Annotated in this window: 195 protein-coding genes, 2 tRNA genes and 1 pseudogene (2 of these 198 cut by a window edge); 89 read left to right on the top strand and 109 right to left on the bottom strand. The window is 34.6% G+C overall.

Annotated elements, in window-relative coordinates:
* Positions 1–306, bottom strand: partial view of an Asp-tRNA(Asn)/Glu-tRNA(Gln) amidotransferase subunit GatB gene (gene gatB / locus O5640_RS08030; RefSeq protein ID WP_269611901.1) — the start only. The gene continues 1,170 nt to the left of window position 1, outside the view; 306 of the gene's 1,476 nt are visible here — the first part of the coding sequence; its start codon is at positions 304–306; its stop codon lies beyond the left edge, outside the window.
* 99 nt (positions 307–405) lie between these two features.
* Between gatB and thiO the strand changes: the two genes are divergently transcribed.
* Positions 406–1,509, top strand: a complete 1,104-nt coding sequence (thiO, locus tag O5640_RS08025) for a glycine oxidase ThiO (protein WP_269611900.1) — start codon at positions 406–408, stop codon at positions 1,507–1,509.
* Between the two features lie 37 nt (positions 1,510–1,546).
* On the opposite strand, the gene ndk is transcribed toward thiO, so the two are convergent.
* Complete coding sequence (ndk, locus tag O5640_RS08020; RefSeq protein WP_269609260.1) at positions 1,547–2,002, bottom strand: nucleoside-diphosphate kinase; 456 nt, start codon at positions 2,000–2,002, stop codon at positions 1,547–1,549.
* 142 nt (positions 2,003–2,144) lie between these two features.
* On the opposite strand from ndk, the gene speA reads away from it, so the two are divergent.
* Positions 2,145–4,088, top strand: a complete 1,944-nt coding sequence (gene speA / locus O5640_RS08015; RefSeq protein WP_269611899.1) for a biosynthetic arginine decarboxylase — start codon at positions 2,145–2,147, stop codon at positions 4,086–4,088.
* Position 4,089: 1 nt separating this feature from the next.
* On the opposite strand, the gene alaS is transcribed toward speA, so the two are convergent.
* Positions 4,090–6,750, bottom strand: coding sequence for an alanine--tRNA ligase (gene alaS, locus O5640_RS08010; protein WP_269611898.1), 2,661 nt, complete (start codon positions 6,748–6,750; stop codon positions 4,090–4,092).
* A 291-nt stretch (positions 6,751–7,041) separates the two neighbouring features.
* On the opposite strand from alaS, the gene O5640_RS08005 reads away from it, so the two are divergent.
* From O5640_RS08005 to O5640_RS07995, 3 genes are read left to right on the top strand one after another with little or no spacing between them, the layout of a single operon-like run.
* Complete coding sequence (locus tag O5640_RS08005) at positions 7,042–8,817, top strand: diflavin flavoprotein (RefSeq protein ID WP_269611896.1); 1,776 nt, start codon at positions 7,042–7,044, stop codon at positions 8,815–8,817.
* A 2-nt stretch (positions 8,818–8,819) separates the two neighbouring features.
* Positions 8,820–10,670, top strand: a complete 1,851-nt coding sequence (locus O5640_RS08000; RefSeq protein WP_269611895.1) for a diflavin flavoprotein — start codon at positions 8,820–8,822, stop codon at positions 10,668–10,670.
* A gap of 50 nt (positions 10,671–10,720) precedes the next feature.
* Entirely contained in the window at positions 10,721–11,245 is a 525-nt protein-coding gene (locus O5640_RS07995; RefSeq protein WP_269611894.1) for an NADPH-dependent FMN reductase, read from the top strand.
* Between the two features lie 8 nt (positions 11,246–11,253).
* Here the strand turns inward: O5640_RS07995 and mrdA are convergent, their stop codons facing one another.
* The 3 genes from mrdA to O5640_RS07980 are packed head-to-tail and all read right to left on the bottom strand — an operon-like array spanning position 11,254 to position 14,108.
* On the bottom strand, positions 11,254–13,083 hold the full coding sequence (gene mrdA / locus O5640_RS07990) for a penicillin-binding protein 2 (RefSeq protein ID WP_269611893.1): 1,830 nt from the start codon (positions 13,081–13,083) through the stop codon (positions 11,254–11,256).
* 19 nt (positions 13,084–13,102) lie between these two features.
* Entirely contained in the window at positions 13,103–13,480 is a 378-nt protein-coding gene (locus O5640_RS07985; protein WP_269611892.1) for a hypothetical protein, read from the bottom strand.
* 16 nt (positions 13,481–13,496) lie between these two features.
* Positions 13,497–14,108, bottom strand: a complete 612-nt coding sequence (locus O5640_RS07980) for a hypothetical protein (protein WP_269611891.1) — start codon at positions 14,106–14,108, stop codon at positions 13,497–13,499.
* Between the two features lie 178 nt (positions 14,109–14,286).
* Between O5640_RS07980 and O5640_RS07975 the strand changes: the two genes are divergently transcribed.
* From O5640_RS07975 to O5640_RS07965, 3 genes are all read left to right on the top strand, one after another.
* A complete protein-coding gene (locus O5640_RS07975; protein WP_269611890.1) occupies positions 14,287–14,604 on the top strand; it encodes a hypothetical protein in 318 nt (105 codons plus the stop codon).
* Between the two features lie 477 nt (positions 14,605–15,081).
* Positions 15,082–15,321 (top strand): hypothetical protein, encoded by a 240-nt coding sequence (locus tag O5640_RS07970; protein ID WP_269611888.1) that lies wholly within the window; start codon positions 15,082–15,084, stop codon positions 15,319–15,321.
* A 345-nt stretch (positions 15,322–15,666) separates the two neighbouring features.
* Complete coding sequence (locus tag O5640_RS07965) at positions 15,667–16,059, top strand: hypothetical protein (RefSeq protein ID WP_269611886.1); 393 nt, start codon at positions 15,667–15,669, stop codon at positions 16,057–16,059.
* Between the two features lie 96 nt (positions 16,060–16,155).
* Here the strand turns inward: O5640_RS07965 and O5640_RS07960 are convergent, their stop codons facing one another.
* The 3 genes from O5640_RS07960 to O5640_RS07950 form a co-directional block, all read right to left on the bottom strand.
* Positions 16,156–16,326 carry a hypothetical protein gene (locus O5640_RS07960; RefSeq protein WP_269611884.1) on the bottom strand — a complete coding sequence of 57 codons (171 nt, stop codon included), beginning with the start codon at positions 16,324–16,326 and terminating at the stop codon, positions 16,156–16,158.
* Positions 16,316–17,095, bottom strand: coding sequence for a potassium channel family protein (locus tag O5640_RS07955; protein WP_269613828.1), 780 nt, complete (start codon positions 17,093–17,095; stop codon positions 16,316–16,318). The genes O5640_RS07960 and O5640_RS07955 overlap by 11 nt, the downstream gene beginning before the upstream one ends.
* A 403-nt stretch (positions 17,096–17,498) precedes the next feature.
* The gene (locus O5640_RS07950) at positions 17,499–18,227 is read right to left on the bottom strand and encodes a hypothetical protein (protein ID WP_269611882.1); all 729 of its coding nucleotides are present in this window, start codon (positions 18,225–18,227) and stop codon (positions 17,499–17,501) included.
* 204 nt (positions 18,228–18,431) lie between these two features.
* On the opposite strand from O5640_RS07950, the gene O5640_RS07945 reads away from it, so the two are divergent.
* The 3 genes from O5640_RS07945 (at position 18,432) to O5640_RS07935 (ending at position 21,328) form a co-directional block, all read left to right on the top strand.
* Positions 18,432–18,572 (top strand): hypothetical protein, encoded by a 141-nt coding sequence (locus O5640_RS07945; RefSeq protein ID WP_269611880.1) that lies wholly within the window; start codon positions 18,432–18,434, stop codon positions 18,570–18,572.
* 169 nt (positions 18,573–18,741) lie between these two features.
* Entirely contained in the window at positions 18,742–18,912 is a 171-nt protein-coding gene (locus O5640_RS07940) for a hypothetical protein (RefSeq protein ID WP_269611878.1), read from the top strand.
* Between the two features lie 298 nt (positions 18,913–19,210).
* Complete coding sequence (locus tag O5640_RS07935; RefSeq protein ID WP_269611876.1) at positions 19,211–21,328, top strand: tetratricopeptide repeat-containing sulfotransferase family protein; 2,118 nt, start codon at positions 19,211–19,213, stop codon at positions 21,326–21,328.
* A gap of 1,480 nt (positions 21,329–22,808) precedes the next feature.
* On the opposite strand, the gene O5640_RS07930 is transcribed toward O5640_RS07935, so the two are convergent.
* Together O5640_RS07930 and O5640_RS07925 are read right to left on the bottom strand one after the other, a co-directional pair.
* A complete protein-coding gene (locus O5640_RS07930; protein WP_269611875.1) occupies positions 22,809–23,171 on the bottom strand; it encodes a hypothetical protein in 363 nt (120 codons plus the stop codon).
* A gap of 737 nt (positions 23,172–23,908) precedes the next feature.
* Complete coding sequence (locus tag O5640_RS07925) at positions 23,909–24,079, bottom strand: hypothetical protein (protein ID WP_269603941.1); 171 nt, start codon at positions 24,077–24,079, stop codon at positions 23,909–23,911.
* Between the two features lie 461 nt (positions 24,080–24,540).
* Between O5640_RS07925 and O5640_RS07920 the strand changes: the two genes are divergently transcribed.
* From O5640_RS07920 to O5640_RS07900, 5 genes are all read left to right on the top strand, one after another.
* The gene (locus tag O5640_RS07920; RefSeq protein WP_269611873.1) at positions 24,541–24,726 is read left to right on the top strand and encodes a hypothetical protein; all 186 of its coding nucleotides are present in this window, start codon (positions 24,541–24,543) and stop codon (positions 24,724–24,726) included.
* Positions 24,727–25,260: 534 nt separating this feature from the next.
* Positions 25,261–25,545, top strand: a complete 285-nt coding sequence (locus O5640_RS07915) for a galactose oxidase (protein WP_269611871.1) — start codon at positions 25,261–25,263, stop codon at positions 25,543–25,545.
* A 28-nt stretch (positions 25,546–25,573) separates the two neighbouring features.
* Entirely contained in the window at positions 25,574–25,819 is a 246-nt protein-coding gene (locus O5640_RS07910; RefSeq protein WP_269611869.1) for a hypothetical protein, read from the top strand.
* Between the two features lie 16 nt (positions 25,820–25,835).
* Positions 25,836–25,979, top strand: a complete 144-nt coding sequence (locus O5640_RS07905) for a hypothetical protein (RefSeq protein ID WP_269611867.1) — start codon at positions 25,836–25,838, stop codon at positions 25,977–25,979.
* Between the two features lie 264 nt (positions 25,980–26,243).
* The gene (locus tag O5640_RS07900) at positions 26,244–26,726 is read left to right on the top strand and encodes a hypothetical protein (RefSeq protein ID WP_269611866.1); all 483 of its coding nucleotides are present in this window, start codon (positions 26,244–26,246) and stop codon (positions 26,724–26,726) included.
* Positions 26,727–27,050: 324 nt separating this feature from the next.
* Here O5640_RS07900 and O5640_RS07895 read toward each other — a convergent pair whose 3' ends face one another.
* Entirely contained in the window at positions 27,051–27,221 is a 171-nt protein-coding gene (locus O5640_RS07895; RefSeq protein ID WP_269611865.1) for a hypothetical protein, read from the bottom strand.
* A complete protein-coding gene (locus O5640_RS07890; protein WP_269603490.1) occupies positions 27,222–27,449 on the bottom strand; it encodes a hypothetical protein in 228 nt (75 codons plus the stop codon).
* Positions 27,450–27,681: 232 nt separating this feature from the next.
* Between O5640_RS07890 and O5640_RS07885 the strand changes: the two genes are divergently transcribed.
* Complete coding sequence (locus O5640_RS07885; RefSeq protein WP_269611864.1) at positions 27,682–27,981, top strand: DUF1651 domain-containing protein; 300 nt, start codon at positions 27,682–27,684, stop codon at positions 27,979–27,981.
* Here O5640_RS07885 and O5640_RS07880 read toward each other — a convergent pair whose 3' ends face one another.
* Entirely contained in the window at positions 27,982–28,167 is a 186-nt protein-coding gene (locus O5640_RS07880; protein ID WP_269609670.1) for a hypothetical protein, read from the bottom strand.
* A 147-nt stretch (positions 28,168–28,314) separates the two neighbouring features.
* Here O5640_RS07880 and O5640_RS07875 point away from each other — a divergent pair.
* Positions 28,315–28,533 (top strand): annotated as a pseudogene (locus tag O5640_RS07875) (pyrimidine/purine nucleoside phosphorylase); the annotation flags it as partial.
* Positions 28,534–29,118: 585 nt separating this feature from the next.
* Positions 29,119–31,287, top strand: coding sequence for a tetratricopeptide repeat protein (locus O5640_RS07870; protein WP_269611862.1), 2,169 nt, complete (start codon positions 29,119–29,121; stop codon positions 31,285–31,287).
* Between the two features lie 324 nt (positions 31,288–31,611).
* Here O5640_RS07870 and O5640_RS07865 read toward each other — a convergent pair whose 3' ends face one another.
* A complete protein-coding gene (locus O5640_RS07865; protein WP_269611860.1) occupies positions 31,612–35,427 on the bottom strand; it encodes a DEAD/DEAH box helicase in 3,816 nt (1,271 codons plus the stop codon).
* Positions 35,428–35,692: 265 nt separating this feature from the next.
* Between O5640_RS07865 and O5640_RS07860 the strand changes: the two genes are divergently transcribed.
* Positions 35,693–38,149, top strand: coding sequence for an N-6 DNA methylase (locus tag O5640_RS07860; RefSeq protein ID WP_269611857.1), 2,457 nt, complete (start codon positions 35,693–35,695; stop codon positions 38,147–38,149).
* Positions 38,150–38,378: 229 nt separating this feature from the next.
* Here O5640_RS07860 and guaA read toward each other — a convergent pair whose 3' ends face one another.
* Together guaA and cbiD are read right to left on the bottom strand one after the other, a co-directional pair.
* Complete coding sequence (gene guaA / locus O5640_RS07855) at positions 38,379–39,965, bottom strand: glutamine-hydrolyzing GMP synthase (RefSeq protein ID WP_269611855.1); 1,587 nt, start codon at positions 39,963–39,965, stop codon at positions 38,379–38,381.
* Between the two features lie 69 nt (positions 39,966–40,034).
* Positions 40,035–41,177, bottom strand: a complete 1,143-nt coding sequence (cbiD, locus tag O5640_RS07850; protein ID WP_269611853.1) for a cobalt-precorrin-5B (C(1))-methyltransferase CbiD — start codon at positions 41,175–41,177, stop codon at positions 40,035–40,037.
* Between the two features lie 79 nt (positions 41,178–41,256).
* On the opposite strand from cbiD, the gene O5640_RS07845 reads away from it, so the two are divergent.
* Positions 41,257–42,411 carry a pyridoxal-phosphate-dependent aminotransferase family protein gene (locus O5640_RS07845; RefSeq protein WP_269611852.1) on the top strand — a complete coding sequence of 385 codons (1,155 nt, stop codon included), beginning with the start codon at positions 41,257–41,259 and terminating at the stop codon, positions 42,409–42,411.
* 23 nt (positions 42,412–42,434) lie between these two features.
* Here the strand turns inward: O5640_RS07845 and O5640_RS07840 are convergent, their stop codons facing one another.
* Entirely contained in the window at positions 42,435–42,623 is a 189-nt protein-coding gene (locus tag O5640_RS07840) for a hypothetical protein (RefSeq protein ID WP_269611850.1), read from the bottom strand.
* A 289-nt stretch (positions 42,624–42,912) separates the two neighbouring features.
* Here O5640_RS07840 and O5640_RS07835 point away from each other — a divergent pair, with 289 nt between their 5' ends.
* Together O5640_RS07835 and O5640_RS07830 are read left to right on the top strand one after the other, a co-directional pair.
* Positions 42,913–43,284, top strand: coding sequence for a DUF6554 family protein (locus O5640_RS07835; protein WP_269611848.1), 372 nt, complete (start codon positions 42,913–42,915; stop codon positions 43,282–43,284).
* A 140-nt stretch (positions 43,285–43,424) separates the two neighbouring features.
* On the top strand, positions 43,425–43,835 hold the full coding sequence (locus O5640_RS07830) for an HNH endonuclease (protein ID WP_269611846.1): 411 nt from the start codon (positions 43,425–43,427) through the stop codon (positions 43,833–43,835).
* A 4-nt stretch (positions 43,836–43,839) separates the two neighbouring features.
* Here O5640_RS07830 and O5640_RS07825 read toward each other — a convergent pair whose 3' ends face one another.
* Positions 43,840–44,064 (bottom strand): hypothetical protein, encoded by a 225-nt coding sequence (locus O5640_RS07825; protein WP_269611844.1) that lies wholly within the window; start codon positions 44,062–44,064, stop codon positions 43,840–43,842.
* 32 nt (positions 44,065–44,096) lie between these two features.
* On the opposite strand from O5640_RS07825, the gene O5640_RS07820 reads away from it, so the two are divergent.
* Positions 44,097–44,993, top strand: a complete 897-nt coding sequence (locus tag O5640_RS07820) for an SDR family oxidoreductase (protein WP_269611842.1) — start codon at positions 44,097–44,099, stop codon at positions 44,991–44,993.
* 187 nt (positions 44,994–45,180) lie between these two features.
* Complete coding sequence (gene pdxA, locus O5640_RS07815; RefSeq protein ID WP_269611840.1) at positions 45,181–46,206, top strand: 4-hydroxythreonine-4-phosphate dehydrogenase PdxA; 1,026 nt, start codon at positions 45,181–45,183, stop codon at positions 46,204–46,206.
* Positions 46,207–46,215: 9 nt separating this feature from the next.
* Here pdxA and accB read toward each other — a convergent pair whose 3' ends face one another.
* Positions 46,216–46,713: an acetyl-CoA carboxylase biotin carboxyl carrier protein gene (accB, locus tag O5640_RS07810; protein ID WP_269611838.1), complete on the bottom strand. Its 498-nt coding sequence runs from the start codon at positions 46,711–46,713 to the stop codon at positions 46,216–46,218.
* Positions 46,710–47,273 (bottom strand): elongation factor P, encoded by a 564-nt coding sequence (gene efp, locus O5640_RS07805; RefSeq protein WP_036906095.1) that lies wholly within the window; start codon positions 47,271–47,273, stop codon positions 46,710–46,712. The genes accB and efp overlap by 4 nt, the downstream gene beginning before the upstream one ends.
* 63 nt (positions 47,274–47,336) lie before the next feature.
* On the opposite strand from efp, the gene O5640_RS07800 reads away from it, so the two are divergent.
* Both O5640_RS07800 and thiL read left to right on the top strand, forming a co-directional pair.
* Positions 47,337–48,413, top strand: coding sequence for a peptidylprolyl isomerase (locus O5640_RS07800; RefSeq protein ID WP_269611836.1), 1,077 nt, complete (start codon positions 47,337–47,339; stop codon positions 48,411–48,413).
* Positions 48,414–48,425: 12 nt separating this feature from the next.
* Entirely contained in the window at positions 48,426–49,409 is a 984-nt protein-coding gene (gene thiL / locus O5640_RS07795) for a thiamine-phosphate kinase (protein WP_269611834.1), read from the top strand.
* 15 nt (positions 49,410–49,424) lie between these two features.
* On the opposite strand, the gene gap is transcribed toward thiL, so the two are convergent.
* A complete protein-coding gene (gap, locus tag O5640_RS07790; protein ID WP_269611832.1) occupies positions 49,425–50,447 on the bottom strand; it encodes a type I glyceraldehyde-3-phosphate dehydrogenase in 1,023 nt (340 codons plus the stop codon).
* A gap of 149 nt (positions 50,448–50,596) precedes the next feature.
* On the opposite strand from gap, the gene murC reads away from it, so the two are divergent.
* Genes murC through O5640_RS07775 form a run of 3 tightly spaced genes read left to right on the top strand, consistent with a single transcriptional unit; the run spans position 50,597 to position 53,345 of the window.
* Positions 50,597–52,081: a UDP-N-acetylmuramate--L-alanine ligase gene (murC, locus tag O5640_RS07785; protein WP_269611831.1), complete on the top strand. Its 1,485-nt coding sequence runs from the start codon at positions 50,597–50,599 to the stop codon at positions 52,079–52,081.
* 3 nt (positions 52,082–52,084) lie between these two features.
* Positions 52,085–52,960 carry a UDP-N-acetylmuramate dehydrogenase gene (murB, locus tag O5640_RS07780; protein ID WP_269611830.1) on the top strand — a complete coding sequence of 292 codons (876 nt, stop codon included), beginning with the start codon at positions 52,085–52,087 and terminating at the stop codon, positions 52,958–52,960.
* A 37-nt stretch (positions 52,961–52,997) separates the two neighbouring features.
* Positions 52,998–53,345 carry a YbaB/EbfC family nucleoid-associated protein gene (locus O5640_RS07775; RefSeq protein WP_269611829.1) on the top strand — a complete coding sequence of 116 codons (348 nt, stop codon included), beginning with the start codon at positions 52,998–53,000 and terminating at the stop codon, positions 53,343–53,345.
* On the opposite strand, the gene rsgA is transcribed toward O5640_RS07775, so the two are convergent.
* From rsgA to msrB, 5 genes are all read right to left on the bottom strand, one after another.
* The gene (rsgA, locus tag O5640_RS07770) at positions 53,314–54,252 is read right to left on the bottom strand and encodes a ribosome small subunit-dependent GTPase A (RefSeq protein ID WP_269611828.1); all 939 of its coding nucleotides are present in this window, start codon (positions 54,250–54,252) and stop codon (positions 53,314–53,316) included. The two genes, O5640_RS07775 and rsgA, sit on opposite strands and share 32 nt — an antisense overlap.
* Entirely contained in the window at positions 54,245–54,487 is a 243-nt protein-coding gene (locus O5640_RS07765; RefSeq protein WP_269611827.1) for a sulfurtransferase TusA family protein, read from the bottom strand. The genes rsgA and O5640_RS07765 overlap by 8 nt, the downstream gene beginning before the upstream one ends.
* Positions 54,487–55,617, bottom strand: a complete 1,131-nt coding sequence (gene dnaJ / locus O5640_RS07760) for a molecular chaperone DnaJ (RefSeq protein ID WP_269611826.1) — start codon at positions 55,615–55,617, stop codon at positions 54,487–54,489. Before dnaJ ends, O5640_RS07765 begins: the two co-directional genes overlap by 1 nt.
* Before the next feature lie 44 nt (positions 55,618–55,661).
* The gene (gene grpE / locus O5640_RS07755; protein ID WP_269611825.1) at positions 55,662–56,441 is read right to left on the bottom strand and encodes a nucleotide exchange factor GrpE; all 780 of its coding nucleotides are present in this window, start codon (positions 56,439–56,441) and stop codon (positions 55,662–55,664) included.
* A 93-nt stretch (positions 56,442–56,534) separates the two neighbouring features.
* Positions 56,535–57,002 carry a peptide-methionine (R)-S-oxide reductase MsrB gene (gene msrB, locus O5640_RS07750; protein ID WP_269611824.1) on the bottom strand — a complete coding sequence of 156 codons (468 nt, stop codon included), beginning with the start codon at positions 57,000–57,002 and terminating at the stop codon, positions 56,535–56,537.
* A gap of 90 nt (positions 57,003–57,092) precedes the next feature.
* On the opposite strand from msrB, the gene dusA reads away from it, so the two are divergent.
* Complete coding sequence (dusA, locus tag O5640_RS07745; protein ID WP_269611823.1) at positions 57,093–58,100, top strand: tRNA dihydrouridine(20/20a) synthase DusA; 1,008 nt, start codon at positions 57,093–57,095, stop codon at positions 58,098–58,100.
* 18 nt (positions 58,101–58,118) lie between these two features.
* On the opposite strand, the gene O5640_RS07740 is transcribed toward dusA, so the two are convergent.
* The 6 genes from O5640_RS07740 to O5640_RS07715 all read right to left on the bottom strand — a co-directional run bounded on the left by O5640_RS07740 (position 58,119) and on the right by O5640_RS07715 (position 64,551).
* Positions 58,119–58,862, bottom strand: coding sequence for an RNA recognition motif domain-containing protein (locus O5640_RS07740; RefSeq protein WP_269613827.1), 744 nt, complete (start codon positions 58,860–58,862; stop codon positions 58,119–58,121).
* Between the two features lie 127 nt (positions 58,863–58,989).
* Positions 58,990–60,381, bottom strand: a complete 1,392-nt coding sequence (gene argH, locus O5640_RS07735; RefSeq protein ID WP_269611822.1) for an argininosuccinate lyase — start codon at positions 60,379–60,381, stop codon at positions 58,990–58,992.
* A 44-nt stretch (positions 60,382–60,425) separates the two neighbouring features.
* On the bottom strand, positions 60,426–61,829 hold the full coding sequence (locus tag O5640_RS07730; protein WP_420063684.1) for a PP2C family protein-serine/threonine phosphatase: 1,404 nt from the start codon (positions 61,827–61,829) through the stop codon (positions 60,426–60,428).
* Between the two features lie 58 nt (positions 61,830–61,887).
* The gene (gene ftsY / locus O5640_RS07725; RefSeq protein WP_269611821.1) at positions 61,888–63,183 is read right to left on the bottom strand and encodes a signal recognition particle-docking protein FtsY; all 1,296 of its coding nucleotides are present in this window, start codon (positions 63,181–63,183) and stop codon (positions 61,888–61,890) included.
* The gene (gene nusB / locus O5640_RS07720; RefSeq protein ID WP_269611820.1) at positions 63,180–63,806 is read right to left on the bottom strand and encodes a transcription antitermination factor NusB; all 627 of its coding nucleotides are present in this window, start codon (positions 63,804–63,806) and stop codon (positions 63,180–63,182) included. Before nusB ends, ftsY begins: the two co-directional genes overlap by 4 nt.
* Positions 63,807–63,825: 19 nt before the next feature.
* Positions 63,826–64,551 carry a DUF502 domain-containing protein gene (locus O5640_RS07715; RefSeq protein ID WP_036906069.1) on the bottom strand — a complete coding sequence of 242 codons (726 nt, stop codon included), beginning with the start codon at positions 64,549–64,551 and terminating at the stop codon, positions 63,826–63,828.
* A 181-nt stretch (positions 64,552–64,732) separates the two neighbouring features.
* On the opposite strand from O5640_RS07715, the gene queG reads away from it, so the two are divergent.
* From queG to O5640_RS07700, 3 genes are all read left to right on the top strand, one after another.
* Complete coding sequence (gene queG, locus O5640_RS07710; RefSeq protein ID WP_269611818.1) at positions 64,733–65,677, top strand: tRNA epoxyqueuosine(34) reductase QueG; 945 nt, start codon at positions 64,733–64,735, stop codon at positions 65,675–65,677.
* Between the two features lies 1 nt (position 65,678).
* The gene (locus tag O5640_RS07705; RefSeq protein ID WP_269611816.1) at positions 65,679–66,548 is read left to right on the top strand and encodes a tetratricopeptide repeat protein; all 870 of its coding nucleotides are present in this window, start codon (positions 65,679–65,681) and stop codon (positions 66,546–66,548) included.
* Between the two features lie 83 nt (positions 66,549–66,631).
* Complete coding sequence (locus O5640_RS07700) at positions 66,632–69,100, top strand: DNA gyrase/topoisomerase IV subunit A (protein WP_420063683.1); 2,469 nt, start codon at positions 66,632–66,634, stop codon at positions 69,098–69,100.
* Here O5640_RS07700 and purF read toward each other — a convergent pair.
* From purF to O5640_RS07665, 7 genes are all read right to left on the bottom strand, one after another.
* Positions 69,097–70,554 (bottom strand): amidophosphoribosyltransferase, encoded by a 1,458-nt coding sequence (gene purF, locus O5640_RS07695; RefSeq protein ID WP_269611812.1) that lies wholly within the window; start codon positions 70,552–70,554, stop codon positions 69,097–69,099. The genes O5640_RS07700 and purF overlap by 4 nt on opposite strands.
* 63 nt (positions 70,555–70,617) lie before the next feature.
* Positions 70,618–73,029 (bottom strand): phosphoribosylformylglycinamidine synthase subunit PurL, encoded by a 2,412-nt coding sequence (gene purL, locus O5640_RS07690; RefSeq protein ID WP_269611810.1) that lies wholly within the window; start codon positions 73,027–73,029, stop codon positions 70,618–70,620.
* 3 nt (positions 73,030–73,032) lie between these two features.
* On the bottom strand, positions 73,033–73,815 hold the full coding sequence (locus O5640_RS07685; protein WP_269611809.1) for a PRC-barrel domain-containing protein: 783 nt from the start codon (positions 73,813–73,815) through the stop codon (positions 73,033–73,035).
* A gap of 2 nt (positions 73,816–73,817) precedes the next feature.
* Positions 73,818–74,978: a DNA polymerase III subunit beta gene (gene dnaN / locus O5640_RS07680; RefSeq protein WP_269611808.1), complete on the bottom strand. Its 1,161-nt coding sequence runs from the start codon at positions 74,976–74,978 to the stop codon at positions 73,818–73,820.
* A gap of 373 nt (positions 74,979–75,351) precedes the next feature.
* Positions 75,352–76,458, bottom strand: coding sequence for a threonine synthase (gene thrC, locus O5640_RS07675; RefSeq protein ID WP_269611806.1), 1,107 nt, complete (start codon positions 76,456–76,458; stop codon positions 75,352–75,354).
* Positions 76,459–76,484: 26 nt separating this feature from the next.
* A complete protein-coding gene (locus O5640_RS07670; protein WP_269611804.1) occupies positions 76,485–77,045 on the bottom strand; it encodes an alpha/beta hydrolase in 561 nt (186 codons plus the stop codon).
* Positions 77,046–78,905 (bottom strand): ABC1 kinase family protein, encoded by a 1,860-nt coding sequence (locus O5640_RS07665; RefSeq protein ID WP_269611803.1) that lies wholly within the window; start codon positions 78,903–78,905, stop codon positions 77,046–77,048.
* Positions 78,906–78,980: 75 nt separating this feature from the next.
* Between O5640_RS07665 and O5640_RS07660 the strand changes: the two genes are divergently transcribed.
* The 3 genes from O5640_RS07660 (at position 78,981) to O5640_RS07650 (ending at position 85,971) form a co-directional block, all read left to right on the top strand.
* Positions 78,981–80,666, top strand: coding sequence for a DNA repair protein RecN (locus O5640_RS07660; protein ID WP_269611802.1), 1,686 nt, complete (start codon positions 78,981–78,983; stop codon positions 80,664–80,666).
* Between the two features lie 44 nt (positions 80,667–80,710).
* Positions 80,711–83,659 carry an excinuclease ABC subunit UvrA gene (uvrA, locus tag O5640_RS07655; protein WP_269611801.1) on the top strand — a complete coding sequence of 983 codons (2,949 nt, stop codon included), beginning with the start codon at positions 80,711–80,713 and terminating at the stop codon, positions 83,657–83,659.
* 194 nt (positions 83,660–83,853) lie between these two features.
* Positions 83,854–85,971 (top strand): HAD family hydrolase, encoded by a 2,118-nt coding sequence (locus O5640_RS07650; RefSeq protein WP_269611800.1) that lies wholly within the window; start codon positions 83,854–83,856, stop codon positions 85,969–85,971.
* A gap of 66 nt (positions 85,972–86,037) precedes the next feature.
* On the opposite strand, the gene O5640_RS07645 is transcribed toward O5640_RS07650, so the two are convergent.
* The 3 genes from O5640_RS07645 to O5640_RS07635 form a co-directional block, all read right to left on the bottom strand.
* Positions 86,038–86,289, bottom strand: coding sequence for a hypothetical protein (locus O5640_RS07645; RefSeq protein WP_269611799.1), 252 nt, complete (start codon positions 86,287–86,289; stop codon positions 86,038–86,040).
* Positions 86,290–86,306: 17 nt separating this feature from the next.
* Positions 86,307–87,332 (bottom strand): phospho-N-acetylmuramoyl-pentapeptide-transferase, encoded by a 1,026-nt coding sequence (mraY, locus tag O5640_RS07640; protein WP_269611798.1) that lies wholly within the window; start codon positions 87,330–87,332, stop codon positions 86,307–86,309.
* A 105-nt stretch (positions 87,333–87,437) separates the two neighbouring features.
* On the bottom strand, positions 87,438–87,713 hold the full coding sequence (locus O5640_RS07635; protein ID WP_269611797.1) for a DUF3134 domain-containing protein: 276 nt from the start codon (positions 87,711–87,713) through the stop codon (positions 87,438–87,440).
* 287 nt (positions 87,714–88,000) lie between these two features.
* On the opposite strand from O5640_RS07635, the gene O5640_RS07630 reads away from it, so the two are divergent.
* On the top strand, positions 88,001–88,201 hold the full coding sequence (locus tag O5640_RS07630; RefSeq protein WP_269611796.1) for a cytochrome B6: 201 nt from the start codon (positions 88,001–88,003) through the stop codon (positions 88,199–88,201).
* Between the two features lie 133 nt (positions 88,202–88,334).
* A complete protein-coding gene (locus O5640_RS07625) occupies positions 88,335–89,537 on the top strand; it encodes an argininosuccinate synthase (protein WP_269611795.1) in 1,203 nt (400 codons plus the stop codon).
* A gap of 33 nt (positions 89,538–89,570) precedes the next feature.
* Here O5640_RS07625 and rpsF read toward each other — a convergent pair whose 3' ends face one another.
* From rpsF to O5640_RS07610, 3 genes are all read right to left on the bottom strand, one after another.
* Positions 89,571–90,002, bottom strand: a complete 432-nt coding sequence (gene rpsF / locus O5640_RS07620; RefSeq protein WP_269611794.1) for a 30S ribosomal protein S6 — start codon at positions 90,000–90,002, stop codon at positions 89,571–89,573.
* A 76-nt stretch (positions 90,003–90,078) separates the two neighbouring features.
* Entirely contained in the window at positions 90,079–90,537 is a 459-nt protein-coding gene (locus tag O5640_RS07615; protein ID WP_269611793.1) for a Tic20 family protein, read from the bottom strand.
* Between the two features lie 19 nt (positions 90,538–90,556).
* Positions 90,557–91,492, bottom strand: a complete 936-nt coding sequence (locus tag O5640_RS07610) for a shikimate dehydrogenase (RefSeq protein WP_269611791.1) — start codon at positions 91,490–91,492, stop codon at positions 90,557–90,559.
* 70 nt (positions 91,493–91,562) lie between these two features.
* Here O5640_RS07610 and dnaK point away from each other — a divergent pair, with 70 nt between their 5' ends.
* On the top strand, positions 91,563–93,455 hold the full coding sequence (gene dnaK / locus O5640_RS07605; RefSeq protein WP_269611790.1) for a molecular chaperone DnaK: 1,893 nt from the start codon (positions 91,563–91,565) through the stop codon (positions 93,453–93,455).
* A gap of 22 nt (positions 93,456–93,477) precedes the next feature.
* On the opposite strand, the gene O5640_RS07600 is transcribed toward dnaK, so the two are convergent.
* Positions 93,478–94,584, bottom strand: coding sequence for an NAD(P)/FAD-dependent oxidoreductase (locus O5640_RS07600; RefSeq protein WP_269611789.1), 1,107 nt, complete (start codon positions 94,582–94,584; stop codon positions 93,478–93,480).
* An 80-nt stretch (positions 94,585–94,664) separates the two neighbouring features.
* On the opposite strand from O5640_RS07600, the gene purU reads away from it, so the two are divergent.
* Positions 94,665–95,519, top strand: coding sequence for a formyltetrahydrofolate deformylase (purU, locus tag O5640_RS07595; RefSeq protein ID WP_269611788.1), 855 nt, complete (start codon positions 94,665–94,667; stop codon positions 95,517–95,519).
* Positions 95,516–96,835: an O-antigen ligase family protein gene (locus O5640_RS07590; RefSeq protein ID WP_269611787.1), complete on the top strand. Its 1,320-nt coding sequence runs from the start codon at positions 95,516–95,518 to the stop codon at positions 96,833–96,835. Before purU ends, O5640_RS07590 begins: the two co-directional genes overlap by 4 nt.
* Here O5640_RS07590 and O5640_RS07585 read toward each other — a convergent pair.
* Both O5640_RS07585 and acnB read right to left on the bottom strand, forming a co-directional pair.
* Positions 96,827–98,185, bottom strand: coding sequence for a ClC family H(+)/Cl(-) exchange transporter (locus O5640_RS07585; protein ID WP_269611786.1), 1,359 nt, complete (start codon positions 98,183–98,185; stop codon positions 96,827–96,829). The genes O5640_RS07590 and O5640_RS07585 overlap by 9 nt on opposite strands.
* 10 nt (positions 98,186–98,195) lie before the next feature.
* A complete protein-coding gene (gene acnB, locus O5640_RS07580) occupies positions 98,196–100,796 on the bottom strand; it encodes a bifunctional aconitate hydratase 2/2-methylisocitrate dehydratase (protein ID WP_269611784.1) in 2,601 nt (866 codons plus the stop codon).
* A gap of 153 nt (positions 100,797–100,949) precedes the next feature.
* Between acnB and O5640_RS07575 the strand changes: the two genes are divergently transcribed.
* Positions 100,950–102,017 carry a 3-deoxy-7-phosphoheptulonate synthase gene (locus O5640_RS07575; RefSeq protein WP_269611782.1) on the top strand — a complete coding sequence of 356 codons (1,068 nt, stop codon included), beginning with the start codon at positions 100,950–100,952 and terminating at the stop codon, positions 102,015–102,017.
* An 18-nt stretch (positions 102,018–102,035) separates the two neighbouring features.
* Here O5640_RS07575 and O5640_RS07570 read toward each other — a convergent pair whose 3' ends face one another.
* The 4 genes from O5640_RS07570 to O5640_RS07555 form a co-directional block, all read right to left on the bottom strand.
* Positions 102,036–102,689: a diacylglycerol/polyprenol kinase family protein gene (locus O5640_RS07570; RefSeq protein ID WP_269611781.1), complete on the bottom strand. Its 654-nt coding sequence runs from the start codon at positions 102,687–102,689 to the stop codon at positions 102,036–102,038.
* 3 nt (positions 102,690–102,692) lie between these two features.
* Positions 102,693–103,715, bottom strand: a complete 1,023-nt coding sequence (locus O5640_RS07565) for an RpoD/SigA family RNA polymerase sigma factor (RefSeq protein ID WP_269611780.1) — start codon at positions 103,713–103,715, stop codon at positions 102,693–102,695.
* Between the two features lie 124 nt (positions 103,716–103,839).
* Complete coding sequence (gene ppk1 / locus O5640_RS07560) at positions 103,840–105,981, bottom strand: polyphosphate kinase 1 (protein ID WP_269611779.1); 2,142 nt, start codon at positions 105,979–105,981, stop codon at positions 103,840–103,842.
* 60 nt (positions 105,982–106,041) lie between these two features.
* Positions 106,042–107,286 carry an MFS transporter gene (locus O5640_RS07555; protein ID WP_269611778.1) on the bottom strand — a complete coding sequence of 415 codons (1,245 nt, stop codon included), beginning with the start codon at positions 107,284–107,286 and terminating at the stop codon, positions 106,042–106,044.
* Between the two features lie 109 nt (positions 107,287–107,395).
* Here O5640_RS07555 and O5640_RS07550 point away from each other — a divergent pair, with 109 nt between their 5' ends.
* On the top strand, positions 107,396–107,827 hold the full coding sequence (locus tag O5640_RS07550) for a GNAT family N-acetyltransferase (RefSeq protein ID WP_269613825.1): 432 nt from the start codon (positions 107,396–107,398) through the stop codon (positions 107,825–107,827).
* Between the two features lie 18 nt (positions 107,828–107,845).
* On the opposite strand, the gene O5640_RS07545 is transcribed toward O5640_RS07550, so the two are convergent.
* From O5640_RS07545 to O5640_RS07515, 7 genes are all read right to left on the bottom strand, one after another.
* Positions 107,846–108,904, bottom strand: coding sequence for an anthranilate phosphoribosyltransferase family protein (locus O5640_RS07545; RefSeq protein WP_269611777.1), 1,059 nt, complete (start codon positions 108,902–108,904; stop codon positions 107,846–107,848).
* Between the two features lie 39 nt (positions 108,905–108,943).
* The gene (locus tag O5640_RS07540) at positions 108,944–111,169 is read right to left on the bottom strand and encodes a molybdopterin oxidoreductase family protein (protein WP_269611776.1); all 2,226 of its coding nucleotides are present in this window, start codon (positions 111,167–111,169) and stop codon (positions 108,944–108,946) included.
* 73 nt (positions 111,170–111,242) lie between these two features.
* On the bottom strand, positions 111,243–112,784 hold the full coding sequence (locus O5640_RS07535; RefSeq protein WP_269611775.1) for a NarK family nitrate/nitrite MFS transporter: 1,542 nt from the start codon (positions 112,782–112,784) through the stop codon (positions 111,243–111,245).
* A gap of 342 nt (positions 112,785–113,126) precedes the next feature.
* The gene (locus O5640_RS07530) at positions 113,127–113,441 is read right to left on the bottom strand and encodes a hypothetical protein (RefSeq protein WP_269611774.1); all 315 of its coding nucleotides are present in this window, start codon (positions 113,439–113,441) and stop codon (positions 113,127–113,129) included.
* Between the two features lie 891 nt (positions 113,442–114,332).
* Positions 114,333–115,379 (bottom strand): GTP 3',8-cyclase MoaA, encoded by a 1,047-nt coding sequence (moaA, locus tag O5640_RS07525; protein ID WP_269611773.1) that lies wholly within the window; start codon positions 115,377–115,379, stop codon positions 114,333–114,335.
* 3 nt (positions 115,380–115,382) lie between these two features.
* A complete protein-coding gene (locus O5640_RS07520) occupies positions 115,383–115,952 on the bottom strand; it encodes a molybdenum cofactor guanylyltransferase (protein ID WP_269613824.1) in 570 nt (189 codons plus the stop codon).
* Positions 115,953–116,121: 169 nt separating this feature from the next.
* Positions 116,122–116,589: a nitrate reductase associated protein gene (locus O5640_RS07515; RefSeq protein WP_269611771.1), complete on the bottom strand. Its 468-nt coding sequence runs from the start codon at positions 116,587–116,589 to the stop codon at positions 116,122–116,124.
* A 120-nt stretch (positions 116,590–116,709) separates the two neighbouring features.
* On the opposite strand from O5640_RS07515, the gene moaC reads away from it, so the two are divergent.
* Positions 116,710–117,195 (top strand): cyclic pyranopterin monophosphate synthase MoaC, encoded by a 486-nt coding sequence (gene moaC, locus O5640_RS07510; protein WP_269611770.1) that lies wholly within the window; start codon positions 116,710–116,712, stop codon positions 117,193–117,195.
* A gap of 7 nt (positions 117,196–117,202) precedes the next feature.
* Positions 117,203–118,480 carry a molybdopterin molybdotransferase MoeA gene (locus tag O5640_RS07505; protein WP_269611768.1) on the top strand — a complete coding sequence of 426 codons (1,278 nt, stop codon included), beginning with the start codon at positions 117,203–117,205 and terminating at the stop codon, positions 118,478–118,480.
* Position 118,481: 1 nt separating this feature from the next.
* Here the strand turns inward: O5640_RS07505 and O5640_RS07500 are convergent, their stop codons facing one another.
* Together O5640_RS07500 and O5640_RS07495 are read right to left on the bottom strand one after the other, a co-directional pair.
* Entirely contained in the window at positions 118,482–118,928 is a 447-nt protein-coding gene (locus tag O5640_RS07500) for a molybdenum cofactor biosynthesis protein MoaE (RefSeq protein ID WP_269611766.1), read from the bottom strand.
* A complete protein-coding gene (locus tag O5640_RS07495; RefSeq protein WP_269611765.1) occupies positions 118,921–119,172 on the bottom strand; it encodes a MoaD/ThiS family protein in 252 nt (83 codons plus the stop codon). The genes O5640_RS07500 and O5640_RS07495 overlap by 8 nt, the downstream gene beginning before the upstream one ends.
* A gap of 38 nt (positions 119,173–119,210) precedes the next feature.
* Between O5640_RS07495 and moaB the strand changes: the two genes are divergently transcribed.
* The gene (gene moaB / locus O5640_RS07490; protein WP_269611764.1) at positions 119,211–119,705 is read left to right on the top strand and encodes a molybdenum cofactor biosynthesis protein B; all 495 of its coding nucleotides are present in this window, start codon (positions 119,211–119,213) and stop codon (positions 119,703–119,705) included.
* Positions 119,706–119,731: 26 nt separating this feature from the next.
* Positions 119,732–120,487 (top strand): sulfite exporter TauE/SafE family protein, encoded by a 756-nt coding sequence (locus O5640_RS07485; RefSeq protein WP_269611763.1) that lies wholly within the window; start codon positions 119,732–119,734, stop codon positions 120,485–120,487.
* A 176-nt stretch (positions 120,488–120,663) separates the two neighbouring features.
* On the opposite strand, the gene O5640_RS07480 is transcribed toward O5640_RS07485, so the two are convergent.
* The 3 genes from O5640_RS07480 to O5640_RS07470 all read right to left on the bottom strand — a co-directional run bounded on the left by O5640_RS07480 (position 120,664) and on the right by O5640_RS07470 (position 124,410).
* Complete coding sequence (locus O5640_RS07480; protein ID WP_269611762.1) at positions 120,664–121,374, bottom strand: capsid protein; 711 nt, start codon at positions 121,372–121,374, stop codon at positions 120,664–120,666.
* A gap of 218 nt (positions 121,375–121,592) precedes the next feature.
* Positions 121,593–122,483, bottom strand: coding sequence for a formate/nitrite transporter family protein (locus O5640_RS07475; protein ID WP_036906156.1), 891 nt, complete (start codon positions 122,481–122,483; stop codon positions 121,593–121,595).
* Between the two features lie 265 nt (positions 122,484–122,748).
* Entirely contained in the window at positions 122,749–124,410 is a 1,662-nt protein-coding gene (locus O5640_RS07470) for a ferredoxin--nitrite reductase (RefSeq protein ID WP_269611760.1), read from the bottom strand.
* Between the two features lie 234 nt (positions 124,411–124,644).
* Between O5640_RS07470 and O5640_RS07465 the strand changes: the two genes are divergently transcribed.
* A complete protein-coding gene (locus tag O5640_RS07465; protein WP_269611759.1) occupies positions 124,645–125,457 on the top strand; it encodes a CbiX/SirB N-terminal domain-containing protein in 813 nt (270 codons plus the stop codon).
* Positions 125,454–126,239, top strand: coding sequence for a uroporphyrinogen-III C-methyltransferase (gene cobA / locus O5640_RS07460; RefSeq protein WP_269611757.1), 786 nt, complete (start codon positions 125,454–125,456; stop codon positions 126,237–126,239). Before O5640_RS07465 ends, cobA begins: the two co-directional genes overlap by 4 nt.
* Before the next feature lie 22 nt (positions 126,240–126,261).
* Here the strand turns inward: cobA and O5640_RS07455 are convergent, their stop codons facing one another.
* The 10 genes from O5640_RS07455 to mazG all read right to left on the bottom strand — a co-directional run bounded on the left by O5640_RS07455 (position 126,262) and on the right by mazG (position 137,529).
* Positions 126,262–127,089 (bottom strand): aminotransferase class IV, encoded by an 828-nt coding sequence (locus tag O5640_RS07455; protein ID WP_269611756.1) that lies wholly within the window; start codon positions 127,087–127,089, stop codon positions 126,262–126,264.
* A complete protein-coding gene (locus tag O5640_RS07450) occupies positions 127,086–128,426 on the bottom strand; it encodes an anthranilate synthase component I family protein (protein ID WP_269611755.1) in 1,341 nt (446 codons plus the stop codon). Before O5640_RS07450 ends, O5640_RS07455 begins: the two co-directional genes overlap by 4 nt.
* A complete protein-coding gene (queC, locus tag O5640_RS07445) occupies positions 128,423–129,103 on the bottom strand; it encodes a 7-cyano-7-deazaguanine synthase QueC (protein WP_269611754.1) in 681 nt (226 codons plus the stop codon). The genes O5640_RS07450 and queC overlap by 4 nt, the downstream gene beginning before the upstream one ends.
* Before the next feature lie 46 nt (positions 129,104–129,149).
* On the bottom strand, positions 129,150–129,791 hold the full coding sequence (locus tag O5640_RS07440; protein ID WP_269611753.1) for a 7-carboxy-7-deazaguanine synthase QueE: 642 nt from the start codon (positions 129,789–129,791) through the stop codon (positions 129,150–129,152).
* Positions 129,792–131,459 (bottom strand): CTP synthase, encoded by a 1,668-nt coding sequence (locus tag O5640_RS07435; RefSeq protein ID WP_269611752.1) that lies wholly within the window; start codon positions 131,457–131,459, stop codon positions 129,792–129,794. It lies immediately after the preceding gene.
* 103 nt (positions 131,460–131,562) lie between these two features.
* Positions 131,563–133,383 carry an aspartate--tRNA ligase gene (gene aspS, locus O5640_RS07430; RefSeq protein WP_269611751.1) on the bottom strand — a complete coding sequence of 607 codons (1,821 nt, stop codon included), beginning with the start codon at positions 133,381–133,383 and terminating at the stop codon, positions 131,563–131,565.
* Positions 133,384–133,457: 74 nt separating this feature from the next.
* On the bottom strand, positions 133,458–134,576 hold the full coding sequence (gcvT, locus tag O5640_RS07425; protein ID WP_269611750.1) for a glycine cleavage system aminomethyltransferase GcvT: 1,119 nt from the start codon (positions 134,574–134,576) through the stop codon (positions 133,458–133,460).
* A gap of 367 nt (positions 134,577–134,943) precedes the next feature.
* Positions 134,944–135,843, bottom strand: a complete 900-nt coding sequence (speB, locus tag O5640_RS07420; protein WP_269611749.1) for an agmatinase — start codon at positions 135,841–135,843, stop codon at positions 134,944–134,946.
* Complete coding sequence (speE, locus tag O5640_RS07415; RefSeq protein WP_269611748.1) at positions 135,840–136,706, bottom strand: polyamine aminopropyltransferase; 867 nt, start codon at positions 136,704–136,706, stop codon at positions 135,840–135,842. Before speE ends, speB begins: the two co-directional genes overlap by 4 nt.
* Positions 136,707–136,716: 10 nt before the next feature.
* The gene (gene mazG, locus O5640_RS07410; RefSeq protein ID WP_269611747.1) at positions 136,717–137,529 is read right to left on the bottom strand and encodes a nucleoside triphosphate pyrophosphohydrolase; all 813 of its coding nucleotides are present in this window, start codon (positions 137,527–137,529) and stop codon (positions 136,717–136,719) included.
* Positions 137,530–137,670: 141 nt separating this feature from the next.
* Here mazG and O5640_RS07405 point away from each other — a divergent pair.
* Both O5640_RS07405 and O5640_RS07400 read left to right on the top strand, forming a co-directional pair.
* Positions 137,671–137,742: transfer RNA gene (locus O5640_RS07405), tRNA-Val, on the top strand.
* 22 nt (positions 137,743–137,764) lie between these two features.
* Complete coding sequence (locus O5640_RS07400; RefSeq protein ID WP_269611746.1) at positions 137,765–138,115, top strand: AIR synthase; 351 nt, start codon at positions 137,765–137,767, stop codon at positions 138,113–138,115.
* Between the two features lie 27 nt (positions 138,116–138,142).
* Here the strand turns inward: O5640_RS07400 and O5640_RS07395 are convergent, their stop codons facing one another.
* On the bottom strand, positions 138,143–138,394 hold the full coding sequence (locus O5640_RS07395; RefSeq protein WP_269611744.1) for a hypothetical protein: 252 nt from the start codon (positions 138,392–138,394) through the stop codon (positions 138,143–138,145).
* Between the two features lie 63 nt (positions 138,395–138,457).
* Here O5640_RS07395 and O5640_RS07390 point away from each other — a divergent pair, with 63 nt between their 5' ends.
* The 3 genes from O5640_RS07390 to O5640_RS07380 all read left to right on the top strand — a co-directional run bounded on the left by O5640_RS07390 (position 138,458) and on the right by O5640_RS07380 (position 142,424).
* On the top strand, positions 138,458–138,913 hold the full coding sequence (locus tag O5640_RS07390) for a protein phosphatase (protein ID WP_269613823.1): 456 nt from the start codon (positions 138,458–138,460) through the stop codon (positions 138,911–138,913).
* A 73-nt stretch (positions 138,914–138,986) separates the two neighbouring features.
* Complete coding sequence (locus O5640_RS07385) at positions 138,987–141,788, top strand: valine--tRNA ligase (RefSeq protein WP_269611743.1); 2,802 nt, start codon at positions 138,987–138,989, stop codon at positions 141,786–141,788.
* A 12-nt stretch (positions 141,789–141,800) separates the two neighbouring features.
* A complete protein-coding gene (locus O5640_RS07380) occupies positions 141,801–142,424 on the top strand; it encodes a TVP38/TMEM64 family protein (protein WP_269611742.1) in 624 nt (207 codons plus the stop codon).
* Here O5640_RS07380 and O5640_RS07375 read toward each other — a convergent pair.
* From O5640_RS07375 to O5640_RS07365, 3 genes are read right to left on the bottom strand one after another with little or no spacing between them, the layout of a single operon-like run.
* Positions 142,421–142,579 (bottom strand): hypothetical protein, encoded by a 159-nt coding sequence (locus tag O5640_RS07375; protein WP_269611741.1) that lies wholly within the window; start codon positions 142,577–142,579, stop codon positions 142,421–142,423. The two genes, O5640_RS07380 and O5640_RS07375, sit on opposite strands and share 4 nt — an antisense overlap.
* A 19-nt stretch (positions 142,580–142,598) precedes the next feature.
* Complete coding sequence (ligA, locus tag O5640_RS07370; RefSeq protein ID WP_269611739.1) at positions 142,599–144,671, bottom strand: NAD-dependent DNA ligase LigA; 2,073 nt, start codon at positions 144,669–144,671, stop codon at positions 142,599–142,601.
* An 18-nt stretch (positions 144,672–144,689) separates the two neighbouring features.
* Positions 144,690–145,112, bottom strand: a complete 423-nt coding sequence (locus tag O5640_RS07365) for a hypothetical protein (RefSeq protein WP_269611738.1) — start codon at positions 145,110–145,112, stop codon at positions 144,690–144,692.
* Between the two features lie 118 nt (positions 145,113–145,230).
* Between O5640_RS07365 and O5640_RS07360 the strand changes: the two genes are divergently transcribed.
* Positions 145,231–145,782: a SprT family zinc-dependent metalloprotease gene (locus O5640_RS07360; RefSeq protein WP_269611736.1), complete on the top strand. Its 552-nt coding sequence runs from the start codon at positions 145,231–145,233 to the stop codon at positions 145,780–145,782.
* An 89-nt stretch (positions 145,783–145,871) separates the two neighbouring features.
* Entirely contained in the window at positions 145,872–146,405 is a 534-nt protein-coding gene (locus tag O5640_RS07355; protein ID WP_269611735.1) for an RNA helicase, read from the top strand.
* A gap of 5 nt (positions 146,406–146,410) precedes the next feature.
* Here O5640_RS07355 and O5640_RS07350 read toward each other — a convergent pair whose 3' ends face one another.
* Genes O5640_RS07350 through O5640_RS07330 form a run of 5 tightly spaced genes read right to left on the bottom strand, consistent with a single transcriptional unit; the run spans position 146,411 to position 151,914 of the window.
* Positions 146,411–146,998: a chorismate lyase gene (locus O5640_RS07350; RefSeq protein ID WP_269611734.1), complete on the bottom strand. Its 588-nt coding sequence runs from the start codon at positions 146,996–146,998 to the stop codon at positions 146,411–146,413.
* Between the two features lie 5 nt (positions 146,999–147,003).
* Complete coding sequence (mnmG, locus tag O5640_RS07345; RefSeq protein WP_269611733.1) at positions 147,004–148,974, bottom strand: tRNA uridine-5-carboxymethylaminomethyl(34) synthesis enzyme MnmG; 1,971 nt, start codon at positions 148,972–148,974, stop codon at positions 147,004–147,006.
* A gap of 33 nt (positions 148,975–149,007) precedes the next feature.
* Positions 149,008–150,426 carry a replicative DNA helicase gene (dnaB, locus tag O5640_RS07340; RefSeq protein WP_269611731.1) on the bottom strand — a complete coding sequence of 473 codons (1,419 nt, stop codon included), beginning with the start codon at positions 150,424–150,426 and terminating at the stop codon, positions 149,008–149,010.
* A gap of 57 nt (positions 150,427–150,483) precedes the next feature.
* Positions 150,484–150,942 carry a 50S ribosomal protein L9 gene (rplI, locus tag O5640_RS07335; RefSeq protein ID WP_038654773.1) on the bottom strand — a complete coding sequence of 153 codons (459 nt, stop codon included), beginning with the start codon at positions 150,940–150,942 and terminating at the stop codon, positions 150,484–150,486.
* A gap of 42 nt (positions 150,943–150,984) precedes the next feature.
* Positions 150,985–151,914 (bottom strand): acyl-CoA desaturase, encoded by a 930-nt coding sequence (locus O5640_RS07330; protein WP_269611730.1) that lies wholly within the window; start codon positions 151,912–151,914, stop codon positions 150,985–150,987.
* A gap of 79 nt (positions 151,915–151,993) precedes the next feature.
* Between O5640_RS07330 and O5640_RS07325 the strand changes: the two genes are divergently transcribed.
* From O5640_RS07325 to O5640_RS07305, 5 genes are all read left to right on the top strand, one after another.
* Entirely contained in the window at positions 151,994–152,728 is a 735-nt protein-coding gene (locus tag O5640_RS07325; RefSeq protein ID WP_269611729.1) for a hypothetical protein, read from the top strand.
* Between the two features lie 36 nt (positions 152,729–152,764).
* Complete coding sequence (locus O5640_RS07320) at positions 152,765–154,030, top strand: aminotransferase class I/II-fold pyridoxal phosphate-dependent enzyme (RefSeq protein ID WP_269611727.1); 1,266 nt, start codon at positions 152,765–152,767, stop codon at positions 154,028–154,030.
* 20 nt (positions 154,031–154,050) lie between these two features.
* Positions 154,051–154,437 (top strand): glycine cleavage system protein GcvH, encoded by a 387-nt coding sequence (gcvH, locus tag O5640_RS07315; protein ID WP_269611726.1) that lies wholly within the window; start codon positions 154,051–154,053, stop codon positions 154,435–154,437.
* A gap of 101 nt (positions 154,438–154,538) precedes the next feature.
* The gene (gene gcvP / locus O5640_RS07310; RefSeq protein ID WP_269611725.1) at positions 154,539–157,445 is read left to right on the top strand and encodes an aminomethyl-transferring glycine dehydrogenase; all 2,907 of its coding nucleotides are present in this window, start codon (positions 154,539–154,541) and stop codon (positions 157,443–157,445) included.
* Between the two features lie 122 nt (positions 157,446–157,567).
* Positions 157,568–157,828, top strand: coding sequence for a hypothetical protein (locus O5640_RS07305; RefSeq protein ID WP_269611724.1), 261 nt, complete (start codon positions 157,568–157,570; stop codon positions 157,826–157,828).
* A gap of 2 nt (positions 157,829–157,830) precedes the next feature.
* On the opposite strand, the gene O5640_RS07300 is transcribed toward O5640_RS07305, so the two are convergent.
* The 7 genes from O5640_RS07300 to rpmI all read right to left on the bottom strand — a co-directional run bounded on the left by O5640_RS07300 (position 157,831) and on the right by rpmI (position 162,623).
* The gene (locus tag O5640_RS07300; RefSeq protein ID WP_269611723.1) at positions 157,831–158,976 is read right to left on the bottom strand and encodes a glycosyltransferase family 4 protein; all 1,146 of its coding nucleotides are present in this window, start codon (positions 158,974–158,976) and stop codon (positions 157,831–157,833) included.
* A 36-nt stretch (positions 158,977–159,012) separates the two neighbouring features.
* Positions 159,013–160,206 (bottom strand): NAD-dependent epimerase/dehydratase family protein, encoded by a 1,194-nt coding sequence (locus O5640_RS07295; protein WP_269611722.1) that lies wholly within the window; start codon positions 160,204–160,206, stop codon positions 159,013–159,015.
* A 61-nt stretch (positions 160,207–160,267) separates the two neighbouring features.
* On the bottom strand, positions 160,268–160,435 hold the full coding sequence (locus O5640_RS07290; RefSeq protein ID WP_269611721.1) for a high light inducible protein: 168 nt from the start codon (positions 160,433–160,435) through the stop codon (positions 160,268–160,270).
* A 49-nt stretch (positions 160,436–160,484) separates the two neighbouring features.
* On the bottom strand, positions 160,485–161,291 hold the full coding sequence (locus O5640_RS07285) for a thiazole synthase (protein ID WP_269611720.1): 807 nt from the start codon (positions 161,289–161,291) through the stop codon (positions 160,485–160,487).
* A 29-nt stretch (positions 161,292–161,320) separates the two neighbouring features.
* Positions 161,321–161,878, bottom strand: coding sequence for a tetratricopeptide repeat protein (locus O5640_RS07280; protein ID WP_269611718.1), 558 nt, complete (start codon positions 161,876–161,878; stop codon positions 161,321–161,323).
* 147 nt (positions 161,879–162,025) lie between these two features.
* A complete protein-coding gene (gene rplT, locus O5640_RS07275) occupies positions 162,026–162,373 on the bottom strand; it encodes a 50S ribosomal protein L20 (protein ID WP_269611716.1) in 348 nt (115 codons plus the stop codon).
* Positions 162,374–162,425: 52 nt separating this feature from the next.
* Positions 162,426–162,623 (bottom strand): 50S ribosomal protein L35, encoded by a 198-nt coding sequence (gene rpmI / locus O5640_RS07270; RefSeq protein ID WP_038654742.1) that lies wholly within the window; start codon positions 162,621–162,623, stop codon positions 162,426–162,428.
* Between the two features lie 200 nt (positions 162,624–162,823).
* On the opposite strand from rpmI, the gene O5640_RS07265 reads away from it, so the two are divergent.
* Together O5640_RS07265 and O5640_RS07260 are read left to right on the top strand one after the other, a co-directional pair.
* Positions 162,824–164,269 (top strand): SpoIID/LytB domain-containing protein, encoded by a 1,446-nt coding sequence (locus O5640_RS07265; protein WP_269611715.1) that lies wholly within the window; start codon positions 162,824–162,826, stop codon positions 164,267–164,269.
* A 45-nt stretch (positions 164,270–164,314) separates the two neighbouring features.
* On the top strand, positions 164,315–165,631 hold the full coding sequence (locus O5640_RS07260) for a glycosyltransferase (RefSeq protein WP_269611714.1): 1,317 nt from the start codon (positions 164,315–164,317) through the stop codon (positions 165,629–165,631).
* Between the two features lie 17 nt (positions 165,632–165,648).
* On the opposite strand, the gene O5640_RS07255 is transcribed toward O5640_RS07260, so the two are convergent.
* From O5640_RS07255 to tig, 4 genes are all read right to left on the bottom strand, one after another.
* The gene (locus tag O5640_RS07255; RefSeq protein ID WP_269611713.1) at positions 165,649–167,358 is read right to left on the bottom strand and encodes a DNA polymerase III subunit gamma/tau; all 1,710 of its coding nucleotides are present in this window, start codon (positions 167,356–167,358) and stop codon (positions 165,649–165,651) included.
* A 144-nt stretch (positions 167,359–167,502) separates the two neighbouring features.
* Positions 167,503–168,858: an ATP-dependent protease ATP-binding subunit ClpX gene (gene clpX / locus O5640_RS07250; RefSeq protein ID WP_269611712.1), complete on the bottom strand. Its 1,356-nt coding sequence runs from the start codon at positions 168,856–168,858 to the stop codon at positions 167,503–167,505.
* A 104-nt stretch (positions 168,859–168,962) separates the two neighbouring features.
* Positions 168,963–169,619, bottom strand: a complete 657-nt coding sequence (clpP, locus tag O5640_RS07245; protein ID WP_269611711.1) for an ATP-dependent Clp endopeptidase proteolytic subunit ClpP — start codon at positions 169,617–169,619, stop codon at positions 168,963–168,965.
* A gap of 43 nt (positions 169,620–169,662) precedes the next feature.
* Positions 169,663–171,081, bottom strand: coding sequence for a trigger factor (gene tig / locus O5640_RS07240; RefSeq protein WP_269611710.1), 1,419 nt, complete (start codon positions 171,079–171,081; stop codon positions 169,663–169,665).
* Between the two features lie 152 nt (positions 171,082–171,233).
* On the opposite strand from tig, the gene O5640_RS07235 reads away from it, so the two are divergent.
* From O5640_RS07235 to O5640_RS07225, 3 genes are all read left to right on the top strand, one after another.
* Positions 171,234–172,268: an aspartate-semialdehyde dehydrogenase gene (locus O5640_RS07235; protein ID WP_269611709.1), complete on the top strand. Its 1,035-nt coding sequence runs from the start codon at positions 171,234–171,236 to the stop codon at positions 172,266–172,268.
* A complete protein-coding gene (gene dapA, locus O5640_RS07230) occupies positions 172,265–173,173 on the top strand; it encodes a 4-hydroxy-tetrahydrodipicolinate synthase (protein ID WP_269611708.1) in 909 nt (302 codons plus the stop codon). Before O5640_RS07235 ends, dapA begins: the two co-directional genes overlap by 4 nt.
* A gap of 72 nt (positions 173,174–173,245) precedes the next feature.
* Positions 173,246–175,195, top strand: a complete 1,950-nt coding sequence (locus O5640_RS07225; protein WP_269611707.1) for a ribonuclease J — start codon at positions 173,246–173,248, stop codon at positions 175,193–175,195.
* 20 nt (positions 175,196–175,215) lie between these two features.
* Here O5640_RS07225 and tilS read toward each other — a convergent pair whose 3' ends face one another.
* A complete protein-coding gene (tilS, locus tag O5640_RS07220; RefSeq protein ID WP_269613822.1) occupies positions 175,216–176,196 on the bottom strand; it encodes a tRNA lysidine(34) synthetase TilS in 981 nt (326 codons plus the stop codon).
* Between the two features lie 130 nt (positions 176,197–176,326).
* Here tilS and O5640_RS07215 point away from each other — a divergent pair, with 130 nt between their 5' ends.
* Together O5640_RS07215 and uvrB are read left to right on the top strand one after the other, a co-directional pair.
* Positions 176,327–177,115, top strand: a complete 789-nt coding sequence (locus tag O5640_RS07215) for a DUF561 domain-containing protein (protein ID WP_269611706.1) — start codon at positions 176,327–176,329, stop codon at positions 177,113–177,115.
* A gap of 81 nt (positions 177,116–177,196) precedes the next feature.
* Positions 177,197–179,233 carry an excinuclease ABC subunit UvrB gene (gene uvrB, locus O5640_RS07210; RefSeq protein WP_269611705.1) on the top strand — a complete coding sequence of 679 codons (2,037 nt, stop codon included), beginning with the start codon at positions 177,197–177,199 and terminating at the stop codon, positions 179,231–179,233.
* 8 nt (positions 179,234–179,241) lie between these two features.
* Here uvrB and O5640_RS07205 read toward each other — a convergent pair whose 3' ends face one another.
* Together O5640_RS07205 and holA are read right to left on the bottom strand one after the other, a co-directional pair.
* Positions 179,242–181,008 carry an aspartate kinase gene (locus O5640_RS07205; RefSeq protein ID WP_269611704.1) on the bottom strand — a complete coding sequence of 589 codons (1,767 nt, stop codon included), beginning with the start codon at positions 181,006–181,008 and terminating at the stop codon, positions 179,242–179,244.
* Positions 181,009–181,035: 27 nt separating this feature from the next.
* Positions 181,036–182,064, bottom strand: coding sequence for a DNA polymerase III subunit delta (holA, locus tag O5640_RS07200; RefSeq protein WP_269611703.1), 1,029 nt, complete (start codon positions 182,062–182,064; stop codon positions 181,036–181,038).
* Between the two features lie 58 nt (positions 182,065–182,122).
* Between holA and O5640_RS07195 the strand changes: the two genes are divergently transcribed.
* Positions 182,123–182,755: a precorrin-8X methylmutase gene (locus O5640_RS07195; protein ID WP_269611702.1), complete on the top strand. Its 633-nt coding sequence runs from the start codon at positions 182,123–182,125 to the stop codon at positions 182,753–182,755.
* A gap of 16 nt (positions 182,756–182,771) precedes the next feature.
* Here the strand turns inward: O5640_RS07195 and mutS are convergent, their stop codons facing one another.
* Complete coding sequence (gene mutS / locus O5640_RS07190) at positions 182,772–185,552, bottom strand: DNA mismatch repair protein MutS (RefSeq protein ID WP_269611701.1); 2,781 nt, start codon at positions 185,550–185,552, stop codon at positions 182,772–182,774.
* Positions 185,553–185,606: 54 nt separating this feature from the next.
* Between mutS and psbZ the strand changes: the two genes are divergently transcribed.
* The 3 genes from psbZ (at position 185,607) to O5640_RS07175 (ending at position 186,646) form a co-directional block, all read left to right on the top strand.
* The gene (psbZ, locus tag O5640_RS07185; RefSeq protein WP_269613821.1) at positions 185,607–185,915 is read left to right on the top strand and encodes a photosystem II reaction center protein PsbZ; all 309 of its coding nucleotides are present in this window, start codon (positions 185,607–185,609) and stop codon (positions 185,913–185,915) included.
* Positions 185,916–186,019: 104 nt separating this feature from the next.
* Positions 186,020–186,496 (top strand): 6,7-dimethyl-8-ribityllumazine synthase, encoded by a 477-nt coding sequence (ribH, locus tag O5640_RS07180; RefSeq protein ID WP_269611700.1) that lies wholly within the window; start codon positions 186,020–186,022, stop codon positions 186,494–186,496.
* 78 nt (positions 186,497–186,574) lie between these two features.
* A tRNA-Gly gene (locus tag O5640_RS07175) sits at positions 186,575–186,646 on the top strand.
* A 249-nt stretch (positions 186,647–186,895) separates the two neighbouring features.
* Here O5640_RS07175 and O5640_RS07170 read toward each other — a convergent pair.
* A complete protein-coding gene (locus tag O5640_RS07170) occupies positions 186,896–187,393 on the bottom strand; it encodes a GNAT family N-acetyltransferase (protein WP_269611699.1) in 498 nt (165 codons plus the stop codon).
* 221 nt (positions 187,394–187,614) lie between these two features.
* On the opposite strand from O5640_RS07170, the gene O5640_RS07165 reads away from it, so the two are divergent.
* Together O5640_RS07165 and O5640_RS07160 are read left to right on the top strand one after the other, a co-directional pair.
* Positions 187,615–188,049 carry a hypothetical protein gene (locus tag O5640_RS07165; RefSeq protein WP_269611698.1) on the top strand — a complete coding sequence of 145 codons (435 nt, stop codon included), beginning with the start codon at positions 187,615–187,617 and terminating at the stop codon, positions 188,047–188,049.
* Positions 188,046–191,720: a glycosyltransferase gene (locus tag O5640_RS07160; RefSeq protein WP_269611697.1), complete on the top strand. Its 3,675-nt coding sequence runs from the start codon at positions 188,046–188,048 to the stop codon at positions 191,718–191,720. The genes O5640_RS07165 and O5640_RS07160 overlap by 4 nt, the downstream gene beginning before the upstream one ends.
* Here the strand turns inward: O5640_RS07160 and O5640_RS07155 are convergent.
* Positions 191,704–192,684 (bottom strand): GDP-mannose 4,6-dehydratase, encoded by a 981-nt coding sequence (locus tag O5640_RS07155; protein ID WP_269611696.1) that lies wholly within the window; start codon positions 192,682–192,684, stop codon positions 191,704–191,706. The two genes, O5640_RS07160 and O5640_RS07155, sit on opposite strands and share 17 nt — an antisense overlap.
* Positions 192,685–193,193: 509 nt before the next feature.
* Here O5640_RS07155 and O5640_RS07150 point away from each other — a divergent pair.
* Positions 193,194–204,884, top strand: coding sequence for a DUF4214 domain-containing protein (locus O5640_RS07150; RefSeq protein ID WP_269611695.1), 11,691 nt, complete (start codon positions 193,194–193,196; stop codon positions 204,882–204,884).
* Positions 204,885–205,008: 124 nt separating this feature from the next.
* Here O5640_RS07150 and O5640_RS07145 read toward each other — a convergent pair whose 3' ends face one another.
* The 4 genes from O5640_RS07145 to O5640_RS07130 form a co-directional block, all read right to left on the bottom strand.
* Positions 205,009–206,061 (bottom strand): HlyD family secretion protein, encoded by a 1,053-nt coding sequence (locus tag O5640_RS07145; protein ID WP_269611694.1) that lies wholly within the window; start codon positions 206,059–206,061, stop codon positions 205,009–205,011.
* Positions 206,058–209,006, bottom strand: a complete 2,949-nt coding sequence (locus O5640_RS07140; protein ID WP_269611692.1) for an ABC transporter transmembrane domain-containing protein — start codon at positions 209,004–209,006, stop codon at positions 206,058–206,060. The genes O5640_RS07145 and O5640_RS07140 overlap by 4 nt, the downstream gene beginning before the upstream one ends.
* A 28-nt stretch (positions 209,007–209,034) precedes the next feature.
* Positions 209,035–209,709, bottom strand: coding sequence for a peptidylprolyl isomerase (locus O5640_RS07135; protein ID WP_269611691.1), 675 nt, complete (start codon positions 209,707–209,709; stop codon positions 209,035–209,037).
* Between the two features lie 81 nt (positions 209,710–209,790).
* A complete protein-coding gene (locus O5640_RS07130) occupies positions 209,791–209,976 on the bottom strand; it encodes a DUF6447 family protein (RefSeq protein ID WP_269611690.1) in 186 nt (61 codons plus the stop codon).
* 146 nt (positions 209,977–210,122) lie between these two features.
* On the opposite strand from O5640_RS07130, the gene O5640_RS07125 reads away from it, so the two are divergent.
* The 10 genes from O5640_RS07125 to O5640_RS07080 all read left to right on the top strand — a co-directional run bounded on the left by O5640_RS07125 (position 210,123) and on the right by O5640_RS07080 (position 222,928).
* Complete coding sequence (locus O5640_RS07125) at positions 210,123–214,373, top strand: DUF4214 domain-containing protein (RefSeq protein ID WP_269611689.1); 4,251 nt, start codon at positions 210,123–210,125, stop codon at positions 214,371–214,373.
* A 135-nt stretch (positions 214,374–214,508) separates the two neighbouring features.
* Positions 214,509–215,315: a glycosyltransferase family 2 protein gene (locus O5640_RS07120; RefSeq protein ID WP_269611688.1), complete on the top strand. Its 807-nt coding sequence runs from the start codon at positions 214,509–214,511 to the stop codon at positions 215,313–215,315.
* Positions 215,308–215,973, top strand: a complete 666-nt coding sequence (locus tag O5640_RS07115) for a hypothetical protein (RefSeq protein ID WP_269611687.1) — start codon at positions 215,308–215,310, stop codon at positions 215,971–215,973. Before O5640_RS07120 ends, O5640_RS07115 begins: the two co-directional genes overlap by 8 nt.
* 16 nt (positions 215,974–215,989) lie before the next feature.
* Positions 215,990–216,589 (top strand): HAD family hydrolase, encoded by a 600-nt coding sequence (locus O5640_RS07110; protein ID WP_269611686.1) that lies wholly within the window; start codon positions 215,990–215,992, stop codon positions 216,587–216,589.
* A 5-nt stretch (positions 216,590–216,594) separates the two neighbouring features.
* Positions 216,595–217,677 carry a sugar phosphate nucleotidyltransferase gene (locus O5640_RS07105; RefSeq protein WP_269611685.1) on the top strand — a complete coding sequence of 361 codons (1,083 nt, stop codon included), beginning with the start codon at positions 216,595–216,597 and terminating at the stop codon, positions 217,675–217,677.
* The gene (locus O5640_RS07100; protein WP_269611684.1) at positions 217,678–218,007 is read left to right on the top strand and encodes a hypothetical protein; all 330 of its coding nucleotides are present in this window, start codon (positions 217,678–217,680) and stop codon (positions 218,005–218,007) included.
* A gap of 2 nt (positions 218,008–218,009) precedes the next feature.
* On the top strand, positions 218,010–218,744 hold the full coding sequence (locus O5640_RS07095) for a glycosyltransferase family 2 protein (protein WP_269611683.1): 735 nt from the start codon (positions 218,010–218,012) through the stop codon (positions 218,742–218,744).
* Positions 218,745–219,743: 999 nt separating this feature from the next.
* Complete coding sequence (locus tag O5640_RS07090; RefSeq protein WP_269611682.1) at positions 219,744–220,655, top strand: hypothetical protein; 912 nt, start codon at positions 219,744–219,746, stop codon at positions 220,653–220,655.
* 197 nt (positions 220,656–220,852) lie between these two features.
* Positions 220,853–222,076, top strand: a complete 1,224-nt coding sequence (locus O5640_RS07085; protein WP_269611681.1) for an inverse autotransporter beta domain-containing protein — start codon at positions 220,853–220,855, stop codon at positions 222,074–222,076.
* A 48-nt stretch (positions 222,077–222,124) separates the two neighbouring features.
* A complete protein-coding gene (locus tag O5640_RS07080) occupies positions 222,125–222,928 on the top strand; it encodes a hypothetical protein (RefSeq protein WP_269611680.1) in 804 nt (267 codons plus the stop codon).
* Between the two features lie 216 nt (positions 222,929–223,144).
* Here the strand turns inward: O5640_RS07080 and O5640_RS07075 are convergent, their stop codons facing one another.
* Together O5640_RS07075 and gmd are read right to left on the bottom strand one after the other, a co-directional pair.
* On the bottom strand, positions 223,145–223,492 hold the full coding sequence (locus O5640_RS07075) for a hypothetical protein (RefSeq protein ID WP_269611679.1): 348 nt from the start codon (positions 223,490–223,492) through the stop codon (positions 223,145–223,147).
* 57 nt (positions 223,493–223,549) lie between these two features.
* On the bottom strand, positions 223,550–224,608 hold the full coding sequence (gene gmd / locus O5640_RS07070; protein WP_269611678.1) for a GDP-mannose 4,6-dehydratase: 1,059 nt from the start codon (positions 224,606–224,608) through the stop codon (positions 223,550–223,552).
* A 260-nt stretch (positions 224,609–224,868) separates the two neighbouring features.
* Here gmd and secA point away from each other — a divergent pair, with 260 nt between their 5' ends.
* The 3 genes from secA to O5640_RS07055 are packed head-to-tail and all read left to right on the top strand — an operon-like array spanning position 224,869 to position 229,835.
* Positions 224,869–227,688 (top strand): preprotein translocase subunit SecA, encoded by a 2,820-nt coding sequence (gene secA, locus O5640_RS07065; protein ID WP_269611677.1) that lies wholly within the window; start codon positions 224,869–224,871, stop codon positions 227,686–227,688.
* Positions 227,689–227,710: 22 nt separating this feature from the next.
* Positions 227,711–229,069 (top strand): ATP-binding cassette domain-containing protein, encoded by a 1,359-nt coding sequence (locus O5640_RS07060; RefSeq protein ID WP_269611676.1) that lies wholly within the window; start codon positions 227,711–227,713, stop codon positions 229,067–229,069.
* Positions 229,056–229,835: an ABC transporter permease gene (locus O5640_RS07055; protein WP_269611675.1), complete on the top strand. Its 780-nt coding sequence runs from the start codon at positions 229,056–229,058 to the stop codon at positions 229,833–229,835. The genes O5640_RS07060 and O5640_RS07055 overlap by 14 nt, the downstream gene beginning before the upstream one ends.
* Positions 229,836–229,858: 23 nt before the next feature.
* Here O5640_RS07055 and epsC read toward each other — a convergent pair whose 3' ends face one another.
* Together epsC and O5640_RS07045 are read right to left on the bottom strand one after the other, a co-directional pair.
* The gene (gene epsC, locus O5640_RS07050; protein ID WP_269611674.1) at positions 229,859–230,614 is read right to left on the bottom strand and encodes a serine O-acetyltransferase EpsC; all 756 of its coding nucleotides are present in this window, start codon (positions 230,612–230,614) and stop codon (positions 229,859–229,861) included.
* A gap of 12 nt (positions 230,615–230,626) precedes the next feature.
* Positions 230,627–230,686, bottom strand: partial view of a GntR family transcriptional regulator gene (locus O5640_RS07045; protein WP_269611673.1) — the final stretch only. Its footprint extends 930 nt past the window's final position; the window shows 60 of its 990 coding nt (coding positions 931–990); its start codon lies beyond the right edge, outside the window; its stop codon occupies positions 230,627–230,629.

The raw sequence follows: 230,686 nt of genomic DNA, 5'->3' as shown, positions 1-230,686 counted from the left end.
TTCATCAAATTGAGAGATTTGATAATTTTTAGGCAAGTCTGGATAAAAATATTGCTTTCTATCAAATTTACTATGAGAGGCAATATTTAGATTTAAAGCCATCGCTGCTTTAACTGCATATTCCAGAACCTTTTTATTTAGAACTGGCAAAGTACCTGGTAATCCACATACCACTGGATCGATATGAGTATTTGGATCGTCACCAAAGTTGGTTGATGCGCTAGTAAATATTTTGCTCTTAGTCCCCAACTGAACATGGGTCTCTAATCCGATTACAACTTCCCAAGAAACATTTGATTCTGACATTAATTTGACCTAGATATAGGAATCTTATGAAAGAAAAGCTCAGTCATGGAAACTAACGTAATCTAAAACATTGAAAATAACATTTTCCAAATTGAAGCAATGGGTGTCTTAAAAGAAAAACCATTGTTAATCCTCGGAGGAGGATTAATGGGTCTTGCAATCGCCCATGAACTTGCTCAAAAAGGCAAACGCGTAGAAATTTTAAGTAGAAGCAGAAGTGAAGCAGCAGGTTTTGTTGCTGCAGGAATGCTAGCCCCCCACGCTGAAGGGCTTCAAGGTAATCTATTAAATCTTGGTCAAAGTAGTCTTCAAAGCCACCCGAGTTGGATAGAAAGCATTGAGACCAATAGCAACATGTCATGTGGTCTGAAAACTTGTGGAATTGTTGTTCCATTTGAAAGACTCAAAGACTGTGAGTCCTACCCAACGTATAAATTTGGTGACAAGCTAAACAGGAATGAGCTCATTCAAGAAGTTCCAGGACTGTCAGAAAAATGGAAATTAGGTTTACTTTTTAGGCAAGACGGTCAAATCGACAATCGAAGACTATTAATGAGAGCACTTGAAAAAGCTTGTGTTGAATTAGGTGTTCACTTTCAAGAAGGAGTTGAAGTTATTGAAATAATGAAAGATTCAAATAAATTTCATGGAGTCAAAATTAAAGACATTAATGGAAATATCAATCATTTAAAAAGCGAAGAGGCAGTTCTCTGCTGTGGAGCCTGGAGTAAACAAATTTTCAAAACACTCCCTATTTTTCCTGTTAAAGGCCAGATGTTATCTATTCAGGGACCTAAACAGATTCTAAAAAGGATTATTTTTGGCCCTGGCATTTACTTAGTTCCAAGAGATGACGGTCTGATAATCGTAGGGGCAACTAGTGAGCGTGAGGCAGGCTTCCAGAAAGGACTTACTCCAAAAGGGCAAAGCGAACTACAAAAAGGAATTCAATCTCTTATTCCTGAGCTTAATCAACTACCTCATATGGAAAGATGGTGGGGTTTTCGTCCATGCACACCTGACGAAGGACCTTTACTTGGAATGTCATCAATTAATGGGCTCTGGCTTGCTACTGGACATCATCGCAATGGTGTTCTATTAGCGGCGATAACTGCAGAATTAATTGGAAAATCAATTTGCTCGACCACTTTAAGTAATGAGGAAAGTAGTTTTTTGTCCCAATTCAGATGGGACAGATTTTAAAAACCACTCAAAAAAGATTGTGGAGTTAAACAATAATTTATTCAACTCTCCATGATTGATCTGATGGTGTCCAATCAACAAGTTCATTTTCCTGGAACCATAGATCGATTTCAAAAGCTGCTGTATCAGAACCATCAGAACCATGAATGACATTACGACCAATGTTCACAGCTAAATCACCTCTAATAGTTCCCGGTTCAGCCTCAAGTGGCTTTGTTGCTCCAATCAATTTTCTTGCACTTGCAATAACACCTTCACCCTCCCAAACCATCGCTACAACAGGCCCACTTGTTATGAAATCAACTAAACCTGAAAAGAAAGGACGATCTTTGTGAACACCGTAGTGTTTTTCAGCAAGTTCTTTGCTTGGGGTTAGTTGCTTTAGACCTACTAATTTGAATCCTTTCGTTTCAAAACGACCAAGAATCTCAGCGATTAAACCTCTTTGCACACCATCTGGTTTGATAGCAACAAAGGTTCTTTCCAAAGTCATTGCGATATTGAATAATATGAAGCCATAGTCTTCCTAAAACCACCCTCTTGGCAAGTAAAACATGACACTTAATAAAACTGTTCTTAGATTTAATTGTATTAATCGTGAATGATCAAAACTTGACAACTTTGTTATCGCATAAATGGCTGTGAAACATACTAATCAATCTCTCTCTTGGACTATCCAAAATAGCTCAGACCTCTATGGGATTGATCGATGGGGCAAGGGTTATTTCACAATTAATGAAAAAGGGAATATTAGTATTTGTCCTAACGGCTCCAAAAATAAATCTCATGATTTGATGGAACTCTTAGATGAACTCGAAAGTCGAAAACTAAAATTCCCTCTGTTAATAAGATTTGACGATATTCTCGAAGACTGCTTAAAAAACTTACATAAAGCTTTTGAAAAAGCAATTAATGACTATCAATATCAAGGAACATACCAAGGTGTATTTCCAATCAAATGTAATCAACAGCGTCACGTAGTTGAAAAATTAATCACCTGTGGTTCTAAATGGAATTTTGGCTTAGAAGCCGGAAGCAAGCCAGAGTTACTAATTGCTTTATCAAGCCTAGAAAATCCTAAAGCCTTACTCATATGTAATGGCTATAAAGATCAACGTTATATTGAAACAGCTATTTTAGCACGTCAGCTTGGACGTCAACCTATAGTAGTTATAGAACAAGCAAGTGATGTTGATCTTATAATCAAATCTAGCAATTTACTCGGAGCATCTCCACTCATAGGAATACGAGCCAAACTATCAAGTCAAAGCAGTGGAAGATGGAGTAGCTCGATTGGTGACAAGTCGAAATTTGGACTTTCAATTCCAGAAATATTGAAAGCAATCAAAAGGCTAAAAGAAGCAAATCTTCTCAATGAATTAAAGCTTTTACATTTTCATCTAGGGAGTCAAATTAACGATATAGGTGTTTTAAAAGATGCCTTACAAGAAGCAGGACAAATTTATGCCGAATTAATTAATCTTGGGGCACCCATGGGATACTTAGATGTCGGAGGTGGTTTAGGAATTGATTACGATGGAAGTCAAACTGCCTCAATAGCATCTACTAACTATTCACTTCAAAACTATGCAAATGATGTAGTAGCAACAATTAAAGAATGTTGTGAATCAAAAAAGATACCAGTACCCACTTTAATTACAGAGAGTGGAAGAGCTATTGCTAGTCACTTTTCAATCTTAATTTTCAATATTTTAGGCAAAAATTCGTTGCCTTCTGACATTCCTAAAGAAGATGAAAAAGAATGTCTCTCTGTCAGAAATTTACGTGAAACATTATTCCATCTAAATTCTCTAGAACTTAAGCAAGAAGAAGATTTAGCTAAACTACAAGAAGCATGGAATGATTCTCTTAAATTTAAAGCAGATGCACTAGCGGCTTTTCGACTCGGTTATATAGATTTAGTTGAACGTGCAAAAGCTGAGCAGTTAACATGGGCCTGTGCAAAAACAATAGTTAATCATTTACCAAAAAATATACTTCTACCGAAAGAGCTAAAGAAATTAAGTGAAAGCTTAGCCGTAACGTATTACGCAAATGTTTCCGTATTTAGATCGGCTCCGGACACTTGGGCCATTGATCAAGTTTTTCCAATTATGCCAATCCATCGGCTTAACAAAGAACCGAACAAACTGGGTCACTTTGCAGATTTAACATGCGATTCAGATGGAAAGCTTGACCAATTTATTGATAATGGAAAAATTAAAAATTTGCTACCTCTTCATGAATTTAATCAAGACGAAAAATATCTAATTGGTCTTTTCTTAGGTGGCGCCTATCAAGAGGTAATGGGAAATCTACATAATTTATTTGGGAGTACTAATGCAGTCCATATAAGATTCTCAGAAAAAGGTAAATATAAAGTTGAGCATGTCATTCGTGGGAATACAAAATCAAATGTTCTTGAATATTTGGAACATGATCCAGAAATTTTATTAGAGCGATTACGAAAATCAAGTGAATTAGCTATTCAAGCCGGGCATCTGAAAATCCATGATGCGCAAAAACTAATAGAGCATGTAGAAGCCAGCCTTCGCCAAAGCACTTACCTACAGAGCTAAATTAAGACAATTGTTGAGTCAAATCCTCATTAGCTTGTTCTAAAGCTAGATCCAACGATTGAGGTTGACTACCACCAGCTTGAGCAAGATTTGGACGACCGCCACCGCCGCCGCCACACATTTTTGCAACCCCACTTATAAATTTGCCTGCATGTAAACCATCTGAGACTAAATCAGAAGAAAATGCAGCAACAAAAACTAATTTATTATCGATCACCTGATTTGGAATGCCTCCAAAAACAACAGCAGAATACTTGCCTAAATGATCTATTAAACTTGAAGCCGCAGATTGCAATCCAGACCCGTCAACTCCATCTAAACGTCTAATTAATATTTTACTCTTACCAACAGATTTTGCATAACTTGCCAAACCCAATGCCTTTGCCAAAGCTAGTTCATTTTTTACTTTGATAAGTTCTTTTGTTTTATCTTTCAATTCCTGTTGAAGAGATGAGACTCTCTCAACAATTTCATATGATTGAACTTTGAATGATTTACTTAACTCCTTAACTACCAAATCACGTTCATTAAAATAATCCAAAACTGATGGACCAGCTATGGCCTCTATTCGTCTGATACCAGAAGCAATACCTGTCTCATTAATAATCTTAAACGAACCTAGTTGTGACGTGCGAGTTACATGGGTTCCTCCACATAACTCCATAGAAACACCTGGAACATCCACAACACGTACCACATCGCCATATTTCTCACCAAACATTGCTAAAGCACCAGCAGCCATAGCCTCCTTAATTGGCATTGTTTTAATTTGAATTGGATGATCTTCAGTAATCCATTGATTAATTCGTATTTCCATATCTTCAAGTTCTTTTATTGTCAAAGGTTTGGGAGTATTAAAATCAAATCTCAATCGATCAGTTGAAACCAACGAGCCTCTTTGACTTACACTTGAGTCAATCGATAACTTTAAAGCTGATTGCAATAGATGTGTAGCCGTGTGATTTGATGTAGTTCGTTGACGAAAAGATGGAGTAACATTCATCTGAACAGATGAGTTAACTTTTAGAACTCCAGTATTAACAATTCCGGAATGAATAAAAATATTCTTCTTTTTTCGAACATTTTCTATAGACACCTCAAGATCTTGAGACGTTATTAAGCCTTTATCTCCGATTTGACCACCCGACTCAGCATAAAAAGGCGTTCTATCAACAATAATCTTGACTAAATCACCCTGAACAGCTTGTTTTACTAATTCATTATTTTTAAAGATGCCTATCACAGTTGAAGTGGTTTCTAATTTTTCATAGCCCTCAAATCTTGTTTCATCAAATAAAGAAATTTCTCTTTCAATTGAACCTTCTTCAGTTAAATCAATACTGACAGAGGCATCTTTTGCACGTTTGCGTTGCTTTGCCATCTCCCTCTCAAAACCATTAATATCAACAGAAATACCTTTTTCGTTCGCGATCTCTTCTGTTAATTCCAAAGGAAAACCATAAGTATCATAAAGCTCAAATGCCTGCGCACCAGAGATAAGATCACATTCATGAGCTGTTATCTCTGCCAAAAGTTTCTCTCCCCGTTCAAGCGTTTCAAGAAAACGAGATTCTTCTATTTTTAACTCATTAAGAATAATTTTCTTTTTCTCAAGTAATTGAGGATAAGCATTTTTCATCAACTCAATAGCAACTTGAGCCAGCTGTGGTAAAAACGGCTGATTAATACCTACCAGTCGACCATGTCGAATCATCCGCCGTATGAGACGACGAAGAATATAGCCTCGACCTAGATTACTAGCACTTACACCATCACAAATTAAATGAGTGACAGCTCTGCAATGATCTCCAATAATTTTTAAGGATGTTTTATTTTTTTTATTTGTAGTTTCATAAGTAATGTGAGCTAATAAAGCCGCTGCCTCAATAAGAGGAAAAATAAGATCCGTTTCGTAATTGTTAGATTTTTTTTGCAAGATTTGAGCCATTCTTTCTAAGCCCATTCCTGTATCAATATGACAATTTGCCAATGGTTCGAGATTGCCCTTTAAGTCGCGATTGTATTGCATAAAAACCAAATTATAAAATTCTATAAATCGACTATCGTCTTCAAGATCTATTCCATCACTCCCTAATTCCGGTTTAAAATCAAAATAAAGTTCCGAACATGGACCACAAGGTCCAGTAGCACCAGATGACCAAAAATTATCAGAAGCACCCATTCTGATGATTCTTTTTGAATCAACCCCTTCAATCTCTTTCCATATTTTCTCTGCTTCTGAGTCTTCTTCAAAAACGCTAATAACTATATTCTGTGGATTTAGTCGAAAAACCTCAGTAGTTAATTCCCAGGCCCATTGAATCGCCTCTTTTTTAAAATAATCACCAAAAGAAAAATTACCTAGCATCTCAAAAAAAGTATGATGCCTCGCAGTTTTCCCTACATTTTCAATATCATTTGTTCTTATACATTTTTGACTGGATGTTGCTCTAGGAGTCGAAGACTCTTTTAATCCTAAGAAGATAGGCTTAAAAGGTAACATCCCCGCAATTGTCAATAAAACTGTTGGATCCTCTGGAATCAAAGAAGAACTTGCAAGTTTCTTATGATTATGTTGGATAAAAAAATTTATAAATGCTTCTCTTATCTCATCTCCTGAAAGATATGGCGGATTCATTGAGGAGGAAGAATTTTTTTGCATACCTAAAAATTATCTCTAAGAAGGTTTTTGAAAACAATCACAAAAACGTCAAATGTGCTCAACTCACCCTAAACAATAACAAAATGGAAACCCGTGAGACTTCGAAAGACAAAATATTCAAAAAAATCATTCGATAAGTTTGCTTTTTGCAAACAAATACTATTTACGGGAAGCAGTATCACACTTACAAACCTCAATATCCTAATATAGTTAGAGTGAACTAGGTATTTTCACTTAGCAACCTGATTTATTGCAGCCTTCAGGCTTCCTCTAATTAATGGCTTTAGGAAAATGATTTTTACTGAATCGACAACTTTAGAAGATCAGAAAAGTGACACTCCTAAACTTTCACTGCAATATGAACAAATTGCTGCAGATACACACACTTTAAGGTCATTGGATTGGGATCGAAGCAGGTTTGATATTGAATTTGGCCTTCGAAATGGTACAACATATAATAGCTTTTTAATAAAAGGCAAAAAAACTGCTCTTATAGATACAAGTCATTTAAAGTTTAAAGATATTTGGTTTGAAAAGCTAAGACAAGAAATCAATCCAACAAAAATTGATTATTTAATAGTCAGTCATACGGAGCCGGATCATTCAGGACTCATAAAATACTTAATTGAATTAAACCCAAGTATTGAAATCGTCGCATCTAAAGTAGCTATAAAATTCCTTGAAGATCAAATTCACCAACCTTTAAGGTCACGAGCAGTCAAAAGTGGAGAAGAACTCAATTTAGAAATTAATTCAATCAGCGGAATCGAGCATAAAATTGAATTTATTAGTGCACCAAATCTACACTGGCCCGATACTATTTTTTCTTTTGATCACGGTACACAAGTTTTATATACTTGTGATGCGTTTGGTTTGCATTATTGCTCAGAAAAATTGTATGACGAAAATCCAAGCTTATTAAATGAAGATTTTCGATTTTATTACGACTGCCTCATGGGTCCTAATGCCCGCAGCGTAGTTCAGGCATTAAAAAAAATTGATGCATTGCCAACTATCAAAACTATTGGTGTTGGACATGGACCAATCCTTAATTTTAATACGCAGTTATGGCTTAATCATTATAGAGAATGGAGTAAGCAAAGAAGTACAGGCGAAAATTACGCTGTGGTTTGCTATCTCAGCCAATATGGTTTTTGTGATCGGCTTAGTCAAGCAATTGCTCATGGCATAGGCAAGGCCAATGCTCCAGTCCAATTAGTTGATCTTATTGCTTCAGACACTCAAGAGTTAAGTGCTTTAATTAGTGACGCAAGTGCAGTAGTTGTACCAACTTGGCCCATCAAATCTGATTCAGAATTACAAAGTAATATTGGAACCCTCCTTGCATCCTTAAAACAAAAACAATGGGTAGCAACTTATGACTCCTATGGCGGAAATGAAGAGCCTATTGACTTTATTACCAACCAATTAAGAAAGCTTGGGCAAAAAGAAGCTTTTAAACCACTTCGAGTTCGTGACGAACCAAACAAAAGTGTTTATCAACAATTTGAAGAAGCTGGTACAGATTTAGGTCAAATTCTTACTAGAAAGAAAAATTTAGCTGCTACTAAAAACCTTGATGGAGACTTAAATAAAGCACTTGGTTGCTTAAGCGGTGGACTCTACATTGTTACAGCGAAAGATAGTGAAGGTCCTGACAGTCGAGACGGTGCGATGGTTGCAAGTTGGGTTAGTCAAGCAAGTTTTGAACCCCCTGGAATAACCGTAGCGGTGGCTAAAGATAGAGCCATTGAATCACTATTACAAGTCAATGATCGTTTTGTTCTCAATATCCTTCAAGAAAATAACTATTTGCACCTCTTCAGACACTTTTTAAAACGTTTTCCACCAGGTGCAAATCGATTTGAAGGAGTTGAATTAATGAATGATCTTGCAGCTGGAGGACCAGTTCTATCTGATGCGTTAGCGTTCCTTTCCTGTAAAGTTATTCAAAGAATGGAGACAACAGATCATTGGATCATTTATTCATCAGTTGAAAAAGGTAATTTATCTAATCCTCAAAGTAAAACAGCAGTTCATCACAGAAGAGTTGGTAGTAATTATTAACAATGAAAGTAGAAAATATTTCTTCGCCAAATTTAAATACTTTCATCAAACAAACCATTCAGATTCCCATTGAGGAGAACTTCATTTGCTTAAGAAGCCTAAATCCAAAAAGAGCAAGATTTGAAGTTGAATATTCTCTTGAAAAAGGTAGTTGCACTAATTCTTTTTTAATTAAGTCTTCTCAAGATGAATATTCTAAATCACAAGATTATATTTTAATTCACCCTCCTGGTTTAACATTTGAAAAAGAATTTTTAGACAAGTTTGAGACATTAATTAGCAGTGATTCGTCTGCAATAAAGTTAGTCATGGGTCATATCAATCCCAATAAAGTAGCTTTTGTGAAAAGAATGAATGTGAAATATAAAAATTTGACGGTTATTTGTTCTAATCCAGGTGCAAAATTATTCAAAGAGATTTGGAATTTACGAAAACCCTCGCAAAACACAAATCCTAAAGAAGCATTGGAGACAGTTGAAGTTCTTCCAAATATACAAGTCATTAAACAATTAGAAACTCTGTCACTCGACAGTAATTTTGAGGTTACGTTCATTCCCGCGCCAACTGCTCGCTGGCCTGGTGGACTAATTGTTTTTGAAAAGCAAACTGGTTTATTGATGAGTGATAAATTGTTTGGTGCGCATGTTTATGAAGAAAAATGGGCTGAATTAAACAGTAGTAGCACTGAAGAAGAGAGAAGACATTACTTCGATTGTCTAATGGCACCAATGTCTACCCAAGTCAATAGTATTATCGAAAAATTTGAAGACTTTGAGATTGATACGATAGTACCCGGACATGGACCTGCAATCAGCGGTAGTTGGAGGAGTTTATTAAACAACTACCAAAGCTGGGGAGAAAGCCAAAAATACAGCAACTTAAGAGTTGCTCTATTATTTGCAAGTGCATATGGAAATACTGCTGCTATTGCTGATGCCATTGCTAGAGGAATTAGTAAAACAGGGGTCAAAGTTAAGATTATTAATTGTGAATTCACCGCATCAGATAGCTTAGTCACTGAAATTCGTAAAGCAGATGGATATTTAATTGGATCGCCAACATTAGGAGGTCATGCACCCACCCCGATTGTTTCAGCACTTGGCTCGCTTTTGGCTGAGGGAGATAGAGGAAAGCCGGCTGGAGTATTTGGAAGTTATGGATGGAGTGGGGAAGCTCTTGATTTACTTGAAAAAAAATTAAAAGATGGAGGCTTTAAATTTGGATTCGAACCTATCAAAATCAAATTTAGTCCTGATCCTTTAATGATTAAAAAACTTGAAGAAACAGGTATCCAATTTGGTAAAAAATTAATTAATGCAAAATTACGTCAACAAAGAAAGGCTAATGTAGGTTTAAATACAAGTAAAAGTGATCCAACAATTAATGCACTAGGAAGAGTCGTAGGGTCACTATGTATATTGACTGCTCAAAAAGGAGATGAAAATAATCTGATTAGCGGAGCTATGGTTGCAAGTTGGGTTAGTCAAGCAAGCTTCTCTCCACCTGGTATTACGATTGCAGTCGCTAAAGAAAGAGCTGTAGAAAACTTACTTCATACAGGAGATAACTTTGCTCTAAACATTTTAGAGCAAAACAATCACCAAAGCCTCCTTAAACAATTTCTCCAATCATTCAAACCTGGAGATAATAGATTTACCGATCTAGAGATTAAATTAAGTCCAAGCAATCAGCCATTATTAAACGAAGCTTTAGCCTGGCTAGAGGGTACAGTTAGTCAACGAATGGAGTGTGGGGATCATTGGCTGATATATGCTGAGATTAAACATGGAAAAGTCATTAAAAAAGATGGAGTAACAGCAGTTCATCATCGAAAAACCGGAGCGAACTACTAGATCCATTTCAAAAACGACATCATCCATTCACACTTCCCTTTTGATTCACAATGTCAAATAAAAAGCTTCTTGTTATAGCTGCTAGTAATGGAGAAAATCTCAAACTAGCCAAAAGATTTCTAGTCGCAGGCAAGGCACTAAATTACTCATCCGAATTGCTTGATTTGACAGAATCAAAAAATGATTTACCTATATTTAATCCACGTCATAATTCAAAAGATAAAGCACCAGAAAATCTTAAGTCGATCAATACTCAAATGGAGAGTCACTCACACTGGGTCATTTGTGCGCCTGAATATAACGGCTCAATTCCTCCAATTCTTACAAATGCAATCGCTTGGCTGTCTGTGCAAGGAACAGACTTTCGTAGTTTATTTAACAATCGGCCAATTGCAATTGCAAGTTTTTCAGGAGGAGGATGTATGGAGTTATTACTTTCGATGCGCATTCAATTAACTCATCTTGGAGCTTTGGTCTTAGGTCGTCAATTAGCGACGAATAAATCAAAAATAGCTGAGGATAAATCAATCAACGCAATTATAAATCAACTACTAAAACTAAATCATTCTCATTGATTCAATATCTAATCTTTACTGCTAGTTAACTCATTATCAGATTTTTGCTCATACCACGTCTGCAACATTTTTTTTGCCATAGGTAGAGCATGCACAGAACCTCCACCAGGAGTATTTTGAGCGAATGCAACAATAACTATTTCTCCCAAATCATATGGTGCAAAGCAAGCAAACCATGCATGATCCCTTCCACCACTACTATCTTCAGCCGTTCCAGTTTTACCAGCGACTGGAGGGAGAATAGAGGTATCTAAATTTATGCCCACACCAGTACCACTAGTTACGACCTTTCGAAGTCCACGACGAATTGTATCAAGTGTAGTATCATTAATATCTACTTTTTGTAGATATTTTTCTGATCGCCAGTTTTTATTAGCATCAACTAAATGAGGAGTAATCAAATAACCACCATTTGCAAACACTGCATATGCTCGTGCTAATTGCAATGGAGTAACTAGAACAACAGATTGACCAATAGATGCACTAGCCATATCCTCTACGATCCATGGTGTTTCTCCAGGTTTCCCCAAGCCTCGACCTTCATCGGCCCATTTCTTAGTCCCTACTAAGCCTTTATTTTCATCAAGAGAAGTTTCTATCCCAGTGTAATTGTCGAAGCCAAGCTTGATTGCCGCATCATATAAAGCATTCGAACCAGACCCAACCCCAACTTGGTAAAAGAAAGTATTACTAGAAACTCTGAATGCATCTTCATATCCAATCCAACCAAAACCTCTTTTATTATATTCTGGGAAGCAATGACTCCCATATGTAATACAAGGAACCGTATTTAATTTTTTAGTAGCAGGAAATTTACCACTTTCCATACCAGCTATAGCAGTTACAGGCTTCCATGTACTACCTGGATCGTATGCATTAAATGCTCTACTTAAAAGAGGAAGGTTCGATGACAAAAAAAGATTGTCATATTGCTTTTTTGTAAAAGGCTGAGAAAAAAAATTAAGGTCAAAAGTGGGTTGACTAGCAATTGCTCTGATTGCACCTGTACGTGGATCAATCGCTACTATTGCTCCACCAATTTTATCGGACAACACTTTTTCTGCAGTGCGTTGTAGTTCTAAATCAAGAGTCAATTTTATATCCTTACCAGCTTTTGGCAGCTTTAACCCAAGGCTTCGTTGAACCGTACCCATTGAATCAATCTCAAGCATTTCACCTCCCCATTGACCTCTCAATTGAGATTCAAACGCAGCTTCTATACCTTTACGTCCAATTCGATCAGATAATTTATAACCTCTTTCTGAAAGCTTAGAAAACTCATTTTGAGTTATCAACTGCGTATAACCTAAAGTATGAGCAGCCAAAGACTTATAAGGATAATGTCTCACTAAACCAATATCTATTTGAGCACCGTATAAGTTATTCTCTTGTTCTTTAAAACGAATAACTTGCTCCTCTGATAAATCAGTTAATAATACTTTTTTATATGGGGTATTGGAGTTACTTCTATTAAATGCCGTATCTAGTTCATCAGTAGAAACATTTAACAAATCAGATAAAGACTGTCTAAGATCAATCCATTCAATATTATTTAGAAGTCTAGGTTGAATAGATAATGAGTAAAAGAGTTTATTATCAGCAAGAACTACACCATTACGATCTAATAATCTTCCTCTTATTGGTGGATTAGCTATTAACTTAATTCTATTTTCTTCTGAGATTTTTTTATAATAGGACCCATTAAGTATTTGTATCCAAAAAAGACGCACACTTGTTACTGAAAAAATTAAACAAATAAACAAAAAGAAAATGAGGGGTTGATTGAATGCACCTACGTGCTTTTTAGAACTGAGATATAATTTCTCTTTTTTCTTCATCTCTAAAAGTCAAAAATATTTATTGATCATCTATCTTTAATGAGTCATCATTGAGAAAACTCCTCAATTGATCTAGTTCACTATCAATTCTATTTAAAGTTAAAACTAAGGAATCTTGATCATTACTTTCATAATCCGGATAATTCTCTTCAACAGTTACGTCAACTGAAACAACTGGATAACCTAAGCCAGGAATCAATTGATCAATCTTGTCCCTCACTGTCTTTGCAGAGGTTTCGCCATCAACTTGGAATTCGGAAAATGGATCTTTTGTCTTGAATACATCCATTATTTTTTGAAATCCACCACTTTTAGCATTATTAATAATGCCCAGACCAAAAGGCAAAGCAGACTCCATTGCAAATAAATGAAAATCCCTTAACTGATCTTTAGCCATAATGGCATGATAAATTCTACTTTAGAATACCTGTTTCTGAGGTTGGAAAGTAAGGAGTACAACTATTATTTGAAATACCTATGGACCAACCAGCAAAGATTGACATCACAATTATTGTTGCGAATGGAAGAAAAGCTTGATGGGTAGTTTCAAGAGTTAACCATTCTCTCCAGCTTCTTACAAAACGTTCTCTAGCAAATCTATTACGCTCTTTTGAAGCTTGATTAATTTTTTTTCTAAACGATTTTTCTACCCAACGCTCAAAGGACTTTTTCTTAGTGACCGCCATTTTTCTCTCTACTTCTAACAGTTGTCCTGCAGTAAGTTGAGGATGAAAAGTACTTATCAAGTCAAGCGTTTTTAAAAACATTTCAACTGCCGCATCCTTAATAACTCGCTCTTCTTCTCTCAGGAAAGTCCAATCAACTTCAGGATAAAAACGAGCTCTGTTGAGATTAATCTGCTCCTCTGTTAATTGACCTGGCTCTCTTAACCATCTATCAGTATTGTTGTCAAAGCGTCGCCAATATAGAAAAGGATTAATGTAAATAACCTTTCCCGAGATAGTGATACTATCCTTCTGAAGCCGTCGGCTTAAATGCAAATCAGTCTGTTGTGCAACTGTCAAAAGTAATCAGCTATTGCACTAAGTTATCTTTTTTTTTTGAAGTAGACCACCCCCCAAGAAGGTTTCTCAACTTAGGCATATCCAAATTTTTATAGAACAAGTATGTTCGTATTAATGAGCTAATGCAAAATAACAATTATTCCGTTATGTTCATTAAGAACATAATCAAACTCAAGAAATGCTAAGAAAGCAAGAAAAAAATGCTCTAACAAGAGGAGTAATCCTTGCTATTGGCTGGGGATGGGGTTTGGATAGATTTTATGAAGGCGACAAAAAAGGCGGAATTCTATCAATTATTGGCTGGGGAATTGTTTTCACTAGTTTTCTATACTTGAAATGCTCAGGTATCGAATACGTTGATGGTGTAAAAGATTATTCCAGCTACAGTCCAAACCCTTTAATAGTTCTTCCGTTAATTGCTGGTTTATACGGGATATATTTAATTCTAAGAAAAGGTTTTAGATTAGCAAAACAGTTTGAGAATGCAGAGGATTAGATGAGTCTTGCAAGCTATCAATCAATTTAGAGTCATAATCTAAGTCATTTTGTTTTTTAATAGTGACAAAAACTCCTCATAAGAGTAAAAATGAATTAACAGAACAACTCCTCACACAATAGTTCTGTTGTAAAAAAGCACCCAACTTCTTTTAAGCAGGGTGTTTTTTAATGACTAATTTCGGTAATTCTCGAATGTGACAGTCAATAAACCAACCTGCTTGTATTTGAGTTTCCTATCAAATGCACATATGTGTATTTGTGAGGAGTTGAGATCCTCTGCAGTGGAAACAAGGAAACACTTGCGCTTGATCTCCAAAAAAACCGCCCTGTTTAGAACTGGGCGGTTTTTTATAATAAGTTTGAATTAGAAAAAATGGCATCCCAAATTAGTAATAAGAACGGTATTTTCTACAATTTATTAGGCAAATTGATCAAAGAATAAATTAGTTTAGATAATTAATTAATTAATTACTCCATGACTGAAGAAAATAAAATGCACAAAAATAAGTGTGGTGGAAAAAACAAAGCGATGCTTGCCTATGGCATGATTCAACTCGGTTCTAGTGTCATTTCTGCTATTGCTCTTGCTGCAATTGCTTTAAGTTTTTGTTCTTTGAAACAAGAATCAAACATATTCAACGAATGTGTTGAAGAGGTGAAAGCATCCGGCCAGAGTTCTTCAAATGCAGTTCGCTTTTGCAACGGTGGTAAGTAATCATCAGTAAACAAAGTAAAAGCATTATTCCAAGAATCATCGATTAACAAAAATGAGGTGTGTAAATCTCACCTCATTTTTATTTTTTAAATTTTCCTCCCAAATACCCTCAAATTCTCTCTGCGATAAACATGTTGTTATGGAAACCTCTCTAATTCTTTTCTCAATTCACGTCAAACCCACTCAATTTCATGATTAAATCTATTTCTTCCTATTGATCAGGATTTTTTGTTTGTAATTTGAATACGATTTAAATCATTTACTTGAGAGCACTCTGTTCATAAAATTAATGTATTGATTTGATATTGATATCAACTCTCGATCAACGATAATCTTTCTTATCCAATGAACCTCAAAAAAATTAAAAATATTTATTTTGGTTTTTTAGCACTTCTAATTTTTTTCTATCCACCAGAAATAAATGCTTTATCTGATGATTGGGTTGCAGTTCCTGAGAGTCAATATGGAGAGCAATTATGGGATAAGAGCAGCGTTGAGAAAAATGAAGATGGATCTATAAGGGTGTTAAGTAAATTTATTCCTAAAACCACTAATGCAATTACTCAAGACATTCTTTATACGATGGATATCAACTGTTCTAAAAAATTATTCAGAGATATTGCAGTAGGAGCGAAAGAGTTTAATGAGTTCGAGAATAAAGATTCAAATTGGAAAGATCCCAATGGAGATAAATTGATTTTGAGTGTGATCGATCAGGTTTGTACTCACATCAATTAGTTCTTAAAATAGATATTAGGTTTTAAACTACTAAATTAATTTAAGACTAATCTTGAAATTCTATTCCAATCAATTTAGAGACTTTATTTGATTCAATTAATTTTCCCAATACTCATTCCACTCAACTTCTAGTTCAGCCTTTGATAATGAGTTATAGAAACCTTTCCACTTCCTTTCTGAATTGATATCAGTTGCACTCAATGAGACCATAAGATCTATTGCTTCTTCTTGACTAAAAGTTTTTCCTTTATTTGATTTAAATTTCATTTTTATTCGAAAAATTTTGATTTTTATCTATTACTCCAATTGATTCACTGAATCCAGAGGCGAGTATTCCAGTAGGTATTGCGATTGCAGCAATACCCAAAAGAGAGGTTATCGATGCAATTGTTTTTCCAACAGCTGTAACTGGTATTGAATCTCCATAACCAACAGCACTGACAGTTGTAATTGACCACCAGAGACATCTTGGAATTGACCCTAACAATACTGGCTGTATAGAAGATTCAGCAAGATACATAAAAGTACTACTGATCAACAACAGTAAAACTGTATAAAAAATCGAAATTTGTAATTCTTGACTCTTTAATCGAAGTGCGTAATTAAAATGATAAATACTTTCCTTAAATTTTTCACTTCTTCCAATCTTTAATATTCTTAAAAGGCGAATAATCCTAAGAATTTTTAATTCAGCACGAACGCCAATAAAAGATGGGACGATTGCAATAACATCAATAATTGCCATTGGTGAGAACATATAACGCAAAACGCCTTTTAAACCTTTTCCATATTTTTTTTCAAGTGGTGCTACCCATAAGCGGCAAAAATATTCAATACAAAACAAACCTCCAATAATCCAATCCAAAAAATCTATTTGATCTCCAAACTTATAATCGATTGAGTTTTCAGTAATAACGACTGCGAAAAAAATCGAAATAAAAATAGTAACTCCACAGATTTGATTGAATAAAGATATTCTCCCACCTGATGAATCATTGATTATCTGCTCATAGATTCTTAAACGTAGTTCATTCATCGCTGCAAAAAGACTGAAAAGGAATGCATATAAGTTAAGCAAATCTTTCCGATTTTTCCTCTAATCTCTTGAGGGCCCCAAATACCAAGAATAGTACTTCAGTATAAAAATGCTCCTAGTGGAGGAAGTCCTACCTAACAGCAGCTACATATTCATAAGTAGTAAGGTACGTCTTATTTCTCTCAATTATCCAAAAGATGTGTGAAGGAAGCAATATGAAAAGCATTACCTACACTTACTTACAGTAAATTTACTCCAACAAAAGATTTCTGTTTATTCTTTATGCGTGAAGCAAAATTAAAAAATCACATATCGAAAGGATTAGATAATTCAAAAGAGATATAGAGAAAACTAGTTTGTGGTAGTTGGAAATTAGTTGAGCATCCAATTAATAAGAATGGGCTTAAACGTCACACATCTCAAGTGATGCTCTGGTTTCATCTACAAAATGAATTTCAAGTTCATTACTAAATATATCCGTTCCATTAGAGGGGATAACTAGGGGCAAACCTCTGTAAGTTAGCAAACAATTTTCCATGTTTAATTCATTCGATGAATAATTTCCATCATGTTGTCCACCCTCTGTCTTAAACTCACCCGCCTCTGTTCTCGACCAGATAATAAACCAATCAAGCTTGTCCAATTTTTCTAGTTTTGTCTCATTCAAGTCATGGTAGTCGTCAGAATCAAAGAACTCTCCTATGGAAGTCTCAACACCCTCACCATCAACTTCTATTCTTCCTTCATCCAAGTGGATTTTATATTCCTCTGCACCGTCCTCTTCGAGAAGAACTTCGCTATTGAAAGTCTTCTGTGCTAGAGCCAACATCTCCTCTTTTCTATCAACAAGAATCTTGCTGATGACCATATCTTCGTCCCAGTGATGCTCATCAACAATGTATCTGAGTGAACCAAATCGTTCAGAAAGCGCCTTGTTTGCTGCATCTTTAGCAATCTTTGCTGCCTTTGCGCTATCTTCATCAAGTTCCTGTTGCAGACGTTTTAAGTCACTCGCGAGTGCATCCATTTTTCTGTAGAACTCGCCATAGTATTTTCCAGCTCTGGTTTTCTCAGTTGAGTAGAAAACCTTAATGAATTGAATATCTCCGTTGTAAGTAATTTCAAATGGCATTAGAACCTCACTATCTCTTATTGAAATGATCACCCCTTTTTCAATGCCTCGCCATAATTAGTCCATTTTGTTAGAGAAAAAATTTCTTATTGCCAAATGAATAGAAAATACTTGTTATGTTCCCCCAGCACTTCTAAGAGTGTCTCATTATCTGGTCAATGGATTAGAAAAATTCTATGTTTCTATTAGAGCTACAGGTGATTAATGAGTATCCAACCATTAGTCCTAACTGCAATGCTTCTCTCTCCAATAGCAATAATGGCAGATGGATATCAACATAAAGGAGATATTCAACCCAACGAACTTGCTAAAAGGAAATTTATAGAGAGGAATATGTCGCTGTAGAAAAATCATCCAAAGGATATTTAAATCGTATTTAGATAAAGTTGAAGTTCCTTGTTCTTCATTAAGTTGGCATTCACCTATACGCGAGTATCATCATCTAGATAATCACATTCATTATTTCAATCACACCCATCGAAGACATTACAAACCACCACGTAAACAAGTATTAGTGTCTAGCTGTTATCGAACCAGTGGAAGAGTTTATAATTCAGGTAATGCAACTACTGGAGGATTCATTGGAGGGGGTCTTGCTACCGCAATCTCCAAAAAAGATGCTTATGCATGGTCAATTCCTTTAGGGACTTTGCTGGGTATAGGAATCGCTAATATTGATTGCTGATCCATAACAATCTTAGATTAAAAGTTATATCAGATTTTTCTCGTTATTTTGATAGCTAATAATATTTATCCTCATCACTTCATACCCAAATTATTCCTTATAATCGGCGACCCCACTTAAATAATTCCTTCGATTCTTGTGAAAAATATATAAAAAGCCTCTATGAGAAGTTTTAAACCTTTTATATTTCAATTTTAGACATTTATTTATAGATGGTATAAATCATACTACATCCTATTTCAGGAGAAATATGTTACACTTTAAATACTTAAAATAAGAATAAATTTCAAAACTTAATATGAAAGGTTTTGGAGAACAGAGAAAATCTAAAAAGATAAAGGGTAAGATCAATACCAACAAATCTTCGAAAGAGCAAATAATTAATCAGGGAATTAATTTTCATCTACAAGGAAATTTTACCGAAGCATTAAAATATTATCAATACCTGTTAAATCAAGGATTTATAGATCACAGAATCCTCTCTAATTATGGAGCCTTACTAAAGGACATTGGCAAATTAAAAGAAGCTGAATTATATACCCGTAAAGCTATTGAACTAAATCCTAATCACGCAAATGCTCATTCTAATCTAGGAAACATTTTAATAGATCTTGGCAAATTAAAAGAAGCTGAATTATATACCCGTAAAGCTATTGAACTAAATCCTAATCACGCAAATGCTCATTCTAATCTAGGAAACATTTTAATAGATCTCGGCAAATTAAAAGAAGCTGAATTATATACTCGTAAAGCTATTGAACTAAATCCTAATAACGCAAATGCTCATTCTAATCTAGGGAGTATTTTAAAAGATCTTGGAAAATTAAAAGATGCTGGATTACATGCAAATAAAGCTATTGAACTGAGTCCAAAACAAGCAAGTTATCATTCTAATCTAGGAATCATTTTAAAAAAACTTGGTAAATTAGAAGAGGCAGAATTATCCACCAGGAAAGCTGTTGAACTAAATCCTAATTTAGCAATAGCGCATAATAATCTAGGAAGCATTTTAAAAGATCTTGGAAAATTAAAAGATGCTATATTACATGCAAATAAAGCGATTAAACTAAATCCCAATTACTCTAATGCCTATTCTACTCTAGGAACAATTTTAATAGATCTCGGTAAAATAAAAGATGCTGAATTATGTATTCGTAAAGCTATTGAACTAAATCCTAATAACGCAAATGCACATTGTAATCTAGGTAACATATTAAAAGATACTGGAAAATTAAAAGATGCTGAATTATATACCCGTAAATCTATTGAACTAAATCCTAATAATGCAAATTCACATTGCAATCTAGGACATATTTTCACAGATCTTGGACGATTAAAAGAAGCTGAATTATCAATTCAAAAAGCACTTGAAATAAATCCTAATCTAACTAGAGCTTACTTTTCACTCTCCTATATTATACCCTCTAATAGTAATAAAAAACTGCTTGATAAACTCTTTAGCGAAACTATTTTAAATAATAAGCTACCGAAAGAAAAAGTTGATATTTATTTCGCAAGGGCAAATTTTTTCCATAAAGAAAAAAATTATCAAGACAGTGCTAAATCTCTAGAAAAAGCTAATCAAACCAAACTTAATATTAAAAAATCTAATTCTGATATTTTAATAAATAAATCTAAATCTCTGCTGATTAAATCAAATGAAAATGAATTTAAGAACATAGAAGACACAAAATGCTTTGAAAGTATTTTTATTGTGGGAATGCCTAGAAGTGGCTCTACACTTTTAGAGTCTATTTTAAGTATGAATACCAATGTATATGATTTGGGAGAGACTAATATCCTAGAAGAATCATTCAAAAAGTGGGTAACAATTAATCAAAAATCAACTCTTTCTGAATTATATTGGGAAAAAATTAAATATTTAACAAGAGAGTACAAGATAACAACCAATAAGAACCTTTATAATTATCAATATGTAGGCCTAATTATTAAACAAATACCTAACGCGAAAATCATTCATTGCTATAGAAATCCTTTAGACAACATTCTTTCAATTTATAGAACTTACTTTGCAAAAGGCAATGAATATTCCTCTTCCTTAATTGATTGCGCAAGAGTTTATTTAGATCAAGAAAAAATAATGCAAGAATATAAAAATAAATTTCGATCAAGTATATATGACTTGAATTATGATTTTTTAGTAAAAAATCCAAATATAGAAATTAAATCATTAATCAATTGGTTAGGTTGGCAATGGAACGATTCGTACCTATCACCTCATCTAAATAAACGATCGGTTGTAACAGCAAGTAGTGTTCAAGTACGCTTCCCAATCAATTCACAATCAATTGATGGATGGAAGAACTACAAGGATATGTTAAAACCAGCTATTAAAATTATTGGCAATACTTATAAATATCGAAACTTAATTTCTGCAGTAGAGAAAGATTCTTAGTGCAACTATTTGGCAAAAGGTTTTTCTTTTTGGTAGATAAACAAATGTTTTCTTGTATGTACTAATAATTAAAGTTAGTTAGAAATGGATTGAAGTTCTAGCACTTATTTTCCATAGTTCAAAGGATTGTTAGTTCTAGATGTAGATTGTTTAGCAAAGATAAACAAGTGCCGACTCAAAGGGGACGACAAAAATCTCGTCAAATTCTTTAAGGGAGAAAAAATAATTGAGGTAAACAATCACTCAACTTCGCGTAAGTAAGTTTTGTTTAATTCTTTATCTTAAAGAATTGGCACATGTGACAGTTAAAGAACTCGAATACTCAGCATTTCTCTTTTCGTGACGTTGATTAAATTAAATTTGTGAGGAGTTGAGATCCTCCGCAGTGGAAACAAGGAAACACTTGCGCCTGATCTACAAAAAGACCTGCTTTAGAGCAGGTTTTTTTGTACCTACTCATCCTCATAGCCAATCTTGTTGGCTGGGTTAGTAATAAAGAGAATCATTAGAAAAACTACGTTTGCAGGCAAAGAAAGTTTTTTTAGCAGCAAAAGAATCATACCCTGTGTCACGTTGAATTTATCTTTTTCCTTGCTCATAATGTTTTTTCCAAAAGAGATACAAATTAGAAAATTGATTAGACGTATCAACAACATCAGTACAGATAGAGACTAATTTCCATCACAGTGAATTTAGTTTTTTAATAATTTCTCCGATCTCAGTTTCCTGCGCATACGTATTAGACCAGCTGCGTAGTAAATATAAAGATCATTATCAGTTTTTGCCATAAGAGCTAATCAGGCATTTCTAACCTTTGAGTATGAATCATAGAAGAATTAGAAATAAATCAGGAGTTCTCGCACTTTCGTTCCAGTCGGTCGCAATTGGTTAGTACTGATAGAAAAGTTCAGTTGAAATATCATTTCTGAACTAAAAGGGAGCGACAAAAATCTAGCCCCCTTTTTCATTCAATATGTTTGTTGAAATCATAAATATTTAATGCGTAAAGAAGTCGTTAATAGATTCTGAGAAAATCAATCTAAAAAAAACATAAGTGCAGAGAAAGCAAACTATATTCGATTTCTTTACAGAGAAGGTGAAACGTGGAACACAACTTTTAATCTATAACTAACTTTGAGTAGTTACATTCACTCCCACTCAATAGTACCTACCATATATGGGGTGCTAAAACGTAGTGATTAACTGGGTTTCTTAAATATAAGTTAAACGGTGAAGTACCTACTTGAGATCCCTTGTCACTCTGTCACTACCAAATAAAACAGATTCCACGATGAAGTATGTCTTTTGATTTATAACTATTTTATAGTAGTCAATGCTATTCGCAGTCAATAGCACTTGCTTAAATTATTGAGTAATGGACAAGGATTTGCCCACTTATTTTACCACGTGGAACTCACGTGGAACCATCAATTAGCAAATTTTTTCATTGGCAAAGGAGCAAAGAATTCTTTGCCTTTCCTTAACTCCGATCGATTTTTACGCCAAAACCCTCAGGTATCTCATCATTAATATCTTTTAAATCCATCCATCTACTCTCTTGATCTACAGTTAAGTTTTTGAACTTTCTGACATAGACATCTCCTGCTAGATCAGGGTCTGCAACTCCAAAGAAATCGCATATTTCTTCTACTCGTGCCCAATGCTCAATTTCATTCGTTGCTCTTTTGAATTCAGTAATCTCAAATTTTCCTTGTTCTGCCTGACTTAATTTGTTTAAAACTGAGGAGGAAACAGAGACAGTTGCACCATCCCATTTCGCACTATCTTCTCCTTCCAACTCAAGATTTCTTTGATTGAGTTCTTTTAACCAAGTTTCATCCATAATCTTCTATTTTTCCTGAATCCACTCAGAAAGTTTATTTGATTCAGGATCTAATGATTGATAGAACTCGTGAAAGGTCGCCACTTTTTATTCTTGGATCCTTTGTTCTTATTCCTATTTTGTAGTTTCTCATCAGTTTGTCTTTTTAGTAGTGACAAAAGGTGCAAATAGGAGTAGAAAATAAATAACAGAACAACTCCTCACACAATAGTTCTGTTGTAAAAAGGCACTCGACTTCGCGTAAGTAGGGTGCTTTTTTAATGGTTGATTGTACAAAATTGGCACATGTGACAGTTGAAGAACTCAAATACTCAGCCTACCTCTTATCAAAAACGTTGATTAAGTTTAATTTGTGAGGAGTTGAGATCCTCCGCAGTGGAAACAAGGAAACACTTGCGCCTGATCTCACAAAGAAACCGCCCTAACAGAACTGGGCGGTTTTTTTGTTCCTTTTCTAGGATGGTTTAATCATATTTCCACTTCCCCAAGTTGTTTTAGGATTACTGCTTTTAAGCACAGCATTAGTTTTGATTTTTGATATCAGATACAACCCATTCGGAAACAGTGAGGACGATATCTAATTAGGAATTTTTTCGGATGCAGACCCTTGGTGGAATTGATTAGAAAAGGAAAAGCAGAACAACTCCTCACACAATCCGTTCTGTACATGAAGAGAGGGACTCAAGGTCGCTGAAGCAGCAGGGTCCCTTTCTTAATACCATTGTTAATTAATTAAATCAGTCTCCTTTATCGTGGATATCTCCTGAATAAGATTGAGTTCCTATCTCTGGTGGTGGATTATTTCCGAAGTCATCAACTAAAGCATCTGCTTCACTTGTAAAAAGTTTGGTGAACCATTGCTTAGTTGCAATAATTGCTGTCCAGATCTTGTCTCTTTTTCTAGTCATAGAGATACCTCGAATTAAGTAAGGGGGCGAGATTTTGGTCGCCCCCTTTGAGTCCATCACTCCAGACCTAAGGAAGTGCGTTGACTCCTTAGACTGTTTTACTAGTACTGAATGGAAATTGCTATGGGTAAGAACACCAAAGTATTTCTACATTTGGGTTCTCTGTATAGATATTTTCTAATAAGGGGAGTAGACATAAATCAAGAGTCATCGAACTCTCGAAGAGATTTAAAAAGGGGAAATGTGCATTGACTCTAAGGAGGCATCTCAAACCTCCTGATGTGAACAGAATCACCTTTCGTGCGGTCTCTGCAATGGTCGGGACAACCCAAACCCCTGATTAGTTTCAGGGGCCTTTCTGTGTGCGGTACTCAGAGTTAATACTTTAGGGTTTTTGTTCTATGGATTTTTTGAATTAGGAGGAGTAGATATAAAGCAAGGAACTATTAGGAGGTCTAACCATGTCATGCGTTAATTCTTTTAAACATGCAATCGAAGACGTAAAGGAAACATTCTCGAAATCTTGTGGAGTTCCTATGCAAGGGAACGATTGGTGCGATCTGGTTTCGAATTATGAAACTGTTTTTGATGAGGTCGATTACGAGAATAAATGCTTGCAGTTTGGTAACTGCTCAATGGACTACTAAAAAACATTGAACTAACAGGAGGTCTAATTATGCAAGTAACACGTAGTTTCAGATCCAATGGGTCAAATAATCTTTCATCGATCTTTTTTTGGTTTTCTGTCCTTTTAATCTCACTGGGAACACTTCCACACCTTGTTCCTTATTACTTTCAGTTGAAATATTGAGATAAAAAGAATGTCTCGATCTTCTCAAACTCATTCTCAGAAAATACAAAGATTATTGGGTGATTGGTTAAACAGGAGTTTTTTCTCATGTTCAACGGATCTTCATTTGTTATTAATGAATTAGGAGTCACAGCACCTTCTGTGGGTCAAAGTTAAATAAAGGATGGAAATTTAGTTCAGCCAGTTGAGTGCTTGACTCAAAGGGAGCGACCAAAATCTCGCTCCCTTCTTTAATGGAAAAAATAGGTGACTTGACCTAATAGACAAATATAGTACGTTTGTATTAGTGTTATCCCCATCACTAAACCGACAAAGGAAGCACGAAGTGAGCATCGTGCTTTTTTTGCCTCTTCTCACAAGGAGAACCAAGATGGGTCGAATTAAAACACCAAAAGTTGTTGGTCCAGTTGAAGCACTGGAGAATCCAGAAGAGTGGTGTTATTTCACTAATCTGGAACTGGTGAAGTCCAGAGGAAGTTCTGTTTGTCTTACGTATGAACACTTCACTTATACGTGCGATAAATCATGCGTCACTCTTTTGACTTGTCGTCTTCACCAACGTCTTATCCCTCAAGGTGAACATCTCACAAAGCGTTGCCTTAACTGGCAAAAGAAGAGGGTATTACAAATTGGATGGTGTCCAGAAGTTGCCTAGCAAACCAAAAATTATTTCCTCAAAACCAATGAATTTAACTACCACCACTGATTCTGTGATGATGTTTTGCATCATCTCTTCAATTGCAATTTTTGATGCCTTCTCAACTCTTCTTTCGATCCTAAAGAAAGGAATATTTGTTGATCAGAAATCGGTACTGATGCAAAAGACCAATAGCGAATTGAGGGCAATGCTGGTTGGTATAGACAAAATTTCCAAACTCAATAAAAAACAATTAGTCGATTTAGTAATAGAAAAAAATAAACATTTTTGATACTAAGAATTTTTCAATGCGTAGAGAACTCGTAAAAAGATTCTTGGAAACTGGTCCATCAAAACAAACCACGACTGTAGAGAAAACAAACTTTCTACGATGTCATTACAGAGAAGGTGGCAAGGGAACACGTCTCCCAAAACCATTGGAACTAGATTAGTCAATTTTTACTTTGGACTCACGTGGAACTACAACTTTTAATCTATAACTAAAATTTAGTGATAATAGGGGTTTTCAAGGATATTATATCACAAAATAATCGTGTGGAAGTTCTGAGGAGGTGATTTTGAGAGAAAAAGTTCTGATCACCTCAGGGGTAAAAAATCTCTTACCTAAATGCACCCAAATCACTTCTAATACTGTCTTAATTGCTGGTCATTAGATCAAAAAAATCCTATGTTTCTATTAGTGGTAAAGGTGACTGATGAGAATCCAACCATTAGTTCTAACTGCAATGCTTTTTTCTCCAATGGCAGCAATGGCAGAGGGATATCATCACCAGAGGGGATATACAACTCAACGAACTTGCTACAAGGAAATCTATAAAGAGGAATATGTTCCTGGAACTAGATCATCAAAAGGTTATGTGAAGTCCTATCTGGATAAAGTCGAAGTCCCTTGCTCTTCATTGAGTTGGAATCCACCAGTTCGCAAATATCGTCATCACCATAATCACGTTCATTATTTCCCTCACACGCATCGCAGGTATTACAGACCAACTCATCAGCAAGTATTAGTTTCTCGGAGTTATCGAACTAGTGGAGGAAGTTGTAGTTCAAGTAATGCAACGACAGGTGGATTGCTTGGAGGTGGTCTTGCTGCTGCAATCTCCAAGAAAGATGCTTATGCATGGTCAATTCCTTTAGGTGCTGTTCTCGGCATGGGCATTGCTAACGCTGATTGCTAATTAGGAATAATTTCTGATGCTTCCCCTTTCTAGATTTGATTAGAAAGGTAAAAATAGAACAACTCCTCACACATAGTTCTGTAAATGAAGAGAGGGACTCAAGGTCGCTGAAGCAGCAGAGTCCCTTTCTTAATGCCATAAAACAGGTGTTTTCTCTCATGTTCCAATCATTCAGGTTGATTAGAACTGGGTTGGAGTTCTAGCACTTTGTTCCCGTAGGTCAGGGAAGTGGTTAGTAAAGGAAATGGATTGTTCACACGGATCCAAAAGTGCTGAACTTAAAGGGGGCAACCAAAATCTTGCCCCCTTCTTTAATGGAAGAAATTAAGGTTTCCAATACTCATCCCATTCATCCTGAAGTTCTGTCTGCGATAAAGAGTTGTAGAAACCTCTCCACTTCTTTTCGGAATTTGCATCAGTTGCACTCAATGACACCATTAGATCTATTGCTTCTTCTTTGGTAAAGGATTTGCCTTGATTTGATTTGAATATCACTTACGAAGCAATCTCTTCCCAAGGATCACGTGAAGATAGTTCCTTGAATGGTATCAATTTAAAATCACCTCTCCTGATACCACTACAGATCAATCCATCAGGATGTTCTCTCTTAAATATTTCAACTGCATCTTCTTTTCGTTCTGATGGAATAGTGACTTTATAAATCACATCACCTGAATCACGAATCTTATAAACAAAAATCCAATCATATTCTTTACTATCCATTTTCAATTAACTACTTACTCCTTATTGTTTTAACTCACTTTGGTCTGATGAACCATTAGACAAGTACTGAACTTAAAGGGGGCGACCAAAATCTCGCCCCCCCTTTTTTAATGCAAATCACTTGACGACTCCAAACAATCTTAATAGTATACCTGTACTAGGACATTCCTCACACAAATAGTCCTAACTCATAAAGCACCTGCGTAATACCAGTGAGCAAGGTGCTTTTTTGATGCCTCGAATTAAAGAGAGAATTATGAATCAAGCAATTAAAGAAACATTGCCAACTCCAACAGGATGGTTAGTGTCACCCACTAGAGAATTTTGTATGTTCTTTATTCGTGATCCCAAATCCGAAATGGCATTTCCGAGAGTGTATACACAAGTCTGGTATTGCCTTGAGGATGGCACTCCAACCAAATTAAAAAATACAAGAAGAATTGATCTCGAATCTGCTATAGAAACTTGGCATGAACTCTTAACTCAAGATTGGGAACTAATGGAACATCAGATAAGTGATGCTGCTGCTTAGTCATCGAATCAGATATCTAAGAATTCCAACTAGGGCGATGGCAATAATTCCATAAGTCCAAACGGAACCACTATTTCTTGAGACACGTTCCATCCAATCTGGAAGACCATTATTTTCAATAATGAATAGATAAAGCAATCCCAAGATCAATACTGGGATAACAAGTGCATAAATGAAATTCAACATCTATAGATTATGATTAGTGATTAGAAAATTAGACTCAGGAATTTCTAAATGGATAACTATCAAAATGTAGATGTTGATAAATTAGCAAATATTTATTTTGAAGGTAAAGTTATTAGTTGAAACATCTTTTAAAAAGATGATTCAAAAAAAACATTAGGAGTGATGTTGGAGGGTGGATATGAATTTAAAACTGCGTCAAGAGAACTCATGCAAATCCATTCTGGAAAACTAAACGTCAAAATTGAAGGTGATCAAGATTGGACATTAATAACAGAGGGTATGGATTTTAATGTCCCCAAAAATTCTTCATTTTGTTTAGAGGTTTTAGAATTAGTCAACTACACATGCTCTTATTTTGATGATTAAAAAAATTAGAGTAAGAAAACATTTGCGAATGATCTTAAAAAAGACCTCCGTTCGAGCAGGTCTTGTTGTACCTTTTTAAATACTGAGTATACAAAAATATGTAGAGAAGTCGTTCATAGATTCTTAGCAACAAATCCTAGATATTCAAACAACAAGTGTAGAGAAAATGAACTATCTACGATTTCTCTGTAGAGAAGGTGACAAGGTGACAAGTGGAAGTCGTGTGGAAGTAGATTTTTGAGTGACTGACTACATTTTACTGCCCTAAACTATTCCCACTCAATAGTTCTTACCCCAAATATTCCTTGTAATCCCTGTTCCTCACTCAGCTATGTTTTCTACAATTCTCGTGTGAAACGCATAGGAGACATATCTACTCTCTAATATTCCCGTTTTAGACATTCATACAGAGATTAAGTAAATCATATTACATCCTGTTTCAATTCGGTGATTTTGTCCCCTTGTCCTATGTTCTCTACATAGAGAAACAGTAAAAACCTAAGCTTCAAAGAAATATATTAAAAAAATATTTAACTTAGCTTAGATAGTTTAAAATTAAATGAATTAAATGAAAGATTTTTTGACTTGGAAGCAAATATAGAAACGGCTCAGTCGGTCTTTAAACATAATAAATATCAAGCAACAATTAGTATTTGCGAGGAAATATTAGCGACTGATAGCAACTCCATAGAAGCTTTAAAGTTATTAGCAAAATCTTATTTAGCAACAGGAAAAATAGAAAATGCCCGTTTATATCTAAATCAAGCCCTGAAAATAAAACCTGACGATTATGAAGTGATCAAAGATCTAGGAAATACATATCAAGCTACAGGTGATATTAATAATGCTAAAAAGTATTATCAAAAAGCCTTAGAAATCAATATTACTTATGCTCCCGCATTAACCAATCTAGGCTACATTACACTTTCTACAGGTAATAAGAAGGAAGCATTATATTTACTCATCAAAGCTACTGAATCTGATCCTCAATTAGCTGCTGCTTGGAGGAATCTTGCTAATGGTTATGTACAATTGGGAAATTCACAAGAAGCTGAAGCACCCTGCCGCAAATCTATAGATCTCAACCCCCATCTCTTTAACTCTCATTTTCTACTTGGAACAATCCTCTTGAGGCAGGAGAAACTTCAAGAGTCAATAGAACCACTACGCAAAACAATTGAACTCAAATCGGATTTTTTCCAGGCTCATTTGAATCTTGGAGTAGTGTTCAAGGAGCTTGGACGACTAAAAGAAGCGGAAATATCAACACGAAAAGCAATAGAACTTAATCCCAGTCTCTCTAACTCTCATTTTCTTCTTGGAGCAATCCTCCTTAGTCAAAAGAAACTTCAAGAAGCAGAATTATCTACTCGCAAATCAATTCAACTCAGTCCTGATTTCGCAGAAGCACATTCTAATCTGGGAATCATATTGAAAGATCTTGGCAGATTAAAAGACGCAGAATTATCTACTCGCAAATCAATTCAACTCAGTCCTGATTTCGCAGAAGCACATTCCAATCTGGGAATCATATTGAAAGATCTTGGCAGATTAAAAGACGCAGAATTATCATATCGCAAATCAATTGAACACAATCCTGATTCCGCTGTTGCTCATCTAAACCTGGGAACCATATTAAGAGATCTTGGCAAATTAAAAGACGCAGAATTTTCTACTCGCAAATCAATTGAACTGAATCCTGACTTCGCAGAGGCGCATTTCAATCTAGGGAACATATGGAAAGATCTTGGCAGATTAAAAGACGCAGAATTATCTACTCGCAAATCACTTGAACTCAATCCTGATTTCGCAGAAGCACATTCCAATCTGGGAAATATATTGAATGATCTTGGTTATTTAGATGAATTGATTCTTATATCAAAAGCAACACTGGATTCAAAATCAATTAATCAAGGATATAAGTTACGCGCTTCATTACGAATCACAATCGCTAATTTACTGCAAAGAGATTATGCAGAGACCTTATTGAACTTGAATAAAAGTAAGGAATTAATAAGTCAAGGTGCCATCAAGACAATAAAAAATGAAAAAAATAGAAAGCATACATCTACCTTCTTTAAATTTATTACTTCTCTCTATCCTCTACTTGAGAAAGAGAATAAACATTCTGATTCAAAAAGAATTCCTCATTTTGGGGAAAGTCATTGTCTTTCATTTGCTCATCAAAGTCTATCTATATCATCAAACATAAAAACGATTCAACCAGTTTTAATAACAGGTGGGAAAGCGTGGCATTTTGCTAATAAAAAAAATAATCAATGGAAAGATTCGCTAACTCAACAGATAAAAAAACATAATTATAGTGATGAAATATTTATTTCTTTTGGAGAAATAGATTGTAGAAAAGATCAAGGTATACTTACTTACTCAATCAAGAAAGATAAAGATATTTCAGAAGTCTGTGAAAAAACCATAAAAGCTTATCTTGATTATATGGAAATTCAACTCGCGCCATATTACTCAAAAAGATATTACTTTGGTGTTCCAGCACCAACAAGAGAAAAAGACTTACTCAATGAAGTAGATAAAAAAAGAATTAAAATCATCAAACTATACAATGAATGTTTAAAGAAGGAAGTTTTATCTAAGGGTTCCTACTTCTTAGATGTTTATGCTTTGACATCAACCATAGATGGTGAAAATAACAACCTTCATATGTGCGATAAAACTCACCTGTCTCCTAAATGCCTATCTATTTTGTTTGAGAATCACCTAGCCGAACCCAATATGTAGATCAAATCAATCGCAAATTAGTTCTCAACTTATCCATCAAGTTACCATAATATATAAGATTATTAGTTTTAATTTATTATATAACTACATTTTATAGCTAATTATTCCCACTCAATAGTTCCTACCATATATAGGGTATAAAAACGCAGTAAGTGACTGGGTTTCTTAAATATAATATAGCACGGGGAACATACGGGGAACGTTTTTCAAAACGAATAGTGAGTGGGAAAACACATTCAAAGACCGAGTTTATTTCTTTAGTAATCTGACAGTAAAATCAAGACGCTCTCCTCATGGGAGGTGAAAATATTTAAAAGTTACTGTTCATGCTGTTTTTCTATTGAGGCGATCTAACCAATTGACCCAATACTTGCTTGCCTCGGTAGGACTAATCATTGATGCAGCATCTGGAACTTCTCCATCAACTGCTGCTTTTGCAATATCTCTTTTGGAGTTGATTCGATCTAATTTAGATCTACACCAACTCCATTTCTCACCATTAGGAAGATTGATATCAGTAATTGGTAAGAATACCTCCACTGACTCAAAGTCAGTCCCATCTCTGTCAAGACGACCAACCGCTTGTTCGAATTCAGTAGAAGTCCAAGGCAATTGAAAGAAAATTGCCCTATTGCAAGTTGACTGCAAACCATCTACACCTGTACCAACACATTTAATAGAAGCAACTAAAACTTCTGTAGAACCATTTATAAATTGGTCAAGTGAATCATTAAATCCTTCCTCTGCCGCTTCTTTGTCATTCCCTGTATAAACACAATAAGAAAATCCGTTATTAGTTAACCAATTTGACAATGGACGAAGTGTATTTTTTATATATGAAATATAGATAATAGTTTTGACTCCTTTTTTTAGGCATTCAGAAAGAGTATTTAGTTTTGGTTTGACTAATAATTGTTCAACATCATGATAAGTTCCATGTTTAGTTGCTTGTATGATTTCTGTAATTGTAGATGTGGCGTCTATTTCTTTAAGGATTATCTTGGTTCTACTCATTGCTCCAGGATTCATCCTTATCCCCTCTCTTACAAAGTGCTGATAAAGATTCATGCACGAATTAAGATCAATCTTCTCATCTACATCATCGATCGTTTTTTGGGTCACAAGTTCTAATAATGATCTTCCCTCATAAAGATTGTTGATAACTGGTGTTGCAGACATCCCTAATACTCTTAATTCCGGGTTTATATTTGATGAGATACATATATATTCATTCAGTAATTTTCTTCTTTGACTTGACTTCTCTTTCGTTCTTCTTTTCGATTGATGAATTTCATCTATAACAATTAGATCAGTTTGATAGTCAACACAATGTTGGAACATCCTCTCCGCATAAAGTTCTTGGAATCTCTCATGATTTAAGAGGTAGACATGAATACCGTCGTTTAAAATCGGAACTGACCAACCTTCTAATTTAACGTGTAAATTCGCATCAGGATAAGCAGAAGAAAATGCTTTTTCCCAAGTTGCTATTGCACCATTTGGACATGAAATAAGAATTCTTTTTGCTCCGCACACCTGGGCAGCAAAAATTGCAGATAAAGTCTTTCCTGTTCCTGTGCCACTTAAATTTAATAGTCTTTTATCTCGTTTAAGACGATAAGCGACTAATCTCTGCATTAATTTTGGATCACGTTGTCTACCTTTCAGGTCAACAAATTTATAAGCACTAGGAACTAATAATTCTTTTGCTCCTTGATATTCTTCTAAAAACTCTTCCTTCACTTCCTGACTGTATGCATCAAGAGGAGGGGAAAGTTTTTTAACTTGCTCAACAGTCACTTTTTCATCCTCAAAACAAGAATCCCAAAGTTTTGCGCTTGCTTTTGCTTTAAGGAATTCAACCTTCTCGGCATCTGAAGAGGTACTTTCAATAACTGCTGTTGCCTTGTCTAATGCATTTAAAGTTTTTTCAGGATCAAGACTAGGAAGATCATCTTTAGACAAGACTTCAATCTGATTTCCATTATTTGACTCCTCAATAATTTGCTTTGATCGCTCTTCTAAGAGTTTTGATTCTTTTTCTTCTATTGAAGATTCCTCCTTTAATTCACTCCCAAACTCAATCAATGATTGAATTTTTGGAACATCATTATCATTTGCCCAATCACCTAAATCCTCTTTACTAACTACTCCTGACTGAATAGCATCAACAAGTACATCAAATGTTCTACTAAACTTTTCATTATCTTTTTGATTTATACCTTGTGATTGAAATAAGACATACATTTCAGCGGGTGAAAGTGATTCAATATGCTCCCCTAGATCTTTAACAAACGCCCTTATATATGAAAGTGTTATTTCTTTTTTAGAATCTCCCTCGGTATAAACTCTACCAAATCTTTTTGCGACCTCATCCCAAGGTAATGAACCTTGCTTTGTTAGGGCATATATTATTGAACCAGGCGTTTTATCTTTATATTCCCCAGTTACTTGAGATTGAATAAATTCATATATTTGAGTATTAGAGGGCATTAAATTTTGTTGAATGCCTAGATAACTCACAGCATCATCCAATAATTTGATAAGTCTGACTTCTGTCCAAAAATATTTTTCTTCGGAATCACTTAGTAATTTACCTTGATATATAAGACCAACTTTTTCTGCAACACGCTTTTGTCCCCCAAACTTAGTAACAACTGCTCTAACTGAAAGAGGGAGATTACTTTGCCTAGGCATCAATGTTGATTTACCTAAAGAGGTAGAATGCCTAAGTAAAAACTCTTTTAAATTATTAAATATCAACCAATATCCATTACCTACCTTTCCTTCTTGATTAGAAATGAATTTATAGTGATAGTCGTACTCTTTAGTTGTAATTTCTACATCATTCTTAAAAAGAAAGTCTTGCCTTCCTTTTAATGTCATTTTTAAAATCTTATCTATCAGAGTTTTATTTTCATTTGTAATTTTTTTATCAGTTTTTATTGGAAGTCGTCCGATTTCTTCAATCCATTCTTGTATTGCTATTTTTTCAAGATAAGATAATTTCTCAGCAAGTTGTTCTTTTATAGAAATAGGATCAAAACCTAAAACTTTTTTTACTGAATTTATATTTTTAGTTATATGATCTTTCTTCCTTTGACTTGTTCTTGCAATTGATGCCAAAGAAATACCTTGAGCGTTCCAATAAAATTGTTTAAATTTACCAATACCAGATATACTTTTAATTAATTGCATATTTCTATTCCATTTTATTAATTCATTGTGAGATTCTGAAATAATATATTCTCTTACAATTGCCTGTTTAATTAATTCAAAAGTTTGAATTTCTTTATTTGAAACTGCATCTATGTAAGATGAAATTTTAGATATAGCGCCAATAGTATTATCAAATGAATCTTTTATATAACCTGACACTTTATATTTTTCAATAACTGTTTTAATTTTATTTTTCGTTTGCGAATAAGAATTCGACAATATTGATTCCGAATTAACAATTAATGATGCTTCTTTCCTAAAACTTGATATTAAATCATTATTTTGATCTTCTGATTCATTTAACGCATTTATATTGTCTTGTTTTTTATCAATATATAATATACTATCCTTTAAATCTTGAGTATTTTTTTTATCTACTTTTGTTGGTTTTTCTTTTGTCTTTAAGATGTCTAATCTATTTGATAATTTATTATCTATATCTCTCTCTTTTGTTAATTTTTTTTCTGGAATAGTTAAAGCACTTATATATGCAAATGCCCTAATCGCATTAATATCATCTCCTGCCGCAACTCTTCCTCTCTTTAATATTTGAGCAAGACTTTCTAATATCTTATGATCTGATGAAATTTTAAATAAAGTTTCAATTAATTCATTTTTAAAACTTTCATCTTTTGATAAGGAATTAACAGTTTGATCTAATAAATTACCTTTAATGAATGATTCGCTATTATAACCTTGCGATTCCCATCCTTGAATAAATCTTTTCCATGCCTCTTTCAGCAAGTTTTCTGATTTAATCTTTTGAGTTTCTTTATTCTTGTTTGATATTGGAATACTTCCTATTTGTTCAATATTCTTTTCTATATTCTTTTTCTTATTTTTTTTCTTTTCACCTTGAGGAGTTGGACTTTCAAATATCCATCGTGTTATCTGTTTTAACCAATTTCTTTTTCCTGCCATCAAATTATCTCCATCTTGCCCTTTGATTGAAGAAAGACGTTGCTATTATTCCATAAAATTTTTAAAGATAGAAATACTTGACGATCTATTAAAAGCATAATAGTACGCTTGTGCTATAACACTCTTCATACAAGCAGCCCTAACTCATAAAGCATCTGCGTATTGCCAGTGAGTAAGGTACTTTTTTGATGTTTTGTTACCTTTTTAACTTTGACAAGCAAGATCAACTTTTTCTCATCAAACTTATAGGAACTTCTGAGTAATAGTGGGCGAATCAACTTTCCAGACAGAGGAAAAACTCACACTCCCACAACTTCAGTCATTTCTCTGGGGAAGTGTGAAAACACTTCCAGGATACGATCCTCTTGAATTTATTGAATATATCTTAGGAATACTTTGTCTCAAACACCTTTCTGATGAATTTAATGAAGAAAGGGAAAGTATCGTCAAATATTACTTAGACAAAGACAAAACACAAAAACAGGCGGAAAAATTTGCACTTCAAAAAGAACAATATACTAAAAGTTTTTTTATTCCTGAATATGCGCGCTGGGACAACCTAAAACATTTAACCTATGACATTGGAGAAAGACTTAATAAGGCAACAGAAGCAATAGAGGAGCAGAATTCCACGCTAAAAGGAGCATTGGTTTCTATTAATTTCAAATTCAAAAAAGGATTAGATGAAAGGTGGTTAAAGAATCTTCTCACTCATTTCTCAAGTTTGCGATTAAACAAATCAAATTTTGAGCAACCAGATTTACTTGGTACTGCCACTGAATATTTAATTGAACAGTTTGCAATCTCTCAAGGCAAAAGGGGGATGGATTTTTGCACAACTATTGAGATCGTTAATTTATTGATTAAATTGTTAAAACCAAAAGCAGACATGACAATTTATGACCCTACTTGTGGGTCAGGTGGAATGTTAATACAAGCAAGAAATTATTTAAAAGCAACGGGACAGAAAACATCGAACCTAAAGTTATCTGGTCAAGAAATCAATCTAAGAACATTAACGGTTTGCAAACTCAATATGCTGTTACATGGTGTTCATCAATTAGACATTAGGAACGGAGATACACTAAAAAATCCTCAACATATCGAAAATGGAAAAATAATGCAATTTGATCGTGTGATAGCAAACCCTCCTTTATCACTAAGAAATTGGGGTCGAGAATATGCTGAAAATGATTATTATGAACGTTACAAATATGGAATTCCATCATCCTCAATGGGTGATTGGGCATTCATTCAACACATGATTGCTTCCCTAAATCAAAAAGGTGTTCTAGGAGTAGTCGTTCCTCATGGCGTTCTTTTTAGAGGAGGAGCAGAAGAAAACATAAGAAAAAGAATTATCTCTGAAGACATTATTGAGGCAGTCATTGGTCTTCCTCCTGGGTTATTACAAGGAAGTGGAATTCCAATAGCACTTCTAATCATCAATAAAAACAAAAGCAATGATCATAAAGGAAAAATTCTTTTCATTGACGCCAGTCATGATTTTAAACAAAGTCGAAGAGGAAAAACTCTTGAAGATGAGAATATATCAAAAATAGTCTCCTGCTTTGAGGCGTTCAAAGAAATGGACTCATACTCAAATGTTATCTCAGTAGAGTTTATAAAAAAGCAAAAATATAATCTTTCAGTTAGAAGATACGCAGATAATTCTCCAGAAACAAAAGCATTAAAAAGATTACTAAAACAGTATTCAGACTACAATAGTTATCCACTTTCAGAATTAGGAATTGAAATCAAAGGAGAAGAAAAAAAAATTAAAGATATAAAAAACTCAATTTATATTCCAATAAAACCAACACAAAATCCTCTGACAGATTACGAGAAATTAGACAAACTCAATAATCCATTACACATAAAATTTGACCCTAAATTAGTTATTAACGAGTACGTCTCTTTATTTCTTAAATCACCACTAGGGAAATTAATGCTTAAAAATATTGCTTTTGGCGTTTCGTTGCAAAAAATAGAGTGGCAATCAAGAATTTCTGAAGAAGGATCACTATCTGCAATGAGGATACCAGTTCCAGAACTTAAAGATCAAAAACAGATTATCAAAGCAAGTAAGCGCTTAGACCAATTAAGAGAGCATGTCGAAGATTTAGAAAATGGTATCGCTCTTAGTCCATTAAGCACTAATACTGTGCTTGAAAAAGTCGAGAATATGTTAGAGGTTATTGGAGAACTTACTGAAGGAGAAAAGATAAATTCTCTTATTCGCAAAGGAGAGTCAGCAACTTTAGAATTTAAAGAAAGTTTAAGTTTAGATGTGAAACAAATTCAAAATAATAAATCCTATAAACCAAAAAAAGAAGACCGGATGGAAGTAGCAGTATTTAAAACAATTGTTGCTTTTTTGAATAGTGAAGGAGGTTGTCTTCTAATAGGAGTTAATGATGAAGGAACTATAAATGGATTACAACAAGAAATTGATATAAACTTTAAAGGCAAAAAAGACAATTTTTTATTGCATTTTAAAAACCAATTAAAATCAAAAATTGGTGAACAATTTTACGATTTTATTCATCATAGAATTATATCCATAGGTAATAAAGATATTTTAGTAGTTAATTGCCTTAAATCAGACATAGAATGTTTTCTAGAAGGTAAAGACTTTTATATACGTACAAATCCAGCAACAGATTTATTACAGGGAGCAAAACTAATTGCATATATCAAAACTCATTTTAAGAAAACATAAGATTAGAATTATCAATTAAAACCTGTTCAATAAAGGCACTTTGTAATTCAAGTAATTATGCAAAATGGTGTTGATCATACGTAGAGAAGTCGTAGATCAATTCTTAGCAACTGAACATTGCAAAAACAATCACCGGTGTAGAGAAAACAAACTATCTACGATTTCTCTGTAGAGAAGGGGACAAGGGGAACATACATTTTAGTCTATAACTACGTTCTAGTAGTCGATACTATTCCCACTCAATAGTTCCTGGAGGCTTGCTTGTTATATCCAAAACAACTCTATTAACTCCCTCGACTTCGTTAACTATACGGTTAGACATTTTCTCTAGAACTTCATACGGTAAACGAGACCAATCGGCAGTCATTCCATCTTCACTTGAAACACATCGAACAACAATTGGCCATGCATAGGTTCTTTGATCTCCCATTACACCAACTGAATAAACAGGCAACAAGACAGCGAAAGCCTGCCAAATCTCGTTATACAAACCTGCCTTTTTCACCTCTTCTCGCACAATTAAATCTGCATCCCTTAAACAATTTAGCTTTTCATGAGTAACCTCTCCTAAAATTCTTATAGCCAATCCTGGACCTGGAAATGGATGTCTTCTAACAATCTCATCTGGTAATCCAAGTGATTTGCCAACTTTTCTAACTTCATCTTTAAATAAACGTCTCAAAGGCTCTACCAATTTAAATTGTAAATCTTTAGGTAAACCTCCTACATTGTGGTGACTTTTTATTTTAACCGCTATTCGATCACCGGTCTTTGGATCAATATTTGTTCCAGAACTTTCTATTACATCTGGATAAAGCGTACCTTGAGCCAAATAATCAAAAGGTCCCAATCGAAGACTTTCCTCTTCAAAAACCCTAATAAATTCTCTACCAATAATTTTACGCTTTTGCTCAGGATCAGTGACTCCTATTAATTTTGAAATAAATCTTTCTCTTGCATTGATATATTCAACATTAATTTTAAACTTTTCATCGAAAAAAGACATTAAAAATTCAGGCTCTCCTTTTCTCATAAATCCTTGATCAATGAACATGCATGTCAACTGAGGTCCTATTGCTTTGTTTAATAAAAATGCAAGAGTTGATGAATCAACACCACCCGATAGAGCCAGTAAAACTTTTTTATCGCCTACTTGTTCTCGTACTTGAGAAACAGCTTCATCTATGAATAAGTTAGTTGTCCAATCGGCCTCACATGCACATATATGAAATACAAAATTTCTTATTAAAACCATTCCCTGAGTGGAATGAACAACTTCGGGATGAAATTGCACCCCATAAAAACTCTTCTCATGCAAGGCAATAGCTGCTTCTGAAGTGTTGGAAGTATGAGCTAATCTGACAAATCCCTTAGGTAATTCCTGAACTGAATCCCCGTGGCTCATCCACATTGTTGATCCACTCATGACATTTGTTAATAACGCTGTTGGATCATCAACTGCTAAAGCAGCCTTTCCATATTCTGCTTTCCCAGTAGCAGGTTTTACTGATCCTCCTAACTGATGAACCATTAATTGCATTCCATAACAAACACCAAGTACAGGAACGCCTAATTTAAAAATCTCTGGATCACAATAAGGAGCACCTTCTTCATAAACAGACCCAGGCCCTCCGCTTAAAATTATCCCTTTAGGCTTAAGAGACCGTAATTGATCTGCAGATGTTGTATAGCTCATAACTAATGAGTAAACCTCTGTCTCTCTAATCCTCCGAGCAATTAATTCTGAGTATTGAGAACCAAAATCGAGAATTACGATTGCTGGATTACGTTTTTCATTTGAAATCATTGAAGCCATATCAACCTAATAAATCCTTGCAAAACATTCTTATCAAATAGAATAATTACCAGCATAGGAATGTGCTTATCACTTAAGAATTAACCCTAAAGAATTTATTTGTTTCACACCATCAAAACCAGCCCAACGAATTTGCCTTTTACGATCAAACAAAACAGATCCTATTTCCATTGATGACGACAAATATCGATTTACATAATTGCGGCTTTTAATTTCAATTTCTTTAGCCATCCTGCCCCAAATCAAAGATACGGCCTCAGGATTGCGCGCCTCAAGTGTTAGTAAAGCATTTTCCACAGAGGTTGATTTGCTTATTAACTGAATCAACTCAAAAGAAATATCTTCTCTTACAGCAAGTGAAGTGAGAATCTCAATCCTTCCATCAGCGAGATGGTGATGGGTATGAAAAATGCCTCCAGAGAGTTTTATCAACTTTCCATGATAACCAAATAACAAAAGTTTTTTCACACTATTTTCTGCAGCAGCAACAAGAAGAGGACCTAACCAATTACCCGTTTTAATAATTTGATGAGCTGGAAGTCCAAATTTCAATGCTAAATCTCTTCCATTTTCACCAATAACAAAAATCAGACATCCATCAAATGTTGATTTAGTACAAATATTCTGCAAAATCTCCTCACAGTTTTTCAACTGATCAGGAGAAGCACTAATTTGAGCCTCAGCCTGTGTCCCAATGAGGGACAATCCATCTACAACTCCAAATGCTTCGTTACTTGTTCTTAAAGCAAGATCTTTTCCTTCAGGTAAAACAATCTCTACTTTGATTGAAGTGCCTTTAGGTAAAAGGGGGTATAGGTTTATACACAACAAATCACGTGCAAACTTAGATATGCATGGCTGGTCGGATGATTCATATTTACCTACTCCATAACCGGCATGGAAATCAAGCCAAGAGGGAAAACCATTTTCAACAATCTTTTCAGATTGACAACTTGATTGACTGAATTGAATATAGGCCCATATTTCTAGTCCTCTTGTTATGTCAAGAGGTAAGCCAGACTGACAGTGACTGACCGCTAAAGATCTCTCACCATTATCAAGTAACGAAGAAGAACAAACAGGTACATTAATTGATTTTTTTTCATTTGGTAAATCAATTATTTCAGTATCTCTGAATTTATTTCCAATAAGAATATTTGTTGCAGACTTTGCAGCTGCAACCACCCAAATTGGAAGAGTAAATTTATTCAAATCATTGGAAGAGCTGACGATAGAGGAAATTCCCTAAATAATTTTTTAAAATAATAATAATCTAGATCTAAATAAGTAAATGCAGGACAAACTCAATCTAATGATTCCTGGACCAACACCGGTACCAGAAAATGTTTTGAGTTGTATGAGTAAACACCCAATCGGTCATAGGAGTGGAGATTTTCAAAAAATTGTTCAAAGAACAACTGAGCAACTGAAATGGCTTCACCAAACAACTTCTGACGTACTAACAATTACTGGAAGTGGAACAGCCGCAATGGAGGCAGGAATAGTTAATACATTAAGCAAAGGTGATCGAGTTATCTGTGGGGATAATGGAAAATTTGGCGAAAGATGGATAAAAGTTGCAAAAGCATATGGGCTAGATGTGCAAGTCGTAAAAGCTGTTTGGGGAGAGCCTCTGGATCCAAATCAATTCAAAAGGATTCTTGAAGAGGATACAAATAAAACAATTAAAGCTGTAATTTTAACTCATTCAGAAACTTCAACTGGAGTGATTAATGATCTTAAAGCAATTAATAATGAAGTAAAAAACCATGAAAAAGCTATAACTATTGCCGATTGTGTAACAAGCCTTGGAGCATGTAATATTCCAATGGATGAATGGGGAATTGATGTAATAGCTTCAGGTTCTCAAAAAGGTTACATGATTCCACCTGGGCTTAGTTTTGTTGCTATGAGCAAAAAAGCATGGGAAGCAAATGAGCAATCAAATTTGCCTAAGTTTTATTTAGATCTAAAACAATATTTAAAAGCAGCTAATAACAATAGTAATCCTTATACACCTGCAATAAATCTATACTTTGCTTTAGAAGCATCACTAACAATGATGCAAAAAGAAGGTTTAAATAATATTTTCAACCGTCACACTCGTCATCAAAAAGCGACACAAGAAGGCATAAAAGCAATGGGTTTAAACTTATTTACAAACGAAAGTTTTGGGAGTCCAGCAATAACAGCTGTTAAGCCTGAGAATGTAGATGCTGAAAATATAAGAAAAACAATAAAGAGTGACTTCGACATACTCCTTGCAGGAGGTCAAGATCATTTAAAAGGAAAAATCTTTAGAATTGGTCATTTAGGATTTGTAAATGATAGAGACATTATTAGTGTCATATCCGCTTTAGAAAGCACACTTTCTAAAATGGGAAAACTAAATACCCCAATTGGCCAGGGTATTGCAAAAACAATTGCAGTATTAAATAAAGAATAATATTTTAGACATCGCTTAACTAATTATCTAGTTTTGATTAAATGAAGCACTTGAGGCCCAACCCCACTGGCCATTCTCTCTTTATCAAGTGCTTTTAAAATAAAAACAGCGCATGATTGTAAATCTCCCTCATCAGCATGAACTGAAGCATTCTTAAAGAAATAACCAGCCTCTTTTAAAAATGCTTGTTTTTTTACCTGTACTGCATTCATTATGAAATTTGTAAGTACAAACAATTTTTGTTAAATCACTATATCAAAAGATAGATAATTTAGTCATATAAAAAAATAAGGGGTTCAAAGTTTAAAATCTAATTAATCGATTTTTAAAAGGCTTTTTTTAATTCAAAGATCATAAAAGATAAGTAATAAAACGGAACACTAATACAAACAGGAGCTAGACAGGAGAGAGAAAAATAGATAATTTAAAATTGAAAATTCTCTGAAAATCATGCCAATTGGGATAAAGCAAAATTTCTTACCAATTTCATTAATTTGTTTAATGTGCGGTTCTACTTTCGGATTAAAAATTAATGCAGCAGTCACAAACGGAGCAGACATATATTGCTTTATGAGGAATGGGGGCAACAGTCATGAACCTAGCTGGGCAGCAGCCTATCAATTTATAAAAAATAAAAAACAAGGATTATTCAAAACTTCTCCAAAACAAGCTGCTTCATTAATTGTTGAAGAAGTAGTTCAAGATCCAATAAAATATGAAGATTGCATCAATTATTTAGGTGATCTATATACAGGTGAGTCAAGCCCCGTAGGATCTAGTGGAAATAAAGAATTAGAAAATGAAATAAATTCATTAACAGAGAGTAAAGAAAAAAGTCCTAAAGGCAAATATATAGATCGTTATGATTATTAATTAAATTTATATAAGTACAAAAGCGTCACGCTATTTCTTTATCAATTAAGAAATAAATATAATAAAATGTCAAAATGCAATTTTCGATACATTGACTTATTAGTCTATCAAGGCAAAATTCAACTAGTTAATTAATACGTATGCACAATAGGGACGCGGTTTTCTTAGAAGATCTCTGCCCAAAGCTACGTGACAGAAGATGGCGCAAGTCATTACATGAATACACTGGTAAAAGCTGCATTTATTGCGGAAAAAATTCAGAATCCATTGACCATATTTTACCTAGAAGTAAAGGTGGATTAACCATCACTGAAAATTGTGTACCTGCCTGTCTTTCATGCAATGGAAGCAAAACAGACAATGATGCTTTTGAATGGTACAGAAAACAACGTTTTTATGACCCAAGACGCTCTATGGCGATACGAGCATGGACAGAAGGAGACATTCGTTTAGCTTTAAGGCTTCTAAAATGGGCTAAGCCTAAACATAGTGAAGCTTTTGAGAGCTCAAAATCTCGATTGAATGAAGATATTTCTTGGCAAGCAGCATAAAGTTCTACCAAACTTGACAAGCTAAAGAAGAGTTATATTTTTCACATGTAGACGCTAAATCAGAAGACTTTTCAGGTACAACAACAATACAAAGAAGAAAGAAAATTGAAGCAAGCAAGGGTTTTATTAAATGCTGCTTTTTCTTTTGAACAGATAATCCTTTATGGTTACATAATTTACTAGCATCATTAATGGAATTCAGACTAGGCTTTAAATAAGAAGCAATCATGACCAAATAATCAACATAATACATTTGTACTAATGATTCAAGATATTGTCAAGCAATTGGATCCTCTACCGCCTAAATCAAAAGTAATCATATTTGGTGGCGGATTTAGTGGTCAGAGAATCGCAAGTGTAGGTAGAACTTTAGGAGCAAAAGTTTTGTGCAGCAGGAGGAAAAAAAAGAGCAGAGGAGCTGATTTCATATTTAATACCGATACGGAAGTCTCTAATGAAATTTTCGAGGGAGCAACCCACGTTTTAAGTTGCATCCCCCCCTTATCAAGTGGAGAGGACCCAGTACTCAATCAACTCAAAACACAATTACTAAATTCAAAAAATTTAAAATGGGTTGGTTACTTGTCCACTACTGGAGTCTATGGAGATACGAAAGGAGATTGGGTAAATGAAAAGTCATCACCAAATCCTCAACAAGAGAGAAGCATTCGCAGATTTTCCTGTGAAAAACAATGGTTAGAAACAAAACTTCCTGTTCAAATACTTAGATTGCCAGGTATTTACGGACCTGGAAGATCTGCATTTGAAAGCCTTCTAACAGGAACAGTCAAAATGGTCGATAAGCCTGGTCAAGTTTTTTCAAGAATTCATGTTGATGATATTGCTGGGGCTGTCTTATTTTTAATTAATCTCTACTCGCAAGGAAAAAATCCATCCATTGTTAACGTATCTGATAACTTACCATCAAATAATCTTGAAGTTATTGCTTTCGCAGCAAAATTAGCTCAAAAACCTTTACCAACGTCAGTACCTTTTGAAATTGCAAAAGAAACGATGAGCCCAATGGCATTATCTTTTTGGCAAGAGAATCGAAAAATTGATAACAAGTTATTATGCAAAACACTTGGTTATTCTCTAATTTATCCTAATTTTAAATATGGCTTAAAGGATTGTTTCTCAAAATTAGACATGAATTAAAAATCTTTATTTTCCAGATTAGATTTATTCACTTTTCTTTTTAAAAACTCGTGTAAGTTTAATGAATAATTAAAGTCTAATGAGATAAATCCAATATCATAAAACAACTTACTAAAAGTTATTATGCCAACCTTTACTGAAAGCCTTTACTAAGCTAAACAACTAAAAATCACTAAACTCATCACATATGGAAGAATTTAAAACAGTAAAAGATAATAAAAATAAAATTATTATTTCATTAGGTGATCCCGCAGGAATTGGGACTGAAATAACATTAAAAGCTCTTGGTTCTAACTACTTAAATAAAAAAATAAAACCTTTACTAGTAGGATGCAAAAATAATATTTATACAACTTATTCAAAGTTAATTAAACATGGGATAAATAATATTCCAAATCCAAATAATCTTGACATTATTGATATCCCTTTAAACAAGAAAGTTATTCCAGGAGAAGTCAATAAATATACTGGATCAGCAAGCTTTAAATGGCTATTTAATGCAACTAATTTACTTTTAGATGGGAAATCTAAAGCGCTAGTTACAGCGCCTATTTCAAAAATTGCTTGGCATAAAGCTGGTCATGAATTTGCAGGACAAACTGAATTATTAGGGAAATTAACTAATAAAAGAACATCTATGCTGTTTACAGCTCTATCACCAAATAATGGATGGAGATTTAATACTTTATTAGCTACAACACATATACCTCTTAATAAAATAAATGATTCTTTAACAAAAGAATTGATTAGATACAAATTAGATACCTTATTAAATTTCTGTCGTAGGTTCAAAGAGGAACCATTATTACAAATAGCTGGTTTAAATCCACATGCTGGTGAGGAAGGGAAAATTGGAATAGAAGAAAAAAACTTAATTATTCCTGTTTTAAATGAATGGAAATTAGATAATCCAAACATTAAAATTATTGGTCCTGTACCTCCAGATACCTGCTGGATTTCATCTATAAATGCATGGAATGGCTCCTCAAGTGCTAATAATGCACCCGATGGAATACTTGCGTTTTATCACGATCAAGGTCTCATACCTGTCAAGCTGATTGCATTTGATGAGGCTATTAACACAACTCTTGGGCTCCCTTTTGTAAGAACATCGCCTGATCATGGCACTGCTCTTGATATTGCAGGTAAATTTAAGGCAAGAGAACAAAGCATGATTGCTGCACTTAATAATGCTTGGCTTCTTTCACAATAAATACAACTTTTAGACAGGTTTTAATCTCATTAACACTTGACCAAACTCTACTGGTGTTCCATTCTCAACAAGAATTTCTATTACTTCACCACTGACCTCTGACTCTAATTCATTCATTAATTTCATTGCCTCAAGAATACAAACGGCTTGGCCCACACTGATTCGCGATCCAATTTCCACGAAAGGGGGCTCTTCTGGCCCTGGGGCGCGATAGAAGGTACCAACCATAGGAGCAGTAACTTCAACCAGGTCAGAGCGTGATCCAGGTACTGAAGGAGGAGGTGTGCTAGGCACAGGAGAAGCCTCAATTTTACGTTGAGGTGGTGGTGAATCAATCTCTGCCGAAGTAATTTTCTTTTGAGAAGTTATTAAATCTGAAGAAGTCCCAAGATTACGTTTAACTTCCAAGCAAAAGTCTTCTCCCTCAAGGCGAAACTCTTGAATATCGCTCTCAGCTAAAGTTGCAAGCAAGCGATGAAGCTCTTCGTGATCAAGATTCATAGTCATTGTGTTTCTCGGCCTAGATAACTGTCATTTCGAGTATCTACTCGAATTTTCTCACCAATTGAAATAAATAATGGGACCATTACTTGGGCTCCTGTTTCCAAGATTGCAGGCTTTGTCCCTCCTGAAGCAGTGTCACCTTTAACGCCAGGATCAGTTTCTTTAATTTCTAAAACAACTGAGTTAGGCAATTCAACTTCAAGAGGTTTTTCATTCCAAGACACTACATTAACCTCCATCCCTTCCTTTAGATATTTCCTACTTTCACCAATTTGTTTAGCTGTTAATCGTGTTTCTTCATAAGAAGTCATATCCATAAATACAAAATCATCTCCATCCATGTATGTATGTTGCAACTTTGATTTCTCCAAAAGAGCTTGTGGAACCATTTCCCCAGCTCTAAAAGTTTTTTCGACAACACTACCGCTAACAACAGCTTTTAATTTAGTCCTGACAAACGCAGAACCCTTACCAGGCTTGACATGTAGAAATTCAATAACACGCCAAACTGCACCGTCTAACTCGATAGTAGTGCCAGTGCGAAAGTCGTTACTTGAAATCATTCACACAAAAGATACCAATCGATCATAAGTCTGTGCCAAAGTCATGCAAAACATAGAAGTAACATGGCAAAAAAGATTTGCATTCTTGCGCTGATAACAATCCTATTTTCTTTGAGCTCTCCATGGATTGACACAGCTGCTGCAAGCCTTCCAAATGGTAATCGACTAAAAGATCCTTATGCAATCTTAAGAAATTCTTTACCGATTGACCAAAAAGAATTACGTGAATTACAAAACAAACTTGAAGATACCAACGATGATCTTCGAGGAAGTAGATGGTCAGCTATCAACAAAGCCACCTCGAGAAGTCAATTTTTAGTAAGTAATAGAAAAAATCAAATTCTTGATTCAATACCAGAAGAAAATAAAGAAAAAGCAGTTAATCTGCTCTCTAATTTAAATGAAGAACTTGATGAATTAAGACAAATAGCAAACGAAAAAAATAAAGTTTCATTCCTTGAAGTCAGACGTCAAAGTTTAAAAACAATTGATGATATAGAGTCTCTTTTAATTACAAATAATTTTCCATATAAAATACCCAGTGAATATGACAATTTACCAAGACTTTTAGGGAGAGCAAATGTAGAAATTAAAACTTCAAAAGGAAATATGGTTGCGATCATTGATGGTTATAATGCTCCTCTAACAGCTGGTGCGTTTATAGATCTTTCTTTGAAAGGTTTTTACGATGGTTTACCAATTAATAGGGCTGAAGAATTTTTTATTCTTCAGACTGGAGATCCTATAGGAGAAGCAATCGGCTACATAGATCCTGATAATAATGAGTTAAGAAAAGTTCCATTAGAAATAAGAACACCGAATTTGGAAGATACACTTTATGGTGAAACTTTTGAAGAAGTTGGCCTTTATACTGAAACCCCAGCACTTCCATTTGCAACTTTAGGAACACTTGGCTGGGCGCACTCAGATTCAGATTTAAATGATGGTTCATCTCAGTTTTTCTTCTTCTTATATGAAGCTGAATTAAATCCAGCTGGACGTAATCTTATTGATGGAAGAAACGCAGCTTTTGGTTATGTAATAGAGGGTTCTGACATATTAAATAAACTTGGAGTCGATGATAAAATTATTTCAATTAAAGTATTAAATGGTTCAGAAAATCTTAAATTAAAAGCTTAAATTTAAAACAAAGTGACAGCTACTATTAAAGATTTAGGTGAAATAGAAGTACTGAATCGTTTAAAAAAATTTATGCGATGTGGACAGATAGATGATGATCTAGCAGAAATAAATTCATTCAATAAAAGCTTATTAATTAATACTGATTTACTTGTAGAAAAAATTCATTTTTCTGAAAAAATATCTAATGCTAAAGATGTTGGCTGGAAATGTATTACCACAAATATTTCTGACCTGATTTGCAGCGGCTCAGAAAATATAATTTCTTTTACTGTGGGTCTTGTTTTACCACCAAACACTCATTGGGAATGGGTAGAAAGCTTATATGAAGGGATGTGTGAAGCGATGCAAGAATTTGGAGGAGAAATAATTGGTGGAGATTGCTCTTCTGGAGAAACAAAAATGATTTCAATTACAGCAATTGGAGAAATGAAACCGCCTAGACTACATAGAGGGAACGCTTTGCCAGGAGATTATATTGTCAGCACCGGATGTCATGGATTAAGTAGATTAGGTTTAGCGCTTTTAACGTCCGAGAAACTACCAAGCGAAGTCAAAATAAGTCATGAGCTTGCCAAGAGAGCCATCAGCGCCCACAAACGACCGTATCCAGCCATGAAGGCACTAAAAGCATTAATAGAGTGTAAACCTGAATCAATAAGTTGGAGAGCAGCAGGAACTGATAGCAGCGATGGACTTATTGAATCAATTAGAGGGATTTGCCAAAGTAGTAATTGCCAAGCAATTTTATCAAAAACTTCTATTCAAAAAGACCCTGACTGGCCAGAAGATTCGATTTGGGATGAGTGGATGCTGTATGGGGGAGAGGACTATGAATTGATCCTCAGTCTTCCTAAAGAGTGGGCAGAAGCTTTGTCAAAAAAATTGAAGTCTTCCCAAATTATTGGGTTTATAAAAGAGGGTAAACCCAATATCTTCTGGGAGAACTTAGAACCAATTAATATTAAAAAATCAAGTCTATTTCAACATTTTTAACTCTAAAACCTGTATTTATTTCCATTTTTTAGCAACAATTTCCGCCAAGTCAACAACTCTTTGGCTATAACCCCACTCATTATCATACCAAGCTAAAACTTTCACCATATTGTCGTCTATACACATTGTTAAAGCTTCATCAACAATGGTTGATTCATTAGTTCCCGCATAATCAGTAGACACGAGAGGCAAATCACCATATTTGATGATTCCTTTCATTTCGCCCTGTGAAGCAGTTTTCAATAATGAATTTACCTCTTCAGCACTAGTTTTCCGACTTGATTCAAAAACTAAATCAACTGCAGAAACATTAGGAGTAGGAACTCGCATCGCAATACCAGTTAGTTTCCCTTTCATTTCTGGATAAACAAGAGCAACAGCTTTTGCCGCTCCAGTTGAAGTAGGAACCAAATTCATTGCGGCTGCTCTTGCACGACGCAAATCACGATGAGCGTTATCTAAGATTCTTTGATCTCCCGTATAACTATGAATCGTGGTCATTAAACCTTTGTTAATCCCTAATTGTTGATCTAAAACTTTTACTATTGGAGCTAAACAATTGGTTGTGCAACTTGCATTGCTGAGGATATCAAAATCTTCATGAGAGTAAGTATCGGCATTAACACCAACAACATAAGTACCTACACCATCTCCCTTACCAGGTGCTGTGAGAATGACCTTCTTAGCTCCAACTTGTAAATGCTTACTTGCACCAACATCAGTATTAAATACACCTGTTGACTCAATAACTAAATCAATTCCCCACTCTTTCCAAGGAAGATTCAATGGATTTCTGTCTGAATAACATTTTATAGTTTTGCCATTGATTTGAAATGTATCGTCTGTATGTGAAATTTCGGCGTCATTGATAGCACCAAGAATAGAGTCATATTTGAGCAAATGGGCACAAGTTTTTGGATCAGAAGTGACGTTAATACCGACCACCTCAATATTTGTATTTGCACCCCTACTGAGCCAACAACGCATAAAATTGCGTCCAATTCTTCCGAATCCATTAATCGCTACACGCAAAGTCATTTCAAAAACGGTAAAACCGCACAAGCTACTGGCCGCTGATCATACAGAACGATGATCATTTTCTGTGCATTTTGAAAAATAATTGAAGCGTTAAGGACATAAAAAGTACAAAAACTCTCTAATTCTTTAAAAAATGTGCCTTTCGATAGATGAAGAGTTATCTTTCACTCGAGACTGAAGCGAAATTGAAGAAGTTACAAGAGTTACCACCTCATATTCACTTTATTGGGATCGGAGGTATTGGTATGTCTGCTCTAGCAATGATTCTCGTAAAAAATGGATATTCTATATCTGGCTCTGACAGAAAAAAAAGCCTGACTTTAAAAGAACTAGCTGGAAATCAAATCCATATTTTTCAAACTCAAGAAGAATCGAATATTGACGAAATTTTGAAAGTTCATGGGAAAAATATATTAGTTGTTACAAGTTCAGCCATACGCCAAGATAATTTAGAATTATCTCAAGCCAAAAAATATAATTTAACAATCAATCATCGTTCAGATATATTAGCTTTTTTAATTGAACAAAAGAGATCAATAATTATCTCAGGATCTCATGGTAAAACAACAACAAGTACTTATATTACAACATTATTTTCTTATGCCAATAGGAATCCAACAGCTATCATTGGCGGAATTGTACCTCTCTACAAAAAAAACTATAATTTTGGTAATAGTGAGTTTTTAATCGCAGAAGCAGATGAATCAGATGGATCATTAGTAAAATTTAATTCAAATATTGGAATAATAACTAATTTAGAACTTGAACATGTTGATCATTATCAAGATCTAGAAGATTTAATAAAAACCATAAAAAAGTTTGCTCAAAAGTGTGAATACTTAATTAGCAATTTTGACTGTGAGAATATTAAACATAGTATAGAAAATACGAAATGGTTTTCAATTAAAAAAATCCATAATGTAGATTTTGCACTTATTCCCAAAAAATCTAATGGATATGAAATTATTGCTGAATATTATGAACAGGAAAAATTTATTGATATCATAAAAATACCTGTTCCCGGAATACATAATTTAAGCAATACAGTGGCAGCAATAGCAGCTTGTAGAGTAGCTGGAATTCTTTTTAAAGATATAAAAAAAGGAATTAACAATTTACAGCTGCCTGGAAGAAGATTTGAATATAAAGGATTATGGAAAAACAGATTAATAGTTGAAGATTATGCTCATCATCCTAGTGAAATTGATGCTGCAATCTCAATTGCATCTACTATCATCAATACAAAACATAATATTTCAAACATATCACCTAAGAGATTAGTTACAATATTTCAACCACATCGATATAGTAGAACTGAAAAATTTCAAAAAGAATTTGCAGAAAGTCTAAGCAAGTCTGATTTAGTATTCATAACTCCAATTTACTCTGCTGGAGAAGATGAAATTGAAGGAATAAATAATAAAACTATTGGATATGAATTAGAAAAATTAAAACCTGACCTAACAATATATACTCCAGAGAATAATCAAAATTTAATAAAGCTAATAAAAAAACATACAATTGAAAAAGACTTGATTTTAATCATGGGCGCAGGAGATATTAATATTATATGTGCAAATCTATTTTTAGAATTAATAAAAAATAAATCGATTAATAATAATTTGGCCGCTTAATAAATGAATTCCATTCGGTTAGAAAAAAATATTTCCTTATCAAATTTCACTACGTGGAGAATAGGGGGTCCTGCAGAATGGATTGCTCAACCAAAAAATATTGAAGAAATTAAATCTTTAATTAATTGGACAAATAAGAAAAAAATTCCCTGCAATATAATTGGTGCTGGATCAAATCTTTTAATCAATGACATAGGAATCAAGGGTTTAAGCCTATGTATGCGTAATTTGAAAGGGATTCAAATTGATAAAAGTCATGGAATTGTTGACGTCCTTAGTGGTGAGATGCTTCCAACTTTGGCCAGAAAAGCAGCTGCAAATGGACTTCATGGACTTGAATGGGCTGTAGGAATACCAGGAACCATAGGTGGAGCAGTAGTTATGAATGCAGGAGCACAAGAAAATTGCATATCTGATTATCTCCAAAGTATTACAACGCTATCTTCTACAGGTGAATACAAAACTATCAAGAGAAAAGATCTCAATTTTGGTTACCGAGACAGTCTTCTTCAAAATGAAAATTTAATTGTCTTATCTGCTCGACTAAAGCTGGTTTCAGGTCATGCAGAAAAAATTCGACAGGTCACAAATGCAAACCTAAACCATAGATTAAGAACTCAACCTTATAAAGCCCAAACCTGCGGAAGTGTTTTTCGTAATCCTGAACCTTTGAAAGCTGCAAAATTAATTGAAGATCTTGGTTTAAAAGGATTTCGTTTTGGTGGAGCGGAAATATCAAAAATACATTCAAATTTTATAATTAATGCAAATAAAGCTTCCTCATATGACGTAAGAGAATTGATTAGATATATCCAAAAAAGAGTTTTTAATTCTTATGGAATCTTGTTAGAAACAGAAGTCAAACAATGTGGCTTTTAAGAATAATCCCTAAGATCAATAACAATAGGAAATTCTCATGGCTGGATTCGGACTACCAAACTTTGGTCAACTCACTGAAGCTTTTAAAAAAGCACAACAAATTCAGCAGAATGCTCAAAAACTTCAAGAAGAGCTGGAAGTTATGGAAATACAAGGAACAAACAATGACAATCGGGCAAAAATATGGATGTCAGGAAATCAAAAGCCTTTACGAGTAGAAATTGACCAATCTCTTCTCTCTGAAAAAAAAGAAATAATCGAAAATGCCATACTAGATGCTATGAAATCTGCTCATGAAGTTTCGACTTCGACTATGAAAGAAAGAATGGAAGATTTAACAGGTGGATTTAAGCTTAACCTCCCTGGTATGGGAGAGGAGAATTAATCATTTCCTCAAGATTTTCACGATAAAAAGTATATCTTTCAAGATCTTTATCAATTACACAACCAGGCTCATCTCTATGCAAACAATTACGAAACTTGCATTGTGACTTAGCTAATTGCAATCGAAACTCTGGGAACAAAGAAGCAAAGTCTGATGGCTCACATACTATTTCTGGACGATTAAACCCAGGAGTATCAGCAAGAAGTGATCCTTTTCCAATCGCAAAAAGTTCGACATGTCTCGTGGTATGTATACCTCTCTTTAATTTTTTTGAAACAGATGCAGTTGGTAATGAAACAGTTGGTATTAAATGATTAATTAAACTTGTCTTTCCTACCCCAGAAGGACCAGCAAGTACAGTTAATTTTGTTTTTCTAAATCGTTCAATTAATAAATCGATGCCCTGAGAATTCTGTGTAGATACTGGTATACAATCATAACCCCAGCTTTTTAATTTATTTACATATAACATCAAATTATCCTTTGTAATTAAATCTATTTTCGTTAGAACTACCAAAGGTTTTATATTTGAACATTCAGCTGTTAACAAAAAACGACTTAATTGTCCAATATCCAATAAAGGCTCATCAACTGAGATACAAATAGAAACTAATGTTACATTAGCCACAGCAGGCCGTATTAAAAAGCTTTTTCGAGGCTCAACTTCAGAAATTACAGCTCGTTTATTTACATAATCAATAGACTCAACACAAACTTTATCACCTACATCTATAAATAAACCTTGATAATCTAACTTGGCTCTTCGTGTGCAAAGAAGTCTAATTTTTTCATAAAATTGATCCAATGAAACATCTTTAAAATCTTTGTAATCAATCTCTACGATAAAAAAATTTGCTTTAAGTGCAACAACAATACCTTTAAATTTATTAGATTTATTTTTATTCACTCGATATTATCAAAGTTACTTTTTTAGAATCTTTAGTAAAAATTTTTACTTTATAACCCTTCTCTTTCAAACCATCAATAACATTAGTTTCTGCTTCACCAATATCTATATCTACTTTTAAAATATCTTTTGATGATAAATTTTCCAAAGCCAAGCAGCATTTGACAAAATTGACTGGGCAAGAAAGACCACATAAATCTAAATAATGATCAATAAAGATATTTTTCTCCACCACTACTTACCAAATAACTTACTAAATAAGCCACTTTTATGATAATGATGTTGAGGTCCACGTGCAGAGTAATGTCCAGCTAACTTTTCTAATAAATTTCTTTCGGAATCTGATAATTTTGTAGGTAATTTAATCTTGACTGAGACTTGATGATTACCTCTCGCAACAGGATTGCCTAGTTTCGGGACTCCTTTATTTTCTAAATTCAAAATAGAGTTAGGTTGAGTTCCTGCTGGAATTTGTAACTTAGTAGGGCCATCTACAGTATCTATTTCAATAGTATCTCCTAATATTGCCTGAAGGTAACTAATATTAACCTCAGATAAAATAGTCAATCCATCTCTCTTAAGATTTGGATGATTTTTAACTTTTAAGAAGACATATAGATCGCCAGAGGGACCTCCCTTTAATCCAGCATTACCCTCTCCTGAAACTCTTAATCGTGTTCCACTATCAACTCCAGCAGGAATATTAATTTTTAGTTTTTTTCTAACTTGTTTAACCCCTTTTCCTCCACAAGTATTACAAGGATCTTTAATCACTTGTCCAGTACCACCACAAGTTGGACATTCAGCGACTTGTGTGAAACTTCCAAAAGGTGTACGAGTAGCTCTTCTTACTTGACCTGCACCACTACATGTAGGACAAGTAACAGGACCAGTGCCTTTCTTAGCCCCAGTACCTCCGCAAACATCACAAGTTTCTAAATGAGGAACCGTGATCTCTTTTTCCTGTCCAAAAATAGCTTTATCAAAATCAATCGTTAGGTCGTAACGCAAATCGTCTCCCTGTTGAGGTCCACGTCTTTGAGGGCGAGAACCTCCAGGTGAACTAGCACCACCAAAGCCATTAAAAAAGGTCTCAAACAAATCTGCAAAGCCGCCCATATCTCCCATATCCGGCATACCAGCAGCCCCACCTATTCCAGCTTCTCCAAATTGGTCGTAACGAGCTCGCTTCTGAGAATCACTTAAAACTTCATATGCTTTACCTATTTCTTTGAACTTATCCTCTGCACCTGCTTCCTTATTCACGTCAGGATGATATTTCCGAGCTTGCTGTCTATAAGCTCTTTTTAAAGTGTCAGCATCAGCATCTCTGTTGACACCCAATAGATCGTAAAAATCAGCCATTAGTTCATTTAAACAAATTCAATTCCGTTTCGATCATCATGTAGTTAATTCTCATCTTTAATTAAGTCATCTGAAGATTGACCTTGTTCTTGATTAGCCGCACTCTGATCAAGAATCTCTTCATTAGCTGCTTTCGGTCCTGGTCCCATGGAAACTTTAACCAAAGCATGTCTTAAAACACGACCATTCAAGTGATAGCCCCTTTGTAATTCTTCAATCACAATATCCTCAGCCTTTTCATCACTAGGCTCTCTCATAACAGCTTCATGCAAAGAAGGATCAAAAGCCTGATCAACAACACGCATTGGAGCAACTCCCAATGTCTTGAGAACTTCAACTAGTTGCTTGTAAAGTCCTTGGTAACTTCGATGTAATGCTTGAGCTTCTTCTCCCTCAGGGTTTAATTGTTGTCTTGCTCTTTCAAAATTATCGACAACAGGAAGTATTTCACTAAGAGTAGTGCATGTAAGTTGAATTTTTAGATCATCTTGGTCACGAGTTTGACGCTTTCGAAAGTTGTCAAAGTCAGCAGCTATTCTCATATATTGGCTATTTAAAGTTTCATGCTCTTTTTCTAATTGCTGTAATCTTGCTTCAGTATCTGGACCTTTAATATTTGAATCAGAACTAGTTGAAGATTGTTCGTTTGCTGTATCTATTGAATCATTCTTCAATTGAGGGGTTGCTTCGGAATTATCAGAAGGCTCAACTTGATTAAGTGATTCATTACTTCTATGAGAACTTACAGGATTTTCATTAGGGTTATCTTTTGATAAACCATCTTGAGATAATTCGTGTTCGGAGGTGGAAACGTCTGAATTCATATAATTCGGTCAGCTATTAGTACATGTTGATAGCAAAGGGTTTTTTGTACAAGCTACGGAAGCCCACACCTATAAATTAGAAAAGAAAATCATTTACGAATCAACTTCAAACGCAAGAGCGACCCCATTATTGCAATACCTTTTACCAGTTGGCCTTGGACCATCATTAAAAACATGCCCTTGATGACCACCACAACGTCGACAATGATATTCGGTTCTAGGGACAATTAATTTGAAGTCTGTTTTTGTCTCTATTGCATCCGGTAAATGATCGAAAAAACTTGGCCAGCCTGTTCCACTGTCAAACTTTGTTTTTGAAGAAAATAAGGCAAGCCCGCATCCTGCACAACGAAAAACTCCTTTCCTTTTTTCATCATTTAAAGGACTTGAAAACGGTCTCTCTGTTCCTTCCTTACGTAAAACGTAAAAAGAGTCTTTGGGTAAACGATTTTCCCATTCTTTATCCGTTAAAGTTTTATAGTTTTCCATGGGTTTAGGGGCAGCAAAGGCGCTTTTTGGTTTGATAGTAAAACCAAAAAGCGTATTCAAGAGTCCAAACATAAAAAATCTACGCTTCAAAGAAATTTCTCAATTCGATAAATCTTAATAAAATTTCCTCCCTAAAAGTTGAAAAAAATTAATTCATAAAAAATGATTTCCAATTCTTTAAAAACAAATGACATAGCTAACTACAGATTAAGTATTGCTCCAATGATGGATTGCACAGATAGACATTTTCGTGTCCTTATGCGTCAAATCACAAAACAATCACTTCTCTACACAGAAATGATTGTGGCCCAAGCACTTCATTACAGCAAAAATAGGAATAAATTATTAGATTTTGATGAAATTGAACATCCGATTTCAATACAACTTGGAGGAGATAATCCATATCTTTTAGCTGAAGCGGCTCAAATGGCAGAGGATTGGGGCTATGACGAAATTAATTTGAATGTTGGATGCCCAAGTCCAAAAGTAAAATCTGGGAATTTTGGAGCTTGTCTAATGGGACAGCCCAAAATAGTGGCTAACTGTATTGAGAAAATGAGAAGATCATGCAATATCCCAATAACAGTGAAGCACAGGCTTGGAATTGATAATCTTGATACTGATGATTACCTTATAAAATTTGTTGATACTTGTTCATTTGCAGGAGCAGATAGATTTGTAGTTCACGCAAGAAAAGCTTGGCTAAATGGATTAAATCCAAAAGAAAACCGAACAATTCCACCTCTTCAATACGAAAGAGTTGAAAAATTAAAAAATAATAGACCTAAATTAATTATTGAACTTAACGGTGGAATTAATACAATAAATGACTGTATTAAAACTCTTAAAGTATTTGATGGGGCAATGGTTGGTAGAGCTGCATACTCACATCCCTTTATTTGGAGAGAAATAGATTCGGTTATTTTCGGAAAACAAGAAGAAAATCTATCCAGATCAAAAATAATAATAAAAATTATTCCTTTTGCTCAAAAACATTTAGAAAATGGAGGGCGTCTTTGGCAAATTTCTAAACACATTATCAATTTGATAGAAAATATACCCAATGCAAAAATATTAAGACAAGAGTTGAGTGAGAAATCTCAAACTCAAAAAGCGGACATTTCAATTTTAAAAAAAATTGCCCAACAACTTAAAGATGCTGGGCAATAACAAAAATCAGCAAAATCTTTAAGATTCTGCGCCACCATAATCAGCAGTAGTGTCGTCTCCCCCTTCAGGCGAAGCACCTCTTCTTCTTCTACTACGACCTTGGTCAAAGCCATTTGCATCTTGAGAAACATTCCCATGACTGCGATCTTCCCAGCCCTTAGCTCCAGAAGGTCTATCTTGAGCTGATTGATCACCTTGGCCGCCACCGCCATAGCCGCCACCTTGGCCGCCACCGCCGTAGCCACCACCGCCGTAGCCACCACCTTGGCCGCCACCGCCGTAGCCACCGCCGCCATAGCCGCCACCTTGGCCGCCACCGCCGTAGCCACCACCGCCGTAGCCACCACCTTGGCCGCCACCGCCGTAGCCACCGCCGCCATAGCCGCCACCTTGGCCGCCACCGCCGTAGCCGCCACCGCCATAGCCGCCACCTTGGCCGCCACCGCCGTAGCCACCACCGCCATAGCCGCCACCTTGGCCGCCACCGCCGTAGCCGCCACCGCCTCTTCTAGGTGCGCTGCCTCTAGGCTCTGCTTTGTTGATTCTTAACGGACGACCCATAAGCTCAGCTCCTTGTAGAGATTCAATTGCTGAAGCTTCAACTGCTTCATCAGCCATCTCAACAAAAGCAAAACCTCTTTTGCGTCCTGTATCTCGTTCTAAAGGTAAAGAACAATTTGCAACCTCCCCAAAGGGAGAAAACAATTCAATGACATCTTCCTGCTCAGCGCGGAAGGGTAAGTTGCCGACAAAAATACTCACTTGAAAATTGGACTGAAAATAAAATGTAACTAATAGGCTACGAATAGCCAAAATTAATAACTCTTAAATGAGTTATCATCCAACACTTTAATACCGAAAGCCCTAAAAAAGATTTAAAACAATTTTTTTACTTAAATAATTTCTCACGCCACAAAACAAGCTGTTCTTGGACTCTCTCAAATCCAGTGCCACCTTCACTCAAACGTGACTCAACCACACTTGCAGGCAAAAGCTTTTCATAAATATCTTTTTCAAAAAATTCATGAAATGTTTTCCATCTTTCCAAAGGAATATCTTTTAATAAAACACCCTCCTCCAAAGAAGTCTTAACGATTCGACCAACTAATTGATAAGCCTCTCGGAATGGTATTTTCTTGGCCACTAAATAATCGGCAACATCAGTAGCATTGGAAAAATCAGATGAAACAGCATGATTGAGTCTTTCTTTTCTAAAAACCAACCCTTCCTCAAACAAGATTGATATGGCAACCAACGAATCCTTCACTGTTTTCACACTGTCAAATATTGCTTCTTTATCTTCTTGAAAATCTTTGTTATATGCCAAAGGTAATCCTTTGATCATAGTTAACATAGCTTGTAAATGTCCAAAAACTCTCCCTGACTTGCCTCGAACTAATTCTGGAACATCAGGATTCTTTTTTTGAGGCATAAGACTACTTCCAGTAGCACATCGATCAGTTAATTGAATAAATCCAAATTCTTCAGATGCCCATAAAATAACTTCTTCAGATAATCTACTTAAATGAGCCATAATTAACGCTGAGGCTCCTAAAAATTCTACGACAAAATCTCTATCACTAACTGCATCTAAACTATTAGAATACATATCTTGAAAGTGCAATTCTGAAGAAGTAATCTTTCTATTTATAGGAATAGAAGTCCCAGCCAAAGCAGCTGCTCCTAGCGGGGATATATTCACTCTCTTTCTTACGTCTTTTAATCTATTTCTATCTCTTTCCGCCATCTCAACATATGCCAATAAATGATGAGATAGAGACAAAGGTTGTGCTCTTTGTAAATGCGTATAACCAGGAATAAGCGTATGAAGATTTTTCTCTGCTAATAAAAAAAGAGATTTTTGAAAACGCTCCAAATCAATATCAATTTCATCAATACGCTTTCTGATCCATAACCTAAGATCTGTTCCAACTTGATCATTACGACTACGACCAGTGTGTAATTTTTTTCCTACTGGACCTATTAACTCTATTAATTTTTTTTCTACAGCAAAATGCACATCTTCATCTGAAATAACAGGCTGAAATAACCCATCAGAGTAATCTTTCCTAATCTGTTGAAGACCATTTTCTAATTTAATTGCCTCTTCCTTGGTAATAATCCCTTGGATTCCGAGCATACGAGCGTGAGCAATTGATCCATCCAAATCTTCCTCTAATAAACAAATATCAAACTCAATTGAAGCATTAAATTTTTCTATAAAAGGATTAAGTCCTTGATCAAATCTATCGCTCCAAGTTTTGCTCAATGCATTTTCCAAATTCTAATACAAATAAAGCAAGAGTCTTATCAATTGTCAGGCGATTACGAAGTTAATTCAGGAACCGTTGATTCTTCATTGACTTTTAATACAACCATTGATGCATCATCTTCAAGATGATGATCACTCACACCAACAAAACCATCTAATCTTTCAAAAAGTTTATTTAATATTTGTTTAGCACCAAGGCCCTCCCTAGCAAATTTATCTAAAAAAGTTATTAAACGATTTTCATCAAAACGTTCGCCTGATATACCAGGTGCCTCAGTAACTCCATCGGTATAGTAAAGAAGAACATCACCAGGCTGAAGAAATATCTCCCCACATCCATATTCAGCGTCAGGTTGAAGACCTATCAATAAACCAGGAGCATCTAATCTATTAATTGATTTTGACTTAGCGCTCCAAAGCAAAGGAGGATTATGTGCTGCATTCGCAAAACGCAATTTTCTTGATTGCGCGTCAAAGTCAGAATAAAACAAAGTTACAAACCGATGTGATTGACTCAAATCTTCAAGAGCTAATTGATTCAAGTCATGCAAAATAGAATCAGGGGGTAATCCTGTTAAAACTTCAGCTCTAAGCATTCCTCGTAACATAGTCATCAACAATCCAGCAGGAACACCTTTACCCATCACATCACCAATCACAAAAGCCCAACGGCCACTTGCTTTTGATGTTTCATTCAAATCTGGGCGAGTAGGCATAAAATCGTAATAATCACCGCCTACTTGTAAAGCTGGCCTACAGCAAGCAGCTAATTCAACTCCTTCAATTACTGGACATTGATCAGGTAATAGTTGAGATTGGATTTCAGCGCCAATACTTATTTGTCTATCAACTTTTTCATGATTACGAATCACCTGAAATATGACATCATTTTCTATAGCTACTCCAGTTAGGTCAGCAACTATTTGAATATGTTTTCGATGAACATTACTTCCAAAAACAATCTCTTTTTTATCAAATACATATAATCGACCTCGCTGTCTCCCTCGAGAAACTATAGATGTAGCAATTACATTAGAAGAATCAAAATGTCTTTGAACCAAACTATCTAACATCGCAATATTCTTTTCCTGCAGACAAAAACCTGTTTTCTTACCTTCCTCTAAAAGAAATAATTGTCTAAAGAGTGCCTGATCTTCATCGATAGGGACAATTTGTAATTGTTCGCGCCAAAGACTTCCATCATCTTGAAACGGAATTAACAATGATCCTTTAACGCCAACTAATTGAGTGACAAGAAGTGGAATAAGTTCAAAAAAACGATTTAAATTAGTAAAGCTTCGCAAAGCAAAGCTTAATGAAAGCAATAAATCTTGATTAACAATCTGCTCTTGAGAAAGACTATTAACCAAATCTCTTAGAGACTTAGAAGCAGCACTTGATAAAGAGTGAAAAGGATGTTGAACTTGTTGTTCTGAAATTGGAGAATTTTGTTTCACAATTCTCCAGCAATAAAGAAGTTACAACCTAGCAACATTTATAAAAAATTTCTAAAGATCATCGATCAGTTAAAAGTGCCTCAATAAATTCAAAGCTATTAAATGGTCTTAAATCCCTAATTTTCTCACCAGCTCCGATAAATCTAACAGGAAGTTTTGCTTCAGACGCAACTGCCATCGCAACACCTCCTCTAGAAGATCCATCAAGTTTTGTAAGTATTACTCCTGTTAATTCTGCTGAATCAGCAAATGCTAGAGCCTGCCTTAATCCATTTTGGCCTTGACTAGAATCAAGCACTAGTAAAGATTCAACGTTTGCATTAGGGGCAAGTTTATCAATAATTTTTCTAATCTTTTTCAATTCCTCCATTAAATTATTTTTGGTTTGTAATCTTCCAGCAGTATCTACCAATAGTAAATCTATATTTTTTGATTTACTTGCACCAATAGCATCAAATACTATCGATGCTGGATCAGCATTTTTAGATTCATTTGCAATAACTTCAACCCCTGTTCTGTCTCCCCATACCTTTACTTGTTGAACCGCTGCAGCTCTAAAAGTATCTGCAGCGGCAATAATTGCCGAAAAACCACTTCTTTTGGCAACACTTGCCAATTTGCCTAAAGTCGTCGTTTTTCCGACACCATTAACACCTACTAACATCCAAATATTTAAGCAACCTTTTTTTGGGGAAAGTAAATCAACACCACTATCTTTTATTGGCTTTTCTAAGACATTAACTAATTGTTCTTTTAAAAAACGCAAACCCTCAGAAGCGTCAACAACTTCCTCGTTTAACTTTGTTCTTAGGGATTCTAAGATTTGATCTGTTGCAGAAACTCCCGCATCTGCTCTAAGTAAAAGAGTTTCTAAATCATCAAGAACTTCCGGAGTAAGTGGATCATCACCTAATTTATCTAATAAATCAGTAACAAAGCCTTTACGGGTTTTTTCTAATCCTTGTTTAAGCCTACTGAGCCAATCAATTTCATCTAATGAAAATTGATCAATTTTTTTACCTTGAGCAGCCAAAACTTCCGCTGACCATGTAAAAGTGTCATCAAAATCTCCTAATTGAAGCTCATCTTCTCCTTGTGAATCTTGACTAGCTTGCAGAGTATTTTCAACTGAAATATTTGATTGACTATCCGAAATTACATTAGCTTTAATATTCAATATCTCTTTTTCTTCAAATTCTTTTTGAAGTAACTGTTTTTCCTCTTTTTGCTTTTGCTTTAATTGCAAATAAGCTTGTTTTGCCCAGTCTAAAGAGTCATCATTAACAGATGAAACATTCTCACTTTTCTTTGTTTGAGAAGAATTCTTTTCATCTTGAGAAAAATCGTCTTTCATTTCAAATTTAGTATTAAAGCTGATTTTTGAAGTTTCCTTAAAACTCCATTAATCATTCTGCGCCCTTGTTCATCGCTATAACGATTCGCCAGATTTACAGCTTCATTACAAGTAACAGCAATAGGAGTATTAAAATCTATCAAATCAACCAAGGCCAATCTCAAAATATCTCTATCAATTCTAGGTAATCGATTTAAACGCCAACCTTCCATAACACTATCAAGATTCTTATCAATCTCATCTTGCTTTTCCATGACTAAATTAACACGCTTAAGAGCGAGCTCACGTAGTTCCTTTTGATCCACTAATGCTAGTAATCTTGGTAATTCAATACTTTCTGATAAGCAATTAAGTATGTTCTCTGAATCAATCAAACAAGTTTTTAAATGATTACGAGATTTTGTTAACAATCCAGCGTCCTCTTGCAATTCACTATCTAATAATTCCTGATTAGCAGTTTCTAACTTTGATGCACATAAATCTAATTGTTCTCGCCAATGTTGAGATAAAGATTCAATAGCTTTACTAAGTAAACTTTGAATATTCACTTTATTAAGATCTTTTTTTTTAATTTGTCCTAAAAGTAAGAGAGCTAATTCTCTAGAAATTGATTTTAATTGCATAACTATAATTAAAAATGCTTCACGAAGATGATGCTCTCAACTGAGAAAATAAACTAGAAAAAGAAGTATTTGTAGAATTACTCCTATCATCAGGATTTACAATTCCGGCTGAAATAATAGTTCTAAAAGCATCTTCAACAGATATATCTAAATCTTTAACAGAGTCTTCGGGCACCAAGGTGTACCAACCAGTTGTAGGGTTTGGTGCGGTAGGTATAAATACACTTAACAAAGGTTGGTTTGGTTCAGTTTGTAGAGATGGTCCGACAATACCAGTCACAAAACCAACGCTAAATAAACCTTCTCTGGGATATTCAACTAAAACAACTCTGCGAAATCTAGTTGAATTATCTCTCAAAAAAGTTTCTAGAAGTTGTTTAAGAGTTTTGTAAACAGATCCCGCAAGTGGTATTCGTGAAAGAGTTCCTTCCCCAAATTCAAGCAGCCATCTCCCTACAAAATTTCTGGCCATGAGACCTATCAACAAAATACCAAGTAATGGGACGGTTAAACCCAAAGCAAGATTGATAAGGTCTTGCAGTAAAGGATTAAGAGTAATGAATGGATTTAATTGTTTTGGTATTGAAGTTAATATTGCCAGAACAAAGCGGCTGACAATTGTAGACAACCAAATAGTGGTAGCTAATGGAATAACCACCAATAGACCAGCTATTAGGTCATTTTTAAGATCCTGCTGAAGCCTTGAGCCAAGAGTAAGATCTTCCTTCGGAGAGGACTGCACCAAATAAAGAGAGTCCGAAAAATATATATGTACACAATCTAACCAAATTTAGTGCATTAATTAAATAATTTAAGCTATTAATAGAAATAAAACATTAAAAGAAAGCATTGGAAGCCCCAAATAAAGTCTCAATTGACTCATGTACCTTTGAATTACAAGTAAAAATTACTCATAAAAACCAGCTGTGAACTTAAAAAAATCTATTGATCTAACAAAAAAAATTAAACAAAAAGCTTTTGAAGAAGGTTTTGATGCAGTTGGAATTGCAAAAGTTCCAGGATCTTTAAGAATCAAGCTTCGAACTGCTTCTTTAGAAAGATGGTTAGAAGCTGGCCATCAAGCAAAAATGGAATGGATGAGCAATTCAAAAAGAAAAAATATAGAGAACATGCTTCAAGGCGTAAAAAGTGTTCTTGCTGTGGGACTTAATTACTATGTAGATACTAAAAGAAAGCCTGGAGATCTATCGATTGCAAGATATGGATGGGGACAAGATTACCATAGGGTTATTGAAAAAAAATTAAAAAAAATTGCTAAATTTTTAGAAACAGAAAGACCGGATTCTAAGTGGAAAATATGTATTGATACAAGCGCATTTCTAGACAAAGTGTGGGCAGAAGAAGCTGGTATTGGCTGGATAGGAAAAAATAGCAATATAATAAATTCTAAAATTGGATCATGGATGTTTTTAGGTCACCTCTTATCTACTGAAGATTTGAATGCTGACGAGCCTTCGAAACCTATATGTGGTGAATGTGAAAAATGTATTGAAGCTTGCCCAACTAAAGCGATAGAAGAACCATTTATTGTAAATGCAAATAAATGTTTGGCATATCATACATTAGAAAATAGAGATCAGAAATTACCTAAAAATATTACTAATAAAATGGGTAATTGGATTGCAGGTTGCGATATTTGCCAAGAGGTATGTCCATGGAATCATAAAAACATACCAAACACAACTGAACCCGATCTTCAACCATCCGAATGGATATTAAATATAACTAAAAAAGAGGCATTATCATGGAGTGATTCAAAATGGAAAGAAAATTTAAATAAGTCGGCATTAAAAAGAATTAAGCCGTGGATGTGGCGTAGAAATATCAGTTCGATATCAAATAATCATTAAAATGAAAAAAAGGATTCCTAACATATACAAATTTATAATTTGTCTAAGTATTTTTGAATGTTTTCTTATAACTAAATCAATAAATGCTTTTTTTCCTAAAATAAACGAACCAAATCAAGAAGAATTAAAATCAACTTCCGTACAAATTGGAAAAACTGCTATACAACTAATTCAATTTGGACAAAATGATGAAGCTATTAAACTTTTAAGATTAGCAATTAAATTAAATCCTAAAGAAGTTGACCTATGGACTAGTCTAGCAGAAGCTCAAATCAGATCAGATAGGAATTATGAAGCATTATCATCTTTAAATCAAGCAATAAAATTAAGACCAAATGAACAAAAAATATATTTGAGCCAAGGCTCAATATATATGAGTCTAAATGATCCAAAAAAAGCTAAAATTTCTATAAAAAAAGGCTTATTAATTAATAAAAATAGTGAAAGAGGATATTTTCAGCTAGGCAACGCTGAAATAATGTTAAATAATTATAAATCAGCACTAAATGCATTTAAAAAATCTTCAGAAATTAATGCTAATTTTTGGCAATCAATTAATAATGAAGGTCTAGTTTTATATGAATTGAATAATTTTAAAGATGCTATATCAAAATTTAGATCTGCTCTTAAAATTAGTAATGATGCAGAACCAATGCTAGCTTTAGCAATAGTACTTTATACCTCAGAAAATAAATCTATTGAATCATTGAACTTAGCCAAAAATGCTTTAAAGTCTAATCCTCAATATGTTTCCAAAGACTATCAAGCACAACAATTATGGGGAAAAAAATTACAAAAATCAGCACAACTTTTATTTAAAAACAAAGAAATGAGAAAAGTAGTAAGAGAAGCTAAAAAAAAGAGTCAATGAATTAATGTTTAACAAAAAACTGGTTTTTAACAAATTAGTTAGTAGCCTAAATAAAGAAATTTAGGCCTCTTACAAAATCAAAGATGGCCAAGGAACGCCTGAAACCAATTTCGTTGCATCAAGAAATGCAACGTTCTTATCTCGAATACGCAATGAGCGTAATCGTTGGAAGAGCATTGCCTGATGCAAGAGATGGCTTGAAACCTGTGCAAAGAAGAATTCTCTTTGCAATGCACGAATTAGGACTTACACCAGATAGACCGTATAGAAAATGTGCCCGTGTTGTAGGAGATGTCCTTGGTAAATATCACCCTCATGGAGATCAAGCTGTTTACGATGCACTTGTAAGACAAGTTCAAATTTTTAGTTCAAGATATCCAATTCTTGATGGCCATGGAAACTTTGGATCAATTGACGATGATCCTCCTGCTGCAATGAGATATACAGAAACTCGATTAGCAGCCATATCTAATGATGCAATTTTAAGTGAAATAGACCAAGAAACTGTTAATTTCTCTCCAAATTTTGATGGATCACAGCAGGAACCAGATGTCTTACCAGCTCAACTACCTTTCCTTATTTTAAACGGAAGTGCCGGTATTGCAGTTGGAATGGCAACAAGCATTCCTCCACATAATTTAAACGAAGTAATAGAAGCATTAATAGCAATAATAAAAAAACCAACTTTAGACGAAGAAAAATTACTAGAACTAATACCTGGACCCGACTTTCCAACAGGAGGAGAGATTCTAATAAGTAATGGAATTAAAGAAACTTATACAAAAGGCAGAGGAAGTATCACTATGAGAGGTATAGCTCATATTGAAGAAATTAATCCAGGAAAAGGGAAACACAAAAGAAGTGGAATTATTATCACTGAACTACCCTATCAATTAAACAAAGCTAGTTGGATTGAAAAATTAGCAGACCTTGTAAATAATGGAAAAGTTTCAGGAATTGCCGATATTAGAGATGAAAGTGATCGAGATGGAATGCGAATTCTAGTCGAAGTTAAAAGAGATTCTGATCCCAAAAAAATTCTAGACTTCTTATACCAAAAAACCTCTTTGCAAAATAATTTTGGTGCGATATTACTTGCATTGGTTAATGGTCAACCAGTACAACTTACATTAAGAAAGTTATTAGATAATTTCTTAGAGTTTAGAGAAAATACTATTTTACTACGAAGCAACTATTTATTAAAAAATATTAAAAATAGACAAGAGATAGTTGAGGCTCTGATTCAAGCTATAAACAATCTTAGAGAAATAATTAACTTAATTGAAAAGTCTAAAGATACAGCAGAAGCAAAAAGTAATTTAATTATTAGATTAAAGATCAACGCAAAACAAGCAGATGGAATTTTAAGTATGCCATTAAAAAAAATTACAGGTCTCGAAAAAGATTCACTAAAAAATGAAATAAGTGATTTGAAAAATAAAAGAACTGAGCTCGAATCAATTATTAACGATAGAGAAAAATTAATGAAAGTAATGGTTAAAGAGCTAAAAGGACTGAAGAAGAAATTTGGTAGTGATAGAAAAACAAAATTAATAGAAGGTGGAGACGCTCTTATTGCTGAAAAAATGGCAAATCAGAGACCAAATAAAGAACTGCAAAGAATAAATGCTTTGAAACAATTATCAAACGATTCTGAGATTATTATTCAAACAAATAATGAAATAAAAATAATCCCTTCAATAACTATAAAAAAATTAAAATTAAAAGAATATAATCTCGATAGAAAAGATATTCTACCTACAAAATTAATATGGCCAATTAAAGATGAACCAAAGATATTAGCTGTTAGTCAAGAAGGAAAGATAGGGCTTCTTAAATGGGAATTCGCGGGCCAAAAACCTGGTCGTCTAGAAAAATTTTTACCAGCAGGTCTAGAAAATGATGAAATAATAAATCTTATTCCATTAACAGAAATAAAAGATATAAGTTTAGGCTTAATAAGTACTGATGGAAAATTTAAAAGAATTTCAATCAATGAAATTAGCGATATTTCTAATAGATCAACAACAATTTTAAAACTCAAAGAAAATATCAAGCTAAAGTCTTGCATTCTTTGTGAAGAAAATAGTTACTTATATATAGTCAGTGATATAGGCAGAATTATTAAAATTAAAGTAACAGAAGACAACTTTCCATTTATGGGTAAATTAGCTCAAGGAACCACTATAATGAGGTTGTTTCCCGGTGAAAATATAATTAATGCTTTGAGTATTCAAAAGAATCAAAATAAAGATTTAATTTTGATAACTAATAAAGGTTCTTTCGTAAAACATGCAACAAAAGAAATAAAAACATCAAAAAAAGGGGAGTTAGGAACAATGGGAATCAATTTGAAAGATAATACAGTAATTAATTGTTTTATAAATAATAAACACGTTTATATTAAAACAGATAAGGAAAGATATGAAAAATTAAAACCTGATTTAATTGAAAATAGTTCATATAAAAAAGTCAAAAAATTAGATATAGATTTAAACAACAATGAGTTTATAAAGTCAACTTTTTCGATAATAATTCCACAAAAAGATTAAGATAAAGACGTTTGTTCAACCCATCTTAAATATTCATCAGTGACTGTTCCCGTCACATATTTTCCAGTAAAACAAGATAAATCCAATGCCTTAATTTTTGAACCTTTAATAATAGCTTTAGTAAGATCATCAACTTCTTGGTAAATCATTTTGTCTATAAGTAAATCATCTTGTATTTCATTTATATTTCTATTATAGGCGATCAATTCCTTCCTACTTGGCATGTTAATTCCATAAACATGTGGGTATCTAATTGGTGGGGCAGCAGATGTAAAAGTAACTTTATTAGCCCCTGCACTTCGTGCCATTTGAACTATTTGCTGAGATGTTGTCCCTCGAACAACTGAATCATCAACTATTAACACATTTTTATTTTTAAATTCAGTACTCATTGCATTTAACTTCTGGCGCACTGAACGTTTTCTTAGAGATTGACCCGGCATTATAAATGTTCTACCAACATAACGATTCTTGAAAAAACCTTCCCTGTATTCAATCCCTAACTGTCTTGCTACTTGCATTGCAGCCGGTCTAGAAGAATCAGGTATTGGCATTACTACATCTACATCGCCAAGAGAAATTTGTTTTTTTATGGTTTCTGCTAATAAATCTCCCATTCTTAATCTTGACTCGTAAACAGAAATACCATTCATTATTGAATCAGGTCTAGCCAAATAGACGTATTCAAATGAACAGGGAAATAATTGAGGATTACTCGAGCATTGTTTAGAAAAAAACTCTCCATCTGAGGTGATAAAGATCGCCTCACCTGGTTCCACATCTCTAACAATTTCATAGTCATTATTTTCAATTACTAGTGATTCACTGGCAATGACCCACTCAGTTTTATTATTTTCTTTAATTCTTTTACCAATAACCAAAGGTCTAATTCCAAAAGGATCCCTGAAAGCTAAAAGACCATGCCCAGCTATCAAAGCGATTGAGGCATAAGATCCCTCTACTCTTGCGTGAAGAGTTTTAACAGCATTAAAAAGATCATCTGGATTAATATCTCGTCCTTTTATTGCACTATTTAATTCTGTTGCCAAAACATTTAATAATATTTCAGTATCACTTGAAGTATTCGTATGCCTTTTATCGACTTTAAAAAGTTCTTTTTCTAACTCTCTTGTATTAGTTAAATTTCCATTATGAACAAGAATAATACCGTAAGGAGCATTTACATAAAAAGGTTGTGCTTCCTCTTCTCTATGAGCGGCTCCTTTAGTTGCATATCGTACGTGTCCCAATCCTGTTTTACCAATCAAAGTTCTCATATCTCTAGTTCTATAAGCTTCTCTAACTTGACCTTTAGATTTATTGATATGAAAAACACTGCCATCCATTGTTGCTATACCCGTAGAATCTTGCCCTCTATGCTGTAATAACAACAAACTATCATAAATTTGTTGATTACATTGATCTGCTGAAACAACACCCACAATTCCACACATAATTATATTCCTTGGTTTAGTATGATAAAAATTTAATTTTAAAATTATAAATCATTAATGATATTATTTAGTTATTTTTTTATAGATGGTATTTTTATATCTATCTTTAATGTCTAAAATATTAACATCTATAATAAGGTTATTAGATTGATGAACTAATAATTTTTGCTTATTATTAACAGTACCTAAATGACATATTGAGAAAACATTAGATTCTTTTAAAGAACTATTTTTATAATATTTTTTGAGTGCCAAGCTTTGATCACTCGAACAACTAACTAAAACTCTTGCACCTCCTTCAGCAAAAAGAAGTCTCTCTAATCTTGATGAACTTGAAGGAAGTAGAATATTTGCTCCATATCCTGAAGAAATACAACACTCAGCTATCGCTACTGCTAAACCACCATCGCCTAAATCATGTGCTGAATTAATAATACCTTTTTTTATTATTTTTCTCAAAAAGGAATGAACTTGTTTTTCTAAAACTAAATCTATTTCTGGTGGTCTCCCAGTTTTCAAGCCATGAATGTACTCTAAAAAAGAAGAAGCAGCTATTGAAATTCTTTTATCCTGATTTTTATTAGTTTCTAAAGGTAATCCAATCATCCATATTTCATCTCCTACTTTACGCCAAGATTTTTTACAGATTTTATTAATATCTTCTATTAATCCGACCATACCAATGACTGGCGTAGGGTTTATTGGTATGACGGTATTATTTGGCAATTTTGTATCATTATATAATGATACATTTCCTCCTGTTACAGGAGTATTTAATACTTTACATGCATTAGTTATACCTTCACATGACATTGATAATTGCCAAAAACCTACAGGTTTATCAGGAGAAGAGAAATTTAAATTATTTGTAATCGCTATAGGTTCAGCTCCCACACAACTTAAGTTTCTAGCTGCTTCTGCAACAGCGGACATACTTCCTCTTTTAGGATCTAAATAAACCCATCTATCGTTGCAATCCACAACTGATGCGATTCCTCTTTCTTGATTTATTGTATTTATAAAGTCATTTTGAGAACGAATTCTAATAACAGCTGCATCAGCTTCGCCAGGCGCAACAACTGTATTAGATTGAACTTGATAATCATATTGTTTATATATCCAATTTTTTGAAGCGATTGAAGGCGTACTTAATAAATCTAGTAAAATATTATTCCAGCTAATAAATAAATTATTTTTTATATTAATAATTCCATCCTTACGACTTTTAGGTAATAAATCTTCTGTCCATTTCCAATGTTCTTGCAAATAATTAGGCGTTGAATTTATTAATAAATGTTCTTCAATAGGGGTATCATCTGCGAGTGCTGATGCAGGTAAATTTGCTACAACTTCTCCTTTATGTATCACTTTAACAACTTTTTTTTTCAAAACTTTTCCCACAACTTCAACGTATAATCCCCATTTCATAAATAATTCTCTTAATTCAATTTCTGAACCAGGTTTGACAACAAACAACATTCTTTCTTGTGATTCAGACAACAAGAACTCATATGCAGTCATTCCTTTTTCTCTAGCTGGAACATGATCAAGATTCAATTCAATTCCTACCTCTCCTTTTGAAGCCATTTCAGAACAACTACAAGTCAAACCAGCCGCTCCCATATCCTGTGCAGCAATTACATGTCCTGTTTTAAATGCCTCTAAACAAGCTTCTATTAATCCTTTTTCAAGAAAAGGATCACCCACCTGTACTGCAGGTCGATCATCTATTGATGTTTTAGAGAGTTCAGAACTGGCAAAACTTGCTCCACCCATACCATCTCTACCAGTTGTATTTCCTACATAAAGAACTGGGAAATCGATGCCACTAGCACCTGAACAAACTATCTCTTTTGTTTCCATTAAACCCAATGCCATTGCATTAACTAAAGGATTACCTGAATAACTATTATCGAATCCAACTTCCCCTCCAATTGTTGGAACCCCTACGCAATTTCCATAGTGAGAGATACCTGCAACAACACCTTCTAACAAACTAATGTTTTTTTTATCATCTAAAGAACCAAACCTTAAAGCGTTTAATAAGGCTATGGGCCTTGCTCCCATAGTAAAAATATCTCTCAAAATCCCACCTACGCCAGTTGCTGCACCTTGAAAAGGCTCTACAGCTGATGGGTGATTATGACTTTCAATTTTAAAAACTAATTTTTGACCTAAACCAATATCAACCACACCTGCATTTTCTCCTGGTCCCACAAGAATTCGGCTGCCTTTTGTAGGAAATTTTTTTAATAAAGGGCGAGAGTTTCGATAACAACAATGTTCAGACCACATTACGCCAAACATTCCTAATTCATTTCTATTAGGAGCCCTATTAAGTCTTCGACAAATTTCTACATAATCAGATTTTTTTAATCCTTCTTGCTGAAGAGAAGATAAAACATCGTATTCAACAACAAATTCTGATGAATTTATAATTTGATTAAAATCATTATTTTCAGAAGAAACTGTCATAAATTAAATCCAGGGATCAAGATCTTTTTCATTGATAGAACTAGTATTTCTCTTGCTTTTATTCATTCTATTAAATTCTTCGGAACTATCTATATCTAGACTATCTATCCAATCATCATGGGAATCATCATTATTCGAAATTTCATAAGAATAATCAACAGTATCATTCTCACTTTCACTTATTTGATGGTCAATCCATCCCTCAAGCCTATCAGAGGCGTTATAGGTTAAATCTTGAAATTGACTTTTCCATTTTCTACTCTTGCTAAGAAATTCTTCTTTTAAACTTGCTTTTTGTATTGGTAAATCTTCAAATGTATCAATATCACAAGAAATAGAACCAGGCTGTTTATCTATGATTTGAGAGATAGATAAACGCCATCTACTAGTTCCTGGAATTAATGGGTTAGTTCGACTAACTAAATAATATTGAATGATTCCTTGATTTTGTTCAAAAACAAAATCAGCTATTAAACCTAATTTTTGACCACTTCGATTAAAAACGTTTGCATTCATTAAAGTAGGCAAACGATCCAAAGTTTGTTGATCAGAAAGTGAACTAGGTCCTTTTACGTAAATTTCTTGTTGATTTATTCCTTTCAATTGATTTAGCCTCCAAACCTCTCTTTGAAGTCTCAAATTAGAAGGCCGACTTACCCATCCTAAGACTCTATGAACAGGTGGATGCATCCATGGACTAATAACTGGACCATGATCAATTCCATTCTCACAACGCACATTGTGTTTTAGTAAATCACTAAATAATAGTTTTGTAGGAAAAGCCAAAATTAATTTCGTATCTGTATTGGCATGACTAAATAAATGAAGTTAACATCACTATTAACAGGTGAAAAAACCGCAGGTGTCGTAGGAGAATTACAACTTAATTTTATAGTATTAGAATCTATAACTTTAAGTCCATCTAATAAATATCTAACATTGAATGCTATTTGAAATGATTCTCCTTTAAAGGAAATAGGTAATGACTCATGACCTGTTCCAATATCCTGTGCGTCAGTACTAATTTTAATTAAATTTGTAGTACCATCAGCCGTTACTTTAATAACATTATTATGTTGATCAGCTAAAACAGCAATTCTTTCTAATGATGCAATAAATTCCTTCCTATCAAACTCTAATTCATTTTCAAATGTATCAGGTAATAATTGAGAGTAATTTGGATAAGATCCTTCTAAAGCCCTAATAGTTATAATTTCGTCAACAGATATAAACACTACTTGTCCTTTATCAATAAAAAAATTAATTGGTTGACTGATATCACAAGTACTCAAAAACTTTTCAACTTCTCTTAAAGACTTAGAGGGTAATGTAATAGAGAATTTATCTATGTTATGGGAAGAATCATTATTATCTAAATTAGCTAAAATATTATTTAAATTTAAAACAGCTAATCTATGTCCATCTGTAGCTGCAGATTCAATCCCATAACCATCAAATGTAAGATTAACCCCTGTAAGTAATTGTTTAGAATCATCAGTACTACTTGCAAATAAAGTTGACTTAATTGCACTAGATAAAAATAATGGATTTAATTTAAGTGAAGTACCGCTCTCTACTAAAGGTAAATCGGGAAAATCATCTGCCAACATACCTCTTACTTGATAGGTTCCACTTTTACTAGTTAATTCAACTTGCTGACTAATATCATCAGAAGTCAAAATTAAAGGTGAATCATTAGATAATTTAGAAACAATTTCACCAAACAATTTAGCAGGTAAAGTTATAGCACCACTAGTTTCTATAGAAGCAGATATTGAGGTTTGTATTCCTAAACTTAAATCAAAACCAGTTAAACGGAGTTTTCCCGTTACCTCATCAGCAGCAAGTAAAACATTAGCTAAGACAGGGTGTGTCGGTCGATTAGACACCGCTCTACTAACCAACTGAAGAGCAGTATTTAATTCAGACTGAGAACAATTTAATTTCATCCCGTTATTTCAAATAAAAATCCATTGATATAAGAATTTCATAGCTATTTCCAAAAAGCAATACCGTTAAAAAAACAAAACTTTTTACTTCTATTCTAATTCTTTATTCTTGATATGAAATTTAATTAGAAGTAGTAGGCTCTGTGGTATTTGTGGTTAATTCAAAAAACATAGTACTCAACAGTTACCTTGGATTTTATGTGTGTGGAAAAGTTTTATTAATAGTGGACAAAAAAAACTTTATCCACCAATAATGGACGTTGTGGAAAAAAAAGAAGTATATTTTGAAGATTTTTCTACTTTTCCACAAAATAAAAGAAGATAAACAATGATAATTAACAGACACTTTCTTTACTGGGTGTTCTTATTGTTATTAAAAGCCCATTATTTTTGTAATGCTATTTATATCAGGATCTATACCCGTGTGAAAAATTGAATCATTATTTTGTATTGCACAATCAGGATCTTTCAAACCATTTCCTGTTAGGACACAAACAATAGTTGAGTTCTTAGGTACATCATTCTTAATTTTCAATAAACCAGCAACAGAAGCAGCACTAGCAGGCTCGCAAAAGATACCTTCTTCTCTTCCAAGAATTTTATAGGCTTCGATTATTTCTGAATCTGTCACGGAAGAAAACTTACCATTGCTTGACTCTCTTGCTGAAAGCGCTTTTTCTTTATTAACAGGATTACCAATTCTTATTGCAGTAGCAATTGTTTCTGGATTGCTGATGCTTTTACCTTCAACTAAAGGCGCAGAGCCACTTGCTTGAAAACCCATCATGCGAGGAAGTTGTTTAGATTTTTTAGCTTGAAAAAATTCTTGGAATCCCATCCAGTAAGCACTTATGTTTCCAGCATTCCCCATAGGAATGCATAACCAATCAGGAGCATTTCCAAGATTTTCTATAATTTCAAAAGCAGCTGTTTTTTGTCCCTGCAATCTATATGGATTAACGGAGTTAACTAATGTTATTGGATATTTATTAGATAATTCTCTAACAATATCTAATGCTTTATCAAAATTTCCTTTAATAGCTAATACTTCTGCTCCGTAAACTAAAGCTTGAGCTAGTTTACCTTGAGCTACATATCCGTCTGGAATAATAACAAAAGATCTCATTCCTCCTTTGCTAGCATATGCAGCAGCAGATGCAGAGGTATTACCGGTACTTGCGCAAATTACAGCTTCACAACCAGCTTCTTTAGCTTTGCTGATTGCCATTGTCATTCCTCTATCTTTAAATGAACCTGTTGGATTTAGACCATCATATTTCACATAAACTTTTACACCTTTTCCAATTCGATCAGCAATCGATTTCACTTGCATAAGAGGCGTTCCACCTTCTTTTAAAGTGATGATGGGTGTTTTATTTGAAACCGGTAGCCAGGGTTTGTAAGCTTCTATAAGACCATCCCAATTATTTTTGTTCGGTGTAGAAGAGAAAAGTTTGCTTAATTTTTTTGAAAATGGCACTGCTTAACTAATCAATTTTAAACAATCTAAGTCTTAGACCTTCCATCTTTCAGCTTTTTAAAAGGTGAATTTGAGTAGAATTCGATTAATTCTTTTAATGATTCTACTTTTTTCAGGGTTTTACTTAGTGCATTTAGATCTATAGCAACATTTTTATTTGGATATGCTTTAAAAAAATCAATTAGATTTATTTTTTCATTGTTTTTAAAAGAACTGAGTAAAATTCCAGACCTTATAGCTTTTATACTTAATTTTTTATCTAATATCTTATTAGGATAAATAATTTGTGAAAGTCTACCCAGAAAAACTTCTCCTATTTTACTATTCATTAATTTACTGCTTGTTTTTAATGGAACATCTATTTTCAGAGATAAAACTTTGAGTAGTTCTTTTTCTTTTTGATTTGTAATTTTTATTAGATTTTTTAACTTATTACTTGGTTTTTTTGAAAGTTTAAATTTATATAATTCTTCTATTTCTATAGTTCTACTAAATGTTCCTTTATAAAGAAAAATGTTTTCAGCTCCTTTTACACTTTGACCTAAAAAAAATATTAATAATATTACGTAATTATATTTTAAAATCATTTATTGTTCTACACCAGCTGCAACTTTAACTAATCTGACTAGTCCTTTTTCAGACGTTTTTTTCATTAGTCCAAGGCCCATTTGGTAAGTATCTTTAGTTACTAGAATTTTTGGTAATTTTTTAAAAAATATTTTTCTTTTAAAGCCAGGTTTGATTTTTGACTTATTAAACATTTTATTTATTGAATACAAATTAAAGATTTTTTTAGTATTCTGTTTTGAAGATTTTTCAATCGTCTTAGAGCGGATTTTAGATGGAAGTTTATTATTTAAATTTATAACTGTTTTCCATCCAATAGAGTCTATTTTTGAAGCTAAAATGTTTACTAATTCATTTCTCAGAACTTTACCTTTCTGTGAAAATAAAAAATCTATTGTTTGATCTAATATTTTTTCACTGTCTAACTGTTTTTCTTTCGTTGCGCTTGTTAAAAGGTCATCTAGTCTTTCTAATTTAAGGTTGTTTTCATCAAATAGCATTTCTTTCAAACTATTTCTGAGTTCTGGATTTTCATCTTCCATAAGTCTCCTTGCAAAATAAGGATATGCTGCTCCTAAAATCTTAAAATTCGGATCAACACTAAGAGCTATTCCTTCTAGAGTGATTAAAGATCTTATTATTAGTGCGTAATAAGGGGGTAATTTAAATGGAAATTTATACATTATGCCAGACATGTCATCTGTTACAGCTTTAAAATCCATTTTATTTACTCCTATTTCTAGTGCGTTAGTAAAAACACTTTCAAAAGCAGGAGCAATTGGTGTTAAATCAACTTCTTCAGAGAGAAAGCCTAATTGAACAAAATCATAGGAAAGTTTATCGAATCTTTTATTTACAAGGTGAACAACTGCTCTAATTAATCCAATTCTAGATTGTTGTGTAATATTACTCATCATCCCAAAATCTAAATAACATAATCGACCATCTTCCATTGCTAAAATGTTGCCTGGATGTGGATCAGCGTGAAAAAAACCATGTTCAATTAGTTGCTGTAAACTACAACTAACACCAATTTCTACCATTTCATTTGGATCAATTCCTAGTTTTTTCACTGCGCTTATATTTGTTAATTTTATACCATCTATCCATTCCATAGTAAGTACTCTTCTGCTTGTTGCTTCTCTATAAATTTTTGGTACTGCAATCTTCTGATTACCGCTATGAAGTTTTTTAAATTTTTCTGCATTTGTAGCTTCATTTATATAATCCATTTCTTCAAAAATTCTTTTACCTAGCTCATCTATCAATGCTACTAAATCACTTCTGATAATTCCAATATTATTTTTAAACCATATAGCCATATTTCTTACTATATATAAATCTAAAGTGATTTGTTCTCTTAGTCCTGGTCTTTGAATTTTAACAGCAACTTTTTCCCCACTTTGTAGTGTTGCTTTATGTACTTGACCTAAAGAGGCTGCTGAAATTGGTTCTTTATCTATTTCAAGAAAAATGTTTTCTACCTTATCTTCTAAATCTTGTTCAATACATGCCATTGCGAGTTTACTTTCAAAGCCTGGCAGTTGATCCTGAAGTTGTGCTAATTCCTCTAAAACTGTTGGCGGAACTATATCTGGTCTCGTGGAAAGAGCCTGTCCAGCTTTTATGAATGCTGGTCCTAAATCAACGAGTAGTTGTGTAAATTCTCTCGCCCTGAAAGTTTTTCTTTCGTTTTTGTCTAAAGATCCAACTAGCTTTTCCCATCCAACGCCAAGTAAAAATAATCCAATAGGTAAAAGCGTTTGCCAAAGTCTGCGGAGTAGACGAACTGGATTTTTTTTGTAGATTGATTCTATAGCCACCGGGTCATACTCAAGTAGACCTGAGGCTTCAATAAAATCGCTTAGTTCTTCGGCCATTTTAGTATGGCAATGTTCTACATCCCTTCTAGTTCATTTTACTCTTGGTTTGCGTCTTTTTGATTGCTTTGATTTATGCTCAACAGTCTTCGTTTTCAAAATATAGCTCTATTTGGTAACTTAGAGATTGAATTTGATAAGGGATTTACTGTTTTTACAGGTCAGACTGGTTCAGGTAAATCAATATTTATTGATACGTTAAACGCCTTATTGGCGAACAAAAAAACTCCTCTAGATAATCGATTAGTAGCAAAAGGATCATCATCATCATCTATAGAGGCTGTTTTTTCTGTATTTCAAAATACAAAAGATTGGTTGATTACTCATGAATTTGATGCTGATGAAGAATTAATTGTGACTAGAGAATGGCGTTTGAAAGAAGATAAATATAAATCTAGATTTAGAATTAATGGTGTATTAGTTAACAGAGATCAAATATCAGAATTGAGATCACTTTTATTTGATTTCACGCTACAAGGAGATACTTACATCTTAAATGATTCATTGCATCAATTAAGATTATTAGATTCTTTAGGCTTAAATAAAATTCAAGAATCTATTGCTAAAGTAAATCAAGATTGGAAAATATGGCATGATTCTAGTTTTAGACTAGAGCAAGCACGAGATCAAATTTTTGATTCAAAAAAAGAATTTGAGGAAATTCAGTATATATACGAAGATCTAGACAAATTACAATTAGAAGATCCAAACGAGCAAACCAAGTTAGAAATTGATCAGAATCGTTTATCAAATCTTGTAAGGTTAAAAGAAGGAGTTAAGTTTTTATTGATTCGTTTAAATGAAAGCTTAGATGAGTACCCATCAATTCTAGATCATACTAATTTTTGTATTAATGAATTAAAAAATATGTCTAAAATTGATTCTTCTTTAGAACCAATTTTTGAGAGTTTTTATCAACTAACCAATAATCTTAATGATGTAATTTATCAGATTAATGATTATGAAAAAACATTAGATATTGACACTTCTTTATTAAATGACTTGCAATCTAGATTATCTACTTTAAAATTTTATCAAAAAAAATATCAAAGAAATATAGAAGATCTTATTACCTATAAAAATGAATTAATGAATAGTTTATCTTTGCATGATGACTCTAATAATATTCACGAACTTGATTCCTTTGAAGCTAATAAAAGAATTATAAGAGACAAGTCTAACCAAGATTTGTCGATTCTAAGAAAAACTATTGCTTTGCAACTAGAGGATAAATTGATTATGAGTTTAAAAAACTTAGGTATTCCTAATGTTCGTTTTAAAGTTATTTTTGAGGAATGTGAACCAACAATTAATGGGATTGATAAAGTTACTTTTATGTTCTCAGCAAATCCAGGTATTCCTTTAGCGCCTCTTTCCGAAACTGCCTCCGGAGGAGAGAAATCAAGGGTTCTTCTTGCAATAAAGGCAATTTTTTCTTCATTTGATGAATCTAAACTTTTGATTTTTGATGAAATTGACTCAGGTGTTAGTGGATCTGTTAGCAGCTATATAGCTAATTTGCTCTGTGACTTGTCAAATCACCGGCAAGTATTTTGCGTCACTCATCAACCTTTAATTGCAGCATTTGCTGATAATCATTTTTCTTTAAAAAAGCGCGTTATTGCTGGTTATACAAAGTCTAGTGTTATTCATTTAAAGGAAATGGCTGATAGGCAAAGAGAATTGGCTTTATTGGCTGGAGGTGAAATCGTAGAAGCCAATGCTTATGCGGCGAGCCTGCTGGAACACAAAGCTGCATGATGAGCATATTTTTTTATACAATTAATTATTAATATTTTTCCCTAATGGGAGGTCCAAAACCTAATTCAAAAAATAAGACATTAAATATGACTCCTTCCAATGAAGAAGTCATAACTATTCGTGGTGCCAGGCAACATAATTTAAAAAACGTTGATTTATCTATTCCAAGAAATAAATTGGTTGTTTTTACAGGTGTTAGTGGAAGTGGTAAGAGTTCTTTAGCTTTTGATACTATTTTTGCTGAAGGACAAAGGCGATACGTTGAAAGTTTATCTGCTTATGCAAGACAATTTTTAGGTCAGGTTGATAAACCAGATGTTGATTCAATTGAAGGTTTATCTCCAGCAATTTCTATTGACCAAAAATCAACTAGTCATAATCCTCGCTCAACAGTTGGAACGGTTACGGAAATACAAGACTATTTTCGATTGCTTTTTGGAAGAGCTGGTGAACCTCATTGCCCTGAATGCTCTAGGCCAATTAAGCCTCAAACTATTGATGAGATGGTTGATCAAATAAAGACTCTTCCAGAAGGGACACGATACCAATTACTTGCACCAGTCGTTAGGGGTAAAAAAGGAACACACTCAAAACTTTTGTCTGGACTTGCTGCAGAGGGTTTTGTTCGAGTAAGAATTAATAAAGAAGTTAGAGAACTGGCTGACAACATTGAATTAGATAAAAATCAAATTCACTCTATTGAAGTAGTGGTTGATAGATTGATTGCGAGAGAGGGTATCGAAGAGCGATTAACTGATTCATTAAGTACTACCTTAAAAAGAGGAGATGGCCTAGCAATAGTTGAAGCAGTACCTAAAAAGAATGAAGAACTACCCAAAGGTATTGATAGAGAAAGATTATTTTCTGAGAATTTTGCATGCCCAGTTCATGGGGCGGTGATTGAAGAATTATCTCCAAGATTGTTTTCATTTAATAGTCCATATGGAGCATGTCCCGACTGTCATGGTCTCGGTCACCTGAAAAAATTCACTTGTGAGAGAGTTGTACCTGATCCATCACTACCGGTTTACGCTGCTGTTGCACCATGGAGTGATAAAGATAATTCATATTATTTTTCATTATTATTTTCAGTTGGTGAGGCATTTGGTTTTGAGATAAAAACTCCTTGGAAAGATTTAAAAGAAGAGCAAAAGAATATTTTGCTAAATGGCAGTAAAGAACCGATTTTAATAAAGGTAGATAGCAGATATAAACAAGACTCTGGATTTAAAAGACCTTTTGAAGGTATCTTGCCTATTTTAGAAAGGCAGTTACAGGATGCAAATGGTGAAGCTGTTCGTCAAAAGTTAGAAAAATATCTTGAATTAGTCCCCTGTGCAAGCTGTCATGGTAAAAGATTACGTCCTGAAGCTCTTGCTGTAAAACTAGGACCTTTTTCAATAACTGATCTCACTTCATCAAGTGTTTCTACCACACTAGCGAATGTTGAGGAATTAATGTGTATTGAAACAACCAAAGACTCAAATCAATTACTTTCTAATAAACAAAGAAAGATTGGAGAATTAGTTTTAAAAGAAATTCGATTACGTCTTCGATTTCTGTTGGATGTTGGACTTGATTATTTAACTCTAGATAGGCCAGCTATGACCTTGTCTGGGGGGGAAGCTCAAAGAATACGACTTGCTACACAAATAGGTGCAGGTTTAACAGGGGTTCTTTATGTTCTAGATGAACCTAGTATTGGACTACATCAAAGAGATAATGATAGGTTGTTATCTACCTTAAAAAAATTACGTGATCTAGGTAATACTTTGGTTGTTGTTGAACATGATGAAGACACGATAAGAGCAGCTGATCATTTAGTAGATATAGGTCCAGGTGCTGGTGTGCATGGAGGAGAAATTATCGCTGAAGGATCTTTAGATAGTTTGTTGGCTGCAAAAAAATCATTGACTGGTGCTTATCTTAGCGGGCGCTCGTCTATTCCTACACCTGCTAGCAGAAGAGATTCAGTACAAAGAAAATTACGATTAATTGATTGCGAAAAAAATAATCTAAAAAATGTTTCAGTTGACTTTCCATTAGGTAGATTAGTTGCCGTTACGGGAGTCAGTGGAAGTGGTAAAAGCACTCTAATAAATGAGTTGCTTCATCCTGCTTTGAACCACTCTCTAGGGTTGAAAGTTCCCTTTCCAAAAGGATTAAAAGAATTAAAAGGTATTAAATCTATCGATAAAGTTATTGTTATTGATCAATCTCCAATTGGTAGAACTCCACGATCTAATACGGCTACTTATACTGGTGCATTTGATCCTATACGACAACTTTTTGCAACTTCTGTCGAGGCAAAAGCTAGAGGATATCAAGCTGGACAATTCAGTTTTAATGTCAAAGGTGGAAGATGTGAAGCTTGCCGTGGTCAGGGTGTAAATGTAATTGAGATGAATTTTCTTCCTGATGTCTATGTCCAATGTGATGTGTGTAAAGGAGCACGATTTAATCGAGAGACATTGCAAGTTAAATATAAAAATTATTCTATATCTGATGTATTAGAAATGACAGTTGAACAAGCAGTTGATGTTTTTTCTGCTATACCTCAAGCTGCAGATCGATTAAGGACACTTTTAGATGTTGGACTTGGATACATTAAGCTTGGTCAACCTGCTCCAACATTATCTGGAGGAGAAGCTCAAAGAGTAAAACTTGCTACTGAATTATCAAGAAGAGCTACTGGTAAAACTCTTTACTTAATTGATGAACCAACAACTGGTTTAAGTTTTTATGACGTTCATAAACTAATGGACGTGATACAGAGATTGGTGGATAAAGGAAACTCAATTATTGTTATTGAGCACAATTTGGATGTTATTAGATGTTCAGATTGGATTATTGATATGGGTCCGGAAGGTGGTAATCGAGGAGGAGAGATTGTTGCGATGGGAACTCCTGAAGAGGTGGCAGCAGATTCAAATAGTCATACAGGTAACTATTTAAAAAAAGTTTTGGAACTACATCCTCCCATAACGGTTTGAACATCTTTGCCGATTTTGTATATATTTCGTAATCTTGAACAATAAAGGATCTTCTTTTTATTTATAAATCCTAAAAAATCTAGTGATGTCAACAATTTTAAAAATTTAAATTTTATTGAAAAAAACATTATTTTTTCTTAAGGTTTAATGAACTATAAATCGATTAGTAATCCCATTACTAATAAATTTTTTGCTTGGGATTAAGACTTTTACATTTAAATTTGCATGGTTTAATCCGTTCGCATGATCTCGAATTGGGTAGAGATGCAGATACTGGAGGGCAAACTTTATATGTTTTAGAATTAGTAAAAGGACTAGCAGCTAGACCAGAAGTTGAAAAAGTTGAATTAATCACCAGATTAATTATTGATAGGAGAGTATCTTCTGATTACTCAAATCCTGTCGAACAAGTATCAAGTTGTGCGGAAATTATTCGATTACCTTTTGGTCCTAAACGTTATATCAGGAAAGAATTATTATGGCCTTATTTAGATGATTTAGCGGATCAAATAGTTCAAAGATTACAGAAAGAAAATAACCTGCCTGATTGGATTCATGCTCATTATGCGGATGCTGGTTATGTTGGTGCATTGGTTAGTAGAAGATTAGGTTTACCATTAGTTTTTACTGGCCATTCGTTAGGTCGGGAAAAACTTAGAAGATTATTGGCTGCTGGAATAGATCATGATCAAATAGAGCAAACTTATTCAATTAGCAAAAGAATTGATGCAGAAGAATTAGCTTTAGCACATTCAAACTTACTCATTACAAGCACTAAGCAGGAATCTGATGAACAGTACTCTCGTTATGGAAGATTTAGTAAAAAAAATATAGAAATAATTCCACCTGGTGTTGATCTAAATCGTTTTCATGCAACAAATTCTAATTTAAAGGATGAAGAAAAAGAATTAAATATACTGTTCAAACCTTTTTTGCGAGATTTAAATCTTCCTCCTCTCTTAGCTATATCCCGAGCAGTAAGGAGAAAAAATATTCCTGCGTTGATTGAAACCTATGGACGTTCTACAATTTTGCAGCAAAGACATAATCTAATTTTAATTTTAGGCTGTCGAGAAGATTCACGCCAGCTTGATAAACAGCAAAGAGAAGTATTTCAGCAAGTTTTTGAATTGGTTGATAAATATAATTTATATGGAAAAGTTGCTTATCCAAAACAACATAAAAGAGAGCAAATCCCATCTATTTATCGTTGGGCTGCAAATAGAAATGGATTATTTGTTAATCCTGCTTTAACTGAACCATTTGGTTTGACATTATTGGAAGCTGCTGCGTGCGGTCTACCGATGGTGACTACTGATGATGGTGGTCCAAGGGATATTCTTTCTCGTTGTGAGAATGGTTTACTTGTAGATGTATCTGATTTAGAAGCGATTAGAGATGGTTTAGAGACTGCTGGTTCAAACTCTTCAGTATGGAAAACTTGGAGTAACAATGGAGTTGAAGGAGTAAGCAGGCATTTTAGTTGGGATGCTCATGTTTGTAATTACATTGCATTGATGCAGAAGCGTCTTAAATTTCTTGCACCTCGACATTGGTCATTTGGGAATCCTAGTGAAACTAGTCCTATTGGTAAAAAACTAATTTTGCTTGATTTAGATAACTACCTTGAGCAATCAGAAGGTTTATCAATATTGAAAAATCAGCTAAAAGAGCATTCATTGAATGATCTTGTTGAATTGGGAATTTTAACTGGAAGATCAATTAAAGCTGCTCGTTATCGATATGCAGAAACAAAACTACCCAAACCTGCAGTTTGGATATGCCAAGCTGGTACTGAAATTTATTATGGTGATGAAAATAAATCAGATATTTTTTGGCAGGATTCAATAACTGTTGATTGGAATCGTAAAGGTGTAGAAAAGATTTTGTTTGATTTAAAAGATTACTTAGAGCTTCAATCAACTGAAAATCAAGGTCCTTATAAGGTTAGTTATTTATTAAAAGAACCTAGTGATGCAATTTTACCGTTAGTACGAAAAAGACTTAGGCAATCTGGACTTGCTGCTTCTCCTCATCTGAAATGTCATTGGTATTTAGATATTGTGCCTTTGCGAGCATCACGTGCAGAAGCCATAAGATTTTTAACTTTACGTTGGGGATTGTCTTTAGAAAAAGTTCTTGTTGTAGCAAGTCAGCAAGGTGATGCTGAGTTGATAAGTGGATTGACTACTAGTGTTATTCCCTATGAGCATGATTCATCATTAGATGGATTTAGATCGCAACAAAGAGTTTTCTTTTCTGATGCTCAAGATGGAGTTCTAGATGGTTTAAGACATTTTAAATTTTTTTAGAGTCATTAATTTTGAATATTTCATGCTTTTTAAGTATTGATTTTTTTAAAAGTTAATTGAACAATTTTATTGTTTTTCTTCTTCAAGTATTAATGTAAGTTGTTGATATGGCGGCTCTTCACTAACAAAACCCCAATCATTAAAAATTTTTGAATCCATATGAGTAATTATTTGCTTATTATTTCTTTTTTCTACTTTAAAACCATCTGATGCCATTTTTCTCATAAGACTTGCTGATTCTTCGAATCGAGCTGCCATAGAATCTAGAGTTTCACAGTCGTTAGTTAGTCCTTCTTCTTTCCAAGTAAAATAGGTCATCTGTGGAAGTTAAAGAGTTAGGTATTAATGAAAAAAATTAAATTTATTATCACTAACAATAATGTAACCAACCAAAAGCTACCTACAATTACAATCTCATTGTTACCTTTAAGTTCAAAATGGTGATGTAAAGGTGTCATTAAAAATAATTTATGACCTTTTCCTTTTAACAGCTTGGAGATTTTAAAAATACTGACTTGAATTATTACTGAGATAGACTCTGCTGCTAGTATTCCTCCCATAATTAAAAGAGACCAAAGATTATCAGATAATAAAGCTATACCTCCTAGAGCTGCTCCTATAGCTAAAGACCCTGAATCACCCATAAATATTTTTGCAGGATAGTTGTTGAGAAAAAGAAATCCCATGCAAGCTCCAGCCATTACTATGCAAAGAGGAGCTAGCGTCAAATTATTATTTGGATTTTCTATTAAAATAGTAATAGCAAGTCCTGTTAAAATTAATACGCTACAGCCACTCAATAAACCATCTAAACCATCCGTTAAATTGGTTGAATTACTTTCAGCTAATAATACAAATATTCCTAAAGGGTAAATTATATTTCCTATATAAAAAATTTCATTAGCTATTTGAATACTGTTAGGCAATAAATTATTTGATGCACAAATAATTATAAAAATAAGGCTAATAAAAGTTTGTAAATTTATTTTTTGGTTAAATTTTAGGCCAGTATTTAATTGTTTTTTTAAACTAAGAAAATCATCTATAAATCCAATTAGAAGAAAAGATATAATAACAAAGCTTAAAGTCAAAATAACTTTGTAATCTTCTTTATTGAAATATATAAGGTTGCTTATTATTACTCCAATAGGAACAAAGAATATTCCACCCATTGTTGGAGTACCTTTCTTAAGAAAATGATTTTTTGGCCCCTCTTCTCTAATAATTTGCTTGATTTTAATTTTTTTTAATTTGGGTATAGCTAGAAGAGTAATTATTGATGATACAAGAGTTGTAATTACAAAAGGAATAGTTAAATTACTATTTTTGTAGTAATAATCAAAAGAGATAAGAGTACTCAATATTAATCCAAATAAAATAAATATTTGAATATTAATACTATTAAAAAATGATATTAATTTTTTACTTAGAAACTCTTTAGATCTTTCCAAAACTAAGCTATTGAATTAGTCTTCCCATTCTTCATCTGTTGGTTCTTCTTCAGCTTTATAGTCTTCTTTTTCTCCCATTAAAGCTGAAAGCTCTTCTTCTTCCACTGTACTTATTTCTTGATCATTTGAATCTTCATCAGAAACTAATCTTCCACTCGTTTCTAACCAAGATAATAAGTCGGGTTCTTCTCTAAGTGGCAAAACAGGAGCAGGTTCTTGTCTGCCATAGCGTGTTAATGCTGGGTTAATTCCGTCTAAACCAGATAAATTGATTTTTTCTAGATCGCTCATATCAAGATTTTGATCGATGAATTAACATAATGCATTATGGATTAATTTTCTAATATTTATGCTGACTTCAAAGCTCATTTTGATGACTTTTACTTGGTTATTTGCTCTCTTAGTAAGTATTTCTCTTCGCGCATTAGGTATTTTTCATCCTTACCCCTTTCAGATAAACCATTTTTTAGTATGGTGTTTGGTTTTTGGCCCTTCTCTTTTTCTTTTAATTTATTTTTTGATTAAGAGATCTTTTTTCTTGAAACCCTCAATTTAATTTTGATTTCCAAGTGACTTTTATGTTTTCGCATCTTTATTTTATTTTTACTACAAATAATGATCTTCAAGATTTATTGATTTTTGGCCATAACATTGAAGCTTGGTTGATTTACGTTCTTATTTTTTTTGGGTTAACTTCTTTGGCTTTTGTTTTGGTATGGATTATAGGATTCTTAGCTGAAAGCCAATCAGGACAATCTATTAAGCAGCCATGGGAATGATTTTGAATCATTCTTTAATTTTATAGACCTTGAAAATATTTGAATCAGCATTGATTATCCAAATCATAACTATTGCCCAATAGTTCTCTATATTTACTAAATAGAATTGATTTTCCTTAAAGGAGAGATGCATATGGGAAAGGCTAAAAAAGTTGTTTTGGCTTATTCAGGAGGAGTCGATACCAGCGTTTGTATTCCTTACTTGAAGAAGGAGTATGGAGTTGAGCAAGTAATTGCTTTTGCTGCAGATCTTGGTCAAGGCGATGAGCTTGATCAAATCAAAAAAAAGGCTATTTCAGCAGGAGCCTCACAATCTCTAATTGGCAATTTAGTAAAACCTTTTATTGAAGACTTTGCTTTTCCAGCAATTAGGTCTAATGCTTTATATCAAGGTAAATACCCTCTTTCAACGGCATTAGCTAGACCATTAATTGCAAAAAAACTTGTTGAAATTGCAAGGGAATTAAATGCTGATGGAGTTGCCCATGGGTGTACGGGTAAAGGCAATGATCAAGTTCGTTTTGATGTGACAATTGGGGCTTTAGCTCCTGATTTGCAATTGCTTACACCAGCACGGGAATGGGGTATGAGTCGTGCAGAAACGATTGCTTATGGAGAAAAATATGGAATAGTTCCTCCTGTTAGCAAAAAAAATCCTTATTCGATTGATTTGAATCTATTGGGGAGAAGCATTGAGGCGGGTCCTCTTGAAGATCCATTTGAAATGCCTTCAGATGAAGTTTTTGGCATTACTTCTTCTATTGCTGATTCACCCGAAGAGCCTGAGATTGTTGATATTTTGTTTGAAAAAGGTTATCCAGTTGCAATTGATGGAAATCAAATGGATCCAGTGACACTGATTAAACAGGCTAATAGCCTTGCAGGAAAGCATGGCTTTGGACGTTTGGATATTATTGAAGACAGAGTTGTAGGAATTAAAAGTCGAGAAATTTATGAAACACCTGGATTGCTTTTATTGATAAAAGCTCATCAAGAAATTGAAAGTTTAACTTTACCAGCAGATTTATTAGATACTAAATCTAGATTAGAAAGACAGTGGGCTGACTTGGTTTATAAAGGTTTTTGGTTTAGTCCTTTAAAAGAAGCTTTGGATGGATTTATTAATTATTCTCAAACGCAAGTTAATGGAACAGTAAGGATTAGGCTTTTCAAGGGTAATGCAGATGTTATTGGTCGAAATTCAAAAGAAAATAGTTTGTACATTTCAGATATGTCTACTTATGGAAGTGAGGATAAGTTCAACCACAAATCAGCTGAGGGATTTATTTATGTATGGGGTTTACCAAGTCGAATTTGGTCTTGGATAAACAAATAAAATATAAATTATTTATTTTGTTTGCTCTTGCGATTATTCCTTGGAGTCTTCTTTTTTCTCGTCTTTGGCAGTTGATTCGGTTTTGTCTTCAGAAGGTTTTATTTCATCTTTTTCAGTTTCAGATTTCTCTTGTTCATCATCTTTAGATGTGGATTTTGGACTAGGTAAAGGACCATCTTGTTTAACCGTGAGGTAACGAATAACATCTTCACTTAATCTCATAGCTCTCTCTAGGCTTGCAACTTGCTGCCCATTGCCTTTATGGCTTAATTGCACATATATTCCCTCTTTATGTTTTGCAATGGGATAAGCAAGTCTTCTTTTGCCTCTCATTTGACTATCTAATACCTCAGTTCCTGACTTTTCAAGAATTTCACTATATTTTTTTAAATGGCTATCAACTTCTTCTTCCGGTATGTCCGGACGAAGAATGTACATGGTTTCGTAATAAGGTTTTTCAGACATGAATGAGATTTCCGTTTAGGACTGAATGGCTCACTAAGAGCGACGGACTTTTAATCTTATACCTAAGTGGGAACTTTCACAATTGCATTTTTGTCGCTTCGCTTATCCCTGGCAAATCAGGTTCGTTTCCTTGTGTGCAAGACCAAACACAATAAACAATCACTGAAAAAAGACTTATTAATAAAGTACTAGAAATTGTTCTGACTATTAATGAGTTAGCAAAAGGACTAAAAATAATTTCTAAAATAAAACTAATTATAATTATTCCAATATTTATTATCAATGATTGAAGTGCGTTAAAACGTAAAAAATAAGATACTTTAGTATTTCTGACTAGTCCAAGAAAGATAGCTAAAAATAATAAGAAACTTCCAAAAGGTATTGATCTTTCAATTAAGATAATTGGAATAGCGGGTATTTGAATGATTTGAATAAAAGGATATTTTATATATAAATGATTCCCAAATGTAAGAGAATCAGTCCATGGGATCATATATAGGAGAACTCCCAATATTCTTGCTCCTAAAGAGGGCATAATTAATTTTTCTTTTAGATTAAAGCAATAAATGTTTTTCTGCAGATGATTTCATTATCTGGACAGGGATGTCATTGAAACCACTCCAAAGTTTTATTGAAAAAGCTCCTTGTTCGACAAGCATGTCTAGACCATCAATTGTAAAACAATTTTTTTGTTGCCCAAGTTTTAACCATTTTGTTGGTCTTGGAGTATAAATCAAATCGTATAAAATAGTTTTATTAGAGAGACAGTCCCATATTTCCTTACCAAGAGGAACATTTTCTTTTTTATTATTTTTGCTATTCATCCCTATTGGAGTGGCATTAATAATTAAATCGGCTTCTTGAATATATGGTGAAACATTTAATTCTTTATTATTGATACCCTCAATGGATATGTTTCTCTTAGATAATAAATTACTCATACTTTTTACAAAAATATCTAAAGAAATTTTGTTCCGACCAATTATTGTTACTTTTTTAATATTTAAACTATTTAATCCCATGACAACTGCTCTAGAGCTGCCTCCGCAACCTAAAACCACGACATTCTTATCCTTCAAATCATGTCTTTTCAATGGCGTTAAGAATCCTTCTACATCTGTATTTGCGCCTTTCCATTGATTATCTTTTTCGGGTATTAGTGTATTAACGGCTTGGATGATATTAGCAATTTCAGTTAATTTATTACAAGCTTTTAAAACTTCTTGCTTATGGGGAATAGTGATATTCAATCCCTTGCAATCTAAATACCTTAATGCTTTTGTGACTTTCTCTAGATTTTTACTTTCGCAAGCCATTGCGACATAACACCAGTCAAGTCCCATTTCTTCATATGCGGCATTGTGGATAATTGGGGAAAGTGAATGATTTACTGGTTGCCCAAGAAGTCCTACCAGATTAGTTTTTCCAGTGATAGTGACCATTTTTGATGTTGTTGATTCAAAATTGCTATGAGACTGTTCGGGAACCACGCCTCGCCTCATATAGGTTTAACTGACGAGGATGATACCTAAAGAAAGAAATTAAAGGAGTTACTCACCCATGGGGAAGGTTGTCGGAATCGATCTAGGAACTACAAATAGTTGTGTAGCTGTTATGGAAGGCGGTAAGCCTACAGTAATAGCAAACGCTGAAGGATTTAGAACAACCCCATCTGTTGTTGCTTATACAAAAAATCAAGATCAGTTGGTCGGACAAATTGCTAAGCGTCAAGCGGTGATGAATCCGGAAAATACTTTTTATTCTTCAAAGAGATTTGTTGGTCGTAGAGTTGATGAAGTCAATGATGAATCAAAGGAAGTTAGTTACGGAGTTGAAAAAGCTGGCTCTAACGTCAAATTGAAATGCCCAATACTAGATAAACAGTTTTCTCCTGAAGAAGTTAGTGCTCAAGTTTTAAGAAAACTTTCTGATGATGCAGGTAAATATTTAGGAGAAACAGTTACACAAGCAGTAATTACTGTTCCGGCCTATTTCAATGATTCACAAAGACAAGCTACAAAAGACGCTGGAAAGATTGCAGGGTTAGAAGTACTCAGGATTATCAATGAGCCCACTGCTGCAGCGTTAGCCTATGGATTGGATAAAAAAAGTAATGAGAGGATATTGGTTTTTGATTTGGGTGGAGGTACTTTTGATGTATCTGTATTAGAAGTAGGTGATGGCGTTTTTGAAGTTCTTTCTACGTCTGGTGATACTCATTTAGGTGGGGATGATTTTGACAGAGTTATTGTTGATCATTTGGCTTCTACATTTAAAGGTAATGAAGGTATTGATTTACGCCAAGATAAACAAGCACTGCAACGTTTAACTGAAGCTGCTGAAAAAGCCAAGATTGAATTATCTAATGCTACTCAAAGTGAAATAAATCTTCCATTTATTACAGCTACCCCCGAAGGACCTAAGCATCTTGATTTGACCCTAACAAGAGGAAAATTTGAGGAACTGGCTTCAAACCTTATTGATCGTTGTAGGGTCCCTGTAGAACAAGCTTTGAAAGATGCAAAATTATCTACAGGAGAAATAGATGAGATTGTTATGGTTGGTGGCTCTACCCGAATGCCAGCAGTTAAAGAGTTAGTTAAAAGAGTCACTACTAAGGATCCAAATCAAACAGTTAATCCAGATGAAGTAGTAGCTGTTGGGGCTGCTATTCAAGGTGGAGTTCTTGCTGGGGAAGTTAAAGATATTTTGCTACTTGATGTAACTCCTTTATCTCTTGGGGTTGAAACTTTGGGTGGTGTGATGACAAAAATGATTTCAAGAAACACTACTGTTCCGACTAAGAAAGCTGAAACTTATTCAACTGCAGTTGATGGCCAAACGAATGTAGAAATACACGTTTTACAAGGTGAACGTGAGATGGCTTCTGACAACAAAAGTCTTGGAACATTCCGTTTAGATGGAATTCCTCCTGCTCCTCGAGGTGTTCCTCAAATTGAAGTAACTTTTGATATCGATGCTAATGGAATTTTAAGCGTCAATGCAAAAGATAAAGGTAGTGGTAAAGAACAAAGTATCTCTATTACTGGAGCATCTACTTTATCGGATAACGAAGTTGATAAAATGGTTAAAGATGCAGAAATGAATGCTTCTGCTGATAAAGAAAAACGTGAAAAAATTGATATTAAAAATCAAGCCGAAACACTTGTTTATCAGGCTGAAAAACAAATTGGTGAGCTAGGAGATAAAGTTGATGAAGCGGCAAAAGCAAAAGTCGAAGAGAAACGTGTCAAGTTGAAAGAGGCCACTGATAAAGATGATTATGAAAGCATGAAGTCTTTAGTTGAGGAGCTACAACAAGAATTGTATTCATTAGGTGCATCTGTATATCAACAAGCAAATGCTGCTTCTCAAGCTACTGATGATTCCAATTCAGACAGTAAAGACGATGGAGATGAGGTTATTGATGCTGACTTTACCGAGACAAAATAAGCAGATATTATTAATAATATATTTATTGTCCATTTATCGTAAGTCCAACCCATTCAGCGCAAGCGGGAGCTAATAAAACACCATTTCTATAGTGACCTGTATTAATTAATAAGCCTGGTTCTAATTGTTTTAATAAAGGAGCTGGCTCGTTTATAGGTTTAGCTCTTATTCCGCTCCACTCATGGCAGACTCTTGCATTTGTCATCCATTTTGGAGCAGTATTTTTTAAATTTAACATTTCTTTTTTCTCCATGAAGCTTGCTTGAGCCCCTTTTTCAATTGTTGCTCCTATGATCATATGATTGGGATTATGGTGTATAAAGTTTATAGATTGATAATTTAATACACCGGGCCATTCTTTCCAATTTGGAATTCCTTTTTTTAATTCTAATTCAACAACTTGTCCTAAGATTGGCTCTAAGAGTATTTCATGGCCTAATGGTTTTAATAATTTTTTAGTATTTATTGCAGAACAAATGACGATATAATCTTGATCAATAGATTCATTATTATCTAAATCTATATTCCATTTTTTATTGTGTAAATTACCATTTTTACTTATTCTAATAACATTTTTGTCGATTTTATTTATCTTGATTTGGTCAAGACTTTTCATTAATGACTTCATTAATTTTATGGGATTTAATCGACCATCCTCATGAGATATTAATCCCCCGATTAATTTTGTCTCAAATATATAATTCCAAAAATCTAAAGTATTTTTATCTAACAGTTCAATTCCATATTTTTTTTCATTATTACTTAATGCAATCATAGATTCATATTCTTTTTCAGAACTTGCTAATTTAATTAATGGTTTTTCAAATATAAAAGCTGATTCAGAATCCTTTATTTGAGTAAGCCATTCTTTCCATAATTTCATGCTTTTATTTCTTAGGAGAAAAGCCCTTCCTTTTGATCTTTTGTAAATATTTCCCATAAGAACACCCAAACTCGCTTGTGATCCATTGTTTGGACTTAAGTTATTTATTTTTGAGTTTACATTTGGGTCGATTAAATTTACTTTGTAGCCTTTTTCACCTAGGTGAAAGGCAGTTGTAATTCCTGCTATACCACTTCCAATAATTGAGATTTCTGTTTGCTTTTTTTCTGATTTTTGGGGATTCATTTGCACAGATGCTATTAAAATTGCTTGTTAATTTCCAATGAGTGGTCTAAAAAAGAGAATAGTTTAAGGATATAGCTGTAGTGAACCTCAAAACAGTTATCTTGCAGTTCATTTGTCCTGATAAGCCAGGACTTGTAAGTGATTTGGCAAGTTGGATAGCAGGTAAAAATGGCAATATTAGGCACGCTGATCACCATACTGATGCAGATGCAAAATTGTTTTTAAGTCGTATTGAGTGGGATTTAGATGGATTTCTGCTTGATAAAAATGAAATTAAATCTGAGGTAATTTTACTGGAAAAGAGATTGAATGGAAAAGCCGTCTTGAGCTTTTCTGATGAATTTCCTAATGTTGCAATCTTTGTTAGCAAGCAGAGTCATTGTTTAGTTGATCTTTTATGGAGAGTTAAGGCAGGCGAATTATGTATGAATGTTCCTTTGGTTATCTCAAATCATTCAGATTTAGAGGAAATTTGTTCAAGTTTTTCTATTCCTTTTAAGCTCATAAAAGTAGATAAAAATAATAAAGCAGATTCAGAAAGTAAAATTTTAGATTTACTTAATGAGTACAAAATTGATCTAGGGGTTTTGGCTAAATATATGCAAATTTTAAGTAGTTCATTTTTAGAGAATTTTCCGCATTTAATTAATATCCATCATTCTTTTCTTCCTGCTTTTAAAGGTGCTCAACCATATCATCAAGCCTGGGAAAGAGGGGTGAAATTAATTGGTGCAACAGCTCATTATGTCACTAAGGATCTTGATGCGGGTCCCATAATTGAACAGACCATATCTAATGTGAGTCATCGTGATGAAGTATCTGATTTAATAAGAAAGGGTAGAGATTTGGAGCGAGTCGCTTTGGCAAGAGCTTTAAGATTGCATTTAAGACGACAAGTTATTGTTTATAGAGGTAGAACGGCTGTATTTATATGATTAATAATGCTAGTTTCCTAAATATAAAAAATAATTGTTCAAACAATGTTGGTTGGAGTTGTTTTCAGTTAGGGGTATTTTGCTTGCCGTCTAGCGCGTTAATTTCTTATTTATTTTTGCTTGTAGCTCTCATTGACGGAAGTCTTAAAAGAAGAGATCTCTATTGGAGGGAATATTGGAATTATCCGCTTTTGTTGGTAACTTTTTTAATGATAATTGGTTGCATTCGTTCTCATACCGGTTGGCTAGCTTGGCTTGGTCTTTTTAATTGGTTGCCGTTCTTCTGGTGTTTTTGGGGCTTGCAACCATACTTGTTAACTCCTGAGAGAAGAAAAAAATGTGCTTCTTGGCTTGTTTTAGGAAGTCTTCCTGTTTTAATAACAGGCTTTGGTCAGATATGGCTTGGTTGGGAGGGCCCTTGGAAGATTTTTGATGGTTTAATAATTTGGTTTATTTCTCCAGGAGGAGAGCCTATAGGAAGATTGTCTGGGTTGTTTGATTACGCAAATATCACTGCTGCATGGTTATCAGGCATATGGCCATTCTGTTTGGCATCCGTTGTGCATCCTTTTATTTTTGGAAGAAACAGAGCTATTTCTTGTGCTTTTTTAATTTCTTTTGTTACCGCAATGATTTTGACTGACTCTCGAAACGCATGGGGTGCAATTTTTCTAGGTTTACCATTAGTTTTTGGTTCGGCATCATGGAGTTGGTTAATACCTTTAATGCTTATTGGTTTTCTTCCGGTGATTATTGCGGTTTTACCAGTTTTTGATTTTGGAATTCAACAATTTGCAAGGAGTATTGTTCCTGAATCTATTTGGATGAGACTAACTGATATGCAATTTGCTGATACAAGACCTTTTGAAGCAACACGTATTGGCCAATGGAAAATAGGATTTAATTTAATTTTTGAAAAACCATGGTTTGGGTGGGGGGCAGCGGCTTTTTCAATTCTTTATCCTTTAAGGACAGGGTTATCTCATGGTCATTCTCATAATTTGCCTTTAGAATTAGCAATTAGCCATGGTTTAGTAGTTTCTTTGTTGATAAATCTATTTGTTTTTAGTTTATTATTAATTTCTTTTTTTTATAAAATTTTTAATAATTTGAATCTTCAAAAAAATATCATAGTTGATCGAGCTTGGTGGACCTCCACTTTAATTCTTATTTGTTTTCATGCGACAGATATTCCATTATTTGATAGCAGAATAAATATCTTAGGTTGGATATTATTGATAGGTCTTAGATGCATGATCTACAATTCCACAATCAATAATAATTCATTAAAAAAGTTTGAAAAAGCTTTATGTTAATTCTCTTTCTTCAATTGTAATTTGTCTTTCATAAATTGAATGTTCATTAAATATTCTGGCAGTTAAATAGCTGGCTATACATGTAATCAAAAGTGGTTTAAGTATTAAAAGATTTTTAGTTAAAGCGAAGGCTAAAAACATTGCTGTAAGTGGTGTCCTTGAGCATCCAGCTACAAATCCGCCCATTCCAGCAAAAATATATGTAGTTGGTACATGACCCGTAAATATTTCTACTCCTATACCGCTGGCTAACCCTATCGCTCCTCCTAGAGTTAGCATTGGATAAAATAAACCACCTGGAGCTCCAGATGCGGCTGCTAATCCAGAAGCAAAAAATAAAACTAAAAATATACTTATTGCGAGCGTAAAACTACTATTTTCATTAACAATAATCTTTTGCAATCCTTCGATATTGTGAAAATTTTCTGGAATTATTGAATACATTGAGCCAAGTAATAATCCTGATAAACTCATTCTTTGAACAGTTTTATTTTTAAACCATTTGTTTCCAAGGATTTGCATTTTTAAAACATATTGGCAATACATTTCTGCTAAGAATCCTAGTAAGATTCCTAAAAATATTAGGTATAAAAAATCTATCGGAAAGAATTCGATTACAGGTGTATATGCTCTTTCTAATTGGAAACCTAAATTATTAACAAATCCACCTGCTTTTTGATCAAGTCCAATCGCTTGCAAAATATCAGCGCAACTATCAGCCAAGAACGTTGTTACGACTACCAATAAAAGAACTACTGGTCTGGCTGAATTTAGAAGTTCTTCAATTGCATAGACAAATCCTCCAATAGGAGCACTAAAAATTGCTGCAATTCCCGCTCCTCCTCCTGCTGCAACTATGACTCTGCGAAATGAAATAGGGGCTTTTAGCCACTTTGCCATTTTCCATGCAACAGATCCTCCCATTTGAACTGCTGGGCCTTCTGGACCTAGTGGAAATCCACTCCCAATAGCAATTATTCCAGCAAATAGTTTTACTATTCCAACTCTTAAGCCCATAGGGACTGGCTTATGGCGAAGAAATGCGATGATGTGACTTACTCCTGCTCCTTTGGCTGCAGGGGCAAAATTTTGAATGAGCGATCCTGAAATTAAACCTCCTAATGCTCCTAATATTGGTAAAAGTATCCATCTAGGAATATAAGCAAGAAGATTTGATCGATAATCTTCTAATGCATGAATCCCAGTTTTAAATAATATTCCCGTTAATGCTGCTCCTAAAGCTGTAAGTATGAGAGCGAGAATTACATTTAGCCATTTCCTTTGAAGAAGTTTTTTTATGCTTTGACTTGATTTTTTTTTAACGGGATTTTGACTTTGACTTTTGATCATTTAACTCAATTCAGGTTTGTAAAATAGAGGCCTCTTCTTCTTTTGTTATTACACGGCCATCTTCAATAAAGTTTGGTATTTCATCAAAGTTTAAGTATCTGTATATTTCGTCAGTTAAAGGGGAAACTTTTTTAGAAGCAATAGCAAGATATTCATCAGTAGTTGGAATATGCCCTAATAAAGCGCAAACAGCTGCCAGTTCTGCACTTCCCAAAAACACCTGAGCTCCTTTCCCTAATCTATTGTTGAAATTTCTTGTACTGGTTGAGAAAACAGTTGAATTATCTTCTACACGAGCTTGATTGCCCATGCATAGAGAACAACCAGGCATTTCCATGCGGCTTCCTGATTTTTCAAAGATCTCGTAGTATCCTTCTTTTTTCAAGATTTCCTCGTCCATTCGTGTTGGCGGACATACCCATAACCGTGCTGCTATTTTCCCTTCTCCTTCGAGAATTTTTGCAGCGGCTCGATAATGACCAATATTAGTCATACACGAACCAATAAAAACTTCTTGAATTGGAGTGCCTGCGACTTCGGTTAAAAGTTTGACGTTATCAGGATCATTAGGACAAGCTAAAACAGGTTCTTTGAGTGTATTCAAGTCTATTTCGATAATTTCTGAGTATTGAGCATCTGAGTCGGCTGAAAGTAAATCTGGTTTTTTTAACCAATCTTCCATTTCTTGAATTCTTCTACTTATTGTTCTTGCGTCTTTATATCCCCTAGCAATCATATTTTTAAGTAAAACAATATTGCTTGTTAAATATTCACTGATTGTTGATTCAGAGAGTTGAATAGTACATCCAGCACAAGACCTTTCTGCACTGGCATCAGTTAATTCAAAGGCTTGCTCTAATTTTAGGTTTGGTAGGCCTTCAATTTCTAGTATTTTTCCATTAAATACATTAACTTTATTGGCTTTTGCAACTGTCAGAAGACCTTGTTGTATAGCCATCCAAGGAATGGCATTAACTACATCTCTTAAAGTGACACCAGTTTGTAAAGACCCTTTAAAACGTACAAGAACTGACTCCGGCATATCTAAAGGCATGGAACCAATAGCTGCAGCAAATGCCACAACTCCCGAACCTCCAGGAAATGAGATTCCCAATGGGAATCGTGTATGACTATCGCCACCTGTCCCGACTGTGTCCGGTAAAAGCATCCTATTTAGCCAACTATGAATAATTCCATCACCGGGTTTTAATGCTATTCCTCCTCTTTCAGCAAAGAAATCAGGGAGTTCTTTTTGAGTTTTGATATCAACGGGCTTTGGATATGCTGCCGTATGACAGAAACTCTGCATAACTAAATCGGCAGAAAATCCTAAACAAGCTAATTCTTTCATTTCATCTCTAGTCATCGGACCAGTAGTATCTTGACTACCAACTGTTGTCATTATTGGTTCACAACTTGAACCAGGGAGCACTCCTTCTAAACCGCAAGCTTTTCCAACCATTTTTTGAGCTTGTGTAAACCCATGCTTTGATGCAGGTGGCTGACCAGGACGAATAAAAAGAGTAGAGGGAGAAAGTTTTAATTTTGTTCTAACTTTGTCTGTCAAAGCTCTTCCAATCATTAAAGGAATTCGCCCACCTGCTCTTACTTCATCAGTAATAGTTTGTGGTTTTAAGTCAAATTTTGATAAAAGCTCTCCATTGTTTGTCTCACTTTCACTTCTTCTAACTTCTCCTTTGTAAGGGAAAATAGTAATTACATCTCCTGTTTTGAGATTGCTTACATCGCATTCAATTGGAAGTGCACCTGAATCTTCAGCAGTATTAAAGAAAATAGGCGCAATTTTGCCTCCTATTACAACCCCACTCCCTCTTTTATTTGGCACGAAAGGTATGTCTTGTCCTGTATGCCAAAGAACAGAGTTTATTGCTGACTTTCTAGAGCTTCCTGTTCCAACGACATCGCCAACATAAGCGATTGGATATCCTCTCTTTTTTAATTCTTCAATAGTGCTTAAACCATTTGGATCTCGAGTCTCTAGCATCGCTAGAGCATGTAAAGGAATATCTGGTCTTGTTGTGGCATGAGTTGCCGGAGAGAGGTCGTCTGTATTTGTTTCTCCTTCAACTTTAAATACTGTTAATGTTATTTCTTGGGCTAGGGGTTCTTTATTAGTGAACCATTCTCCATTAGACCAGCTTTTTATAACTTTTTCTGCATAAATATTATTTTTTGCTAATTCTAAAATGTCGTTCAAGGCATCATAAACTAAAAGAGTATTACTTAATGCTTCGCATGCTGCAGCGGCCAAATCTTTATTATTAGATTTTAGTATTTCAATTAATGCTGCTACATTATATCCGCCAATCATTGTACCTAAAAGCTCTGTTGCTTTTAAAGGACTTACTAAAGGACTTTTTGATTCTTCTTGAGCAATTGAGCTTAGCCAAGTTGCTTTGACATAAGAGGCCTGATCTACTCCAGGAGGAATTCGATTAACAAGAAGATCAAGTAAGAGGTTGTTATCGGATTCTTTATCTGGTTTTTCTAATAACTCTGTTAAATCTTTAGTTTGTTTTGCATCTAACGGAAGCGGAGGGATACCTAACGCTTCTCTTTCGGCAACATGTGATAAGTAATTTTTAAGCATTTTTAAATCTCAACAGAGAATGTATTTGAGTGAGGGCCTGTTGTTTGCATTTTTGACAATCGCATGTTTCTTGAACAAACATTCAGATAATGCAACTTATTACCCCCCTATGACTGATACTTCTCTAATCTTATATCTATGATCACGCTTTAAATGTCCACCTCATCATATTTTTCAATGGTGGATAGCACCTCTGACCTTCATGTGGTCGAGACTCGTCCACTAATGTCCCCTGCATTAATTCATAGAGATTTGCCTTTAGATAAGGCAGCCTCTGGAGTTGTCTCTATTACTCGAAACAAGATTAAATCAATTCTTCATGGTCAAGATCCAAGAATTTTGGTGATTGTTGGACCATGTTCGGTTCATGATGTTGATGCTGCTATTGAATATGCGAATCGATTAGCCCCATTGAGGGAGAAATATAGTCAAAAGCTAGAGATTGTCATGCGTGTTTATTTTGAAAAACCACGTACAACTGTTGGTTGGAAAGGACTTATTAACGACCCTCATCTTGATAATTCTTACGATATTAATACTGGCTTAAGGAAGGCAAGAGGTCTTTTGCTTGATTTAGCCAAAAAAGGAATGCCGGCAGCAACTGAATTACTTGATCCAGTTGTTCCTCAGTATATTGCTGATTTAATTAGTTGGACTGCTATTGGAGCAAGAACGACAGAGAGTCAGACTCATCGTGAAATGGCGTCTGGATTATCAATGCCAGTTGGTTATAAAAATGGTACTGATGGGACAGCGACGATAGCAATTAATGCAATGCAAGCAGCATCAAAACCTCATCATTTTTTAGGAATTAATAACGATGGTCACGCTTCGATAGTGAGTACCACAGGGAATCCAGATGGTCATCTTGTTTTACGAGGTGGTAAAAACGGAACTAATTATCATTCATCTGCAATTAATTTAATTGCAGATGAATTGGCACAATTTAAGATGCCTGGAAAAGTTATGGTTGATTGTAGTCATGGAAACTCTAATAAAGATTTTCGTAGACAATCAGAAGTTTTACGGGATGTTGCATCACAGTTAAAAGGTGGATCAAAAAATGTAATGGGTGTAATGATTGAAAGTCATCTTGTTGAGGGTAATCAGAAATTAAATTCAGATTTGTCAAAACTTACATATGGTCAAAGTGTTACGGATGCATGCATAAACTTTTCTACTACTGAAGTTTTACTAGAGGAGCTAGCTGAATCAGTTTAATAAATTGAGTTGGTTTTTTTATATCCCTACTAACCATATTCCTATACAAGTAACTCCAATAGGAACAGTTAAATTGTCAATTCCCCATGGACTTATTTGTTCTAAAAAAGTTGCTATTAGAGAGATGACTATAATTTCTAGAGGTTGTATACCTAAATCATTAGTTGAAGAGATTATTGAAGTCGTTAGAGCTACGACTGAACCCATTGTTAATGTACCAGCAATCGATTTCGTTTGACCAAGTATTGCCCATTTTGGAGAGTTAATAGACCTTCCGATTAAACCTGCTAATCCATCCCCAAAAGCCATTGATAGTACACCTATCGAAATGGATGATGCATAGCGAGGCCAGAAAAGTAAAAGTAAAAGTGTGATACTGCTACCATATGCAATTGTTCCAAAACTCTTCCTTTCGATATCTTCAATGGCAGGTAATAAACGATATTGATAATTAACACCTAAGCCTAAGGTGATTAATAATGCAGTTAAGAAAGCTAAATTTTTTGGAATATCAAATAACCAGGCTAATAAAATTACTGGCCCTGTTCCAATATGAATAATTTTTCTACTTAACTCTTCTTTTTTAGGAAAATATCTTTTACATAAAAATGCAATTAATAAAATTATTATTATCCATAACGCAATAATAAAAATAGCTATTTGAATAGGCAATGTTTAAGCAGCGTTTTGATGAGTAGTCATTACTCTCAATTTTAAAATTGCTTTTGCCTCAAGTTGTCTGACACGCTCTCTCGAAACATTTATTTGTCTTCCAATTTCAGCCAGAGTGAGTGGTTCTTCTCCGTCGAGGCCAAAGCGAAGTCTCATGATTTTTTGCTCTCTCTCATTTAATTGAGATAACCATCCTCCAAGGTGTTCTTTTTGAATGCTTCTATCCATTCCTTCCATGGGCTCATCAGAATTTGGGTCTGGAATTAGTTCTCCAAGAGTGCTCCGATCTTCTTCGCCTCTTGCATGAGCATCAAGAGACGCACATGGCGCGCTTTGCGAGACTAGATCTTCTAGATCTTGAGGTTCAATTCCCATAGCGTTTGCCAACTCTAGTCGATTTGGTTGTCTACCAAATCGATGAGATAATTCACGCGATATGCGGCGCATTTTTGAAAGTTTTTCGCTGATATGTATTGGTAGTCGAATAGTTCTAGCACTGTTATCAATGGCACGAGTCATCCCTTGTCTTATCCACCAATAGGCATAGGTTGAAAATTTATAACCCATTGCAGGATCAAATTTATCAACAGCTCTTTCTAATCCAATTGCACCTTCTTGTACTAAATCGAGTAATTCGAGGCCTTGGTTTTGATATTTTTTTGCAACACTTACAACAAGTCGCAGATTCGCAGCCATCATGCGATCTCTTGCCCGCTTACCCATTTTTATTTTGTGTTTCTGACGGGTAGAGCGTTGTTCTAAAGGAAGGCGCAATAAATCTTTCATTTGTTGCACATGATGAGCAAGCTCAATTTCTTCCGCAGGTGTCAGAAGTGGGACTCTTCCAATACTTGTGAGATAGAAACCTATCGCATCAGTAGCTAGACGATTACTTTGTCTTCGAGAACTTCGAGATTTTTGACTACTTACAGTTGATGCAGATAGTTTTTGACTTGTGCTTGCCGTATTAGACTTCCCTGATGAAACATCAGAAATTTCCTTGGCAGATTCCAGCGGGATCCCCATCACCCTGGCCTCTTGAAATTAGATTTATTAAGAAGTTAGCACTTATAAGGAGAAGTTGACTAATTGAAACGAAAAATTTATGACTTTTTGCCTAATTAGGTATAAAGCGCATCCAAAAAATATATTAAATGTTTTTTAAATTTTCATCTTTTGTGTATAGTTTAATAATTTTTTCTTGAATATATTTTTTCTTATCATTCAAAATTTGATTTTTGATGTAGCTACCATCACTTTGCATTTTCCAACAGTCTGTATTTGCTTCTAAATAAGAATCTAATAGATATTTAATTTCTTTTTTAATTTGATTGTCTTCAATAGGTGTAACTGCTTCAACTCTTCTATCTAAATTACGCCTCATCCAATCTGCACTACCAATAAATACTTCTGCATCTCCATCGTTATTAAACCAAAAGATTCTTGAATGTTCTAAAAACCTACCAATAATGCTGGTTACTTTTATATTTTCGCTTAAGTCTTTTTTCTGAGGATATAGGCAGCACATTCCTCTAATTATAAGTTCAATTTTTACTCCTGCCTGTGATGCAATATAAAGTAGTTTTATAATTTCTGGATCTACTAGAGAATTCATTTTGGCAATTATCTTTGCTGGCAAGCCATTTTTTGCATAATTGATTTCTCTTTTTATTAGCTTTTCTATTCCACTTCTAAGAGTTACTGGTGCAACCAATAATTTTCTGTAGGATTGTTGTTTTGCAAATCCAGTCAGATAATTAAATAGTTCAATAAGATCTTGACCTAGCTCAGGTTGACAAGATAATAAGCCAAAATCCGTATATGTTTTAGACGTTTTTGAATTATAATTACCTGTCCCAATATGAAAATATGTTCTTAATCTGTTTTTTTCTTTTCTTATGATCAAAGCAATTTTTGTATGAGTTTTCAGTCCAATCACTCCATATACAACATGAACTCCAGCTTGCTCTAATTGTTTTGCCCATTGGATATTATTATCTTCATCAAATCTTGCTTTTAATTCAACGAGAGCCATTACTTGCTTTCCTTTCTCAGCAGCTCTTATTAGTGCATCAATAATTAAAGAATCTTTTGAAATTCTATACAAGGTCATTTTGATTCCCATGACTTGCTTATCTTCCGCAGCTTGATAAATAAACTCCTCTACTGATGTCGAGAAAAGATTGTAAGGGTGATGGACTAGTAAATCGTTACGTCGAATAATGGAGAATATACTTTGATAATTGCTTTTATTTCTAGTATCTAATTCTTCTTGTTCTCGTAACTGACTATTTTTAAGTGAATTATGAGTAATGCCTTGATGCTTTTTAAATTTTAGTTTCGGAAGATTTAAAGTTGTTAATTCAATTAATTCATCTAATGCTAGTAAGCCCTCAATTTGATATAAATTTTCTTTTTCAATATTCATCCCCTCTTGCAAAAGATCAAGAATTACCTTTGGCGTATTTTTAGAGACTTCTAGCCTCACTACTTCTCCTCCTTTGCGACGCTTTCGTAAACCTTCTTCTAGTGCGCTCATTAAATCATCAGCTTCAATATCTCGAAGCTCTAGATCAGCATCTCTCGTAACGCGAAAGAAGGAATATTCTTTCACATCCATTCCAGGGAAAAGCATGGATAGATTATTTGCAATGATTTGCTCAATTGCAATTCCTGTATATTCTGTTGATGCATTGTCATGTAATTCAACTGGAATACTTATAAATCTAGAAATACTTTCTCCAGGAATTTTTATTCGGGTAAATTGTTCTTTATTTAATTCACTATCGACGATAATTCCAGCTAAATTTAAACTTAGATTACTTATAAAAGGGAATGGATGAGAAGGGTCAACTGCTAAGGGGGTTAGTATGGGAAAAATTGCAGTTGTAAAATAATTATCTATCCAAACCTTTTGTCTTTGATTTAATTCTTCATATTCAAGTATAAATATATTATCTTTTTTAAAATCTTCTTCTATAAATTTTTTTGTTTTATGTTGCTGGGTTTTTAAAATGGGATCTAAATAACTTCGAATTTCAATAAGTTGCTCTTCTGGAGATTTTCCATCTTGGCTTCTTTTTGAGATTCCACCTTCTACTTGTGATTTTAATGAAGCAACTCTAACCATAAAAAACTCGTCTAAATTATTGCTAAATATTGAACTGAATTTAATTTTTTCTAGTAATGGCGTTTCCTCTTCTATCGCAAGTTCTAAAACACGTTTATTAAAATCTATCCAACTCAGTTCACGATTAATGTAAGTATCATTATTGATTTTTGGGCCATTCATATCTATAACCAATTTATTCAATTTCTAATTATTATTTTAATATCTTGATCATCTATTAGTCTAGGAGATTACCTTTTGCTTGGTAAGATTTTTGCCTGAAATTAAAAACATAACAAACAGTAGAAGCAATATAGTTCCGAAGAATGGACTTCTAGGACCAAAAAGATCATATGAGCGGCCTGCGGCTATTGCTCCAAGAAAAGTTCCCAGACTTTGTAAACCCTGGAGATTTCCTAACACTGCTCCTTGACCTATAGAACTAAGTCTTCTAGAGATTAGTGCTCTTAAACTAGGAGTTACTAGTCCAGTACCCATTGCAAGAATTGCGACACCGCTAAATACAAGAGGAATTGAAGTGTCTATATTTGCGAGAGTCAAAAGAATACATCCTGTCATTACAAAACCAATACCAGTAAAAGTTAATCTTGATTCCCCAAATCTTTTCACCAGAGGTCCAATTAGTCCTCCTTGGACAATCATCGCGATAACCCCAACAACAATAAAAGCAGCACTACATAATTCAGGACTCCATTCAAATTTTTCTTTCAAATAAAGGACTAAAACAGCTGTAAAGCCATTAAATGCCATAAAGAAAATAAAAAATGATAAGCAAAGTCTTCTGGCTAAGGGGTTTTTGAATACAATCAATAATTGACTAATTGGATTTAAATCTCTTTTTCTTGGTAGTAAATTCCTTTTGTTTTTGGGCAGTGTTTCGGGTAAAAACCAAATGACAAAAATAAGATTAAATATTGCAAATCCGCTTGCGACCCATACCGGTAAAGTAACACTAAATTTAGCTAGGGCTGTTCCTAATCCTGGACCAAGAATAAAACCTAAACCAAACGCTACTCCAATTAAACCAAAGGTTTTTGCGCGGTTTTCTGGAGTTGATATATCTGCAAGTATTGTAGTGGCAGTAGCTGCTGTACCACCACTGATACCATCAATTATTCTGGCTAAAAATAGTAAAGATAAAGGTACTGTTGAGGCCCATAAAGGTAAATAATTATCCCAATTCAGGCTTACTGTTAATGCAAATAGACATATTCCTATTACTGAACCTGATACACATATGATCATGATCGGCTTACGACCGAAACGATCACTCATGGCTCCGATTAATGGGGCTGCAGCAAACTGGGATATTGCATAAGTTCCGGTTAGAAAACCAAGAGTCGTCGCGCTTGTGGTGAATTGCTCTAATAAAAAAGGTAACAAAGGCAAAACAATAGTTTCACCTAATCGATCATCTAGAAGTGTTATGAAAGCTCCTAAAAGTGTGGGAATTTTTAGCCTTCTCAAAGCAAATAGCTCATAATTTATTCACCCTCTCATACTGTCAGAGAACTTGGTTTCATTTAATAGAAATAGTCTAAATCGATATTTGCGACCTTGTGAGAGTTCAGATGAAATGGCTCTAAGAGAAGTTTATGAAGATGCTATTCGAACTTGCGATAAATCCTTGTACAGTCAAGAACAGATTGAAGCGTGGTCAGCGTTAGCGTATCTTCCTGGGATTTTAGATAAACCTCTGAAGCAAGGCGTGGGCTGGGTGAGTTGTGTTAATCAAACGATTGAAGCATTTGCTTTGAAATATCCTCATAATCGCTTGGCATTGCTTTATTGCCGAGGTCGTTCGTCGCGGCAGGGGCATGCTACGGCTTTATTAAATCAAATTGAGAAAGATACTCTTAAAGATAGACCAATAACTTTAAAAACGGAGGCAAGTTTATGTAGTTATCAACTGCTATTACGTCATGGATGGACAATTATTTCCCCTGAGGAAATTTATATAGGTGGCGTTCATTTTTCTCGTTATTTAATGGAAAAAACTTTGTATTAAATGTTTCTTAAACAGTTCTTACGAATCAATATTTTTTTCTCTCCAATTAATTAATTTTTCTAAGTGCTTTAAAGCTAATCTTGAATTGATGACTTCTTTTGCTTTATTAATTCCCTCTTTAATATCAGAGCTTAAACCTGCATAAAAAAAGTAAATACCAGCATTCCACTCTAGTGATTTAGTTAGAGGACCCTCGCCATTGAGAGCTTGCAAAGCAAATCTCTGCCATTCTTCGATGTCATTCCACTCAATATCTTGTCCTGAACATTCATAGTCTTTGGGATGAAAAACTGTTCTAGTTCCGTGTTGATTTTTGTATTGTCCAATTGTTGATGAACGACATATTGAAAGATCTATCCCTCCTTCTAGTCCTTTGATAGTAATCACATTTTGTTCTCCGATAAGCTCTAAGGTCTTCCAATGTCTTTCTTCAGTAGGAGAATGAACATAACCACTTATATGTAGATGACTTCCCTGATGACATGTCCAGATTAATTCCATACTTGCAAGTGGTGGTCTCTTACCTATTTGATCTCTGTAAGGAATCAAATTTTCAGCTAGCGGAAAATGATCTGGCTGATGCATTAAGGCTAGGCCGTTATGGTTGAAAAAACTTTGTAGTTGTTCTATGGATAGACCGGTTAAATTTATTCCTAAAGCTTGAAAGAGTTCATTATGGCTAACACCATATTTCACTGGCATACGAGAACCACCATGCAAAATAACAGGTTGTTTCTGAGTTAGTAATAGTAAAGTTGTTAATGGATAAATTGGAGCTGTTTTTTTTCGACCATCAAAAGGCATCCCAAAAAATATAGGTTGACGTTGATTAATGGTTGAATGAATCTTTGGTCCTAGGTCAATATAGGCATCAATCATCCCCGCTAATTCTTCAGGGATTGGACGTCTAATTCTATGAGCAATCATGAAGCCACCAATTTGTGCTGCACTTGCTTCTTCTTTAAGTATCAGCTTGAGAGCTGCTTTGCTTTCTTCACGAGTGAGACTTTTTCCTGTAAATTCTCCGCTACCTATTTTTTTTAAATAGGGTTTAAATTCTTCGTACTTATTCGACATAGGAATTATTTTTCAAAAGTAAGTATTGTCACCAATTTTTTATTGCCTATTGACGATTTCTTTTACGTATTTAACAAATCCTATTTCATCGTTTTCAATTGGTTGATTGATAGCATTCACTGGAGCCACAATTACAGCACTTGCTTTTAGTTCAGGTTGTTTAGATACGGGACATGATTGTTCATGCATCAAGTTATTTGCTTCACAGTGATTTGTTTGCGTGAAGCCCCAGTGCATTGGAAGAAAAACTGTGCCTCGACGAATACGATCAGTTTCTTTTACACGTACCGTAATATATCCTCTACGAGAATTAAGAGCAGATAACTCACCATCTTTGATATTCATATCTTTTGCATCCATAGGATGAATTTCAAGTAATGGTTCAGGGTGCATTTTATTGAGTCGATTTACTTTTCCAGTACGAGTCATGGTATGCCATTGTCCCAGGTAACGCCCAACAGTTAAGACTAACGGATACATATCGCATGGAGGCTCAGCAATTCCCAGAGGTTGCTTAGTGTAAAACTGGGCTCGACCATTAGGTGTCGCAAACTTTTTATCTTCATAAAGTCGCTTGGCTTTTTTCGTAGGATTACTCTCTCTTGGAAATGGCCATTGTTGGGGACCAATACTTTTTAGTAATTCATGATTAAGTCCCGAACTATCACAAAGACGACCGCTTGTCAGAGCTGTGAATTCTGAATATACCTCGGAAGAAGAATCGTAAGTAAACTGATCAACAAATCCAAGTTTTTGGCCTACTTCAGCAAAGATCTCCCAATCTGGACGACTTTGACCAAAGCAAGGACGAAAAGCTGGACAATAAGTAATTCGTCTTTCTGAGTTAGTCATTACACCGGCTTTCTCGCTCCACTGTGCAGCGGGTAATAATAGGTGGGCGTAATGAGAGGTTTCTGTATTTACATATGCTTCAGATAATACAACTAGTGAACAGTTTTTTATTGCGGCTTTCACTCGATTTAGATCAGGCATGCTTACAAGTGGGTTAGTTGCAGCCACCCACCAAAGATCTATTTCTCCTTTTTCCATTGCTTCAATTTGTTGCCAGGCATTTAAACCTGGTTCTTCAGAGATATTTCCAGCAGGAAAATCCCAATGATTTTCGACTGTTTGTCTATGTTCCTTATTAGAAACATTTCGATAACCAGGAAGTAGATGGGATAGGCCTCCTGCTTCACGTCCTCCCATAGCATTTGGTTGGCCAGTAAGTGAAAAAGGTCCTGCTCCCTCTTTCCCAATTTGCCCTGTAAGAAGATGTAGATTGATAAGTCCTCCAACAACTGCAGTACCTTCTCTTCGTTGATTTACCCCCATTGACCAAAGACTGAGCACTCTTTCATGGTGATTAAACATATTAGCTACTTCTTCTAATTTTTTTTCTGGGATACCACAAAAGCGAGCAACGTTTCGTGGCGTCCAATTTTTTATAATCTCTAAGAATTCTGAATATTTATCTGTATGATTTTCAATAAATTCTGTATTGTGCCCATTTTTTTTCAGAACCAAATGGGCAATACCATATAACAGAGCTAAGTCACTACCTGGAGCAATAGGCAGATAAATGTCAGCAGCTTTTGCAGTGTCGGTTAATCTTGGATCTATAACAATAATTTTTACTTTATCATGATGTAGTTTTTTCCTTTTGAGTAGACGTTGAAAAAGTACTGGATGGCATTCCGCAGTGTTAGTGCCAATAAGGAATGCAACGGTGTAGTGATCAAGGTCTTCATAACAACATGGAGGACCATCTGATCCAAGACTTAAATTATATCCAGCGACAGCTGAGCTCATACATAGTCTTGAATTTGCATCAAAATTATTTGTACCTAACGCTCCTTTGAGTAATTTTTGAGCAATATAGTAGTCTTCAGTATGAAATTGTCCAGAACCATACATCGCTATAGAGTTTGGACCTTTTTTGATCAAACTTTGATTGATCTGTGAAACTATTTTATCTGTAGCTTCATTCCAGCTAATCGGTTGATATTTATCATTGAAATTATCTCGATATAGAGGTTGATTTAATCTCCCTGGAGATAAGCTTTCTCCTACGGTTGCACCTTTAATACATATTTGTCCAAGGTTGGATGGATGATTGCGATCTCCTCTAGACCTCCACATCGGATAACCATCTGAATCTCTACGAACTGCTTTTCCGAGTTCAGCTGGTGGTTGCATTTCTAGACCACATCCAACTCCGCAATATGGACATTGAGTAGTTAAATTTTCAATTTTCTCTGTCATCTCACTTCAATGAGATAAGAAAATAAAACCTTGGGTAACTACCCAAGGTTTTGATTGAAAATTGATTGATATTTTAAGCAATTTCCCCTTCATGTAATTCATCGAAGGATCCTTTTGGTTCTTTAAGAAAGAAAAAGCACATGAATGCAACAATCAGCCCTGCTATTCCTAAGATTTGGAAAAAGGCACTATTGGAATTAGCAATTATCTCTGCTGTTGCTTCTCCACCTCCACTCATCCACATAGGCAGAAGACTAAAAATAGTTAGATAAGTAACTGCTCCTACGTTGCCATAGGCACCAACAAGACCAGCAACCTGTCCAGTAACTCTTCTTTTCACAAGTGGCACTAGAGCAAAAGTAGCGCCTTCCCCTGCCTGAACAAAGAAGGAAGCAAGCATTGTTATGAACAATGCGACGATAATTCCACTTACACCTGAAAAAGTACCAGGTTTGATCCAACTCATGACAAGGTATCCAATTCCAAGGCCTCCGGTTAGAAAACTCATAGTATTTTTTCTACTTCCAAGCTTGTCAGAAATTAGACCTCCAGCTGGACGTGCAATAAGGTTAACGAAAGCAAAGGAGGAGGCTAGAATGCCGGCAGTTGCTTTTGGTAAATCAAATGTTGTCTCAAAAAAAGTAGGTAACATTGAAACAACTGCCAGCTCAGAACCAAAATTAACAATATATGTTAGTTCAAGAATGGCTACTTGTTTAAATTCATAACGGTCTTCTTTTGGATAAATTTTAGTTCCTGCAATTAATTCTGAGTTTGTACGAATAATCCCCCAGGTCTGAAAAGCGAACCAAATTAAAACAGCGAAAAGAGCTAATGGATATGTTCCCTCATCAAGGAAACCAACTTTCTTTAACCTCCAACATAAAACAGAAAGTATGGCTGCAAAAGGCACATTCATACCCAAAAGCCCCCAAAAATCTCGCATAGAAGTGACTTCTAGCCCAGCTGTTTTAGTTGGGCGCTGATAAATTTTTCCGGGAGGAGTATCCCTGACATTAAAGAAATAAAAGATGCCATACAATGCTGAAATCAAACCACTGCCAGCGATAGCACCTCGCCAGTTAAGAACGGCACCTGTTGGTAATTCAAATCCACCTGAAAAAGAAAGTAACCCAGCAATGGCAACCATTGTCAGAGCCGAGAAAGCCGAGCCAAAATTACCCCAACCTCCATATATTCCTTCTGCTAGACCGATTTCTTTAGGTGGGAACCATTCAGCCACCATCCGAATACCAATTACAAATCCTGCACCTACAATTGAAAGTAATAAGCGAGCGATAACTAATTGATTAAAAGTTTCTGCTGAGGCGAAAAGTAAGCATGGAATTACCGAAAAGATGAGAAGACTTGAGTATGTTTTACGTGGTCCAAATTTATCTAGGAGCATTCCGATGAGGACTCTCGCTGGAATTGTTAATGCAACATTGCAGATAGCTACAGTTCGAATTTGACCCAAAGTGAGCCCCAAGTCTGCTTTAACAGTCGTAGCAAGGGGAGCTAAATTGAACCAAACAACAAAAGTTAGAAAGAACGCGAACCAAGTGAGATGAAGTGTTCGATATCTCCCTTGAAATGTCCAAAGATTGCCAAGCATTGATATTAAAAAGTAAGAAAGAAGGCTTAAAAAGTTTGCCTATTAAAAACGGTAAAAAATCTAACCGTTTTGAAAAATTAAATCAGCCGGCATACTCCGACTAAGTAGTAGTCGATACAAAAAATGATAGTTTTATACCTATTTGTTTAATTAAGTAGTTATTGCTACTAAAACGAATTATTTGTCTGAGGATTTCAAGATCTTGAATACTATGTGGCAAAAAATACAAAATATTAGATATCGAATGTATTGATTTTCTTTAATTCAGTTTAAAATTTTTCTGATAATCTAAATTATCATTCATCATACTTGCATCAATTAATCAATTGAAGATGAGTAAAATCAATCAACAAAAAGAGGAGACCATAAAGTTGCCTCAGAGGTTATTACAGGTTCAATATTGATAGAACTTGAACTATTTGTATTTAATTTTGTATTTGATTGTTTAATAATAATGTTATCTCGTGTCCCCAGTTCAGACCAAAGAGTGGCAGGACTAGCAATTACTGGGTCAACAGTAGTTAATTTATTTTGAACAGCAGGGGAATAGCTTCTAAAAAGCTGAACAGCTAAAGAACTAATAATGAATGCTCCTAAAAATCCTGCTGAAACAGTAATGGCACTTTTTTCAGTGCTTTGTATGGAACTTGTAGGCATGTTTAATTTGGATCGTTTTAGCTTAAGTCCCCCGTTCCTTGGCTTAAGGCGGTTTGCGGCTCGCTGAAGCGAGTTGAACGTTTTGTAGTAATGACTACAAATTTATTATGATTATCTTTTAAGAGCAGTGTTGTTCAGCGTAATACAAAAGTATTTAAAAATTCTTCCAAAATATTTGACTGCTACATCTTTTACCTTTCTGTATGCTTTGATTTTTTATAATTTATGCCTCTATAAGAAAATAGAGTCTCATTGATGGTCATTTTGGCTTTGATTTGCCTATCTAGATAACTCGTGTTTGAGTAGTGAAGATTTTTAATGTCTTCTGGTAGATATTTTTGACCTCTGTATGTAAGGAGATCCATGAGAATAGAGTGATGAACTATGCAAAAGTTCTAAAGAAGACCCGAGCTGATCTAAAAAGAAGAATTTTGTATTAGTTAATACAATATAATGCTTTAAGCTCTTAAAAGTGGTTCAGGTTGATACAAAAAAATCAATGAACAGAAAACTAAATTGTATTGACTGTAGTTACTTTTATAAATTTTACTTATTATAATTCTAAATTAAATTAAATTAAATTAATTAAAACTCAATCCTGTATTTTTAGATTTCAAAAAAGAGTAGGTGGGAAGTTGGTTAATCTCAGACTGAAAATAAGTATCATTATATTGGTTTGTAGATGCATAACCTTTACTTACATACCAACCATGAGTCATACCCATTAACATTCCTAAACTAATAGCAAAGCGCACTTTTTTGAAACGACTAATGCGAATTTCCTAGATTTTTAGTACTTCAGTTGTCTTTATTTATACGAAAATTAATTTTCAAAAGATTATTTTTTAATTTATGTACTAGTTAATACTATTTTCTTTGTGCATATGGATTTTAACCTCCTAAATACGACATTGAAGGATGAGGTTTTTGTGGTTTCGAGTTATCAGATTTATCAAATCTATTTTCACTATATTTATCATCTCTTATTAGCCATATTGTCTCCAGAAATTCTTCTAAGCCTTTTTCATTAATTGATGGATTGAGCCATTTTTTTAAATCAGAACCATTGTTTGAAAAAAGGCAAGTATGTGCGAAACCATCACTAGTAATCCTTAATCTATTGCAGTCAGAACAAAAAGGATTAGATATCGAAGATATAGTACTTATGAAGCTATTGCTATCTTTCATATACCATTTATGGGCTGTATTACCTTTTAATCTTCCAGCCTCATTAATTTTAAAATGTTGTTTTATTATACTTATCAATTCGTGAGATTGTAGAACTTCATTAGCTTGCCAATTATTCTTATTTCCTACATCCATATATTCTATGAATCTAATTTCAATAGATTTAGCTTTAGCAAAGCGAACAAGATTTATGATCTGATTATCATTTATGTTCTTTTTGATGACACAGTTTATTTTCAGCTGACCCTCTAATGGATCAAAGCCTGCTTTGATGGCATTATCAATGCCTTGGAGAACATGATTCAGCTTATTCTTAGCTGAAATCATATTATTATCTCCTGTCATTATTGAAAATATTTTTGGATCTAAGGCATCTAGACTAACTGTGATCCTGTTGAGTCCATAAGCAAATAAATCTTGACATCTATCTTTTGTTAATAATGATCCATTTGTAGTTATAGCAATGTCTTTTAAATTATTAATAGGATGATTTCTTGTTTTCTTTAATTTATTAATTGCTTCCATCAGCTTATTCAACTGACTGCTTATTAATGGCTCTCCCCCAGTTAATCTGAGTGAGTTTACTCCTAATTTGCAAGCAACCTTAATTATTGATAGGAATTGCTTATTAGTTAATGTAGTCAAACAGCTATTATTTTCTGGCAAACAATATGGACATGAAAAATTACATTTATTAGTTAATGAAAGCCTTAAAACTTTTAACTCTCTATCATGAATATCTTTCATCATACTTTAATAATAATTTAGTGATTTTAGTTCTTTTAATGAGTTGACATTTATGAATTCTTTGTCTTTGGCAAAATAATAATGAAAAGGAATTGATTTTGTCCATCCCTGAAAGTTTATTTTACCTAATTGAAGTCTTTCATTTAATTTATTTAAGTTAGCTTGATTTAGAGGATAAATACCAAGTAGAGGTTGAGCCATTTTATTACTATGTGCGATAAGAGCTATATCTCTATTTTTTTGCCAATACTTTATAAAATTTTCAATATGCTTGCTATTAATGAAAGGCATATCTACTGGCATTAAGAGTATATAGTCATATTTTCCTAAAAATTTTGAATATAAAAACTCCATACAATTTAGTGGTCCATGGAAAGGTTTTTTATCAAATAATATATTTACTTTATGAAATTCACTAATTTCATTTATATGAGATTGATGATTAGTTAAGAGGATAGTTTCTAAGTCCAGTTTTTTCAGAATATTTAATTTATGTGATAACCAGCTATCGCCTTCATGATGTTTTAATAGTGCCTTATCTTTACCCATTCTTGTACTTTGCCCCCCAGAGAGAATACAAGCTTTGAGTTCTTTCTTAGTAGAACTATCTAAAATGATAATTAATTTTCTCTAATTTAAAAACTAGCATAAAACATGAATAAATATTTATTTTGTTATCATGAAAACATAAACTATAAATTAATTTAATTGATCTAATCTTCATTATTCGAAATCTCTATAATTGCTAAGAATCATTATTGATTAATATTTCTTTAAAAGCTTTAATAAGATTTCGGTGTTCATGTCCAGGTCTTGCAAGTTTACATAGAGCGAACCTTTCAAGTTCGCTCAAATTAGACCATATTTTCTGAGAGATCTGAAATGTATATTTGCTTGCTTCAACATCAATAAAGTCTGGGACTGTACCCGATAACAACCAGGGCTCATCTTTTGAAATTAAAATTTCTTTTGCTTGACCTATACGACTACGACTAGTTTTACTAATCAAATAGGATTTTAATCCATCTAAGTCGTCAATCGAATCTGACCAATAAACTATTTTTCTTTTATCATCGTGATTTAACTCTTGCCAATGTTGAAGTTTTAGTTTTAAACCGATAAGATCAAGTTTCCTACGAACGCATAAAGGTATACATCTTAGATCACTAATAAATTCATCTTCAAATTCAAAACAGTGGCTTGATTGTTCCAAGTCAAAACCTACGGATTTAATTTAACCATAATAACTTATTTGTGAATTTTACTATTCTCTAACATATAATAATTAATCATTATTTTTTATTTATCATTATAACTAATCATAAATAAGAAAATGGATTCAAACCTAACTCATTTAAATGAGAAGGGCGATATGTTTATAGTTGATATTTCTGAGAAAATAAGCACTCCTAGAGAAGCTCTCGCTGAAGGATATATTGATTTAAGTGTGGAAGTATTTGATAACGTTAAAGACGGCAATATAAAAAAAGGAGATTTATTTGCTGCTGCAAGATTTGCTGCAATTAATGCATCTAAAAAAACTTCGGAATTAATCCCACTTTGTCACTTATTAAGTTTAAGTAATATCAGGATTGATATAGATCTATGTAATAAAAAAAGAGCGATAAAAATAACTGCATTATGTAAAACTAATGCTCAAACTGGTGTAGAGATGGAAGCACTTACGGCGGTGTCTATAGGATTACTAACTATTTACGATATGCTTAAAGCTATCGATCCTTTTTTAACAATAAATTCAATTCGACTTTTAGAAAAAAAAGGAGGCAAAAAAGGTATCCTGAGGAGAGAAACTAATTAATTTTTTGATGACTCAAGAGCCTTTTTTAAGGGAGGGATTAAAAGTAGAAGAAGCTAGAAAAGAAATTTTAAAGGAAATCAAGAACGTTTTAGATGATTTTACTATTCCTTTCGTAAGTATTCCTTTAGAAGATTCCTTAGAAAAAATTTCTTCAACAGATATTTTTGTAAAACAGAATATTCCCGGCTTTAGAGCCTCCATAATGGATGGTTACGCGGTTAGTCATTCTGCCAAACCTCAGAAAGGACAATATTGGAAAGTTGTTGGAGATTCATCCGCTGGTAAACCTTACACTAAAAATCTTTCTGAAGGTGAAGCCATTGCTATAAGCACTGGTTCATTAGTTCCTGATGAATGCTCTTGGGTTATTCCTTTAGAACAGATAAAGACAGAAATGATAAAAGATAGCTCTTTTGAGAAAATACATCTCATAGACGACTTAACGAATAGTACTTGGATTAGATCTGTTAATGATCAATTATCGGAAGGAGATATCGTATTAGCGAAGGGTCAAAAAATTACTCCTAGTATTATTGGATTACTTGCTAGTTGTGGAATAAGTTATATTAGTGTGTTTAAATCTTTCAAAATAGGATTACTTATTTCAGGCGATGAATTAATCAAACCTGGTATAGATAAATCAACTGGATTAATCTGGGAAAGTAATAGTTTTTTAATTAAAAGTATTATAAAAAATCTTGGATATGATATCAATGAAATATCAATTCAAGCAGACGATAAATTCAAATTAAAGAATTCTCTTATTGAACTTGCAAAAAATAATCAAATTGTAATTTCCATAGGTGGAATTTCCGTTGGGAAAAAAGACTATATTAAAAATATTATTAATGAAATTGGAGAAATAAAGTTCTGGAAGCTTTTTTTAAAGCCTGGTAGACCCTTTGCCTTTGGTTTTATTGGTCAAGATATTCCATTTTTTGGTTTACCTGGTAATCCTGTGTCTGCAGTAGTAATTTGTTTGCAAATTTTGTGGCCCGTATTTCAAGTTTTTAGTGGAGTGAAGAACATAGAAACACCCCTTAGATTTAAGATCAGAATTAATTCTGATCTTAAAAGAAGAAAAGGTAGACCTGAATTGATTAGATCTAAACTTAAAGTAGATCAGCAAGGTGAGTTATACGCGGATATTCCACCTGCACAATCATCCTCACAAATTTCTTCTCTAATTGATTCTGATCTGTTAATAGAGATACCACCTGAAAAAGATTTACTTAAGAAAGGAACATATCTTTGGGCACAGCTTTTCAGAAAAACAATTTTATAGTTCACGTTGAAAGTACAGTATTATTTTTGACCCAGGAAGAACCTGCGTCAGTCCACTCCTTTTTCCAGAAAGGTACTTTGAATTTTGTCACCTCTAAAATTTCAGAGCAGTATTGATTAGCTATTCCTCTTTTATCAGCACCAACTGCTATGAGCACTATTGGCTCTAGTGGATCAATGAAGCCTACTCGATGGATAACTAACGCAGAAAAAGATTCGATTTTTTTAGTAATTTCTGATAAGTGCTTTTCGATTAACTTTTCAGTTAAACCACTGTAGTGATGGATTTCTAATTGTTTTAATTGACTTCCAAATTGATCTATCTCTCTAACTCGTCCAATAAAAATTGACATTGCAGCCATTTGATTATTAATTTCCCATTTTTCAATTTCTCGATATGGATCAAAAGGATCAGTTGCTATTTTGAATTTGTACTTAATTTTATCCACCTGTAAAAATCGGCATGAATGCTACCTCATCATTATCTTTAACAGTTTCTTCTAGACTAGAAATTTCTTTATTAATAGCCACAATTATTGATTGGTGAGCTACATTGATATTAATATGTTTTAGTATAGATTTTGCTTTTTTATCTTCTATTAGGTCTAAAGAAAGATATTTTTCATCCCATCCATATTTTTCACTTAATTCAGCAAACAATAATACTTTGATTTGGCTAGCATTATTTTTCATGTATAGTTAATTCATATATTTTAATTGTTTTATACTAAGTGGTTTCTATTGCATTGTTAACTGTATCTGATACTCGAGACATAAAAAATGATGATAGTGGTCAATTTTTAGTTGATTCAGTAAAAATAGATAAACATAATATAAGTAATAGAATAATATGCAAGGATAATGTTTATATTATTAGAAAGTATATAAGTGATTGGATAGCTGATGATGAGATTGATGTTATTATCACTACTGGAGGTACAGGGCTTACTTTTACTGATGTTACGCCTGAGGCAATAAAACCCTTATTAGATAAAGAAATAGAAGGTTTTGCGGAAATCTTTAGATATACATCATTTAAGAAAATTGGTACGAGCACCTTGCAAAGTAGATGTATTGCAGGTGTTGCGAATGGAACTTTTATCTTTAGTTTGCCAGGATCTTTAGATGCAGTAAATACTGCATGGAATCAAATAATAAAATATCAACTAAACAGTGATACTAAACCATGTAATTTGATAAATTTAATTAATAGATTAAAAAAATAGATGGAATAAAGATATGGATTAAAAGAGTGCTTTATTTCATTGGGATAGCATTAATTGCTTTTCTTTATTCGATTGTTGGACATGCTGGTGCATCAGGTTATATAGCGTGTATGGTCATATTTGATAAGCCAGTTTCACTTATCAAGCCAACAGCTTTAATTTTGAATCTGGCAGCATCAACATTAAATTCAATAAGATTTTGTGGTGATGGCCATTTAAAAAAATATACATTAGTTAATTTTTTAATACCAATTCTATTAGTTTCAATTCCCTCTACAATTGTTGGAGGTAACTTGAATATTACTGATACCTTACTTAGATATTTTTTATCTCTTATACTGTTTCTTTCCGGAATTAGATTTTTAATTACATCGTCAATAATAAAAAATAATACTATAACTGATTATAAGCTGCCCTCAAAAATTGTTATTTTTTTTACTGGTTCAATACTTGGCTTACTATCTGGAATTACTGGGACAGGAGGTGGTATATTTTTAACTCCTCTATCTATTTTACTTAAGTGGATGCCACTTAAAACTACAGCTGCAGCTTCATCCGTTTTTATTTTTTTTAATTCTTTAGTTGGAATAATTACATGGCAAACAATAAATAATTTTTCAAAAATTAATTTCACATCTAATATTTTTCTTCATTTAATTGTTGTATTGTTTTTTGCTTTTTGTGGCAGTTCTCTTGGTAGTAGACAATTTGATGATAATTTTATTAAAAAAATTATTTCTTTTATCTTATTTTTAGCAAGCTTTAAATTAGCTTTTGCTTAAAATTTAGTTAATATCAGTAAATCTTTATTTTGATAATTTACTTATATTTAAATATATACTATTAATTCATAAAAAATATTATTTTTTTAGTGTTTATGACTTTTTCCGGTAAATTTACCAATACCTAATTTCTTTAAATAGGTATTAAATTCTTCATATTTATTTTACATTGGAGTTTATATTTTCAAGTTCAGTTGTTTTTTTGCAAGTTCTTTGCGCTGAGAATTCTTCAAATTTTTAACTAAATCTAATAGGATATTTTTACTAATGTCAGTTCCGATTGAACCAAGAGCCATTAGTCCATAGTATGCAGATTTATCCGAGCCTTTTTGTATTACATCGCTTATAGCCATACAGATTTCTAAGCTTTCACGTCTTTGAATGATTGTCAGTGTTTTGATTACTATCTCTTCTCTGAAATCATTTAAAGGTGATTTTGCTATGTCAAGTAAATCAAAATCAGAAAGTAAATGAGCTTTAAACTTTAGTAATTCTAGACCAGCTATTTTCATTTTTTCACTTTTCTCTTCTAATATTTTTTTGATAAGCTCAATCGGTAATGTTCCTCCCCAACAAGCCAAAGCTTCTACGACTTTGATATTCATAGTGTCACCACTATAAAGATGTTTTAACAGCCATGCTTTGGCTTCATCTTGATAAGTAAGTCCTGCAGCTAGGATTAGTTCATCTTGATTGCCATATGTATGAATTAGATCTTTGATTTCGATCCATCCTACTTTTGATAATTGTCCTAAGCGAATTGCGATTTCTTGCCTGAGTTCAAAGTTAATATTTGGATTGTATGCATTTTTAAGCCACTCAGCGCTAGGCCTGGTTTTTTTTGCGTTATTAATGGTATCCCATATATTGCTTTCTTCAATAATCATAAAATTTAAATTGAATGGGATTTGAAAATAATTAATCAAAGTAGTTTTATAAGTTACTCTTTGTCTATTAATCAAGTCAAGTATATGATTTGTCTAGAGATTAATTGAAAGTCTTTTCAAATTCTATTTATAGCTATTAAATAGTAGATATATTAAGAAAGCCTAGAATACATTTTTCTAGGCTTTCTTAATTTTGTTTGAGAGTTAATCTTTTAATTTTACCTTGCACCAAGTTGTGCTTCGAGCTCTCGTTCTAATTTTTCATCTTTTACGTCTGGTAAAACATTAGAGATAGGAGTTTTGTGGGTGCTATAGAAAAGCATTCCAATAAATACCATTCCTCCAACAATATTGCCAATAGTCACTGGTAAGAAATTCCAAAAAATTACTTTTGTAAAAGGAATACCTGAACCAAGTAGAGGGCCAGTTGTATGCAAAAACATATTAACTACTATGTGCTCCATTCCCATTGTTTGGAATGCAGTTATAGGTAGCCAGCAAGCAAGTATCTTTCCTGGAACACTTTTACTTACAAGTGCCATTGTTACACCTAAACAAACAAGCCAGTTTGCAATTACCCCACGTAAAAATGCAAGGAAAAAACCAGTACTTCCAAGTGCTTCATATTTCACAACTGTGTTTGCTTTATGTATAGCTATTATTTTTGCTGCTACAACTGCCCATCCTTTTCCACCTTCAGCAGCAGCTAAAGGATCTACATTTCCAGCACTAGATAAACTAATTGAAAGTAGTACGGCAACAAATGCTGTACCTAGAAAATTACCGATCCAAACCCATAGCCAATTTCTTACAGTTGCAGTCCAAGAACTTTTACCTGCCCATACAGCCATAGGCAGTAAAGCAAAATTACCAGTAACAAGCTCCATTCCAAAAAGAACAATACTTGCAAAACCAAAAGGAAATATGAAAGAACCTAACCAAGGCATCCCAGATTGAATACCTATCGTAATGGCAAGACATGTAGCTAAACCTAAAATTGCTCCTGAATAGAAGCCTCTTATTAATAAGTTTTTTACGCTTACAGATGATTTCTTTCCACCTGCAGCAATCATTCCATCTACCAATTCATTTGGTAAGACGTAATCCATTTGAGAGGCACTTGCAGTCATAAATTTAAAAAGTAAGAAAAATAATTTTTTATAAAATCGAATTAATTACTAATTCGATTCATAAATTTGGAAAAGATGTCGGGGCTGCCATTAGCTCGATTAATCAGCGGTTTATCTTTGCCAAGGTTGTTAAACCAATTGATGAAACGAGAAATAGAATCTTTAGGTAAGACGTAGCTCATTTGAGAAGTACTTTGAGTCATAAATTTAAAAAGTAAGAAAAATAATTTTTTATAAAATCGAATTAATTACTAATTCGATTCATAAATTTGGAAAAGATGTCGGGGCTGCCATTAGCTCGATTAATCAGCGGTTTATCTTTGCCAAGAGGACTAAACCAATTCATAAATCGAGATAATGAACCAGATTTTTTACTTAAAAATATTTTTTCTTTTGCGTCAAAATTTGAAATAAGTAAATCTTTTAGTACATCTTTTAATTCATCTTGAGGGACAGATTTTTTTATTAATTCTCCTAATTTATAATTAGGCCCTTGTGATCCACCAATGCTTATATCATAAGCTTCAACAGTTTTTCCTTCTTTGTCTTTAGCTTTTTTACCCGTTAAACCAATTCCTCCCATGTAGGCTTGACCACAACTATTAGGACACCCGGTCCAATGAATCTTTAATTCGTCTTTCAAATCTAATTCTTTGTCTAATTCATGCGAGATTTTTAAAGCTTGATCTTTTGTATTTGTCAAAGCGAAACCACAATAGGTATTTCCAGTACAAGAAACAGTACCTGCGGCAATATTTTCTGGTTCTAATGGAAACTTTTGTAAGATAGATTGCTCCTTAAATTCTTTAATTAGATTTGTATTTATACCAGTAATAATAATATTTTGGTCTTCGGTAAGTCTTATTTCTTTATCACCAAAATTCTCGCATATATTTGCTAGATCTTGTAAATCTTCAGCCAAAAGACGACCTACTGGCACATGAATTCCTGCAAAATATTTACCTTCTTGTTTTTGAGAATGAATTCCAAAAAATGACCTTGGTTTATCTGAAAATATTGAACCTGGATCTTCTTTTAATGCTCCATATTGCTTTTCGATAAGATCTCTAAATTGTTCAATACCAATTTTATCTAAATAAAATCTAAACCTACCTTTAGGTCTTATATTACGTTCCCCATTATCTCTCCAGAGGGATAAAATAATTGATGTTAATTCATAAATTTTTTCTTCTTCAACCCAGGCATTCAACGGAACTGCATATTCATTCATTACTGATGAAAGTACACCTCCAATCCAAACACTAAAACCTAAAACTCCATTAATTTTAACTGGATGAAAAATTAAATCATTATGTAAAAGAAAATTATCTTTAGAGCCTGCTATAGCTGTATTCCATTTCCTTGGAAGATTTGAAAATTCTGAGTTTCCTTTACCTTCATTAGTTAAATGATCTTGCATTTTTGATGTATATATCCTTGTGTCTATAATCTCTTCTGGATCAACTCCAGCGATGGGATTTCCAGTAACATTTCTTGGATTATCAAATCCAGATTGAGTTGTTGATATGTTTACTTTTTTTAATCTATTTAATATCTCAGGCAAATCACTAATCAAAACACCTCTAAGTTGTATATTTTGCCTAGTTGTTATATCACAACTTCCATTTTCTCCATATCTAGCAACAATTGATGCAATTACTTTTAATTGTTCTGCATTGATTATTCCATTAGGTATTCTTAGCCTTAACATAAACTTTCCAGGGGTTTTGGGTCTCCAAAACATCCCATACCATTTCAATCTTAATTCTAAATCAGTTTTATCCATTTGCTCCCATCCCATTTCAGCAAATTTGTCTATATCCTTCCCGATTTCGAGTCCATCTTTAGCAGCTTTATTTTTTTCAATTTTATTTAGTTTTTTGCCTTCGAGATAGTATTGAACCATTAGTATTGATAGTTGACATTTATAATTAACCTTCAAAATCTAAACTTAAGGTGTATCAGTTTTTACCAAATTTTTTATTCATTTTGGTATCATTCAATACATCATATCTATCCATTTAATTGATTAATTGGTTTCAAAATTTCTCATTTAGTATTGGCGTCCAATTTCTCCGAGGCTTCTAATCGCTCCACTTTTGAGCATTTCCCAAACCTCTTTCATAGCAAAGAGGTCTCGATGAAAAGTACTTTTGAATCTTTTTCTTCCTCTGTATTGAGTGTTCCTTCGATCAACCCCCTCTCCTCGCCTGAAATTATTTGTTCTCGAGTATCTAGAATTTCTCATCATCTCAATTTTAATAAATTAGTTGAAAGTACTAATACATCTTCAGATGTCCATCAAAAGTTGTCTTTGTTACCAAATAGAATTAATTGTGAGCCTCCTCACCATTTACATTTACTAGTTCATGGTTCTCGAGCTGGTGAGATACATCCATCTCTTTTGTCTTTGGTTGATCAATTAAAAACGCTTAAAAATCGCTCTGTTTCAATAGAGGCTTTAACTGATGACAATCCAGAACAAATTGACATCGGTAATAGGTCAGTGTTTTTAGTTCCTCTTTTTTTGTTACCTGGAAGTCATGTTTGTATTGATGTACCAAAAATATTTAAACGTTTGCAAGAAGATGGACAAAATATAAAATTGTTTCCTTTCCTAGGTTCTTTTATGCCATGGCTATCATTAATAGATGATCTGATAACTAGTCAGAGTCCTTTTGTTAAACCTGCATTGATTCATCACCCTGTCTCTTCAGATACTTCAAGTGTTTTTCTTAAGTCCTTAGAAAAATTCCTAAATATTCCTCTTTATTCATGGTCTAGATGGAATCAAGATACTTTTAAAAAGGAGAAGAATTATCTTCCTATTCCCTATCTTTTGACTCCCAACAAAAATGTAGAAATTGATAGTAAAGGAGAGCAGCTTAAATCTTTGCTTGAGATTGATATTATTCATCGTGGTCTTGTTAATATTTTGGGTAACTTGCCATGAATACAAATCAGTTTGGCACTGTGCATCTTGTCGGAGCAGGTCCTGGTGATCCCGATTTATTAACAGTTAAAGCGCAAAAACTAATTAGTAAATGTGATGCGCTTGTATACGACTCTTTAGTTCCTATAGAGCTACTTGAATTAGTTTCTTCAAATTGTCAACTTCATTCAGTAGGTAAGAGGCGTGGTCATCATTCGGTTCCTCAGAGGACAACGAATGATATTTTGTTTGATTTAGCAAAGAGTTATTCTTGTATTGTTAGATTAAAAGGTGGTGATCCATTTTTGTTTGGTAGAGGTGCGGAAGAAGCTTCTTATCTTCATAAAAAAGGGGTTCCAGTACAAGTAGTACCTGGGGTTACATCAGGTATAGCTGCTCCTGCTTATGTTGGGATACCTATTACTCATAGACTTGCTGGATCTTCAGTTACTTTTGTGACTGGACATGAGGGGATTGATAAAAAACGCCCAGCTGTAAATTGGCGGTCTTTAGCTAAATCCAGTGATGGAATCGTTATATATATGGGTGTTCATAATTTAAAATTTATCTCAGCAGAGTTGATTGCTGGTGGTATGAATCCTGAGACTTCTGCGGCAGTTATTGAGCAGGGGACTGTAATTGGTCAACGTCATATTAAGAGCCCTTTGGTAAAGCTTTTTGACCGAGTTCAAGAAGAAAATTTAAGGTCTCCTGCGATTGTTGTAATAGGTTCAGTTGTGGACTTTCAAGTAGAAGCTTGCTCTCCAAAGCCAGCTGAAGTGACATTTCCAATTCCTATATAGAAAGTTTGTCCGATATTATTTTTTAGATTTTTAACAATCTCAGCCAAAATTCTTTGGGGTTAGTTGATATTTTTAATTCTTTTTTGTTTATTTTTTGAATTGGACGACAACTTAAACTATTGATTAAAAACCATTCATCATTATCTTTTGGTGTCGCTTCAATGAGAGCTTCTTTTATTATATTCATTTCAATTCCTCGTTGACGCATTATGCCAGGTAGACAACCACTATTAGATGGTGGAGTCAACCAATTATTTTCTCTTTTTACTAATATATTTGCTGTAGTGGCGCAACATATTTCACCTTGACTATTTAATAATATCGCATCATTAAAGCCTGCTTTCTTTGCTTCTATGCGCGCTTGAATCCCTTGGTTATAGGAAAATGTTTTACAATAACTCAATCGGCTAAAAGAATTTCTTCTTTCAGTTTGACTAATTATTGTAGATATAGATTCAAAATTTGGTTGATAAGAATCTATCTCCAACCAAAAACTATGATGGCTTGTCTTGCTGATATCAATTCCACGTTGTTTTGATGCTCCTCTAGTCCAATTAATACGAATTACTCCATTGACATTATTTAATTGCGATCGGTTAATGCCATCTTCAATGAGTGAAATCAACCAATCTTTTGATGGAGGGGGATTCATTTCTAAAATATTTGCACTTTCTTCCCATCTATTTATATGCTCATTAAGAAGCTGCGGAACTCCATTCAAAATGAAAATCGTTTCAAAGATTCCATCTGCAAAGTTGAGACCTCGATCATTAATTGGCACTTTTAAATCTTTTAAGACTCCCCAGTGACCATTAATCCAGCCTAATTTTTCGTTCTTATTTTCAGTCATGTTAACGCGTTTAAAAGTGGCATCAATTTCCAATTCATTTCCTCAGCTTCCTTTTGACTATCTGAATCTGCAACAATTCCACATCCAGCATGAGCACTGATAGAGGATTCTTTAATCATTAAAGATCGGATTAAAATATTGCTATCAAGGACCCCATCCCAATTTATATTTAATATTGATCCACAATATGGACCTCTCGCTGTTGGTTCAAGTTCATACAATCTTTTACATGCTCTAAGCTTCGGTGCTCCTGTTACTGAACCTCCTGGCCAGCATGCTTCAAGCAAGTCAACCCAAGTTTTATTGGTTTTGAGTCTACCTTTAACTACTGAAGTGAGATGATGAACTTGTGAATAGCTTTCTAAAACTAGTAGATGAGGGACTTTGATTGAACCAGGCTGGCATACTCTTCCAAGATCATTTCTTAGTAGATCTACAATCATTACATTCTCAGCATGATCTTTTGAACTACAAATAAGCTCTGCTGCCCAATCAGCATCTTTTTCTGGATCTCTATCTCTGGGTCTAGTTCCCTTGATTGGTCTTGTTTCGACTTCTCCAGTGGGGAAAGCTTTTAAAAATCTTTCTGGTGAAGTTGATATAATAGCTTCTCCTTTTGCCATTTGATCGCCGATAATTACTCCAGCAAATGGAGCAGGGGAACATTTTTTAAGTTTTGAATATACGTCTATTGGACGCATGGATTCTGGTAATGGGGCTTTGCATGAGGTGGTTAGATTAGCCTGAAAAATATCACCTTTCGCAATCCATTCTTTGATCTCATCAACTCTTTCAGAATATTCTTGACTTGTTAATTTCCAGTCCCAAGATTCTAGGGGGATACTATTCTTGCGTTCTATTTGTTTTGTCCCGTTAGTGTTGGCTTTGGAAAGCTTTTGATGAAAAGTACTGTTTAGAAAATTTTCCATAATTGAGATGCGCTTTTCATCTTTGCCTTCTAGCCATAGCTCCTTATTTTGAAGATCAAATTTTAATATAGGGTCATGAGAGGCTATCCATAAAGTTGCCATAGAACTTGTTTGCCATGGATTTTGTGGCTCTGTCCAAGATGCAGCTTCATAACTAAGCCAACCAGTCCAATGGCCTGGCGGTAATTCGCGTAAAATCTGAAAAGGATTTGAATTCGTTTTTGAATTTCCTAATTCTCTTGAACAAAACTGCTCTAAAGGGTTAATTCCTAAGGTAACCCATCGACCTAAATCACTCCCATCGCCATCAAGCCACGTAAATCCAGCCTCTCCCCATTCTTGAATCAATTTGTGAGCTACTAGTTCAGGTACTTCCCACTGACATAGTTGTCGTTTAATGTTATTCATGAGATATCTTGACTACATAAATCTTCTCGACCTATCTCTTTTAATGCTTTATCTCTAATACGACAACTATCACATTTACCACACGGTTTACTCTTACCCTGATAGCAACTCCATGTTTTTTCTATAGGAATTTGTAAGCGCAATGCTTCTTTAAAGATTTTTGTTTTTTCCCAATTTAGTAGTGGAGCCCAGAGTTTTATACCTTTCCCTTCGCGTCCTACTCTGCTGGATAAGTTAGCTAATTCTTGATATGCCTTTAAATAATCCGGTCTACAGTCTGGATATCCAGAATAATCCATTGCATTGATGCCTAATGCTATTCGATTTGCACCACGAGCCTCTGCAAGACTCAACCCAATAGCAACAAAGATTGTGTTTCTACCTGGAACGTAAGTGTTAGGAATAGTATTTTTTTGTATGCCTTTAGTGGGTATTATTTTAGACGTATCAGTCAAGGAGGACCCACCCCAAGAAGATAAATCAATCTTGATTGTTATATGATCCTCAAGATTTAAATCTTTTGCTAAATCTGCTGCTGCTTGTAACTCTTTAAGATGTCGTTGGCCATAATCAAAGGATAAACCAATTACTTTTTGTCCAGCTTCCATAGCGATACAAGCAGCTGTAGCCGAATCAATTCCTCCAGAAAGTAATGCAATTGTTGTCTGTTCAATCATTATTTTGTTTAAATCTAATGAATCAAAATCTCAGTTATCTAGATGGTTAGAGTACACCTAGCCATTTGTGAGTTTGCATACTTAATCTCCAATCAGGATTGTTTTTTACAAACTTGATTGCGAGTGTTTGCCCCTCTTCATTTTCCCATCCTGCTTGCAAAAATAATTGAGGTTTAATGTTTCCATTGTTTTTTATTAAATCATTCATTTTTTTAGCAAAAAGTATATCTTCAGCGTTCTGTATAACAACTTTTAATTCTTGGCATGACAAGAGGTTATCAAGGCGTGGAGGAGAATGCCGTTTAGGAGATAATGTTATCCAATCTGGGTTGCCACTCAATCTATCTACGCCACTGGTTTCGAGATGAATTGGAATAGATTTTTTCTCTAGGATGAGTGTAGACTTTCTAATTTCACTGCATAGATGATCTAAATTATGATGTAATGGCTCACCCCCAGTGATTACAACAAAAGCTGCACCTTCTTTTTGGGCTTTAGCTGTGCTAATTGATAAATCTATTAAACTTTTTTGTGGATGATGTTCGGAATTCCATGAATTTTTCGTATCACACCAAGGACATCCAACTTTACAACTAGCTAATCTAATGAAGTAAGCGCTTCTACCAGCATGTTCTCCTTCTCCTTGTAGAGAATGAAAACATTCCACTACTGGTAGAGAGGCTTCCATTTATTGCTGTTCCAGAGATTTTTTTTCAATAATTTTTGATTGTGGATTGAATGCCTCATGTGGTGAGGATGGTACGCGTAATTGTGCCGCTTGAATCAAGCCACTAAATAAAGGGTGTGGTTTCCCTGGCCTAGAGAGAAATTCTGGATGATATTGACACGCAATAAAAAACGGATGATTTTTTAATTCTATTAGTTCTACCAACCGACCATCAGGTGAAGTACCACTAATTACATAGCCTGATTCCATAAGTAGAGTCCTATATGAATTATTGAACTCATAACGATGTCTATGCCTTTCGTAAACAACTTCTTCGTTGTATAAAGTTTGCCCAGTTGTGTTGTTTAGAAGTCTACAAGGATATACACCTAATCTCATTGTTCCTCCTAGATCAACTACATCTTGTTGTTCTGGTAGTAAATGAATTACAGGGTGTTTTGAATTTGGATCTAGTTCGGCGCTAGATGCATCTTCTAAACCAGCTAAATTGCGAGCCCATTCAATGACAGCACATTGCATACCTAAGCAAAGTCCAAGAAAAGGAACTCTTTGCTCTCTTGCCCATCTGATAGCAGCTATTTTTCCATTTACCCCACGGTTACCAAAACCTCCAGGAACGACAATTGCGTCCATTCCCTGAAGTAGTTTTTCTGCTCCCTCTGATTCGATGTTTTCCGCATTGACCCAGTGAAGATTTAAAGATGCATCTTGCGAGATACACGCATGACGTAATGCTTCAACTACTGATAAGTAGGCATCATTTAATTGTACATATTTGCCAACTAATGCAACTTTGACAGAAGGACCTGGATTGCGCAATTTATGGACTAATTGTTCCCAGTCTTTTAAATCACTTTCATGATCATTCAGATCCAAGCAATCTAAGATTTCCCTACAAAGTCCTTCATCTTTGAGAGCTAATGGTACTGAGTAAATACTGTCAGCATCAAGAGATGCTATAACTGCATCAGATTTAACTCCACAGAAACCCCCTATTTTATTTTTTAAATCATTATTAATGGGCCTATCACTGCGACAGACTAAAACATCTGGCTGAATACCTATTGAACGTAATTCTTTTACTGAGTGCTGTGTTGGCTTGGTTTTTATTTCTCCAGATGTACCGATGTAAGGCAATAATGTGACGTGAACATACACAACATCGTTTCTTTTTACATCCCCTTTAAATTCTCTTATTGCCTCCAGAAAAGGTAGAGATTCAATATCTCCAACTGTTCCTCCAATTTCTGATATCACTACATCTGCACCACTATTGTCTGCTACACGTTTAATTCTTTCGCGAATTTCACGAGTGATGTGGGGGATGACTTGAACTGTTCTTCCGTCATAGTCACCTCTTCTCTCTTTATTTATTACAGCTTGATAAATGGAACCTGTCGTGACACTATTTAGTCTTGACATTGCAGTATCTGTGAAGCGCTCATAATGCCCAAGGTCTAAATCAGTTTCAGCACCGTCTTCAGTTACAAAAACCTCTCCATGTTGAAAAGGACTCATCGTTCCTGGATCAACATTTAAATATGGGTCAAGCTTCAAAATCGAAACACTGTACCCTTTTGATTTTAGTAGTCTGCCAAGACTTGCGGCAACAATTCCTTTGCCAATGCTTGAAACTACTCCACCAGTGACGAAAACAAATTTTGCCATTTACTTTTCAATCATTCTTTAACCTACCTTGATCCGGCTAAACGCCAAGAAATTTACATATTTTCTCTTTAGGATAATGTTTTTAACGCTAATTTCTATCAATTCAATCAGGTTCTATCCATGTAGAAGCTATATGGAGGTCTTCTAATTGTTTGTTTTCCACGTTTGCAGGGGCTTTAGCCATAGAACAACGAGCTTGTTGTGTTTTTGGAAAAGCAATAGTGTCTCTAATTGAATCTTCATTGGCTAAGAGCATTACTATTCTGTCCAGTCCAAATGCAATCCCACCATGCGGAGGAGCACCCATTGCAAGTGCATCAATTAAAAAACCGAATTGGTCTTCTGCCTCATTTTTAGATATACCAATTACTTCTAGTACGGTTTTTTGAAGTTCTGAGTTGTGAATTCGTAGAGATCCTCCACCAATTTCTAATCCATTAAGCACTAGATCATACGCTTGAGCATTTGACTTGGGTAATCTATCTTTCCATAATTTTTCTGATTCACCAATATCTTCAGGCTTCGGAGCACAGAAAGGATGATGAATCGCTTCCAGACGATTTTCATCAGAATTGAATTCAAACATAGGAAAATCTGTGACCCAAAGAAAATTCCAATATGTTTTTAAATCGTTGTCGGAAATGATTTTTAGATCTTGAGCTATAAATTGGCGAACTCTATCTAAGGTTGCATTTACAATATTTGTGGGTCCTGCACCAAAAAGGATTAGATCACCAGCTTGTGCTTCGGTTTTCGATAGGAGATCTTTTATTTGAGAGGGAGTTAAATTATCTTTTATGGCTCCAATAGTATCGACTTCTTCATTTTCTCTAACTCTAATAAATGCAAGACCGCCAGCGCCAGCCTTTTGGGCTTCGCTAAAAATATCTCCACCTGGTTTTATTCTTACATTACTAATCAAATTATTTCCATTCTCAATGGTGATGCATTTGACGCATCCACCAGAAGAAATAGCATTTGAAAACACTTTAAATCCACTTTTAGAAAATAAATCACTTGTGTTGACAAGTTCCATTCCATATCGAGTATCAGGTCTGTCAGTTCCAAACCGATCCATAGCCTCTTGCCAAGTCATCCTTGGAAATGGAGTAGGGAGATCAATCCCTTTAATTTTTTTCCAGATATTTACAATCAATTTCTCATTTAACGCAATTATTTCTTTTTCCTCCATAAAACTCATTTCAATATCTAATTGAGTAAATTCTGGTTGTCTGTCTGCCCGTAAATCCTCATCACGAAAACATCGTGCAACTTGGTAGTAACGCTCAATGCCACCAACCATCAATAATTGTTTGAATAATTGTGGTGATTGCGGTAATGCAAAAAATTCGCCACCGCATACACGTGAGGGGACTAAGTAATCTCTTGCTCCTTCAGGAGTTGATCGAGTCAAAATAGGTGTTTCAACTTCTATAAATCCTTCGTTTTCAAGAAAACTTCTAGCCGCTTTAACTGTGTTATGTCTCAATCGAAGATTTTTATTCATTCTCTCTCTTCTTAGATCCAAATATCTATGCCTCAGCCTTGTTTCTTCTTTAACACTCTCTTCATCGTGAATTGAAACTGAGAATGGGAGTGTACTAGTAACTGCATTCAGAATTTTTATATTTTCAGCTAAAACTTCTACTTCACCGGTTGGGATTTTTGTATTAATAGCTTCTTCAGGTCTTGCTCTTACTAATCCATTGATGTGAAGTACAGTCTCATTTCTAAGACTTTCAGCGATGTTAAAAAGATCTTGACCTTGATCTGGATCAACTGTTATTTGAATTGTTCCAGAGCGGTCTCTTAGATCAATAAAAATTACTCCGCCATGATCTCTCCTTCGATCAACCCAACCACATAGTTGAACATTTGCGCCAATTGCGGAAGCTCGTAATTCTCCACAAGTCTTATTGCGCATGAAATTCTCAATCATCATGAATAATGAGTTTCCCACAAAGACCGGCTTTTATGCACGACACAGTTTCTACTTGCTCAAAAACCTTTTCTGTAGAAAGGCCTCTTTACGATGATTGCAGGATGTTTTTTCCCTCTAATTTCTACTTCTAATTGAGTATTTATTTTTGCAATTTCGCTAGGCACATATGCAAGAGCTAAAGGTTCTTTCAATGTTGGAGACCAAGTTCCGCTAGTTACTTGCCCTACATTTTCGCTGTTGTATAAAACTGGATATCCTTTTCTTGCGATTCCTTTATCTTGGACTTTAATACCAACAAGTTTTTTCCGCGTTCCTTCTTGGGCCTGCTTTTCTAGAGCTCTCCTACCTATAAAATCATTAGGCATTTCTAAATGAACTAACCAACCTAAGCCAGCTTCAAAGGGAGTGGTGTCTAAGTTGATATCGTTGCCATATAAATGCATAGAAGCCTCTAATCGGAGAGTATCTCTTGCTCCTAGCCCGCATGGAGTAACGCCCGATGCAATTAGATTCTTCCAGATGGACTTAGCTGTTTCTGGAGATGATAAAAATTCGAAACCTTCTTCTCCTGTATACCCAGTTCGCGCAATAAAAATTGATTCTTCTGAGTTGATTAGATTGGGATTAGAGGTAATAGTTCTGTGACCAAAACGTGGCAAATCGGATAAAGGCTCTTGGAGAATTTTCTCAAATGTATGAATTGATTCTGGACCTTGGATGGCAATTAATGCACCTTCAGGCATGAATTCGGAAATTGTGATTTCTTTTTTTGAAAGATTTAAATTTAACCATTCAATGTCTGATTCTTTTCTTGCCGCATTAATAACCAGAAGTATGCTTTCTTCATTTGTTTCTAAAATTCCTTGATCATAAATGATTAGATCGTCTTGAATTCCTCCATTTTCTTTTAAAAAAACTGTATAACACGCTTCACCAGCTCCTATTCGAAACACGTCTGAAGGAACTAAATTTTGTAATGCGCTCTTGATATTTTTACCTTTTACTTGAACAACACCCATATGAGATATGTCGAACATTCCAACATTTTTTCTTACTGCATTGTGTTCTTCTATTAACCCAGAAAAACTAACAGGCATTTCCCAATTTGCAAAAGGGACCATTTTACCCCCTAATTTTTTACATTCTTCGTAAAGAGGAGTTTGCAGTAATTTCATTTTTTGCGGAACGTTAAAAGAAATTCACTTTTAAAAACGTGAACCCATAAGAATTTCTAGAACTAAATTTAATGCTTTGTGGCTCGATCCGGAAAGTTTTACTACTCTATGAGTCTTGGGTTAAGACTTGATGACTCTAAAAAGATCTTGCATGAGCTGTAATCAGTGTGTTTCAAGTCATTTTGATTCATGCTCTTGGTGCAAACTTAGAAAGATAAAAATACATTCTGAGATTTCTTCATTTGTTTCTTGTGGCCATTGGATCAAAAAAGAACCTTATCTCTCTAAGATTTCTGAAAGATCTTTTGATCAACAACTTGATTTTGGAAAGGTATTAGTTACAGATAAGAATTAAAGTCAAATTTTTTTAGGGTGATTTGTCCAATAACATAATTAATGAACGTATAACTTTTGCAGCAAGGATGCTACTAATACCAGTGTTATCTAATTTGGGAGATAATTCGACTACATCAGCACCAATTAAGTTATGAGATTTAATGACATCTATTATTGCTGCAAAATCTCCCCAGAAATAGCCTCCTGGCTCGGGAGTGCCTGTTCCAGGCATTATTGATGGATCAAACCAATCTAAATCAAACGTTAAATAGATTGGTGTTCCTTTAAAACTTTTTAGAGCTTCTTCTAAAGATTTTGCATTCGCTCCCAAAGTATGTTGAATCAATCTTTTAGTATTATGCATTTCAAGAAATTCTGATTTTGTTCCACTTCTTATTCCTATTTGAAAGATCTTATTGCTCGGTAGTATTTCTAAACATCTTTTCATAGTACATGCATGACTAAATTGACTACCTAACCATTCATCTCTAAGGTCTGCATGAGCATCTAATTGAAGCATAATTAATTCAGGATAATGAGTAACTATTGATTTAATAACCCCACTTGTTATTGAATGCTCTCCACCAATAATAAGAGGTTTTAAATTCTTTTTAAGTAAAATATCTATAGCATCTCTTATATAATCAAGTGTTAACTTTGCATCTCCAATGGGAACATCTAATGAACCAACATCAGCAAATTTTATATCTTCTAAATCTAAATTTAATTGCGGACAATATGTTTCAATTCCATAACTATCTTCCCTAACAGCAGAAGGACCAAATCTTGCACCAGGTCTAAAGCAACAAGTTCCATCATAAGGAACTCCTAATAGCGACACTCTGCATTGATCGATCCCTCTTTGCGCAGCCATAAATATTGCACCATCGTTATTAAATAGTGATAGATCTTTTAGGTTGGATTTGGTCATGTTTTTGCGAACTCCCTTTCTATGAATGCAGGAATAGTGTTAAATGCACCTTGTTGCCATCGTTGGCTCCAAATCTGACAATTTTTGGAGATCTCTTCTACGCGACTTTTTTTTGGATACATATATTTTGGCTTTTCCATAGATGCGAATGTCCAGCTCCACAAACCGCTTGGGTATATGGATACAGATCCATACATTGGATCTGCGTAGTCAAAAATTTCACGAAGAACTTTGACAATATTTATATGAATTTCCTGAAAAGATTCTGGCGATTCACTTTGTGTTGCTAAAACCCCTCCTGGTTTAAGTATTCGTTGGCAATCTTTGAGAAAAGAATTGCTGAATAACCCTTTGGCCGGTCCAACAGGATCTGCGCCATCAATAATAATCACATCATATGAATTCTCTTTTATATGTTTTACCCAATCAATTCCATTCTTGATTTGTAAATGCAATCTTGAGTCAGACCATGCATTTCCTCCAATAGTAGGTAAATACTTTTTACTTAATTCAATAACTTTTATATCGATTTCAACTAAATCGATAGACTTAACCTCTTTATATTTTAAGCATTCTTTTGCACTACCCCCATCTCCTCCTCCAATAATTAGAATATTATCTATTTGATTGGAAGAACATAATGCAGGATGAATAAGACATTCGTGATAATACTTTTCAGACTTTTCTGCTGTCATCCAACAATCATCAAGTAATAGTGCCTTGCCATATCTTTTGCTTTCAAAGATGGTAATTTTTTGGAAAGTACTAGACTCCTCTAGTATTAATTTTCCCAGTAATCCATACCTTACTCCTTGATGATATTCGTCAAGCCATTCTAAGGTTGTGTTTAGTTGATTATTCATAATTATGATATTAATGATTGAGATTAATCTTTGCTAATTTCCAGTATTTTTCTAACTTCTTTTTTGATTGGGAATGTAATTCGCCCTCTATATTTTCTTCAATGTACTTTAACCGCTCTAAGAATCTTTTATTAGTTTTTGCTAATCCTTCCTCAATAGATATTTTATGCCATCTTGCAATATTTATTAATGTAAACAATACGTCTCCTATCTCAGCTTCAGCATAAGAGGTTTTGTCTTTTTTTAGTGCATCTTTTAACTCTTCTAATTCTTCATACAATTTATCCCAAATTTGATCACTTTTTTCCCATTCGAATCCGTTTTTTGAAGCTTTTTTAGAAATAATGAGTGCTGCTTGTGTTGCAGGGTGAGGTCTTATCTTTACTCTTAATCGGTCACTAATTGGAGTTTTTGAGTTATTTAATGGTCTTTCTTTATTTTTGATTTTTTCCCATGAGTACTCCACTTCTTTTATACTTACTTTTCCTTTTTTTTGAAATACATGTGGATGCCTGCGAATTAGCTTTTCTGTGATTATGTCAATGATATCTCCCATATCAAATAAGTTTTTTTCTTTTCCTATTTGAGCATGTAAAATTATTTGTAATAAGAGATCTCCAAGCTCTTCTTTTAATTCGTTAGGATTTTCTTCTCGTATTGCGTGAGCAACTTCATATGCTTCCTCTAAAACATATGGGATCAACGAAAGATGAGTTTGCTTGAGATCCCAAGGACAACCATTGATTGGATCTCGTAGGTCTGAAACTACTTCAAGGAGTTTATTGATTTTTTTGTCTAAATTTATTTGTTTTGTGTTTGTCATTTTTAGTTGTCCTGAGAGAGCTGTAACGAAGCTCATAAAACGATTTTTTTTGAATCGTTGATTTAATTATGATTAATTCTCAGCAACAGAGCAGCTTGAGGTATAAAGTACATGAATTAGTCTAATGACTAAAAGTTGTATGGGCGATTAGCTCAGCGGTAGAGCGCCTGCCTTACAAGCAGGATGTCCCTGGTTCGAACCCTGGATCGCCCATCTAGAGACTATTCTTTAATTTATGCAAAATGGTCCTGGACTAAAAATTTCAACAACAGCAGTAGCAGAGTTAAATAGGCAAGCTGCTTTTACTGGAACACCAGGAGTTATGCATATTGATCTACTGGATGATAAGTGTGGAGAGGGATGGAAATTTATAAGAATTAGGCCAGGGAAAAATGATGGTGTTCCTCTCGCTAGAGCTGATGGGATTACTTTGTATGCTCGCCAAGATCAAGTCCTATTTTTTCAAGGTCTAAAGCTGAATTATTTTGGTGATTTAAGTGGAGGTGGATTTCTAATTAGCACGCCGAAAGGAGCAGAAGCTTCTCCATGTGGATCAGGCTTTAGAAAACTTTCAAAAGCTCAATAATTTCTGAAAACAATTTAGAGAAATACTCTAGTCTTCTGGAAACAAGATTGAAGAGAGTTCCTCAGAATCAACTTCATAGACGCGAGCTAAACTTGTTTCAATGGCACTAGTTACTTCGCCCGGTAAGAATCTCATAGCATTTAAAGCATCATCCGATATTTCTTCTGTAAGCAACTTTTCCTTACTGTTTAATTTTTCATCGTTGATTACAGCAATTACCCAGCTTTGATATGCGTAGACAAGATCGGAGAACTCAAGTTCAGGGTCGTTCAGATCCATGACAAATAAACAGATAATGAACAATAAACACTAGTTTGGCTGTAGTTGGAGAAAATGTCTTCTATGGAACAAATATTTCGCACTTCTATTCAAGCAAAAGCATTTGAATTTGCATTGTTGGAATTAATTTATAGTAAGCGAGATAGCTTTCAGCCACTGTGGAGCGTCGATAGCTGGGTTAAATTTTTAATCTGGTTAAGTTTAAATTGTGGGCTTTCTGGAGACAAAGAAAGCTTGGAATTGTTTGCGCAAGCTATGGGCTCTCCCTTAACAAGTCGAATGAGAAAAATATTTTTTGAAAGAGCTTTGGAAGATTTGTCATTACATGTGATGGCTGACCCTGCAGAAGCGCAGGTTTTGATAATGCCCATAACTATGAAGAAGGAGATTGATGATAACGATATAGTTCAAGCCTTACAAACGATAGGTTTAAGTGAAAAGGTTTCTTTATCTTCGGCTTCATGGGAAAGGCATGACTCAATAGTTTCGATCCCTTGGAACGTGAAAAGTGACATTTGAATTTAGGAAAAGCAAGAATGATGTAAAACTTTTGTCGGGAATGAGTAAATTAAATTAAACACATTTTTTTTCTGTGATCGAGCGGGCAAAAACTACAAAATTATCTGAAGACTCAGGGCTTCCTAAAACATATGATCCAGTTGGTACTGAAAATCGCTGGCAGAAAGCTTGGGAAGAAAAAGGAGCCTTTGAACCTGATCCATCAGCTCCTGGAGACCCGTTCTCCGTAGTTATTCCTCCCCCAAATGTCACAGGTAGTCTTCATATGGGGCATGCTTTTAATACTGCCTTAATCGATACAGTTGTCAGGTATAAGAGATTAAAAGGAAAAAATGTTCTTTGTCTTCCAGGAACAGACCATGCCTCAATTGCGGTTCAAACTATTCTCGAGAGACAACTAAAGGAAGAAGGCAAAAATCGTCGTGATCTTGGTAGAGCTGTCTTTTTGGAAAAAGCTTGGGAGTGGAAAGAAAAAAGTGGTGGAAGAATTGTTGATCAATTAAAGCGTTTAGGATATTCCGTAGACTGGAGCAGAGAGAGATTTACTTTGGATGAGGGCCTGAGTAAAGCTGTTTCCGAGGCATTTGTTCGTTTATATGAAAAAGGATTGATATATCGAGGAGAATATTTAGTGAATTGGTGCCCTGCCTCTGGTTCGGCTGTTAGTGATTTAGAAGTTGAAATGAAAGAAGTAGATGGACATCTATGGCATTTTCGATATCCGTTAGTCACATCATCTGTATCAAGTGCGAAACAAATTCGTTACTTAGAAGTAGCGACTACACGTCCTGAGACGATGCTTGGTGATGTCGCAGTTGCTGTGAATCCATCAGATGAAAGGTATAAAGATCTTATAGGGGAGCAAATTACTTTGCCTCTCGTTGGCAGAACTATTCCCATTATTGGAGACCCTCATGTAGATAAAGATTTTGGAACTGGATGTGTCAAAGTTACTCCAGCTCATGATCCTAATGATTTTGAGATAGGTCAGAGACATGACTTACCTCAAATAACAGTCATGACTAAAAAAGGAACAATGAATCACAATGCAGGTCAATTTGAAGGCTTGGATCGTTTTGAGGCTCGTGAAGCTGTTATTGATTCTTTAAAGGAGATTGGTCTTTTAACGAAAATAGAAGCTTATAAACATAGTGTCCCTTTTTCTGACAGAGGGAAAGTACCAGTAGAGCCATTGTTGTCAACTCAGTGGTTTGTCAAAATGGATCCTTTAGCAAATAGTTGTTCTGAATTTTTTGAGAAAGGACAACCAAAATTTATTCCTAATAGATGGTCAAAAGTTTATCGAGATTGGTTAACTGATATCAGAGATTGGTGTATTAGTAGACAATTATGGTGGGGACATCGCATTCCGGCTTGGTTTGTGATTAGTCAAACAGATAATAAAGTTGTTAATGAAACACCATATATTGTCGCTAGAACAGAAGATGAAGCTAAGAAATTAGCACGTGAAAAATATGGAGATTCAGTCAAAATTGAGCAAGATGAAGATGTTCTAGATACATGGTTCTCTAGCGGATTATGGCCTTTCTCCACATTAGGTTGGCCTGATGAAACTCATCCTGATTTTCAATGTTGGTATCCCACCAATACCCTAGTTACTGGCTTTGACATTATTTTCTTTTGGGTAGCAAGAATGACAATGATGGCTGGAGTCTTTACGGAGAGGATGCCATTTTCTGACGTTTATATACATGGACTTGTTAGAGATGAGCAGAATCGAAAGATGAGTAAGAGTGCAGGAAATGGTATTGATCCTTTATTACTAATAGAAAGATATGGAACAGATGCTTTGAGGTTTGCTCTTGTTCGTGAAGTTGCCGGTGCTGGACAAGATATACGTCTTGACTTTGATCGTAAAAATCAAACTTCAGCAACGGTTGAGGCCTCTAGAAATTTTGCTAATAAGCTTTGGAATGCAACTAGATTTGCTCTTATCAATCTTGAGGGTCAAGATTTTGAAAATTTGGAGAAATATGATTTATCGAAGTTGCAATTAGCAGACAAGTGGATTTTATCAAGACTTGCTCGAGTCAATCGTGAGACTATTAATCGATATGAAAATTATGCTTTAGGAGAGGCAGCTAAGGGATTATATGAATTTGCTTGGAATGATTTTTGTGACTGGTATTTAGAACTAATCAAACGTCGATTGAATACTTCAGAAAATTTTTCTCCTGATGAATTATTAGATCAAAAAATAGCGAAAAGTATCTTATACAAAGTGTTAAGTGATCTTTTGATTATGCTTCATCCTCTAATGCCTCATTTAACAGAGGAGCTTTGGCATGGATTAACTGGTTTAGCTGAGGATCAATTTCTAGCTTTGCAGCCTTGGCCAAAATTAAATGAACAAGACTTGAATATTGATTTAGAGAGTTCTTTCTCTGATTTATTTGCATCTATCAGATTGATTCGCAATCTAAGAGCGGTTGCTGGGTTGAAACCCTCTCAAAAAGTTCCTGTCATGTTGGTCTCTGGTAAGGAGGTTTTGCAAAATACTCTAAAAACATCAATCAATGATATTGCTGTTTTGACTAAGGCTAAGGAAGTCCAAATATTATCTCCTGAGGAAGCAAAATCATTACCTTCTATGAAAGCTTTAGCCGGTGTAAGTGGAGAGCTAGAAGTGGTTCTTCCTATTGAAGGATTGATAGATATAGCTTCTTTACGATCAAGGCTTGAAAAAGATTTAAATAAAGCACAAAAGGAAATAGAAAGTCTCTCTGGACGTCTAGCAAATAAAAATTTTGTTGATAAAGCGCCTAAAGAGGTTGTTGAGGAATGCAGAGCAAACTTAACGGAGTCAGAAGCGCAAGTCCGTCTAGTCAAAGAGCGTCTAATGGGATTGGATTGAACTCTCTTAACTATGTCTAACAACTTAGAAACTCTGGTTAATAATTTAATTCCTTTTTTAAGTAGCCCTTTTGGAATTTTGGTTTTTGCTTTGGTGTATGTTTTTTGGGTGTCTTGTTTGTTGCCAGGCTCATGGCTTTCCATGTTGTCTGGCTTCCTTTATGGCACCTGGCTTGGAAGTTCGGTGGTTTTTGTGGGAGCTTTTATTGGAGCTCATCTAACTTTTTATTTAGGGAGAACTTTTTTAAAAGAATGGGCTCGAAAAAAGGTCTCTAATTTTCCAAAAGTTCAAATAATGGAGAAAGCTGTTAAACGTGAGGGTCTCAAAGTCATTCTTCTCACAAGACTTTCTCCTCTTTTTCCATTTGGCTTACTTAATTTTACATATGGCTTGAGTGAGGTAAAAGTTCGTGATTTTAGTCTTGGAATGATTGGTATATTACCTGGCACAATTTTATATTGCAGCTTAGGTTCCTTAGCACTCAAAGTTTCAAATTTTGGTGCAGTACTCTCAGGAAGATCTGATACTAGTTCATTTATTTGGAGCTTAATTAGTATTTTAGCGACTATTTTAGTTGTTATTTTAGTTTTACGTTCAACAAGAAAACTCAATCAGGATTCTCAATCATTAGATTAATCATCAGCTTTTAACTTCCAATCTTCAATCGCTGCAAATACGATAAACCAATAAAGTCTTATGCGATTAAAGATACCTTTTTTAGAAGCAAGGATTTCATATTTTGCGCGTCCACATTCTGTTTTGATTAAAGAAAAGATTAGATTCTTATCCATTTTTAAATTCTAATCATTTTTATAATAATAGCTTAAATTCAGTTTCGTTAATTATTTTTACTCCAAGCTCTTCTGCTTTTTTTAATTTACTCCCCGCTTTTTCTCCTGATAATAAGAAATCAGTTTTTTTACTAATTGAAGAGCTGACTTTTCCTCCAGCACTTTCTATTAATTCTTTTGCTTCATCTCTTGTAAGCGAATCTAAAGTTCCTGTTAAGACAAAAACTTTACCATGAAAAATATTGGATTGGTTTGAATTGTAGTTTGACTCTGAATTCTCTTTTAGAGAAAATCCAATTGCTTTTAATTCTTTAATTAAAGTTTGATTATTCGAATCATCAAACCACTTAATTATTGCATCTTTCATCTCATTTCCGAATCCATAAATATTGGATATATTTTCAGGTGCCTCCTTCGCAATAGTATTAAGTTCCTCGATACTATGAAAGTTTGTTGAAAGAGACTTAGCATTCGCTTCTCCTATGTGAGGTATCCCTAAACCGTAGAGCTGTTTGTGCCAATTTTTGTTTTTAGATTCGTTAATTTCTATTAGTAAATTCTTTGCAGATTTTTCACCAAATCTTTCAAGTTTTAAAAGAGAATTAATTTCAAGTTTGTATAAATCTGCGATTGACTTTACATATCCTTCATTGACTAATTGATTAATAATCTTTTCACCTAATCCTTCTATCTTCATTGACCCTTTACTGACCCAATGACGCAAAAGACCTTTTAATTTTGCTGGGCATATAGAATTAATGCATTTCGTTATTGCTTCGTTCTCTTCTTGAATTAACTCGGAGTCACATGCTGGACAGTTTTGAGGAAATTTTACTAATTTTGCATCAACTGTTCTAAATTCTTTTATAACTCTAATAACTTCAGGAATTATTTCGCCAGCTTTTCGCACAATTATGGTGTCATCATAATGAAGATCTAAAGATGCAAGTCTGTTTGCATTATGAAGAGTTGCACGATTCACAGATGTTCCTGCAAGCTCAATAGATTCAAACTCTGCTACTGGTGTAACAGCACCAGAGCGACCTACTTGGAAAATTAATTGTTTTAACTTAGTCGCTTTCTCTTCTGCCGGATATTTAACAGCTATGGCCCATCTTGGAGCTTTATGTGTAGATCCTAGGATGTTTTGTATATCAAATTTATCTATTTTTACTACTATTCCATCAGTGGGATAATCTAAAGAATCTTTTTCAATTTCCCAATACTTGTAATAGGCATTCGCTTCATTTAAGTTTTTTTTTGTTTCATAAGTAGTATTAACTTTAAAACCAATACTTTTTAAAAACTCAAGTGATTCAGATTGAGAATTTGGTTTTTTCAAATTGCTATCATTTGGCTCCCAATTTTCTGGTAAATAAAGACTATATGCGAAGAAGTCAAGTTTTCTAGATGCAACTATTTTGGGATCTAATTGTCTTAATGTTCCTGCACAAGAGTTTCTAGGATTTGCGAAGAGTGGTTGATCAGTATTTTTTCTCTCAATATTGATTTTATCAAATATATTATTAGGCATGAATGCTTCTCCTCTAATTTCAATCCAAGAAGGTGGATTTTTTAATAATAAACGTAAAGGAATTGTAGAAATTGTTCTGATATTAGTAGTGATATCTTCTCCACTTTTTCCATCTCCACGAGTTGCTGCTCTAGTTAAAATTCCATTTTCATATCTTAGTGAAATAGCGTTTCCATCTATTTTTAATTCACATATTAGTTCTGGATTATCAACTTTCTTAACATTTTTATTTTCTGAACTTATTAATTTTCTGGTCCTTGCGTACCATGCTTCTAATTCATTTATGTTAAAAGCATTGTCTAGGCTTAAAAGAGGAATATTGTGCTCAATATTTTTGAATCCTTTAGAAGGAATTCCTCCTAATCTTTGGGAAGGGCTATCATCAGTAATTAAAGACGGGTGGATATTTTCAATATCAATTAATTCTCGATATAGTTGATCATAAACAGCGTCATCTATCTCTGGTGCATCTAATACATAGTAGGAGTAATTTGCTTTATTGAGTAAAGCTCTAAGCTCTTTTGCACGTTCAAAATGTTGATTCAAGTTTGAATTCACTTCTTACATTTAGCTTCATTATGTATTTGCTTTCGCAATACGATCTATTTGCCAATTTTCGTTGATTTTTATAAAAGTGAAGTCCAGCGGCATTTCATTTTTCTTATCTTCTGATTTCAAACTTAGTGTGAGCATTATTTGATTGTCTTCTATCCTTGGACGCCCTGACTTCAAGTTTCTATATCGATTTAATTGCAAGCTACCCAAAAATTTGATGAAGTCTTGTCTATTGACATGTGTTTTATAAGCTTTTGTGGTAAGTCTATAGGCTCCATCTATTCGTCCAGCTGCAATCTGATCAAAAAACTTTTTCACAAGAGGATTTATGCCTCTAGCACTTATAACGAGCTTAATTGCGTTAAATGTCCAAAAAAGGAGAAGTGCGCCAACTCCAACCAAGAGAGCTTTTAATCCAATTGCTTTGATAAGAGCACTATCCATTTTTTTAATTCCGTTTAGTTAAAGATTCTGACTTATTAGCCATTAGATTAGCTTGTTTGTTATTGATAGTCAGACAGAATGTTATCGGAATAATAATGCTAATGAGCTCTCGACATCAATGTCTTTAATACCTGTTTTACCATTATTTATTGAATTAAACAGGCAATATTTTCAGAACTCTTTGTTCGAGAATGGAGTTCCAAGAGTCTCTGTTCGTTGGAGTGATGGCCGCATGCGCACTACGGCTGGGATCTATAGAAGTAAAACGAATTTCTTAGGAGTTAAAGCTAGTGAAATAATACTGTCTAGACCGGTATTGGAGAATCTTCCCCAAAAGGCATTGAAGAGTACCTTGTGCCACGAAATGATTCATGCCTGGATAGATCTTGTCCTGAAAGTTGAAGAGGCTCACGGGCCTCATTTTCATAAACGTATGGCAGAGATCAATTCTGTTCAAACTGATTTTCAAGTAACAATTCGACACTCGTTCCCAATCTCAAAACGAATTCCCAAATGGGTGGCAACTTGCCCTTCTTGTAAAAAAAGTTTTAGTTATCAACGAATTGTTAAAGGCGCTGCCTGTCGCAGTTGTTGTAATAATTATTTTGGAGGGCGATGGGATCAAAAATGCGTACTTGAATTTCAACTTTTTTCAATAAGTAATAAATAATCTTTTTTAATGAGCTTTTATTTGAATTCTTGAATAATTTCATCTTTACGGAGATTCACTTGTTGCTTTGAAAGCGTTAAATTTAAAAGATGAGCTCATATAAAAATCGTAATCAAATTCGTCAGCGATCTCGAGCACCCCTTGATCGCAGAATGGATAAGTGGATACAAACTGGAAAACAGGTTGTAGATGGTGTTGCAGGTAATCGCCCTGGTCAAAGAAGGCGAGGGTGGCAAGATCAAGATACTTCGCCAAATTTCGAAAAAGTTGGTCGTTGGATGGAAGAGAAAATTGATTGGTTTTTTGAGGATGATGACGATTGGTTGGATAATGCAGATTTAGATGATGAACCGTTTCAGGAAAGCATAAACAATATAAAAAGACCCTTAAGTGCGATTTCCTTAAGAGCCCCTAAAGCTTTACCACCTCAGATTGAAGAAAGGAGAAATAATTCAGATGAACTGGATGAATGGCCAGATGATCAATCTTTTAAATTAAATAAGTGGGAAAGAAAAGATAATTTAATTAAGCAAAATGCACCGGATTTCAACGATTCTTTTCTAGATGAACGAACTCCTCAAAAAAGAAAAAACATACCAAGATCTAGTCGAAGAAAGTACTGATTTTCTCAAAAAGCCTTCCTTGGTATTGGTCCTAGCCATTTTTCTAACTTTGGGCTAAAAACTTCTCTGATTACTGTTAATTCTTTTTGTTGACGAAAAAATCGGTAATGCCTGCTCCAAAAAGGACCTTCTTCATTGAATTCTAATTTCAGCCAATTGGCATTGACTAAACTCAATCCATCTACCTCTCTGAAAAGTTCTGAGCGACCTTGTGTGAGGCTTTTCCAGATAGGTTGATCCTTGTTGCGCAGATGTGTTTCTGCTTCTTGATAATTCCACCAGCTTTCAGCCCATGCCAGGGTTAAGTCTCCGCATGTCAGCCAAACTTGTCTTCGTATTAAGGGTGGTTCTAACTCATTGACTTCTTCTGGTACACCAATTTCATTATTATTTTCCATTGCCATAGAAATAACTTTTATGGCAACTTCATGACCTGTTAAGAGCTTGAGATGTCTTGTTGGGCTGCCGTCACCCAATAGCATTAACTGCCAAGCTCCAGAAAGCTTATAATTCCCTCTTCCTGAAAGAACACTTTCTTTCGATGCTTTCCAAATCACTTCAGGCGAGGGTAATTGAGATTGACGTGAATTCACTATTATTAATTTGTTATTTGAAGTGAGTCTTTTCTTTCATCTTTTTTCATTTGCTCGATTTTCAACCAAACGAGAAGTGCAGTTAGATCAGCTTTGCTCACGCCTGGAAGTTGAGCAGCATGTCCAAGGCTTTTGGGCTGAGAAATGGTTAATTTTTCCCTCGCTTCTTTAGATAGTGTTTCTATATTATTGTAGTTTAAATTTTTTGGTAATAACTTTTTACTTTGCTGTTTTATTTGATTTATTTGAGATTTTTGTCTTTCTAAATAACCACTATATTTAATATCTATCTCAACTCCTTCTTCAACATCTAAAGGAATACTTTGAGTTGTTAAATTATACTTAATTAAGTCTTTATAGTGAATATTTGTTCTTCTAAGAAAATTTGCTAGGGTTAATGATCCTTTTATCGGCGTTCCAGTTGTAGAATATATCTTCTTTGCACACTGATCACTTTCTTTAATTCGCTCTTTCTCTAGTCTTTCTTTCTCTTGAGTGATTAATTGTTGCTTAGCATTAAATATTTTCCATCTTCTTTCATCAATTAAACCTAATTTATAACCTAGTGGAGTCAACCTCCTATCAGCATTATCACCCCTTAGGATTAATCTATACTCACTTCTACTAGTTAATACTCTATATGGTTCTTTTAGATCTTTTGTAACTAAATCGTCAATCATAGTTCCTATATAACTACTTTCTCTTTCAAAAATAATTCCTTCTTTTTTGTTGACCAATCTTGCAGCATTTAAACCTGCTACTAAACCTTGAGCAGCAGCTTCTTCATATCCTGTTGTTCCATTTAGTTGACCTGCACTATATAAGCCACTTATTCTTTTTGTCTCTAATGTCGCTTCTAATTGTGTTGCTGGAATGTAGTCATATTCAACTGCATAAGCAGGTCTAAGCATTACGCATTTTGCTAAGCCTGGTAGAGTCCTTAAAAGTTCTAATTGTAAGTTTTCGGGAAGTCCAGTTGAAAAACCTTGTACATACATTTCTGGAGTATCTCTACCTTCGGGTTCCAAGAAGATTTGGTGTGAATCTTTATCAGCAAAACGTACAATTTTATCTTCAATAGATGGACAATATCTGGGACCTTTACTATCAATAAAACCTCCATAAATAGGTGTTAAATGAAGATTGTTTTTAATAAGTTGGTGAGTTTCTTGTGTTGTTCGAGTGATATGGCAACTCATTTGTTCTCCACTTTTCCACGACAGAGGATCAAAAGAAAAGAATTTATCTGAAGCATCGCTCAATTGCTCATCTAGGCAGTCAAGATCAATAGTTCGTCTATCGACGCGTGCAGGGGTTCCTGTTTTTAAACGATCAGTAGTAAAGCCTAACTTTTGCAATTCTTCAGTTAAGCCCTCAGAGGCTTGCTCACCTGCTCGACCTGCACTCATAGATTGATTCCCAATCCAAATTCTTCCTCCTAAAAAGGTTCCTGTTGTAAGTACAACTGCTTTGGCTTGAAAAACGCTTCCAAAATAGGTTTTAACTCCCTTTATAAATCCAATTCTCTCTTTCATGTCTCGTGTATTGTTTTCAATCTGATTGGGATAATGTTCGATTTCTAGTCCAGTAACCATTGCCTCTCTAATCTTTAAATTAGGGGTGTTTTGAAGGATTTTTAGCATTTCATGTGCATATAATCGCTTATCTGTTTGTGCTCTCAATGCTCTCACTGCAGGACCTCTGCTTGCGTTAAGGACCCTTTTTTGAAGAGCAGTTAAATCTGCTAATTTTCCAATTATTCCGCCTAAGGCATCAACTTCATGAACTAATTGACTTTTAGCTGGACCCCCGACAGCTGGGTTACAAGGTTGCCATGCAATTCGATCTAAATTAAGTGTAAATAAAGCAGTATTCAAACCTAATCTTGCTGAAGTCAGCGCAGCCTCGCAGCCTGCATGACCACCTCCGACAACGATTACGTCAAAACTTTCATTTGAAGATTGTTTAGTAATCATCTATTAAGCATTAGGACTTTAATTCTCGAACAATTAAGCAGCAAGATTTCTAAATCTAGTGAATTGGGGTTCAAAAAGTAATTTAACTGTTCCAACTGGCCCATTTCGGTGTTTTGTCACGATAACTTCTGTAATGCCTCTATCAGTAGTTTCTGGATTGTAATACTCATCCCTATAAATCATTAGAACCAAGTCCGCATCTTGTTCTATTGACCCAGATTCTCGTAGATCGCTTAGCATTGGTCTTTTATTGGTTCTTGATTCCACCCCTCTACTTAATTGAGATAAAGCGATGACAGGGACTTTAAGTTCTCTTGCCATACCTTTAAGACCTCGAGTGATTCTTGAGATTTCTTGAACTCGATTATCGGGTGAAGTACCTTCCATTAGTTGTAGATAATCAATAACAATTAGTCCAAGCTCTTTACCTTGTTCAGCAATGAGACGACGACATAAGGACCTCATCTCAAGAACACTTGAATTTGGTTTGTCGTCAATAAAGATTGGTAATTGACCAAGTGTATTAATACCTTGACCAAGTAATGGCCATTCATCTTGTTGCAACCGTCCTGTTCTTAATCGACTGCTTTCAATACCTACCTCGCTTGATAGCAGCCTGTAAGTTAGTTGCTCTTTACTCATCTCTAGACTGAATACACAAACAGGTAGGTCATGCAGTTGCGCTACGTTTTTAGCCAAATTAAGGACAATTGAAGTTTTTCCCATCGCTGGTCTTCCTGCCACAATTATTAGATCGCTCCTCTGAAGTCCTTGTGTCATTGCATCCAAATCGTAAAAATTAACCGGTATGCCTGCGACTGATGTACCAAGTGATCTACTTTCTATTTCATTGAACGTAGTTGTCAGAATTTCTGCAGTGGGTGTTAAACCTTTGGATGGTTGCTCTTGGCTAATAGCAAAAATCTTCTGTTCAGCTTGATCAATGGCTTCTTCCATGGGAAGACTTTGGTCAAAGCCTAATTTGATCACATCATTCCCAGATTTAATTAATTGTCTGCGCAGAAATTTATCGCTTATTAATTTGGCAACTTGTTCGATTGAAGCTGTAGATGTAACTCTTTCAACTAGTTCAACTAATCGGTTGTTGCCTCCCACTTTTTCTAAAGAATTTGTATCGGCAAGCCAAGCACTCATTGCTGTTAAATCTGTAGGCTTGCCTTGGCTATGAAGCATTAATGCAGTTCTATATATTTCTCGATGAGCAGATATGTAAAAAGCTTCAACTTGTAGCAAATCAGCTATTCGTCCTATCGCATCAGGATCCAATAAAATTCCACCAAGAACAGATTCTTCTGCTTCTAAATTTTGTGGTGGTATTTGGTCAGGTTGAGCTTCAAAACGAGGATTCTCAATCTTGGAATTGTTAAAAGCTCCAAAATCTCTAGCTTGTTTTGAAAAATCCCCATTGTTTGATGAGGGGGTGCTTATCATTTATTGCTTGATGGACAAGGACACCTACTTTGGCTTGTTCAGGCAAAGATGCAACTATTAGTAACTTGTAACTTCAAGGTTTATCTCAGCATTGACCTCGTTATGAAGCTTGATTTGCACTTTATATTTCCCAACACCATGTATCTCAGGGACAGATATGTCTCTACGATCTATATCTTTTTTAGTAGCTTCTTTTACAACTTCTGCTACATCTCCATTCGTCACTGTTCCAAATAAGACACCATCCTCTCCTACTTGTTTTTTGACAGTAAATCTTCCAATTGTTGTCAGAGCTGTTTGGAAATCAATAGCTTCTTGTTTTTTTGCTGCTTCTTTTTCTGCTTGTTTTGCTCTTCTGTGCTCAACTTGTTTTAAAACAGTTGGAGTAACTGGTAATGCTTTTTTGTTGGGTAATAAAAAGTTTCTTGCAAAACCAGGAGCAACCTCAACAAGGTCACCATCTTTGCCAAGACTTTTTATGTCTTCATTTAGAACTACTTGAACTCGCTTAGCCATGGATCGAAATAAATTAATTCTATTTAGTTGTTGTTAGTAATATTACGACGCGATAGGGAGTCTAATTTTTTTGGCTAAGCCAATTGCTTTCAAAAAGCGTATGTGTTGCCAAGTTAAATCTATTTGATTTCGTTGAAGACCATGCTTCGCTGAATTAGGAAAAGCATGATGATTATTGTGCCATCCTTCTCCAAATGTAAGTGCTGCCACCCATTTATTATTTTTGGAATTATCCCCACTCTCATATGCAATAGAACCCCAACAATGAGTTGCTGAATTAACTAGCCAAGTTATGTGATAAACAAAAACAAGTCTTAGAGGAATTCCCCATAGGACCATTGCCCATCCTCCAACACCAGCTGATTCGCCAATTAAATAAAGAGTCGCACCTAAAGGTATTTGCAAAAGTAAAAAATTTTTATTTAAGAAGCGATAGTAAGGATCTTTGATTAAATCTCCAGAAAGTCTTGGAACCGCTTTCATGGCCGGTACATCTTCAAACATCCATCCCATGTGACTCCACCAGAATCCTTTGTTACTGTCATGATGATCAGCTTCAGTATCGGAAAAAGTATGATGATGCCTATGAAGACCGACCCAATCAATCGGTCCATGTTGGCAACTTAATGCTCCACAAGTTGCAAAAAACCTTTCAAGCCATTTTGGAACTTGAAAAGAACGATGTGAAAGAAGGCGATGATATCCGGTTGTTACTCCCAGGCAAGCAGTTACCCAATACAAGAAAATAAATCCAGAAAACGCTAGCCAACTCCAGAATTGAGCTTGCAAGGTAAATATTGTTAGAGCATGTATCGTCAGCATAAATATGACTGTTCCCCATCTTTTTCTGGCCCTTTGGTTATGAATCCGTCTTGGTACATGCCCTTGGAGCTTCTTTGATGCAGCCATAGCTTTATCGGCAGCAACTGGTTTTTTTAATGGAGCCGAAGCCTCGATTAAACTAGAAACCATTAGTGATCCGTCTACTTGGTGTATATAATATATGATAAGGATCCTAATCAGGCCTATCTATCAATCTTGAACGTGATTTGTGACCTCTAGTTTTCGGGACCAATTGACTGCCGGTAGAAGGGCCATGGCTCATCTAGTGCATGTATGGCATGAGCGCAATGGCTGGTCTCATAAAGTTCTTCCTGCTTTGGCTGAATGCTTGGATCTAGGGAGAGTTCATAGTTCTCAAATCTCAAATTTACGAAATGGAAAACTGGTATCTCCAAGCCCTGAAGTATTTTTTGCTTTGGGGAGGGTAAATCAAGTACTTTCTCGCGGGTTAGAAAATATAGAAAGTCAAATATTGAGCGTTCATCCTGAGTTGCATAGATCGCTTCAAGAATCAGCAATCGCTGTTGAAGGAAATGATAATAATCCCCTTTCTGCAGGTGACTTTTTTGAGATTTTTGTTGGTTTAGCCTCCTTACCTGCCTCATTTGATTGGTTTATTGAGGAAGCTGAGGCCCCTGTTCTCAGTGCTGCTTTGGCTGATTATTTATGTAAAGGAAGGTCTTGGAGAATGTGTAGAGAACAAGTGATGTCAGCATATCCAGTAAGTAAAAAGCAACGAAGAGACAGATTTGAAGCAGTTATGGCGGGTTTAAAAGATTACACAGCAGAAGAACTTGATGGAGAATTGCTAGATTTACATGCAACAAATAAATTGTTAAATACAAATAATTTGCAAGGTGCAGATGACTTTTTGGAGAATCTTCGCCAAAGAGGCTTATTGCTGAAAGATCAAGAAAAATTAGAAATTATTTTTTCAGATTAATTTTATAAAATTTCTTTATGCTTAATTAAAAATCATATGATACAAAAATCTGCTAAAAATTTTGTTGATAATATAGAAAAAAAATTATACTTATCAATTCAAGATAAGACTGATAGCATAACGTTCAAATTAGAAAAAGTCCTAAAAGCTTTTTCTGAATCTCATCTGAATGTGCAACATTTTGCATCATTGACTGGATATGGACATGGAGATTTAGGGAGAGATGTAATTGATAAAATTTTTGCAAATGTTTTAGAGGCAGAAAAAGCAGCGGTAAGACTCCAGTTTGTAAGTGGTACTCATGCTATAACATCATCTTTATTTGGCGTCCTAAGACCAGGAGATGATCTGTTATCTGTTACTGGAAGGCCCTACGAATCACTTGAAGAAGTGATTGGATTGAGGGGTAATGGTCAAGGATCTTTGATTGAGTTTGGTATTAATTATGATGATATATCTTTAAAGAATGATGGAAATATAGATTTTGTAGCTTTAGAAAAAGCTTTAGATATACCTAGAAAATTAATTTTCATACAACGTAGCTGTGGTTATACATGGCGTCCATCTTTGGGTATTGAGGTTATTAAAAAAATTTGTTATTTATGTCATAAAATTCAACCTAACTGTATTTGTTTTGTTGATAATTGTTATGGAGAATTTGTTGAAACTAAGGAGCCAACCTCAGTAGGGGCAGATTTGATAGCAGGTTCTTTAATAAAAAATTTGGGGGGAACTATTGTTCCTACTGGTGGATATATTGCTGGGAAAGCTGATTTAGTTGATAAAGCATGTTGCCGCTTGACTGCTCCAGGTATTGGATCAGAAGGTGGCATTACTTTTGACTTAAATCGAACTATTTTACAAGGACTTTTTCTTGCGCCTCAAATGGTTGCAGAGGCACTAATCGGTGCTGAGATTATTTCCAAAACTTTTAGTGAATTGGGCTTTCAAGTTTTGCCAACCCCAGGTTCTATGCGAACTGATTTGATCCAAGTAGTCAGAATAGGCGATCCAGAAATTTTACAGATCATTTGTAGGTCTTTTCAAGAGAAATCACCTATTGGATCTTTTCTTGATCCAGTACCTGCTCCAATGCCAGGTTATGAAAATAACTTAGTCATGGCTGGTGGAACTTTTGTAGATGGCAGTACGAGTGAATTTTCTGCTGATGCTCCAATGAAACCTCCATTTGATCTATTTATTCAAGGAGGATCCCATCGCTCTCATGTCAAAATTGCTTTGATTCATGCATTAACTAAGTTATTTCAGGCAGGATTGATCAAATTGCCTCAGAATGATTAAGCGTTTTTCGTTTTGACGCAATGGCTTTTTCCTTCCCAGATCATTTTCGTTTTGCTGACAGTCATGAATATGCTTATGTTGATGATGCATTAGTTCGAATTGGTATCAGTGAATTTGCGGTCGATCAATTAGGAGATATCGTTTTTGTTGATCTACCAGATGAAGGTACTTCAATAGCTAAAGGTGAGAGCTTTGGCTCCGTGGAATCAGTAAAGGCTGTAGAAGATATGTATGCCCCAGTTAGCGGAGAAATTGTCCATAGAAACAATTCTGTTTTGGCAAGCCCAGAGGAACTTCAGAACGATCCTCATGGTGAAGGATGGTTGTTAATCATTCGTCCTGATAACCCTGACCAATTAAAAGAGCTTATGGATTCTGAGACATACTCAAAGAAAATTGCTGCATAAAATTTTACTCAATAATTTTTTCTTACAACAAATCAGGAAATTTTTCTCTACAGTGGCCTTCCCTCCAATAACTTAACTTGCTTGTGCTTGAGAACAAGCTCATGTCAAAAGCAGAATTAAAGGATTTCACTTTTAAGTCTCGCCATCTAGGACCTAACAACGAAGATGAAGCTTTTATGCTTCATCAACTTGGTTTTGAAAATTCGGAAGATTTTATATCTTCTGTAATTCCTGATGAAATCTTTGATTCAGAAAATAATGGTGTTTCTATTTCATGTGGATGCGATCAAAATGAAGCGTTAAAAGAAATAAAATTAATTTCAAAGAAAAATATCGAAAATCGATCTTTGATTGGCCTTGGTTATTATTCCACAGTTTTACCTCCAGTAATACAAAGAAATGTTCTAGAAAATCCCAATTGGTATACAGCTTATACTCCTTATCAAGCAGAAATATCCCAAGGTAGATTAGAAGCCTTATTTAATTTTCAGACCTTAATAAGTGAATTAACAGGTTTGCCCATATCAAATGCTTCTTTACTTGATGAAGCAACTGCGGCAGCTGAGGCAATAAGTTTGAGTCTAGCTGTTAGAAAAAATAAAAATGCTAATAAATTTTTAGTTGATCAAGACATTTTGCCTCAAACATTTGACGTACTAAAAACTCGATGTGAACCACTTGGAATTGTACTTGAGTTTTTTGATAATAAGAATTTTTTTATTGATAATAATGTCTTTGGAATACTTATTCAGTTACCTGGGAAAAATGGATGTATTTGGGACCCAACCTCAATAATTAATCAGGCACACAAATACGATGCAATTGTAACCATTTCAATTGATCCATTGGCACAAGTTTTGATCAAACCAATGGGAGAACTTGGTGCGGATATTGTTGTTGGAAGTGCGCAAAGATTTGGAGTACCTATTGCATGTGGTGGACCACATGCAGCTTTTTTTGCAACTAAAGAAATATATAAAAGACAGATACCAGGAAGGATAGTAGGCCAATCAGTTGACGTAGAGGGTAATCAAGCTCTGAGGCTTGCCCTCCAAACAAGAGAGCAACATATTCGAAGAGATAAAGCAACAAGTAACATTTGTACAGCTCAAGTCTTATTAGCTGTTCTCTCTTCTTTTTATGCTGTTCACCATGGTCCTCATGGTCTTAAGAAAATTGCAAACAAGATCCTTAAATTTAGATCAGATTTTGAATGTATTATAAGTAATCTGGAATATCCTTTAGATAGATATTCTGGGTTTGATAGTATAGATATTTATTGTCCAGAAGCATCAAAAGTTATTCAATTAGCTTCTAAAGAAGGTTATAACCTTAGAGTGCTTCCTATTGGATCAGATATTAAAAGTGCTAAGGGTTTTGGTGTTACTTTTGATGAGTTGACTTGCGATCAAGAAATTTATAAATTGCATCAAATTCTCGCACAAGTCAAAGGAAGGAACGTCAACAGTAGTTCTACGTTTATAAATGAAAATGATCCACTAAAAGATATCCCACTTCGTACAAAACCTTGGCTTGAACAACGGGTATTTAATCAATATCAAAGTGAGACTGATCTGATGAGATACATACATTTTTTAGTGTCGAAAGATGTTTCTCTAGTGCAAGGAATGATTCCTTTGGGGAGTTGCACCATGAAATTGAATGCAGCTGCGGAACTTTTACCCATCGAATGGAGTGAGTTTTCGTCTATTCATCCTTTTGCTCCTCATGGTCAATTAGATGGATTCCATGAAATAATTCATGACCTTGAAAGTTGGCTTTCTGCTTTGACTGGCTTTCAGGGGGTTTCTCTTCAGCCAAATGCAGGTTCCCAAGGAGAATTTGCTGGTTTGCTTGTCATACGTTCATGGCATAAGTCTATTGGGGAGGGGCATAGAAATATTTGCTTGATTCCAACGAGTGCCCATGGGACGAATCCAGCTAGCGCTGTCATGTCTGGTTTTAAAGTTGTCTCTGTTCAATGCGATAAATACGGCAATGTTGATTTGGAAGACTTAAGAAATAAAGCAAAGATTCATTCCAAGAATTTGGCTGCATTAATGGTTACTTACCCTTCAACTCATGGAGTATTTGAGCCAAATATTCGTGAGATTTGCCAAGTAATTCATCAAGAGGGTGGTCAGGTTTATTTGGATGGTGCAAATCTAAATGCTCAAGTTGGTATTTGCAGGCCTGGATCTTATGGCATAGATGTTTGCCATTTAAATCTGCATAAAACTTTTGCCATTCCTCATGGAGGAGGAGGACCAGGCGTAGGTCCCATTGCTGTTGCAGGCCATTTGGTCCCTTATCTTCCTGGACATTCAATAGTTAATTGTGGAGGTGAAAAGGCAATTTCGGCAGTCTCTGCTGCTCCATTTGGCAGCGCTGGAATATTACCGATCAGTTGGATGTACATTCGAATGATGGGTAAAGATGGGTTACGCAAAGCAAGTTCAATCGCAATCCTCTCAGCTAATTATTTAGCAAAACGACTTGATCCTTATTACCCTGTTTTATTCAAAGATCCTAATGGCTTGGTAGCTCATGAATGCATATTAGATTTACGACCCTTAAAGAGTCAGTTGGGTATAGAAGTTGAGGATGTGGCGAAGAGATTGATGGATTATGGATTTCATGCTCCAACAATCAGTTGGCCTGTCGCTGGAACATTGATGGTTGAACCAACAGAAAGTGAAAGTTTGTCTGAACTAGATCGTTTTTGTGATGCGATGATTGGAATACGAGAAGAAATTGAACAAATTAAATTAGGAAAGATTGATCCTATTAATAATCCCTTAAAACAATCTCCACACACTTTAAAAACAGTGACTTCTGATGATTGGGATAGACCTTATTCTCGTAAAGAAGCAGCTTATCCATTGCCTGAGCAAGAAAAATATAAATTTTGGCCATCAGTTTCACGTATTAATAATGCTTACGGTGACAGGAATTTGATATGTAGTTGTCCTTCAGTTGAAGATTTAGAAGATATTAATTCTATTTGAAGACTGGTTAAAACTTGTTTTATTAGTTAAGTTTCAATCGCAAACCAAATTATTGGTTATTTTCGGCTGTTGAAAATTTTTCTATTAATCTTTGCCGCAGCTTTAAATTTTATGGGGACCAAATGAACAAAAAGACATCTTTTGATCTTCCAGATCAAGTGAAAAAAAAGGATGATTTATCCTTGCCTTCTTTTTCTAATTGCTTTGAATCAGTTTTAAATAAAGGCGAACTTTTACAAGTTGCTGGAACTAATGTAGTTAGAGTCCCATTTGGGGTTCGACAGCCTAAGAAACAAAGGCCAGCAAAGCTTTCTTCCTGGGCAACTTTGGTGTTGCCTTTGCAATCATTTGATTCCCCAACCCCACCTCCTCATGCTGCATAAAACTAAGCAGCAACATTTTGTTTTTTGTTTAGTACTTCTTCGTAATAACTTTTTAATTGTTTTGTAGCGCCTTCCCATCCCCATCTCTCAGCTTCTGAACGAGCAGCCTGTCTCATCTCTGTCCGTTCTATTTCGTTGCCCAATAATTTTTTTGTAGCTTCTATTAAACTCAAAGCTCCATCATTTTCTCCATCAGGATTGTATAAACATCCATTTTCTCCATCTGAAATGATATCTGGGATGCCACCTTTATTTGCGCCTACAACTGGACATCCAGCAGCCATTGCTTCTAAAAGAACTAATCCCAAAGTTTCTGTACTTGAGGGAAATAGGAAAGCATCACCAGAGGCATAAGCACTTGCTAATTCATTACCACTTAAATATCCCACAAAGGTAGTTGAGGTTCCTTGGAAAATTTTTTCTAGTTGTTGTCGATATGGACCATCTCCAACAAGAGCTAGTCGAGTGCTTGGTAGTGCTTCAAGTACAGGTTTAATTCTTTCAATTTGTTTTTCTGCTGAGAGTCTTCCGACATATATCAATAAAGATCCTTCATCGCTAAAGTTTCCCAAAAGACGCTTTCTCATTTTTTCGTCTCTTAGTTCTGGTTTAAAAATATCTGTATCAACTCCTCTTTGCCATAAAGCAGTATTTTGAATTCCTTTTTCTGAGAGTTCTTGCACCATTGCAGTGGAAGTACATAGATTAAGAGTCGCTTGATTATGAGCCGCTTTTAATAACTCCCATAAAAGAGGCTCTAACATTCCCATTCCATAGTGTTCCAAATACTTCGGTAAATGAGTGTGGTAACTAGCTACAAGGGGGATATTGTTTGTTTTCGCTAACCAAATACCACCCAATCCAAGTACAGCAGGGTTGACTACATGTATTAGATCAGGCTTAAAGTTTTCTAATTCGTCTGAAACACCTGGACCAGGAAGTCCTAATTTGAGTTCCGGATATAAAGGTAATGGCATCGCTGGGACACCTATAACTTTTGCACCCATATAGCTTGATGGACAACCTTCTGGACAAAAAACAGTCACTTCATCACCTGATTCAACTAAATTTTGAATTGTTTTAGTTAGACGAGTGACTATCCCATCAACTTTAGGTAGGAAAGTTTCTGTAAAGAAAGCTATTTTCACTGAACGAGTTTTTTCAAGATTTTGTACAAATTAGGTTTAGGATTTATTGATTGCTTTCGCTTGGGTTGATGTCCATGCAGATACACAAGGTATTCGTTTTAAATCACATCTATTCGCGAATTTTTTTGCGACATTAACAACTTCTTCTAAAAGTCCATTATCTAGAGTTGTGGGATCTAATCCAAGTTCAATAAAACATCGATTATCTACTATTAAATCATTTTCGACTGCTTCATTTCTTGGGTTGGGAAGATAATTGATTTTCGCTCCAGTTAGAGAGGCTACTTTTTTAGCTAATTCTCCTACTTGGTGACTTTCAGTCATTTGATTGAAAATTTTCACTCTTTCACCTTTTTCTGGAGGGTTCTCCAGTGCCAGTTGAACACATTTTACTGAATCTTGAATATGAATAAAAGCTCTTGTTTGTCCACCAGTACCATGAACTGTTAGCGGATATCCTATGGCAGCTTGCATTAAAAATCTATTTAACACTGTTCCATAATCACCGTCATAGTCAAATCGATTTGTCAGTCTTGGATCACGGCTTGTGACATCAGTATTTGTTCCCCATACAATTCCTTGATGAAGATCAGTGATTCTGATCTGGTCATTTTTGTTGTAGTAGAGAAAGAGCAATTGATCAAGCGTTTTTGTCATGTGATATACGCTTCCAGGACTTGCTGGATGCAGTATTTCTTCTTCAAAACGACTTCCATCTGGTTGAGGTACTTCCACCTTTAGGTAACCTTCAGGGATGGTCGCACCTCTATGAGATCCATATCCATAAACCCCCATAGTCCCAAGATGAACAATGTGAATATCTAATTGAGATTCAACGATTGCGGCCAAGAGATTATGAGTTCCATTGACATTGTTATCTACCGTATATCTTTTGGTTGCGCTGCTTTTCATGGAATATGGAGCAGCACGCTGTTCAGCAAAATGAATGATGGAATCAGGCTTTTCTTCGATCAACAGATCTAAAAGTTTTTGATATTCAGAGGCAAGGTCTAAATGAATAAATTGAATAGGTCTTCCACCTATTTCAGACCAAGCTTTAATCCTTTCTCCAATACTTGTAATTGGAGTCAAGGATTCGACTTCAAGGTCTATATCGATTTTTCGACGACTGAGATTATCCACGATGAATACATCATGACCTTTGTCAGCAAGATTTACTGCACAAGGCCATCCGCAGAAGCCGTCACCACCAAGAACGAAAACTTTCACTCTAAACTCCAAAAGAAAGAGCAAATGAAATGCTCATATTATTCAAGCTACTACAAGGGTTTCACTTGATTGTTAAAGAATATGCGATAAGTCCAATTACAAGGATAACTCCAGCAAGGGTAAAAAGCCAAGAACCTTTGTTGTCACTGCTTTCTTTTGTAAGTATTTCAATTCTTGGTTCATCTGCAAAAACGTTAAGCCTTCCTTGACTTTCTCTAGTGACTGCCATGTTTTTTTGTTTATTAGACTATAACGTTACTAATTTTTAACGAATTACTCTAATTATTTGAAATAACTCCATCCAATGGAGAGCTCGGATTAGCAACTAGGTTCTCTTGTAGCCTTCCTGATAGATAAGCGTCTCTGCCAGCCTCAGTTGCCTTTGAGAAGGCTTGAGCCATGAGAATAGGGTTTTTAGCTAACGCGATAGCACTATTGATTAGAACTCCATCGGCACCCATTTCCAACGCTTCAGCTGCTTCACTTGGGACTCCAATACCTGCATCAATAATTATTGGTATTCGAGATTCTTCAATGATCATCGCAATATTTGCTGCATTTCTTATTCCTTGAGCAGATCCAATGGGGGAACCAAGTGGCATAACAGTTGCACATCCAATTTCTTCAAGTCGTTTTGCAATTAATGGATCTGAATTTATATATGGAAGAACAGTAAATCCTTCTTTAACTAATTGTTCTGCTGCTTTTAAAGTTCCAATTGGGTCAGGTAATAAATATTTTTTGTCAGGAATAACCTCTAATTTGACAAAATTGTTATTTTCTTGACCTGCTAATTTTGCTAATTCTCGCCCCAGTCTCGCTACGCGAATAGCTTCTTCAGCATTTGTGCATCCTGCAGTGTTTGGGAGCATCCATATACTTTTCCAGTCAATTGATTCCATTAATCCTTTATGTCCAGTTTCAAGTCCTTGAATTCTTCTAACTGCAACAGTAACTATTTCAGAGTTTGTATTTAAGAGGCTTTTTTGCATAACCTCTAAGGATGAGTATTTCCCAGTTCCAACAAGAAGCCGACTTTTGAATTCTTTATTTCCTATTTTGAGCAATTGATTTGTTGTTTGCATCAGTAAAAATATGATAATTTAAAATTTATTTAGAAACCTTTTTTATTCAATAATTGATCTTTACTTTTTCCAATTATTCGTTCAAGTCTTTTTATTTGGGAGATTGCAGTTTTGTTATTAGGATCTAGCTTTAAAACCTCTTGATAATTTTTATAAGCTTCATCTTCTTTAAGCAAACGCTGATGAGCAAAACCGAGATTGTTTAATGCAACTGGATATTCAGATTTAGCAGTTAATGCTTTTTTATAATGAATTACTGCGGATTTAAAGTCATTTTGGGCAGCAAGTGCAAAACCTAAGGCATTTTCTATAAGTGCTTTAGCTTCTTGTGGTTCTCCATCTAGTTTCTTTAATGCTTGTTTTAAAGTTGATGTGGCTTGAGGATATAATCTTTTCTTTAATTGAACAGATGCTAATTCATACATTTTAGCAGAATCTTCTTTTGTATTTGAATCCTCTTTCTCTAGTTTTATAAGCTTCATTTCATCTTTTCTTACTTTATATAATTGTCTTCCTACTAAAATAGCTATAATTACTAATAGCAAACATAGTCCTATTAAATAAGTTTGAGGAAGATTAGCTATCATTGTCTAAAACTAATTACTAACTTGTTGAGCGTATAGTAATTATTTATTATTAGCATAATCTTAATTTTTGGATTTTCTTCTGTATTCTTTTGGTTTAATTAAATATTTATACATAACTTTAAAAAAGAAAACACTACTATAGTGCATTTAGCCTTTTGAATTAACTGCGATATTTGTAAATGTTTTAGGATCTGTAACAGCTAATTGAGCCAACATTTTTCTGTTGATTTTTATATCTGCTTTTTTTAAGCTACCCATAAACTTGCTATAGCTTAATCCGTTTAGTCTTGCGGCTGCATTGATTCTTGCAATCCAAAGTCTTCGGAAATCACGCTTTCTTCTTCTTCTGTCTCTATAGGCGTTACAAAGAGCTTTCATTACTCTTTGATTTGCAGTTCTGAAAAGAGTTCCATTCCCCCCTCTAAAGCCTTTTGCTAGACGAAGAATTTTGTTTCTACGTTTTCTTGCAACATTACCTCTTTTAACACGTGCCATAATTAATAATCAGAAATCAAGAAATTGAACTAATAACCGGTAGTAAGAAGTCTTAAGCATAAGGAAGCATAAGGCTTACGTTCTCTGCATCACGTTCGTCTACCACTGCTTTTGTTTTAAGGTGCCTTTTTAATTTAGGGCTCTTATGGTCAAGTAAGTGATTGTGAAATGCACGACGTCTCATGAACTTGCCAGTGCCTGTTGCTTTGAACCGCTTTGCAGCAGCTTTGCGGGTCTTGAGCTTTGGCATTGATAAAGCATAGTTAGACTATAAGAATACGTCCTTAAGCTCACTTAAGCCAACCCAAATTATTAATTTTTTGCTGGAAGGAGATTTTTGTTGTGATTAAAAACTATTTAAAGAATCAAAAGTGTTTTTTTGGTCTTGGATTGTTTCTCTTGATTGTTACGCATTATTCAAATCAAGTTTGTATTGCGAATCCTCGCAAAGTGAACGTTTTTGCAACTCATCAGGCACCTCCTCAAACACCTTTAATTAGTTCAGAAAAAAATGTGCTGCTTGTTGGGATCAAACCATACTTAGGAAAAGAAATCATTAATGATCAGAATTCACCATCTTTGAGGCTTGTCAGTAATGGCAGAAAATTGATTCTGAAAGATGCTAATGGAATAATTCTAAAGGCTAAAGAAATTAATATTGGTTGGCGAGCGAGAGACTTATTAAATCCCAAAGTATTTATTCGAAAAACAATTGGCCCTTTTGCAAGTTTCGAGTCTGCTGAAAAAGTAGCAAATGATTTAAAAGAAAAAGGTATTGAATCAACTATTGCTCATCCACTGGATTGGGAGGTTTGGGTGTCCGGCGATATTGAGATTCCCGCATCTATCGAGTCGGTTTATCAAAAAATTAAAGTTTCAAAGACTGTTTTCCCTTATGTATACGGAAATAATGGAAAGATTTCTCTCAAAGGACCTATCTCTTTGGAAGCCCCTGATGGGATGCGCTGGGGGAAGGGAATATACTTGGGTCCTTTTTCGATCCAGTCAGATGCTTATGGAAGTTGGACATTAGTTGAGCATGTTCCTATTGAGAGATATCTAAATGGAGTAGTTCCTTACGAAATTGGCGCCACCTCTCCTGAAGCAGCATTAGCAGCGCAGGCTGTACTAGCGAGAACATGGGCTTTGGCTAATAGTCATAGATTCAAAGTTGATGGATACAACCTTTGCAGTGATACGCAATGTCAGGTTTACAAAGATCCATCTAAAGCCAATCAAAAAATTAAAACGGCTATAAAAAAAACGGCTGGCATAATTCTGACTTGGAAGAAAAAGCCAATAAATACTGTTTATCACGCGACAAATGGTGGAGTAATGGCATCGGTCGATGAAGCATGGTCAATTAATCAAGTTCCTTATTTGCAAATGCGCTTGGATGGACCAAAACAGTGGACTCGTAAAGTTGATTTACCTTTGTCAAATGAAAAATATTTGAAATCTTTTTTATTTTCTAAGTCTGAGGCTTTTGGGTCTGATCATCCACTTTTCAGGTGGGAAAGAACGCTAGAGTCTTCTGAGATATCTGAACAGCTCAATCAAGCTCAAAAAGTTAGTAGTTCTTTTTATCCAAATAAAATTCAGGTTTTAACGAGAGGTATAAGTGGGAGAGTCACTTCCATGAAAATTGAAGGAAAGACTGGCTCGGAAATTTTCCTTAAACTTGATGAGATTCGTCGAGTTCTTAGACAATTACCAAGCACATTATTTGTTGTTAAAGAAATTAAAGAAGGTAAATGGCTTTTTTCTGGTGGAGGTTTTGGACATGGAGCAGGAATGTCTCAGTCTGGGGCTATAGAGTTAGCAAAAAATGGATGGACTACCAAACAAATTCTTTCTCATTATTATCCAAAAACTAAATATGGATTTTTGCCTTAGTGATGAAAGCCTCTTAGAGTCACTTGTTGATAAAAGTATTGCTCCATGGCTTTAGCCAAAATTAGTGGAGAAAACCGACGCATTAAATCAATATTGTTTTTGATTTGCTGCGCCTTAATAGGAATTTTTCCTCATTTAATTGAGCCTACCAAGAATTTACTCCCTTCAATTACTTTGGCTGTCTTACTAGGAGGGTATGGGTTGAGAGTTGTCATAAGAGATCGCAGGGAAAATTATCAATTACAAAAAGAGCTTCTAATTAAGGATGAAGAATTTTTTGCAACTCTTCCCAAAGTTGATGTTTTGGTCGCAGCACGTGATGAGGAAAATGTAATAGAGAGATTAGTTTCAAGACTTTTATCAATTGAATATCCAGAGGAAAAACTTTCTCTATGGATAATTGATGATGGGAGTCAAGACCGAACACCTGATTTATTACAAAAATTACGTACAAGTTGCTCTAGGATTAATGTTTTAAGTCGTCCATTATTGAGTGGTGGTGGTAAATCAGGAGCTTTGAATTCTGTATTGAATCAAACTGATGGGGAATGGTTGTTTATTCTTGATGCTGATGCACAATTACAGAGCAATGTATTACTTAAAGCCATATCTCTTGCTTTGCATGGTGGATGGTCTGGTGTGCAGTTAAGAAAATCAGTTGTGAATTGTGAGTTGAATAAAATAGCTGTTTATCAAGCAATGGAGATGGCAATGGATGCGGTTATTCAAAGAGGCAGGCTTGCTTGTGGTGGTGTTTCGGAGTTAAGAGGTAATGGCCAATTAATTAATCGAAAAGTTCTTGAATCTTGTGGAGGATTTAATGAACAAACTATCACTGACGATTTAGATTTAAGCTTCCGGTTTTTATTAACCCGATCGCCAATAGTAATAATGTGGGATCCACCTATTCAAGAGGAAGCAGTGGAATCATTGGCGGCTTTATTTAGACAAAGAAAAAGATGGGCTGAGGGAGGATTACAAAGGTTTTTTGATTACTGGCCTTTATTGATCTCAAAACGACTATCCAAATTCAAGAAAATAGATTTAACTTGCTTTTTTTTATTGCAATATGTTTTACCAGTAGTATCATTTATCGATTTTATTGTATCAATTATTTTATTTGAGAGCCCCTTATATTGGCCTCTATCTATAGTTGCATTTGGTATTTCTAGCTTAGCTTTTTGGAAAGGATGTTCTCAAATTAGTGAAGGTCCAAGATTACCATCGCCTAATTTTATCAATATACTTGGAGCAACGATTTACCTTGCACATTGGTTTATTGTAATTCCCTTTATAGTTTTTAAAATGTCACTATTTCGCAAGACTTTAATATGGGAAAAAACTGATCATATTGGTTCTTAATTAAGTTAATCTAATTATTAAATATCAACAATTTCTCCATTAAAGAAGTCTGCAAATTGCTTAGCTTTTTCATCAATATAGCTTGCTTCTGAATTGATTTCTGCCTCTATATTTTTGTTCTTCTCCTCCTCTTTTTTGGAGTCATTCTTATTTATCTCCTTATTGACTTTAATTTCATTTTTTTGTTCAATATTCTGAGAATTTTTTTCATCTTTTCGCGAATGGGATAAGTTATCTTTTTGTTGTATTAAAAGAACTTTTGTTGATGATCCTCTCGCCTTATAAAAAGCATCTTCAATAAGATTTTTTCGACTTTGAATCATATTTATCCATTTTTCTGAAATTGCTATTTCGGCAGAATCTGAGCTTAAATTTATTAATTTAGCTTGTTGTGAAAGTAGCATTTTTGTTGATGGAAGCTCTAACATGGCTATGACTTTTTTCCATATATCATCAAGATTCAAGTTTTTATCAGGTATTAATTTTTCTTGAGCAACTGTTCTTTTGACTTGTTCTTTATTGCTATTTGAATCTACATTGTCTATTATAAGATTTGCATTTTTAGGTTCAGACTTCTCTGATTTGTTTATTTTAACAAAGGATTGTTTGATTTTATTATTTTCTTTATAAACTTCATTTGAAAGCATTCCAAGTAAATTAATTTCCAGCCATAATTTTGGCTGATTACTGTTTCTTATATAGTTTTCTGATCCTTTTAATTTAGCCTGTAAGCTTAGTATTTTATCAAGATTGATTGACGTTGCTAAATCTTTTAAACTTTCACGATTTTCTTGAGAGATATTACATAAATTAGTTGGCTTACTTATGACTTTAGTGACAACTAAATCTCTTAATATAGATGCTATTCCTTGTAGAATTGCAATTGGCTCTTTCCCTGTATCAATTAGACGATTACAGATATTTAGAATTGAATTAGGATCTTTATTTAGTAATGACTTGGCTAAGATAATTAATTCTTCTTCTGGTACAGCCCCTATTAGATTGATAATATTTAATTGAGTTATTGGTGGAGGGAGTAAACTGACTTGATCAAGTAAACTTTCCGCATCTCTCAACCCTCCTTGGGAATGCTTTGCAATTAATGATATTGCCTCTTCGTTGATTGAAATCTCTTCTTTTTTAGCAATACTCATTAAATGACTTTCTAAATCATGTAGTGCTATTCTTCTAAAATCAAAGCGCATACATCTACTAAGAATTGTAGGTAAAACGCGTTGGGGATCTGTTGTTGCAAGAATAAAGACTACTTGAGGAGGGGGTTCTTCTAAGGTTTTTAGAAGCGCATTAAAAGCTGCAGTTGACAACATATGGCATTCATCGATGACATAAACTTTCCAGCGAGCTTTTGCTGGCGCAAATCTAGATCTTTCTATTAATTCACGAATATTTTCCACACCTGTATTGGAAGCTGCATCAATTTCAATTACATCCAAAGCATTGCCAGCGCTAATCCCCCTACATAAGTCACATTCACCACAAGGTACGGTTGTAGCTTTTTCACTTTTTAAGCAGTTTAAAGATTTTGCAAAAATTCTTGCACTTGATGTTTTACCCGTTCCTCGAGGTCCAGAAAATATATATGCAGGAGCAATTCGATCACTGATTAATGCTTGTTTTAATGTAGATGTAATTGGAGCTTGCCCAATAAGCTCGTCAAAGTTTGTTGGTCGATATTTATGATGTAACGGCTCATAAGTTTTTATCATTTGAAATTAAAATATTGATGAATTTAATCTTGATTTGTTTGATCATATTCAAAATTGATTACCATTGATCAAATATTTGACTAATTTAATTTTTTAAATTTTTACAATTAACATTAAGAAAGGTATTCAAAAAGTTTATTTGATCTAAGCAGATTCTTTAACAATTCTTTTGTCATTTGATAAGAGTGGAACCACTTTGCCGCCTGTAATTTCGTCAACCATTTTTTTTGTTACGTTGAAAGTTTTAATTTTAGTTTGAGATGGAAGGCTATACATCAGATCTAGCATAATTTCTTCAACAATTCCCCGCAGAGCTCTAGCTCCAGTTTTTCTTTTGTAGGCTTCTTGCGCAATTGCCTCAACAGCATCTTCGTCAAATGAAAGCTCTACATTATCCATACTCAATAAGGTTCTAAATTGTTTTACTAAGGCATCTCTAGGTTCTGTGAGAATAGACTCAAGTGCTTTAGCATTTAATGGTTCTAAGATTGCACTAACAGGCATTCTTCCAATGAATTCGGGAATTAGCCCATATTTCACTAGATCGTCCGGCTCAAGGTCATTAATTAAATTTGCACCAAGACGATCTCGATTGGATTTGGTTCTTGCCCTATTTTCATTTGGTATAAAACCAATTGAATTTTTCCCAAGTCTTTTTTGTACTACATCTTCTAAACCAACGAATGCTCCACCACATATAAAGAGTATTTGGCTCGTATCAATTTGAATAGAATCACCGTAAGGATGCTTTCTCCCTCCTTGAGGAGGGACGTTGGCAACAGTACCCTCGAGCATTTTCAGAAGAGCTTGCTGCACACCTTCTCCAGACACATCTCTGGTAATAGATGGGTTTTCACTTTTTCTAGCAATTTTGTCAATTTCATCTATGTAAATAATTCCTCTTTGTGCTAAATCCACATCCATATCTGCTTTTTGCAGAAGACGTAAGAGAATGTTTTCGACATCTTCCCCAACATATCCAGCTTCAGTAAGAGTTGTGGCATCAGCGACAGCAAAGGGAACATCGAGCATTTCTGCTAATGTTTGGGCAAGTAATGTCTTTCCGCATCCAGTTGGTCCAATTAATAAAATATTAGATTTTTGTAATTTGGTGGCTGTTAAATCTGTCTCGCCAGAACCATCACCTTTCCATGCAAGTCTCTTGTAGTGGTTGTAGACAGCTACTGATAAGATTTTTTTTGCTGGTTCTTGCCCAACTACTTGATCATCTAAAAATTTTTTAATTTCAATGGGCTTTGGTATGGAAGCCAACGTTGGAGCAGGTTTAGCTGCTGTGGTGGCAGCTTTAGTTTTACGACTTTGCTCATGTCCACTTCTTTGATGAGTTGGATTATCAATTAGTTCTTCATCTAAAATTTCATTGCATAAGTCGATACATTCATCGCATATGTACACTCCGGGACCAGCAATGAGTTTCCTCACCTGATCTTGGGCCTTGCCACAAAAGGAGCATTTAAGATGGGCCTCAAATTTTGCCATCGAGCTCTATAAAAAATAGGTTAGATAGACCGATAATTAATTTTACTCAGTCTCAATTAATAGGATCATTGAGGATTGATGCCTTGTCAGCTTTCCTTAATGATTCATATGGAGTTGAGATTGGAAACCACTTTGTCGATCAGGCCATATTCAACCGCTTCTTGGGGAGAAAGAAAGTGGTCACGATCAGTGTCTTCTGAAATCTTTTTAATATCTTGCCCGGTATGTTCTGCTAAAAGTGAATTAAGAGTCTCTTTTAAATAGAGAATTTCTTTTGCTTGAATTTCAATTTCCACAGCTTGACCTTGAGCTCCACCAAGAGGTTGATGAATCATTATTCTGGAATTGGGCAATGCAAGTCTTTTACCTTTTGTTCCTCCAGAGAGAAGAAAAGCCCCCATGCTTGCTGCAAGGCCATAGCAAATTGTTATGACATCCGGACTAACTTGCTGCATGGTGTCATAGATAGCCAGTCCCGCAGTTACTGATCCTCCGGGAGAATTTATATATAACTGAATATCTTTTTCTGGATCATCAGCTTCTAAAAAAAGCATTTGAGCCACTAATGCATCAGCAACTTGATCATTTACATCAGTTCCTAGAAAGATGATTCTTTCTCGAAGTAATCGGGAGTAAATATCAAATGCCCTTTCACCTTGACCTGATTGTTCGATGACTGTTGGGAGAACTCCCGGTCCTGAAAAAAGACAGGAGTTATTCCATAAACTATTAATGGGGTGATTTTGTCTTGCTTCAATCAACTTGAACTTTAGATAACTAATACTTGTAATCTATGTGTAGAAACTAGGATTTGGGTGTTTTAGAACTTTTCTTTTCTTTATTTGTTTTTGTTGTTGCCTTTTTCGAACTTTTCTCTTTGCTTTGATCCTTATTTTTTTCTGGGTCTTTTTCTAAAACAGTATTATTCTCTTCGAGCCAAACAAATAATTTTTCTTGCAACAAATCATCAGTAATAGCTTCTTTTAGACGATTTTCATCTATATTTTTTTCTTTTGAAAGTTTGATATCAGCTTCTACTTCTTTAAGCTTTGAATTGATTTCTTTTTGTGAAACTTCAATTTTTTCCGACTTAGCCAAAGCATTTAGAGCGAATTTTTGACGAAGCTTTTTCTCTGCTTCTCCTTTTGAAGACTCCATTAGCGATTTCACAAGCTCTGGAGTAAACATTGATTTCACATCAATGCCTTGTTGAGCAAAATTTTGAGCTGTTTGTTCAACAATTACTCGAACTTCCTGGTCAATAAGACTTTTTGGTAGCTCAACTTCAAGCTCTTTGACTAAAGCCGCAAGAAGTGAGTCCTGACGATTTTTCGCTTGTTTTCTATCATTATCTTCTTTAAGCCTCTGTTCTAGATCTGCCCGTAAGTCACTCATATTGTCTTTATCACTTGCTTGCTTGGCAAATTCGTCATTTAGTTCTGGTAGTTCCTTAATTTTTAAATCTTCAAGACTGACTTTGAATTCAGCTTTTCTGCCTTTGGCATCTTCCTGATGATAATCCTTTGGGAATTCACACTTTAATGTCTTTTGATCATTGATATTCATTCCAATCACACCCTCAATAAACCCAGGAATCATTCGGCCTTCTTCAAGTTCTATTTCTATTGAATCTGCGCTTCCACCCTCAATTTCGCTGCCATCATCTGAGAAACTTCCTTTGAAGCTTACTAGAGCAATATCTCCTTTTTTTGCGGGACGATCACTAACTGGAATTTTAGTCGCTAACTGCGTTCTTGATTGCTCAATAAGTTCATCTACTTTTTTGGGATCAAAGATTAAAGTTTCTACCTCAGCCGTAAGACCTGAAGATTTTTTTAGTGTTGGGATAGGGGTTATATCAGTTTCAAGCTTTAATGTAAGAGTTTTTTCAGGGTTGAAATTCTCTAAAATAGTTTCAAAGCCATCTTCCAGTTCCGGCTCAGACAAGGGCTCAATTCCTTCCTGATCTAATGTTTCCGTCCATATTTTTTGCAAAAGTGATTCTAGTGCGGAGGCCTGTATCCTTTTGACCCCAAGTTGTTGGATGACTACTGTTTTTGGAACTTTACCTTTGCGAAAACCTGGGATTGAGATTGATCTGCTGAGTTTGCTTAAAGCTTCGTTGTAACTATTTTTGCATCGATCTGCTGGTACTTCTACCTCTACAGCAATTCTGCTATTAGGTTTTGAACTGGTTTTTACTTTTAATTTGGCAGCACTCATTGAAAAGGAATTCTCAAATTGGTTAGCGTAAGAAAGCGTTAATTCACTTCCAAAGCTATTGTGGCCTAAAAAGCATCGAAAAATTTGTTATTTGTTGATTTTTCCAATAAGAAAAAATTTTTTGTTAAACCTTTTAATTTTCCTCATCAAGTTTGAAAACACAGTTTCTTCTTCCAAATAGACCTCTTACAGTTGCGATCCTTGGATCAAGTGGAGCTGTAGGTAAGGAATTATTGACTTTGCTTGAAGAGAGATCTTTTCCTATAAAAAAATTAATTTTACTAGCCTCTCATCGTTCGGCAGGGGAGATTCAGAGTTTTTGCGGAACTGAGTTAAAAGTCGAAGAGACAACTAAAGATAGTTTTGAAAATGTAGATTTGGTGTTGGCTTCAGCTGGTAGTTCAATATCTCGTAAATGGAAAGATAAAATTCAAAGTTCTGGAGCTTTGATGATTGATAACTCCAGTGCATTTCGAATGGATGAGAATGTTCCTTTGGTTGTTCCAGAAGTTAACCCTTCCGATGCTAGTAAGCACAAAGGTTTAATTTCTAATCCTAATTGCACGACTATTTTATTAGCGTTGGTTCTATCTCCATTGACTAGGCATATTCCTATTAAGAGGATTGTTGTGTCCACATATCAATCCGCTAGTGGCGCAGGTGCAATGGCAATGGAAGAATTAGGGAAATTAAGCCAAGAAGTTTTAGATGGAATAACTCCAGAAAGTAAAGTTCTTCCTTATTCTTTGGCATTTAATCTTTTTTTGCATAATTCACCTTTGCAATCGAATAATTATTGCGAGGAAGAAATGAAAATGGTTAAAGAAACCCGAAAAATTCTTGGAGACCCTGGACTTGCATTGACCGCAACATGTGTAAGAGTTCCAGTTTTTAGAGCTCATTCTGAAGCAGTGAATATTGAATTTATAAAGCCTTTCCCTGTAAAAGAAGCTTATGAGATTTTGGAATCCGCACGAGGAGTTGAGATACTTGAGGATTTGGGAAACAATCGTTTTCCGATGCCTCAAGATGTAACTGGTAGAGACCCCATATCCGTTGGCCGTATAAGGCAAGATATAAGTAACCCCAATGCTTTAGAACTATGGTTATGTGGAGATCAAATCCGGAAAGGAGCTGCACTTAATGCAGTGCAGATTGCTGAACTTCTATTGCCGAAAAAATCATGAATAAGTCAGCTTTATTATCACCAGCCCCTTTTGGAAGGATTTTAACCGCAATGGTAACTCCATTCAATGAGGAAGGGAAAGTTGATTATGGTCTTGCTGCAGATTTAGCAAATTATTTAGTAGATCAAGGTTCCGATGGCATCGTTGTATGCGGAACTACAGGTGAGTCTCCGACTTTGACTTGGCAAGAACAACAAAAGATGCTGGAAACAGTCAGAAATTCTTTAGGCTCTAGGGCTAAAGTTTTGGCTGGAACAGGAAGTAATTCTACTTCTGAGGCAATTGCAGCAACAAAGGAAGCAGCTAATTCAGGAGCAGATGGTGCATTAGTCGTTGTTCCTTATTACAATAAACCACCGCAAGAAGGCTTAGAAGTTCATTTTCGCGCTATTGCAAATGCAGCCCCACAGTTGCCTTTGATGCTTTATAACATTCCTGGGCGGACAGGATGTTCGATATCACCTAGTATTGTAAGTAAGCTTATGGATTGCAGTAATGTAGTCAGTTTTAAAGCTGCAAGTGGTACAACCGAGGAAGTGACTCAATTAAGGAACTATTGTGGATCAGATTTAGCTATTTATAGCGGTGATGATGCTTTGGTTTTACCAATGCTTTCAGTAGGGGCAGTAGGGGTTGTTAGTGTCGCTAGTCATTTAGTTGGTCCTAATTTGAAGAAAATTATAGAAAGTTTTTTAGAAGGTAAATATGCTGATGCACTTTATTTGCACGAGAAATTACAACCTCTTTTTAAATCTCTTTTTGCAACCACAAATCCCATTCCTGTTAAAGCGGCACTTCAACTCATTGGTTGGTCTGTTGGACCTCCTCGGAGTCCTTTAGTCTCTTTAAACAGCGAAATGCAAGAGGAACTCGTGAAGATACTCTCTTCTATGAGATTGATTTGATCTTTTCTCTCGTTCTCGAGTGGATTTGACTTTCATTTAGGTAACAACCAAGTTTTTTACATAGATTTTTCCATGACATCAAGTTCAATGAATTTTCAAGGTTCAAAAAATAATCAATCAAAATCTCCTTGTTTGAGGATTATTCCCTTAGGTGGCCTCGGAGAAATTGGAAAAAATACCTGCGTCTTTGAATATGGCGATGACATCATGATTCTTGATGCTGGACTGGCGTTCCCAACTGATGGGATGCATGGGGTAAATGTTGTCATGCCAGACACTACTTATTTACGTGAGAATCAAAGTCGAATAAGGGGTTTGGTAGTAACGCATGGACATGAAGATCATATTGGTGGGATTTCTCATCATTTAAAGAACTTTAATATTCCAATTGTTTATGGTCCTCCCCTTGCTATGTCTATGCTTCGGGGAAAAATGGAGGAAGCAGGAGTTGCTGATCGGACAACAATACAAGTATGTGGACCAAGAGAAGTTATCAAAGTTGGACAACATTTTTCTGTTGAATTTGTAAGAAATACTCATTCAATTTCTGATAGTTATTCCTTCGCAGTAACGACTCCAGTTGGGGTAGTGTTTTTTACTGGTGATTTCAAGTTCGACCATACGCCACCCGATGGACAGCCTGCAGATTTAGCAAGAATGGCTTATTACGGAGATCAAGGTGTTCTTTGCCTTCTATCTGATTCAACCAACTCTGAAGTCACAGGATTCACCCCCTCTGAATATTCTGTTTTTCCTAATTTAGATAGATACATCGCTACTGCAGAGGGCAGAGTTATGGTCACTACATTTGCTAGTTCAACTCATCGAGTAGCGATGCTTTTAGAGTTGGCGATGAAAAACGGTAGAAAAGTCGGCTTGCTAGGCCGTTCAATGCTAAATGTTGTTGGGAAAGCGAGAGAACTTGGATATATGCGTTTTCCTGATGATTTGTTTTTCCCAATTAAACAGATTAGAGATTTGCCTGATAGAGAGACGTTTTTGTTGATGACAGGAAGTCAAGGGGAATCAATGGCTGCTTTGAGCCGTATCGCGAGGGGTGAGCATCAACATGTTCAGTTGAAAACCAGTGATACTGTCATTTTTTCTGCTAGTCCTATTCCTGGAAATACTATTTCCGTCATGCATACGATTGACAAATTAATAAAATTGGGTGCAAAAGTTATTTATGGCAAAGATAAGGGTATCCATGTTTCAGGTCATGGATGTCAAGAAGATCAGAAATGGATGCTTGGATTAACTAGACCTAAATACTTTATTCCTGTGCATGGGGAGTACAGAATGCAAGTTCTTCATGGAAAAACTGCTGTATCAATGGGGGTTCATCCAGAAAATGTATTGGTTATGGAAAATGGGGACGTTGCTGAATTAAGACCAGATTCTATTGTGCAAGGTTCACCAGTTAAATCAGGAGTGGAATTGCTCGATTCTTCTAGAACAGGGGTTGTCGATACTCGAGTCTTAAAAGAACGTCAGCAACTTGCGGATGATGGAGTGATTACTGTTCTTACTCCAATTAGCACTGATGGCGTAATGGTTGCACCTCCAAGGGTCAATCTTCGAGGTGTTATCACTAATGTTGATGCTAAAACAATGGTTAATTGGACTGAAAGAGAGATTAATTGGGTCTTAGAAAATCGATGGAAACAGCTTGTTCTTAAGACTGGAGGTAAGTCAGTAGAAGTCGATTGGATTGGGTTGCAACGAGAGGTTGAATCAGGATTATCTCGTCGATTGAGAAGGGAAGTTCAAGCTGAGCCACTAATTCTTTGTCTTGTTCAACCTGCTCCTGGTGGAACTCGTGCATATAAACCTCAACTTGATCAACAGCCAGATTCACGACAAGTAGTTAGGAAAACCGCTGATAAAGCGCTTAAAGAAACTAATGGATCCGTAACAAATAAAGATACAAGTTCACTTACTGAACAAGAAACAAATAGTGAGAGTAATTCTGAGGAAATGCCATCTGGAAGAACAAGACGACGCAGATCAGCAATTAGCTGATAACTGAATATTTGTTTCGTTTAATTAGCCTTATTTGATATATAAATAGTTTCTTTATCCCATCTTATAATGAAGTCTCCATGGAGATGGATTATGCCAGGTGGTTTGCTTTTTAATATTTTGCTATTGATTTCTTCGATTTGCAAAGAAGTTACTCTTGTTACTCCTAACATATTCAGCCAATGAAAAAATAATATTTTTCTTATAGAGCTTGAGAAATCAATTAATTTTTTTCTGGATAGGGAAGTGATGTCTTCTCCTTGGCAAAATTCTATTGCTATTTTTGCTAATGATTGTTGGTCTTTGCTAATACTTTCAAGCCTACTAGCTAAGGAGGCTATCCTCGAGTCTGCGCCTTGATAGATAGAATTTAAAATTGGTAAAACTTCTTTTCTAATTTTATTTCTTGTTAAATTAATATTTTCATTTGAAGGATCAATCCAAATTGGTAAATTAAACTCTTTACAAATTTCGAGTGTTTCGTTTCTATTGAAGATCAGAAAAGGTCTTACTAAATCTATATTATTCTCTAAAGTTCTTTGTTCTTTAAGGGTACTCAGTCCGATCAGATCGCTTCCTCTCGCTAAGTTCATAATGACCGTTTCTGCTCGATCAGTAGCTGTATGACCAGTTAATATTCTCGTATATGGAAAATATATATTTTTTGATGATAATAAATTAGCTTTCATTAATAGGTTTTGATATCTCCAATCTCTTGCTTTTGCTTCATTAGCTACTTCTTCTTTATTTGCTTTATTAGAGTGAAATGGTATTTGCTTATTTAGGCACCAAAGTTTTAGTTCTTCTTCTATTTGCTTGGATTTAGTGTGCCATTTATGATCTCCATGCCAGACTTCGACTTGCCATTTATATAGCCTTTTTAGATCAATAATTAATTTGAGAAGGGCCATCGAATCTTGACCACCTGATATGGCTAACAAAAGTGTTGAGTTAACAGGAAGAAGAGATTTATTTTGTTTCAGCCTTTTGTGTAAACGCATATGCCATTTACTCCAAGGCCTGTCGTTGTTGGAAGATTGTGACATTTGCTTTGGTTTCAGAGCTCTATTCGCTTTTTTGAAGTTCTTTTGCTGAGTCAGTGTCACAATCAGATTAATAGTTGATGTTTTTATGACACGCCTGCAGACATTGCCAGTTTCACTTCAAAAAAGTATTCAGAATAGATCTTTATTGAAAGTAATTTCTGGATTAAATAATTTTAATCCAGAATCAGTATTTCGAATTTCTAAAGCTGCAGGTCTTGGGGGTGCAGATTTATTGGACATTGCGTGTGAACCAAAACTAGTAGAGCTCGCTGTGGAGGCTTCGAATATTCCTGTATGCGTAAGTTCGGTAGAACCAAAACTTTTCCCTAAAGCTGTTAAAGCAGGAGCATCAATTATTGAGATTGGGAATTTTGATTCTTTTTATCCAGATGGGCGTTTTTTCTCAGCTGAAGAGGTGCTCTCATTAGCTGTTGAATCTCGACGTCTTTTGCCTGAAGTTGTTTTATCAGTAACCGTTCCCCATGTTTTGACTTTAGATAATCAAGCTCAATTAGCGTTAGATCTTGTTGATAGAGGGGTCGATATAATTCAGACAGAAGGAGGGACAAGCTCGCATCCTATTAGTCCTGGAACTTTAGGTTTAATAGAGAAAGCGTCACCTACTTTGGCCGCGACTGTCGCCATATCATCAGCTTTAAAGGGTAGTCAACATGATGTGCCCTTAATGTCTGCTTCTGGACTGTCTGAAGTCACTGCTCCTATGGCCATATCAGTTGGAGCTAATGGAGTTGGGATTGGGACAGCTGTCAATAAATTGAATACGGAATTAGCTATGATTGCAACCGTTAAAGGTCTTCGACAGGCCCTAGATACATCTAAATTGGTTGCTAAGATTAACCAATCAATTTCCTAAGTTAATTTAAACTTTTGTTTGATAACAATATGAAGAGTATGGAATTAATAAGTTTATCTTTTTTTAGAATTAAATAAGAATATGCCAGAATATAAACTTAAAGCCCCTTATGTTCCAAAAGGTGATCAACCTGAAGCTATTAAAGGGTTAGTTGGAGGGGTAAATGATGGGCAAAAATTTCAAACTTTATTAGGTGCAACTGGAACAGGTAAGACTTTTACGATAGCTAATTTGATTGCTCAAACAGGTAGACCTGCCTTAGTTTTGGCTCATAATAAAACACTTGCAGCTCAATTATGTAATGAATTAAGAGAGTTTTTTCCTGATAATGCAGTTGAATATTTTATCTCATATTATGATTATTATCAGCCAGAAGCTTATGTTCCAGTAAGTGATACTTACATAGCTAAGACCTCATCTATTAATGAAGAAATTGATATGTTACGTCACTCCGCAACTAGGTCTTTATTCGAGCGAGATGATGTCATAGTTGTTGCTTCAATTAGTTGTATATATGGTTTAGGAATTCCAAGTGAATATTTAAAGGCTTCTGTAAAGTTTCAAGTTGGTCACTGTATTGATTTAAGATCTTGTCTTAGATCATTAGTCTCTAATCAATATACACGTAATGATATTGAAATCAGTAGAGGTAGATTTAGAGTTAGAGGAGATGTAGTAGAAATAGGACCAGCATATGATGACAGACTTGTAAGGCTTGAATTGTTTGGAGATGAAGTTGAAACTATTAGCTATGTCGATCCTACTACTGGAGAAATATTGAAGAAACTTAACTCAATTAATATATATCCAGCAAAACATTTTGTAACGCCAAAAGATCGCTTAGAATCTGCAATTAAAGCAATAAAAAAAGAATTAAAAGATAGATTAGAATTTCTTAATCAAGAGGGTAAATTACTCGAAGCACAAAGGTTAGAACAACGAACAATTTATGATTTAGAAATGTTGAAAGAAGTTGGATATTGTAATGGAGTTGAGAATTATGCTCGTCATCTATCTGGAAGAGAACCTGGTTCTGCTCCAGAATGCCTAATTGATTATTTTCCTAAAGACTGGTTATTGCTTATTGATGAAAGTCATGTTACTTGTCCTCAATTACGGGCTATGTATAATGGTGATCAGGCTAGAAAAAAAGTATTAATAGACCATGGCTTTAGATTACCTAGTGCTGCTGATAATCGTCCTTTAAAGGATATAGAATTTTGGGATAAAGCAAAACAAACTGTTTTTATAAGTGCTACCCCTGGTGATTGGGAATTATCTAAAAGTACTGGAAATATAGTTGAGCAAGTTATAAGACCTACTGGTGTTTTAGACCCTTTAGTTGAAGTACGTCCAACACATGGTCAAGTTGATGATTTGTTGCTCGAAATTAGAAAAAGAGTCTCTAAGAATCAAAGAGTACTTATCACAACCCTCACTAAAAGAATGGCTGAAGATCTTACAGATTATTTATCTGAAAATAAAATTAGAGTTCGCTATTTACATTCAGAGATTCATTCAATCGAGAGAATTGAAATTATACAAGATTTACGACTGGGAGAATATGATGTACTAGTAGGAGTTAATCTTCTAAGAGAAGGTTTAGATTTACCTGAAGTCTCACTAGTAGTCATTCTCGATGCTGATAAAGAAGGATTTTTAAGAGCTCAAAGATCTTTGATACAAACAATTGGTCGAGCAGCTAGGCATATTGAAGGTTTGGCTTTGCTCTATGCAGATAAAATGACCGATTCCATGGCCAAAGCTATTAGTGAGACTGAAAGACGTCGTGAAATACAAAATACTTATAATTTAGAGAATGGAATAACTCCTAAGCCAGCAGGTAAGAAAGCAAATAATTCAATTCTTTCTTTTTTAGAGCTTTCAAGAAGATTAAATCAAGATGGAAGCACGGATGATTTTGTTGATATTGCTGATAAGTTGATAGATCATAGTTCTAAAGATTCTGATAGCGGAGTATCTTTAGAATCTCTGCCTGAATTAATTGAAAAATTGGAATCTAAAATGAAAATAACAGCTAAGGATCTAGATTTTGAAAAAGCTGCAATTCTAAGAGATCGTATAAAAAAATTAAGGCATCGGTTAGTGGGTAAATGACATATTTTTTAGCTTTCATTCTTTCCTAATTTAAAATAAGAATGAATTTCATTTAATGCTTTTTCACCATATTTTTCTGAGATAATACAAGTTGTTCTTATTTCGCTCGTTGCTATCATTTCGATATTGATTTTTTGATTTGCTAGTGCTCTAAATATTTTACCGGCTGTTCCTTTTGTAAAAGGCATACCAGATCCTACTGCGCTAATTCGAACTATGGCTTCCCCTTCTTCGAGTTTTGAACCCTGCCAATTTGAAATCAATTCTTCCAAGGCATATTTAGCCTGGCTTCTATCATTTTTCTTTAATGTGAAACTAATATCTTTTGTTTTATCTTTATGCTTTCTTTCTGATTGAACTATTGTATCTAAACTGATGTTTTTCTCAGCTAATGTGGAACAAATAGTGGAAGCAGTCCCTGGCTTATCTGGAACATTCTTCACGCAAATTTGTATTTGATCTTTGTCTAAAGCCACACCCCTTACTTCGGGCTCATTGTTATTTTCAACCGAAGGATTCAGAGTGATTTGTTTATCAGTTAGCTTGAAAACTTCTCCTACATTACGTAATGCTTTTTTTCCTAAATCTGCATCAATAACACAACTTACTTTGACTTCACTAGTTGCTATCAGTCTTATATTAATAGCAGAATCAGATAGAGTTTGGAATAGAGATGATGCTATTCCAGGCCTCCCCATTATTCCAGCTCCATAAATGCTTAGTTTTGTTAGACCCTGTTGAGACGATATTTCACCTCCAATAATATTAATGAGTTTTTTACATTGAGTTAGTGCATTATTTAATTCAGTTTCTCTAACAGTAAAAGTAATATCGTTAGAATTGATCTGGTGTGTTGCTTGAATAATGAGATCGACATTTACTCCACCTCCTGATAAAGATTCAAAAAGCTCAGCAGCAATTCCTGGACGATCTGGAATATTTGATAAAGCTACTACTGCTTGATTTTCAACAAGTTCTAACCCATCGACAGGACTACGATGTTCTATCCCACCTTTAGAAAAAACATGATTCTTTTTACTTGTTAGAGTCGTTCCATCAAGGTTGTCCCAACTTGACTTCACAACAAGAGTTACCCCGAAATTTCTGGCTATTTCAACTGCTCGAGGATGCAAAACAGCTGCTCCAAGGCTAGCCAGCTCTAACATTTCATCACAACTAATATTTTTCATTAATTTTGCATTTTTAACAATTCTTGGATCAGTTGTTAAAACGCCTGGAACATCGGTATAAATTTCACATTTTGCCGCCCCCAGAGATGCTGCTAAAGCGACTGCAGAAGTATCTGATCCTCCTCTTCCTAAAGTTGTGATTTCAGCAATTCCTCCTATGCCAAGACTGGTACCTTGGAATCCAGCAATGACTATGATTTTTCCTTGATCTAAGAGATTTTTTATTCGTTCTGTTTTTATATCGAGTATTCTTGCTCTTCCATGAGCTGATTCTGTGATAATTCCAGCCTGAGTTCCAGTTAACGAGATTGCTGGAGTGCCCAATTCATTCAGGGCCATTGTCAATAATGATATTGAAACTTGTTCCCCAGTTGATAGGAGCATATCCATTTCTCGATGAGGAGGGTCAAGAGTTATTTCTGAAGCTAGTTTTGTCAACTCATCAGTTTGATGTCCCATCGCCGAAACAACAACTACCAGATCATTGCCTTTCTCTTTATTTAATTTGATTCTTTGCGCGACAGCTTTTATTCGCTCAACGCTTCCGAGAGAGGTGCCGCCATATTTTTGAACCAGCAATGTCATTGAACTCTCGATAACTTGTTGATTATTTCAGTTATTAGTCAAAATTTTACTTTCTGTTAGCAGATTATCTTTAAAAGAATCGATTGGATTGATTCCTGATTTTATTGCCGCTTCGATTTTTAAAAGTTTTTTCATTAATGTCAGCAATGACTCCAACGATTTGCCTTGAATTTGTTTGCGAATTACATAAATACGTTTTGGATTAGCGATTCCAGCAAATTTGGCTATTTCTTTGACGTCCTGATTTCCCTGCGAATCTAATAGATGTACCCAAAGCCATCCTCTTGATTGACCAGTTAGCGTTGTAATTAATCTTAAAGCTGGTTCTCCATTTTGAAGTAAGGATTGAATTTTATTTAGAGCTATAATTCTCTCTTCTTTCAGTAGGAAATTGGCAATTTCGAGTGCATTAGTGGAATTATTTTGAATTAGTTTTTTGACTAGTTCTTTTGAGATTTCTCTTGGTTCATTTGTATTCAATTTTTTATCAATTGTCTCAGAAAATAATGAGAGTTTTTGAAGCTCTGCATTAATTAAAGAGCTATCATTTCCTATACTTTCTACTATCAAATCAATTGTTTCATAATTCATTTTTAGATTTAATTGATGTAAAATACTTTTGACTAGATTCCGTTGTCCATTGATATCCCATGGCAGCGGAAGAATAAAACTTTTTTCTTGTGAAAAGGGATTTGATTTTATACTTTTTTCTATTAACTTTGTGGTCTTAAGTCTTTTGTCTGGTTTATTTGAATTATATAAAATTAGATGTGTATTATCAGGTATTAATTTAATTGCTTGTTCCAGTTTATTAGCTAGTTCAATAGAACATCCGTTACAAAAAGGGCTTCTTCTAACTAGTACAACTCTACCTCCGCTTCCTAAAGGGGCGCTTTGAACCTCTTCTAGGGCTCTGAAATTTTGTTTTGGGTCATTTCCATCTATTTGACTGTAGTTAAAACTTTTCCATGATGGTTCAATAACTGTTTGAATTATTTTTTCTGTTTCCCTGTTACAGGCTTCATAATCATCACCCCATATTAAATGTATTGGCATGACTTAGATATATGTTATTAAAAGGATTTTGATCTTAAATTAGCCAAAGAAATTTACAGTGAAAACACCAGAACATCCAATTTTTCTAGAAAGTATAAAATATATTAGATCTAAACTAGGCATTACTCAGCTGGATACGGTTCAGCAATCAATTTTAGAACGTATTATTCATTCCAGTGGTGACTTTACCCTGCAATCATGCCTGAAGTTCAGTCCCAGTGCTTGTGAGAATGGGATTAATGCATTGCAAAATGGTGCCACGATTTTAACTGATACTTATATGGCAAAGTCGGCAATATCACCAATGGCTAAAAGGACTATAAATTCCGATATTCAATGCATTTTGGGTATGGCTCCTAAGTCAATTGATTCAAGTGTCACAACTAGAAGTGAAATTGGTATGAGAAAAATTTGGTTAGATTTTAAAGAGAAAGAGAAGTTATTAACCCCTCCAATAGTAGTGATTGGGAGTTCGCCCACAGCTTTAATTTCTTTATTAGATCTTGTTGAATCTGGTTACGCAACACCAAGTTTAATTATTGGAATGCCAGTTGGATTTATAGGTGTTTCAGAGAGTAAAAGTCGTTTATTGAATAGTGAATGTTCATATATTGTCTTGGATGGTTCTAAAGGAGGAGCATCTTTAGCTGCAGCTGCTACCAATGCATTATTGAGAGCTGCTGAGACTTGAACTATAAAAATAATTGTTATTTATAGCTTTTAATTGGTTGGGTAACCTGAATATTTTTGGAGCTATTTTCCTCAAGATTATTTAAAATTTTCTTTGCGTCTTTGACTACTTCTTTAGGTACTCCCGCAAGCCGAGCAGCTTCAATTCCATAGCTTTTATTTGCCCCTCCTTTTGCAACTTTGTGAAGAAATGAAAGTGAATTATTTTTATATTGAACAAGAACTTGGTAATTTTCTACATTATTTATATATTCAGAAATTTGATTTAACTCATGATAATGAGTTGCAAAGATTGAACGACTTTTAATATTTTTGGCTAGGAATTCGCTTACCGCCCAGGCAATAGATAAGCCATCAAAAGTTGAAGTACCTCGTCCAATCTCATCTAATAAAACTAACGAGTTTTCAGTCGCATTATTAAGAATGAAGGCTGTTTCAATCATTTCAACCATGAAAGTTGATTGGCCTGAAGCCAAATCATCTACTGCTCCAACACGTGTGAATAGTTGATCAGAGATGCCAATTTGTGCTGATTTGGCTGGGATCCAACTTCCAATTTGAGCCATTATTTGCAAGAGGCCTACTTGTCTTAAGTAGCAGCTTTTACCACTGGCGTTTGGCCCTGAAAGAATTATTAGATCAGTTTTAGAGCCAAGATCGACATCATTAGCAACGAAAACTTTATCAACTAGAATTTGTTCAACTACAGGGTGACGACCTTTTACAATTGATAATTTTCTTGATTTTTTTTTATTTTCATTTTCAACTATTTGAGGTTTGACGTAGTCACTTGTAGCTGCTAATTCTGCTAAGCCAGATAAAACATCTAAGCAAGAAATTGCTTTTGCAGCCTTTCTAATAATATTGGATTTATTTCCAACAAGAATTCTAAGCTTACAAAAAATTTCATATTCAAGTTGAGATATGCGTGCCCTGATTTGGAAGATTTTTCCTTCTCTTTCCTTAAGACCAGGAGTCACAAAACGTTCTTCATTAGTTAGGGTTTGTCTTCTGATCCAGTGATCTGGAACATTAAGCGCTTTTGATTTGCTAACTGCTAAAAAGTATCCAAAAGAACGATGATATTGAAGTTTCAAACTATTAATATTACTAATCTTTCTTTCCTTTAATTCTTGAGATTTGAGCCATGAATTTTGATCATCAAGTTGGTTTCGAAGTCCGTCGAGAATAGGATTTACACCATCATAAATTAGGCCACCGTCTGTGAGGCTAAGGGGAGGATTTTCTATTATTTCATTATTTATTTTTGAAGCAATTTCTAATAATTCTTTATCTAAATTTATAACAGATTCAAAATATTTTGTTTTTTCAAATATTGAGTCTTTTAAATGCTTTTTAATTAAAGGTAAACGGTTAATACCCTCTGCAATTGCAACTAAATCTCTCGCTCCTGCTTGTTGTGCGCCTGCTCTACCTGAAAGGCGCTCTAGGTCACCCATAGATCGTAGTATTTTACGAATATTCCTTCTTAAATTCGATGATTCAACTAGTAAGCCAATTATATCTTGTCTATTCTTAATGGCGGAGATATCGATTAACGGTTCATCTAACCACCTTCTTATACATCTTCCTCCCATGGCCGTTAATGTTCTATCAATAGCCCACAGTAATGAACCATGAAATTGCCCATTTTTTTGAGTTGTAGTTATTTCTAGATTTCTGCGTGTTTGATTATCTATAATTAAACCTAATTTGTTCTTTTTTATGTGAGGATAATCAATACATATGTTTGTCTTAATTCTTTTTTCATTTTCGATGTTTAGATTTGGATGAGTTTTATTTAAATAGGATATTAATCCTCCAATTGTTTTGATCGATATAGAATTAGAATCTATTCCTAATCCATTAATCTCATTAAGTTCATAATGATTTTTAATGGCTATTTCAGCTTCGAATTTTGAAAATGACGTTTGATTAAATTCAGTTATTTCTATTATTCCTTCAAACCAGCTTTTATTGGAAATGGAGGTTTTTTCTGATATGACTTCGGCTGCTTTTAATTTAATTAACTCTTGACGTAAATTATTAGTGTCTCTACCTTCTTGAACTATAAATTCACCTGTACTGACATCTATTTTTGCTAGAGACCAATTAATTATTTCTGGATTTGAGTTGGATTCTATTAGAACAGAAGCTAACCAGTTATTTTGTTTTGCACTTAACATTCCTTCTTCCAAAACGGTGCCAGGAGTTATTAATCTAGTGATTCCTCGTTTGATTAATTTATTTCCTTTCGATGGGGCCGCTTCAAGTTGATCGCAAATCGCTATTGAAAGCCCTTTCTTAATTAGTTCTGTGCAGTAACGATCAGATGCATGGTGCGGTATGCCAGCCATTGGGACTTTGCCAATTTTTTTTCCACCTTCTTTGCTTGTTAGTGTGATTTCCAAAAGCTGTGAGAGTTTTATTGCATCTTCAAAAAAACATTCGAAGAAATCTCCAAGTCTATAAAGCAGAACGCGTTCAGGATTTTCAATTTTGAGCTCAACGTAGTGTCTTAATGCAGGAGTAAGATCATCAATTTTGGGTAAATTATGGTGTGACCATTTAGGGTCTTCGATTTCAGAGGTAGAAAAAGTATTTGGATCAATTATCTGATTAGCCTTTTGAGGCCCTCTTTGTACGCGGGGCCTTGCTAAGGCATCATTTTTTAGTTGATGATTTGAAAGATTCTCGTTCGAAATATCAAGAGTTTCATCTTGCTCATTTTTACTAAGAACGCTCGGCTCTTTTTCTTCAAATAGACTGCCTTGAATGGGATTTGGGCTGGCAGCCATTTCAACACTAATCGCTTAATCAATGCATATTAGAAGAATTAATTATTTTTGCATGTGAAGCCTCGCTACAAATATGAAGAGGAATACCTCAAAAAAACAGTTACATGGGACAATTATTGGATTAGAGAATTTTCTGCAAGTTCAACTATGTTGGCTATTAATTCAATCGTTGCGAACGCGCTTTTGTTTTCATCATTGCTTTTGGTGATTGGTGTTCCTGTTTTTTACATGACACAAACCAATCCTGAGGACAATAGAAATCCCAACATTAAAAAGATAGAAATCCTAGCAGGAGTCTGGTTCCATCTAGTTCTTCTTCAAGCCTTAGTTGGTGAATACATCACTCATCAAATGAGTGTCTAAGTTTCGTAGTTTACAAAAATGCTTATATAGATAGTTTTTTTTAATTGTGGTTTTAAATTTACGCATAAGAGGTTACTGTTAAAAGGTATTAAAAGCCTTAAAAAATGGCAACGATAGAAGGTACCTTTGAAAAATCATCGTCTTTAAAAGCGGCTATTGTTGTAGCAAGATTTAATGACTTAATTACCAATAAACTTTTAAGCGGTTGTCTTGATTGTTTGTCTAGACATGGTATTGATGTAACAGAAACAAGTAATCAGTTAGATATTGCATGGGTGCCAGGGTCATTTGAGTTGCCAATTATTTCTCAAGAATTGGCTAGGAGAGGAAAATATGAGGTCATTATTACCTTGGGCGCAGTCATTAGGGGTGATACTCCTCACTTTGATGTTGTTATATCAGAAGCAAGCAAAGGGATAGCAACTGTCTCTAGAGAAACAGGAGTTCCAATAATATTTGGTGTGCTAACTACTGACACAATGCAACAGGCTTTGGAGAGGGCAGGCATTAAGAATAATCTTGGATGGAATTATGCTTTGCAAGCGTTGGAAATGGGATCCCTAATGAAGTCTTTGAGTTAAACAAATTTTCAATTGAAAAGATCATTTGACCTTTTAACCTCTTTTGAGGCATGCTTGTAAGCGAATTATATTCTTTATGCGGATGTAGCTCAGTGGTAGAGCATCTCCTTGCCAAGGAGAATGTCGAGAGTTCGAATCTCTTCATCCGCTTATATAAACATTTTGTTTCAATAACTTTTGAATCTTTACAGTTGAATAAAATTTAAAATATAACCTAAATGAAAACTTTTCCAAAGCTTATAATTTTAATTAATCAAGAAAGGAAAATATTTAATTAATCTAAAAATATTAATTAAATAAGTGAAAAATTTGCAGTCATTAATAGATAAATAAGCTAATAATATTTCTAATTTATAAGACATAAAAATGATATAAATCTATTAAACATAATAAATATATTTATAGTTTTTCTAATAACATCAGATCTTGATTTTTGACTATTTTAAAACCTAATTGCTGATAAAAATCACTGCTTTTTGTGGTCATAAGATAAATTTTTTTTGCTTTCTTAATGGCCTTAGAATTTAATAAGGTTTTTACTATGATTTTTCCGTATCCATATCCTTGCAGGTCATCTGTTACTACGACATCCCATAAAACAGCTCGAAAACTGTAATCACTCGTTGCTCTTCCGAAGCCTATAAGTTTTTTGCAATTCCATAGTGTTATTACAACATCACTATTTGCTAACATTGTTTTTAACTGGTTTTCATCTCTTCCTTTAGCCCAAGAGGTATTAAGATCTAAAAGATTTTTTAGCTTTTTTAGACCGTTACTTGGAATGAAAAATGGACCTAAGCCTAGAAACCTTAAGCCAGGTGCTCCAGTAGTATGCTTTATCACGCATATTTCCCTCTTAAGTGGTTCATTTATACTTGAATTTAATTCACCAATCATTGAATAAATTCATACGTTTCTTAGTAATATAACTTGTACGCTCAAGGATTATATTGAATTACGTATTTGATGTTTTGTTTTCACGAGTACTTGATTAGGTATACTGAATAGGAGTTTGGGTTTGATGATGGATTTAGACTTTGAATCAACGAGTATAGATTTACTTTTGAATTAAAAAGGTAACATAATTTGTTAATAAACCAGATTTAATTTCAAAACTTATGAAAAAACAAATTTATAATTTTTTAAAATTCAAAATTATTTTTTTTCGATTAAGAAAAAAAATTTATTCTATTATTAAGCTTCTTTTCTGGAAAGTATTTGATCATTTTACTAAATCTAGTATTTTAGTTAGTCCTTTTTTTGGTAATACTTTAAGAAAAACTATTCATAAAATTTTAAAACTGACAATTAAGATTTTAGAGTATGTTGGATTTTCTTTTTTTACGAAAAGAATCATTAGCAGGTATATCAATATAAAAAATTTAAAAAATCTAAAAAAAGATCTTAATATTCAATATTCTTCTGAAGTAGTAAATTCGAATCAAATTGATTATGAAAGTAGACTTCTATCAATGTATTCATCTTCCTCTAAAGCTAAAAAAATTAACCAAGATTTAATGCTTTTGTTAGATAGGAGATCTTATTCAGAATGAAAATAATTATTGATCTACAGGGTTGTCAATTAGATGGACATCGTGTAAGAGGAATTGGTAGATACTCTTTATCATTAATCAAAAAATTAATAAGAATTTCTATCAATCATGAATTTATATTATTTGCTAATGCATGTTTAAATAATATTAGCAGTGATTTTGAAGAGGAACTATTAGAATTTAAAAATCGTGTCTCTTATGTTAAGTGGTATGGACCTAACTTAAATGTATTAGAAGTATCAAATAATCAAGTTCGCTTTGAAGTGGCTAAGAAATTAAGATCTTATGCATTATCACTGATCAATGGAGATATTTTACTTTTAACTAGTTTTTTTGATGGATATAATGATCAATCTGTGATTTCATTAGATCATAAATTTAATTTACCACCAGTAGCTAGTGTAATTCATGATTTAATACCTCTTTCGCATCCAAAAGATTATCTAGATATTAATTTAGGTTATAAACAATTTTACTTAAATATGCTAGAGGAGTTAAGTTCAATAGATTGTTTTTTGACAAACTCTGAATTTACAAAAAATGAACTTAAAAGATTAACAAGTCTTGATCCTAATCTTATTTTTAATATTTCATCTGGATGTAATAAAGAAATCTTTAATCCTAATGTTAATCAGGCAGATAAGTTATTTAGAGAAAAAAACTTAGGTCTATATATTTTATATTGTGGTGCAGCAGATCCTAGAAAGAATCTAAAGCGATTACTTAAATCTTATTCATTGTTAAAAGATAACTTAAAAACAACTTATAAAATAATTCTAGTTGGTGAAATAGGAGAGTCTGCATTAAAGGATATATATTCTTGGCGAGATCAATTTGAGATTAGTGATGATCAATTATTGTTGATGGGTTTTGTAACCGATGAAGAATTAGCGGCACTGTATCGTAATTGCAGTCTATTTGTTTTCCCATCAATTCATGAGGGTTTTGGCCTTCCAGTTTTAGAAGCAATGTCATGTGGTGCTCCTGTTATTGCATCTAATAGAACAAGTATTCCCGAAATACTTGGAGAAAGTACTTATACATTTAATCCTTATAACATTGATGAAATTACTTTATTAATAGAAAATTGTTTGGAGAATCAAATATTATTGAATAATCTTAAGAAGAATTCAAAAGAAAGATCATCTTTTTTTTCATGGGATATTACTGCCAATCTTGTATTGGAGAAATTAGAGCAATTAGTTCAATCGAAAAAATCTAATTCTATTAGATTTGATGATTGGAATTTGATTTCAGAATATAAAAGATCATCTTATAACTTAATTCTAGATTCACTCATTTCTGATTTGGCTACTTGTTCTGAGGATATGCATTTGAAGAAATTAGTAAGGGTTATATCAACCTGCATTCATTTAATACAAGTAGAATTTGATTTAGACTTAAGAGCTTTTCAATTTAATAAAAATAAGTCTATAAATTGGCAGATAGAAGGTCCATTTGATTCCAATTATAGTTTATCAATATTGAATCAAGAAATTGCACTTGCAGCTAATGAATATAATAATTTAAATTTAAAAATAAATATTACTGAAGGGTTAGGTGACTATAAGATAGATTATTTATTTTTAAAGGACCATCCAGCATTATTTAATTTATTTAATTCGTCACAAAGCAAACAAAATAAAAAATTCATTCTCAGTCGAAACATGTATCCTCCTCGGGTTCATGATATGGATTCTCGATTTAATTGTTTGCATGCATATGGTTGGGAAGAAACTGGTTTCCCTGCTGATTGGGTCAATGATTTTAATCAATATCTACAGGGCATAACAGTTATGTCTGCTCAAGTCAAAAAAACTTTAATAGATAATGGTGTTTCTATTCCAATCCATATTTGTTCTTTAGGTATTGATCATATTAGGAAAATTAAAGTAGACACTAGTTATGTTATTCATGCAAAAAAATATAAATTTTTACATATCTCTTCTTGTTTCCCAAGAAAAGGGATCGATTGTTTATTAGAAGCTTATGGAAACAGTTTTTCTAAGGATGATAATGTAAGTTTAATAATTAAAACATTTCCCAATCCACATAATAATGTTTTCAAATTACTAAAATATCATCAATCAATTAATGATAAATATCCTCATGTTGTAGTTATTGAGGAGGACTTAAAACTTCCTCAAATCAAGTCATTATATCTTCAATCAGATTGCTTAATAGCGCCTAGTCATGGAGAAGGATTTGGTCTCCCAATAGCTGAAGCGATGGCTTTAGAAATACCAGTAATGACAACTGCTTGGGGGGGGCAACTTGACTTTATTGATAGCTCTAATGCTTGGTTAATAGACTATAAATTTGCCTATTCAAAGTCACACTTTAATATGTTTTCTTCGGCCTGGGCGGAACCACGTGCAGAGGATTGTGCATTGTTAATGAAGGAGATTTATAATACCTCTATCAACGATATTAAGTCTAAAACATTACTCGCTAAGGAGCGTGTTCTAGCTCTGACATGGGATAATTGTGTTAAAGAGAATTTATATATATTCAATAATTTTCAAGCAGTTAAGAGAAAAAAGAATTCATTAAGAGTTGGTTGGGTAACAACTTGGAATTCTCGATGTGGCTTGGCTTCATACTCTCGCTATCTAATACAAAACTTAGTTACAGAAGTAAAGATTTATGCTCCAATAGATGAAGAAATAACGGAAACTGATGAAAAAAATGTAAATAGATGTTGGAGCATTAATAGACCATTAATTGATTTAAAAAGATCTATTATAAGAGATAAAATTACAACATTAGTAATACAATTTAATTATGGGCTTTATGATTTCTCTGAATTGAAAGAGTTAATAGATTTTTTAAAAAGCAAATCTATCTCTGTGATTATATTTCTACATGCCACTTCTGATCCTAAATTTGACCCTAATAGAAAGCTCTCTAATATCAAAGATGCCCTAATTAAATGTGATCGCTTGATGGTTCACTCACCAAATGATTTGAATCGATTAAAACTCATAGAATTAACTAAAAATGTTTGTCTTTTCCCTCATGGAATTTTACCTTTTAATATGAATTTAGATAAAAAAGAAAAGTCCTATACTTCCTATGTTTTAAATAATAAAAGTCATATAGAAAATAAAATAAAATTAGCAAGTTATGGTTTTTGCCTGCCCAATAAAGGTTTTCCTGAATTGATATATGCAGTTAAGATTTTAAGAGATAAAAAATTAAATGTCAGTTTGAATTTAAGAACTGCAAGTTATAGCCAAGATTATATCTGGTTTTATAATCAATTAGTATCATTAATAGAACAACTTGATTTGAAGGAATATGTTTCTATAGATAATCATTATCATGACGATATTTCGACACTTGAATGTTTGTCCAAAGTCGATTTAATTGTTTATCCTTACCAGTATTCTAATGAGTCTTGTAGTGGTGCAATCAGACAGGGGTTAGCCAGTGGAACTCCTGTAGCAGTAACACCTTTATCAATTTTTGATGACGTTAAACCTGTAATTTATGAATTGCCGGGTTTGAGCTCCGAAGATATTGCTAAAGGAATTCAAGATTGGTTTGTAAAAGGTAGTAATTTTAGAAATCAGAATATTAATTCTTCTGCATTTGCAACTTGGAGAAAAGAACATTCTTTTAGTTCTCTTGGTATTAGATTACAAGGAATAATTAATGCGTTGAGTTGATATTATCTTTGCAGAAAATTATTTCATGATTGATCATATTCTCTATGATTTGACTAATCTTCAACCTAGATTCCCAACCCAACTCTTGTTTCAATTGTATTGGATTACCGAAGTTTCGAGATATTTCTGATCTGCGAAAAAGTTTTTTATCAATTTCGACGTAATCTTCCCATTTCAAGCCTAGTTTCTCGAAGGTAATCTGTATAAAATCTTTTAACTTTGTAAGAGTGCCTGTGCAAATTATTTGATCCTTTAAAATTTTTGATCTTGTTATAATTTGCATTGCTTCAACATATTCATCAGCCCAACCCCAATCTCTAGCAATATCAATGTTTCCAACTTTCAGCTTATGATTTTTATTTTTTAGACACTTTAGTGCATTTTTAATTATTTTTTTAGTTACAAATTGATCTGAACGAAGAATTGATTCATGATTAAATAATATTCCTGAGACACAGTTCAATTTATAAACTTCTCTATAGAATTTTACATAATTCAGGCAACACGCCTTTGCAATTCCATAAGGACTTTGTGGATTTGGAGGAGTAGAGCGTTTGGCAGCTAAATTTGTTTCGCCATAAATCTCACCACTCCCGGCAAAAAATATTTTGCCGTCATATTGAACTTCTTTGGATGACTGAAGGATGTTGACTGTGGCATTAACGATGCTTTCAAGTGTTTCGCTTACTTCTACATATGATTTCCCAACAGATGATTGTGCCCCAAGATTATAGATTTCAGAGGGATGAAATCTGTCAATAGCTTTTTTGATTACTTTAGGGTTTTTGAAATCAATTTGATGAATTTCAAAATCCTTACTAATTCCTAATAATTCATGGTTGTTTCTGTTTGGGTCTGATTTTCTTGAAAATCCAATGACTTTAAATTTTTTTTTAAGCAGGGATTGGCAAATCAATGATCCGTCTTGTCCCGTACATCCAAAAACAAATATGGTTTGGCTCACCAGAGAGTATTTATATCCAATTCATTTTCACATTAACTCAGGTTAAAAACATGAATTTAGTTGAAAAAGATATTGTGATTTGAAAATATTTTTATATTTCTGATATTTCATTGAGTCTGTGTCAGTTTTCCAACCGCACAAGATTGCAAAGGATTGTTGGATGTGTGCATATGTATTTCTAATGCAATGAAATGGCCTTGAAATTCCCTAATCAATTGGGGGGACTTCGTTTTCAAAATTATTTGTTTTAAAAAAAGAAACATTTTGTCTTGTGTTTTTGTCTGTAAAAATGTTTGGAAATGTCTTTTTTTCCAGTTATTTCCCTTTGGACAGTTCTTTTTATACACCAAATACTCTGGAGAAATACCTAATTACATGTATATTTGGAGCGTTATAAAACCTTTTCTATTTATAGAAGGGTTCCGATACAGAGAAAGCCAGGCTTCTTACCAGGAGTTTTGGCTTTTCCGAGTATGGCGATTTTCTCCACTTTATAAGAACTTTCAAGAATGACTGCAACTGCAACTCAGCTTCAGCAGCTATACATTGCATATTTCGGCAGAGCAGCCGATCCAGAGGGTCTTGACTACTGGGTTAGTGCAGGTACGACCCTGAAACAATTCGCCGCCCATATGGATGGCCAGAACGAATGGATTTCCGTTAAATCTGGTAAAACAACTTCACAGCAGATAGATCAGCTATATCAAAATTTATTTAATAGAAACGCAGATACAGATGGTAAAACTTATTGGACAGCACAAATAGATGCAGGCAATATAAAACTCGCAGAACTTGGAGAATACTTAAGGTCTTCAGCCTTAAACGGTGCGGACAGTGATGATAAAACCATTCTTTTAGCTAAAACAACTGCTGCTGAAGCGATAACTGCTCAAATTCGTCTATCTGTAAGTGCAACAAAAGAATATAAAGCTGATTCTTCGACTCCATATATTGCTGGTTCAGATTTAACAGCAGCTAAGACATTCTTAGGTAATGTTGGAGCATCTGGTGCTACTACAGCTGAAATAAATGCTCATGTAGCAGATATCGGTTCATACGTTGATTCCATCACCGTTGATTCAACATCTGTTAATGAAGGGGCTAGCGTCACTTTCAGTATTGAGTGTTCTTCCAACGTTGTATCTTCTGGTGAGTTAATTCCCTATGTAATCAGTGGAGTTAGTGTTGATGATTTAGCTACAGGTACTCTCTCAGGTAATTTCACAGTTGGAGCTGACGGCAAAGCTAACGTAACCATTACGTTGAAGTCTGATTCACTTACTGAGGGTTCTGAGACTCTTACGTTGACCGCAGCAGGCAAGTCTAAAGCCGTAACTGTAGCTGATACATCCACAACTCCTGAAGTAGTAACCTCGATCTCAGTTGATTCAACATCTGTTAATGAAGGCGGTAGTGTTACTTTCAGTATTGAGTGCGGATCTTCCGTATCTTCTGGTGATTTAGTTCCTTACACAATTTCTGGAATAAGCGTTGATGATTTAACTTCTGGATCTCTTTCAGGTAACTTCACAGTTGGCGCAGATAGCAAAGCTAACGTAACCATTACGTTGAAGTCAGATTCACTTACTGAGGGTTCTGAGACTCTTACGTTGACCGCAGCAGGCAAGTCTAAAGCCGTAACTGTAGCTGATACATCCACAACTGCTGCTACTCAAACAAGTTTTACTGTTACTGCCTCTGAAATTGCTACAAATAATGCAAAGGATGGAGCTAATGCAGTTACTGTTACCACTCCAAGTACAGGATCTAGCACTGTTGTTCTAAACACAGATGGCATCACCTCAGATGGAGGATTTGTTGTCTCTGGAAACTCAAGTACAACTCTTACTGCTGGTACTGCGGCTGACACAATTACATTAGATTCTGATGGTAATTCAACTGTTACTTCAGGCGCAGGTAATGACTCTGTAACTATTGTTGGTTCTGGTAATAATACTGTTACAGCGGGAGCAGGCGACGATACTGTCACCGCGTCAGGCGCTGGTAATCAAACAATTGATCTTGGAGCAGGTGGCGATACTGTTACGACCGGAGCTGGTGATGACACAATTACTATCGGTTCTGGAGATTTCAGCACTGCTGATCTAATTACAGCTGGACTTGGTACTGACAAAGTTATCATCAGTGGCACAGGAAATACGATTACTACTGCTGATCAATTGGCTGGTGTCGAGACTCTTGAATTGGCTGGAACAGGAGTCACGATTGATGCTTCAGTATTGACTACTTTAATTGCAGATAAGCTGGCCACAATAACCGGATCATCCTCTTCTAGTGATGTAATCATTGATGGAACAGCAGGTGCTGCAGAAATTGATTTAACAGGCCTTACACTTACAACACTTAAATCTTTAACGGCTACTTCAGGTACTGGTGGAGATGGCAAGATAACTATCAAATTGTCAGCAACCCAAATAGGACAAGTTGGTTCTTTTGGCGCTACTACTGGTGACTCCCTACAGATCAATACAACTGTTGCAGGTCTTGATGCATTATCAGGCAAAACTGGTTTCACAATTAGTGTTACTGACACAATTACAAATCTATTAGCTACCAGTACATCGCTATCTGGAGTAGCTGTTGCTCTTGGTAACGTCACTGTTGCACAGGCAAAGTCAGTCAATGCTCTTACTACTGGGTCGTTAACATATACTTTGTCTGATTCGGCAGCTAACTTAGCTCTTGCTCCTCAATCAGTTTTTGGAAACAACTGCTCCGCTTTAATTGTCGAAGGTAATGCAACCAGTGCACAAGCTGTAGCAATTGACACTCAAATCGATACAGCTAACTCTAGTAGGACTACTAATTTAAATGCTAATACTGTCACTCTAAATGTTGTTGATGCAGCCACCTTGCTTGCAGATAACAATGCTGGTTTAGTATTCGCTGATAGCGTTAGTATTACTGGTGGAGCAGCTACGAATCTTGCAACAGCAAAGCTTATATATACAGGAAATGCTAATGCTACTTACTCCGTTACTGATACAGCAACAAACTTACATACCGGAAGAGCCGAAGCTACTCTTGACCAGGCTACTGCAGTCACACTAAGCACTTCAGTAACTGCTGAACAAGCAACTGCAATTAATGCTGCCATTACTGGAACTCTGACTAGTGGTTACACAGTTACCGGTATCATTGATTCTTCTAACGCCAATGGATTAAATGCTACTGCCAATACAGCTGTTGTAACAGCGGCAACTGGCGGAGTCACAGTTTCTAGTACAAATATCTCTGTAGCTGACTCATTAGTTGCTAATGCTTTAACTGGTGGAACAAAAAGTTATGTTTTAGACGATACTCTTACAAATCTTTTAGCTGCTCCTTCTACAACAGTCAGTGCAACTTCTACGGTTTCCATAACTGGTTCAAACAGTTTAACTGTGACTCAGATGAATGATCTGATCACAAAGTTTGGTGCTACGAAAGTCGTTGATAGCAATATTACTGTTACTGGTACGTCAACTCAATTGGCTTCTATGTCAGCCGGTTCAGTCGCTGATGCAACAACAATTACATGGACTTCTGATTCTTCTGACACAGTAACCGTAGCTGAGTTGAACGCACTCAAAACTCTTTGTGGAACTATTAGTAATTTCAGTGCTATCCCTGTATCTGACACCGTTGCTAATCTTGTAACCGCTGCTAGCAATACAACTTCTACTGCAAATCTTGTTGCTGCTGGAACTATCACAGCTACTGGAAATGCAACTGTTGCTCAAATCTCTACAATCAATACCGCTCTTAGCAGTGTTGAATTAGAAGCTACTTTTGCGATTTCAGATTCAGCAACCAATGTAAAAGCTGCTACATCGGGTGCAGATTTAAATGCTGTTCAGGATGCGGCAAGTATTGCGATCACTGGTAATTTAACCGTTGCTGAATTAGATACAATATTCACCGCAGCTTCTTCTGGATCAGCTCTTGTTAGAGGAACAACTCTTACTTACAACATTTCTGATACTGCTGCCAATATTTTCTCTAATAGTGGGGTAATGCCTGCTTCTGGAGCTACTAATACTCAACAAAAGGCAACTGCAATCACTGTTAGTGACGGTGTTTCTGTAGCTCAGGTGGTTTCTCTTAATTCAGTCAGAGGAAATTACACAGGTGCAACATTTACTATTGAAGACACAGTCAGCAATATTGATGGTGCAGCAACAACAGTTACAGCAGCAGCAGCATCTGTTGTCGCAGAGGATTCATTAACTAATTTAAATTCAGCAACAACTGCGCAAAAAGCAAAAATAAGTTCTTACAAGATCACTGGAACTGTGGATCCAGCTAATACAGGAACTGACGTTACACAGGTCAATACACTAGCTGCTGCAAAAACCACTGTTTATAACTTGGTTTCCAGTACATATGCTGAGTTGACCTCGTCTACAACAGGTGTATCCACTTTTGTTAATGCTGCTGCTGCTCTAACTATTTCTGATGATGTAACAGTTGCTAAGTACAACACTGTTAATGGTTCTGCTTCAGGAACAGTTACAGCTGCCTCATTAAAAGATTCTGTTGCCAATCTTGCTGGAACAGATGCTTCGACTGCTATTACGAATGCAAGTGCTGTTGCACTGACTAGTGGTGCTTCAACTGCAGCAACTAAAGCTCAGTTAGCAACTTTAGCTGCCGCTGGATCAGGACTGAATACTGTTGTTGCTTCATTAGATGTTACTGATACTGCTTCAAATATTGCTGCATGCCTAGGATCTGTACTTACTCGGGTCGATTCAGTTACGATCAGCGACGACACCACATCAATAACAGTAGATGTTGCCCAAGCTCTTGCGATATTTGATAGCGCCGATGATGGTTCTGCTAATACCAACAGTAATCCAGATGGATCATTAAGAGCGACTTATACAATTTCTGACACTGCAGCGAACATTGTTGCCCAAATTGATTCTGATTCAGATGTTATTAAGAATGCATCTGCCGTAACAGTCACATCATCTGCAACCAATGCAGAAGCAGCGAAATTGCTGACTGTTAAGTCTATGGCTGGTGCTATTTCTTATAACGTCTCAGATACCTCAGCTAATATTTTCTCTGGTGGGTCAATAGCAACTGATGCCAACATTAATGGTGCAACGAATGTCACAGTTACAGATGCTCTTAGCGTTGCTGAAGCGACTGACTTGGTAGCTGCAACTAATTCTGGAACCAATACTTATACAATTTCAGATACTTCAGCTAACTTGGCGGCTGCATCAGCTGCATCAGCCAATGGAGCTACTTCAATTGCAGCTTCAGATAATGCAACTGGAGCTCAGGCTTCAGCGATCGCTGCATTTACTTCAACATCCACCTATAACATTTCAGACACCTCTGCAAATCTTGGACTGGATGCCACGACAACAGCAGGTTTAAACGGCGCTGGAACTATTGCTGCAACGGGTTCTGCAGTAACAGCAGCTATCGCGACCAAACTTTTAAGTGCTACAAACTCTGGAGCAACAACTATTGCTGCTGTTACTGACACTTCTACAGCAGTCAAAGCGTTGTCAATTCCTACTGGTGATGCAATTACAACGTTGACAGCTTCTGGTACAACTACTATTGCTGATGCCGTCACTATCAATGCTATAGGCGCTGGCACGACAGCGTTCTCCACTGTCTCAGGTTCAGGCGCTGACATTATTTCCAACATCACTGTTTCAGCCAAGGCAACTAATGTCACAGTGACAGGGACTGTAACGGCAGCTCAAGGTAAAACAATCAATGATGCTGATGATGGTGATGGTGGTACTAGCTATGCCTATTCCATCAGTGATACTTACGAGAATCTCATGCTTGATGCCGCTCAAGATGGGACTTTTGATTATGCCGCTGCAATAGTAGATTCAACGACTACAACAGTTACTGATGATTTAAATCTTGCTCAATTTGCTCAAATAAAGGCACTTGATAGCTCAGGTGCTTTTGTTTACAACATTGTTGATAATGACGCCAATATTGTTACCCATTTAGATGCTAATCAAACAAGATTAACTGGTGCAGCAAGTGTTAAAGGTGAGGATGGAACTGCTCTAACGATCACAACTATTACCCTTTCAGGAACTGCTACAACAGCTATTGAAGGCACTAAGGCTTCTATTGCTGCGCTTTCTGATGTTCTTAATTCATCTAACTCTTCTTCAAATGTCAGATACACAGTTTCTGTTTCTGATTTGACTTCAGACTCTGATTTCTATGCAACTCTTGCATCCAATCAGCAATTCCGAGTCACAGATACGGCTGCAAATCTTGCTGGTGGTAATGCACTAATACCATCTGCTGTGAAGTTGACAGCAACTGATAACGCTACAGCAGCACAAGTCACAACGATTGATGCAATCTCTGCTGCTGATTATGTTCTCTCTGTTTCTGATACAGCGACTAATGTTGTCGCTCTTGGAAGTACTCTGAATGGTCTAGTTAATGTAGCGACAACTGATGGAGCTACTTTTGCTCAAACAGCAACTATTGCTGATTCAACCAACAGTGGAACAACAACATTCACAATCTCAGATACAGCTTCAAATGCAACTAGCTTTGTAAGTACATTTAGTACAGCTGAGATAGCTGATGTTAATGCTGCTTCATCTATAACCGTTACAGGTTCTGTTGCTCATGACGTTGCTACTAAATTACTTGCCCGGACCCCTGCAGTTACCCTAGGCACAGTTACAGGTACTTCGGCACAATTAGCGGCTGTGACAGTTGGTTCTGGCGATACAGTTGCCACCATGACTGCTTCAGATGCAGCAACTGCTGCTGAAGCAACAACAATGCTTGCATCTGCTACTTCAGTCACTGCCTATTCATTGACAGATACAGCTGCAGCTATCGTTGCTGCCTCAACTGCGGTTAGAAATGGTTCTAATTTAATTACTGCATCAGGCAACACAACTCTTGCTCAATCAAGGATCCTTGATGCTGCTACTGGAGCAACAGATACGAATACGGTGTTTACTTTGGCTGATAGTGCTGCCAATATTTTAAGTGCGACTGCTACAGAACTAGCCAGAGGAAACGGATCTAATAACACCGTCACTGCTACTGATGCTTCTGTGTCTGCTGCTACAGCTACTTCTTTAAGAGATTTAGATACAGCCCAAACCACATTTATAGTTGCAGGAGCAGGTGGAACTGGAAACTTTACTCTTTCTGATACTTCAGCGAACTTAACTGCTAGTGCGAATGCAAATGCTCTTGCAGCATCTAGCAATGTCACAATCACAGACGCAGTTAGTATTACCACTGCTAATTCCGTAATTGATGGTTCTAAAGCTGCTTCGACTGTCGCTTATGAATTAACTGGTACTTTCGCAAGCCTATTGACATCATCATCTGGCATTAAAGACGGTGGAACTCAAGGTGGCAGAACATTAACCGTAAGCAAAATTACTGTTACTGATGCTGTAACTCTTGCACAAGCTAATGCAGTTGATGGTTGGGGTTTGAATGGATCCGCAACTGATGCAACTCTTGTTTATAACATCACTGATACAGTAGCCAATCTTATTGCTGGAACCTCTTCTGCTGAAGTCGCGGCTCGTAATTCAGCAACTAGCCTTACTGTTACTGGAACACAAACAGTTGCACAAGCTGCACTTATCTCTGAATACGCAAATCTTTCAGGGACATACTCCATCACTGATTCAGCAGCAAATATCTACTCAGCTCTAAATACACAATTTGGTTCAGCAGGTGCCTCAGATAGAGCCCTTTTAACTGGTGCAGCTTCTATCAGCTTGACAACAGGTGCTTTTGCGACTGTTCAGCAAGCATTGGGTGATCAAAATACAACTACAGACGCGAGTGAGACCAGAGGTCTATCTACTGTCTCCAATCTTTCTTATTCTATTAAGGATACAGCCGCTAACTTAATCACCGGTTTAGCCAGAACTGATAAGGCAAATCTGACTTCTGCTACCACCGTTGAGTTATCGAACACAACTCAAATTTCTCTAGCTAATTACACAACATTAACTACCGAATTTGGTACGAAGTTCAAGGGTCATGATGCTGATGCCGATTCTTCTACTGATGGTCTTTACTACATAAAGGACTCAGTAGATAACCTTCTTAACGGATCAAGTTCTGTTGTTAATGGTGCATCTGGAAACCTATGTATATCAGATACTTTCGCAAACTTATCAACCAATGGTGGTGTTGCAAATATCAAACTTGCATTTAGTAAAACTAACGTTGATATAGTCGTAACTGATGCAATCACAATTGCACAACATGTAACTTTAGATGCATTAAATGGTTCTGGAACCATTACTTACGACATCACAGATGCAAAAGCTAATGTTTTTGCATCTAGCGGATCTTCAGCTAGTTATGCAACAGGTGCTGCATCAGTTGTTAATAACGCTACAAATGTGAGTCTCAGTGATGCAATTATTCAGTCTCAGGCTGCAACGATTAATACTGGCCGCAGCGGTTTAAGCACAGTCACCTTTGATTTAACTGATTCCAACACGAACTTATTTGGTGGTGATAATTCCCTTGATAACTCTGCTGTTGTCGCAGCAGCAGCGAATGTATCTATTACCGGTACAACTAATGCAACGCAAGCAACCGCAGTAAATACTGCAAGAGGAGATTTAAACGAAGTTACTTTCGCAGTCTTGAGTGATACAGCGGCCAATTTGGGTACCAATGGTGCAGTTGTTAATGCAGCTTTAGGCCAGGCAACTGCAGTTAGCACAACAGCTGCTGGATCAACAGCTGCTCAGTTGAATTACATGGATGCGAATGCTGCAACAGGAGTAGAAGTTGATGCAACAGCTGCTACTGGCGTGGATGGAGTTATTGCTGATGTTCTTACAGCCACTGCAGATACTAGTGGTGTAATTAACGTTGACACTGATTACACATCTACTGTCACCGGTGATCAAGCTTCAACACTATCTAGCTTGAACACATTGATGGGTAGAACCACAGGTAATATCACTGCAACAATTGGTAGTGGTACAGCAGCTGCAATTGATACAGCACTCTCGAATGGTAGTGCTACTGATGTATTGGACATTACAACTGGAAGTACAACAACTACAGCCGCTGTTATTAATTCACTTGATGGCAAGACCTCTGCAGATGTAGACGTCTCTGCTATCACTGCAATCACAGGTACGGTTGCAAATGGAGCAACCATGGTTGGTAATGATGGCAGTGGTTCTGGACTAACCCTTGCTGCTAATTACACCTTTGGAGCTACTGCTGCTGCAACCACAACTACTCATGTAGCAAATATCGATTCGATTGCGGATAACACATCTGGTGTTGTTACAGCAACGATTACTGGTTCTAGCTCTTTAACAGCTGCTCAAATTAATTCCAACCTAGGAACCATTGGTGGAAGTGATGCTTTAACAGTCACTCTGCACGCAGCTACAGCAGCAGCGACTGACTTGACTGGAATTGATGGAAAAACTTCTGTCACAGTTGATGCGCAAGCAGTAACCGGTATTACTTCTTCAACTCTGGCTAATACTCTTACTGCTACAGCTGATAGCACCATTAACGTTGATGGAGATTTCACAGCTGCTGTTAGTGATGCTGATGCTTGGACTGATGGTACCGCTGCAACTGCAGGCCTCAACTTGCTTTTAAGTAGGACCACTGGGGCAGTTACTGCAACAGTGACTGGAGATACAGTTGCAAACATTATGAATGGCACAACTGGTCTGAAAGACATGGCATCTACAGACAGTGTTGCCATCACTATTACTGATACAGCTGATGCAGCAGCAGATTTGAACGCCCTAGATGCAAAAACCGGTGGAACAGTTACTGCAACCACTATTACTAATATTACTTCTTCTACAATTGAATCAATTGAGGATGCTCATACTAGTTCTGGCTTGTCATTAGACACAGACTGGACCGCGACGTTTAGTAATACTGGCGCATTGTCCAACGCAGTATTGGATGATTTGGGAACAGTCAGAGGAGCTACCACTGGAGCCATTACAGGATCATTAACTGGTGTGGCTGCCAATCTTGTTTCTAGACTTGGTGATTCCGATGAAGATACTTTAACGATCACCCTAAGCGATACATCAGTTGCATCTGCAGATGTTAATACCCTCGATGCTGAAACCAGTGTCGCAATTGTTGCTACTGGAGTTGCAACTTTCACTGGAACTGAAGATGCCTTCTCAACCCTTCTAGCAGCTCACGGAAGTGGCGGAATAAGCATTGACACTGATTACAACGTGACCGTCAATTCAGGTACCCCTGACTTGGCTGATATCAATACCATCATGGGAGATACAAGTGGTACTGTTACGGCTACTTTGGCATCGACTACTGTTGCAGCATTGACTACTGCTCTTTCAAATCACTCTAGTGGTGGTGACGCGTTAACTGTCACGGTTTCTGATACATCTGATGCAGCTGCAGACATCAAGACATTGAACGATAGGATTGGTGGTTCAATTATTGCAACTAGCATTACCAATATTACTGCTAGTACCATTGCCGCCACAGTAGACGTCACAACTGGTGGTATATCTGGTTCTAACTCAAACGCTGGTACTGCTGTTGTTTGGGATGGTGATTGGACTGCAAGTCTTACCGATACTGGTGCACTCAGTAACGGTGATCTTGATAGTCTTGATGACATTCGTTCAAGAACGACCGGAGCAATCACAATTGGTAACGGCTCAGCAATCACCGGTACTTTAAGCAACATCAATACAAGGCTGTCTTCTTCTGGAGCAGATGCTATGACGTTTACACTTGGTGATTCTGTATCTGACTTATCAGCCGATCTTGTAGCTCTAGATGCAAAAACTAGTGTAATTATCGATGCCTCAGCTATTGATGGTTTCTCAGGAACAGCAGCTAATGGTGCGACTCTGGCTGATCAAGACACAAGCACGGTGACACTTAAAGCTGATTACACCTACGGATTAAGTGCAGCAGTAACCGATGCGACTGGTATCAATAATCTTGATAAAATCTCAGCTAACACTACTGGAACAGTTACTGGTGCAATCAGTGGTTTGACTGCCGCTGCTATCAATAGTGACCTTGCTGCAAATGGAGGGGCTGATGCTCTTACTATTACGGTTTCAGCTGGTACGGCTGCTGCAACTGATCTAACAGGCTTAGATGCTAAAACAAGCGTTGCGGTCGCAGCTGGCGCTATTACTACCGTTACAGGTACTACACTTGAGGCTGCTGCTGTAGTTGCAGGTTCCATAACAATGGATGGAGGTGTTACTTATACCCTGTCCGACAATGCAAGTGCTTATGATGCAACAGCTGGAGCCCTAGTTACTTTGAATGGAGCAACTACAACTGCAATTAATGCCTCTGCTGTTGCGACTATTACTGGTACTGCAACTAACTGGGATGCTCTGCTCTCAGACAAAGCAGCTGGCGAAGTAACTCTTAAAGCTGATTTTGCAGGAAAAATTACTAGTGCTTCAACAGTTGCCAATTTGGAAGCTGTAGATGCTGTCACTACTGGAGCGGTTTATGCTACTGCTTTGACTGATAATTTCAGTGCTATACAAGGTGCAGATGCAGCCTTAATCAAGCTCTCAGTAGATGGTACTGGTTCAACTGTTACTGTGAATGGTACTGGTGCAGCAAATACTATTGATTTATCAACTGTGACTGGTGCAGCAGGTAAAGGTTTCACAATCGTAGCTGGAGATGGGGACGACAACATCACTGGTGCAAGTGGTGGAACATCATCTGATATCTTCAGATTCGAAGCTACAGCTTCAGGAAATGGTTCAGATACAATCACTAGCTTCTCTCACGCTGCTCCTGGAAGTGGTGGAGACAAGTTAGACATCTCTGCTGGTATTGAAGAACTTCTTGATAATACTGCTGGTGCAAATACTTCTATCTTGAAACAGGCTATCAACGCTGCCGCTACTTCTAGAGAGATTATTGCCCTAAGTGATACCAATGTTGGTAACGCAACTGCTCTAAAAGCTGCTATGGACCTTACCACTCATTGGGACGAAACCAATCTTGGTCAAAAGTTAGTTCTCTGGGAAATCGCTGCTGACACTTCAATTGGTGTTGCATATGTATCTAATACTGATACGGCTAATGATGCCAGTGTTTCTGTTACGCAAATTGCGACACTAACAAATATCGCAGATACTAGTGCTCTACTCGCTGACATTACTCTTGCTAACAACTTCGTTCTTTCTTAATTAATTTAGTTCAATTGAGACTATATAAAAGGCTGCTTATTTGATAAGCAGCCTTTTTAATGTTTTGTCTTAGAAATTGAAATTTTATCTTGATCCAGTCTTACTTATTTTTTATTTTGATGGCTCAAAGTTGTTTCAGTGATTTTGCTTTATCGTTAAAGGTACCTAATAACAATTGCAAATAAGATACTTTTCTAAGTTTAATATTTGCTGTGAGACTCATTCCTGGTTGCAAAGGTAGTTTGAGTCGTTTTCCAGTTTTCATTTCTAAAAATTGAGTGTCTAATGTAATGTCTGCTGGGAATCGATATCCCAAACCTTGAGCTGGTATTGGTGGTAATGCATCAGAGCCTATCCGTTTTACTACTCCACTTATTACACCGAAGTCAGTGGCTGGAAATGAATCAATACTAATATCTGCTTTTTTATTGACACTGACAAACCCTATTGATCTACTTGGTATTTCAACTCTGGCTTGTAGAAAATCAGTCGGTACAATCTTCAGTACTGGTTCACTTGTACGAGCTACAAAGCCAGGACCTTTTGGTTTTAAATCAAAAACCATTCCATCTGAGGGTGATATGAGTTCTTGATATTTGATTATGACGTTACTTTCTTTGATCTGACTTTTGAGTTCTGCGATTTTATTTTCTTGTTGAAGGTATTGTAATTCTGATACCGCACCTTCTCTTACGAGTATTTTTAGCCTAGAGAGAATATCGTTGTTGATTTTGAGACTTTCTTCTAATGCTTGTCTTTTCGCTATTGAAATTTCAGTGTCTAATTGAATTAATTTCTGCCCTTTCACTACTTTCTCTCCTTCTTTGACCAAAACTTTCTTGGTGATTCCTTCTAAAGGCATTTGAATTTCAATGACTCCTTTTATTGGCTCTAATTTTCCTGTCGCAACAATAATTTCTTCTGTCTTACCGAGTGATAGCCAGAGCACTCCAAATGCTGTACCTCCCATCAATGACCAACTTATTGCCCTAGCCCAATATTTGGGTTGATTTAAAACCACCTCTTCTTGCCTTGTAATTACTCCTTTCTCTAACGAATCTTGTAAATATTCAATCCATTTTTTTGGGGTAATATTTATATTTTTTTCTATAAAATCTTTGGCCGTAATTGATAATTCATTCAGCTTTTTTTTGATAGGTAATTTTTTTAATTTCATTCGCTCGACTCCTGCTGTCTAAATAAGGCATAGTATCTACCTTTATTTTCCATTAATTCTTGATGAGTTCCTTTTTCATCAAGAACTCCTTTGTGTAATAAAACGATCATATCCGCATTTCTGATTGTATTTAATCTGTGGGTGATAAAAAAGCATGTTGTACCTTTCGATGCACGTTTAATATTTTCACAAACTTTTCGCTCAGTATCATAATCGAGTGCACTCGTTGCTTCGTCCATAATTAGTAATTTTGGCTTGCTTAAAATTGTTCTGGCAATGGCAATTCTTTGTCTTTGCCCTCCTGATAAACCAGCTCCTCTCTCCCCAACATTAGAACTATAGCCCATAGGTAATTCCATGATGAATTCATGTGCGCCTGCTATTTTGGCGGCTTCAACTATTTCTTCGCTTGAAACATTTGGGTTGGTTAATGCAATATTGTCACTAATTGTTCCTGAAAATAAAAGTGGATCTTGTGGAACAATTCCTATTTGTCTTCTTAAAGAATAAAGTTCAACTTTAGAAATATCTAAATCATCTATTAATATTTTTCCTTTTTGTGGTTGATATAACCTTGGTAAAAGTTTCATTAACGTACTTTTGCCACTGCCACTTTGTCCTGCAATTCCTATGAATTTGCCAGGTGAAATTTCTAAATTAATTGTATTTAGAACTTGATCGTTTTGATTAAATCCAAAGCAAATATCATGAAAGCGAACATGACCCTTAATACTTGAAAGAGGAATGTTGGATTTATCGGCTTCACTTGATTCTTCTTGAGTATCTACTATATCTGCGAGCCTTTCAAACGAGACTCTAAGTTCTTGTATATTTTGCCAGATACTGCTCAATCTAAGAATTGGTTGGGTTACGTATCCAGATATTATTCTGAAGGCTATTAACTGACCCAAAGTTAGTTGTCCATTGAGAACCAAGGTGGCACCAACCCATAAAACTAATAGCTGAGAAAGTTGTTGAAGTACGTTACTGGTCTCGTTTAAAGCTGTTCCAGTAATTGTTTTCTCGAAAGTTCTTGCTATATATTTATTGTATAAATCTTGCCATTTCCAACGACTAACTGTTTCAACATTTTGGGCTTTGACAGTTTGTATACCTGTCAGAACTTCTATTAAATGACTTTGTGTTTTTGCATTTTCTTGAGCAACATCACGTATTTGTCTTCTGATCAGGGGTGTTCCAATGAGAGTTAAAAGTATTTGTAATGGAACAACTCCTAGGGCGATTAATGTTAATAACCAGCTGTAAATTACCATAACCAAAATATAAATCAACGAAAAGCATGCATCTAAAAGTGTTGTCAGTGCTTGACCAGTTAGGAAATTCCTAATTTTTTCTAATTCTGAAATTCTGCTTGCTAGTTCCCCTACAGGTCTTTTGTCGTAATATTTTAATGGTAAACGTAATAAATGATCTATAACCTCTGCACCTAATCTTGTATCAATTCTATTAGTTGTTTCGGTAAATAAAAATGTTCTCAAACTTCCAAGTATCCCTCCTAAAATAGTCACAATAACTAGTGCAAAACCTAGTATTTGTAATGTATCTAGACTTCTTTGGCTAATAACCTTGTCGATAATAACTTGGATTAAAAGAGGGTTTGCTAATCCAAACAGTTGTACGACAAAAGAAGCTAGTAGAACTTGAATTAAAACATTTTTGTGTTTTTTAAGTGCGGGCCAAAACCAGTCAATCCCAAATTTTTTTTCTGGAGTCATGTATGTTTTTTCTACCAGTAAAACTTCAAGAAAATCTGGTAGCTTTGATTCAAATTCAGTTGATGAAATTTTCAACAATCCTTCTTTTGGAGAAGCAATTGTTAGAAATTTGGCATTGCTATTAATTACTAGGGCAAAAGATTCTTTCCAAGTAATAATTGAAGGTGTTTGCAATCTATTTGCAAATTGTCTTGGAATTTTTGCTCCTGTTGCATGGAGCCCAAGGATTGCAGCAATGGAACCACATATTTGTAAGGTAGGCTGTTCTCCACCCCTAATAGTATCTCTTAGAACTTTTTCAACTGCATCCTTTCTGAAAGGCAAATCCATTTCTCTTGCGAGCATTTCTAGGCATGCTTGCGTTTCTTTTAGGCTTCCTTCTGCAGTAATGATCTCAAAATTTTCTTCTTGATAAATTTGCCCAATATCTGTCCCACTTACTTCAGGCAAAAGAGGGGCATTTTCGAGATTATTGTTCTTTAAAGAAGAAATTTCTTTGGTTTCGATTCCTGCAGTATTTTGTGGAGTTGAGATAAAAGCTTTAAAAAGATTTTTAGGGATTTCAATAAATCTTGCGGGTAATGGACCTTTTGTTTTTATTTTACTATTATCTTCGATAATATCTCCAACGTTATTGTCAATAACATTATTACTTGATACTATGGTAGTTAAGTCTTTATTTAAAATCAGATCATTATTATTTTCGACTATTTTAATCTTACTATTGTTAATTAATTGTTGAAATGCAGCTTTTAAATTTATATCATTTCTAGTTGATTTTGTGATTAAATTTTCAGCTAGCAATTGTATTTCTCCCGGCTGTGCATTGCTATTACACCATTTATAAAATGAAGGCTCACTTAGATACAAATCCAGTATTAACTCATCTTCAAGTGCAAGACATTGTAATTCAGAAGATGCTGTAATTTCTTCACAAGCTTTTACGTTAAGAAAAGATCCAAGACCAGTAAATAATCCTTGACCCAATTTGGTAACGGTCTCAGTTTTTGAATCTTTTTTAGACAATAGTCTTGCTTCTCCCGTAATAATTAAATTGATTGAATTAGGTATAATAAAATTTTGTGAAATTATTTGGCCTAAATTATATTTTATGAATCTACTTTTCTTTTTTATTTTTTCTAAACCTTGTGTTGATAAATTTTGAAATGCTTTAATATCTTTAAGATTTAATTCGAAATTATTTTCCATATTTAATCAACTTATTTTTTCTTTTTACTCAATTAATACTTATCATACCATGGAGTATAGTCTTAGATTCTTTTTCTAGTTCTTTTTCGAAAATATCTGTTGCCATTTCAATTGACATTTGTTCATCAAATTTTGAATGTTGATAGGCTTCCACTCTCACAATAATTTGCCAATTATCTATTGATATTGGCTCATTGACATGTCCGATTTTGCTTGTTCTTAGCACTTCGACTAATAAAGGATGTGCTTGAGTTAATTTGACTGGACCTACAATACCTCTAGTAATTCTCTCACTTCCTTCGGAAAATTTCTGAGCTGTTGTTCCGAAATCAGCCTCTCCTTCTGAAATCCTTAGGAATAACTCTTTAGCTTTAAAAGGATCTTTAATTCTTATTAAGCTATAAACAACTGAGTCTAAATCATTTTTCTTCTTTAAAAAATGAGACTCAGCTTGATGTCCGTATTCTTGTTTAGCATAATTTTTAATTCTTATATCATACGTTATGGTATTAATAAACTCATCTCTATTTATTTGTTTATTATCAAGTAATTTTTTGAATTCTTCTTCACCGCTTATCTTTTTCTCTTCAAAAAATCGAGCTAATATTTCTTTTACTTCGTTTTCTTCTAATTTGTAATTTTCGAGTTTCTCTCTAAGCAGCTCTTTCTTTATAAGTGGCAATAGCAAATTATTACTATTCAACAATTTAATCGTAGATTGATTTAGACATTCTAGTGACTTCATTAATTAAGGTTAGTAACTTAGGTAAAGATTTGATTTATATCAATTTTGTAGTTCGTCTTTTAATAATTGACCAAATTGACTTTCAGCAACCTTGTAAATTCTGATTTGATCTTGAAGCTTATTAACTTCTGTTTGGATGAATTGTATATTTCCAAGGTATGCTTTTGCTTTTTCTGATAAGTTTTCTGAGCTATACTCAGTATCATCGATTTTTATTGGAGACATAATTAAAAAATATTGAATGGATATTACATTAATTATGCTGACTCCGGTGAGGTTACCCGACCATATGGCAATATTTTGACATTTGATTTTATTTTTTATTACTCTAAATTCAAATAAGTTATAGTAAAAAAGTCTATAATAAGCTAATGGCAGTTGTTAGTACTGAATTAGCGAAAAGTTATTTCTTATCAGATAGTACATCCAGTTATAGATATTCAATAGAAGATAGTTGGGGGTATGATGACCATTCTTGGACAGCAAATGCGACTTATTATATACATGATATAACTGGTAGTTATTTATTTAAAAATTTTGGTAGTTATAGAGATTACTCTTATCAAGGTAGAATTTCAACTTATAATATTGATCAAGATATTAAGAATTTTATAGTTGATTCTTTTACTCAATTAGATCCATTAATTGATTTAGATTTTACTAGAGTTTTTAATGAAAGTGATTCATCTATTGATATTTATAGAGCAACTATCCCTGGATATGAGTCGAGTGCAGGTGTTGCATGGTCATTGCCTTGGTTAGAGAACTATAGCTTTACTAAATCTCGCTGGACTTATAAATATAATAGCGATGTTACTTTTAATTTAAGTAGTAATAGTAATAGATCTATTTTAGCTAATTATCCAAGTTTAAATTCATTTGATGCTTATGTCATTTTGCATGAAATTGCCCATGCTTTAGGTTTATCTCATCCTACAAAAGAAGGAGAAGTAGAAGACCCATATGGTAGTTGGCATGATTCTAGTGATACATTAATGTCTTATAATTTTGTTGATACAGGAACTGCTACACCATTTTTTACGGCTACAGATATATCAGCTTTACAGTTGATTTATGGTGTTGAATCTGGGTCTGCTCCTTCTGATATATCATTATCTTCGACTATTTTTCAGGAAAATATATTTGCTAATAGTAATGTTGCGAATATCTCAACAACCGACCCCGATAATTTAGATACTCATTCATATTCATTGGTTTTGGGTGAGGACGATGATGATAATAATCTTTTTACTATTACGGGTAATAATTTAATTATTAATAGTACTCCAAATTATGAAATCAAGAATTTATATAAAGTAAGAATTTCCTCGACTGATCAATCTAATAATAGTTTTTCGAAAGCATTCACTTTGAATGTCAGTGATGTTAATGAAGCACCTGTATTAGTTTATTTATCCAATGTTAGATTTAATGAAAATATTCAAGCCGATACTATTATATCTACAATATATACAGCTGATGTTGATCACTTAGACTCCCATACTTATAAGCTATTTAATACAAATTTATATACAGATAATCAATATTTTCGGATTCAGAATAATCAATTATATATTTTAACTACTCCTGACTATGAGCAAAAATCAACATATCGGGTAGCTATTCAATCTACAGATAGCGGGGGCTTGACTTTTGATAATTATATCAACCTCTATGTAGATAACATCCCTGAATCTCCAGAGATTGATCTATCTACTCGACTTTTCAATGAGAATCTATCATCTAATACAATTATTTCTAATTTAACTAATATTAATCAAGAAGAGGTTAACTCAACTACTTATTCTTTTGTTTCTGGTGAAGGTGATACAGATAATGCAATGTTTACGATTGACCAATCAAATTTGAAAATTAATTTTATACCAGATTTTGAAGCGACACCAACCTATAGTATTCGAGTAAAAGCAGTTGATAGTAATAATCTATCTACGGAGAAGCAATTCGTTCTCAGTGTCAATGATTTAAATGAAGCGCCAACAGAAATCAAGCTGAGCAGTTTAAGTATTGATGAAAATATTGCAGCGAATTCAATCTTGGGAATAATTTCCTCAACTGATCCTGATGCTAGCGATAGTCATACGTATTCATTTGTGAGTGGTACTGGTGATACGGATAATGATCTATTTACAATTTCTGGGGCATCACTTTTTATTAAAAACTCACCAGATTACGAAGCAAAGTCGACTTATAGCATTCGATTACAATCAGAAGATGATGGAGGGAAAACTTTTGCTCAAACGTTTTCTTTAAGTGTCAATGATTTAAATGAAGCGCCAACAGAAATCAAGCTGAGCAGTTTAAGTATTGATGAAAATATTGCAGCGAATTCAATCTTGGGAATAATTTCCTCAACTGATCCTGATGCTAGCGATAGTCATACGTATTCATTTGTGAGTGGTAATGGTGATACGGATAATGATCTATTTACAATTTCTGGGGCATCACTTTTTATTAAAAACTCACCAGATTACGAAGCAAAGTCGACTTATAGCATTCGATTACAATCAGAAGATGATGGAGGGAAAACTTTTGCTCAAACGTTTTCTTTAAGTGTCAATGATTTAAATGAAGCGCCAACAGAAATCAAGCTGAGCAGTTTAAGTATTGATGAGAATATTCCAGCGAATGTAACGGTAGCGACGCTTTTCACCAGTGATGAAGACGCCACAGATAGTCATAGTTATACGTTAGTTAGTGGAAGCGGAGATACAGATAATAGCTCGTTTTTGATTAGTGGAAATAGCATAAAGATCCAGACGAGCCCTGATTACGAGACGAAGTCGATATATAGCATTCGTGTCAGAACGATTGATAGCGGTGGAAAAACCTTGGAACAAGCCTTCAACTTGTTAGTTAGTGATGTGGATGAAATCAAGCCTTTAATTTTTGGCCCAGCTAACAGCTCTGGTGCACCCACTTCTAAAACAAATGTTTTTGAAAATAACGCAGTTGTACATACATTCAATGCTAATGAGACTGTTACCTGGTCAATAGATCAACTTTCTAGCTCTTTATTTCAAATTGATAGTGCAAGTGGTGTACTAACTTTTAAACAAAAACCTGATTATGAAATCCCATTTACTCCTTCTGGAACTGTTGTCAAAGTAGAAACCAATTTGTCAGGCAACCCAAGTGATCTATATATAGAACTGTTTGATCAAAATGGTTCCGCTAGCACCTTAACGTCGACCACAGCCAATAATTTTCTTGCTTATGTCAATGATTCCTCCTATCAAAATACAATTATTCATCGATCCGTTTCGAATGCTGTTTTGCAAGGTGGGGGTTATACGGCACCTATTTCAGCATCATATGCACCTATTTCGATCCTTTCAAAAGGAACTATTTTTAATGAACCAGGGAATTCTAATAAGATTGGAACCATTGCCATGGCAAAGGTTCCAGGTGATCCAGATAGCGCTACATCTCAGTGGTATTTCAATCTTTCAGATAATGTATCTTTAGATTCATCTAATGGTGGATTTACTGTCTTTGGACGAGTGTTGGCAGATGGATTTGATGTTTTAGAAGAACTCTCCAATGCAACAATTTATAATGCTTCTAATTATTATTCTAATAGTGTTTTTTCTCAGTTACCTTTACTTAATTATGATTCGACGTTAGGTGTTCAACCAGACAATTTTCTAACGTTTAAGACAATTAGTCTTGCAGATAATTATTCTACAATTGCGCCTAATAAATATAATGTCAATGTAATTGCAACTGACACTCAAGGTAATAGCTCAAGTCAATATCTAATAGTCAATATCAATGATTTGAATGAAATTTTATCGACTGATGGAAATGATTTGTCCCAAACCACTTCAAGAAATGATTATATCGATGGTCTAGGTGGAACAGATACTGTCACTTTCTCAGGAAAGTTTTCAGACTACGCCTTTACCCGTGGAACAAATACTCTGGAAATCGCCGACCAAAGGACAACAGGAACAACTGATGGAACAGATACTCTCAAAAATATTGAATACATTCAATTCTCAGATCAAACCGTAGAAGCATCAAAAGTAGACGTCGTTAAAACCTATAGCGGTAATTATCATGAATACAAGTTCTACAACAGAGGCAATGGAAAATATGAAATCAAGACTGACTCTGGTTATGACGACATCACTGGCTATCCCTTATTGAGATTTTCTGGAGAAGACACAACAAGTGCCTTACGTGATGTCAGTGCTATTGCTGATATTAAAGCGACCTTTGATCAAGTCACTGGATTAACTGATCCCTCTGGTGAAATGTTCCAACTCTATAACGCTGCCTTTAAACGATTCCCTGATGCCGAAGGTTTGAAATATTGGATTAATGTCTATAGTTCTGGGATTAATACAAAGAAAGTTGTTGCTGCATCATTTGTTCGATCAGCTGAATTTAAAAGTCGTTATGGAGAGAACGTGACCACTGAAGAATATGTCACGACCTTGTATCGCAATGTGTATGACCGTTTACCAGATGAAGATGGTTTTAACTATTGGGTGGGAAGTTTAAATAAAGAAGAACAGAGCAGATCAGACGTTCTCATGAATTTTGCTATCTCAGATGAAAATGATGCTCTCTTTACTGAAATGACTGGATTGAGTTGATATTTTGCTTCGCTTAATATTTATGTATGCAAAAATTACTGCATACCAAAGTTTTAAATAATTTTTCTCTTTGCTATAAGAATAAAGTATGTATAAAGTTTATGTATTATAAAAAATATAGGAAACCCAAAAATAGTGAAAATATTAGCAGTAATTCCTGCATACAATTGTGCCAGGCAGATCTCAAGAGTTATAAGCAAATTCGATGAGAGGGTCTCAGGTTTAATTCAGAACGTTTTAATAATTGAAAATCAAAGTGAAGATAATACTGTTAATGAAGCAATAAAAGCATTGAAATTCAACAAAAATATTAATGGAATCCTTTGCTCAAACAAAAAAAATGTAGGTTATGGAGGGACACTTAAAATAGGTTTTAATTTTGCGATTGAGAATAATTATGATTATCTGTTAGTACTTCATGGAGATGATCAAGGTGATTTATCAGACATATTACCTTATATAATTGACAAATCTATAGAGAATTTTGATTGCACTTTGGGAGCTAGATTTCATCCTGATTCCAAGTTGTATAACTACTCTTGGTTTAGAACATTTGGTAATAAAGTATATAACAAGATCTTTAGTATGGCCTTGAATCAAGAAGTTTTAGATTTAGGTTCTGGTATTAATATATATAAATTAAGTTCGTTTTTAGAAAAAGATTATTTGAAATTTTCCAATGATTTAACTTTCGACTATTGTGGCATTATATCTCACTCCTATAGAAAAAGAGCTATTCGATTTATTCCAATAACTTGGCGAGAAGAAGATCAAGTATCCAATGTAAAAATTTCAAGACAGGCACTCTTCACTCTGAACTTGTTAACTCAATATTGTTTAAATCATAGATCTTTTATAAATAGGGATAAATCTAATAACAAAGATTATACTTATTCAGCCAATATTATATATGAAAATAATGAGAAATATAACCATGAATAATATTGGAATAGTTTGTCATCGAGGTCTCTGGAAAAAGGAACATGAGCAAAATACAGAGAATGCATTTAAGCTTGCATTAAGTAATAATTATGGAATAGAAACGGATATCAGAGAGAGGAATGGTGAAATAGTAATTTCTCATGATATACCCATTAATGATAATTTAATTTCATTGGATAAATTTCTATTAATTTATAATGATCTTGGTAAAAATTTACCTTTACTATTAAATGTAAAATGTGATGGAATTAAAGACAAAACTTTATCCTTATTACAGAAATATAGTATAGAAAATTATTTTTTATTTGATATGTCTATTCCTGAAACAGTAAATTATGCAAATGATAAACTAGTAAAATTTCTTTCTAGGGTGAGTGATCTTGAGGAATCTCCAATCTTATTAGAAAAGGCAAAAGGTTTGTGGGTTGATTCATTTTATGGAGATTATCCTTCATTTAGCTTTTTAGAAAATTATATTGAACAAAATTATTTCTTATGCTTTGTATCACCTGAATTGCATGGAAGACAAACAAATGCTTTTTGGAATAGCCTTAAAGAATGGATTAAGAGTAAAGATTTTAAGAGGAATACTGTGTTAATATGTACAGATAAAGCTGATGAAGCTTATCTTCATTTTAATTATGATCTTGAAGATTAAGGCTGTAATATTTGATATGGATGGTGTTTTAATAGATGCAAAAGAATGGCATTATCAAGCCTTGAATAAAGCTTTAGCTGTTTTTGGAGAGGAGATTGAATTTTCGGAACATCAATCAACATATGATGGTCTTCCTACAAAATCTAAATTAGATTTACTCTCAGAGAGTGGAAGATTGCCATATAAACTTCATGATTTTATTAATGAACTCAAGCAAAAATATACAATGGAGATAACTGCAGTAAAATGTAAACCTAAGTTTATCCATCAATATGCGTTGTCTAAGTTAAAAGAAGAAGGATATAAAATAGCATTGGCTTCTAATAGTGTAAGAAAGACAATTAAATCAATGATGGAACTATCTAAATTAGGAAAATTTCTAGATTTTTATTTGTCTAATGAAGATGTTGATAATCCAAAGCCTAATCCCGAAATTTATCTTAAAGCGTTATATAAATTAAATTTAACGGCGAAAGAAGTTATAATTATTGAGGATAATGATCATGGAATTGAGGCGGCAAATTCTGCGGGCGCAAATGTATTAAAAGTTAAATCAGTTAATGAAGTGAATTATAAAAATATAAAAAATTTTATCGATTTTATAGAATCTAAGTAAAAATAATGTTGAATATAATTATACCTGTTTATGGACAATCAAAAGATAATTTTTCTCTTGATAGTAAAAACTCTATAAGTATATTAGATCACGTTAAAGATCATTCTATACTATCTTGGTCTTTAGAACATATCGAAAGATTTACAGGTGATAAAAGATATTTCTTTATCTCTACAGATGAATTCATTTCTCATAACCATATAGATAAAGTATTACCTCTTTATACTGATTCTGAAGTCAATGTAATAAGGCTGAGAAGAAATACAAATGGAATGCCTTGTGCAGTTATGATGGGAATTGATAATTATAATTTAAATGAACCTTTTTTAGTTACCTCTGCTGATCAATATATAGATACAGACCTAGAGTCACATCTGAAGTTTTTTGATTCCACCAGCGCATCAGCGGGCACTATCGGATTTCAATCTATCCATCCAAAATGGTCATATGCTGAACTTGATGATGAAAATTTTGTGACTCGGGTAGAAGAAAAAGTACCGATTAGTCAAAATGCTTTAAGTAGTAGCTATTATTTTTCAAGTGGTAATTTGATGGTCGAATGTATATCAGATAATATTAATAGAGGTGAACTTATTAATAAAAGATTCTATTTAGCACCCTGTCTGAATGAACTCATTATAAATAATAAAAAAGTTGCTTATTCAAAAATTGAAAAAGATAATTACTTTAATTTTTATTCAAATACAGTCAAAGATGATTTTAGAAAATATTTAGAACGTAATAATAATAAAATTCTTCTTTTTTCTGAAGAATACTATAAGTCTTTCAATAAGAAAAATATTAATAGAATCATAGAATTAATGTCGAAATCTATACATTTAGATAGTCCTTTCTCTAATGAAGTAATTGGTATAAAAGATGTCACTATATTCTATAAAGAATTGTTTGAAATAAAAGAGATAATAAGATATTCTATTAATAAAATATCTTGCCTAGATAATGATTCGACTATTTGTCAATTTTCACTTCAATTTAAAAGTACTAGAATTGAAGGGATAGAGATATTAAACTTTGAGAATCAAAAAATAAGCTCTATACAATGTTTTCAAAAAAGTAATATTATATGAATGAAGAAATATAATTTAAGTCAATTTACAAGGGGCTGGTTTGTTGGTGATTTTGATCCCTCGATATTTAGAACAAAGAACATAGAAGTTGGTGTCAAACATTATAAAAAGGGAGAAATTGAACCAAATAGCATGCATGAAAAGACTTGGGAAATAACACTTGTGGTTTCAGGTAGTATAAAAATGTATAATCAAATTTTGACACAAGGAAGTATTATTCTTTTAGAACCAGGAGATATATCTAAATTCGAGTGCATTGAAGAATGTGCACTAGTTATAGTTAAATATCCATCTAATCCAAGTGATAAGATTCTTATAGATAATAATTAAAAATGCTAAATATTCTTATACCTATGGCAGGTAGAGGGAGCAGATTCTTAAATGAAGGTTATGTAAGGCCTAAACCCCTTATAGATGTCAATGGAATGCCAATGATTCAAGTTGTTATTGAAAATATAAGGCCAAAAAGAGAACATAGATTTATTTTTGTAGTACAAAAAGAACATATTAACGAATATAAAGTTGATAAGTTACTCAAAAACTTATGCCCTACTTGTGAAATTGTTATCATTGATGGCATCACTGAAGGAGCCGCTTGTACTGCACTTGAAGCTAAAAAATATATTGATAATAAAGATCCATTAATGATAGCGAATTCGGATCAATGGATCAATACATCAATCGATGAATATTTAAAAATGTGGGATATTAATAAATCAGAGGGTTTCATTATGACCATGTATTCAAGTGATCCAAAATGGTCATATATAAAATTTGATCCATCTGGAATTGTCGTTGATATAGTTGAGAAGGTCGTAGTTTCAAATCAAGCTACAGTTGGAATTTATAACTTTTCTAGAGGAAATATATTTTGCAAATATGCAAGCCAAATGATTCAAGAAAAAAATATGTCAAAAGGCGAATATTATGTAGCACCTGTGTATAAATATATGCTGAATAATAATGCGAATATTGGTTTATATAATATTGATCGATCTTGTTCAAATATGTATGGTTTAGGCACACCAGAGGATTTGAAGTATTTCCTTAGTCAATCTATATTATAAATAAATGTACAGATTAGTTATAATTTTTTTGTCGATCTTTTCTATATTATTATTTTTAAATTCAAATATTAATATAAATAGTGATTCTCTATATATGGAAGTGTTTCAAAATACATATATACGAGATATAAACTTAGGAGATAGATGGTTGCAAATGCCTGCTTCCGCTTATTTTCCCGATCAGTTCTTATATGCAACATCAAGAATATTTTTTACTATAAAAGATAGTCTATTAACAGTTGCGATATCAAAATTTATTATACTTTTCTTATCTCTTAGATATTTTATAAAATCAATTTATAGTTCTAGTAATACTCGAGCAATATTATTAAGTTTGATTGTCAGCTTAATTTTTATTCCATCATATGAAAAAGGCTATATGCCTCTATATGCAATTGAATATAATCATTTTTCTCATCTAATATTAATATTAATAATATTACCGCGATTAATATCTGGCAGGGCAAAATTTAAATTCATATTCTTAATCACTATATTTTTTATATGCTTTTTGACTGGATTAAGTACTAGTATTTCTTTGATCATAACCACATCTTACTTATTTGCATACCTGTTTGTAGAGTTTCTCTATATACACTCTTGGAAATCTTTTAAACTCCTATATTATGAAAAACAAAATTATATTATAACTATTTTATCTGGTATTTTTCTTGGTTATCTTTCTTATTCAAAATATATAAATGAGAACTTTATGGGGATAGATTATTATATACTCCTAGTGGAAATAAAATATTTATCGGAGTTAAGAAGCTTTTTGAGTATAATCCAGAAGTTACTCCATTTTCGATAATTCTTATTTTAATTGGTATATTTATATATTTAAAGCTAAAGAAGATTGATATTGCTGAAAAGATTAATAAGATTAATTCTATATCATTTATCATTTCTTTCTTTTCAATAGCTAGTCTTGGAGGAATAGTTGATAATGGTTACTATAGATATTTTTACTCTTTTATAATTATATATTTAATAAATATATTGTATATATTATCAGTTAATAATTTATCTAATTATTATAATTTATTTTTATCATCATTATTTCTAATACCATATCAAAATTATTATTTTTCTAATAAAATCAAAGACAACAATAGATTAAATATTCGTAATACAAATATTGCTGAGTGTATCAATGATTCGCTTATACTTAAGAAAACAGATAAACGAGTTGGAGTAGGTATTCAGGATTATTGGGATGCAAATATCAATGCTGTCCAATTAAATGACCCTCGAATTGATCTAGTAGTGATGAATTTAGATGGATCTCCAAGATTATGGATGCAAAACATAGGAACAATGGAAAGTATATATAATGATTTTTATTTACTTACAAAAAATAATCAAGACTATATAACACCTCATGTTAAATACCTATTCGGAAAATGTAAAGATAGTTCGCTTAAAATTTATCATTTAGATAATAAGAACGATTTTGTTGACTACTACAAGAAAATTTCAGAATATAATTTAAAAAAATTAAAAAATCATAGAAATATAAAACAATGGCGAGGAGATAAATTCATTTCTTCAATTGCTTTATCAAATAAATTTTGGGGGTTAATTGTAACAGAAGGAAAAGGTATTCTTTATATTCCTAGCATTGATCTTAATCCTGGTAAGTATCGTTTAAGATTGTTTTATAGCTTACTATTAAATGGAAATGATAATAAATCTTCTATTCAAATAACATGTGTTAATAGCAATCCCATAATGAATGAATTAGCAAACAGTACATTAGAAACTGGTATTGCAAATACAAAAGAATTAATATTTGATATTCCCAAAAAACCAAGATGTGATGGAAAATATCAAGTAATTATTAACGTCAGTGGTGATGAAAAATTATATGTAAATGACTTAATTATTAATACTATAAGCTATGCTAGCTAAATTAATACGATTTTTCCGCTAGCTGGTCTAGATTTTATATAGAATTAAATAGCTTTATATATCAAGGCGCTTAAATTCGAATTATTTATAAATTCAGCAAGCTATCTGCCAACTTAATAGTCGGCTCATGATCTGACCACTATTACTCTCACACTACTTTTGACTCGTCAGAATATGTATTAATGGTTACTTGTTAAATGAATAAAAGATCAAAGCTGTTTTTATTTGCAAGTCTTTTAGCTTTATCCTCAGGGCAATACACAAAGGCTAGTGAACTAGAAAGCTCTTTTTCTTCAAAAATAAATTTATCAATGACTGAAGGAGAAAGTTCAGTCCAGTCTTCTAGAAGATCATGGTTCTCAAGATCTAAGTCAGAAAAACCTACAATCTTCGAATACGGAGAAAGTAGTATAACTCAAGACAATCAACGCAAAGAAGATTCTTATTCCAAGGATTCAGTTAACAATACTGTTTCTAATTATCTTGCTAGCTTAATCCCTACGATCAATAGATCTAATCATGCAGAGTTGCCAAATACCATTTTTTCTAATAGCAAGAGTTTATTAGTAGATAGTGGCTATCAATTGGCTAGTGGTTATATCAATGAGAAGATTCAAGATATTCCATTTTTTGCTCAAACAAGTATCTCTCTTTCAGCAGGTAGTAAATCTGAAACTAATTTTTCTTTTGATAGCTTGATGAAATTAAAGGAATTAGGCAATGATGAAGATGGGGATACAAAAGGTATTGTTTTCTCGCAAGGTAGATTTGCTACAAGTTCTGATAGCGACGGTTCGACAGCAAACTTGGGTTTAGGGTTTCGTCATCGTCCTAATGACCATTCAATGTGGGGAGGTAATACCTTTGTGGACTACAGGATGACGGACTACAGTTCAGCACATAGTCGACTTGGTATCGGTGGTGAATATTTTTGGAAGGATCTTGAATTTAGAAACAATTGGTACTTAGCTATTACCGATAAAAAGAACGTCACCATTAAGGGTAATAGTTATACCGAGCGTGTCGTTCCGGGTTGGGATGCAGAAGCAGGGTACAGACTTCCTAAAAATCCTGAATTAGCTTTGTTTGTTCGAGGCTTTAATTGGGATTATGAAGACACAGATGACAATAGTGGTTTGGAAGGATCAATTAATTGGCAGGCCACACCGAATCTTAATTTGGAAGCGTGGGTTTCTAATGAAATTGCTGCAAACGATACCAAGGTTAATTCTCAATTACCTGGAACAGATGAAACTTTCTATGGTGTTAGATTCCGTTTGACTGCTCAGCCAATTAAATTCTTGAAAAAAGATACAAAAGCGAATTTAATTACACAAATGACTCAACCAGTTCGACGTAAGTATGATGTCTTGCTGGAAAGGTCTTCTGGAACATTTATTAATAGAGCTCGAGGAATTTAATCACAATTTTTTGAATCTTCTTTCTATCTTTTTACTTCATTAAACATCATGACTTTGAACACACTTGCAAAAACACTAGGTTTAATTTCATTGGGATCTGTCTTGGGAGGTTTATTTTTAACAGCTCCTAGTGTCAAAGCTGATTCGGGTATGGCTCCAGTTTGCCCATCATCTGGGATGCCTACTGACGGTGATTGTCGAAAAAGCCCAGATCATTACGAGATCACTATTTATGAGATGGGACTTTGCACCACTGATCCTGTCAATGCTAGTTATACAATCTACGACAAATCTAGCTGCATAACTACTTTTACTTCCAGCGGTACTTCAGCAAACTTGGCTAACGGAAATGTCGTCAATCTTGGAAGTAAAGGTGCCCCTAATCCTGGGACTTACACTCATGCTTATTTAGTCATGGCTCCTTCATTTAAATTGAAAGGTCAGCAAACAACTAGTGCTGGAATTTACTCTTCCAATTCATCTGGTGTAGCAGTTTTAAATCAATCAGGTGGAGCAAAGACTTTTACAGAAGACATGAGGTCTTTTGATACAGAAGAATGCTCTGGTTACGCTTACGCTAATATGTCTGGTGGTTTTATGAAAGCCATGTTATTGAATTCTTCGATGCAGAGTATTGGGACTAATTGTGGGAGTACAGCAAGGATTGGTACCTCATTTAAACCCAACTCTGGTATCGTTATTACACCTCAAACTAAAGGACTAGAAGTTAGATTTGCTGTGACTAATTATGGATTAAGTGTCTACGATCAAGATGCTCAGGGAGAACTCTGTGGACAGGATATTTGTGGTTTTGGTTCAGGTCCTTTCCAACCTAGTTTTCAAACCTTTTAATTAAGAATTTTGAATTCTATATTTAGAGTTTTTTATATTTCACATCAACTTAACCCACTTTCTATTCTCTGACTTGTGTATGCCTAATCAATTCGATTGATGTAATCAGATATTTGTCTCTATTAATTGAGGTATTTAGTATTTAAATACCCTGTTTAAGTTGGCGTATATACTTTTAATATATTTTAAAAAGATTATGTGAATTTAAGGGATATTTTAATCAGTTATTTTTTTTCTTTTGAAAAATAACATCTTCAATCTTCCAATGTCTGATATTTCAAAAAGTTCCCAGCATTCTTCGCCGAATAGATTAAGAATTTCTTGTAATTGAGTTGCAGGATGTTTTTGTGAATCTTGTTTTGGGTCTCCATATTGCTTTGGAAATTCTTTACTTAAGAATTCTGGACTTAAGGAGCCTCCAAGTTTATTACTTGCCTCAGTTGGGTTTGGAGACTGTTTTTCATTATTATCAATATTTAAATGAATGATCCTATATTCCCATTTTGTTTGATTCTTATCATCTAATTCAATATTCGATGATTCGTTTTCATTTGAATTGGACATATTTTGAAATTTGATTGATTTGTAATTTTTTTGGACTAAAAAATGATTGAAAGCTTTTTAGTGATTATTTAGATCATGATTTATCATTTCACGAATCATTTCTTCTAAAGACGTTTTGGGTACCCAGCCAAGTTTCTTTTGAGCCTTTTTAGCATCACCAATTAATTGATCTACTTCTGCCGGGCGAAAATAGCGTGAATCAATTCTGATGACTTCCTCTCCGTTGTCTTGTCGGTATCCTTTCTCATTAATTCCACTTCCTTTCCAATTAATACCTCCCCATCCCAGTGCTTTGGATGCTATCTCTAAAAATGTACGCACCGTCTCTTGTCTTCCAGTTGCTATTACGAAATCCTCGGGTGTTTCTTGTTGCAGCATTCGCCATTGCATATCAACATAATCTCGGGCATGTCCCCAATCTCTCTTGGCATCAAGATTTCCCATGTAGAGAAATTTTTCTAGCCCCTTATGGATTTGAGTCAACCCTCTTGTGATTTTCCTCGTTACAAATGTTTCACCTCGTCTGGGGGACTCATGATTAAAAAGGATTCCATTACATGCATACATCCCATAAGCTTCCCGATAATTAATTGTGATCCAGTAGGCATAAAGTTTTGCTATTGCATATGGACTTCTTGGATAAAAGGATGTCGATTCGTTTTGAGGTGTTTCTTTTGCTTTCCCATAGAGTTCTGATGTACTTGCTTGATAAACTCTTGTTTTCGAAGTTAAGTTTAATAATCTAACGGCTTCTAGTATTCTTAAAGCACCAAGTGCGTCTGTATTAGCCGTATATTCAGGTTCTTCAAAGCTTACTGCTACATGACTTTGGGCTCCAAGATTATAAATTTCATCAGGTTGAATATTTTGGATGATTCGAATGATATTAGTGCTATCAGTTAGGTCTCCATAATGTAAGAAAAGTTTTCCATTCTTTTCATGTGGATCTTTATATAAGTGGTCTATTCTGTCTGTATTAAAAAGACTTGCTCTTCTTTTGATGCCATGAACAATGTATCCTTTATCAATAAGAAACTCTGCAAGATAGCTACCATCTTGACCAGTTATTCCAGTTATTAGGGCGGTTTTATTTTTTTGATTCAAACTTTTTTTCATAAAATAATATTTTACTTCACTACCATTCCAATTTTAGAAATCGGACTATGAATAAATAATTTTTTAGAATAAATCTATAAATCTGGATAATATCTTCTTTTTTTCTATTCAATATTAGATTTGTTATTTAATAGAAATTTTATTTATAATTGCGCTTGTTTGTCATGTTTATGTTGACACTTAGATTATAAGTAATAACAAATTCCTTTCAAAAACTACGTCGATCAGTAATAATAACTGTAGTGATAAAAACAAGCTATATGCTTAAACAACTTTTTGGTGATCCTAATAATAGGAAACTGAAGAGCTATCAGCCCATAGTATCTGACATCAACCTATTTGAGGAAGATATTGCGGCTCTCAGTGATGATGATTTACGTAGGAAGACATCTGACTTTCGTGTTCGCTTGGATAATGCATCAGAGTTTAATAAACAATTAGAGCTATTAGATGAATTATTGCCTGAAGTTTTCGCAATGGTTCGAGAAGCTTCTAAAAGAGTTTTAGGTCTTAGGCATTTTGATGTTCAGTTAATTGGAGGAATGGTTCTTCATGAAGGACAAATTGCCGAAATGAAAACGGGTGAGGGGAAGACATTAGTAGCAACCCTCCCAAGTTTTTTGAATGCTCTTACTGGAAGAGGGGTTCATGTGGTCACAGTGAATGATTATTTGGCCAAAAGAGATGCTGAATGGATGGGGCAAGTTCATCGCAGTTTAGGAATGTCTGTTGGCTTGATTCAACAAAACATGTCACCAGCAGCGAGAAAAAAAAATTACGGTTGTGATATTACGTATGCGACTAATTCTGAGCTTGGATTTGATTATCTTCGCGATAATATGGCTGCTGATATTAGCGAAGTTGTACAACGAAAATATCAATATTGTGTCATTGATGAAGTTGACTCGATTTTGATAGATGAAGCTAGGACCCCACTAATTATCTCTGGTCAGGTTGAACGCCCTCAAGAAAAATATGAGAAAGCTGCTCAAGTAGTGGCATTACTTGAAAGATCACCAGAACTAAGTAAAGACGGTGTTGATCCAGAAGGAGATTATGAAGTAGATGAAAAGCAAAGAAGTTGTATTTTGACCGATCAGGGCTTTGAAAAAACTGAAGATATTCTCAAAGTACCTGATCTTTATGACCCTAAAGATCCTTGGGCTCATTACATCACCAATGCAATTAAGGCGAAGGAATTATTTGTTAAAGACGTAAATTATATTGTCAGAGACGGTGAAGCAGTAATTGTTGATGAATTCACTGGTCGAGTGATGCCCGGTCGACGTTGGAGCGATGGACAGCATCAAGCGATTGAAGCAAAGGAAAATCTCCAAATTCAACCAGAGACGCAGACACTAGCCTCTATTACTTATCAAAATTTTTTCCTTTTATATCCGCGACTCGCTGGTATGACTGGAACAGCTAAAACTGAAGAAGTTGAATTTGATAAGACATATAAATTAGAGACAACTGTAATTCCCACCAATCGCACTATTGCAAGGAACGATTGGGTTGACCAAGTCTTCAAGTCTGAGGCTGCCAAATGGAGAGCAGTTGCTAATGAAACAGCAAGAATTAATTTAGAGGGTCGACCAATTCTTGTGGGCACAACTAGTGTTGAGAAAAGTGAATTATTGAGTTCTCTATTGGCTGAGAAGCAAATATCACATAACTTGTTGAATGCTAAACCAGAGAATGTAGAAAGAGAGGCGGAAATTGTTGCTCAGGCTGGTCGGGCTGGCGCAGTGACAATTGCGACGAATATGGCTGGTAGAGGAACAGATATTATTTTGGGAGGAAATAGCGACTATATGGCTCGATTAAAAATACGTGAAATTTTGATCCCAAGACTAGTTAAAATAGAAGAGAAACATAAACCTCCCGTTCCATTACAAAGATCAAAAAATAAAGAAGGGTTTGGCTCGGATGGTAAGCAATCTCAAAAAACTAGTTCATCTAGAGATATTAATAATATTTTTCCATGTATTTTGAATTCGGAAATAGATCAATATCTGGCAAAATTGAGTTCTGAATTGGTTAAAGAATGGGGTGATCGCAGCCTAGATTTTCTTGAATTAGAAGAAAGAATTGCAAAAGCTGCAGAAAAAGCTCCAACTAAAGATCAACAAATCATCAAACTTAGAAAAGCAATAGCATTAATTAAAGAAGAATATGATGCTGTATTGAAGGACGAAGAATTAAAAGTAAGAGAAGCAGGAGGATTACATGTAATTGGTACCGAGAGACATGAATCTAGAAGAGTTGATAATCAATTAAGAGGACGTGCTGGTAGGCAAGGAGATTTAGGAAGCACGAGGTTTTTCCTTTCGCTAGAAGATAATCTTTTGAGGATTTTTGGGGGTGACAGGGTAGCAGGCTTAATGAATGCTTTTCGAGTAGAAGAAGATATGCCTATTGAATCAGGAATGCTGACAAGATCTCTAGAGGGGGCGCAAAAAAAAGTTGAAACTTATTACTATGATATTAGAAAGCAAGTTTTTGAATATGATGAAGTAATGAATAACCAGCGTAAAGCTATTTATTCTGAAAGGTTGAGAGTCTTAGAAGGGAAAGATTTAAAACAACAAGTGATTGAATATGGAGAAAAAACTATGACTGAAATCGTAGATGCTTATGTAAATATAGATTTACCAGAGGAAGAGTGGGATTTAGAGAAATTATTATCTAAAGTAAAAGAATTTGTATATTTATTAAATGATCTAAATTCAAAAGAATTATTAGGATTAAACATAGAGCAATTGAAAGCTTTCCTTCAAGAGCAAATTAGAAATGCTTATGATGTTAAAGAAGCCCAAATTGAAGAGAATTTTCCAGGAATGATGCGTGAGGCAGAGAGATTTTTTATTCTTCAACAACTTGATTCTTTATGGAGAGAACACTTACAGTCAATGGATGCACTTCGTGAATCAGTAGGTTTAAGAGGATACGGCCAAAAAGATCCATTAATTGAGTACAAAAATGAAGGGTATGATATGTTTCTCGAAATGATGATAAATATGAGACGCAATGTTATTTACTCTATGTTTATGTTTCAACCCGCAAAGAAAAAAACTTAAAAATATAAACCTTTTTTGGTAAATGGAACTAGATGAAAAACAATTATTAATTGGTTTGTATTTGGCTTACTTTGGAAGACCATTGAGATATTACGAAGAAGTTATTTATTTTCATTTAAAAGGAGATCAAATTATATCAGAGGCTTTTTCAAAATTCATTTCTAATCTAAGCGAATTTCATCATACATATTCAGCTTCTAAACCTATTGAGCATCAAATTAATGATTTATATAATAATTTATTTTGTCGTGACGTCGATAATGATGGCTTAATGTATTGGTCAAATACACTTAAATCTAGTTCAAAAGGGATTGAGTCTTTAGCGAATAACTTAATATATGATACTTATCAATTGACAATTTTAAATAATAATCAAGCTATTATAGATTACAGAACCCTATTGAATAAAATTGAGGTTTGCAATTGTTTAATAGATATCATAAGAAATAATAATAAATATAATTCACTTTATAATCCTATCTCTTATGAGCCATGGATCTCTGGATACTTTATAGATGAAATAAAATCTTTTATAAGAAAAGTTGATTCTAAATATCAACTCAGTATTAACGCTCTAGATAATTTTATTCAAAATTCTTTTTATAAAATTCATAATCAATTTTTAAGTCCTGCAATCATAATTAATAATATATCTTTAGATATTCCCATATTAGGATCAGAATCCAGAAATATAAAACGATCTATTATTAATTCTGTGACTGGAGGGGCTTTGAGTAAAAAGAAAGGTTTAATGACAGTGAAAGCTCTATCAAATTTAAATTTAGTAATTAATAAAGGTGAAAGGGTCGCTTTAATTGGTCACAATGGATCTGGTAAAAGTTGTCTTTTACGTTTGATCTCAGGAATTTATAAGCCTTCATCAGGTTCTATTGATATTGAGGTTGAAGTTTATCCGATGATTCAAAAAAGTTTTTTAACAAGTGATGAATTGACTGGAGTTGATGCTGCTAAAGCTTTTTATTTGATGAGTAGTAATAGAAAAAAAGATTATCAAGAATATCTGGATGACATAATAGAATTTTCTGGTTTGGGGTCTTATATATATTTACCAATTAAAACTTATAGTGATGGAATGTCTGCTAGATTATTATTTTCTATTCTTACATCATGCAAGCATGATTTCTTAGTAATTGATGAGGGCTTTGGAACGGGAGATACAGATTTTTATGAAAAAGCAGAAAAAAGAATGAAATCTTTTATTGAAGAAACTGGTACTTTAATTCTTGCGAGTCATTCAGAAGAATTATTAACTAAATTCTGTGATAGAGGTATAGTTTTAAGTAAAGGATCTTTAGTCTTTGATGGTCCGCTGTCTCATTCTTTAAGTTTTTATCATCACGATCTTAATGATTTGGTCTGATTTAAAATTTGCATATCATAGTAGAACATCATGGTGGTTTACTGCCACGGCAAGAACACGTGCTAGATTTTCAAAGACTGTCATAGGTAATTATTGGCTTGGTTTATCTAATCTTTTATCTATTATTTCTTTAGGTATTGTATATGGAGTTGTTTTCTCTATAAATGATTTCCGATCATATTTTGTATATTTAGGTTTAGGACTTGTCCTTTGGAATAGTCTTTCAAGTGCTATTAATTGTGCACCAGAATTGTTTGCACATAATGCTCAAAATATTAAAAACACAAATGTCCCCATAATTTTTTATACTTTTGAAGAATGGTCATTTCACTTACAGATATTTCTACAATCGTTCTCATTAGTATTTATTTTTATGTTGTTTTTTAAATTTAATTTACTATTTCATTTATTGGTTTCGGTTTGGTTTCCATTGCTCAACTTTATTCTTTTTATTTACTGGTTTCCGTTGATAATTTGTATATTAAGTATTTGGTACACTGATATATCCCAACTAGTTCCTGTAGTGCTTCAGATTTTATTTTTAGTGTCCCCAATTTTATATAATAAAGAGAATCTAGGCGATCTATTATGGATTTCTAATATAAATTTGCCTTATCAAGTAATTAGTCAAGTTAGGGATTGTCTTATTTTTGGTGAGATAGATTTTAGGGTATGTTTTTTTCTTTTTGCATTAAATTTATCTGGAGTGTATGTGTCGCTATATATTTTACAAAAACAAAAAAAATATCTACCTTTTTTCTTATAAAAGATAGTCTATTTTAGATAGTTTTATTGAGTTTCTTGATCTCCCAGGTATTCAATTATTTCTTTATCTCTAAGGCTTTGGGATTCACCAGCCCATTCAGTACTGTCTTCTGTATTTTCAAGATTCTCTGGTAAATATTTTTGATAGCTGAGAATTTGATTTTCTAGATTATCTATTCTTTTCATTAAGTTTCGAATAACAGAAGCCTCTGCATCTGGCAGGGCGGAGTGAGCAAGAGGATTGATTTTGACTCCGCTTTGATGAACTACCCTTCCAGGAATCCCAACTACTGTGCTATCAGCTTCAACATTTCTGACAACCACGGAACCAGCCCCAATTCTTGTATTGGTGCCAACAGTAATTGCACCAAGAACCTTTGCGCCTGCTCCAACAACAACATTTTCTTCAAGTGTTGGGTGCCTTTTTCCATGATCTTTGCCTGTGCCTCCAAGTGTCACACCCTGATATAGCAGGCATCGATTGCCTATTTGAGTCGTTTCTCCAATGACTACTCCCATCCCATGATCTATGAACACCCCTCTTCCAATTTGGGCTCCGGGATGTATTTCAATGCCTGTAAATAACCTTGTGAATTGGCTTAAAACTCTTGGAAGTAGGGGTATTTTGTAATTCCATAATGTATGACTAATTCTGTGCATCACTAATGCTTGAAAACCTGGGTAGCAAATTAAAATTTCGAGAATACCTCTTGCGGCAGGATCTCTCTCTTTGATAATTGAGAAGTCAGATCTAATGAATTTTATAAATGTCTTAGTCAATTGATTATTCGTTTATTCAATGAGTCCAATCTCTTTGCGTAACTCTTCAATAGTTGAATCACTCAAATATTT

The sequence above is a fragment of the Prochlorococcus marinus str. MIT 0912 genome (assembly GCF_027359595.1).
GTDB classification, from domain to species: domain Bacteria; phylum Cyanobacteriota; class Cyanobacteriia; order PCC-6307; family Cyanobiaceae; genus Prochlorococcus_B; species Prochlorococcus_B marinus_C.
The sequence above is the reverse complement of the archived record's forward strand: the minus strand, read 5'-3'. Positions and strand labels throughout refer to the sequence as shown.

Bases quoted from the DNA above. Each gene is read 5' to 3' on its own strand.
- O5640_RS07700 (WP_420063683.1), top strand. From the start codon at position 66,632: ATGGCCAAGGAACGCCTGAAACCAATTTCGTTGCATCAAGAAATGCAA.
- speB (WP_269611749.1), bottom strand. From the start codon at position 135,843: ATGACCAAATCCAACCTAAAAGATCTATCACTATTTAATAACGATGGT.
- O5640_RS07935 (WP_269611876.1), top strand. From the start codon at position 19,211: ATGAAAGGTTTTGGAGAACAGAGAAAATCTAAAAAGATAAAGGGTAAG.
- O5640_RS07630 (WP_269611796.1), top strand. From the start codon at position 88,001: ATGTTTTCGCATCTTTATTTTATTTTTACTACAAATAATGATCTTCAA.
- efp (WP_036906095.1), bottom strand. From the start codon at position 47,273: ATGATTTCAAGTAACGACTTTCGCACTGGCACTACTATCGAGTTAGAC.
- guaA (WP_269611855.1), bottom strand. From the start codon at position 39,965: ATGGCTTCAATGATTTCAAATGAAAAACGTAATCCAGCAATCGTAATT.
- O5640_RS07360 (WP_269611736.1), top strand. From the start codon at position 145,231: ATGTCTTTAATACCTGTTTTACCATTATTTATTGAATTAAACAGGCAA.
- O5640_RS07080 (WP_269611680.1), top strand. From the start codon at position 222,125: ATGACTTTGAACACACTTGCAAAAACACTAGGTTTAATTTCATTGGGA.
- O5640_RS08005 (WP_269611896.1), top strand. From the start codon at position 7,042: ATGATTTTTACTGAATCGACAACTTTAGAAGATCAGAAAAGTGACACT.
- O5640_RS07880 (WP_269609670.1), bottom strand. From the start codon at position 28,167: ATGTTGAATTTCATTTATGCACTTGTTATCCCAGTATTGATCTTGGGA.
- O5640_RS07400 (WP_269611746.1), top strand. From the start codon at position 137,765: ATGCAAAATGGTCCTGGACTAAAAATTTCAACAACAGCAGTAGCAGAG.
- O5640_RS07125 (WP_269611689.1), top strand. From the start codon at position 210,123: ATGGCAGTTGTTAGTACTGAATTAGCGAAAAGTTATTTCTTATCAGAT.
- gmd (WP_269611678.1), bottom strand. From the start codon at position 224,608: ATGAAAAAAAGTTTGAATCAAAAAAATAAAACCGCCCTAATAACTGGA.
- msrB (WP_269611824.1), bottom strand. From the start codon at position 57,002: ATGTTTGGACTCTTGAATACGCTTTTTGGTTTTACTATCAAACCAAAA.
- O5640_RS07950 (WP_269611882.1), bottom strand. From the start codon at position 18,227: ATGCCATTTGAAATTACTTACAACGGAGATATTCAATTCATTAAGGTT.
- gap (WP_269611832.1), bottom strand. From the start codon at position 50,447: ATGACTTTGCGTGTAGCGATTAATGGATTCGGAAGAATTGGACGCAAT.
- O5640_RS07435 (WP_269611752.1), bottom strand. From the start codon at position 131,459: ATGGCAAAATTTGTTTTCGTCACTGGTGGAGTAGTTTCAAGCATTGGC.
- O5640_RS07075 (WP_269611679.1), bottom strand. From the start codon at position 223,492: ATGTCCAATTCAAATGAAAACGAATCATCGAATATTGAATTAGATGAT.
- O5640_RS07165 (WP_269611698.1), top strand. From the start codon at position 187,615: ATGAAAAAACAAATTTATAATTTTTTAAAATTCAAAATTATTTTTTTT.
- gcvH (WP_269611726.1), top strand. From the start codon at position 154,051: ATGGCTTTTTCCTTCCCAGATCATTTTCGTTTTGCTGACAGTCATGAA.
- O5640_RS07600 (WP_269611789.1), bottom strand. From the start codon at position 94,584: ATGAATCCCCAAAAATCAGAAAAAAAGCAAACAGAAATCTCAATTATT.
- thiO (WP_269611900.1), top strand. From the start codon at position 406: ATGGGTGTCTTAAAAGAAAAACCATTGTTAATCCTCGGAGGAGGATTA.
- O5640_RS07590 (WP_269611787.1), top strand. From the start codon at position 95,516: ATGATTAATAATGCTAGTTTCCTAAATATAAAAAATAATTGTTCAAAC.
- O5640_RS07470 (WP_269611760.1), bottom strand. From the start codon at position 124,410: ATGGTTCAATACTATCTCGAAGGCAAAAAACTAAATAAAATTGAAAAA.
- tig (WP_269611710.1), bottom strand. From the start codon at position 171,081: ATGAGTGCTGCCAAATTAAAAGTAAAAACCAGTTCAAAACCTAATAGC.
- O5640_RS08000 (WP_269611895.1), top strand. From the start codon at position 8,820: ATGAAAGTAGAAAATATTTCTTCGCCAAATTTAAATACTTTCATCAAA.
- O5640_RS07475 (WP_036906156.1), bottom strand. From the start codon at position 122,483: ATGGATTACGTCTTACCAAATGAATTGGTAGATGGAATGATTGCTGCA.
- O5640_RS07865 (WP_269611860.1), bottom strand. From the start codon at position 35,427: ATGGCAGGAAAAAGAAATTGGTTAAAACAGATAACACGATGGATATTT.
- O5640_RS07100 (WP_269611684.1), top strand. From the start codon at position 217,678: ATGAAGAAATATAATTTAAGTCAATTTACAAGGGGCTGGTTTGTTGGT.
- mutS (WP_269611701.1), bottom strand. From the start codon at position 185,552: ATGGCTGCCAGCCCAAATCCCATTCAAGGCAGTCTATTTGAAGAAAAA.
- O5640_RS07550 (WP_269613825.1), top strand. From the start codon at position 107,396: ATGGCTCTAAGAGAAGTTTATGAAGATGCTATTCGAACTTGCGATAAA.
- O5640_RS07635 (WP_269611797.1), bottom strand. From the start codon at position 87,713: ATGAGCGATCTAGAAAAAATCAATTTATCTGGTTTAGACGGAATTAAC.
- O5640_RS07060 (WP_269611676.1), top strand. From the start codon at position 227,711: ATGGAACTAGATGAAAAACAATTATTAATTGGTTTGTATTTGGCTTAC.
- O5640_RS07305 (WP_269611724.1), top strand. From the start codon at position 157,568: ATGAACAAAAAGACATCTTTTGATCTTCCAGATCAAGTGAAAAAAAAG.
- O5640_RS07830 (WP_269611846.1), top strand. From the start codon at position 43,425: ATGCACAATAGGGACGCGGTTTTCTTAGAAGATCTCTGCCCAAAGCTA.
- O5640_RS07330 (WP_269611730.1), bottom strand. From the start codon at position 151,914: ATGGTTTCTAGTTTAATCGAGGCTTCGGCTCCATTAAAAAAACCAGTT.
- O5640_RS07465 (WP_269611759.1), top strand. From the start codon at position 124,645: ATGAAAAGTACTTTTGAATCTTTTTCTTCCTCTGTATTGAGTGTTCCT.
- O5640_RS07535 (WP_269611775.1), bottom strand. From the start codon at position 112,784: ATGCTTGGCAATCTTTGGACATTTCAAGGGAGATATCGAACACTTCAT.
- O5640_RS07660 (WP_269611802.1), top strand. From the start codon at position 78,981: ATGCTCAACAGTCTTCGTTTTCAAAATATAGCTCTATTTGGTAACTTA.
- secA (WP_269611677.1), top strand. From the start codon at position 224,869: ATGCTTAAACAACTTTTTGGTGATCCTAATAATAGGAAACTGAAGAGC.
- O5640_RS07215 (WP_269611706.1), top strand. From the start codon at position 176,327: ATGACACGCCTGCAGACATTGCCAGTTTCACTTCAAAAAAGTATTCAG.
- O5640_RS07355 (WP_269611735.1), top strand. From the start codon at position 145,872: ATGAGCTCATATAAAAATCGTAATCAAATTCGTCAGCGATCTCGAGCA.
- O5640_RS07645 (WP_269611799.1), bottom strand. From the start codon at position 86,289: ATGACCTATTTTACTTGGAAAGAAGAAGGACTAACTAACGACTGTGAA.
- O5640_RS07505 (WP_269611768.1), top strand. From the start codon at position 117,203: ATGACTCAAGAGCCTTTTTTAAGGGAGGGATTAAAAGTAGAAGAAGCT.
- ndk (WP_269609260.1), bottom strand. From the start codon at position 2,002: ATGACTTTGGAAAGAACCTTTGTTGCTATCAAACCAGATGGTGTGCAA.
- queC (WP_269611754.1), bottom strand. From the start codon at position 129,103: ATGATTGAACAGACAACAATTGCATTACTTTCTGGAGGAATTGATTCG.
- ftsY (WP_269611821.1), bottom strand. From the start codon at position 63,183: ATGAAAGACGATTTTTCTCAAGATGAAAAGAATTCTTCTCAAACAAAG.
- acnB (WP_269611784.1), bottom strand. From the start codon at position 100,796: ATGCTTAAAAATTACTTATCACATGTTGCCGAAAGAGAAGCGTTAGGT.
- uvrB (WP_269611705.1), top strand. From the start codon at position 177,197: ATGCCAGAATATAAACTTAAAGCCCCTTATGTTCCAAAAGGTGATCAA.
- mazG (WP_269611747.1), bottom strand. From the start codon at position 137,529: ATGACAAACACAAAACAAATAAATTTAGACAAAAAAATCAATAAACTC.
- O5640_RS07945 (WP_269611880.1), top strand. From the start codon at position 18,432: ATGAGTATCCAACCATTAGTCCTAACTGCAATGCTTCTCTCTCCAATA.
- O5640_RS07280 (WP_269611718.1), bottom strand. From the start codon at position 161,878: ATGATAGCTAATCTTCCTCAAACTTATTTAATAGGACTATGTTTGCTA.
- dnaJ (WP_269611826.1), bottom strand. From the start codon at position 55,617: ATGGCTGATTTTTACGATCTATTGGGTGTCAACAGAGATGCTGATGCT.
- O5640_RS07665 (WP_269611803.1), bottom strand. From the start codon at position 78,905: ATGGCCGAAGAACTAAGCGATTTTATTGAAGCCTCAGGTCTACTTGAG.
- O5640_RS07775 (WP_269611829.1), top strand. From the start codon at position 52,998: ATGGCTGGATTCGGACTACCAAACTTTGGTCAACTCACTGAAGCTTTT.
- O5640_RS07915 (WP_269611871.1), top strand. From the start codon at position 25,261: ATGGGTCGAATTAAAACACCAAAAGTTGTTGGTCCAGTTGAAGCACTG.
- O5640_RS07965 (WP_269611886.1), top strand. From the start codon at position 15,667: ATGAACCTCAAAAAAATTAAAAATATTTATTTTGGTTTTTTAGCACTT.
- holA (WP_269611703.1), bottom strand. From the start codon at position 182,064: ATGCCAATACATTTAATATGGGGTGATGATTATGAAGCCTGTAACAGG.
- murC (WP_269611831.1), top strand. From the start codon at position 50,597: ATGAAGAGTTATCTTTCACTCGAGACTGAAGCGAAATTGAAGAAGTTA.
- O5640_RS07115 (WP_269611687.1), top strand. From the start codon at position 215,308: ATGAATAATATTGGAATAGTTTGTCATCGAGGTCTCTGGAAAAAGGAA.
- cobA (WP_269611757.1), top strand. From the start codon at position 125,454: ATGAATACAAATCAGTTTGGCACTGTGCATCTTGTCGGAGCAGGTCCT.
- O5640_RS07840 (WP_269611850.1), bottom strand. From the start codon at position 42,623: ATGAATGCAGTACAGGTAAAAAAACAAGCATTTTTAAAAGAGGCTGGT.
- O5640_RS07495 (WP_269611765.1), bottom strand. From the start codon at position 119,172: ATGAAAAATAATGCTAGCCAAATCAAAGTATTATTGTTTGCTGAATTA.
- rplT (WP_269611716.1), bottom strand. From the start codon at position 162,373: ATGGCACGTGTTAAAAGAGGTAATGTTGCAAGAAAACGTAGAAACAAA.
- O5640_RS07530 (WP_269611774.1), bottom strand. From the start codon at position 113,441: ATGCCTACAAGTTCCATACAAAGCACTGAAAAAAGTGCCATTACTGTT.
- rpsF (WP_269611794.1), bottom strand. From the start codon at position 90,002: ATGTCTGAAAAACCTTATTACGAAACCATGTACATTCTTCGTCCGGAC.
- O5640_RS07395 (WP_269611744.1), bottom strand. From the start codon at position 138,394: ATGGATCTGAACGACCCTGAACTTGAGTTCTCCGATCTTGTCTACGCA.
- O5640_RS07890 (WP_269603490.1), bottom strand. From the start codon at position 27,449: ATGGATAGTAAAGAATATGATTGGATTTTTGTTTATAAGATTCGTGAT.
- O5640_RS07835 (WP_269611848.1), top strand. From the start codon at position 42,913: ATGTGCGGTTCTACTTTCGGATTAAAAATTAATGCAGCAGTCACAAAC.
- accB (WP_269611838.1), bottom strand. From the start codon at position 46,713: ATGACTATGAATCTTGATCACGAAGAGCTTCATCGCTTGCTTGCAACT.
- purL (WP_269611810.1), bottom strand. From the start codon at position 73,029: ATGACAGTTTCTTCTGAAAATAATGATTTTAATCAAATTATAAATTCA.
- dnaB (WP_269611731.1), bottom strand. From the start codon at position 150,426: ATGATAAGCACCCCCTCATCAAACAATGGGGATTTTTCAAAACAAGCT.
- grpE (WP_269611825.1), bottom strand. From the start codon at position 56,441: ATGAATTCAGACGTTTCCACCTCCGAACACGAATTATCTCAAGATGGT.
- O5640_RS07545 (WP_269611777.1), bottom strand. From the start codon at position 108,904: ATGTCGAATAAGTACGAAGAATTTAAACCCTATTTAAAAAAAATAGGT.
- moaC (WP_269611770.1), top strand. From the start codon at position 116,710: ATGGATTCAAACCTAACTCATTTAAATGAGAAGGGCGATATGTTTATA.
- uvrA (WP_269611801.1), top strand. From the start codon at position 80,711: ATGGGAGGTCCAAAACCTAATTCAAAAAATAAGACATTAAATATGACT.
- O5640_RS07885 (WP_269611864.1), top strand. From the start codon at position 27,682: ATGCCTCGAATTAAAGAGAGAATTATGAATCAAGCAATTAAAGAAACA.
- O5640_RS07085 (WP_269611681.1), top strand. From the start codon at position 220,853: ATGAATAAAAGATCAAAGCTGTTTTTATTTGCAAGTCTTTTAGCTTTA.
- O5640_RS07440 (WP_269611753.1), bottom strand. From the start codon at position 129,791: ATGGAAGCCTCTCTACCAGTAGTGGAATGTTTTCATTCTCTACAAGGA.
- O5640_RS07095 (WP_269611683.1), top strand. From the start codon at position 218,010: ATGCTAAATATTCTTATACCTATGGCAGGTAGAGGGAGCAGATTCTTA.
- ribH (WP_269611700.1), top strand. From the start codon at position 186,020: ATGGCAACGATAGAAGGTACCTTTGAAAAATCATCGTCTTTAAAAGCG.
- O5640_RS07290 (WP_269611721.1), bottom strand. From the start codon at position 160,435: ATGGCAGTCACTAGAGAAAGTCAAGGAAGGCTTAACGTTTTTGCAGAT.
- O5640_RS07625 (WP_269611795.1), top strand. From the start codon at position 88,335: ATGGGAAAGGCTAAAAAAGTTGTTTTGGCTTATTCAGGAGGAGTCGAT.
- O5640_RS07285 (WP_269611720.1), bottom strand. From the start codon at position 161,291: ATGCAAACAACAAATCAATTGCTCAAAATAGGAAATAAAGAATTCAAA.
- O5640_RS07320 (WP_269611727.1), top strand. From the start codon at position 152,765: ATGATACAAAAATCTGCTAAAAATTTTGTTGATAATATAGAAAAAAAA.
- gcvP (WP_269611725.1), top strand. From the start codon at position 154,539: ATGTCAAAAGCAGAATTAAAGGATTTCACTTTTAAGTCTCGCCATCTA.
- O5640_RS07255 (WP_269611713.1), bottom strand. From the start codon at position 167,358: ATGATAAAAACTTATGAGCCGTTACATCATAAATATCGACCAACAAAC.
- O5640_RS07705 (WP_269611816.1), top strand. From the start codon at position 65,679: ATGAAAAAAAGGATTCCTAACATATACAAATTTATAATTTGTCTAAGT.
- O5640_RS07225 (WP_269611707.1), top strand. From the start codon at position 173,246: ATGACATCAAGTTCAATGAATTTTCAAGGTTCAAAAAATAATCAATCA.
- O5640_RS07145 (WP_269611694.1), bottom strand. From the start codon at position 206,061: ATGAAATTAAAAAAATTACCTATCAAAAAAAAGCTGAATGAATTATCA.
- O5640_RS07365 (WP_269611738.1), bottom strand. From the start codon at position 145,112: ATGGATAGTGCTCTTATCAAAGCAATTGGATTAAAAGCTCTCTTGGTT.
- O5640_RS07565 (WP_269611780.1), bottom strand. From the start codon at position 103,715: ATGGGGATCCCGCTGGAATCTGCCAAGGAAATTTCTGATGTTTCATCA.
- O5640_RS07905 (WP_269611867.1), top strand. From the start codon at position 25,836: ATGCGTAGAGAACTCGTAAAAAGATTCTTGGAAACTGGTCCATCAAAA.
- O5640_RS07380 (WP_269611742.1), top strand. From the start codon at position 141,801: ATGTCTAACAACTTAGAAACTCTGGTTAATAATTTAATTCCTTTTTTA.
- O5640_RS07480 (WP_269611762.1), bottom strand. From the start codon at position 121,374: ATGATTATTGAAGAAAGCAATATATGGGATACCATTAATAACGCAAAA.
- dapA (WP_269611708.1), top strand. From the start codon at position 172,265: ATGAATAAGTCAGCTTTATTATCACCAGCCCCTTTTGGAAGGATTTTA.
- O5640_RS07820 (WP_269611842.1), top strand. From the start codon at position 44,097: ATGATTCAAGATATTGTCAAGCAATTGGATCCTCTACCGCCTAAATCA.
- O5640_RS07970 (WP_269611888.1), top strand. From the start codon at position 15,082: ATGACTGAAGAAAATAAAATGCACAAAAATAAGTGTGGTGGAAAAAAC.
- dnaK (WP_269611790.1), top strand. From the start codon at position 91,563: ATGGGGAAGGTTGTCGGAATCGATCTAGGAACTACAAATAGTTGTGTA.
- O5640_RS07670 (WP_269611804.1), bottom strand. From the start codon at position 77,045: ATGATTTTAAAATATAATTACGTAATATTATTAATATTTTTTTTAGGT.
- O5640_RS07925 (WP_269603941.1), bottom strand. From the start codon at position 24,079: ATGACTAGAAAAAGAGACAAGATCTGGACAGCAATTATTGCAACTAAG.
- alaS (WP_269611898.1), bottom strand. From the start codon at position 6,750: ATGCAAAAAAATTCTTCCTCCTCAATGAATCCGCCATATCTTTCAGGA.
- O5640_RS07585 (WP_269611786.1), bottom strand. From the start codon at position 98,185: ATGATCAAAAGTCAAAGTCAAAATCCCGTTAAAAAAAAATCAAGTCAA.
- O5640_RS07450 (WP_269611755.1), bottom strand. From the start codon at position 128,426: ATGAATAACATTAAACGACAACTATGTCAGTGGGAAGTACCTGAACTA.
- O5640_RS07615 (WP_269611793.1), bottom strand. From the start codon at position 90,537: ATGCCCTCTTTAGGAGCAAGAATATTGGGAGTTCTCCTATATATGATC.
- O5640_RS07110 (WP_269611686.1), top strand. From the start codon at position 215,990: ATGGATGGTGTTTTAATAGATGCAAAAGAATGGCATTATCAAGCCTTG.
- O5640_RS07955 (WP_269613828.1), bottom strand. From the start codon at position 17,095: ATGAATGAACTACGTTTAAGAATCTATGAGCAGATAATCAATGATTCA.
- ppk1 (WP_269611779.1), bottom strand. From the start codon at position 105,981: ATGAATGGCCCAAAAATCAATAATGATACTTACATTAATCGTGAACTG.
- O5640_RS07825 (WP_269611844.1), bottom strand. From the start codon at position 44,064: ATGATTGCTTCTTATTTAAAGCCTAGTCTGAATTCCATTAATGATGCT.
- O5640_RS07975 (WP_269611890.1), top strand. From the start codon at position 14,287: ATGCTAAGAAAGCAAGAAAAAAATGCTCTAACAAGAGGAGTAATCCTT.
- O5640_RS07375 (WP_269611741.1), bottom strand. From the start codon at position 142,579: ATGGATAAGAATCTAATCTTTTCTTTAATCAAAACAGAATGTGGACGC.
- tilS (WP_269613822.1), bottom strand. From the start codon at position 176,196: ATGCGTTTACACAAAAGGCTGAAACAAAATAAATCTCTTCTTCCTGTT.
- dusA (WP_269611823.1), top strand. From the start codon at position 57,093: ATGATTTCCAATTCTTTAAAAACAAATGACATAGCTAACTACAGATTA.
- rpmI (WP_038654742.1), bottom strand. From the start codon at position 162,623: ATGCCAAAGCTCAAGACCCGCAAAGCTGCTGCAAAGCGGTTCAAAGCA.
- O5640_RS07930 (WP_269611875.1), bottom strand. From the start codon at position 23,171: ATGGATGAAACTTGGTTAAAAGAACTCAATCAAAGAAATCTTGAGTTG.
- gcvT (WP_269611750.1), bottom strand. From the start codon at position 134,576: ATGAAATTACTGCAAACTCCTCTTTACGAAGAATGTAAAAAATTAGGG.
- O5640_RS07455 (WP_269611756.1), bottom strand. From the start codon at position 127,089: ATGACTGAAAATAAGAACGAAAAATTAGGCTGGATTAATGGTCACTGG.
- O5640_RS07845 (WP_269611852.1), top strand. From the start codon at position 41,257: ATGCAGGACAAACTCAATCTAATGATTCCTGGACCAACACCGGTACCA.
- purF (WP_269611812.1), bottom strand. From the start codon at position 70,554: ATGTGTGGAATTGTGGGTGTTGTTTCAGCAGATCAATGTAATCAACAA.
- O5640_RS07800 (WP_269611836.1), top strand. From the start codon at position 47,337: ATGGCAAAAAAGATTTGCATTCTTGCGCTGATAACAATCCTATTTTCT.
- O5640_RS07995 (WP_269611894.1), top strand. From the start codon at position 10,721: ATGTCAAATAAAAAGCTTCTTGTTATAGCTGCTAGTAATGGAGAAAAT.
- mnmG (WP_269611733.1), bottom strand. From the start codon at position 148,974: ATGATTACTAAACAATCTTCAAATGAAAGTTTTGACGTAATCGTTGTC.
- aspS (WP_269611751.1), bottom strand. From the start codon at position 133,383: ATGCGCAATAAGACTTGTGGAGAATTACGAGCTTCCGCAATTGGCGCA.
- murB (WP_269611830.1), top strand. From the start codon at position 52,085: ATGAATTCCATTCGGTTAGAAAAAAATATTTCCTTATCAAATTTCACT.
- O5640_RS07130 (WP_269611690.1), bottom strand. From the start codon at position 209,976: ATGTCTCCAATAAAAATCGATGATACTGAGTATAGCTCAGAAAACTTA.
- mrdA (WP_269611893.1), bottom strand. From the start codon at position 13,083: ATGAAGAAAAAAGAGAAATTATATCTCAGTTCTAAAAAGCACGTAGGT.
- O5640_RS07575 (WP_269611782.1), top strand. From the start codon at position 100,950: ATGTCCACCTCATCATATTTTTCAATGGTGGATAGCACCTCTGACCTT.
- O5640_RS07105 (WP_269611685.1), top strand. From the start codon at position 216,595: ATGTTGAATATAATTATACCTGTTTATGGACAATCAAAAGATAATTTT.
- O5640_RS07170 (WP_269611699.1), bottom strand. From the start codon at position 187,393: ATGATTGGTGAATTAAATTCAAGTATAAATGAACCACTTAAGAGGGAA.
- nusB (WP_269611820.1), bottom strand. From the start codon at position 63,806: ATGCAATTAAAATCAATTTCTAGAGAATTAGCTCTCTTACTTTTAGGA.
- O5640_RS07920 (WP_269611873.1), top strand. From the start codon at position 24,541: ATGTCATGCGTTAATTCTTTTAAACATGCAATCGAAGACGTAAAGGAA.
- O5640_RS07540 (WP_269611776.1), bottom strand. From the start codon at position 111,169: ATGACAGAGAAAATTGAAAATTTAACTACTCAATGTCCATATTGCGGA.
- O5640_RS07910 (WP_269611869.1), top strand. From the start codon at position 25,574: ATGAATTTAACTACCACCACTGATTCTGTGATGATGTTTTGCATCATC.
- O5640_RS07260 (WP_269611714.1), top strand. From the start codon at position 164,315: ATGGCTTTAGCCAAAATTAGTGGAGAAAACCGACGCATTAAATCAATA.
- moaA (WP_269611773.1), bottom strand. From the start codon at position 115,379: ATGATGAAAGATATTCATGATAGAGAGTTAAAAGTTTTAAGGCTTTCA.
- pdxA (WP_269611840.1), top strand. From the start codon at position 45,181: ATGGAAGAATTTAAAACAGTAAAAGATAATAAAAATAAAATTATTATT.
- speE (WP_269611748.1), bottom strand. From the start codon at position 136,706: ATGAATAATCAACTAAACACAACCTTAGAATGGCTTGACGAATATCAT.
- O5640_RS07985 (WP_269611892.1), bottom strand. From the start codon at position 13,480: ATGGCTAAAGATCAGTTAAGGGATTTTCATTTATTTGCAATGGAGTCT.
- O5640_RS07390 (WP_269613823.1), top strand. From the start codon at position 138,458: ATGGAACAAATATTTCGCACTTCTATTCAAGCAAAAGCATTTGAATTT.
- speA (WP_269611899.1), top strand. From the start codon at position 2,145: ATGGCTGTGAAACATACTAATCAATCTCTCTCTTGGACTATCCAAAAT.
- O5640_RS07960 (WP_269611884.1), bottom strand. From the start codon at position 16,326: ATGAAATTTAAATCAAATAAAGGAAAAACTTTTAGTCAAGAAGAAGCA.
- O5640_RS07900 (WP_269611866.1), top strand. From the start codon at position 26,244: ATGAGAATCCAACCATTAGTTCTAACTGCAATGCTTTTTTCTCCAATG.
- O5640_RS07205 (WP_269611704.1), bottom strand. From the start codon at position 181,008: ATGACATTGCTGGTTCAAAAATATGGCGGCACCTCTCTCGGAAGCGTT.
- O5640_RS07055 (WP_269611675.1), top strand. From the start codon at position 229,056: ATGATTTGGTCTGATTTAAAATTTGCATATCATAGTAGAACATCATGG.
- dnaN (WP_269611808.1), bottom strand. From the start codon at position 74,978: ATGAAATTAAATTGTTCTCAGTCTGAATTAAATACTGCTCTTCAGTTG.
- O5640_RS07160 (WP_269611697.1), top strand. From the start codon at position 188,046: ATGAAAATAATTATTGATCTACAGGGTTGTCAATTAGATGGACATCGT.
- O5640_RS07140 (WP_269611692.1), bottom strand. From the start codon at position 209,006: ATGGAAAATAATTTCGAATTAAATCTTAAAGATATTAAAGCATTTCAA.
- clpX (WP_269611712.1), bottom strand. From the start codon at position 168,858: ATGGCAAAATTTGAGGCCCATCTTAAATGCTCCTTTTGTGGCAAGGCC.
- rplI (WP_038654773.1), bottom strand. From the start codon at position 150,942: ATGGCTAAGCGAGTTCAAGTAGTTCTAAATGAAGACATAAAAAGTCTT.
- O5640_RS07150 (WP_269611695.1), top strand. From the start codon at position 193,194: ATGACTGCAACTGCAACTCAGCTTCAGCAGCTATACATTGCATATTTC.